At 62.1% G+C, this 230,686-nt stretch carries 195 protein-coding genes and 1 pseudogene (1 of these 196 cut by a window edge); 109 read left to right on the top strand and 87 right to left on the bottom strand.

Annotation, left to right across the window (positions count from 1 at the left end):
• The 5 genes from H7687_RS00975 to H7687_RS00955 all read left to right on the top strand — a co-directional run.
• Positions 1 to 588, top strand: the final stretch of a protein-coding gene (locus H7687_RS00975; protein WP_183344174.1) for a bacteriohemerythrin. The gene continues 969 nt to the left of window position 1, outside the view; only the last 588 of its 1,557 coding nucleotides appear in the window; its start codon lies beyond the left edge, outside the window; its stop codon occupies positions 586 to 588.
• A gap of 221 nt (positions 589 to 809) precedes the next feature.
• Positions 810 to 1,766, top strand: coding sequence for a ferrochelatase (gene hemH, locus H7687_RS00970; RefSeq protein ID WP_183344172.1), 957 nt, complete (start codon positions 810 to 812; stop codon positions 1,764 to 1,766).
• Entirely contained in the window at positions 1,763 to 1,942 is a 180-nt protein-coding gene (locus H7687_RS00965) for a hypothetical protein (RefSeq protein ID WP_183344170.1), read from the top strand. The genes hemH and H7687_RS00965 overlap by 4 nt, the downstream gene beginning before the upstream one ends.
• A gap of 135 nt (positions 1,943 to 2,077) precedes the next feature.
• Positions 2,078 to 2,896 (top strand): AAA family ATPase, encoded by an 819-nt coding sequence (locus H7687_RS00960; RefSeq protein ID WP_183344168.1) that lies wholly within the window; start codon positions 2,078 to 2,080, stop codon positions 2,894 to 2,896.
• A gap of 176 nt (positions 2,897 to 3,072) precedes the next feature.
• Entirely contained in the window at positions 3,073 to 5,025 is a 1,953-nt protein-coding gene (locus H7687_RS00955; RefSeq protein WP_183344167.1) for a TraB/GumN family protein, read from the top strand.
• Positions 5,026 to 5,249: 224 nt separating this feature from the next.
• On the opposite strand, the gene selB is transcribed toward H7687_RS00955, so the two are convergent.
• The 3 genes from selB to H7687_RS00940 all read right to left on the bottom strand — a co-directional run bounded on the left by selB (position 5,250) and on the right by H7687_RS00940 (position 11,094).
• Entirely contained in the window at positions 5,250 to 7,160 is a 1,911-nt protein-coding gene (selB, locus tag H7687_RS00950) for a selenocysteine-specific translation elongation factor (protein ID WP_183344165.1), read from the bottom strand.
• A gap of 263 nt (positions 7,161 to 7,423) precedes the next feature.
• Positions 7,424 to 9,229 carry an ABC transporter ATP-binding protein gene (locus H7687_RS00945; protein ID WP_183344162.1) on the bottom strand — a complete coding sequence of 602 codons (1,806 nt, stop codon included), beginning with the start codon at positions 9,227 to 9,229 and terminating at the stop codon, positions 7,424 to 7,426.
• Between the two features lie 155 nt (positions 9,230 to 9,384).
• Positions 9,385 to 11,094 carry an ABC transporter ATP-binding protein gene (locus tag H7687_RS00940; protein ID WP_183345986.1) on the bottom strand — a complete coding sequence of 570 codons (1,710 nt, stop codon included), beginning with the start codon at positions 11,092 to 11,094 and terminating at the stop codon, positions 9,385 to 9,387.
• 578 nt (positions 11,095 to 11,672) lie between these two features.
• Between H7687_RS00940 and H7687_RS00935 the strand changes: the two genes are divergently transcribed.
• The 11 genes from H7687_RS00935 (at position 11,673) to H7687_RS00885 (ending at position 24,439) form a co-directional block, all read left to right on the top strand.
• A complete protein-coding gene (locus tag H7687_RS00935) occupies positions 11,673 to 12,257 on the top strand; it encodes a 4Fe-4S dicluster domain-containing protein (protein WP_183344161.1) in 585 nt (194 codons plus the stop codon).
• Positions 12,254 to 13,207 (top strand): CoB--CoM heterodisulfide reductase iron-sulfur subunit B family protein, encoded by a 954-nt coding sequence (locus H7687_RS00930; RefSeq protein WP_183344159.1) that lies wholly within the window; start codon positions 12,254 to 12,256, stop codon positions 13,205 to 13,207. Before H7687_RS00935 ends, H7687_RS00930 begins: the two co-directional genes overlap by 4 nt.
• 33 nt (positions 13,208 to 13,240) lie before the next feature.
• Entirely contained in the window at positions 13,241 to 15,238 is a 1,998-nt protein-coding gene (locus tag H7687_RS00925) for a CoB--CoM heterodisulfide reductase iron-sulfur subunit A family protein (protein ID WP_183344157.1), read from the top strand.
• A gap of 258 nt (positions 15,239 to 15,496) precedes the next feature.
• Positions 15,497 to 16,030 (top strand): hydrogenase iron-sulfur subunit, encoded by a 534-nt coding sequence (locus tag H7687_RS00920; RefSeq protein ID WP_183344155.1) that lies wholly within the window; start codon positions 15,497 to 15,499, stop codon positions 16,028 to 16,030.
• 163 nt (positions 16,031 to 16,193) lie between these two features.
• Positions 16,194 to 17,138 (top strand): ferredoxin family protein, encoded by a 945-nt coding sequence (locus H7687_RS00915; RefSeq protein WP_183344153.1) that lies wholly within the window; start codon positions 16,194 to 16,196, stop codon positions 17,136 to 17,138.
• 210 nt (positions 17,139 to 17,348) lie between these two features.
• Positions 17,349 to 18,359 (top strand): 4Fe-4S dicluster domain-containing protein, encoded by a 1,011-nt coding sequence (locus tag H7687_RS00910; protein ID WP_183344151.1) that lies wholly within the window; start codon positions 17,349 to 17,351, stop codon positions 18,357 to 18,359.
• A gap of 106 nt (positions 18,360 to 18,465) precedes the next feature.
• Positions 18,466 to 19,308: an FAD/NAD(P)-binding protein gene (locus H7687_RS00905; RefSeq protein WP_183344149.1), complete on the top strand. Its 843-nt coding sequence runs from the start codon at positions 18,466 to 18,468 to the stop codon at positions 19,306 to 19,308.
• A 261-nt stretch (positions 19,309 to 19,569) separates the two neighbouring features.
• Complete coding sequence (locus H7687_RS00900; RefSeq protein ID WP_246404485.1) at positions 19,570 to 20,478, top strand: DMT family transporter; 909 nt, start codon at positions 19,570 to 19,572, stop codon at positions 20,476 to 20,478.
• A gap of 291 nt (positions 20,479 to 20,769) precedes the next feature.
• A complete protein-coding gene (locus H7687_RS00895; RefSeq protein ID WP_183344147.1) occupies positions 20,770 to 21,618 on the top strand; it encodes a sulfide/dihydroorotate dehydrogenase-like FAD/NAD-binding protein in 849 nt (282 codons plus the stop codon).
• Entirely contained in the window at positions 21,615 to 23,024 is a 1,410-nt protein-coding gene (gene gltA / locus H7687_RS00890) for an NADPH-dependent glutamate synthase (RefSeq protein ID WP_183344144.1), read from the top strand. Before H7687_RS00895 ends, gltA begins: the two co-directional genes overlap by 4 nt.
• A 380-nt stretch (positions 23,025 to 23,404) precedes the next feature.
• Positions 23,405 to 24,439 carry a cytochrome-c peroxidase gene (locus tag H7687_RS00885; protein WP_183344143.1) on the top strand — a complete coding sequence of 345 codons (1,035 nt, stop codon included), beginning with the start codon at positions 23,405 to 23,407 and terminating at the stop codon, positions 24,437 to 24,439.
• A 25-nt stretch (positions 24,440 to 24,464) separates the two neighbouring features.
• Here H7687_RS00885 and H7687_RS00880 read toward each other — a convergent pair whose 3' ends face one another.
• From H7687_RS00880 to dnaA, 19 genes are all read right to left on the bottom strand, one after another.
• Entirely contained in the window at positions 24,465 to 27,362 is a 2,898-nt protein-coding gene (locus H7687_RS00880) for an ATP-binding protein (RefSeq protein WP_183344141.1), read from the bottom strand.
• Complete coding sequence (locus H7687_RS00875) at positions 27,359 to 28,417, bottom strand: ABC transporter substrate-binding protein (protein WP_183344139.1); 1,059 nt, start codon at positions 28,415 to 28,417, stop codon at positions 27,359 to 27,361. Before H7687_RS00875 ends, H7687_RS00880 begins: the two co-directional genes overlap by 4 nt.
• Positions 28,418 to 28,655: 238 nt before the next feature.
• On the bottom strand, positions 28,656 to 29,885 hold the full coding sequence (locus H7687_RS00870) for an OmpP1/FadL family transporter (protein ID WP_183344137.1): 1,230 nt from the start codon (positions 29,883 to 29,885) through the stop codon (positions 28,656 to 28,658).
• A gap of 114 nt (positions 29,886 to 29,999) precedes the next feature.
• Entirely contained in the window at positions 30,000 to 30,953 is a 954-nt protein-coding gene (gene corA, locus H7687_RS00865; protein WP_183344135.1) for a magnesium/cobalt transporter CorA, read from the bottom strand.
• A gap of 117 nt (positions 30,954 to 31,070) precedes the next feature.
• Entirely contained in the window at positions 31,071 to 32,090 is a 1,020-nt protein-coding gene (gene hemE / locus H7687_RS00860) for a uroporphyrinogen decarboxylase (protein WP_183344133.1), read from the bottom strand.
• A 351-nt stretch (positions 32,091 to 32,441) separates the two neighbouring features.
• Positions 32,442 to 33,518 (bottom strand): radical SAM/SPASM domain-containing protein, encoded by a 1,077-nt coding sequence (locus H7687_RS00855; protein WP_183344131.1) that lies wholly within the window; start codon positions 33,516 to 33,518, stop codon positions 32,442 to 32,444.
• 216 nt (positions 33,519 to 33,734) lie between these two features.
• Entirely contained in the window at positions 33,735 to 34,490 is a 756-nt protein-coding gene (locus H7687_RS00850) for an ABC transporter permease (RefSeq protein WP_183344129.1), read from the bottom strand.
• A 145-nt stretch (positions 34,491 to 34,635) separates the two neighbouring features.
• Positions 34,636 to 35,562 carry an ABC transporter ATP-binding protein gene (locus H7687_RS00845; protein WP_183344127.1) on the bottom strand — a complete coding sequence of 309 codons (927 nt, stop codon included), beginning with the start codon at positions 35,560 to 35,562 and terminating at the stop codon, positions 34,636 to 34,638.
• 151 nt (positions 35,563 to 35,713) lie between these two features.
• Positions 35,714 to 37,861: a hybrid sensor histidine kinase/response regulator gene (locus H7687_RS00840; RefSeq protein WP_183344125.1), complete on the bottom strand. Its 2,148-nt coding sequence runs from the start codon at positions 37,859 to 37,861 to the stop codon at positions 35,714 to 35,716.
• A gap of 2 nt (positions 37,862 to 37,863) precedes the next feature.
• A complete protein-coding gene (locus H7687_RS00835; RefSeq protein WP_183344123.1) occupies positions 37,864 to 38,952 on the bottom strand; it encodes a PAS domain-containing sensor histidine kinase in 1,089 nt (362 codons plus the stop codon).
• Between the two features lie 180 nt (positions 38,953 to 39,132).
• A complete protein-coding gene (locus H7687_RS00830; RefSeq protein WP_183344121.1) occupies positions 39,133 to 40,665 on the bottom strand; it encodes a hybrid sensor histidine kinase/response regulator in 1,533 nt (510 codons plus the stop codon).
• On the bottom strand, positions 40,637 to 42,922 hold the full coding sequence (locus H7687_RS00825) for an ATP-binding protein (RefSeq protein ID WP_183344119.1): 2,286 nt from the start codon (positions 42,920 to 42,922) through the stop codon (positions 40,637 to 40,639). Before H7687_RS00825 ends, H7687_RS00830 begins: the two co-directional genes overlap by 29 nt.
• Before the next feature lie 106 nt (positions 42,923 to 43,028).
• Complete coding sequence (locus H7687_RS00820; protein ID WP_183344117.1) at positions 43,029 to 44,036, bottom strand: NAD(P)H-dependent glycerol-3-phosphate dehydrogenase; 1,008 nt, start codon at positions 44,034 to 44,036, stop codon at positions 43,029 to 43,031.
• Positions 44,037 to 44,183: 147 nt separating this feature from the next.
• Entirely contained in the window at positions 44,184 to 45,707 is a 1,524-nt protein-coding gene (locus tag H7687_RS00815; protein ID WP_183344115.1) for a HEAT repeat domain-containing protein, read from the bottom strand.
• A gap of 243 nt (positions 45,708 to 45,950) precedes the next feature.
• Positions 45,951 to 48,464 carry a DNA gyrase subunit A gene (gyrA, locus tag H7687_RS00810; RefSeq protein ID WP_183344114.1) on the bottom strand — a complete coding sequence of 838 codons (2,514 nt, stop codon included), beginning with the start codon at positions 48,462 to 48,464 and terminating at the stop codon, positions 45,951 to 45,953.
• Positions 48,465 to 48,829: 365 nt separating this feature from the next.
• The gene (gene gyrB / locus H7687_RS00805) at positions 48,830 to 51,220 is read right to left on the bottom strand and encodes a DNA topoisomerase (ATP-hydrolyzing) subunit B (RefSeq protein ID WP_183344112.1); all 2,391 of its coding nucleotides are present in this window, start codon (positions 51,218 to 51,220) and stop codon (positions 48,830 to 48,832) included.
• A gap of 136 nt (positions 51,221 to 51,356) precedes the next feature.
• Complete coding sequence (gene recF / locus H7687_RS00800) at positions 51,357 to 52,451, bottom strand: DNA replication/repair protein RecF (RefSeq protein WP_183344110.1); 1,095 nt, start codon at positions 52,449 to 52,451, stop codon at positions 51,357 to 51,359.
• A gap of 124 nt (positions 52,452 to 52,575) precedes the next feature.
• Entirely contained in the window at positions 52,576 to 53,694 is a 1,119-nt protein-coding gene (gene dnaN, locus H7687_RS00795; RefSeq protein ID WP_183344108.1) for a DNA polymerase III subunit beta, read from the bottom strand.
• A 215-nt stretch (positions 53,695 to 53,909) separates the two neighbouring features.
• Positions 53,910 to 55,289: a chromosomal replication initiator protein DnaA gene (dnaA, locus tag H7687_RS00790; protein ID WP_183344106.1), complete on the bottom strand. Its 1,380-nt coding sequence runs from the start codon at positions 55,287 to 55,289 to the stop codon at positions 53,910 to 53,912.
• A 271-nt stretch (positions 55,290 to 55,560) separates the two neighbouring features.
• On the opposite strand from dnaA, the gene rpmH reads away from it, so the two are divergent.
• From rpmH to H7687_RS00730, 12 genes are all read left to right on the top strand, one after another.
• A complete protein-coding gene (gene rpmH / locus H7687_RS00785; protein WP_183344104.1) occupies positions 55,561 to 55,710 on the top strand; it encodes a 50S ribosomal protein L34 in 150 nt (49 codons plus the stop codon).
• A gap of 8 nt (positions 55,711 to 55,718) precedes the next feature.
• Complete coding sequence (rnpA, locus tag H7687_RS00780; RefSeq protein ID WP_183344102.1) at positions 55,719 to 56,072, top strand: ribonuclease P protein component; 354 nt, start codon at positions 55,719 to 55,721, stop codon at positions 56,070 to 56,072.
• Between the two features lies 1 nt (position 56,073).
• On the top strand, positions 56,074 to 56,274 hold the full coding sequence (gene yidD / locus H7687_RS00775) for a membrane protein insertion efficiency factor YidD (protein WP_209005528.1): 201 nt from the start codon (positions 56,074 to 56,076) through the stop codon (positions 56,272 to 56,274).
• Positions 56,275 to 56,292: 18 nt separating this feature from the next.
• Complete coding sequence (gene yidC, locus H7687_RS00770; RefSeq protein WP_183344098.1) at positions 56,293 to 57,900, top strand: membrane protein insertase YidC; 1,608 nt, start codon at positions 56,293 to 56,295, stop codon at positions 57,898 to 57,900.
• Between the two features lie 19 nt (positions 57,901 to 57,919).
• The gene (gene mnmE / locus H7687_RS00765) at positions 57,920 to 59,287 is read left to right on the top strand and encodes a tRNA uridine-5-carboxymethylaminomethyl(34) synthesis GTPase MnmE (RefSeq protein ID WP_183344096.1); all 1,368 of its coding nucleotides are present in this window, start codon (positions 57,920 to 57,922) and stop codon (positions 59,285 to 59,287) included.
• Between the two features lie 553 nt (positions 59,288 to 59,840).
• A complete protein-coding gene (mnmG, locus tag H7687_RS00760) occupies positions 59,841 to 61,715 on the top strand; it encodes a tRNA uridine-5-carboxymethylaminomethyl(34) synthesis enzyme MnmG (protein ID WP_371877540.1) in 1,875 nt (624 codons plus the stop codon).
• Complete coding sequence (gene rsmG / locus H7687_RS00755) at positions 61,712 to 62,365, top strand: 16S rRNA (guanine(527)-N(7))-methyltransferase RsmG (protein WP_183344092.1); 654 nt, start codon at positions 61,712 to 61,714, stop codon at positions 62,363 to 62,365. The genes mnmG and rsmG overlap by 4 nt, the downstream gene beginning before the upstream one ends.
• Before the next feature lie 773 nt (positions 62,366 to 63,138).
• Complete coding sequence (gene dapA / locus H7687_RS00750) at positions 63,139 to 64,011, top strand: 4-hydroxy-tetrahydrodipicolinate synthase (RefSeq protein WP_183344090.1); 873 nt, start codon at positions 63,139 to 63,141, stop codon at positions 64,009 to 64,011.
• Between the two features lie 207 nt (positions 64,012 to 64,218).
• Positions 64,219 to 65,022, top strand: coding sequence for a 4-hydroxy-tetrahydrodipicolinate reductase (gene dapB / locus H7687_RS00745; protein WP_183344088.1), 804 nt, complete (start codon positions 64,219 to 64,221; stop codon positions 65,020 to 65,022).
• A gap of 41 nt (positions 65,023 to 65,063) precedes the next feature.
• Complete coding sequence (locus H7687_RS00740; protein WP_183344086.1) at positions 65,064 to 65,375, top strand: nucleotidyltransferase domain-containing protein; 312 nt, start codon at positions 65,064 to 65,066, stop codon at positions 65,373 to 65,375.
• A complete protein-coding gene (locus H7687_RS00735; protein ID WP_183344085.1) occupies positions 65,368 to 65,766 on the top strand; it encodes a HEPN domain-containing protein in 399 nt (132 codons plus the stop codon). Before H7687_RS00740 ends, H7687_RS00735 begins: the two co-directional genes overlap by 8 nt.
• A gap of 17 nt (positions 65,767 to 65,783) precedes the next feature.
• A complete protein-coding gene (locus H7687_RS00730; RefSeq protein WP_183344083.1) occupies positions 65,784 to 67,016 on the top strand; it encodes an LL-diaminopimelate aminotransferase in 1,233 nt (410 codons plus the stop codon).
• A 213-nt stretch (positions 67,017 to 67,229) separates the two neighbouring features.
• On the opposite strand, the gene H7687_RS00725 is transcribed toward H7687_RS00730, so the two are convergent.
• The gene (locus H7687_RS00725) at positions 67,230 to 67,739 is read right to left on the bottom strand and encodes a type 1 glutamine amidotransferase domain-containing protein (RefSeq protein ID WP_183344081.1); all 510 of its coding nucleotides are present in this window, start codon (positions 67,737 to 67,739) and stop codon (positions 67,230 to 67,232) included.
• A 221-nt stretch (positions 67,740 to 67,960) separates the two neighbouring features.
• Positions 67,961 to 68,875 (bottom strand): helix-turn-helix domain-containing protein, encoded by a 915-nt coding sequence (locus H7687_RS00720; RefSeq protein ID WP_183344079.1) that lies wholly within the window; start codon positions 68,873 to 68,875, stop codon positions 67,961 to 67,963.
• 176 nt (positions 68,876 to 69,051) lie between these two features.
• Between H7687_RS00720 and H7687_RS00715 the strand changes: the two genes are divergently transcribed.
• Positions 69,052 to 69,324 (top strand): cytochrome c7, encoded by a 273-nt coding sequence (locus H7687_RS00715; protein WP_183344077.1) that lies wholly within the window; start codon positions 69,052 to 69,054, stop codon positions 69,322 to 69,324.
• A gap of 273 nt (positions 69,325 to 69,597) precedes the next feature.
• Here the strand turns inward: H7687_RS00715 and H7687_RS00710 are convergent, their stop codons facing one another.
• Positions 69,598 to 70,695, bottom strand: a complete 1,098-nt coding sequence (locus tag H7687_RS00710; protein ID WP_183344075.1) for a phosphotransacetylase family protein — start codon at positions 70,693 to 70,695, stop codon at positions 69,598 to 69,600.
• Between the two features lie 153 nt (positions 70,696 to 70,848).
• Here H7687_RS00710 and trhA point away from each other — a divergent pair, with 153 nt between their 5' ends.
• Positions 70,849 to 71,523, top strand: coding sequence for a PAQR family membrane homeostasis protein TrhA (trhA, locus tag H7687_RS00705; protein ID WP_246404482.1), 675 nt, complete (start codon positions 70,849 to 70,851; stop codon positions 71,521 to 71,523).
• A 12-nt stretch (positions 71,524 to 71,535) separates the two neighbouring features.
• Here the strand turns inward: trhA and H7687_RS00700 are convergent, their stop codons facing one another.
• From H7687_RS00700 to H7687_RS00685, 4 genes are all read right to left on the bottom strand, one after another.
• Positions 71,536 to 72,933, bottom strand: a complete 1,398-nt coding sequence (locus H7687_RS00700) for a radical SAM/SPASM domain-containing protein (protein WP_183344073.1) — start codon at positions 72,931 to 72,933, stop codon at positions 71,536 to 71,538.
• 25 nt (positions 72,934 to 72,958) lie between these two features.
• Positions 72,959 to 73,381 carry a hypothetical protein gene (locus H7687_RS00695; protein ID WP_183344071.1) on the bottom strand — a complete coding sequence of 141 codons (423 nt, stop codon included), beginning with the start codon at positions 73,379 to 73,381 and terminating at the stop codon, positions 72,959 to 72,961.
• An 87-nt stretch (positions 73,382 to 73,468) separates the two neighbouring features.
• Complete coding sequence (locus tag H7687_RS00690; protein ID WP_183344069.1) at positions 73,469 to 73,897, bottom strand: hypothetical protein; 429 nt, start codon at positions 73,895 to 73,897, stop codon at positions 73,469 to 73,471.
• Positions 73,898 to 74,163: 266 nt separating this feature from the next.
• Positions 74,164 to 74,448, bottom strand: coding sequence for a cytochrome c7 (locus tag H7687_RS00685; protein WP_183344067.1), 285 nt, complete (start codon positions 74,446 to 74,448; stop codon positions 74,164 to 74,166).
• A 146-nt stretch (positions 74,449 to 74,594) separates the two neighbouring features.
• Here H7687_RS00685 and H7687_RS00680 point away from each other — a divergent pair, with 146 nt between their 5' ends.
• Complete coding sequence (locus H7687_RS00680) at positions 74,595 to 76,994, top strand: ATP-dependent DNA helicase (protein WP_183344065.1); 2,400 nt, start codon at positions 74,595 to 74,597, stop codon at positions 76,992 to 76,994.
• Here H7687_RS00680 and H7687_RS22170 read toward each other — a convergent pair.
• From H7687_RS22170 to H7687_RS00645, 8 genes and pseudogenes are all read right to left on the bottom strand, one after another.
• On the bottom strand, positions 76,991 to 77,380 hold the full coding sequence (locus H7687_RS22170) for a sensor histidine kinase (protein ID WP_371877552.1): 390 nt from the start codon (positions 77,378 to 77,380) through the stop codon (positions 76,991 to 76,993). The genes H7687_RS00680 and H7687_RS22170 overlap by 4 nt on opposite strands.
• Positions 77,381 to 77,788: 408 nt before the next feature.
• Positions 77,789 to 78,181, bottom strand: a pseudogene (locus H7687_RS22165) (PAS domain-containing protein); the annotation flags it as partial.
• A 655-nt stretch (positions 78,182 to 78,836) separates the two neighbouring features.
• The gene (locus H7687_RS00670; protein ID WP_183344061.1) at positions 78,837 to 80,024 is read right to left on the bottom strand and encodes an FIST signal transduction protein; all 1,188 of its coding nucleotides are present in this window, start codon (positions 80,022 to 80,024) and stop codon (positions 78,837 to 78,839) included.
• 277 nt (positions 80,025 to 80,301) lie between these two features.
• Complete coding sequence (locus tag H7687_RS00665) at positions 80,302 to 80,739, bottom strand: rhodanese-like domain-containing protein (protein WP_183344059.1); 438 nt, start codon at positions 80,737 to 80,739, stop codon at positions 80,302 to 80,304.
• 70 nt (positions 80,740 to 80,809) lie between these two features.
• On the bottom strand, positions 80,810 to 81,553 hold the full coding sequence (locus H7687_RS00660; protein WP_183344057.1) for an acyl-CoA dehydratase activase: 744 nt from the start codon (positions 81,551 to 81,553) through the stop codon (positions 80,810 to 80,812).
• Between the two features lie 3 nt (positions 81,554 to 81,556).
• Positions 81,557 to 82,849 (bottom strand): double-cubane-cluster-containing anaerobic reductase, encoded by a 1,293-nt coding sequence (locus tag H7687_RS00655; RefSeq protein ID WP_183344055.1) that lies wholly within the window; start codon positions 82,847 to 82,849, stop codon positions 81,557 to 81,559.
• 270 nt (positions 82,850 to 83,119) lie between these two features.
• A complete protein-coding gene (locus H7687_RS00650; protein ID WP_183344053.1) occupies positions 83,120 to 83,368 on the bottom strand; it encodes a hypothetical protein in 249 nt (82 codons plus the stop codon).
• A gap of 147 nt (positions 83,369 to 83,515) precedes the next feature.
• Positions 83,516 to 83,767: a GSU3529 family protein gene (locus H7687_RS00645; RefSeq protein WP_183344051.1), complete on the bottom strand. Its 252-nt coding sequence runs from the start codon at positions 83,765 to 83,767 to the stop codon at positions 83,516 to 83,518.
• A gap of 276 nt (positions 83,768 to 84,043) precedes the next feature.
• Here H7687_RS00645 and H7687_RS00640 point away from each other — a divergent pair, with 276 nt between their 5' ends.
• The 5 genes from H7687_RS00640 to H7687_RS00620 all read left to right on the top strand — a co-directional run bounded on the left by H7687_RS00640 (position 84,044) and on the right by H7687_RS00620 (position 91,930).
• Positions 84,044 to 85,762 (top strand): transporter substrate-binding domain-containing protein, encoded by a 1,719-nt coding sequence (locus H7687_RS00640; protein WP_183344049.1) that lies wholly within the window; start codon positions 84,044 to 84,046, stop codon positions 85,760 to 85,762.
• Positions 85,752 to 87,155, top strand: coding sequence for a sigma-54-dependent transcriptional regulator (locus H7687_RS00635; RefSeq protein WP_183344047.1), 1,404 nt, complete (start codon positions 85,752 to 85,754; stop codon positions 87,153 to 87,155). Before H7687_RS00640 ends, H7687_RS00635 begins: the two co-directional genes overlap by 11 nt.
• A gap of 251 nt (positions 87,156 to 87,406) precedes the next feature.
• On the top strand, positions 87,407 to 88,687 hold the full coding sequence (locus H7687_RS00630) for a porin (protein WP_183344045.1): 1,281 nt from the start codon (positions 87,407 to 87,409) through the stop codon (positions 88,685 to 88,687).
• 43 nt (positions 88,688 to 88,730) lie between these two features.
• Positions 88,731 to 90,527 carry a flavocytochrome c gene (locus H7687_RS00625; RefSeq protein WP_183344044.1) on the top strand — a complete coding sequence of 599 codons (1,797 nt, stop codon included), beginning with the start codon at positions 88,731 to 88,733 and terminating at the stop codon, positions 90,525 to 90,527.
• A 203-nt stretch (positions 90,528 to 90,730) separates the two neighbouring features.
• Positions 90,731 to 91,930, top strand: a complete 1,200-nt coding sequence (locus H7687_RS00620) for an MFS transporter (protein WP_183344042.1) — start codon at positions 90,731 to 90,733, stop codon at positions 91,928 to 91,930.
• A 288-nt stretch (positions 91,931 to 92,218) separates the two neighbouring features.
• On the opposite strand, the gene nifJ is transcribed toward H7687_RS00620, so the two are convergent.
• On the bottom strand, positions 92,219 to 95,935 hold the full coding sequence (nifJ, locus tag H7687_RS00615; RefSeq protein WP_183344040.1) for a pyruvate:ferredoxin (flavodoxin) oxidoreductase: 3,717 nt from the start codon (positions 95,933 to 95,935) through the stop codon (positions 92,219 to 92,221).
• 200 nt (positions 95,936 to 96,135) lie between these two features.
• Positions 96,136 to 97,059: a LysR family transcriptional regulator gene (locus H7687_RS00610; protein WP_183344038.1), complete on the bottom strand. Its 924-nt coding sequence runs from the start codon at positions 97,057 to 97,059 to the stop codon at positions 96,136 to 96,138.
• A 512-nt stretch (positions 97,060 to 97,571) separates the two neighbouring features.
• Here H7687_RS00610 and extH point away from each other — a divergent pair.
• From extH to extS, 10 genes are all read left to right on the top strand, one after another.
• Positions 97,572 to 98,885, top strand: coding sequence for a selenite/tellurite reduction operon rhodanese-like protein ExtH (gene extH / locus H7687_RS00605; protein ID WP_183344036.1), 1,314 nt, complete (start codon positions 97,572 to 97,574; stop codon positions 98,883 to 98,885).
• A 52-nt stretch (positions 98,886 to 98,937) separates the two neighbouring features.
• Entirely contained in the window at positions 98,938 to 100,137 is a 1,200-nt protein-coding gene (gene extI / locus H7687_RS00600; RefSeq protein WP_183344034.1) for a selenite/tellurite reduction operon porin ExtI, read from the top strand.
• Positions 100,138 to 100,204: 67 nt separating this feature from the next.
• Positions 100,205 to 100,525, top strand: coding sequence for a selenite/tellurite reduction operon protein ExtJ (gene extJ, locus H7687_RS00595; RefSeq protein ID WP_183344032.1), 321 nt, complete (start codon positions 100,205 to 100,207; stop codon positions 100,523 to 100,525).
• Between the two features lie 81 nt (positions 100,526 to 100,606).
• Entirely contained in the window at positions 100,607 to 101,944 is a 1,338-nt protein-coding gene (extKL, locus tag H7687_RS00590) for a multiheme c-type cytochrome (seleno)protein ExtKL (RefSeq protein WP_281376674.1), read from the top strand.
• Positions 101,945 to 102,174: 230 nt separating this feature from the next.
• Positions 102,175 to 104,070, top strand: a complete 1,896-nt coding sequence (extM, locus tag H7687_RS00580; RefSeq protein WP_246404480.1) for a selenite/tellurite reduction operon c-type cytochrome ExtM — start codon at positions 102,175 to 102,177, stop codon at positions 104,068 to 104,070.
• Entirely contained in the window at positions 104,024 to 105,280 is a 1,257-nt protein-coding gene (gene extO, locus H7687_RS00575) for a selenite/tellurite reduction operon b-type cytochrome iron-sulfur cluster-binding subunit ExtO (protein ID WP_183345976.1), read from the top strand. Before extM ends, extO begins: the two co-directional genes overlap by 47 nt.
• Entirely contained in the window at positions 105,235 to 105,627 is a 393-nt protein-coding gene (locus H7687_RS00570; RefSeq protein ID WP_183344028.1) for a QcrA and Rieske domain-containing protein, read from the top strand. The genes extO and H7687_RS00570 overlap by 46 nt, the downstream gene beginning before the upstream one ends.
• Before the next feature lie 200 nt (positions 105,628 to 105,827).
• Positions 105,828 to 106,448 carry a cytochrome b N-terminal domain-containing protein gene (locus H7687_RS00565; protein ID WP_183344026.1) on the top strand — a complete coding sequence of 207 codons (621 nt, stop codon included), beginning with the start codon at positions 105,828 to 105,830 and terminating at the stop codon, positions 106,446 to 106,448.
• Entirely contained in the window at positions 106,445 to 106,861 is a 417-nt protein-coding gene (extQ, locus tag H7687_RS00560) for a selenite/tellurite reduction operon b-type cytochrome membrane protein ExtQ (protein WP_183344024.1), read from the top strand. The genes H7687_RS00565 and extQ overlap by 4 nt, the downstream gene beginning before the upstream one ends.
• Positions 106,837 to 107,649: a selenite/tellurite reduction operon c-type cytochrome lipoprotein ExtS gene (extS, locus tag H7687_RS00555; protein ID WP_183344022.1), complete on the top strand. Its 813-nt coding sequence runs from the start codon at positions 106,837 to 106,839 to the stop codon at positions 107,647 to 107,649. The genes extQ and extS overlap by 25 nt, the downstream gene beginning before the upstream one ends.
• A gap of 110 nt (positions 107,650 to 107,759) precedes the next feature.
• On the opposite strand, the gene H7687_RS00550 is transcribed toward extS, so the two are convergent.
• Positions 107,760 to 108,878, bottom strand: a complete 1,119-nt coding sequence (locus tag H7687_RS00550; protein ID WP_183344019.1) for a methyl-accepting chemotaxis protein — start codon at positions 108,876 to 108,878, stop codon at positions 107,760 to 107,762.
• A gap of 291 nt (positions 108,879 to 109,169) precedes the next feature.
• On the opposite strand from H7687_RS00550, the gene H7687_RS00545 reads away from it, so the two are divergent.
• The gene (locus H7687_RS00545; protein WP_183344017.1) at positions 109,170 to 110,285 is read left to right on the top strand and encodes a glycosyltransferase; all 1,116 of its coding nucleotides are present in this window, start codon (positions 109,170 to 109,172) and stop codon (positions 110,283 to 110,285) included.
• Between the two features lie 38 nt (positions 110,286 to 110,323).
• Here the strand turns inward: H7687_RS00545 and H7687_RS00540 are convergent, their stop codons facing one another.
• The 6 genes from H7687_RS00540 to glf all read right to left on the bottom strand — a co-directional run bounded on the left by H7687_RS00540 (position 110,324) and on the right by glf (position 118,876).
• Positions 110,324 to 112,555 (bottom strand): family 1 glycosylhydrolase, encoded by a 2,232-nt coding sequence (locus H7687_RS00540; protein ID WP_183344014.1) that lies wholly within the window; start codon positions 112,553 to 112,555, stop codon positions 110,324 to 110,326.
• A 12-nt stretch (positions 112,556 to 112,567) separates the two neighbouring features.
• Complete coding sequence (gene galK, locus H7687_RS00535) at positions 112,568 to 113,638, bottom strand: galactokinase (RefSeq protein ID WP_183344012.1); 1,071 nt, start codon at positions 113,636 to 113,638, stop codon at positions 112,568 to 112,570.
• Positions 113,639 to 113,652: 14 nt separating this feature from the next.
• Positions 113,653 to 114,744 (bottom strand): M24 family metallopeptidase, encoded by a 1,092-nt coding sequence (locus H7687_RS00530; protein ID WP_183344010.1) that lies wholly within the window; start codon positions 114,742 to 114,744, stop codon positions 113,653 to 113,655.
• Positions 114,741 to 115,826, bottom strand: a complete 1,086-nt coding sequence (gene galT / locus H7687_RS00525) for a galactose-1-phosphate uridylyltransferase (protein ID WP_183344007.1) — start codon at positions 115,824 to 115,826, stop codon at positions 114,741 to 114,743. The genes H7687_RS00530 and galT overlap by 4 nt, the downstream gene beginning before the upstream one ends.
• A gap of 61 nt (positions 115,827 to 115,887) precedes the next feature.
• On the bottom strand, positions 115,888 to 117,675 hold the full coding sequence (locus H7687_RS00520; protein ID WP_183344005.1) for a glycoside hydrolase family 2 protein: 1,788 nt from the start codon (positions 117,673 to 117,675) through the stop codon (positions 115,888 to 115,890).
• 64 nt (positions 117,676 to 117,739) lie between these two features.
• Positions 117,740 to 118,876, bottom strand: a complete 1,137-nt coding sequence (gene glf / locus H7687_RS00515; RefSeq protein WP_183344003.1) for a UDP-galactopyranose mutase — start codon at positions 118,874 to 118,876, stop codon at positions 117,740 to 117,742.
• 323 nt (positions 118,877 to 119,199) lie between these two features.
• Between glf and H7687_RS00510 the strand changes: the two genes are divergently transcribed.
• From H7687_RS00510 to H7687_RS00500, 3 genes are read left to right on the top strand one after another with little or no spacing between them, the layout of a single operon-like run.
• On the top strand, positions 119,200 to 119,868 hold the full coding sequence (locus tag H7687_RS00510) for a cobalamin B12-binding domain-containing protein (protein ID WP_183344001.1): 669 nt from the start codon (positions 119,200 to 119,202) through the stop codon (positions 119,866 to 119,868).
• A complete protein-coding gene (locus H7687_RS00505) occupies positions 119,865 to 120,896 on the top strand; it encodes a uroporphyrinogen decarboxylase family protein (protein ID WP_183343999.1) in 1,032 nt (343 codons plus the stop codon). Before H7687_RS00510 ends, H7687_RS00505 begins: the two co-directional genes overlap by 4 nt.
• 2 nt (positions 120,897 to 120,898) lie before the next feature.
• Complete coding sequence (locus H7687_RS00500) at positions 120,899 to 123,406, top strand: response regulator (RefSeq protein WP_183343997.1); 2,508 nt, start codon at positions 120,899 to 120,901, stop codon at positions 123,404 to 123,406.
• 18 nt (positions 123,407 to 123,424) lie between these two features.
• Here the strand turns inward: H7687_RS00500 and H7687_RS00495 are convergent, their stop codons facing one another.
• The 10 genes from H7687_RS00495 to radA all read right to left on the bottom strand — a co-directional run bounded on the left by H7687_RS00495 (position 123,425) and on the right by radA (position 137,531).
• Positions 123,425 to 124,771 (bottom strand): glutaredoxin family protein, encoded by a 1,347-nt coding sequence (locus H7687_RS00495; RefSeq protein WP_246404478.1) that lies wholly within the window; start codon positions 124,769 to 124,771, stop codon positions 123,425 to 123,427.
• A gap of 45 nt (positions 124,772 to 124,816) precedes the next feature.
• A complete protein-coding gene (locus tag H7687_RS00490; RefSeq protein WP_183343995.1) occupies positions 124,817 to 125,821 on the bottom strand; it encodes an AI-2E family transporter in 1,005 nt (334 codons plus the stop codon).
• 133 nt (positions 125,822 to 125,954) lie between these two features.
• Complete coding sequence (gene tpx / locus H7687_RS00485; RefSeq protein WP_183343993.1) at positions 125,955 to 126,458, bottom strand: thiol peroxidase; 504 nt, start codon at positions 126,456 to 126,458, stop codon at positions 125,955 to 125,957.
• A gap of 190 nt (positions 126,459 to 126,648) precedes the next feature.
• Positions 126,649 to 128,814 carry a putative bifunctional diguanylate cyclase/phosphodiesterase gene (locus tag H7687_RS00480; protein WP_246404475.1) on the bottom strand — a complete coding sequence of 722 codons (2,166 nt, stop codon included), beginning with the start codon at positions 128,812 to 128,814 and terminating at the stop codon, positions 126,649 to 126,651.
• 2 nt (positions 128,815 to 128,816) lie between these two features.
• Positions 128,817 to 131,657 carry a response regulator gene (locus tag H7687_RS00475; protein ID WP_183343991.1) on the bottom strand — a complete coding sequence of 947 codons (2,841 nt, stop codon included), beginning with the start codon at positions 131,655 to 131,657 and terminating at the stop codon, positions 128,817 to 128,819.
• A 292-nt stretch (positions 131,658 to 131,949) separates the two neighbouring features.
• A complete protein-coding gene (locus tag H7687_RS00470) occupies positions 131,950 to 132,378 on the bottom strand; it encodes a bacteriohemerythrin (protein ID WP_183343989.1) in 429 nt (142 codons plus the stop codon).
• Positions 132,379 to 132,546: 168 nt separating this feature from the next.
• The gene (locus tag H7687_RS00465; RefSeq protein WP_183343987.1) at positions 132,547 to 133,191 is read right to left on the bottom strand and encodes a flavodoxin family protein; all 645 of its coding nucleotides are present in this window, start codon (positions 133,189 to 133,191) and stop codon (positions 132,547 to 132,549) included.
• A gap of 151 nt (positions 133,192 to 133,342) precedes the next feature.
• Positions 133,343 to 135,460 carry a GAF domain-containing sensor histidine kinase gene (locus H7687_RS00460; RefSeq protein WP_246404474.1) on the bottom strand — a complete coding sequence of 706 codons (2,118 nt, stop codon included), beginning with the start codon at positions 135,458 to 135,460 and terminating at the stop codon, positions 133,343 to 133,345.
• 226 nt (positions 135,461 to 135,686) lie between these two features.
• Complete coding sequence (dksA, locus tag H7687_RS00455) at positions 135,687 to 136,043, bottom strand: RNA polymerase-binding protein DksA (RefSeq protein WP_183343984.1); 357 nt, start codon at positions 136,041 to 136,043, stop codon at positions 135,687 to 135,689.
• A gap of 126 nt (positions 136,044 to 136,169) precedes the next feature.
• A complete protein-coding gene (gene radA / locus H7687_RS00450) occupies positions 136,170 to 137,531 on the bottom strand; it encodes a DNA repair protein RadA (protein ID WP_183343982.1) in 1,362 nt (453 codons plus the stop codon).
• A gap of 177 nt (positions 137,532 to 137,708) precedes the next feature.
• Here radA and H7687_RS00445 point away from each other — a divergent pair, with 177 nt between their 5' ends.
• Positions 137,709 to 138,449, top strand: coding sequence for an HD-GYP domain-containing protein (locus H7687_RS00445; RefSeq protein ID WP_183343980.1), 741 nt, complete (start codon positions 137,709 to 137,711; stop codon positions 138,447 to 138,449).
• A gap of 4 nt (positions 138,450 to 138,453) precedes the next feature.
• Here H7687_RS00445 and H7687_RS00440 read toward each other — a convergent pair whose 3' ends face one another.
• Complete coding sequence (locus H7687_RS00440) at positions 138,454 to 139,029, bottom strand: HEAT repeat domain-containing protein (RefSeq protein ID WP_183343978.1); 576 nt, start codon at positions 139,027 to 139,029, stop codon at positions 138,454 to 138,456.
• 89 nt (positions 139,030 to 139,118) lie between these two features.
• On the opposite strand from H7687_RS00440, the gene H7687_RS00435 reads away from it, so the two are divergent.
• On the top strand, positions 139,119 to 139,430 hold the full coding sequence (locus H7687_RS00435; RefSeq protein WP_183343976.1) for a hypothetical protein: 312 nt from the start codon (positions 139,119 to 139,121) through the stop codon (positions 139,428 to 139,430).
• 76 nt (positions 139,431 to 139,506) lie between these two features.
• On the top strand, positions 139,507 to 140,487 hold the full coding sequence (locus H7687_RS00430) for a beta-ketoacyl-ACP synthase III (RefSeq protein ID WP_183343974.1): 981 nt from the start codon (positions 139,507 to 139,509) through the stop codon (positions 140,485 to 140,487).
• 288 nt (positions 140,488 to 140,775) lie between these two features.
• Here the strand turns inward: H7687_RS00430 and H7687_RS00425 are convergent, their stop codons facing one another.
• The 4 genes from H7687_RS00425 to H7687_RS00415 all read right to left on the bottom strand — a co-directional run bounded on the left by H7687_RS00425 (position 140,776) and on the right by H7687_RS00415 (position 144,003).
• Positions 140,776 to 141,822: a chemotaxis protein CheR gene (locus tag H7687_RS00425; RefSeq protein WP_183343972.1), complete on the bottom strand. Its 1,047-nt coding sequence runs from the start codon at positions 141,820 to 141,822 to the stop codon at positions 140,776 to 140,778.
• 2 nt (positions 141,823 to 141,824) lie between these two features.
• Positions 141,825 to 143,168, bottom strand: coding sequence for an MATE family efflux transporter (locus H7687_RS00420; RefSeq protein WP_183343970.1), 1,344 nt, complete (start codon positions 143,166 to 143,168; stop codon positions 141,825 to 141,827).
• Positions 143,169 to 143,271: 103 nt separating this feature from the next.
• Positions 143,272 to 143,526, bottom strand: a complete 255-nt coding sequence (locus H7687_RS22045; RefSeq protein ID WP_281376645.1) for a GSU3128 family (seleno)protein — start codon at positions 143,524 to 143,526, stop codon at positions 143,272 to 143,274.
• Between the two features lie 123 nt (positions 143,527 to 143,649).
• Complete coding sequence (locus H7687_RS00415; RefSeq protein ID WP_183343969.1) at positions 143,650 to 144,003, bottom strand: hypothetical protein; 354 nt, start codon at positions 144,001 to 144,003, stop codon at positions 143,650 to 143,652.
• A 243-nt stretch (positions 144,004 to 144,246) separates the two neighbouring features.
• Between H7687_RS00415 and H7687_RS00410 the strand changes: the two genes are divergently transcribed.
• Positions 144,247 to 145,578, top strand: a complete 1,332-nt coding sequence (locus H7687_RS00410; protein ID WP_183343967.1) for a sensor histidine kinase — start codon at positions 144,247 to 144,249, stop codon at positions 145,576 to 145,578.
• A gap of 360 nt (positions 145,579 to 145,938) precedes the next feature.
• Positions 145,939 to 148,314 (top strand): PAS domain S-box protein, encoded by a 2,376-nt coding sequence (locus H7687_RS00405; protein WP_183343965.1) that lies wholly within the window; start codon positions 145,939 to 145,941, stop codon positions 148,312 to 148,314.
• A gap of 106 nt (positions 148,315 to 148,420) precedes the next feature.
• On the opposite strand, the gene H7687_RS00400 is transcribed toward H7687_RS00405, so the two are convergent.
• Positions 148,421 to 148,867 carry a single-stranded DNA-binding protein gene (locus tag H7687_RS00400; RefSeq protein ID WP_183343963.1) on the bottom strand — a complete coding sequence of 149 codons (447 nt, stop codon included), beginning with the start codon at positions 148,865 to 148,867 and terminating at the stop codon, positions 148,421 to 148,423.
• A 117-nt stretch (positions 148,868 to 148,984) separates the two neighbouring features.
• On the opposite strand from H7687_RS00400, the gene H7687_RS00395 reads away from it, so the two are divergent.
• From H7687_RS00395 to H7687_RS00350, 10 genes are all read left to right on the top strand, one after another.
• The gene (locus tag H7687_RS00395; protein ID WP_183343961.1) at positions 148,985 to 149,680 is read left to right on the top strand and encodes a lysophospholipid acyltransferase family protein; all 696 of its coding nucleotides are present in this window, start codon (positions 148,985 to 148,987) and stop codon (positions 149,678 to 149,680) included.
• Positions 149,681 to 149,863: a hypothetical protein gene (locus H7687_RS00390; RefSeq protein ID WP_183343959.1), complete on the top strand. Its 183-nt coding sequence runs from the start codon at positions 149,681 to 149,683 to the stop codon at positions 149,861 to 149,863.
• 28 nt (positions 149,864 to 149,891) lie between these two features.
• Complete coding sequence (locus tag H7687_RS00385) at positions 149,892 to 150,287, top strand: hypothetical protein (RefSeq protein WP_183343957.1); 396 nt, start codon at positions 149,892 to 149,894, stop codon at positions 150,285 to 150,287.
• An 87-nt stretch (positions 150,288 to 150,374) separates the two neighbouring features.
• Positions 150,375 to 152,051, top strand: a complete 1,677-nt coding sequence (locus H7687_RS00380) for a ribonuclease J (RefSeq protein ID WP_183343955.1) — start codon at positions 150,375 to 150,377, stop codon at positions 152,049 to 152,051.
• A 77-nt stretch (positions 152,052 to 152,128) separates the two neighbouring features.
• Positions 152,129 to 154,456 (top strand): DNA translocase FtsK, encoded by a 2,328-nt coding sequence (locus tag H7687_RS00375; RefSeq protein WP_183343953.1) that lies wholly within the window; start codon positions 152,129 to 152,131, stop codon positions 154,454 to 154,456.
• A 115-nt stretch (positions 154,457 to 154,571) separates the two neighbouring features.
• Positions 154,572 to 155,138, top strand: a complete 567-nt coding sequence (locus tag H7687_RS00370; protein ID WP_183343951.1) for a glycine cleavage system transcriptional repressor — start codon at positions 154,572 to 154,574, stop codon at positions 155,136 to 155,138.
• A 7-nt stretch (positions 155,139 to 155,145) separates the two neighbouring features.
• Positions 155,146 to 155,652: a peptide deformylase gene (gene def / locus H7687_RS00365; RefSeq protein WP_183343949.1), complete on the top strand. Its 507-nt coding sequence runs from the start codon at positions 155,146 to 155,148 to the stop codon at positions 155,650 to 155,652.
• A 125-nt stretch (positions 155,653 to 155,777) separates the two neighbouring features.
• Positions 155,778 to 156,494 (top strand): cytochrome c biogenesis protein, encoded by a 717-nt coding sequence (locus H7687_RS00360; RefSeq protein ID WP_183343947.1) that lies wholly within the window; start codon positions 155,778 to 155,780, stop codon positions 156,492 to 156,494.
• A 114-nt stretch (positions 156,495 to 156,608) separates the two neighbouring features.
• Complete coding sequence (locus H7687_RS00355; protein ID WP_183343938.1) at positions 156,609 to 157,025, top strand: GxxExxY protein; 417 nt, start codon at positions 156,609 to 156,611, stop codon at positions 157,023 to 157,025.
• Positions 157,026 to 157,097: 72 nt separating this feature from the next.
• Complete coding sequence (locus tag H7687_RS00350; protein ID WP_183343936.1) at positions 157,098 to 157,775, top strand: cytochrome c biogenesis ResB family protein; 678 nt, start codon at positions 157,098 to 157,100, stop codon at positions 157,773 to 157,775.
• Between the two features lie 35 nt (positions 157,776 to 157,810).
• Here H7687_RS00350 and H7687_RS00345 read toward each other — a convergent pair whose 3' ends face one another.
• Positions 157,811 to 158,392, bottom strand: coding sequence for a peptidylprolyl isomerase (locus H7687_RS00345; protein WP_183343934.1), 582 nt, complete (start codon positions 158,390 to 158,392; stop codon positions 157,811 to 157,813).
• A 158-nt stretch (positions 158,393 to 158,550) separates the two neighbouring features.
• Between H7687_RS00345 and H7687_RS00340 the strand changes: the two genes are divergently transcribed.
• The 3 genes from H7687_RS00340 (at position 158,551) to H7687_RS00330 (ending at position 161,221) form a co-directional block, all read left to right on the top strand.
• Entirely contained in the window at positions 158,551 to 159,960 is a 1,410-nt protein-coding gene (locus H7687_RS00340; protein ID WP_183343932.1) for a phosphoglucomutase/phosphomannomutase family protein, read from the top strand.
• A 99-nt stretch (positions 159,961 to 160,059) separates the two neighbouring features.
• Positions 160,060 to 160,551: a roadblock/LC7 domain-containing protein gene (locus H7687_RS00335; protein WP_183343930.1), complete on the top strand. Its 492-nt coding sequence runs from the start codon at positions 160,060 to 160,062 to the stop codon at positions 160,549 to 160,551.
• Positions 160,552 to 160,633: 82 nt separating this feature from the next.
• A complete protein-coding gene (locus H7687_RS00330) occupies positions 160,634 to 161,221 on the top strand; it encodes a GTP-binding protein (RefSeq protein WP_183343928.1) in 588 nt (195 codons plus the stop codon).
• A gap of 223 nt (positions 161,222 to 161,444) precedes the next feature.
• Here H7687_RS00330 and uvrC read toward each other — a convergent pair whose 3' ends face one another.
• The 4 genes from uvrC to H7687_RS00310 form a co-directional block, all read right to left on the bottom strand.
• On the bottom strand, positions 161,445 to 163,280 hold the full coding sequence (uvrC, locus tag H7687_RS00325; RefSeq protein ID WP_183343927.1) for an excinuclease ABC subunit UvrC: 1,836 nt from the start codon (positions 163,278 to 163,280) through the stop codon (positions 161,445 to 161,447).
• 212 nt (positions 163,281 to 163,492) lie between these two features.
• The gene (locus tag H7687_RS00320; RefSeq protein ID WP_183343925.1) at positions 163,493 to 164,074 is read right to left on the bottom strand and encodes an RNA recognition motif domain-containing protein; all 582 of its coding nucleotides are present in this window, start codon (positions 164,072 to 164,074) and stop codon (positions 163,493 to 163,495) included.
• An 83-nt stretch (positions 164,075 to 164,157) separates the two neighbouring features.
• Positions 164,158 to 165,360, bottom strand: coding sequence for a c-type heme family protein (locus H7687_RS00315; protein ID WP_183343923.1), 1,203 nt, complete (start codon positions 165,358 to 165,360; stop codon positions 164,158 to 164,160).
• Positions 165,361 to 165,807: 447 nt separating this feature from the next.
• The gene (locus H7687_RS00310; RefSeq protein WP_183343921.1) at positions 165,808 to 166,056 is read right to left on the bottom strand and encodes a cytochrome c3 family protein; all 249 of its coding nucleotides are present in this window, start codon (positions 166,054 to 166,056) and stop codon (positions 165,808 to 165,810) included.
• A 207-nt stretch (positions 166,057 to 166,263) separates the two neighbouring features.
• Between H7687_RS00310 and H7687_RS00305 the strand changes: the two genes are divergently transcribed.
• The 13 genes from H7687_RS00305 to H7687_RS00245 all read left to right on the top strand — a co-directional run bounded on the left by H7687_RS00305 (position 166,264) and on the right by H7687_RS00245 (position 178,446).
• On the top strand, positions 166,264 to 167,037 hold the full coding sequence (locus H7687_RS00305; protein ID WP_183343919.1) for a ParA family protein: 774 nt from the start codon (positions 166,264 to 166,266) through the stop codon (positions 167,035 to 167,037).
• Positions 167,030 to 167,869, top strand: coding sequence for a ParB/RepB/Spo0J family partition protein (locus H7687_RS00300; RefSeq protein ID WP_183343917.1), 840 nt, complete (start codon positions 167,030 to 167,032; stop codon positions 167,867 to 167,869). Before H7687_RS00305 ends, H7687_RS00300 begins: the two co-directional genes overlap by 8 nt.
• 500 nt (positions 167,870 to 168,369) lie before the next feature.
• Positions 168,370 to 168,795, top strand: coding sequence for a F0F1 ATP synthase subunit B family protein (locus H7687_RS00295; protein WP_183343915.1), 426 nt, complete (start codon positions 168,370 to 168,372; stop codon positions 168,793 to 168,795).
• A gap of 7 nt (positions 168,796 to 168,802) precedes the next feature.
• Positions 168,803 to 169,408, top strand: coding sequence for a F0F1 ATP synthase subunit B (locus H7687_RS00290; RefSeq protein WP_183345970.1), 606 nt, complete (start codon positions 168,803 to 168,805; stop codon positions 169,406 to 169,408).
• Entirely contained in the window at positions 169,405 to 169,947 is a 543-nt protein-coding gene (gene atpH, locus H7687_RS00285) for an ATP synthase F1 subunit delta (protein WP_183343913.1), read from the top strand. Before H7687_RS00290 ends, atpH begins: the two co-directional genes overlap by 4 nt.
• Positions 169,948 to 169,956: 9 nt before the next feature.
• The gene (gene atpA, locus H7687_RS00280; protein WP_183343911.1) at positions 169,957 to 171,465 is read left to right on the top strand and encodes a F0F1 ATP synthase subunit alpha; all 1,509 of its coding nucleotides are present in this window, start codon (positions 169,957 to 169,959) and stop codon (positions 171,463 to 171,465) included.
• 20 nt (positions 171,466 to 171,485) lie between these two features.
• On the top strand, positions 171,486 to 172,349 hold the full coding sequence (atpG, locus tag H7687_RS00275; RefSeq protein WP_183343908.1) for an ATP synthase F1 subunit gamma: 864 nt from the start codon (positions 171,486 to 171,488) through the stop codon (positions 172,347 to 172,349).
• Between the two features lie 51 nt (positions 172,350 to 172,400).
• Positions 172,401 to 173,813, top strand: coding sequence for a F0F1 ATP synthase subunit beta (atpD, locus tag H7687_RS00270; protein WP_183343906.1), 1,413 nt, complete (start codon positions 172,401 to 172,403; stop codon positions 173,811 to 173,813).
• 92 nt (positions 173,814 to 173,905) lie between these two features.
• A complete protein-coding gene (locus H7687_RS00265) occupies positions 173,906 to 174,322 on the top strand; it encodes a F0F1 ATP synthase subunit epsilon (protein ID WP_183343904.1) in 417 nt (138 codons plus the stop codon).
• Positions 174,323 to 174,519: 197 nt separating this feature from the next.
• Positions 174,520 to 175,908 carry an MATE family efflux transporter gene (locus tag H7687_RS00260; RefSeq protein WP_183343903.1) on the top strand — a complete coding sequence of 463 codons (1,389 nt, stop codon included), beginning with the start codon at positions 174,520 to 174,522 and terminating at the stop codon, positions 175,906 to 175,908.
• A 140-nt stretch (positions 175,909 to 176,048) separates the two neighbouring features.
• Positions 176,049 to 177,071 carry a retropepsin-like aspartic protease family protein gene (locus H7687_RS00255; protein WP_183343901.1) on the top strand — a complete coding sequence of 341 codons (1,023 nt, stop codon included), beginning with the start codon at positions 176,049 to 176,051 and terminating at the stop codon, positions 177,069 to 177,071.
• Between the two features lie 92 nt (positions 177,072 to 177,163).
• Positions 177,164 to 178,162: a DMT family transporter gene (locus H7687_RS00250; protein ID WP_183343899.1), complete on the top strand. Its 999-nt coding sequence runs from the start codon at positions 177,164 to 177,166 to the stop codon at positions 178,160 to 178,162.
• Positions 178,159 to 178,446, top strand: a complete 288-nt coding sequence (locus tag H7687_RS00245) for a hypothetical protein (RefSeq protein WP_183343897.1) — start codon at positions 178,159 to 178,161, stop codon at positions 178,444 to 178,446. The genes H7687_RS00250 and H7687_RS00245 overlap by 4 nt, the downstream gene beginning before the upstream one ends.
• Before the next feature lie 18 nt (positions 178,447 to 178,464).
• Here H7687_RS00245 and H7687_RS00240 read toward each other — a convergent pair whose 3' ends face one another.
• From H7687_RS00240 to H7687_RS00220, 5 genes are read right to left on the bottom strand one after another with little or no spacing between them, the layout of a single operon-like run.
• Positions 178,465 to 179,535, bottom strand: coding sequence for a protein-glutamate methylesterase/protein-glutamine glutaminase (locus H7687_RS00240; RefSeq protein ID WP_183343896.1), 1,071 nt, complete (start codon positions 179,533 to 179,535; stop codon positions 178,465 to 178,467).
• Positions 179,532 to 180,443, bottom strand: coding sequence for an HDOD domain-containing protein (locus tag H7687_RS00235; protein WP_183343894.1), 912 nt, complete (start codon positions 180,441 to 180,443; stop codon positions 179,532 to 179,534). The genes H7687_RS00240 and H7687_RS00235 overlap by 4 nt, the downstream gene beginning before the upstream one ends.
• A gap of 10 nt (positions 180,444 to 180,453) precedes the next feature.
• Positions 180,454 to 181,326, bottom strand: a complete 873-nt coding sequence (locus H7687_RS00230; protein WP_183343892.1) for a CheR family methyltransferase — start codon at positions 181,324 to 181,326, stop codon at positions 180,454 to 180,456.
• A 10-nt stretch (positions 181,327 to 181,336) separates the two neighbouring features.
• Positions 181,337 to 183,175: a chemotaxis protein CheA gene (locus H7687_RS00225; RefSeq protein ID WP_183343890.1), complete on the bottom strand. Its 1,839-nt coding sequence runs from the start codon at positions 183,173 to 183,175 to the stop codon at positions 181,337 to 181,339.
• Between the two features lie 42 nt (positions 183,176 to 183,217).
• Entirely contained in the window at positions 183,218 to 183,715 is a 498-nt protein-coding gene (locus H7687_RS00220) for a chemotaxis protein CheW (RefSeq protein ID WP_183343888.1), read from the bottom strand.
• A gap of 318 nt (positions 183,716 to 184,033) precedes the next feature.
• Here H7687_RS00220 and H7687_RS00215 point away from each other — a divergent pair, with 318 nt between their 5' ends.
• From H7687_RS00215 to H7687_RS00190, 6 genes are all read left to right on the top strand, one after another.
• Entirely contained in the window at positions 184,034 to 185,440 is a 1,407-nt protein-coding gene (locus tag H7687_RS00215) for a sigma-54-dependent transcriptional regulator (RefSeq protein WP_183343887.1), read from the top strand.
• An 11-nt stretch (positions 185,441 to 185,451) separates the two neighbouring features.
• Positions 185,452 to 186,237 carry a lytic transglycosylase domain-containing protein gene (locus tag H7687_RS00210; protein WP_183343885.1) on the top strand — a complete coding sequence of 262 codons (786 nt, stop codon included), beginning with the start codon at positions 185,452 to 185,454 and terminating at the stop codon, positions 186,235 to 186,237.
• A gap of 728 nt (positions 186,238 to 186,965) precedes the next feature.
• Complete coding sequence (locus H7687_RS00205) at positions 186,966 to 187,670, top strand: hypothetical protein (RefSeq protein ID WP_198424597.1); 705 nt, start codon at positions 186,966 to 186,968, stop codon at positions 187,668 to 187,670.
• Positions 187,671 to 187,743: 73 nt separating this feature from the next.
• Positions 187,744 to 188,445 (top strand): HNH endonuclease, encoded by a 702-nt coding sequence (locus H7687_RS00200; protein WP_183343883.1) that lies wholly within the window; start codon positions 187,744 to 187,746, stop codon positions 188,443 to 188,445.
• Between the two features lie 50 nt (positions 188,446 to 188,495).
• Positions 188,496 to 189,116 carry a hypothetical protein gene (locus H7687_RS00195; RefSeq protein WP_183343881.1) on the top strand — a complete coding sequence of 207 codons (621 nt, stop codon included), beginning with the start codon at positions 188,496 to 188,498 and terminating at the stop codon, positions 189,114 to 189,116.
• Positions 189,117 to 189,741: 625 nt separating this feature from the next.
• Entirely contained in the window at positions 189,742 to 190,152 is a 411-nt protein-coding gene (locus H7687_RS00190) for a hypothetical protein (RefSeq protein ID WP_183343879.1), read from the top strand.
• A gap of 161 nt (positions 190,153 to 190,313) precedes the next feature.
• On the opposite strand, the gene gmtX is transcribed toward H7687_RS00190, so the two are convergent.
• From gmtX to H7687_RS00145, 9 genes are all read right to left on the bottom strand, one after another.
• Positions 190,314 to 190,997: a gamma-mobile-trio protein GmtX gene (gene gmtX / locus H7687_RS00185; RefSeq protein WP_183343877.1), complete on the bottom strand. Its 684-nt coding sequence runs from the start codon at positions 190,995 to 190,997 to the stop codon at positions 190,314 to 190,316.
• Positions 190,997 to 193,567 carry a gamma-mobile-trio integrase GmtZ gene (gene gmtZ, locus H7687_RS00180; protein ID WP_183343875.1) on the bottom strand — a complete coding sequence of 857 codons (2,571 nt, stop codon included), beginning with the start codon at positions 193,565 to 193,567 and terminating at the stop codon, positions 190,997 to 190,999. The genes gmtX and gmtZ overlap by 1 nt, the downstream gene beginning before the upstream one ends.
• Before the next feature lies 1 nt (position 193,568).
• A complete protein-coding gene (gene gmtY, locus H7687_RS00175) occupies positions 193,569 to 195,104 on the bottom strand; it encodes a gamma-mobile-trio recombinase GmtY (protein ID WP_183343873.1) in 1,536 nt (511 codons plus the stop codon).
• 9 nt (positions 195,105 to 195,113) lie between these two features.
• Complete coding sequence (locus H7687_RS00170; RefSeq protein WP_183343871.1) at positions 195,114 to 197,360, bottom strand: ATP-dependent DNA helicase; 2,247 nt, start codon at positions 197,358 to 197,360, stop codon at positions 195,114 to 195,116.
• A gap of 14 nt (positions 197,361 to 197,374) precedes the next feature.
• Entirely contained in the window at positions 197,375 to 197,863 is a 489-nt protein-coding gene (locus H7687_RS00165) for a VPA1267 family protein (RefSeq protein ID WP_183343869.1), read from the bottom strand.
• Between the two features lie 94 nt (positions 197,864 to 197,957).
• Positions 197,958 to 198,119: a hypothetical protein gene (locus H7687_RS00160; RefSeq protein WP_183343867.1), complete on the bottom strand. Its 162-nt coding sequence runs from the start codon at positions 198,117 to 198,119 to the stop codon at positions 197,958 to 197,960.
• A 113-nt stretch (positions 198,120 to 198,232) separates the two neighbouring features.
• Positions 198,233 to 198,730 (bottom strand): ferritin-like domain-containing protein, encoded by a 498-nt coding sequence (locus tag H7687_RS00155; protein ID WP_183343866.1) that lies wholly within the window; start codon positions 198,728 to 198,730, stop codon positions 198,233 to 198,235.
• A gap of 98 nt (positions 198,731 to 198,828) precedes the next feature.
• Positions 198,829 to 199,614: a TatD family hydrolase gene (locus tag H7687_RS00150; protein WP_183343864.1), complete on the bottom strand. Its 786-nt coding sequence runs from the start codon at positions 199,612 to 199,614 to the stop codon at positions 198,829 to 198,831.
• 4 nt (positions 199,615 to 199,618) lie between these two features.
• Positions 199,619 to 200,329 (bottom strand): PilZ domain-containing protein, encoded by a 711-nt coding sequence (locus H7687_RS00145; RefSeq protein ID WP_183343863.1) that lies wholly within the window; start codon positions 200,327 to 200,329, stop codon positions 199,619 to 199,621.
• Between the two features lie 130 nt (positions 200,330 to 200,459).
• On the opposite strand from H7687_RS00145, the gene H7687_RS00140 reads away from it, so the two are divergent.
• Both H7687_RS00140 and H7687_RS00135 read left to right on the top strand, forming a co-directional pair.
• Complete coding sequence (locus tag H7687_RS00140; protein ID WP_371877539.1) at positions 200,460 to 202,040, top strand: peptide chain release factor 3; 1,581 nt, start codon at positions 200,460 to 200,462, stop codon at positions 202,038 to 202,040.
• A gap of 97 nt (positions 202,041 to 202,137) precedes the next feature.
• On the top strand, positions 202,138 to 203,052 hold the full coding sequence (locus H7687_RS00135; protein WP_183343859.1) for an EamA family transporter: 915 nt from the start codon (positions 202,138 to 202,140) through the stop codon (positions 203,050 to 203,052).
• Positions 203,053 to 203,155: 103 nt separating this feature from the next.
• Here the strand turns inward: H7687_RS00135 and H7687_RS00130 are convergent, their stop codons facing one another.
• From H7687_RS00130 to H7687_RS00110, 5 genes are all read right to left on the bottom strand, one after another.
• The gene (locus tag H7687_RS00130) at positions 203,156 to 203,872 is read right to left on the bottom strand and encodes a phosphatase (RefSeq protein ID WP_183343857.1); all 717 of its coding nucleotides are present in this window, start codon (positions 203,870 to 203,872) and stop codon (positions 203,156 to 203,158) included.
• A 362-nt stretch (positions 203,873 to 204,234) separates the two neighbouring features.
• Complete coding sequence (gene atpE / locus H7687_RS00125) at positions 204,235 to 204,510, bottom strand: ATP synthase F0 subunit C (RefSeq protein WP_183343855.1); 276 nt, start codon at positions 204,508 to 204,510, stop codon at positions 204,235 to 204,237.
• A gap of 121 nt (positions 204,511 to 204,631) precedes the next feature.
• Positions 204,632 to 205,321: a F0F1 ATP synthase subunit A gene (atpB, locus tag H7687_RS00120; RefSeq protein WP_183343854.1), complete on the bottom strand. Its 690-nt coding sequence runs from the start codon at positions 205,319 to 205,321 to the stop codon at positions 204,632 to 204,634.
• 4 nt (positions 205,322 to 205,325) lie between these two features.
• The gene (locus H7687_RS00115; protein ID WP_183343852.1) at positions 205,326 to 205,712 is read right to left on the bottom strand and encodes an ATP synthase subunit I; all 387 of its coding nucleotides are present in this window, start codon (positions 205,710 to 205,712) and stop codon (positions 205,326 to 205,328) included.
• Positions 205,684 to 205,926 carry an AtpZ/AtpI family protein gene (locus H7687_RS00110; protein WP_183343850.1) on the bottom strand — a complete coding sequence of 81 codons (243 nt, stop codon included), beginning with the start codon at positions 205,924 to 205,926 and terminating at the stop codon, positions 205,684 to 205,686. Before H7687_RS00110 ends, H7687_RS00115 begins: the two co-directional genes overlap by 29 nt.
• A 359-nt stretch (positions 205,927 to 206,285) precedes the next feature.
• Between H7687_RS00110 and H7687_RS00105 the strand changes: the two genes are divergently transcribed.
• Together H7687_RS00105 and H7687_RS00100 are read left to right on the top strand one after the other, a co-directional pair.
• Positions 206,286 to 207,341: a GspE/PulE/PilB domain-containing protein gene (locus tag H7687_RS00105; RefSeq protein WP_183343848.1), complete on the top strand. Its 1,056-nt coding sequence runs from the start codon at positions 206,286 to 206,288 to the stop codon at positions 207,339 to 207,341.
• A gap of 436 nt (positions 207,342 to 207,777) precedes the next feature.
• Entirely contained in the window at positions 207,778 to 208,803 is a 1,026-nt protein-coding gene (locus H7687_RS00100) for a GspE/PulE/PilB domain-containing protein (RefSeq protein ID WP_183343847.1), read from the top strand.
• 178 nt (positions 208,804 to 208,981) lie between these two features.
• Here the strand turns inward: H7687_RS00100 and hemL are convergent, their stop codons facing one another.
• A complete protein-coding gene (gene hemL, locus H7687_RS00095; RefSeq protein WP_183343845.1) occupies positions 208,982 to 210,265 on the bottom strand; it encodes a glutamate-1-semialdehyde 2,1-aminomutase in 1,284 nt (427 codons plus the stop codon).
• Between the two features lie 405 nt (positions 210,266 to 210,670).
• On the opposite strand from hemL, the gene H7687_RS00090 reads away from it, so the two are divergent.
• From H7687_RS00090 to H7687_RS00005, 18 genes are all read left to right on the top strand, one after another.
• A complete protein-coding gene (locus H7687_RS00090; protein WP_183343843.1) occupies positions 210,671 to 211,027 on the top strand; it encodes an NADH-quinone oxidoreductase subunit A in 357 nt (118 codons plus the stop codon).
• A complete protein-coding gene (locus H7687_RS00085; RefSeq protein WP_183343841.1) occupies positions 211,018 to 211,530 on the top strand; it encodes an NADH-quinone oxidoreductase subunit B in 513 nt (170 codons plus the stop codon). The genes H7687_RS00090 and H7687_RS00085 overlap by 10 nt, the downstream gene beginning before the upstream one ends.
• A 33-nt stretch (positions 211,531 to 211,563) precedes the next feature.
• Positions 211,564 to 212,049 carry an NADH-quinone oxidoreductase subunit C gene (locus tag H7687_RS00080; RefSeq protein ID WP_183343839.1) on the top strand — a complete coding sequence of 162 codons (486 nt, stop codon included), beginning with the start codon at positions 211,564 to 211,566 and terminating at the stop codon, positions 212,047 to 212,049.
• 57 nt (positions 212,050 to 212,106) lie between these two features.
• Positions 212,107 to 213,276, top strand: a complete 1,170-nt coding sequence (gene nuoD / locus H7687_RS00075) for an NADH dehydrogenase (quinone) subunit D (protein ID WP_183343837.1) — start codon at positions 212,107 to 212,109, stop codon at positions 213,274 to 213,276.
• A 31-nt stretch (positions 213,277 to 213,307) separates the two neighbouring features.
• A complete protein-coding gene (gene nuoE, locus H7687_RS00070) occupies positions 213,308 to 213,814 on the top strand; it encodes an NADH-quinone oxidoreductase subunit NuoE (RefSeq protein WP_183343835.1) in 507 nt (168 codons plus the stop codon).
• A gap of 37 nt (positions 213,815 to 213,851) precedes the next feature.
• Positions 213,852 to 215,633, top strand: coding sequence for an NADH-quinone oxidoreductase subunit NuoF (gene nuoF, locus H7687_RS00065; RefSeq protein ID WP_183343833.1), 1,782 nt, complete (start codon positions 213,852 to 213,854; stop codon positions 215,631 to 215,633).
• A 135-nt stretch (positions 215,634 to 215,768) separates the two neighbouring features.
• Positions 215,769 to 218,234, top strand: a complete 2,466-nt coding sequence (locus H7687_RS00060; RefSeq protein WP_183343831.1) for a molybdopterin-dependent oxidoreductase — start codon at positions 215,769 to 215,771, stop codon at positions 218,232 to 218,234.
• A gap of 41 nt (positions 218,235 to 218,275) precedes the next feature.
• Positions 218,276 to 219,325 carry an NADH-quinone oxidoreductase subunit NuoH gene (gene nuoH / locus H7687_RS00055; RefSeq protein ID WP_183343829.1) on the top strand — a complete coding sequence of 350 codons (1,050 nt, stop codon included), beginning with the start codon at positions 218,276 to 218,278 and terminating at the stop codon, positions 219,323 to 219,325.
• Positions 219,326 to 219,367: 42 nt separating this feature from the next.
• The gene (gene nuoI / locus H7687_RS00050; protein ID WP_183343827.1) at positions 219,368 to 219,766 is read left to right on the top strand and encodes an NADH-quinone oxidoreductase subunit NuoI; all 399 of its coding nucleotides are present in this window, start codon (positions 219,368 to 219,370) and stop codon (positions 219,764 to 219,766) included.
• A gap of 10 nt (positions 219,767 to 219,776) precedes the next feature.
• The gene (locus H7687_RS00045; RefSeq protein WP_183343825.1) at positions 219,777 to 220,280 is read left to right on the top strand and encodes an NADH-quinone oxidoreductase subunit J family protein; all 504 of its coding nucleotides are present in this window, start codon (positions 219,777 to 219,779) and stop codon (positions 220,278 to 220,280) included.
• Between the two features lie 19 nt (positions 220,281 to 220,299).
• The gene (nuoK, locus tag H7687_RS00040) at positions 220,300 to 220,602 is read left to right on the top strand and encodes an NADH-quinone oxidoreductase subunit NuoK (protein WP_183343823.1); all 303 of its coding nucleotides are present in this window, start codon (positions 220,300 to 220,302) and stop codon (positions 220,600 to 220,602) included.
• 148 nt (positions 220,603 to 220,750) lie between these two features.
• Complete coding sequence (nuoL, locus tag H7687_RS00035; RefSeq protein ID WP_183343821.1) at positions 220,751 to 222,754, top strand: NADH-quinone oxidoreductase subunit L; 2,004 nt, start codon at positions 220,751 to 220,753, stop codon at positions 222,752 to 222,754.
• Between the two features lie 50 nt (positions 222,755 to 222,804).
• On the top strand, positions 222,805 to 224,484 hold the full coding sequence (locus H7687_RS00030; protein WP_183343819.1) for an NADH-quinone oxidoreductase subunit M: 1,680 nt from the start codon (positions 222,805 to 222,807) through the stop codon (positions 224,482 to 224,484).
• Between the two features lie 31 nt (positions 224,485 to 224,515).
• Positions 224,516 to 225,970, top strand: a complete 1,455-nt coding sequence (locus H7687_RS00025; protein WP_183343817.1) for an NADH-quinone oxidoreductase subunit N — start codon at positions 224,516 to 224,518, stop codon at positions 225,968 to 225,970.
• 1,048 nt (positions 225,971 to 227,018) lie between these two features.
• Positions 227,019 to 227,672 carry a hypothetical protein gene (locus H7687_RS00020; protein WP_183343815.1) on the top strand — a complete coding sequence of 218 codons (654 nt, stop codon included), beginning with the start codon at positions 227,019 to 227,021 and terminating at the stop codon, positions 227,670 to 227,672.
• 253 nt (positions 227,673 to 227,925) lie between these two features.
• Positions 227,926 to 228,300 carry a helix-turn-helix domain-containing protein gene (locus H7687_RS00015; RefSeq protein ID WP_183343813.1) on the top strand — a complete coding sequence of 125 codons (375 nt, stop codon included), beginning with the start codon at positions 227,926 to 227,928 and terminating at the stop codon, positions 228,298 to 228,300.
• A 143-nt stretch (positions 228,301 to 228,443) separates the two neighbouring features.
• Positions 228,444 to 229,418, top strand: a complete 975-nt coding sequence (locus tag H7687_RS00010) for a hypothetical protein (protein ID WP_183343811.1) — start codon at positions 228,444 to 228,446, stop codon at positions 229,416 to 229,418.
• On the top strand, positions 229,405 to 229,995 hold the full coding sequence (locus H7687_RS00005; RefSeq protein ID WP_183343809.1) for a hypothetical protein: 591 nt from the start codon (positions 229,405 to 229,407) through the stop codon (positions 229,993 to 229,995). Before H7687_RS00010 ends, H7687_RS00005 begins: the two co-directional genes overlap by 14 nt.
• Positions 229,996 to 230,686 lie beyond the last annotated feature (691 nt).

Here is a 230,686-nt window from a genome sequence, read left to right as displayed (position 1 = left end):
CAGATCGCCACCGCCGCCGAGGAGCAGACCGCCACCACCCACGAGATCACCGGCAACATCCAGATGATCACCTCCGTGGTGAACAGCAACGTGGAGAGCGCCCGCAACACCAAGGCGGCCACCAGCAAGCTGGTGCAGCAGGTGGACGAGCTGCACGAACTGGTGTCCCACTTCCAGCTCTCCGACGCCATGGTCTGGGACCAGAGCTTCGCCACCACCATCAACACCTTCGACGATCAGCACAAGAAGCTGTTCGCCATGGTGAACGAGCTGGCCCAAGCGATGCAGCACAAACGCAGCAAAGAGGCTATCGGTTCCGTGCTGCAGCGCCTGATCGAGTACACCGGCAGCCACTTCGCCGCCGAGGAAGAGGCGTTCCGCAAGTCCGGCTACCCCGAGGAGGCTGCCCACGTCCAGCAGCACAAGGCCCTGGTGAGCCAGGTGCTCGAGCTCCAGCAGAAATTCAACTCCGGCGAAACCGTGCTCACCCACGACGTCATCGAGTTCCTGCAGAACTGGCTGGTGAACCACATCAAGGGGACCGACAAGCGCTACGCCCCCCACCTTTCCAAGGCCGGCATCCGCTAAAGGCATTTAACAGGGATAAAAGGGATAAAGGGGATAACTGCACAACCAAATGCTTTGGGTTTTAAACCAAGCCGTATGGTTTTTGCCGTTCATCCCTGTTACCCCTTTTATCCCTGTTAATTTGTTTTTCCTGCTTCTCCCTCCAATGAATTAAACCGGTTCTACTTCCCCTCGTTTTCTGCTACATTTCTTGGGCCACTATTTTCGCCCAAGAGGTTGCCATGTCTGACAAAACCGCACTCCTGCTGCTCCAGATGGGAGGCCCCGACTCGCTCGATGCCGTGCACCCTTTCCTCATGAACCTGTTCACGGATCGTGACATCATCAAGATCGGGCCGGCCTTTTTGCAGCCTTTCATCGCCCGGCGCATCGTCAACAAGCGGGCACCGGAGGTCACGGAGTTTTACCGCCAGATCGGCGGCAAGTCCCCGATCCGGGAGCTGACCGAGGCCCAGGGTGCGGGACTGCAGGCGCTTCTGGGCGATCGTTTCCGCGCCTTCGTCGCCATGCGCTACTCCCGTCCCTCCACCATCGACGCCCTGGCGGCGATCAAGCGCGAAGGGATCAAACGCGTGGTGGCGCTCTCGCTGTACCCGCACTACTCCAGGGCCACCACCGGCTCCAGCGTCAACGAACTGCAGCGCGTGCTCAAGGAGGCCAAGGCCGACTTCGAGATCATCTACGTCGACCGCTTCTACAACCATCCGCTCTACATCAAGGCGTTGGCCGGCAAGGTGATTCGGGGGCTGCAGTCCTTCCCCGACCCCAAGGACGTCCAGATCGTTTTCTCCGCCCACTCGCTTCCCCAGTCCTTCATCGACGAGGGCGATCCGTACCTGGCCCACATCCAGGAGACCGTGCGGCTGGTGATGGAACAGGTAGGGGAGGCGAACCACCTGCTCTGCTTCCAGTCCAAGGCGAGCAAGGTGAAGTGGCTGGAGCCGTCCACCGAGGCGACCATCCAGCGGCTGGCGGGCGAAGGGAAGGAGAACCTGTTGATGGTGCCGCTTTCCTTCGTCTCCGACCATATCGAGACACTTTACGAGATCGACATCCAGTACGCCGAGGAGGCCAAGGCGCACGGCATCAAGCGCTTCGTCAGGACCGAGTCGCTCAATTCCGACCCCATGTTCCTGGATTGCCTGGCCGACCTGGTGCGGACCACGGTAAAAGCATGAAAACCTGCAGCATCTGCAAGACCGAGTATGACGAGAACGAGCCGGATTCGCTGTACGGCGAGGCGGGAGAGTGGCTGGCGGAGGAATTCTTCAAGGATGCCGGCGAGCTCTGCAAGAGCTGCCGCGAGAACCGCGCCCGGCTGGTGATGATGTACGGGCACGAAATGAACACCTAAAACCTTAAAACCGTTAGCCACGGAGAACTTCGGAGAAAGTCTGAGAGAACCAAAACAAAGCTCCAGGTTTTGATTTTCTCAGATGTCCTCAGATTTTCTCCGTGGCCAATGGTTTGGCTTTTTTTTGGAGCTTTTATGGACCGGATCACGATTGACGGCATCAACCTTACCCTCGCCAACCCCATCGAGCTGCCGCTGCGCTGGGTGGGGGACGAGGAACTGCTCCGGCAGCTTTTGGCGGCCTGGATGGTCATCGACGAGCGCGACATCCCCTTCAACCCGCGCCTGATCGGCAAACCCGGCGTCGGCAAGACCACCCTCGCCTACGCCGCCGCCAAGAGACTGGGCCGCAAGGTCTACCTGTTCCAGGCCACCATGGACACCCGCCCCGAGGACCTGATCGTGACGCCGGTCATCGGCCCGGAAGGGACCATCCAGTACGCCGCGTCCTCGCTGGTGTCGGCGATGATCTCGGGAGGGGTACTGATCCTGGACGAAGGGAACCGGATGAGCGAGAAGGCCTGGGCGTCGCTGGCCCCGCTCCTGGACGACCGCCGCTACGTCGAGTCCATCATCACCGGCCTCAGAATCCAGGCGCACCCGGATTTCCGCATCGTGGTGACCATGAACGAGGACTCCTCCACCTTCGAGGTGCCTGAGTACATCCATTCCCGCCTGCAGCCGCAGCTCTTCATCGACTTCCCCGAGGCGGAGGAGGAACTGGCCATCCTGAAGGAGAATCTCCCCTTCGCCGGCAGCTCCATCCTCAACTACGTCGTGCAGTTCCTGCAGCGCGGCCATGCGGCGGACGAGCCCTACTCGGTGCGTGACGGCATCAACATCGCCCGCTACGCCCTGAAGATGATGACGGCGACCGAGAAAGACCCGCGCGAACTGCTGCCGCTCGCGGTGGAACGGATCCTCGGGGAAGAGGCGCTGCGTTATTTGAAGTAACCCTTCGTCCATTACCCTCGCCCCCCGGGAGAGGGTGGCCGCAGGCCGGGTGAGGGAGACGCCACAAAGGGAAAGAGGTGGAGCTGGCAGCACCCTCACCCCTGCCCCTCTCCCGGAGGGCGAGGGGAGTGGACAACTACTAGCGGCAGCTTTATCTAGAGCCATACATCTAACTTATGTCCGACCGACTCTACCTGGAACAATTCGGCAACGTCCACGCCCTCCCCATCCTGCACTACCGGATGGAGTTCGCCCACCTGGTGCGGGAGGCGTTTGAGACTGTAAAGCCGGACTGCATCGCGCTGGAGCTCCCGCAAACGCTGGAGCAGCAGTTCCTGCGCGGCGTGCGGCGCCTGCCGGAAATCTCGGTGCTCGCCTACCACGTCGCCGCCCAGTCCGTCTTCCTCATCATCGAGCCGGCCGATCCCCTGATCGAGGGGGCGCGGCTCGCCCTCGAGCACCAAGTCCCGCTGCACCTGGTCGACATCGACCTCGACTCCTACCCTGCCCACCCGGAACAACTCCCCGATTCCTACTCGGTGCAGCGCATCGGCCTGGAGCCGTTCTACCGCGAAGTCGCCAAACTGTACCGGGATATCCCGCCAGGAGAGGAGGACCTGCGCCGGGAGCGCGGCATGGCCTACCGCCTGCGGCAGCTTTCCCAGCAGCACGAGCGCGTCCTCTTCATCTGCGGCATGGCGCACCTGGAGCGGATCCGGCGTGATTTCGACGCACCGCAGGCCCAGCCCCTCACCCGCACCCGCCGCGAGGGGATCACCATCTTCAACCTGCACCCGGAATGCTGCCACGAGGTGCTGGCCGAGTACCCGTTCCTTTCCGCCCTCTACGAGACCAGGCGCTCTCCCCTCCCCCCTGAACCCGCTCCCGGCGGCCCTTCGCTGAGAAAAAGCTTCAACGCCTTCGAGCTGATCCTGGGCGGAAAGCAGAGCATCCCGGAAGAGGAGGCGCTGGCCGAATCGGTGCAGAGAAGCGCGCATCGCATCGGGCCCGAAGGGGAACTGCCCGACCGGCAGAAGATCATGCTGCGGCTCTTTTTGGAAGCTGCGCGACACTACCGGCAGGAGACCGGCGACAAGGTGCACTTCTGGCAGAAGCGGGCCTTCTTTCGCTTTGCCCGCAACTATGCGCTGTTGTCGCGCATGCTGCTCCCGGACCTGTTCCAGATGCTCGCCGCCGCGCGCGGCTGCCTGGATGACAACTTCGCCTACGCCTTCTTCCGGCTGGCCGCCCACTACCCCTGGCAGAAGGAGGCGAGCGACATCCCCACCCTGCGCCTTTCCGCCGCCGAGCTCTGGTCCGCCACCAAGAGGATCAGGTTCCGCCCGCGCGAGCAGGTGCGCGCCAAGGGGCTCTCGCGGCTCAAGATGATGAACCGCAAGAAGGAGAAGCGGCCCGGCGACTGGCTGGAGGGGTTCGACGACCCGTACATCTGCTCCTTCCCCCCCGAGGATGTCAGCATCGAGGAATACGGCCGCAACCTGAAGCGGATCGGGGCCCGGCAGTTGAGCGAGGAGGCGAGCAAGTCCGAGCCGTTCAGTTCGTCGCTTCTGGACGGGATCGACATGCGCGAGACGTTGCGCAACATTCACGAAGGGAAGATTTACGTCCGGGAGAACAAGCGGCAGAAGAGCGGCGTCGGATGCGTGGTGGTGATCCTCGACGAGGACAAGGAAGGGACCAAGTACCCGTACTGCATGACGTGGCTGGGCGAGCACGCGCAGGAGTCCGACATGGCCTTCTACGCCACGCCGCCTACCGACAACATCGTGGGACCCGGGATTTCGCGCTGCGAGTACGGCGGATTTTTATTGAGCTACCCGCCGCGGCGCATGGTGGACGTCTGGCACGACCCCGACTACCGGTACGCGCTCGGCAAGTCGGAGCACCTGCTCATGGCGGCGCTCGACTATTCGCTGGAAAAGGACGTGGTGTACGCCGCCGCCAAGCCCCCCAGAAGTTTCATGAAGCAGCACGCGGCGCGGCTGGGCAAGAGGATCATCTACCTGCCGCTGGGCAGCCTCTCCCCCGTCGCCCTCAAGAAGCTGCGCGCCTTCCACATCCTCTACGGGCGGGACAAGCGGGATATCGCCAAGGATTATATTTGGTAAGAAGGTAGGGCGGTGGACGGGCGAATGATTATTTGCCCCTACAGGTGGACATGTTTTTGTATGGGTGTATAGCCATCGCGCAGGGCACGGTTTGTAGGGGCGAATAATCATTCGCCCAGCACGCGCGCCCAAAGGGGAGCCCCCCCTAAAAAAGACAAAGGCCCTCGAACCGCAGGGCCTTTATCTTTTTCCTTAGTCTTAATCTCAGTCTTAATCTGCTTCTCCTACCCCTTCCTCAACACCCTCTTGTCCCCCATGCGGATGGTGAGCTTTTCCTGGTCGAAGTACTCCAAAAGCGGGATCATGAACTTCCTGGACAACCCGGTGATGTCGCGGAACTCCGGCGGGGTGATCTCTCCCTTCTCCTTCAGATGCGCCACCAGCTTGTCCCGCAACTCGTTGACGGCACCGGGGGCATAGAAGATGTCTCCCTTGATCTTGGCCACCCTCCCCTCGCGGAACATCATGTTGGCGTGATCGAGCACCTGCTTCTCGGTAGCGCCCACCAGGTCGCACAGCTCCTTCAGGGTGGGGGGCTCGAACCATGCCTTGGTCAGCGCCTCTTCCAGGGCGCGCTGCACGCTGGCCTGGTCCTGGGTCACGCCGACCTTGCGCCCGGGGAGCTTCACCAGTTCACGATCGGATAGCGCCAGCCCGTCCTTTTCCAGGCTCGCCAGCACCGGCCCGAAGAAGCGCGCGTCGCTGCGCCTGGGTATCCGGGATTTCAGTTCCTCCTTGCCGATGCCTTCCTGCATCGGGTTTTCCCGGAGGTACTCGTGCAACTCCTCGGAAAGCCTCTGCTTCAACTGCGCGAAGGCGTCCTTGCTGAGGAAGATGCGCGGCTCCTTGACCACCTGAAGCACCGCTCCGCTGGAAAGCAGGGGCGCCAGGGCGGCTTCGATCCTTTTTCCGGACATCCCGGAACGGTTCACCATCTCCTGGATGGAGATCCCGGAGAGCAGCGACGACTCGACCAGCAGCCGGATGCGCTCCTGGTCCACACCGGATTCGGCTGCCTCCAGAAGAGCGAGTGCCTCTGCTGAACGGCGGCGACGGCGCGGCGGGGCGGGGTCCAGAACGGTGCCGCCGCCCAGGGTGGCCTGGGGGGAGTAGGTGCGCAGCACGAACGGGTCGCCCGGCAAGAGCAGTACCGGGTGGTCGAGGCGCAGTTGCACGTAGGCGCTGTCACCGGGCTGGAGAGAGTCGCGATCGAACAGGATCACCTTGGCAGGAACCTCATAGGTGGCCGAGTGCAGACGGACACCGGCGCGGTGCTTCAAATCCTTGCCCATGGAGGCGAGGTAGTTGAGCCGGACGTCGACGGCGCTGGTCGGCTTGTAGAGTCCCTTGGGAACCACCACGTCACCGCGCTGCACGTCGGTGTGGTCCACACCCTGCAGGTTCACCGCGAGCCTTTCGCCCGCGCCGCCCTTTTCCACCTTGGAGCCGAAAGACTGCACGCCGCGCACGCGGCAGGCGATGCCGGAGGGGAGGATTTCCACCTCGTCGCCGACCGTGACGGCACCGGAGAGGAGCGTGCCGGTAACGACGGTGCCGAAACCGGTCACGGTAAAGACGCGGTCCACCGGGAGCCGGAAGGGGGAGTCGACCCGCTTCTGCTCGATCTCCTTCGCCATCTTCGTCAGTTCCGCCTTCAGGTTTTCGATACCGTCGCCGGTGCGGGAGGAAACGGAAACGATGGGGGCACCGGCGAGGAAGCTGTCGGCGAGGTAGTCGCGTACCTCCTCGGTGACCAGGTCGAGCCAGTCCGGTTCCACCATGTCCTTCTTGGTGAGCACCACGATGCCCCGCTTCACCCCCAGCAACTGGCAGATCTCCAGGTGCTCGCGGGTCTGGGGCATGATCCCCTCGTCCGCGGCGATCACCAGCAGCACCAGGTCCATGCCGCCCACGCCGGCGACCATGGTGCGCACGAAGCGCTCGTGGCCCGGAACGTCGACGATGCCGAAGCGCAGGTCTCCCGGGAGTTCCAAGTGGGCGAAGCCCAGTTCGATGGTGATGCCGCGGGCTTTCTCCTCTTTGAGGCGATCGGTATCAACGCCGGTCAGCGCCTTCACCAGCGAGGTCTTGCCATGGTCTATGTGTCCGGCGGTGCCGAGAATGAGATGCTTCATGGGGGGTGCTCCGTGAAAAAAGTGCTTCTTATATCTCAATTTTTGAATGAAAGGTCAATCTTTCTGTCGCCCCATTTCCCCTCTCCCTTCGGGAGAGGGTGGCCGTAGGCCGGGCCTGCGCGCCGTAGCGCTTCGGTCCGCGAAGGCGGGTGAGGGCGATGCCATAGGCATGCGGCGGCTTGCGTGCAGCATGGAGGCGGTTAACAAACGCCCTCACCCCTGCCCCTCTCCCGAAGGGCGAGGGGGTGGACGACTCGAGTCTGCTAATCCTTGAACTGCAACTGGTAGAGCCGATAATAGAGCCCCTGCGCGGCCATGAGCTCGGCGTGGGTCCCCTCTTCGGCCTTCTCGCCGCGGTGGATGACGACGATGCGGTCGGCATCGCGGATGGTGGAGAGCCGGTGCGCCACCACCAAGGTGGTGCGTCCCTGCATCAGTCCCTCGAGTCCCTGCTGGATCAGCCGCTCGCTCGCCGTGTCGACGCTGGCCGTGGCCTCGTCCAGCACCAGGATCTCCGGATCGAAGGCGACCGCGCGGGCAAACGAGATCAGCTGCCGTTCGCCGGCGGAGAAGTTCACGCCGCGCTCGCGCACCTCCTCGTCGTATCCCTTCGGCAGCTCCCGGATGAAGCGATCCGCGCCAACCACGGCCGCTGCCTGCTCCACCCTTTTCAGCGCCTCGGGGTCCCCTAGGGAAATGTTGTAGGCGATGGTGCCGGAGAAGAGATAGGGATCCTGCAGCACCACGCCGATGCGCTTGCGCAGGGCCGGGAGCTGCAATTCCCGGATATCGGTGCCGTCGATGGTGATGGAGCCGCGCTCGACATCGTAGAGCCGGGACAGGAGCCGGGTCACCGTGGTCTTGCCCCCGCCGGTCTCTCCCACCAGCGCCACTTTCTCACCGCGCTTCATCTGCAGCGAGAACTCTTTCAGCACGTAGTCCCGGTCCTTGTACGCGAACCAGATGTCGTTGAAGCAGATACTCTGCAGCGCGTGCCCGGGAGATCCCTGGCACGCCTGCGCCGTCGCCGGCGTTGCTTCCGGGGCCGGCATCGACGCGGGCTCGCGGTCGTTGTTGTCCAAAAGCGCGAAGATCCTTTCCAGCGAGGCCATCGCCCCCTGCATGATGGAATACTTCGCGGAGAGGTCGCGAATCGGGGAGAAGAATTTCTCTATGTACTGGATGAAGGCGACCAGCGAACCGAAGGAGAGGGTGCCCTTGACGATCTCGCCGCCGCCGTACCAGATGATCAGCGCCACGGCAACCGAGGAGAGCGATTCCACCACCGCGTAGAGGGCGGCGTCCCAGGTGATCACGGGGAGATTGGCCTCGACGTAGGAGGCGTTGAGCCTGCGGAACTCCTCCGCCTCCTCCCGCTCGCGATTGAAGAGTTGCACCACTGCCATGCCGCCGATGCTCTCGGCGAGGAAGGCGGAGAGGTTCGCCTGGCGCGCGCGCACCTGGCGGAAGGCGAGCCGCATCCATTTGCGGAAGGCGAAGGCAACCCAGATCAGCACCGGCAGCACCGAGAAGGTGACCAGCGAAAGCTGCACGTTCATCCAGAGCATGATGCCGACGATGCCCGCCAGCACCAGGATGTCCCCGACCACCGTCACGATGCCGGCGGCGAACATCTCGCCCAGCACCTCGATGTCGCTGGTGAGCCGGGACACGAGGCTACCGACCGGGGTCTGGTCGAAGAAGCGAGTGGAGAGGCGCTGGATGTGGCTGAAGAGCTTGACCCTGATGTCGTACATGACCCGTTGCCCCACCCACTGCAGCAGGTAGACCTGGGCGAACATGAGGATCGATTCCGCGAAGATGACGACGAGGAAGGCGGCCGCGAGGGTCGGGAGGCCCTCCATGCGTCCCTTCACGATGTGTTCGTCGATAGCGACCTTGATGATCCAGGGCTGGGCGAGTTTGGAGGCGGCGATCAGGGGGAGCACAAGGAGTGCCGTCACCAGCATGCGGCGATAGGGGACGATGTAGGCGAGAAAGCGCCCCATCAGGCGCCGGTCGTACACCTTACCTACTGCTTCCTCTTCATAAATCCCGCCGAAGTGCATGCTGCTCCTTTAACACCTGAAAGGCTTATATTTAACGCAACGCCGCAAGGACGCAAAGAAAACCCAAAATATCAATCGTTTAAACCCCAAAGTCGTTTCAGGTTTTGATTCTCTTTGCGCCTTTGCGTCATTGCGTTAAAAAATTGTTTTTTGCCTTAAAGCCTCTCTATCTCCGCCTTGAGCTGCTCTTCCCTGTGGATGGCGGCGTAGCGGCCGCCGAGGTCCAACAGCTCCGCATGGCTCCCCTCTTCCACGATGCTCCCCTGCTCCAGCACGATGATCCGGTCGCAGTTGCGCAGCGGCGACAACCGATGCGACACGATCAGCACGGTCCTCTTGCCGTAGTAGCCGGAGAGCGCGGAGAGAATTTCCTCCTCGGTGTCGGCATCGACGGCGGAAAGGGGATCGTCCAGTATCAGTATGCTCGGCTCCTTGATGAGGGCCCTCGCGATGGAGACCCGCTGCTTCTGCCCGCCGGACAGCGTCACCCCCCGCTCTCCCACCAGCGTGTCCAGCCCCTGGGGGAAACGGGTGAGATCTCCGGAAAGCCCGGCAATGCGCGCGGCACGCTCGATCTCCTCCCGGGTCGCCCCCGGTTTGCCGTAGCCGATGTTCTGGGCGATGGAGCGCGAGAAGAGGAAGGTTTCCTGGGGCACGAAGCCGACCGCTTCACGAACGCGCTTGATCGGCAGCCGGTTGAGGTCGATGCCGTCGATGAACAGGGTGCCGTCGGCCACCGGGAACAGCCGCGGGACCATGCGCACCAGGGTCGACTTGCCGCTCCCCACCACCCCGACGATGCCGATGCGAGCGCCTCTTGCAATCTTCAGGTCGATACCGCGCAGCATCTCGGCGCTGCCGTAGCTGAAGCTGAAGTTGCGGTACTCGATCTCGCCCTTGATCTCACCAGGATCGATCGGCTGCTCCGGTTCCTCCACCTCGGCGTGGGCGTTCAATATCTCGCCCAGCCGGGTCATGGACGCGGCGCCACGTTGCACCAGGTTCAGGATCCAGCCGAACATGATGGTGGGCCACACCAGCATGGCAAGGTATCCGTTGAAGGCGACAAAGCCGCCCAGGGTCAGCTTGCCGCTGATGACCTGGTTGCCGCCGACAAAGAGAATGATCAGGGTGCCGATGGCGCCGGTCGCCGCCATCACCGGCAGCATCATGCCGCGGATCTTGGCCATGGCCATGCTGGCATCGCTGTAGCTGTCGCACACGGCGCTAAAGCTCGCGATCTCACCGTCCTCCCGGCAGTAGGCACGCACCACCGCCGCGGCGGAGACGTTCTCCTCGACCCGGGTGGTAAGCCGGGCCAGCGCCTCCTGCGTCCGCTTGGAGATCCGGAACATCGAGGCGCTCATCTGCTTCACGATCAGGATCATGACCGGGAAGGGAAGTACCGAGCACAGGGTGAGAAAGGGGGAGATCCGGGTCAGCAGGATAAGGGCGGCGGTGTAGATCACCACGGTGTTAAGCAGGCTCAGGACGCCGAAGCCGAGCAGCATCCGGACGTTGGTGAGATCGTTGGCCAGCCTGGACAGGATGTCGCCGGTGCGCCAGTTGGAAAAGTAGGTGCGATCGAGGGTGAGCAGCTTGGAGTAAAGGTCCTCGCGCAGCTCGTACTCGATGCGGCGCCCCGCGTTGAGGAGCGTGGTGCGGGAAAAGACGCGGATGATCCCTTGGGCCACGGCGGCCGCGGCGATCATGGCGCCGTACTGGGCAGGGGTGTAGCCCGCCTTTGCAGGAGCCTGCAGCGCCTCGATGGCCAGCTTCAGAAGCCACGGGATGGCGAGCCCGCACAGGTTGGTTCCCACCAGCAGCAGGGCCCCCAGCAGGTAGGCCCCCCGGCGATTGCGCATGTAGCTGTATAGTCTTCTCAATTCGCTGATGGCCCACCTCACGGATAACGCCCCGACAGTATTATTACATTTCGTTTTTCCTGTCAAAGTATTTGCCGATTCCAATGATTTACGGCGCTTGTTTTAAAAAAACGTAAACATGCTCTTTTGACCCCGCCAAACGCCTGTGCAGCGAGATTTGCCGCGGATCGGAATTTTTTAACCCTTTCAGCGCTACTTCAAGCACTTCCGAGACGAGAGATAACACGGGCCCCCTTGTTCTAAAATTTCACTTTTTCGGGCATTTTTGCGGCTCTGAAGATGGTCGCAAAAACTCATTTATCCGCCCTTCTTCATAAAAGTTCTTCTTTTTCAGACAGTTCCACCTAAAACTATTGCTTGCTTTTTTGTTTTAAAATGGCGTATAGTCCATTCCAATTTTTCGTATGACATAAATTTCGGTCATTTTAAAACAACGTTCTTCAACATGACGCCTGCCGGTCACAAAGCGCTTGCCCTTTCGCTTTCGATGGGCGTATGATTTCGAACTGTTTATTAACAAAATGGTCCCCGACCATGAACCAGTCACGAGGTCCGCAGTGAAAAACAAGTTGATGCACCTCTCCAACGAGACCATGAACATCGGGTTCGTGAAGAAGGTGGAGGCCCTCTCCGGCAGTTCGGTGCGGCGCTGCTTCCAGTGCGGCAAGTGCTCGGCAGGCTGCCCCATGTCCACCTTCATGGAGCATCCCCCCAACCGGGTGGTGCGCCTGCTGCAGCTGGGGCAAGGGCAGCGCATTCTGGCCGGGCGCTCCATCTGGTACTGCGCTTCCTGCGAGACCTGCACCACCCGCTGCCCCAACAAGGTCGATCTCGCCGCCATCATGGACGCGCTGAGAAAACTTTCCTGGGATGCCGACGGCCCCTCCAAGGAAAGCTACGTGCAGCTCGCCAACCGGCTCTTCATCGAGAACATCCGCACCTACGGCCGCCAGTACGAACTGCGCCTGGGCGCCGCCTTCAACATGAAGAGCGGGCAGTTCCTGAAGGACCTCATGCTCGGGCCCAAGCTGATCTCCAAGGGCAAGCTGAAGATGTTCCATTCCAAGAACAAGAACATCGCGGAGATCGAAGGGATCTTCAAGCGGATCGAGGAGATGCGCAAGAAAGGGGAGGCGCTGTGACACCTGGCAAGAAACGTCTTAGTTATTCCTACTACCCGGGGTGCTCGCTGCACGCTTCCGGGCGCGAATACGATATCTCCACCCGGGCGCTGTTCAAGGCGCTCAACGTGGGGCTGAAGGAAGTGCCGGATTGGTTCTGCTGCGGGGCCACCCCCGCCCATAACGTGGACGAACTCTTGTCGCTGTCGCTGTGCGCCAAGAACCTCTCCCTGGCCGAAGAGGTCGAGGGGGATCTGGCCGTCGCCTGCGCCGCCTGCTTCTCGCGCCTGAAAACCACCCAGCATCACCTGAAAGAAGACGACACCAAGAGAAAGCAGGTCGAGGTCGCCATCGACGGCCCCGCCGCGCTGAACAAGCCGGTCAAGCACATCCTGGAAATCCTGGCCCGCGAGTACGGCTTGGCCAAGCTGGAGGAGAGCGTCAAGAAGCCGCTCATGGGGCTCAAGGTCGCTCCCTACTACGGCTGCCTGCTCACCCGGCCGCCGGGAGTGCCGGAGTTGGACGACTGCGAGGACCCCAGCATCATGGAGGACGTCCTGCGCGCGCTGGGCGCCGAACCGGTCAAGTGGTCGCATCGCATGGAATGCTGCGGCGCGAACTTCACCCTGTCCCGTCCGGGCGTGGTGCTCAAACTCTCCAACGCCATCCTGGAATCGGCGCGCATCGCCGGCGCGGACTGCATCATGGTCGCCTGCCCCTTGTGCCACGGCAACCTGGACATCCGCCAGAAGGAGATCAAGGAAGCGTTCGGCGCTCCCGACTCCACCCTGTTCGGCAACATCTTCGGCTCGGAACTCCACGGCGGCAGCGCCCCCGACCAGCGCGACCTCCCCATCTTCTACGTCACCCAATTGGCGGCGCTGGCGATGGGGGTTGCCTCGGAGAGCCTCGGTTTCGAGAGCGTTATCACCGACCCGAAACCGCTGTTGAGAGATAAACAGCTGCTGTAGCCCGCGGGCGGCAGCGCATGGATTGAGGAGCTTATGTCCAGAATCGGCGTTTTTGTGTGCCACTGCGGTGAGAACATCTCCCGCACGGTGGATGTGGAGCAGGTGGCGAAGGCCGCGGGGGAGATCCCCGGCGTCGCCTTCTCCTGCGATTACAAGTACATGTGCTCGGACCCCGGGCAGACCCTGTTGAAGAAGGCGGTCGCCGAGCACAAGCTGGACGGCGTGCTGGTGGCGGCGTGCAGCCCGCGCATGCACGAGAAGACCTTCCGCAAGGCGGCCGAGGCGGCGGGACTGAACCCGTACCTGTGCGAGATGGCCAACATCCGCGAGCACTGTTCCTGGGTCCACGAGGACCGGGACATGGCGACAGCCAAGGCCAAGGACATCGTGAAACTGATGGTGGAAAGGGTCCGGAAAGGGAAATCCCTCGCCCCGATCACCGTTCCCGTGACCAAGCGCGCCCTAGTGATCGGTGGCGGCATCGCCGGCATCCAGGCGGCCCTCGACATCGCCGACGCCGGGCACAAGGTGGTGCTGGTCGAGCGTGAACCGTCCATCGGCGGCCACATGGCCCAGCTCTCCGAGACCTTCCCGACCCTCGACTGCTCCCAGTGCATCATGACCCCGAAGATGGTCGACGTGGCCAACCACCCGAACATCACCCTGTTCACCTACTCCGAGATCGAGAAGGTCGACGGCTACATCGGCAACTTCCAGGTGACCGTGAAGCACAAGGCGCGCTCGGTGGACGAGTCCAAGTGCACCGGCTGCGGCATCTGCATGACCAAGTGCCCGAAGAAGAAGATCCCCAACGAGTTCGACCAGGGGCACGGCATGCGCCCCGCCATCTACGTCCCCTTCCCGCAAGCGGTCCCCAACACGCCGGTGATCGACCGCGAGAACTGCACCATGTTCCAAAGCGGCAAATGCGGCGTCTGCGCCAAGGTCTGCGGGCCGGGCGCGGTGGACTACGAGCAGCAGGACACTTTCACCGTCGAGGACGTGGGCGCCATCGTGGTGGCCACCGGCTTCAAGCTCTACACCATCGACAGGAAACCCGAAGGGAGTCCCATCCAGGGGTACGGCGAATTCGGCTACGGCACCATTCCCGACATCATCGACGGCATGACCTTCGAGCGGCTCGCCTCCGCCTCCGGCCCTACCGGCGGCAAGATCCTGAGGCCCTCGGACGGCAAGGAGCCCAAGCAGGTAGTCTTCATCCAGTGCGTCGGCTCGCGCGCCAGGGAAAAAGGGATCTCCTACTGCTCCAAGGTCTGCTGCATGTACACGGCGAAGCACACCATGCTCTACCACCACAAGGTGCACGACGGGCAGGCCTACGTCTTCTTCATGGACGCGAGGACTCCGGGCAAGGGGTACGACGAGTTCTGGCGCCGCGCCGTCGAGGAAGAGGAAGCGGTCTACATCAGGGGGATGGTGTCCCGCATGTACCAGCGCGGCGACAAGATCGTGGTGATGGGAAGCGACATCCAGGTCGGCGTGCAGGTCGAGATCGAGGCCGATCTCGTGGTGCTGGCCACCGCGGTGCAGCCGCAGGACGGGGCCGATCTGCTGGCCCAGAAGCTCGGCATCTCCTATGACAAGTACAACTTCTACTCCGAGGCCCACGCCAAGCTGAAGCCGGTCGAGTGCGCCACCGCCGGGATCTATCTCGCCGGCGCCTGCCAGGGGCCGAAGGACATTCCGGACACGGTGAGCCAGGCCTCCGCCGCGGCGGCCAAGGTGATGACGCTGTTCGCCAAGGACAAGCTGGAGCGAGACCCGGTGGTCGCCAAGGTGAACGAAAAGTACTGCGTCGGCTGTTTCGCCTGCAAGAAGGTCTGCGCCTACGGCGCCATCGAGGAGAAGGAGATCCGGGATCGCCAGGGGAACCTGGTGAAGAAGGTCGCCTACGTGAACCCCGGTGTCTGCGGCGGCTGCGGCACCTGCCAGGCCACCTGCCCGTCCAAGTCCATCGAACTCGACGGCTACACCGACGAGCAGATCATGGCGATGATAGAGGCGCTGTAACGGCAGAAACCGTTCAAGGTTCAACGTTCAACGTTCGAGGGACGGCAACCTAAAACGGCTACTACACTGGTACAAGTCACCAAACACTCCGTTCCGTCAGGGCTTTAAAACCCGTTCAACGTTCTACGTTCAACGTTCGAGGGGCATGATCTGAAACGGCTACGGCACCGGTACAAGTCACCAAACACTCCGTTCCGTCAGGGCTATAAACGTGTCGAACGTTGAACCTTGAACGTTGAACCGATCTTGAGGTTTTCCATGCACGGTGAGCACATCAAGCACGATTTCGAACCGAAGATAGTCGCCTTCGTCTGCACCTGGTGCACCTACGCGGGGGCGGACCTCGCGGGCACCAGCCGGATGCAGTACCCGCCCAACGTCAGGGTGCTCAAGTTCCCCTGCACCGGGAGGATCGACCCGGTGTTCATCCTGCGCGCCTTCCAGAAGGGGGCGGACGGGGTGCTCGTTTCCGGGTGCCACCCGGGCGACTGCCACTACATGGCGGGCAACTTCCACGCCCGGCGCCGCTTCGCCGCGTTCCGCGCCCTGCTCGACTTCGTAGGCGTCGACCTGAACCGGCTCCAGTTCTCCTGGGTCTCGGCCGCCGAAGGGGGCAAGTGGGTCGACGTGGTGACCGAACTTACCGAACGGGTGCGCGCCATGGGGCCGATGCCGGAATTCAAGGAGCTCGAGCACGAGGAGCAGTGGTCCACCTTCGCCGAGGCTACGGTGGACAAGTCCGGCGCCATCAATACCCCGGAGCTCAAAGAGGCCTACGACAGCATCGGCTGATTGACTGGGTAGCCCCCCTCCCAACCTCCCCCCTCCGGGGGGAGGAGCAAGAAGAAGCGCCATAGTCCCCTCCCCCGGAGGGGGAGGGTTAGGGAGGGGGAGGTTTCCTTCCCAACCGACAAAACTTGCGTCCGGCATCTGCCGCGGCGCCAACGGACCAGACATGAACGCTAAAGCAAACAAAAACCACGTGACCAGCATCGAACCGGCTTACTACCAGGCGATTACCGAGGCCATCCGCAAGGAAGCGGCAAAGATCCTCAAGGATGAGACGGTGGTGGGCGTGGTGGGCTACCTCCCCGGCCGCCGCAAAGGGACCGCCAGCCCGGCACTGGTCACCACGGTGGAAGAGGCGGAAAAGCTCATCTTCTCCCCCGCCTGCGTCAACAACCTCTCGGTCTACCTCACCAAGGCCAAGAAAGGGGTGCTCAAGCAGGGCAAGGTCGGCATCGTCGCCAAGGGATGCGACATGCGCGCGCTGGCCGGCCTGATGACTGAATCGCAGCTCCAGCGCGAGGACCTCTTCATCATCGGCGTAGTCTGCCCCGGCGTGTACGGCTTCGGCGTTGAGCGCACCGGCACCCTTACCGACGCCAACATCGCCCGCAAGTGCCGGGAGTGCACGGTGCACATGCCGGAGGGGGCTGACGTCGCCGCCGGCACGCACACGGAACTTGCCGATCTGACACCGGAGGAAGCGCAGGAGTTGGCGCGCATCGAGGCGATGCCGCAGGCGGAGCGTTGGGCGTTCTGGAAGGAGCACTTCTCGCGCTGTATCCGCTGCATGGCCTGCCGCCAGGTCTGCCCCTTCTGCTACTGCGAGCAGTGCCTGTGCGACAAGAACCGGCCGCAGGCGGTGGAAAACTCACCCCGTCCCGCAGGCAACATGGCCTGGCACCTGGTGCGCGCCATGCATCTTGCCGGTCGCTGCGGCGGCTGCGCCGAGTGCGAGCGCGTCTGCCCGATGGACATCCCGCTCAACCTGCTGAACCGCCGCATGGCGCAAGAGCTGAAGGAGCTCTACGACTTCGAGGCCGGGCTCACGCCGGTGGATAAGGGGCCGCTGAACGAGTACAAGGAAAACGACGACCAGTCGTTTATCAAGTAGCCGCAACTGTCCCGGCCTCTGTCAGACTCCCCCTCGCCCTTTGGGAGAGGGTCGGGGTGAGGGCGAGGCGCCGGACGAGTTTAAGAACTCAGCAGCATTACAACAGTCAGCAGCGCCCTCACCCCTGCCCCTCTCCCGCTTGCGGACCGAAGCCCTGGTCTGCGAAGGTTCGGAGGGCGAGGGGGAAAGGCCAACAAAAGAGACAACCCTATGCCGCAGATCATTACGGAACAGAACCTTCGCAATCTGATCGACCTCCTGGTCAAGGAAGCCAAACTCGTGGTGGGCCCGAAGCTGTCCGGGTCGGTGGTGCTCTATGAACCGCTGACCGCAGGCGCCGACCTCACCCTCGACGCGCTGCCGCGCCGCTCCTCCAAGGAGCTGTTCTTCCCCATCTGCGAGGACATCCTCTCCTACAAGCGGGAAAACGGCGCCATGAAGGTAAAGGATGTGGACCGCTCCAAGTTCCCGGAGGCGGTCCTGATCGGCGCACCCCCCTGTGACGCCGGCTCCCCCGCCATCCTGGACGCGGTAATGTCCTGGGATTACAAGGACGAGTTCTACCTGGAGCGTCGCCGCAAGAGCACCATCGTCGGCATCGCCTGCACCAAGGGTGACGATGCCTGCTTCTGCCGCGCGGTCGGGCTGGCGCCGGATGCCGAGGCGGGGAGCGACCTGTTCCTGACCCCGCTCAAGGACGGCTCCTACGCCTGCAATGCGGTGACGGAAAAAGGTCAGGCCCTGGTGGCAGCGCACCAAAACCTGTTCGCGGAGGGGGCGGGCGCCGAGCCGAAACCCTTCGTCGACCAGGCCGTCGCCAAGCTCGACCTGGTCAAGATCAAGAAGTGGCTGGAAGAGCACTTCGAGAACCCGCTCTGGGAGAAGATCGCCGATATCTGCGTCGGCTGCGGCGCCTGCGCCTTCATCTGTCCGGCCTGCCACTGCTTCGACATCAACGACGAGGGGAGCACCGACGACGGCGTCAGGCGCAAGCACTGGGACGCCTGCGGTTTCGCCAAGTTCACCAACCACGCTTCCGGTCATAACCCGCGCGACGTACAGAACAAGCGCTACCGGAACCGGATCATGCACAAGTTCAAGTACTACGACGACAAGTTCGGCAAGACCCTTTGCACCGGCTGCGGCCGCTGCATCCGCGCCTGCCCGGTCGGCATCGACATCGCGGAAATCCTGGAGACCATCAACACCAAGCAAGACTAAAACGAACAGGGATAAAGGGGATAAAAGGGATAACAACAAAAGCCTGAGGTTTTATCCCCGGTATCCCTTTTATCCCTGTTAAACGCCTTATCGAGAGAAAATATCTATGTGCAAATCGGATAACATCTACCTCCCCAACCTCGCTACCATCGAAGCCATCGTCGACGAGACCCCGGACGTCAGGACGCTGCGCCTGGTCTTCCAGGACGAGCAGGTCCGGGAGAACTTCAGCTTCCGCGCCGGCCAGTTCGCCGAGTACTCTTCCTTCGGCTTCGGCGAATCGACCTTCTGCATCGCCTCGGCGCCGACCCGCAAGGGGTACATCGAGTGCTGCTTCAGGAGCGTGGGGCGGGTGACGGAGTCGCTGAGAAGGCTGGAAGTCGGCGACACCGTCGGCGTGCGCGGCCCCTACGGCAACTCCTTCCCGATCGAAGAGTTCTATGGCAAGAGCCTGGTTTTCATCGCCGGGGGCATCGCCCTGCCGCCGCTTAGGACCGTGATCTGGAACTGCCTGGACCTGCGCGACAAGTTCAAGGACATCACCATCGTCTACGGCGCCCGTTCCGAAGCGGACCTGGTCTACAAGCACGAGTTGAAGGAGTGGCAGGAGCGCGACGACGTGCGCCTGGTGAAGTGCGTGGACCCCGGCGGCGCCGGTCCGGACTTCGACGGCAAGGTAGGCTTCGTCCCCACCGTGCTGGAAGAGGCGGCGCCCAGCGCCGAGAACACCATCGCGCTGGTCTGCGGCCCGCCCATCATGATCAAGTTCACCCTCCCGGTCCTGGAGCGCCTCGGTTTCACCGACGACAACATCTACACCACGCTGGAGAACCGGATGAAGTGCGGCGTCGGCAAGTGCGGCCGCTGCAACGTCGGCAACGTCTACGTCTGCAAGGACGGCCCGGTCTTCACCGCCCGCCAGGTGAAGGCGATGTCGCAGGAGTTCTAGCTCTCTGTGTGAAGGGGACTGGCTCCGCAGGTGCCAGTCCCCTTTGCTTAAAAACGTCCCCCTCCCCTGCCCTCCCCCTCCCGGGGGGAGGGTTTTGTTTTTCATCCGCCTTTATCCCTTTCATCCCCTTCATCCCTGTTCAATTTGCTTGACCAAGTCCTCAAAATGAGAGAGTCTTTCCGCTTTGGCGCCGCCCTCACCCCGGCCCTCTCCCGATTTACGGACCGTAGCGCTTCGCGCGAAGGTTCGAGGGCGAGGGGAATGGACGAAATCTACGCCGCAGCAGGTAGTGCGATGCCGTACCTCCTCCTCACCCTGAGCGCCCTGATCTGGTCCGGGAACTTCGTGATCAGCCGGGCCATGAACAACGTCATCCCGCCTGCCGGCTTCGTGTTCTGGCGCTGGGTGGTGGCGCTCGTCGTGCTGCTGCCGGTGGTGCTGCCGCGCCTGCGCGAACAGTGGCCCATCGTCCGGGCCAACCTGCCGCTGGTCGGCATCTCCGGCCTGCTCGGCGTCACCCTGTTCAACTTCCTGATCTACACGGCCATGCACTGGACCACGGCCATTAACGCGGCGCTGGTCAACTCCGCCATCCCCATCTTCATCATCATGTTCGCGCGCATCTTCTACGGCCAGCGCGTCATGCTGCGCCAGCACGCCGGCATCGCCCTGTCCCTGGTCGGCGTCGCCGCCATCATCCTGCGCGGCGACCCGTCCCGCATCCTTACCCTGACCTTCAACCGCGGGGACCTGCTGGTGCTCCTCGCCGCCATCGCCTGGGGCCTTTATTCCGTGGCCATCAAGCGCTACCCGCAGGGGCTGAACCCGTTCGTGTTCCTGTTCTCCATGACCGTGTGCGGCCTGGTGTTGCTGATCCCGTTCTATGGGTACGAGATCGCCCGGGGGCACGTGATGACCTTCAACCTCCCCACCGTCCTCAGCGTCCTGTATGTCGGCGTCCTCGCCTCGGTGGTCGCCTTCACCGCCTGGAACCACGGCCTGCGCCAGGTGGGCCCGCACGTGGGCGGACAGTTCGTGCACCTGATGCCTGCCTTCAGCACCATCATGGCAGTCGCCTTCCTGGGCGAGCGGCTGCAGTCCTTCCACGTGGCCGGCATCGTGCTCATCTTCGCCGGCATCATCTGCGCGACCTACAAAGTCAAAGGCTAAAAAAGCAGTTACGCAAAGAACGCGAAGTATCCGCGAGGTACACAAAGAAAAGCGCTTTTGGGTTAAACCAAAAAGCTCTTTTCTCGGCGTGCTTCGCGGATACTTTCCTCTCCTCTTTGCGTAACCGCTTTTGACTTGGCTTCTGCCTTTCCGATTGTGAACCGCCCATTGTCGATCGTTCATTACCCCTGACTTTCCGTATACTTCCTTGCGCTTTTTCCCTGACAGCTGATATCGTATTCACTACGCTAAAACAGCTGCAACACACTCCCCTCCAAAAAAGGTGACCCAATGTTCGAAGTTGTAAGCAATGAGATTCTCGCGGAAAACCTCCACAAGATGGTGTTGGTCGCTCCCCGGATCGCCAAGGCCAGAAAGGCGGGCCAGTTCGTCATGGTCAGGCTGGCACAGGGCGAAGAGCGGATCCCGCTGACCATCGGCGACGCGGACCCGGCCGCCGGGACCATCACCCTGTTCATACAGGCCATCGGCGCCTCTACCCGGAAGATCGTCTCGACACCCGTCGGCGGCTTCATTCGTGACGTGGCCGGCCCGTTGGGCAAAGAGACCCACATCACCAACTGGGGTCGGGTCGCCTGCGTGGGGGGTGGCGTCGGCACTGCCGTTCTCTTCCCGCTGGTGAAGGCGCTGGCCGAGGCCGGCAACGAGATCACCACCATCATCGGCGGGCGCTCGGAGCGCTACGTGATCCTGGCGGACGAACTGGGTGCGCTGTCCAAGAACCTGCTGATCACCACCGAGGACGGCAGCCTGGGCTACAAGGGATTCGTCACCGGTCCTCTTTCCGAGATGATCGCCGACCCGGCCCGTGCGCCGCAGGCGGTCTTCGCCGTGGGCCCGGTCCCGATGATGAAGGCCGTCGCCAACCTGACCCGTGAGCCGGGCATCGAGACCATCGTGAGCCTCAACCCGATCATGATCGACGGCACCGGGATGTGCGGCGGCTGCCGCGTCCAGGTGGGCACCGAGACCAAGTTCGCCTGCGTGGACGGGCCCGAGTTCGACGCGCACTTGGTGGATTTCGACGGTCTCTCCGACCGCCTGACCAGCTATCGCAAGGAAGAGGCGGCAAGGCACGCAGCCGAGGGCTGCAAACTGGCTAAGGAGGTAGCAAAGTGAGCAACGACCTGTCCCCCAAAGAGAGGATGGCTATAGATAGGGTGCACATGCCGGAACTGCCGGCCGACGAGCGAAGCACCAATTTCGAAGAGGTGAACCTGGGGCTCTCCGCCGACCAGGCGCTTTCCGAGGCGCAGCGCTGTCTGCAGTGCAAGACCAGGAACTGCGTCGCCGGCTGCCCGGTCGGCGTCTCCATCCCGGAGTTCATCGACGCCCTGGCCTGCGACGACCTCCCCAAGGCCGCCCAGATCCTGCGCGGCGACAACGCCCTCCCCGCAGTCTGCGGCAGGGTCTGCCCCCAGGAAACCCAGTGCGAGGCCCTCTGCGTGCGCGGCAAGAAAGGCGACGCCGTCGCCATCGGCTACCTGGAGCGCTACGTGGCCGACTGGGCCATGCTGCACCCGGACCGCCTGCTCAAAGAGGCGAAGCCGGAACCGACCGGCAAATCTGTGGCCGTGGTCGGCTGCGGCCCCGCCGGGCTCACCGCGGCCGGTGAACTGGCACGTATGGGGCACCAGGTAACCATCTTCGAGGCCCTGCACGACACCGGCGGGGTGCTGCGCTACGGCATCCCGGAGTTCCGTCTCCCGAAGGAGATCATCGACCGCGAGGTGGCGGTCCTGGCCGAGTTGGGCGTGACCATCGAGTGCAACGTGATCATCGGCAAGACCCTGACCGTCGCCGAGCTGTCCGAGGACTATGACGCCGTCTTCATCGCCAACGGCGCGGGCCTTCCCACCATGCTCAACATCCCCGGGGAGAACCTGAAAGGCGTCTACGCCGCCAACGAATTCCTTACCCGCGTCAACCTCATGGAGGCCGGGCGCAAGGAAGACAGCGCGACGCCGATCCTGCAGCGGGACGAGGTAGCGGTCATCGGCGGCGGCAACACCGCCATGGACTGCGTCAGAACCGCCCGCAGGCTGGGCGCCAAGCGCGCCATGATCATCTACCGCCGCGGCGAGGCCGAGATGCCGGCCAGGATCGAGGAGATCAAGCACGCCAAGGAGGAAGGTGTCGAGTTCGTCATGCTCACCGCCCCCATCGCCATCGTCGGCACCGAGGACGGCTGGGTCTCGGCGCTGCGCTGCCAGAAGATGGAGCTGGGCCCGGCGGACGATTCCGGCCGCCGCCGTCCGCAGCCGGTTGCCGGGTCGGAGTTCGACATCCCGGCGGGCATCGTGATCAACGCGGTCGGCACCAACGCCAACCCGCTGCTTACCGCCACCGCGCCTGATCTGAAGCTGAACAAGTGGGGCAACGTCGTGGCCGACGAAGAGGGTCAGACCAGCATCCCCGGCGTCTTTGCCGGCGGCGATATCGTCAGGGGCGGGGCGACGGTCATCCTGGCCATGGGGGACGGCAAGCGCGCCGCAGCCGCCATCAACGAGTACCTGAAGCGCTGATACCGGCGCAGATGATGTGAAACAACGAGGGGGGCCGCAAGGCCCCCCTTTCTTGTATCCAATAGTCCCCTCTCCCTCTGGGAGAGGGTGCCCGGAGGGCGGGTGAGGGAGGTTGCTCGCGCCAATCCCCTCACCCTAACCCTCTCCCAAAGGGAGAGGGGACTTTGAGCGTCTGTGGCGGTTGATTGCGCCTGATCCAAATTCGCCCGTCAAGACAGTGCTTGAAATGTTGGCTAAGGCCGAAAGGAGCGTTCCGCGAGAGGGACAGGCACCTGACGGAGCCAGTCCCTTTTGCATCCACCCTCCCCCATCGGGTTGACAGCCCGCCTCCGTTAAGTACCTTTTAATGGTTTGCCAATCCACCGCTGACTGGAGGCCACATGAAAAGGATGCTTTTGCTGCTCGTGCCGCTTTGCCTCTGCCACTCCGCATTTGCCGCCGACGACCTGACGTCGCGCGCCAACAAGCTGTTCAAGCCGATCCCGACCAAGGCCCCTCCCCTCAAGGGGAATCCGGCCACGGCGGCGAAGCTCGAACTGGGCAAGAAGCTGTTTTTCGATCCGCGCCTTTCCTCCTCGCAACTGATCAGCTGCAACACCTGCCACAACGTGGGCCTGGGCGGAGCCGACCTCCAGGAGACTTCGACGGGACACGGCTGGCAGAAGGGACCGCGCAACTCCCCCACCGTGTTCAACGCGGTCTTCGACGCGGCACAGTTCTGGGACGGCCGGGCCAAGGACCTGCAGACCCAGGCCAAGGGGCCGGTGCAGGCGGCGGTAGAAATGAACAGCAACCCGGAACTGGTGGTGAAGACCCTGAAGAGCATCCCGGGCTACGCGCCGCTGTTCAAGGCCGCCTTCCCCCGCGCCGCCGACCCCATCGGTTTCGACAACATGGCCAAAGCCATCGAGGTCTTCGAGGCGACCCTGCTCACCCCGGACTCCCCGTTCGACCGCTTCCTAAAGGGTGACGCGGCCGCCTTGAGCGCCAGAGAAAAACGGGGACTGCGCATCTTCATGGACAAGGGGTGCGCCCCGTGCCATGCCGGCACCAACGTGGGAGGCGCAGACTACTACCCCTTCGGCGTCAGGGAGGCGCCGACTACCGAGATCCGCCCCGCCGGCGATACCGGCCGTTTCATGGTCACCAACACCGAAAGCGACCGCTACGTCTTCAAGGCTCCTTCGCTGCGCAATGTTGCCGTTACCCAGCCCTATTTCCATTCGGGCAAGGTCTGGAAGCTCCGTGACGCGGTGACGGTGATGGGCTCTGCCCAGTTGGGGGTGAAGCTGAAGGACGGCGAAGTGGAGGACACGGTGGCATTTCTGAAGGCGCTGACCGGGAAGCAGCCGAGGCTTTCCTACCCGCTGCTGCCGGGAAGTTCCGATGAGACGCCCCACCCTCAGCTCAAGTGAGGGGGGGGCGCGGGTGATGCGGGTTTTATGGTGACGGGTCAGGATCGACCTGGCCCAGCACCTGCTTGAGGGACACCAGGTCGTAGGGCTTCTGGATGAACCGGGCGCCCTGGTGTCCCGACAGGCGCCTCGCCTCTTCTGCCGCGCTGAAACCGCTGGAGAGCACGATGCGCACGTCGGGCCGGATGCTGCGCAGATGCTCCGCGGCGGTCATGCCGTCCATCTGGGGCATGGAGAGGTCCATGATCACCACCCCGATCTCGTCGGCATGTTCACGGAACAGCGCCACTGCCTCGGGGCCGTCCGAGGCGACCATGGTGCGGTAGCCCAGCCCGCGCAGCATGGCCCGACACACCAGGCGCACCATCTCCTCGTCGTCCACGATCAGTACCATCGCCCCCTCGGGCTCATGCTCTCCCGCCACGGCTGAGGTTGCGGCGCCGCTGGCAGCAAGCTCCGTGACATCTCCCTGCTTTGCCACGGCCCGTTCCAGTACGCTGCCCCGTGCGACCGGCTTCCCCTGCTCCGCCTGCGCCACCTCGACCGCGCTTTCGCCGGCTGGGACAGCAAGCGGGAAAAGGACCTGCACCCTGGTGCCGCCCCCCGGTTCGCTATGCACGAAGATGGCGCCTCCGTGCCCCCTGACGATCCCCTGCACCGCGGACAGCCCCAGTCCCCTTCCGGTGAACTTGGTGGAGAAGAAGGGATCGAACATGCGCTCGCGGGTGGCGTGGTCCATGCCGCAGCCGTTGTCCGCGACGTCTACGGAGAGGAACCTCCCCGGCTGCGGCTTTTGCTCCAGGCGGCTTTGGGCCAGCTGCAACACGCCGAAGTCGCTCAGCCCGGTTGCCACGGTTATCGTTCCCCCCTCCCCCGCCGCCTCGATGGCGTTGGTGACCAGGTTCACGATGACCTGCTGTATCTGCCCCGGGTCCGCCTCCAGGAGCGGGAGCCCCGGCTGCAACTGGACCGCAAACGTCGCCCCCTTGCGCAGCGACGCCTTCATCAGCTCCACGTTCTCCCCCACCAGCCGGTTCAGGTCCACCAGCTTGACGCTGTACCCCCCCTTGCCGGAGTACGCCAGCATCTGCCTGGTGAGGTCCCCTGCCCTCTTGATGGCTTGGTACGCGTTCTCCAGGTATTTGATCGCCGGGCTCTCCGGCTCCACCACGTGACGCACCAGTTCCAGGTTGCCGCCGATGGCCATGAGCAGGTTGTTGAAGTCGTGGGCGATGCCGCCGGCCAGCACGCCGAGGCTCTCCAGCTTCTGGGTGTGGAGCAGCTGCCGCTCCAGTTCCCCCCGTTCCAGCTCCGCCTGCCGCTTGTGGGTGATGTCCTCGCCGGAGCACAACACCCCCTGGATGTTCCCTTCCTCGTCCCGCATCAGGATGTTGTGCCAGGAGATGAGCCGTTCCCCCTTGTCGCGGGTCAGGATCCGGTTCTCGTAGAATTCCAGGAGTTGCTGTTCCCCGCGCATCAGGGCTTCGAACACCTCGCGGATCTCCTTCTTATTTTCGTGGGGGACGAAGTTGTCGAACCAGTCCAGCCCCAGCGGCTCTCCCGGGGCCATCCCCAAAAGCTGCGCTCCCGCCCTGTTGATCATCCTGATGCATCCGTCGCTTCCCAGCAGGAGCAACATGACGCCGGCCAGGTCCAGGTAGCGCCGGGCGTTCTCTTTCTCCTGGCGCAGTTCGCGGGTCCTGTCGGCGACCTCCCGCTCCAGGTCCTGGTGCGAGTTCTCGATGCGCCGCGCCATGCTGTTGAAGGCGCTGGCAAGATCCGCGATCTCCTGCGGCACCCCGCTCTTCGCCTCCGTGCGCGCCGACAGGTTGCCGCGCTCCAGGGCCAGCACGGTATTCCTCAGCTCCCGGATCGGACCTGCCACCCGTCCTCCCCCCCAACCGGCCAGGACCAGCGCGATGGCGATCATGGCCAGCCCGAACAGCGCGGCACGGGCCGTGGTGGAGAACAGGGGTGCAAAGGCCTTTTGCTGGTCCATCGCGACCGCGATCCCCCACCCCTGCGCCACCCCCAGCGGCACGTAACGGTACGCGGAGAGGATCGCGCGCCCGTCGGGCAGGGCTTCCAGCCGGGACGACTCGGTCATGGTCATCGCCTGCCGTGACAGTCGCGCCAGCAGCGGGTCCTGTGCCGCCAGTTCCGGTGTGCGTTCCGGCACCGAGGCGAGCAGCTCCCCCTGCGCCCCCACCAGGATCATCTGGTTCCCTTCGGCATCGGCCACTCCCGGCAGCAGCGCCAGCGCCTCCAGGCTCTGTTGCGGCCTGGTAACGCTGACCAGGACCGCCAGCACCTGTCCCGTTTCCCGCCCGACCCGGTCCCGGATGACAACCTGCCGTGAGACCAGGATGACGGGGTGACCGTCTCCCCAGGCGGTACCGATCTGCTCTGCGGCCCCCACGGCGAAAGCGGCGTCCAGGAACTCGCGGTAACGGTAGCGGTTCCCCACCTGGTCCGGCTCGCTGGCGGCGATGATCTTCCGGTCCGGCGCTATCAGCGCCAGGTTGTCATAGCACTCGGGGACGGTCCGCTTCAGGGTGGCCAGATGCTGGCACAGGAACCGGACCCGGTCTTCCGGAGGGATCGCCGACGCCGCCTGCTGGTCCAGCAGGGCCGCGGTCGCGCCGACAAAATCGTTGGAGTTGGCCACCACCGCCAGTTCGGTACGGCGCGAGGCGAGCCAGGTGAGGATGGACTGCTTCTTCTGGTCGGCGGCGTTTTCCAGGGCGCGGACGATCTCCGCCTCCTTGAGCCCGTGAATTCCCTCGATCCCCAGCCAGGGTGTCCCGTACACCAGTACCAGGATCAGGGCGCCGCACCCCAGCAGCGACAGGACGCTGAAATAGGCTATGATGCGCTCCCGGATACCGGTCCGCCTCCCCTGTCCCCCGGCCGGCGCGCTCATGGCCGGTACTCGAACTCGCCCAGCCGGTAGCGCTGGGGGGACTTCAATACCTGCTGCAGCCCGTCATAGGCAAAGGCTTGCTCCACCCGCTGGTAGGCCGCGTCCTGCGGCAGCTTCCCCAGGCGCTTCAGAAAGTCGAACTCGCCCTTCAGGGGGAGGTGTCCCGGGAGCCGGACGATTACAGGCGCCGCCGGAACATCCAGGATCTCGCGGCGCGTGATCTCCACCACCTGGGTTTGGGTCAGTTTTCCCTGGCGCGGGCTGAGCGCTGCGCCCTCCTTTTCCGTCCAGAGCGCCGCCTGGTGCAAGTTCGCGTTGCTCTTGCGCATCCAGTTCAGGGCGCGCGCCATGGCGGCCGACAGGGCCAGCGCAGCCTGCGGATCGTTGCGCACCAGCTTCCCCGAGATCACCAGGAAGTCGCTGCTCGCACCCCGGAACAGCACCCGCCCCTCCGTGTTCCTGGTCAGCGCCAGCGTCGGAGCCGGCTCCCACGCCGAGAAGGCATCCACCCTGCCCGCCTCGAGGGCCGCTGGCATGGCGTCGATGTCCATCGGCACCAGCCTGACATCCCGCTCGCTGAGGCCGACGCTCGCCAGGGCCTGCAGCAGGGTGTGGTGCGCCGACGATCCCTCCGCGTACGCCACCCGTTTTCTTTTCAACTGAGCCAGCAGCGCCACGTTGCGCCCCACCACGGAGGTGAAGGTCTTCTTGGCCACCCCCACCACGCAGATCTCCGACTGCATCGCCATCCTGATGGCGGGCATGTCGCCCACGATGGCCGCGCTCAGCGAGCTGCCCATGAGCGGGACCATGTCGCTCCCCTTGCGGAAGGGGACGAATTTCAGGAGGTAGCCCGACGCCTCCAGTTCCCGCTTCAGGATGGCGTCGTGCCCCAGCGCAGCACCGATCATGGCCGCAGGGTATCCGAGGGGCTGCACGCCGACTTCGATCACGGCCGGGTGGCCGGCAGGGGAGGGGGCCGCGTCGGCCTGGCCCGACGGCATGAGGACCAGGAAGAACAGAATGAGGATGTGACAACGTACTGTGAACAGCATGACAGCGCTCTCTTAAAACAGGCTGCGGCCAATCAGGCTTCGTCTTCGACCAGGCACCGTGCGGGTCAAGTCAGTGAAGGGAGGTCCGAAACAGGGCGTAAATCTGGTTCACGTATCGGCTAATTAAGAGAGCACTTGAGGGTTTAAGTTGAGGCGCCGGCGCAAAGGGAAAGGGCGGGGGTGAGGGTGGCACAAGCAACGCCGCCTCCCGGCAGGAAAGCGGCGTTTTCGGTCGCGGTTACATGAAGTGCCAGATCAGGCCCAGGTCGTAGGAGGTTTCCCGGACCTTGGACCCGAAGGTGAAGGTGCCGCTGGAGTCGGTCTCGCCGGTGCTCTTGTCGAGGGCGCACATCCCGCCGATGTGGCCTTCGAACCTGGTGGAGAACTGGTATCCGACACCGAAGGTAAAATGGTGCTCGGCGATGGCGGGAAAGCCGATCATGCGCAGGTACTCGTAGGAAAGTGTCGGCAGCGTGTTGCCCTGGACCCTGCTGGTCCCTGCGGCATCGAATCCCTGGTGCAGACGGACCGGGCTCTTGCCGTAGTTGTACCCCAGGCGCAGGGTGAGGCCCTCGGGATCCTTGTACTGCACTCCCAGGGCGTAGACCCACTGGTTCTTCCAGTCGAAATCCTTGTACCCATCGGCATCCTGCCAGTTGAGCCACTTCACATCGGTTTCGACCAGGAGCTCTTGGGTGGGTCGCCAGGCGACACCCGCTGAGGCGGTCCGCGGCGACTCCATGCTCAACTCCCGCTTCTGCAGACCGCTGCCGAAGTCGGTGACGTTTTGGTGCGAGATCTTTTCGGGGGTGGTGTAACTCGCCCCGAGCGAGAAGGAGCCGACGCGATACAGCGCCCCGAACTGCGCTCCGAAGCCGTAGTTGTGCGCGGTCCCCTGGCCTAGGTCGAGCGAACCGTAGAGCAGGTGCAGCGACGTGCCGATGGAAAAGTCAGGTGTCACCAGGAAGGCGATGTTGGGCGCGAACTTGAGGATCTGCAGCTGGGTGTAGATGTCCCCCTCGCTGCCGGGATTGCCCTGGTTCAGGTCGATCCCCTTGTTGCGGTAATCGACCCCCATGCCGGTGATGCCGAACATGCCCAGTCCGAAGCGCAGCCGGTCACTGATGGGGGTGATCATGCCGACCGCCGGAATGACGAAGGGCTTCATCTGGCTCTCGGCAGTGGTGCTGTTGGGGCCGACCCTTACCGTGGCCTTGACGGAGGGGTCGTAGATGGTGGAGGCGAAAACGAACTCGCTTCCCGGGCAGTAGGGGCCCATGCAGACCGCGGCGGGGTTGGCGAAAATGGCGCTGATGGCATCCTGCGGCGCCGCGACGCCGGCGCCGCCCATGGCACGGGAAGCCGGCGCCACGCCGATCAGGGTGTCTCCGTTGGTTGCCTGGGCTTCGGGTAAGGAAAAGGAAAGTACCAGTGCTGCCGCCGCTGCCAGAACCGCTTTCTTTGCCATAAGACCGCCTCAATTAATTAGACTTAGGCAGCCTTATAGCACTTTTCTTACAGAGAGTAAATCATCCATTTATTCGTATACAGCAGCACAAGACCGGATAGTATCGGCGGACCGTTACAGCCAACCCTTGCGCTTGAAGTACCAGTAGGGCGCGAACCCGGAGATGATCATCAGCAGCAGGGCCCAGGGATAGCCGAGTCCCATCTTCAGTTCGGGCATCACCTCGAAGTTCATACCGTAGATGCTCGCCACCAGGGTAGGGGGGAGGAACACCACCGCCGCGATGGAGAAGATCTTGATGATCTGGTTCTGCTCGATGTTGATGAAGCCCTGGGTGGAGTCCATCAGGAAGTTGATCTTGTCGAACAGGAAGGTGGTGTGCGACATCAGGGTCTCGACGTCGCGCGCGATCTCCCTCAGGGTCTCGGACTGGTCGGTGCGATCGCGCAGGTGGCGCAAGAGGAACGAGATGTCCCGCTGGGTATCCATCAGGCAGAGACGGATCTTACCGTTGCTGTCCTCCAGGCGGGCCAGCTTGCCGATGGCGTCCTCGAGTTCGGACTTGTCGTCTTCGAGCACCATGTGGCTCACCCCTTCGAGCTGGCGGTGGATGTCCTCCAGGGTGTCCGCGTGGTTCTCCACCTTCTGGTCCAGCAGGGTGACCAGGAGCTCGGCCGGCGAGCGGCACTCGACGTGGCCCCGGCGGGCACGCATGCGCAACAGGCGGAAGTCGGCGAGATCACCCTCGCGGATGGTGATCAGGTGGTTTTGCTGCAGGATGCAGGCGACGGTGAGCGTCATGTGACGCCCTTCGCTCTGGGAAAGGAACAGCGGGTGCACGTGAATGCCGGCCGAGTCCACGAAGCAGCGGGCCGAGATCTCGATCTCGTCGACCTCGTCCGACTCCGGGATGTCGGTATGCAACAGCAGCTCGAGGAGATCCCTCTCGTCGTCGTCCGGTTCGTGCGCGTCGATCCAGTCGGCCTTGAGGATCTGGTTCGGGAGGTCTTCCTTCTGGAAGTCCATCTCCTTGATGAGCCCGTTGTCTATCTTGAAAAGCCTAAGCATGGTGCGCTCCTGCAGATCCGGCGCCGCGAGCCGGCCGCGGCAAAACGGCGCCGGATCCCAATACGGGGTCAAACAAGAAGGGCGGCCTCATCGGCCGCCCTTGTCTGTGGTCCTGAATTATTTCTGCGTCAGACGGTGCACGCAGTCGACCATGAAGATCGCGTTTTCCGGCGGAACGGTGGGGAGGATGCCGTGGCCCAGGTTGAAGATGAGGCCCGGTCTGCCGGCGTTCTCGTCCAGCACGCGCTTCACTTCGCGCTCGATGATCTCCTTGGGAGCGAAGAGCACGGTCGGGTCGAGGTTGCCCTGTACCGCCATGTCGCCCAGGATGTCGCGGGCCTTGCCCAGGTTCACGTGCCAGTCGAGGCCCATGACGTCGCCGCCGGCCTGCTTGACGATCTCCAGCATGGTGCCGGCGCCCTTGACGAAGTGGATCACGGGGACGTTGGTGCGGTTCAGGCCGTTGATGAGGCGCTGGGTGTAGGGGAGGACGTAGCGCTCGTAGTCGGACGGGGAGAGCATGCCGCCCCAGGTGTCGAAGATCTGGATGGCCTGCGCGCCGGCAGCGATCTGGGCGTTCAGGTACTCCATGTCCATGGTGGTGATCTTGTCCATGAGGGCCGCGTAGATCTCCGGCTCGGCGTACATCATCTTCTTCAGGGCGGCGAAGTCCTTGGACCCCTTGCCTTCCACCATGTAGCAGGCGAGGGTGAAGGGGGCGCCGCCGAAGCCGATCAGGGGCACCTTGGCAGCCAGCTCTTTGCGGAGCAGCTTGACGGCGTCCAGCACGTAGGGGACGTCGGTCTCCATTTTCGGGATCTTGAGCGCCTCGACGTCGGCCATGGTGCGGATCGGCTTGGCGAAGACCGGGCCCGGGGTGAAGTCGAGTTCCATGCCCATCGGCTCGATCGGGGTGAGGATGTCGGAGAAGAGGATGGCGGCGTCGACGCCCAGGATGTCCACCGGCTGGACGGTTACTTCAGTGGCGAGTTCCGGGGTCTTGCACAGTTCCAGGAAGGTGCATTTGGAACGGACGCGCATGTAATCGGGGAGGTAACGGCCAGCCTGGCGCATAAGCCATACCGGCACTCGGTCAACCGGCTTACCCCAACAAGCGTCTAAAAAACGAGTATTCATAGTAATCCTCCTGGGTGAAATTTATTGAATTCAAACCGACCCCCTCTCTCTTCGGGAGAGGGTGGCCGAAGGCCGGGTGAGGGAGATGCCTGCTGCCTGCACCGCCGCTTCGTTGCAACGCCCTCACCCTGTCCCTCTCCCGGAGGGAGAGGGGACGCAGTAGGGTAGGGGGCTTGGACTGATTAACAACCTGTTCCGCTGAAAGTCCCCCTTGTCAAAGGGGGATTTAGGGGGATTTGCTTTTCGGCGGGAGAATCAAATCCCCCCCGGCCCCCCTTCGCAAAGGGGGGGGAGTCATATAGGGGTTCAACGTAGAACGTAGAACGTAGAACATTGAACGTTGAACGGCCGTTAGTCCTTCTGCTTTCTCTGCACCTTGATCGGCACGTAGTTGCAGAACGGTTCTTCTTCCATGTAGTCGCCGTACACCGCATCGGCGCGGGCGCGGCAGCCGCCGCAGACGTTCAGGTACTCGCACTCGCCGCACTTCCCCTTGTAGGCTTTGAAGTCGCGCAGATCCTTGAAGATCTCGGAGTTCTCCCACAGCTCCTTGAAGGGGGTTTCCTTCACGTTGCCCGCGGTCCTGTGGAAGTAGGAGCACGGCTTCAGGTTCCCGAAGCAGTCGATGAGGCAGATGGTCTGCGCGGCGATGCACCCCTTGCCGCCGCCGGTGGAGAAGGTGAGCGAGCGGCGCTCGAACTTCTCCCCTTCGGCCTTGGCCTTCTGCGGCACGATGCGGTAGTAGTGCGGCGCGCAGGTGGGACGCATGAGGATGTCGTCCTCCATCTTCTCCTGGTGGTAGTGCCAGTCGAGGATCTCCTCGTAGTCTTCCTTGGAGATCAGCTCGCTCATGATCTCCTCGCCGCGACCGGTCGGGACGATCATGAACATGTACCAGGCGGTGGCGCCGATGGACTTGGCCACCTTGAAGGTGTTGGCGATGTCGGTCTGGTTCCTCTTGGTGAAGGAGGAGTTGATCAGGAACTTCTGGCCGTGCTTTCTGAACAGCTCGGCGGCGCGCATGACCCCCTCGAAGGAGCCCGGGCACTGGCGGAAATTGTCGTGGACCTCGGCGCAGGAGCCGTCCAGGGAGAGCGACACCATCTTGATGTCGGCCTTTTTCATCTTTTCGCAGACCTCGTCGGTAACCAGCGAACCGTTGGTGGCCATGCACATCCTGAGGCCGAGCGAGGTGCCGTACTCGGCCAGTTCGAAGATATCCGGCCTCATCAGCGGCTCACCGCCGGAGAGGACCACGACCGGCTTGGAGAAATCGGCGATTTCCTTCAAGAGCTTCTTCCCTTCCTCGGTGGTGAAGTCACCTTCCGAAGAAGTCATCTCGGACGAGCAGCGGCAGTGCACGCATTTGAGGTTGCAGCGCTGGGTGGTTTCCCAGGCGATCCATTTGGGTACGAACTCTTCGGCCATGGTATCTCCAATAGTTACCCTGGAAAGCGTTGCGATGCGGCGGGGGGCTAATCGACTCGGGCAGGGAACGAATTCACGCCAAAAACGGTCGGCTCTGCGACAAGGTACGCTCGGTTTGCCGGCTTCGCGACACGGCGTCCGAAGGGGGCATCCAGGAGGTAAAAAGTTTACTGCAAACTTTACTATGAATGACTGCGGAAACTCAAGAAGAATCGCTTATTCCGCCATCTTGCGATTGAAGGTGTATACGGCGACGGTGAAACAGACAGCAGCGGTCAAGACCAGGTTCACCAGGTACTGCGACGGGATGGTTCCTGTGAGCAGTGCGTCGCGCGCTCCTTCGAATACTGCGGTGGTGGGGAGAAGCTGTATCAGCGGCAGGATGGATGAGGGGTAGGATGAAAGCGGGAAGAAGATACCCGCCATGAAGATGAGCGGCACTATGACTACCGACTGCACCCGGCCGATGTTTTCCGGCTTGTCTATGACAGTGCCGCAGATGGTGCCGAGGCAGGAAAAGGTCATCGATGACAGTGCGATGCACAAAAGGTACATGGGCAGGTTGGTGTAGTCGATGCGGAAGGGGGTGAGGGCGAGGATGACCAGGAAGACCACCGTCCCCTTGACCGCGCCCTGGGAGAAGCCGGAGAAGATCTTGCCGACGACGATGTCGTACACGGTGACCGGGGTGACCCGGTACTCCTCGATGGTGCGCTGCACCTTGCGGTGGAACCACATGCTCCAGGAACTCTCGTCGAAGGCCGCGTTGACCGCCGTCATCGAGATGAGGCCCGGAGCGATGAAGAGAGGGTAGGGGACGCCGTTCACGTCGGTGATGTACCCCTTGAGCCCGAAGCCGAAGGCGAGGTAGAGGGTAAGCGGGTAGGCGATCACGGAGACCAGCTCCGACACGAGGCTGCGCCTCATGACCCGCATGTCCCTGCCCCAGATGGAAAAAGCGCCTCTGAACACCGACACCTCCGTTCAACGTTCAACGTTCAACGTTTCGCGCCCTTGGCGCGGCCCTCAGAAACGAGCAACCGTGCCGTCACGATACCGCAGCACCTGGGAAGGAAATCAGGCTTCAAACATCCAACGTTGAACGTTGAACGGCCTTTTATTCCCTGACCTTCTCCCCCGTCAGCGAGATGAACACGTCCTCCAGGCTGGGCTCCTTGAGACAGATGCGCCGGATGTCGGAGCCGGAGAGGTGGTCCATGAGCGGTTTTATCGATTCTTCGTCGGCCAGGGTGATCTGGAACAGGCTCCCCTCGCGCTCCACCCCCTTGACGAAAGGTAGCCCGGCCAGCACCCCCTGGTAGCGGTCGGCGTCGTTGCGGAACTCGACCTGGTAGGTGTGGGCCCGGGAGAAGGCGTCTTTCAACTGGGAGGCGGTGCCGTCGGCGAGACACCTGCCGTGATCCATGATCATGATCCGGTCGCACAGGGCATCGGCCTCGTCCATGTAGTGGGTGGTCAGAAAGACGGTCATGGTCCGGCGCAGGCCGCGGATGTGATCCCAGAGGGAGCGCCGGGATTGCGGGTCCAGGCCGGTGGTGGGCTCGTCGAGGAAGAGGACCCGCGGCTCGTGCACCAGGGCGCGCGCCACGACCAGGCGGCGCTGCATCCCGCCGGAAAAGGTGTCGGGAAAGTCGTGTTGGCGGCCGGCGAGCCCGGTCATCTCCAACAGCTCGTCGATGCGCGGGTTATAGGCGGCGGGGCGCATGCCGTGCAGCCTCGCGTGCAGGGCCAGGTTCTCGCGCGCGGTCAGGTAGCGGTCCAGGTTGTTTTCCTGGGGCACCACCCCGATCATCCGGCGCACCTCTTTGCCCGCCGTGAGGACGCTGTGCCCCTCAACGAAGGCGTCGCCGAGGGTAGGGCGCATCAGGGTGGTGAGGATCTTGATCAGGGTGGTCTTGCCGGCGCCGTTGGGCCCCAAGAGCCCGAAGACGGTGCCGCGCTGCACCTGCAGCGAGAAGGCGTCCACCGCCGTGAAGCCGTCGTAGCTCTTGGTGATGTCATGCAGCGTGATGGCGTCGGTCATGACTTCCCCTAACGGCAATAAAACCGATTAACAGGGATAAAGGGGATAAAAGGGATAAAAAACTACCGGGACTGGCTCCGCCAGGTGCCGGTCCCCTTTACATTGCTTGAGGGGTTATCGGGTGTTATCCCCTATATCCCCTTCATCCCTGTTATTTCTGCAGTGGGAACAGCAGCGAGAAGGTGCTGCCACCGCCTGCGGCCTCTTCCACCCAGACCACCCCCTCGTGGGCGTCCATGATGCCGCGCACGATGGAGAGGCCCAGCCCCGATCCCTTGGACATGAAGGCGGTGTCACCGGAGGAGTGGTGCCCGATATCCCCGACACCGTAGAACTTGTCGAAGATCCTGACCCGCTCGTCCACGGGAATCCCGATGCCGTTGTCGCTGACCTGCAACAGGTAGTAGCTCTGGGCGGTGGCGATGTTGTTCGGGAACGCCGAGTAGAACTGGCGCAGGGTCGGAGTCAGTTCCTTGAGCCGCGCATGCTTCAGCACCCGCCCGGTGAGCCGTACCTCGCCGCCGTCGTTGGTGAACTTGATGGCGTTTTCCAGAAGGTTGCGGATGGCGAGCGTGACGAACCCCTCGTCGACCGGTACGTCGGCCTCGTCTCCGCCGATAGTCACCGTGATGTGCCGCTCGGAGAGCGGCAGCACGAACAGGTTGTGCACCTCGCGGCAGACGTGCATCAGGTTGGCCGGCTTCTTCTGGGCCAGCGGCCCCTGGGCCTCGATCCTGGAGATGGAAAGGAGATCCTCGACCAGCTTTCTCAGCTGCACCGTCCCCTCGTACACCGAGGCGAGGATGCTGTGCTGCTCCGGCGTCATTGGGATCCCGGAATACTTCAGCAGAAACTCCGCCCCTCCCATGATGGAGGTGATCGGCGTCTTCAACTCGTGCGAGGCGATACCGATGAAGTTGTTCTTGGCCGTGTTGAGCCGTCCCAATTCGATGTTGGCCCGCTTCACCTTCTGCAGGTTTTCCTTGAGCTCCATCTTGCTCTTGTAGAGCTCCTCGGCCTTCTCCTTCATCTTGTCGTAGAGGCTGTAGTTGTCGATGAGGACGGCGAGCTGGCCGGCGATGGAGCAGAGCAGGAACACGTCGCGGTCGCTGTAGCTGTGCCCCGACAGCGTCCCCACCGTCATCACCCCCATCACTTCCTGGCCTATCTTCAGGGGGACCGTGCACCAGGAGTGCAGCCCCATGGCGATGGCCCCCTTTTTCGCCTTTTCGGGGAAGCGCGCATCCGGCTCCTCCCCCAGAAACGGCCGCCCGCTCTGCGCCAGCCGGTTCCACTCCTCATCGGGGGGTAGCGACTTCATCGCCTTCTCGAAGGCGGGGGAGAGCCCCAGCGAGGCGCGCATCCTCAGGCGCTCCCCCTCGAAGAGATGGATGCAGGAGAAGTCCATCTGCAGCATGTTGTGCAGCTGGAACAGGAGGTCGCCCATCACCTTCTCCACCCCCTTGGTGTACTGCAGGCGGAAGGCGACGGCGTACAGGGTGAGCAGTTCCCGGTCGCTGGTACGTTTCTCTTCTTCGACCTCGCGCCGCTTGGTGATGTCCTTGATGATGTGGACGAAGCCGCGGTCGTTCCCTTCGATGCGCATGGGATAGCTGGTCACGTTGTACCAGCCGCTCAGGTTGGGAAAGCGCACGTCCTCGTCGGCTTCTCCCTGGCTGTGCAGGAAGCGGAATACCGCCCCCTCGGGCTGCTCCGCCCCGAAGAAGATCTCATCGATGCGCTTGCCGAGTACGGCGTCGTAGCCCCCGGGGAAGTAGGAGGTCACCCGGCCGTTGCAGCGGGAGATGACCCCTTCGGCGTCGGTGATGATGATCAGGTCGGAGACGGCGTCGAACACCGACTCCCACTCCGCCTTGCCGCGGCGCACCTTGTCCTGCGTCTGCCGGTGCGTACGGCGTTCCGCCGCTTCGCGCAGTTCGCGTTCCACCACCGGCACCAGCCGGGTGAGGTTTCCCTTCATCAGGTAGTCGCTGGCCCCGGATTTCATGGCGGCGACGGCGAGGTCCTCGCCGATCTTGCCCGAGACGATGATGAAAGGGAGGTCCTGGCCGCTTTCGTGCAGCACCTGCAGCGCGCCCAGGGCGTCGAAGGAGGGCATGCTGTAATCGGAGATCACGACGTCCCAGCTGACCGCTTCCAGTGCGCGCCGCATCCCCTCGGCGGTCTCCACCCTCTGGTGCTCCAGCTTGTACCCGCCGCGCATCAGTTCGCGGACCAGAAGCAGGCTGTCTTCCTGGGAATCCTCGACCAGCAGAACTTTGAGCTCTTTGGAAACCATGGTTAGCCCGATTGACAATTGACTGCCTCACGTCCCAGCGTGAAATAGAAGGTGGCCCCCTGGCCGGGTGCGCTCTCGGCCCAGATCCTGCCGCCGTGGCGGGTCACGATGCGCTGGGCGATGGCCAGCCCGACGCCGCTCCCCTCGAACTCGTCGGCACGATGCAGCCTGTGGAACACCGTGAACAGCTTCTCGGCGTAGGTCATGTCAAAACCCGCGCCGTTGTCGCTGACGAAGTAGACCGGCTGCCCAGCCTCCTGCCTGACCCCGAAACGGATCCGTGCCCGCGCGGTCTTGGCGCTGAACTTCCAGGCGTTGCCGATCAGTATCTCGAGGAGCTGCCGCGCCAGCTTGGCATCGGCCTGGGCCGTGATCCCCTCGGCGATCTCGAATTCAACCTCCCGCCCGGGCTCGTTGTGCTTCAGCTCCAGGGCGATCACCTGGGCCTTCACGCTCAGATCGACCGGGCGCGGCTCCAGTTCGGCGCGCCCCGCCCGCACCAGCTGCAGCACGGCGTCGATGAGCTGCGCCATCTTGCCGGTCGCCTGGCAGATCCGGGTCAGGTACTCCTGCCCCTGGCTGCCGATCAACTCGCCGTAGTCGTCCAAAAGGGCCCGGCTGAACCCGTCGATGTGCCTCAGGGGAGCCCTCAGGTCATGGGAAACGGAGTAGCTGAAGGCCTCCATCTCCCGGTGCGATGCCTCCAGCTGGGCCAGCTGTTCGGCCACCTGACGCCGCAACTCGGCCTGGTCCTGTCCCTGCGCGGCCGGCTCGAGGCGCCGCGCCAGCACCAGGTGGGCCGGTTCGTTCTGGAAAGTCACCGGATGCCAGGTGAGCTGCAACTCCAGTTCCGTGCCGTCCACCCTGCGCTGCAGGCAGGGAACGACCTTGTCCTGGTCCCCGGAGGGGGGGGCCGCACCGAGGTGGGAGAGGTTGAGCTCCATGAACTGGCTGCGACGATAGCCGTACAGCCTGAGGGCGGCCTCGTTGACCGCCAAAAACTGCCCGGTGTCACGGTGACAGACCCACATCGCCTCAGGGTTTTCCTCGAACAATTCGCGGTATCCCGCGTCACTTTCGCGCAGCGCCACTTAGCCCTCCCCTCCCAAGATCATGTCAACGTATCTGCCGGCACTCCCATGAGAGGGTTACCCTCTCCGACGCTGCTCTACTTTACTATATTTGGCGAAAGAAAAAAGCGGAATAATTAAAGACCCTTTCAAAACCTGCCGAGGCCCCGGGCCGCACCTACGACTAATGAAGGGCCGGCGCTACTCCTCGGGCTCCTCCGGTTGAGCCGGAAGCAGGATGGTGAAGACGCTGCCGGCCCCCGGCTCGCTCTCGGCCCAGATGTAGCCGCCGTGAGCGTCCACGGCCTTCCTGCAGAAGGCCAGGCCCAGGCCCGTGCCGCGGGTCTTGCCCTGGCGGCGGTTCCTGGCCTGGACGAAGCGGTCGAAGATGGAGCCCAGCGCTTCCTCGGGGATGCCGACCCCGCTGTCGCGCACCCTGATGCGCACGAAGTCCCCCGCCGTCGGGAGCTGCCCCGGCGCGTAGATCTGCTCGGGGACCTTCCCCGTCACCGCGGCGGGGTCCTGCACCAGGTCGGCCGAGACCTCGATCTCGCCCCCCTCCGGGGTGAACTTCACCGCATTGGAGAGGAGGTTCCCCATGATCCTGTTGAAGGAGGAACGGTCCGCGGAGACCGGGGGGAGGCCGGAGGGGAGGGTGGTGAAGAGGTTGATGGCGCCGCGCTGCGCCAGGGTCTGGAACTTGGTGACGCTGCGGTTGACCAGCGAGCCGGGATCCTCGTCCCTGAAGGTGAGCTTCATCTTGCCCGCCTCGAACTTGTGGATGCCGAGCAGGGTGTCGATCATCTCCACCATCTCCTCGCAGCTCTCGATGGCGGCGTTCAGGTACTCGCGCTGGTCTTCGGTGATCGGACCGAGCTTCGCCTCGCGCACCAGGTCGATGGAACCGACCACGGCGGTGATCGGCGACTTCAGGTCGTGCGACAGCATGCTGACGAAATCTTCCTTCTCCTGCTCCAGTTCCTTGAGCTTGGAGATGTCGCGGATGATCTCGACGCTCCCCACCAGTTCCCCGGAGCCGTTTTTGAGCGGCGCCGCCGAGGAAAGGACCGGCACCTGCTGCCCTCCGACCTGGAGCTGGTAGGCGACGTCCAGGCAGGGCTCGCCGGTGCGCAGCACGGCCCGCGCCGGAAGCTCCCCCCCCGGCACCTCCGCTTTGAGCACCTCTTCCAGGGGCTTGCCCATGATGTCCCCGTGGCAGGAGAGGACGCTCTCGGCCTGGCGGCTCGCGGTAATGATGGTCCCCTGCAGGTCGACCGCCAGCAGCAGGTCCGCCATGCCCTGGAGCACCGCCGCCATCTTGAGGCGCTCCTCGTCCAGCTGGCGCTGCAGCCGGGCGTTTTCCTTCCTGGTGCGGTCGATGCCGATGGCGCGCTCCACCTTTTGCAGCATGTCGTCCGAGGAGAAGGGCTTGGAGATGTAGTCCAGGGCGCCCTTTTTCATGGCGTCCACCGCTATGTCCTCGCTGCCGTGCGCGGTCATCATCACCACCGGGGTCAGGTCACTGCGGATCCGGCTCAGCACTTCCAGGCCGTCCATGCGGGGCATCTTGATGTCCAGCATGATCAGCGAGAAAGGCTCGCGCTCGACCGCCTCCAGCGCCTCAACCCCGTCGCGGGCCCGCTCGGTCTCGTAACCGGCGTCTTCCAACTGCAGCTTGAGGATGAGGGCGATGTCCGCCTCGTCATCAACTATGAGAATCTTGTCCTTTTGCATCGGTCTCCCCTATGATTGGCACGGTGAAGCTGAAGGTGTTGCCGCGCTCCTGGGCGGCGGTGTAGAAGATCCGGCCGTGATGGCGCTCGACGATCTCCTTGCAGATGGCGAGTCCCAGTCCGGTCCCCCCCACCTTGCCGCGTTCCTGGCACTCTATCTGCTGGAATTTCTTGAAAAGCTTGTCGCGATCCGACCACTGGATCACGCGCCCCTTGTCGGCCACCGACACCACCACGTAGTTTCCTTCCTGCTCGGCACTGATCATGACCACCTTCCCCTCGGGCGAGAACTTCACCGCGTTGGAGAGCAGGTTGGTGAGCACTTGGATCAGGCGGTCGCTGTCGCCGTACACCATGGGGAGGTGCTCGCCGACGGTGTTGACGATGGTGATGTCGCGGCCCATGGCGTAGGACTTCATCTCCTCGACCGCGTACACGGTGAGTTCGCCGATGGAAACCGGTTTGAACTTGAACACCATGCCGCCCGACTCGATCCCCGAGATGTCCAAGATCTCGCTGATCAGGCGGATCAGGCGCTGGGTGTTGCGGAAGCAGACGGTGAGCAGCTGCCGCTCGGTGTCGGTCAGCCACTTGCTGCGGGTCAAGAGGAGCTGCAGCGATCCCTTGATGGAGGTGAGCGGCGTCTTCAGTTCGTGCGACACCGTCGAGATGAACTCGGTCTTCATCCGGTCCACCTGCTGCTCCACAGTGACGTCGCGGATGGAGAGGACGATGCCGGCGAAGTTGCCCAACTCGTCCGAGAGCGAGGAGAGGTAGACGTGCAGCCGCTTCCCCTTTACCGTCAGCTCCTCCTTGGTCCCGCCGCCGCGCTCGGGCTGGGACAGGTCCCTGATCCGCTCCAGCAGCGGGGTGAACCCCACCAGGTCGCAGACCTGCTCGATAGGCTGCCCGACCACGCGGTGCGGCACCATCTCGAAGAGCTGCTGCGCCGCCGGGTTGAAGAGCACCACCCGGTTGTCCAGGTCGGTCACCACCACCGCCTCGGCGAGGCTGGTCAGCACCGCCTCCAGCCTGCCCATCTCCATGACCAGGGCCGAGGTCCGCTCGTCGACCATCCGCTCCAGTTGCTCGTTGAGCTCCTGCAGGTCCGTGGTCTTCCGGTTGATGATGGCATCGCGCTCCTTGAGCGCCTGCACCATCTTGTTGAAGGAAGAGGCCAGCACCCCTACCTCGTCGTCCTGGTCCCCCTCGACTCTCTGGTCCAGGTCCCCCTGCTCGATCTTCCTGGCGCTCGTCGCCAGTTGCCGCAGCGGCCCGGTCAGGTGCCGGGAAGCAAGGAAGGCCAAACCGAACGAACAGATGATGCCGATGAAGGCGGAGGCGAGGATATTGCCAAGGTTTTCCCGTCTGGTTTGCCTGAACCTTTCGGTGGCTACAGCCACCGAAATGGAACCGACGAATTCGCCCCGGCTGTTCAGGATTGGATCTATGACCGTTTCGTAGTCTCGCGAGCCGATGCGCGTCTCGCCGCGATATACCTCCCCCCGCTCCAGCACGTCGATAACCTTGGGGGAAAGAGTGGAGGCGTCGCGCACAGTGGCCGGCAGGCTGCTGGCGATACGCAGATCCCGCTGGGTGATGCTCACCTCGACGTCGCTGCCTGAGACCTCCTCAAGGTCGCTGGGGAGGGTCGCTTGGTTGTTGAGGATCTCGGCAGCGACGAAGCAGCCCAAGACCTTTTCGCCTTCGCCAAGCACCGGTACCACCACGGTGTTTACCAGGGCCTCCGCGTTGCTCTCCTGCTCGCAATAGCGTTGGGCCCCTGCCTGGCACAGCGTTGCAGCCGGCAGTATCTCTGTCGAGCTCACCACACCTTTCCCCACCAGTGCCTGGTCCAGTATCCCGGGCAGGTACAGCTCCTCGCCATGCGAAGTCGTGTCGATGCCAGCTAAGATCCTCTTTTTGCCATCCAGCATCAGCAAAATATCCAGGGACGGGAGCACCCTGTGCACTTGTTTCAGCCGATCGTCCAGCCATTTGCGATCACCCGCCACAACATGTCCCTGTACCACCGGCGCGGTGGCGGGCTGCAGCAGCGAATAATTGATGACTGTGGCGCGGTCGCGGTACTGGCTGCGGGCGTAGGTGAGGTTTGTTTCGAGGTTACGGTCGACCTCAGTGCGCAAAGACGCGCTCATGGTCTTCATGGTCGAGTAGATCAGGGTGGAATAGGAGATGAGGAGGATGGCGAGAATGGACAGGAGCAGTTTGGTTCTTATGCCAAAGCGTGGTTGCATTACCTATCCTTGAAAAACAGATCAAGACTGAGATTAAGACAAAGAAACCCCTTAGATTCAGGATCTACGGCCTCTGCTTAATCTCAATCTTAGTCTTAATCTGTTCCTAAGCTCCTTCGGCCTTCAGGTTCCTGGTCATGAGCTCCAGGACCGCTTCGCGTGCCGGTTTGTTCTGGTAGAGCATCTGGTACATCTGGTCGATGATGGGCATCTCGACCCCCAGCTTCTTGGCCAGGTTGTAGGCGGATTCCGTGGTCTTGACCCCTTCGGCCACCATGCGCATCTCGCCCAGGATCTCGTCGAGGCTGCGCCCCTGCCCGATCTGGATGCCGACGCTGCGGTTCCTGGACAGGTCGCCGGTGCAGGTGAGCACCAGGTCTCCCATCCCGGCCAATCCGGCGAAGGTGGCGGGCTGGGCCCCCATGGCGAGACCCAGACGGGTCATTTCCGCCAGGCCGCGGGTGATGAGGGCCGCACGGGTGTTGCTGCCGAAGCCGAGGCCGTCCGAGATGCCGGCGGCGATGGCGATGACGTTCTTGATGGCGCCGCCAAGTTCGACCCCCACCACGTCGGAGTTACGGTAGACCCGGAAGAAGTTGGTGTTGAAGGCTTCCTGCACACGGCGCGCGATCGCCTCGGTGGCCGCGGCGGCGGCGACTGCGGTCGGCATCTCCTGCGCGACTTCGCGGGCGAAGCTCGGGCCGGAGAGGGCGGCAAAGTTGGCGTACATCTCCGGGGGAAGGATCTGCTGGTAGATCTCGGAGACGGTGGCCAGGGTGTCCACCTCGATCCCCTTGCTGGCGGAGATGATGACCGCCTCCTTCGGGATGAAGGGGAGGGAGTTGGTGATCACCCGGCGCACCAGCTGGGACGGCACCACGCAGAGCACCATGGTGCAGCCGCGGTAGGCCTCTTCGAGGTCGTTGGTGAAGGCGAGGCTCTCCTGCAGCGTGATCCCGGGGAGGAAGAGGTTGTTCTCCCTGGTCTCGCGCATGGTGACCACCAGTTCGGGCTCGTAGGCCCACAGGGTGACCTGGTGCCCCTTTTTGGCGAGCAGGTCGGCCAGCGTGGTGCCCCAGCTGCCGGCCCCTATTACTGCAACTTTCTCTAGCATCTATTCAAGCCCTCGTACAGTTTCTCTAGCCCTCATGAGGACTTCATTGTAGCACAAATAATTAACATTCTCGCCTGACTCACGGCTTCCGCCAACTGCATCCACGTTCCCTCTCCCTCCGGGAGAGGGTCAGGGTGAGGGACGCCGCTACAGCTCTTCTACCGCCCTCAGCGGCGGTTCGTCACCGCGCTCCAGCGATTCACGCGCGATCTCCATGCTTTCCAGCGCGAAGCGGCGCAGGAACGGGTGCAGATGGAGCGGCAGCGGGTTGTCCACCAGGCTGTCCGCAAGCGCCACCACGCGGGCCACTTCAAGGTTGTCCCGGCCGCAGCGGCGCATCAGGTCGGCGCTGACCAGCAGCCGCTCCCGGATCAGTTCCATCTCGGGCGCCAGGAGCTCGGAGCAGAAGCGCTCCAGTACCTGCTCGGATCCCTTGCCGCTGCGGTACTCCTCGGCGAAGTCATAGACCCTTTGTGCGGCCATGAAACACCCGGAGAAGAAGGAATCGGCGAAGAGCCGCTGGGCCAGTTGCTCGCCCTCGTGGAAGCTGAGCCGGCGCGAGCGGGGGAGGTCGGTGAGCTTTTCCGTGTAGCGCGCCGGGGTCATGTCCTCGCCGGCGAAGATGCCGCGCCTCATGTAGAAGTCCGCCGGGAGATAGCAGAGGTCGCGGCTCCAGTAAAGGGCGTCGCGCACCAGGTCCAGCAGGTATGCCGGAGCCACCTCGATCAGGTCGTCCTGCATGCGGAACCCTTCTACCTCGGCGGCGAAGTTGTCCAGGGTGAGGTCCCCGGCGCCCCAGGCGGCCAGCACCCCCCGTCTCTCGTGCACCTGCATGTAGAGCACGCTCACCGTATCCGGCCCGGCCCAGCGGGACAAGAGCAGCGAGCGGTAACCGTCGCCGTCCGGCGGGGTGGCGAAGCCGGCATGGAAGGGGAGCAGCTTGCGCGGCGGCGGCACCGCGACCCCCAGGAAGCGGAGCCTGCGCAGCGCCTTCTCGGCGTAGGGGGCGAACTCGGCGGCGCAGTCGGCCAGGAAGTCCTGCAGTACCCCTGCCGCCCGGCTGTCCCTGATTTTGCCCAGGGCGGCCAGCGCGGCGTGCACGATATCGCGGTCCTCGTGCCAGAGCATGGCCTGAAGCAGGCGGGGCGATTGGTCGTCGCAGGAGTGGCACAGCTCCCGGATCACGATCTGCTGCACCTCGCCAGGGTAGGAGAGGAAGTCGTCCAGGAAGGTGACCATCCCTTCCTCGCCCAGCTGCATGGCGCCCTGGACCTGCTGCCCCAGGGAGGTGCCGCCGGAGCTGGCCTTTTCATGCCTGAAAGGAGGGGAATTGACGTCAACGCCGTATCCTTCCAGGGCGATCATCAGGGCGGCCTTGCCGTCGGCAGCGAGGTCCTGGCGCTTGAGCGCAATCTGGATCAGCTGGTCGAGCCAGTCGCTGGTATCGAAGAAGTCCAGGATGTAGGCGTACTTGGTGATCAGTTCGCCCGAATTTTCGCGCCAGAGTTCCCGCACCAGCGGTCGCAGCGCGCGCTTGCCCGCTTCCTGGAACTTCTTGCCTATCCGCTCCATCTCGTGGATGGAGATACCGTCACCCTTCAGCCGCACCAGGAGATCCAGAATGTCGCGACGCTCGTTGAGGGAGTTGTCTACCTTCTCGCTCTGTTGCATGGGCCTACCCTTTTTCACTGCATGGCACCCCTCCAAAGGAGGGCAAAGATTACATGGTTCGACGATGTTGCTTATGTTTAAGTCCCCCTTTTGCAAAGGGGGACTTAGGGGGATTTGCTTTTGGTTGGGGAGAGGCAAAATCGCCCTCACCCCTGCCCCTCTCCCGGAGGGCGAGGGGGTCATCTTTTCCCGCTGGTACCTACTCCCCCTCTCCCTCTGGGAGAGGGTCGGGGTGAGGGAGGATTACTCCTCCCCCTCGCCGCCCTCCGCTTCGAGCTCGACGATCTCGTCGATGTCGTTTTCTTCCTCGTTCTCTTCCTGGTCCTCTTTCTCGGCCAGGCGGGCCACGGCGACCACGCGCTCGTTCTCTTCCTTGACCATGAGGCGCACGCCCTGGGTGTTGCGGCCGATGATGGAGAAGCCGGCCACGGAGACCCGCAGGATCTTGCCCTGGTCGGTGATCAGCATCAGGTCGTTGTCGTCCACCACCTGCTTGATGTCCACCACCTGGCCGTTACGCTCGGTGGTCTTGATGGTGATGATCCCCTTGCCGCCGCGGGACTGGGTGCGGTACTCGCTGATCTCGGTCCTCTTGCCGTAGCCGTTCTCGGTCACGGTGAAGATGGTGGAGTCGGTGAAGTTCTCGTTGAGAATCTCCATGCCGATGACCACGTCCTCGTCCTCGAGGGTCATGCCGCGCACGCCGCGGGAAACGCGGCCCACGGTGCGGACGTCGTCTTCCTTGAAGCGGATCGCCTTGCCGTTGGCGGTGGCGAGCAGCACGTCCTGCTTGCCGTCGGTAAGCGCCACGGAGATCAGCTTGTCCCCTTCGTCCAGGTTGACGGCGATGATGCCGCCCACCCTGGGGTGCGAGTACTCCATCATGTTGGTCTTCTTCACCACACCGTTGCGGGTGGCCATCATGATGAACTTGTCGTCCACGAACTCCTTGACCGGGAGAATGGTGGTGATCTTCTCGTTGTTGGCCAGGTTCAACAGGTTCACGATCGCCTTGCCGCGCGCAGCGCGGCCCGCTTCCGGGATCTCGTACACCTTGAGCCAGTACACCTTGCCGGCGTCGGTGAAGAACATGAGGTAGTCCTTGGTGGAGGCGATGAACAGCTGCTCCACGAAATCCTCCTCTTTGGTCTTCATGCCGGTCTTCCCTTTGCCGCCGCGGCGCTGCGCGCGGTACAGGGTGACGGCGTTGCGCTTGATGTAGCCGGTGTGGGAGATGGTGACCACCATGTCTTCCTCGACGATGGTGTCCTCCAGCGAGATGTCCGCGGTCTGCATGACGATCTCGGAGCGGCGCTTGTCGCCGAACTTCTCCTTCAACTCCAGCAGTTCGCCCACGATGATCTTGAGGATCTCGGCCTCGGAGGCCAGGATCTCCTTCAGGCGGGCGATGTACTTCAGGATCTCGCGCAGTTCCTCGAGGATCTTCTCGCGCTCGAGACCGGTCAGGCGGTGCAGCCTCATGTCGAGGATGGCCTGGGCCTGCAGGTCGGAGAGCCCGAACTTCTCCATGAGCCCCACCTTCGCCTCGGCCGGCGACGCGCTCGCCTTGATCAGGGCGATCACCTCGTCCAGGTTGTCCAGGGCGATCTTCAAGCCTTCCAGGATATGGGCGCGGGCTTCGGCCTTCTTCAGGTCGAAAATGGTACGGCGGGTGACGATCTCTTTTCTGTGCTCGATGAAGAACTCGATGGTCTCCTTCAGCGTCAGGACGCGCGGCCGGTTGTGCACGATGGCCAGCATGATGATGCCGAAGGAGGACTGCATCTGGGTCTGCTTGTACAGGTGGTTCAGGATGATGGTCGGGTTCTCGTCCTTCTTGAGCTCGATGACGACGCGCATCCCCTCGCGGTCGCTCTCGTCTCTGAGGTCGGAGATCCCCTCAATCTTCTTCTCCTTGACCAGCTCGGCGATCTTCTCGACCAGCTTCGCCTTGTTCACCTGGTACGGGATCTCGGTGACCACGATGGACTGGCGCTCGGTCTTTTTCTGGGTCTCGATCTGCACCTTGGCGCGCATCTGGATGATGCCGCGGCCGGTGGAGTAGGCCTTCATGATCCCTTCGCGGCCGTAGATGAAGCCGCCGGTCGGGAAGTCCGGGCCCGGGATCAGCTCCACCAGCTCCTCGAAGGAGAGCTGAGGGTTCTCGATGATGGCCACGATGGCGTCCACCACCTCGGAGAGGTTGTGCGGCGGGATGTTGGTCGCCATACCGACCGCGATGCCGGCGGAGCCGTTCACCAGGAGGTTCGGGAACTTGGAGGGAAGGACCAGCGGCTCCTTCAAGGAGTCGTCGTAGTTGGGGCCGAAGGGGACGGTTTCCTTGTCCAGGTCGTTCAGCAGCTCGTGGGCGAGCTGCTCCATCCTGATCTCGGTGTAACGCATCGCCGCCGGGGAGTCGCCGTCGATGGAACCGAAGTTGCCCTGGCCGTCGACCAGCGGGTACCTGAGCGAGAAGTCCTGGGCCATCCTGACCAGGGTGTCGTAGACGGCGGTGTCGCCGTGCGGGTGGTACTTACCGATGACGTCGCCGACGACGCGGGCCGATTTCTTGTACGGCTTGTTCCAGTCGTTGGACATGTCGTACATGGCGTAGAGGCAGCGCCTGTGCACCGGCTTCAGGCCGTCGCGTACGTCCGGAAGCGCGCGGCCGACGATGACCGACATGGCGTAATCCATGTAGGAGCGCTTCATCTCGTCTTCGATGTTTACCGATACCTTGTTCAGTTGATTCAGCATTTAGGAAACCCTTTCCGGTCAAAAGGCGGCATCTTTGGGTTAAATCCCCCGAAAAACGCCCTCACAATTGATATGCAGTAGATATATGCAAAACGCTATCCCCTCCCGAAGGGAGGGGAAATTTTTTTTCTTTAAGTATCCTGCAGCCTTAACCCCCTCTCACCCGCCTTTGCCCAACTCTCCCTCGCCCCCCGGGAGAGGGCCGGGGTGAGGGCGTCGGCAGAGGCAGGGTTATCCTCGTTCCCAAGCTCCAGCTTGGGAACGGACAGCAGGCAAAAGCTCCAGCTTTGGTTTAGGAAGCGCAGCTTCCCGTTGCTTTGCGTACCCAAGCAGGAGCTTGGGTACGAGGTTAGAGAGGGCAGGTACTAGACGTCGAGGTTGCTCACGTTCAAGGCGTTCTGCTCGATAAAGTCGCGGCGCGGCTCGACCTGGTCGCCCATGAGCACGGTGAAGATCTCTTCGGCCGCCACGGCGTCCTCGATCTTCACCTGCAAGAGCACCCTGTTCTCCTGGTGCATGGTGGTCTCCCAGAGCTGCTCCGGGTTCATCTCGCCCAGACCTTTGTAGCGCTGGATGTAGAGACCCTTCTTGGCGCTCTCCATGAACCAGGACAGGATGTCGTCCTGGCTCTCGCTCTCGAACATCACCTTGTCTTCCGGCCCCAGGATCACGCCGGCGCCCACACCCATGACGGAGCGGACCCGCTTGTGGTTCTCGAGCAGCATGGCGTACTCGTAGGATTCCAGCACCTCGAAGATCTGCTGGTCGATCTTGACCCTGAGGTTCCCGAAGGCAAAGATGATGCTCTCGTCGAATACCTGGGCCTCCACCTCGGGGTAGGCCTCCTTCATCTTGGGCAACTGCGCGATCAGGTCGGACATCTCCTCCAGACCGGGCTTGATGCCCGCCTTCAGGAAGACCTTCAGGAGCAGTTCGTTGATCCCCTTCTTGACCACCTTGTCGAAGAGCTCGTCGTAGTCGATCAACTGGGTGAGGATCGGGATGATCTGCTTGCCGCGGTAGGAGCGCTCGTCGCTGCCGGAGCCGAGCTTCAGCGTCATTTCCTCGGTCCCTTCTTCGAGGAGGTAGGCCTGCAGCGCCGCTTCGTTCTTCAGGTACTGCTCTTTCCTGCCGCGCTTGATCTTGTACAGAGGCGGCTGGGCGATGTAGAGGTAGCCGCGCTCGATCAACTCCATCATCTGGCGGAAGAAGAAGGTGAGCAGCAGCGTGAGGATGTGCGAACCGTCGACGTCCGCATCGGTCATGATGATGATGCGGTGGTAACGGAGCTTCGCGATGTCGAAGTCTTCCTTGCCGATCGAGGTGCCCAGGGCCGAGATCAGGGTCCTGATCTCCTGGGAGGCGAGCATCTTGTCGAAGCGCGCCTTCTCGACGTTGAGGATCTTACCCTTAAGGGGGAGGATCGCCTGGTACTTGCGGTCGCGCCCCTGCTTGGCCGAGCCCCCTGCGGAGTCACCCTCGACCAGGAACAGTTCGCACAACGCCGGGTCCTTCTCCTGGCAGTCGGCCAGCTTGCCGGGGAGGGTGCCCACCTCGAGCGCCCCCTTGCGCCGGGTCAGCTCGCGGGCCTTCCTGGCCGCCTCGCGGGCGCGGGCCGCGTCGATGGACTTCTCCAGGATCTTCCTGGCCATGGCCGGGTTCTCTTCCAGGTAGGTGGCCAGTTTCTCGTTCATCAGGGTCTCTACGTACCCCTTCACCTCGGAGTTGCCCAGCTTGGTCTTGGTCTGCCCTTCGAACTGCGGCTGGGAGATCTTCACCGAGATGACCGCGGTGAGACCTTCGCGCAGGTCGTCGCCGGAGATGGCCACCTTCACGTTCTTGAGAAGGTTGTTGGCGGTGGCGTAGTTGTTCATGGTCCTGGTCAGCGATGCCTTGAAGCCGACCAGGTGGGTGCCCCCCTCGTGGGTGTTGATGTTGTTGGCGAAGGAGAACACCTTCTCGTCGTACGAGTCGTTGTACTGCATGGCGATCTCGATATCGACGCCGCTTTTCTCACCCTTGATGTAGATCGGGTCGGGGTTGACCAGGTTCTTGTTCTTGTTCAGGTATTCGACGAAGCTCCGGATGCCCCCTTCGTAGAAGAAGTCGTGATCCTTCTCGGTGCGCTCGTCGTGGATCTTGATGCGTACGCCGGCGTTCAGGAAGGCGAGCTCCCTGAGGCGCTTGGAGAGGACGTCGAAGGAGAACTCGGTGGTCTCGAAGATCTCGCCGTCGGGGAGGAAGGTGATCTTGGTGCCGCGCCTTTTGGTCTCGCCGGTGATGGCGAGCGGCGCCTGGGGCACGCCCCTTCTGTAGCTCTGGGTGTAGAGGTTGCCGTTGCGGCGGATCTCCAGCTCCAGCTTGGTGGAGAGCGCGTTGACGACCGAGCTGCCCACGCCGTGCAGGCCGCCGGAGACCTTGTAGGAGGAGTTGTCGAACTTGCCGCCGGCATGGAGCACGGTGAGAACGACCTCCGCCGCCGACCTCCCCTCGGTGGGGTGCATGTCGGTAGGGATGCCGCGGCCGTTGTCCTCGACGGTGACGGAGCCGTCCAGGTGGATGGTGACCTGGACCGCGTCGCAGTAGCCGGCCAGCGCCTCGTCGATGGCGTTGTCCACCAACTCGTAAACCAGGTGGTGCAGACCCTGAGCAGCGGTGGAACCGATGTACATGGCCGGACGCTTTCTTACCGCTTCCAATCCTTCCAGAATCTGGATCTTATCCGCCCCGTAATCGCTTTGTTCTTCTGAGCTCATCGTTACCTCTTTCAAGAAAGTTCAATTACTCAATTTCCCTCCCCCGGAGGGGGAGGGGCAGGGAGGGGGAAGTCTTTAATGCAAGCAAGCCCCCCTCCCGACCTCCCCCCTCCGGGGGGAGGAGCGTCAGCTACAACTATGTGAGAATGCGGCCTTCACGTATCCTGAAGGTCCTATTGTCGTCCATCTCCTCGATCGCCACGTTGGAGAGCGACGTGGTGGTGATGAAGACCTGCATCTCTCTTTTCTTCAGAAAATCCATCAGGTTCTGGTTGCGCTCCCGGTCCAGCTCGCTGGTCATGTCATCCAGCAGGAGCACCGGCGGCGCCTCGAAACACCTGGTGATGTACTCGATCTCCGCCATCTTGAGCGCCAGCACGAAGGACCTCTGCTGTCCCTGCGAGGCGAAGTGCCGGGCCGAGCGGCCGTTCAAGCCGAAGTAGAGATCGTCGCGGTGCGGCCCGATCGCCGTGGTCTGGCGCCTCTTCTCTTCCGCCGCGTGCGCCTTGATGGCGTCGGCCAGTGCCGCCGCCGGGTTCTCCGCGTAGGCCTTCTGGTCCACCCCGTGCAGCCGGTACTCGATCTGCACCGTCTCGTCGTTGCCGGAGATCTCGCTGTAGAAGCCCTGCAGCAGCTTGCCTATCTCCGCGAGATACGCCTTTCTTCTCTCGATCACCAGTTGGGCCGCCTGGATCAACTGCTCGGTCCAGACCTCGATCCCGCTGCCGTCGCCGACCTTCAACAGGGCGTTGCGGTTCTTGAGGATCTTCGAGTAGTCGTGGAAGGCGGCCAGGTAACTCAGATCGCAGGTGAAGACCGCCCGGTCCAGGTACCGTCGCCGCAGGTCGGGTCCTCCGCGTACCATGGAGATCTCTTCCGGCGTGAAGAGCACCACGTTCAAGCTGCCGAAGAAGTCATCCAGTCGCGTGGCCAGCTTGGCGTCGATCTTCGCCTTCTTGCCCTGCTTCTCCAACAGCAGCGCGATCTCCCTGCTGACCCGGTCCCGTTCCACGATCCCCTTGATCAGGGCGAACTCCGAGCCGAACGCGATCAGCTCGACGTTTTTCGCCTGCTTGAAGGACTTCATCGTGGCGAGGAGGTAGATCGATTCCAGCAGGTTGGTCTTGCCCTGGCCGTTGTTGCCGTAAAAAACGTTGAACTTCTTGCCCGGAACAAGCTCGATGTTCTGCAGGTTACGGAATGAAGCAAGTTTGAGTTTTATAAGTTTCATTTAGAGACAGATTAAGATTGAGATTAAGACTGAGTTTAGAGAACCTTGACTCGTTGTCAGTTTGCTACTTCACTCAAATACTCCTGCTTTTACTAAATCTTAATCTTAATCTTTATCTGTTTTTCTAGAGCCTCATCGGCATGATGACCGCCAGGAACTCCTCGCCGTCGGCCGCCTTCATGATCACCGGAGAGAGCTCGTCCTTCAGTTTCAACTCCACCTCGCGCTGTTCCATGACCGAGAGCACGTCGATCAGGTACTTGGCGTTGAAGCGGGCCGAGATGCCGTTGCCGTCGTAATCGATCTCGATCTCCTCGCGCGCCTCACCCAGTTCCGGGTTGCTGGAGGAGATGATCACCAGCTCCGGATTGACGTCGATCTTGACCCCCTTGAACTTCTCGGAGGAGAGGATGGACATCCTTTTCAGCGAGTGGAGGAACTTGTCGCGGTTGATCTGCACGATGCGGTCGTTGGCGACCGGGATGACCTTGGTGTAGTCCGGGAACTCGCCGTCGATGAGGCGCATCACCACCACGGTGTTCCCCTTCTTGATGACGGCGCTGTTGTCCATGAAGCCCAGCATGATCTCGCCGTCTTCCTCCTCCACCATCTTCTTCAACTCGAAGATACCCTTCCTCGGGAAGATGACCCCCTTGGAGAGCTCGGCGGTGATGTTGCCGTTGATCTCCTTTTGGGCGACGGAGAGGCGGTGACCGTCGGTCGCCACCATCTTGAGGACGTTGGTGCCGTTTTCGTCGAACGCCTTGATGAAGATACCGTTCAGGTTGTACTTGGTCTCGTCATAGCAGATGGCATAGGAGGTCTTCTCGATCATGTCAGCCAGGATCTCGTTCTTGAAGACCAGGAAGCTCTCCTCCTTCACCTTGGGAAAGTAGGGGAACTCTTCCGAGGAGAGACCGACGATGTTGAAGCGGGCCTTGCCGCAGGTGATCTCGACCCAGTCGTTCTCCTTGGTGGTGAAGAGGATCTCCTCGTCCGGCATCTCCTTGACGATCTCGTAGAGTTTCTTGGCGGAGACGGTGATCTTGCCTTCGCGAATCACCGTGGTCGGGTAGGAGCTCTTCATGCCGACCTCGAGATCGGTCGCGGTGATGAAGAGCTGGTCGTTCTGGACCTCGAGCAGTGCGTTGGAGAGAATGGGCATGGTGTTGCGCTTTTCTACGATACCCTGGATTCTCTGGAGGGCTTTCATAAAAATCTCTTTGCTGATTCTGAATTCCATGTCTCTCTCCGGTTCTGGTTTTATTATGTTTTATATAAAAGATTGTAGTAGTAGATAGTGTCCTGTTGATACTGTGGACAACCCTCTTTACCCTTTGAAACTGCTTCGTTTTTGGCTCTGGAAACTTGGCGGGAAAATCCGGCCAGTTCTCTTCATTTCTGCACAGCTTTTTTTGACAGGGCTTCAGACAGGCTGGTTCTCCACAGTTATCCCCACTATGTGAACAGCCTTTTCTTGATATCTTCCACAGTCGCCTTCAGGTCCGCGTCGGCCGCCAACTGCTTCTCTATCTTCTTCACCGAGTGGATGATGGTCGAGTGGTCCTTGCCGCCGAATTTCTCGCCTATTTCCGGGTAGGACGCCTTGGTCAGCTCCCGGCATATATATATGGCGATCTGGCGCGGCACCACCAGGGTCTTGATGCGCTTGTCCGACTTGAGCTCGGAGAGCTTGATGCGGAAGTGGTCGGCGACCATCTTCTGGATCATCTCCACGCTGATGTCGCGGGTCTTCTCGACGATGATGTCCTTCATCACCTCGCGCGCCATGGCCAGGGTGATCTCCTTACCGGTCAGGCTCGCGAAGGCCTCCAGGCGGATCAGCATCCCTTCCAGTTCGCGGATGTTGCTGGTGGCTCCCTCGGCGAGGAACAGCGCCACGTCGTCGGGGAGGTTCACCGCGTGCATGTCGGACTTCTTCTTGAGAATGGCGACCTTGGTCTCCACCCCCGGCGGCTGGATGTCCGCGATCAGGCCCCACTCGAAGCGCGATCTCAGGCGCTCCTCGAGACCCGGTATGTCCTTGGGGAACTTGTCCGAGGTGACCACGATCTGCTTGTGGGACTCGTAGAGCGCGTTGAAGGTGTGGAAGAACTCCTCCTGGGTCGCCTCTTTTCCGGCCATGAACTGGATGTCGTCGATGAGCAGCAGGTCCATCTTCCTGAACTTGTTGCGGAACTCGTCCATCTTCTTGTAGCGCAGCGAGTTGATCATCTCGTTCATGAACTTCTCGGACGAGTAGTAGCAGATCTTCGCTTTCGGGTTCTTGGCCAGGATCTGGTTGCCGATGGCGTTTACCAGGTGCGTCTTGCCCAGACCCACACCCCCGTAGATGAAGAGCGGGTTGTAGTTGGACGCGGGCTTGTTGGCGACCGCCTGGGACGCCGCATAGGCAAACTGGTTGCTCGGCCCGGAGACGAAGGACTCGAAGGTGTACTTGGGGTTCAGGTTGGGGACGAGCTCGGGCTTTTTGTCCTTCTCCTTTTCCTTGTCCTTTTCCCCTTCCTTCTCTTTATCCTTCTCTTTGCCTTTCGCCTTCGGCTCCTTCTCCGCTTTGGGTTCGGGGAGCTCGGGTTTGGCTTCGGCGACGTGGAACTCGATGTGGTAGGTCTTTGAGGTGATCGCGGAGAGTACTTCCTTGATCATGGCGAGGTACTTGTCGGTGACCCATTTCTGAAAGAACGAACTCGGTACTTCGAGGACTACGGTGTCTGCGGTGGCGCCAAGGAACTTAAGCGGCTCTATCCAGGTCGTGTAAGTCTGCTCGGTTAATACTTGTTTAAGATTTGCCTGGGCTTCCAGCCAAATATTTTCCATGGAGAGAGGCCTTTTTTTCACTGTTTTTAAACAGCTTTATCAACAACTGTTGATAATAGATAAGTTGCACGATTTCAGTGGCTTACTGGATTTTACACAGAATAAGCCTATGTTAAGATTTTTAGCGTGTCACACTACCATGTCATCCCCTTTTTTTGCAAGGCAAAACTTGGCTTTAAAGAAACACCTTGACAAGGATTGGCGATTATGTTTAAGTTCGACACTTGCCTTTAAAAGCATTGTAACCCTAAGACTTAAGGAGCAGATAAAGATGAAAAGAACTTACCAGCCCAGCAATACTTCCAGGAAAAGGACCCACGGCTTCCTCGTGCGTATGGCGACCAAGAACGGCCGTCTCGTTATCAAGAGGAGAAGGGCTAAAGGCCGCAAGCGTCTCTCCGTAGGCATTGCCACCAAGTAATCTACTTTTTGTCCTGCTCGGATTTTCCCAAGGCTGAACGCCTGCGCAGGCGCCCCGAATTCCTGCAGTTCAACGACGGCGCGTCGAAGATGCACACGCCGCATTTTCTGTTGCTCTGGAAGGTGAAAGACGGGTGCGCCACCAGGGTCGGGTTTACCGTTAGCAAGAAGGTAGGGAACGCCGTAGTCAGAAACAGCATCAAGAGAAGGCTGCGGGAGTTTTACAGGCAGAACAAGCCTCTTTTCATCTCGGCCGATTTCAATATCGTTGCCAAGAAAGGAGCTGACTTGCTTGACTTTCACCAGATCTCAACCGAGCTCGCAGCCGCCTTCGGGCGGCTGCGTAAAAAACATGGTCACTAGCATACTCAAAGGCCTGATCGTTCTCTACCAGAGATTCATCTCTCCGCTCAAGGCCCCATCCTGCCGTTTTTACCCTACCTGTTCGCACTACTCCTTACAAGCATTGGAAAAATACGGCCCTCTCAAGGGGTTGTGGTTGACGGCTGCGCGCATACTCAAGTGTCATCCGTTTCACCCGGGTGGTTACGATCCGGTCAAATAGTCCTTCCAGGAGATTGAAATGGAAAAACGTACTATCGTAGCGATACTGCTCTCCATTGGGGTAATGTACGCTTATTCTTTTATCTTCCCGCCCGCTAAACCGGTTCCGCCCGCAGGTAACGCCAAGCAGGGCGCGGTGAGCTCCGCCACGGTAGCAGCTGCACCGCAGGCCGCTCCCGCAGCCGCCCCTGCCGCTCCCATCGCCGTGCCGGCACAACCCGCCGGTGCTGCCCGCGACATCACCGTCGATACCGATCTCTACAGTGCCGTCTTCTCTACCCAGGGTGCCGGCCTCAAGAAGTTCGTGCTGAAGAAGTACAAGGATGTGGCCGGACCGAAGGGGCAGGACATCGTCCTCGTCAACGAGACCGCCGCCAACAGGTTCAACCTGCTCAGCGACTCCCGCGAGCTGGGACTCAACCCGACCGCACTCTATAACGTCAGCGGCAGTGACCTGAAGCTTACCGGCGCCAACAAGGGGACCCTCGAGTTCACCACCACCACGCCGCAGGGGATCGTCTTCAAGAAGACTTTCACCTTCTCCGGCGACGCCTATCGCATCGGGCTCACCGAGCAGGTGCAGAACGCCGGCTCCGCACAGGTAGCCGCACAGGTGCACCTGCTGCAGAACTCCCGCGTGGTGGACCAGAAGGCAGGCGGCGGACGCTACGAGGTGTACGGTCCCTCGACCCTTACCGACAACGCCGTGAAGAGCGAGAAGCTGGACAGCCTGCTCAAGACTCCGGTGCAGTTCGACAAGAACATCGTCTGGTCCGCCTTTGCCGACAAGTACTTCATGGAGAGCGTCATCGCCGAGAAGGGGAGCATCGCCCAAGTGCGTCTGTCCCGGCCTTCCGTGGACGCGAACCTGAGGGACATCGCTTCCCCGACCGTCACCGTGGCCCCCGGCCAGAGCGCAGCAGTAAGTTACTCCCTGTACTACGGCCCGAAAGATCTCGACATCCTCAAGGCACAGGGGAGCAGGCTGGAAGAGGTCATCGACTACGGCTGGTTTGCCGCTATCGCCAAGCCGCTGGTCGTGTTCCTGAAGTTCCTCTACAAGTACACCGGCAACTACGGCATCGCCATCATCATCATCACCTGCATCCTGAAGCTGGTGTTCTTCCCGCTCACGCACAAGAGCTACAAGTCCATGAAGGACATGCAGAAGCTGCAGCCGAAGATGAATGAGCTGAAGGAGAAGTACAAGAACGACCGCGACGCCATGAACCGCGCCGTGATGGAACTGTACAAGACCCACAAGGTCAACCCGCTGGGCGGCTGCCTGCCCATGATTGTCCAGATCCCGGTGTTCTTCGGTCTGTATCGTGCGCTCATGTACTCCATCGAGCTCAGGCACGCGCCGTTCTATCTCTGGATCACCGACCTTTCTGCCAAGGATCCGTACTACGTGACCCCGCTCATCATGGGCGCCACCATGTTCATCCAGCAGAAGATGACCCCGACCAACATGGACCCGGTCCAGGCCAAGATGATGCTGATGCTTCCCATCGTCTTCACTTTCATGTTCCTGAACTTCCCGTCCGGCCTGGTTATCTACTGGCTGGTCAACAACGTGCTGACCATCGCGCAGCAGATGTACATCAACAAGTCGGTCGCCGACTGACCAAAAGTGGATCAAAGCAATGTATGTTCGCGACACAATCGCAGCAATAAGCACAGCGGTAGGTGAGGGGGGAATCGGGATCGTAAGGATCAGCGGCCCTGCCTCCCTGCCCATCGCAAGCAGCATCTTCAGAGCAAAGTCGAACGGTGGCCTAAAAAGCCACCGTTTTTCTTATGGTGACGTGGTAAATCCTGGCAACGGCGACCTGGTCGACGAGGCCATGGTGGTCTACATGAAGGGGCCCAACTCCTACACCCGCGAGGACGTCGTGGAGATCCAATGCCACGGCGGCACCCTGGTTGTGTCGCGCATTCTTTCCCTGGCACTGGAGCAAGGGGCGCGGCTGGCTGAGCCCGGCGAATTCACCAAGCGAGCCTTCCTGAATGGAAGGATAGACCTGGTGCAGGCCGAGGCCGTGATGGACGTCATCTCCAGCCGCACAGATGCTTCGTTGGCCCTGGCCCAGCACCAACGCGAGGGGCTGCTCTCCAAGCGCATTTCCACCGTGAAGGAAGGGATCGTCTATGCCCTTGCCTACGTCGAAGCGCTCATAGACTTTCCCGAGGATGATGTTGATGTAGCAGTTGAGACCGACGTACTCGGCAAGGTAGCACCTGCGTTGGCCGAATTGGATGCTTTGATAGAAGGCTTCGATGAGGGGAGGGTGCTGCGCGAAGGGGTATCGGTAGTCATCGCCGGCAAGCCCAACGTCGGCAAGTCCAGCCTACTGAACACGCTCTTGAAAGAGAAGCGGGCCATTGTCACCTCCGTCCCAGGCACCACCCGTGACCTGATCGAGGAAGTGGTCAACATCAACGGGCTGCCGGTCAAGCTTCTCGACACCGCCGGTATCCGCGAGTCAGAGGACCAAGTTGAACAGGAAGGGGTCAGGCTGTCTCTGGACAGAATTCCGAAGGCCGACTTGGTACTGTTTGTTGTGGACGGCTCCAGTGAGTTTGGAGATGATGATGCCGCCATCTTGCAGGCCATCGGCAATAAGAGCTATCTTGTAGTGCGTAACAAGGCCGACCTGCAGGTCAATGCCGTGTTGCCAGAAGCGTGCACCGGACCGGTTGTTGCCATCTCCACTCTGACCGGGGATGGTGTGCCTGAACTGCGTAATGCCATCACCAACGCCTTCATGCATGGGCACGCTATCGATGGCCGCGAGTTCGTCGCCGTTTCCAAGGCTCGCCATCGCGACGCCCTGCTCAAGGCACGCGGTTCGCTGCAATCGTTCGTCGCCAATCTTGAGGCAGGGGTGAACATGGAACTGCTGCCGGTCGATCTGAGGGATGCGCTGAACGCGGTAGGGGAGGTTACCGGCGAGACCACCGCCGATGATGTCCTCGACAGGATCTTCTCCAGTTTTTGTATCGGCAAGTAGGGGCGTATAATGGTTCGCCCTTACATCGCGTCTGCGTTGTTTCACGTGAAACAAATGCCTCTTTCGTTGTGACAGTCAATACTTACATTAACTGTTCATCGGTTTGAATTGTGACCCGACGAATTCGACTGTAGGGGCGAATAATCATTCGCCCAGCCGCCGCAGGCAGGATCAATGTTGTTGCCAGTCGATCCCCAACGCCGGAAGAGGCAGGCGAATAATTATTCACCCCTACAAGGCGAGGTACGGTTCGTTCATCGCACCAGGTGACTCGCCCGTTGCGTCGGGTGACTCGTCTTACGCTCGAAGTGATTTGCCTGACTCGCAGAGTGACTTGCCACCTCGCGCCGAAGGTGAACCCACGTCCCCCCCTTTGCGAAAGGGGGGACAGAGGGGATTTGCTTTTGATGGCAGAACGCCTGACATTAACCACCTTTTTGGGAACGATTGTCAGGGTGTTGTAGGAGTTAACTCCTCAGATTTAAACTTCTTTTCAGTAGTGTTTCACGTGGAACATCCCACATAGATGCTTTCGCAGTAAATGGAGTATGGTTTGATAGTTTATGACAAGAAATACGATGTGATCGTCGTCGGCGCCGGACATGCCGGGTGCGAGGCAGCACTGGCTGCAGCCCGCATGGGACGCCCCACCCTTATGCTCACCATCAACCTCGATGCCATTGCGCTGATGTCCTGCAACCCGGCCATCGGCGGTTTGGCCAAGGGACACCTGGTCAAAGAGATCGATGCCCTCGGCGGCGAGATGGGACGCAACATAGATGCAACCGGCATCCAGTTCCGCGTGCTGAACACCAAGAAGGGACCGGCCGTTCGCGCCTCCCGCGCCCAGGCAGACAAACAGCTGTATCGCCTGCGCATGAAGCACGTGATGGAGCAGCAGGACGACCTGGACCTGAAGCAGGTGGAAGTGACAGGACTGGTGATCGAGGACGGCGAGGTGGTAGGCGTCGATACCCGCGGCGGCGTTCGCTTCCTGGGCAAAACCGTCGTACTCACCACCGGCACCTTCATGCGCGGTCTTATTCACATTGGCCTCGTCAATTACCCGGGCGGCAGGGCAGGGGACCTTCCCTCCATCGGCCTTTCCGACGGACTTAAGGATTACGGTTTCGACGTCGGCCGCCTCAAGACCGGCACGCCGGCGCGCCTGGACGGCAGGACCATCGATTTCGACAGACTTGAAAAGCAGTACGGCGACGAGAACCCGATCCCGTTTTCCTTCTCCACCGAGCGAATCGAGCAGCCGCAGGTTCCCTGTCACATTGCTTATACCAATCCCAGGTCTCACGAGATCATCCGTAGCGGCCTGGACCGGTCGCCGCTCTATGCCGGGATTATCGAGGGCATCGGCCCGCGCTACTGCCCGTCCATCGAGGACAAGGTGGTGCGCTTCCCCGAGAAGGATCGCCACCAGACCTTTATCGAGCCGGAAGGGCGGGAAACGGTCGAAGTTTATCCGAGCGGCATGTCCACCTCGCTTCCCATAGACATCCAGTGGGCCTTCTACCGGAGCATCGAGGGGTTGGAGCGGGTTGAGATCATGCGTCCCGCCTACGCCATCGAGTACGACTACGTCAACCCGATCCAGTTGCACGCCTCGCTGGAGACCAAGCTGGTGCGCAACCTCTACCACGCGGGGCAGATCAACGGCACGTCCGGTTACGAGGAGGCCGCGGCGCAAGGGCTTATGGCCGGTATCAACGCTGCCCTCAGGGTGCAGGACAAAGACCCGCTGGTACTTGGACGCAGCGAAGCCTACATCGGCGTCATGATTGACGACCTGGTCACCTTGGGCACCAAGGAGCCCTACCGCATGTTCACCTCGCGTGCGGAGTATCGCTTGTTGCTGCGCGAAGACAATGCGGACCTGCGTCTGAGGGAGAAGGGCCACGAGATCGGGCTGGTGAAGGACGAGCTGTATAGTTCGTTCCTGGCTAAAAAGGAATTGATCGAATCGGAACTGCTGCGCCTTTCCAAGGAGAGACTTGCTCCTTCGGCTGCGGGTGAGGAACTGCTTGAGGAATGGGGATTGGCGGGAATGCAGAACGCGATCAGCTACGAGCAACTGCTGCGTCGGCCCGAGTTCACCTGCCAGGATCTCTCCAGGGTCTATCCTGCCATCATGGATCTCCCCGAGCAGGTACGTGAGCAACTGGAGATCCAGATCAAGTACCAGGGCTACATCCAGCGCCAACTGGAGCAGGTTGACCGCTCGGCAAGGCTGGAGAGCACCAGGATCCCCGATGACATGGACTACGCGACCATCTCCGGCCTTTCCGCAGAGGTGCGGGAAAAGCTGGCGCGCTTCCGTCCGGATACCCTGGGTCAGGCTTCCCGCATCCCGGGGGTCACGCCCGCCGGTATCACGATCCTTTCCATCGCGTTGAAAGCGAGGTATGGCCGATGAATCAGCGCGCCAAAGACCTGCTGAAAAAAGGCACTGCGGAACTCGGTGTGGATCTCACTCCCGCCCAGTTGAACGCCCTCGACCTCTTCGCAGAAGAACTGAAGAAATGGAACAGGAAGATCAACCTCACTGCCATAACCGATGACGAAGGTATCGCGGTGAAGCACCTGGTGGACTCGTTGAGCCTGCTGAAAGTAGTGCGCGGGCCGGGTTCTATGCTCGACATTGGTTCCGGTGGCGGTTTTCCCGGTATTCCTGTGAAGCTGGTGCAGCCCGATCTGGACATTGTTTCAGTCGATGCAGTAGTGAAAAAGATCAGCTTCCAGAAACAGGCGGTGCGTCTGCTGAACATGGTGAGGTTCGATGCGCTGCATGTGCGCGCCGAAACATTGGCCGCCCAATACGCAGGTCACTTTGACTGGGTTGTCTCCCGAGCCTTTTCGGATATACCTTCCTTCGTTGCCATGGCGCTGCCGGTTTTGAAGGACGGCGGACGCATCGTCGCCATGAAAGGGAAGAACGCCGCAGAGGAAGTGACGGCCGCCGAAGGTGAACTGGAAAAACTCGGTGCGCGGGTCGAGTCGGTGCAAGATTTCGCCCTTCCCTGCTCCGGTGACGCCAGATCGCTCGTTGTCATCTCGAAAACATGATTAGTAATGATTAATATTTTCTGAAACGAGCAAGAATGGCTCTAGAAGCGGTTTTGGCTGCCAAAGAAGGTCAGAGGTAGCATCGTGTCGAGAAAGGCGCTTTTAGCCTATAAAATGGAAGCCTAATTTTTGTGCAATTCCCCCCCCAAATTCATCTGCATGCCTTCTTGCTAAGACAGGCAGGGGAGGGTGACCGAAGAAAAGGGGACAGGCTACTTTTTTAAAAAAGGGGACAGGCTACTTTTTCGGACGGAGCGGCTTCCGGTGAAAAAGGAGAGTGTCTTTTGTTAGGGGCTATTAACTAGTAGCGCTAGGAACGTCGCAAGATGGAAAAGTAGCCTGTCCCCTTTTTTTCTCTCCCAAAGGGACAGGGAGGATGGACCCAAATGATTGAGGGAAGTCTCCCGCTCCTCATCGACGTGAGTGCACCAGCTACTACACCCCTCGCCCTCCGGGAGAGGGGCAGGGGTGAGGGCTGATTTCGCTTTGAATGAACCATCGGGCAAAAGATCCGAAGCTACTTCAAGGATGCAGTGACAAATTCCCATTTCTGAAACCGTGTTAACCACAGCCTATCCCTGTAATTCTCCGGTCCTGACGCGGGGATACTGGTGAGCATTACTTTGACTTTTTGTCTCTTTATATGTTAGAAATAAAAACTTTTTTTGTTTACGGCGACACCAGCACCAGGTGAAACAATCCAGGTCACCACAGCCGCACTCTGATCAAAAACACCACTAGACATTCACATAGCTCTAACGAGGAGGTAGACCATGTTTCAGGGAAGTATCGTTGCCATCGTGACCCCGTTCAACAATCACGCGGTGGACGAAGAAAAACTGAGGGAACTCGTCGAGTTCCAGATCGAGAATGGCACCGACGCCATCGTGCCCTGCGGCACCACCGGTGAGTCCTCCACCCTCAGCTACGAGGAGCACGACCGGGTCATCCAGATCGTGGTAGAGCAGGTCAACAAGAGGGTTCCGGTCATCGCCGGCACCGGCTCCAACTCCACCCACGAGGCCATCGAGATCACCAAGCACGCCAAGGAACTGGGCGCCGACGGTGCCCTGCTGGTGACCCCGTACTACAACAAGCCGTCCCAGGAAGGGCTCTACCGTCACTACAAGGCCGTAGCCGACGCGGTTGCGCTCCCCCAGATCCTGTACAACGTACCCGGCCGCACCGGCGTCAACCTGATGCCGGAGACCGTAGCGCGTCTCGCCGAGCACCAGAACATCGTTGCCATCAAGGAGGCAACCGGCTCGCTGCAGCAGGCTTCCGAGGTACTGGCCCTTTGCGGCGACAAGCTCGACGTTCTCTCCGGTGACGACTTCATCACCCTCCCCATCATGGCGGCGGGCGGCAAGGGTGTCATCTCGGTGACCGCCAACATCATGCCGAAAGAGATCGCCTCGCTGGTCGACGCCTTCAACGCCGGCAACATGGAAGAGGCAAGGAGGCTGCACCTGTACCTCCTGAAGATCTCCAACGCCATGTTCATCGAGAGCAACCCCGTGCCGGTCAAGACTGCCGTTTCCCTGATGGGCAAGTGCAGCGACGAAGTCCGTCTGCCGCTGGCCCCGCTCATGGAGGCCAACAAGGCGAAGCTCGTGGCCATCATGAAGGAATACAAGCTCATTTAATCGCCTGATCGGCGATCAGCGGTAAAGAGTCCCGTCATGCCCCTCCCCCCGGAGGGGGGAGGCCGGGAGGGGGGATCCTTTGCCTGAATGAGCCGCTGCGCGCCCCCTCCCTGACCCTCCCCCTCCGGGGGCGGGAACGACGTGACAGGGATAGATAAGAGAACGACGGCGCAGTCAGCTGAAATACATCAACTAACGGAGAAACCAATGGTTAAAATAGCTGTTTGCGGGGCAGCCGGCCGCATGGGCGGACGCATCATCGCCGCTATCAAGGAATCAGAAGGCGTCGAGCTCTCCGGCGCCCTCGAGCGTCCGGGCCACCCGATGGTCGGGCAGGATGCCGGTTACAATGCGGGTCTGGGCGCCATCGGCGTCCTTATCAGCGACGACTTGAACGCGACCGTGCAGGGCTGCGACGTCCTGATCGACTTCACCGCCCCCAAGGTATCCCTGAAAAACCTTGAAGTCTGCGCGCTTTACAAGAAATCCATCGTCATCGGCTCCACCGGCTTCACCCCGGAAGAGCGCGCGCTGGCGGCGGAACTTGCCCGCGAGATCCCGGTCATCATCGCTCCCAACATGTCGGTAGGCGTCAACGTCTGCTTCAAGGTGCTGGCCGACGTGGCCAAGATCCTGGGCGAGGACTTCGACGTCGAGATCGTCGAGGCGCACCACCGCCTGAAGAAGGACTCCCCCTCCGGGACCGCGGTCAGGATGGGCGAGGTCGTGGCCAACGCGCTGGGGCGCGACTACAACAAGGTCGCCAACTACCACCGCGAGGGGATCTGCGGCGAGCGCACCCACGATGAGATCGGCATGCAGACCGTGCGCGGCGGCGACATCGTCGGCGAGCACACCGTCTACTTCATCGGCATGGGCGAGCGCATCGAACTCACCCACCGCGCCCACACCCGCGACATGTTCTCCCGCGGTTCCGTGCGCGCCGCCAAGTGGGTGGTCACCGCCAAGCCGGGCGTGTGGGATATGCAGGACGTGCTGGGACTCAGGTAAGGGGATTGGCTGTCGAGGGGGCCGCAGCAGAGGGGAATAGAATGCTGACTTCCGTAGACATAGACAACCTTTGCGAAACCATTGTGCAAGGTGTTCACCCGCAAAGGATATTCCTGTTCGGTTCATACGCCGAGGGACGGCAGACCGAGGACAGTGACATCGATCTGGTCGTAGTCATGAACTCAGACCTCGATCCGCATAAACGCAATGTCACCTTGAAAAGACTATTCCCACGCAGAAAGTTCTCGCTGGACGCTTTTGTTTTTACCCCCGAGGAGTTTGAACGTTATAAAGATGTCCCTGGCACCATAGTGTACACTGCTGCACACGAAGGCAGGTTGCTTTATGGATGATGCGCAAAATGAAATAGTGGGGATGTGGTTGCACAAAGCGGATAACGATCTGCAAAATATCCGGAACAACCTGGCAGCAGAAGAAATTCCCACAGACACCATCTGCTTTCACGCACAGCAGGCGATAGAGAAAGTATTGAAAGCTGTTTTGGTGGCACATGGCCAAAACGCCAGCAAGACGCACGACCTGGTCAGACTACTGACGGAAGTGCTTGAGTTTATCCCTGAACTGTCACAGTACGAGGATAGTCTGGAGGAGATAACGGAATACGGCGTTGCGGTTCGGTATCCTAACGGTTTCAGCGAACCATCTCTGGACGAAGCTGTTAAGGCGTACGAGATCGCGAAGGAAATAAGAACCGAAATACTGAAGAAGATAGATTTGAATTAGCGAAGGAAGGAGAAGCAATGGCAAAGATAAACGATAACTACCTGAAACTGAAAGCCGGATACCTCTTCCCGGAGATCGGGCGCCGCGTGCGCGCGTTCGCCGCTGCCAACCCGGAGGCGAAGGTGATTCGTCTGGGCATCGGCGACGTGACCCGCCCCCTGGCCCCGGCCGTCATCAAGGCGTTCCATGAAGCGGTTGACGACCTGGCTACCGTCGAGCAGTTCGCTGGCTACGGCCCGGAGCAGGGCTACGACTGGCTGATCAACGCCATCATCGAGAAGTCCTACAAGCCGCTCGGCGTCGACCTTAAGACCGAGGAGATGTTCATCTCCGACGGCTCCAAGTGCGACTGCGCCAACATCCTCGATATCTTCGCGCTGGACAACGTGGTGGCCATCGGCGACCCGGTCTACCCGGTCTACAACGACACCAACGTGATGATCGGCCGCACCGGTGAGGCGGACGAGAAAGGGTACTACAAGGGGATCGTCTACCTCCCTTGCACCGAGGAAAACGGCTTCATTCCCGCGCTCCCGACCGGCAAAGTGGACATCATCTACCTCTGCTTCCCCAACAACCCGACCGGCACCGTGGCCAGCAAGGCTGAGCTGAAGAAGTGGGTGGACTACGCCCTCGCCAACGACGCCGTGATCTTCTACGATGCCGCCTACGAGGCCTTCATCACCGATCCCAGCATCCCGCACTCCATCTACGAGGTGGAAGGCGCCAAGAAGTGCGCCATCGAGTTCCGCTCCTTCTCCAAGACCGCCGGCTTCACCGGCGTGCGTTGCGGCCTCGTGGTCGTGCCGGAAGAGGTAATGGGGACCACCGAGAGCGGCGAGAAGTACTCCTTCAACAAGCTCTGGCTGCGCCGCACCACCACCAAGTTCAACGGCGCCTCCTACCCGGTTCAGAAGGCCGCTGCTGCGGTCTATTCCGAGGAAGGGTGGAAGCAGAACAAGGAGATCATCGACTACTACATGGAGAACGCCCGCATCATCCGCGAAGGGCTCGCTGCAGCCGGGCTGACCGTGTACGGCGGCGTCAACGCCCCCTACATCTGGCTGAAGACCCCGAACGGGCTCTCCTCCTGGGATTTCTTCGACAAGCTCCTCAACGAGTGCAACGTGGTCGGCACCCCGGGCAGCGGCTTCGGCCCCTCCGGCGAAGGGTACTTCCGTCTCTCCGCCTTCGGTAACCGCGACAACGTCATCGAGGCCGTCGAGAGGATCAAGAAGAACCTTAAGTAATCACGGCAATTCAGGTAACAAGAAGGGCGGCTCCCGATCGGGAGCCGCCCTTTTTTATTCCGATTATCAATTCCCCCTCTCCCCCTGGGAGAGGGTTGGGGTGAGGGCGTTGCCCAAGGGACGTTGGTGGGTTATGGCAGAGCCCTCACCCGACCTTCGGCCACCCTTCCCAGAGGGAGAGGGTGGTTGGGCGCCAAACTGCGGACTTCAAGGCTAACCTTGCGCCTTGAGCATCCTGGTCAGTTCCCGGCAGAAGGCGGGCAGATCGTCGGGTTTCCTTGAGGTGATCAGGTTGCCGTCAACCAGCACCTCGATGTCCTGGTATTGCGCCCCGGCGTCGCGCAGTTCCGGGGTCACCGACTCGTAACAGGTGGCCTTGCGCCCCTTGAGCAGCCCGGCGGAGATGAGGATCTGCGGGCCGTGACAGATGGCCGCCACCGGCTTCTCCGACGACATGAAGGCGCGAGCGATTTCCTGGACGCCCGGTATGTTGCGAATCGCGGCCGGTGCCTTCCCTCCAGGGAGCACCAGGACGGCGTAATCGGCAGGATTTATGTCTGAAAACGTCTTGTCGACCGGCACTTCATAGCCGTGCTTGCCATGAATGGTGCCGGAGTTTTCGGACGCCACCACGACGGAGAAGCCGACTTCACGAAGCCGGTAAAGGGGAACCAGCAACTCAGTATCCTCGAAGTTATCCGCGCTTAAAATCAGTGCTTTCATGATGCCTCCGCTTTTAAAAGTTAATTAGGCATGTGCCGGCCTCGGCTGCCATGCCGAAATGGCCCAAGTTTCAACGGACACAGTTTATCATGCGCCCGATAATTGGCATTGTGAAAGTAAAAAAAACTAATGATCGGTAAAGGGTGACATTTCTAACAGGGAACGGGAAACCGAGGTGGCCTGGGGGAAGGGTGAAGGGTTAAGGGGGAGGGGGAGGGCGGTTACTTCAGGACGGTGTAGCCATGCTTGGCGTCCCAGCGGTAACCCTTGCCGCTCCAGATCGCCTCGATGGTCTTCCAGTCGAGTCCAAGCCCCTTCATCTCTTCGCAGATGTAGTACGCGGGCATGATCTCGTCATCGTCGATGCGGCCGTCACCGTTGCTGTCGGCCCAGTGATAGGCGCCTATGTGGATGGAACCGTTGCCGCCGACGGCTTCGGTTCGGTTCGAGGAACCGGCGCTGTGGACGACGATCTCCCCTTTGAGCGCGGCGTCCTTGCCCGGGTTGAAGCTGGCCGGGACCTGCAGGGTGAAGGAAACGGTCACGGGCGTGCCGGCGCTGGGAACCAGCCACTTCAGCTCTGAATCGGCAGAGGAAGTGGCGGGAAGCGAGCTGACCAGCCGGGAACCTGCCGGAAGTTTTTCCCTCAGGATGAAACCGAATGGGTTGGCAGGCTGGCGCGCCACCTTGACCTGGACCGGGAATGGCTCCCCGGGAGCGGCGAAGCGCGGCGTCCAGCGGGTGGCGCTGGAGGGGACCGGGGGCTGTCGCAGCAGGAAGAAAACGAGCAGGCCGAGGAGCAGTGCGGTAACGATGGCAATAACGGGGACGATAGCGCGTTTGGCAGGGGGCGGAGCGGGCTGCGGCGAAAGCCCGTCTGCTTCGGCAGGCTCCTGGCGCAGGATCTCCTCCAGGGACACCTCGAGGGCGTCGGCCAGTTTCTGGGCGTTGTCCCGCTTGATGGAGGGGTAGCGGTTGTTCTCCCAGCGCGAGATGGTGTCCGTGGTGACCCCGACGACGTTGGCCACGTAAAGCTGGGTGAGCTTCTTGGCCTCACGGATGTTCCTGGTCCGGGTGCCGTCGATGGCGACGCTCGGCAGCGGGACCTTTTCGTTTTTGTCGTTGGCTTCCGCCATACCACGCTCTCCGGGTGGGTGAAAAGGGGGCGATCCGGGGCAGAACGGCCCGACATGGCCAGTAACGGACCCGACATCGGGTCGAATTGCTATAGATGTCGATACCGGGGCTGCAGACCAGATGCTATTTTTACCACAGTTCGGCAACAAAAAACGCGCAAGAAAAGGAGCAGACCATGAAAAAGGTAGTCGCAGCGGCGGCCCTCGTCATTTTCGGTGCAGGAGCGGCCTTCGCCGCCGACGTGATCACCCTTCCTGCCAAAAACGGCAACATCACCTTCAACCACAAGAAGCACCAGGAGGCGTTGAAGGACTGTAAGGCGTGCCACGAGAAGGGACCGGGCAAGATCGAAGGGTTCGGCAAGGACTGGGCGCACAAGACCTGCAAAGGGTGCCACAGCGACAAGGGTGCCGGCCCGACCAAGTGCTCGGAGTGCCACCAGAAGTAGTCAGCAGGACCACGCAAGCCGTTCCCATGAGGGACGGCGCAGGCGGCTCTCCAACGGAGGCCGCCTTTTTAGTTAACCCCGGAACACGGAGGACTCGGAGGTGCACAGAGGTCACAGAGGTAAATCTTTAAAGACGTTTTAGGTTTTGCCCCGCTCCGGTTTTCCCTCTGTGTCCTCCGTGAACCTCTGTGACCTCTGTGTTAATGCTTTTGCAGGTGGCGGAGCTGAAAGGAGCGTTCCGCTAAAGGGACAGGCACCTAACGGAGCCAGTCCCTACTGCGCGAACAGATCGTCAATGGCGTCAAAATTAAGCCGCTCCTCCGCCAGAGACCGGATCAGCGCGAGTTTCTCCGTGTCCTTCGCGGTCAGCTTGGAAACGTCCTCGGTGATGAGCTTGTAGAGGTCGGTGGTGGTCTGGTTGGTGCGGAAATAGGGGATGTTGCTGCGGTCGATGATGCGCTGGGTGATGCCGCTGACCGGCGCCTGGCCCGAGATGACCAAACCGGCGATCTGCTGATGGAACTCGGGCATCTGGTACAGGTTGGCCAGGGTGACCAGCAATTCGTCACGGCTGCTGGTCACCAGCAAAAGCGTGGAGTCCCGCAGCATTTCCGTGACCCGCTGCGTTGATGCCGCCCCTATCTGCACGTGGTGGATGATGCGCTTCACCTCGCGGCGGTTGCCGTGCAAGGGGAGGTCGAGCAGACGCGCCACCCTCCCCAGCGATGGATTGGCCAGCACCGGCTTGTAGTCGAAGCCGCCCAGGACCGAGAAGGGCTGTGCCGCGAAGGCGCGGGTCAGGTAGTCCAGCATGGTGTCACGCTTTTCGGTAAAAAGCTTGTTCACCAGGACACCGCGCACGTCTGCCCCCTCCAGCTTGAACAGGGCACTGTTCATGGCCAGCGTGTCGATGACGTTCCCCACGCCTCCTCCGCTCAGCATCAGGACCGGAGCGCCCAGCATCTTCGCTATCCGCGCGTTGGACAGATTCAGCACCGATCCGACACCGGGATGACCCGATCCCTCGATGATGATGAAGTCGTAGTGCTTCTCCAGTTCGGCAAAGCTGGTCATGATGCGGTCAGCCAGTTCGGGGAGGTTCAGCTTGCCGTCGATCGCCTGCCGCGAGGTCTCCGGGTACACCACGACCGGCGACATGTAGCGCAGGTCCTTGGTGAGGTCGAATACCTGGGCCATCAGGGCGGCGTCTTTGTCGACGTGGATACCGCGCAGCACGGTGGGTTTGGGCCCCAGGGGCTTCATGAACCCGACCCGCCCGTATTTCTTCTGGGCGAGGTGCAGCAGTGAAACGCTGATGGTCGTCTTACCGATGTTCTGACCCGAAGCCGCGACGAAAATCTTCCTGGCCAAGGCTGCCTCCGCTATAGCTCATTAGCATAGTGTAAACGCGATGCTCATGATGGTATCGAAGGGGCGGCTTGTCAAGCTGAAAGGGGAGGCCGGACCGTTGCGGGACAGGAAAAGTCGGGGTATCTTAGGCAGGTGCTAATGTTTGGAGGCGCCATGGCCATGGATGACGACGATCTCAGTAAGCGGCTGTTTCATTACAGCGAGGCGGAAGAGCTGGCCAACCGTTGGACCCACGGCGTGGGGCTCATGCTCAGCGCGGCAGGGGCGGCTGCCCTGATCAGCCTGGCACTTCGCATCGGCGAGATGGCACGCATCGTCTCCGCCTCCGTCTATGCCGGCGCCATGCTGCTCTTCTACGCCGTCTCCACCATCTACCACAGCGTGAGAAGGCCGCGCGTGCGCTACCTGTTCCGTATCCTCGACCACGCCTGCGTCTATTTCATGATCGCCGGCACCTACACCCCCTTTGCCATGGTGACCCTGCGCGGGGCGTGGGGGTACTGGCTGCTGATCACGGTATGGGGGTTGGGCACCGTCGGCGCCTTCATGAAGCTCTACACCACGCACCGGCTTCCCTACCTCGGGCCTGCACTCTACCTGGGACTTGGCTGGCTGGTGCTGGTGGTCATCAAGCCGCTGGCCGCATCCCTCGCGCTCAACGGGCTACTGCTGCTCTTTGCCGGCGGCGCAGCCTACACCCTCGGCGTCCTCTTCTACCTCTGGGACCGCCTTCCTTACAACCACGCCATCTGGCACGTTTTCGTGCTGGTCGGCAGTGCCTTCCATTTCCTGGCCATCTTCTGGTACGTGACCCCCGGCGGGCGGTAACAGTTCCGCAATCTACCGGTCCAGGTGCCACGGACACTTGGTGAGCATCTGCGTGAGAGCGTAGAAAAAGACCTCGGCGCGCCCCTGCATGTTTCGACAGTATTCCGGGTGCGGCTGCCGGGCGTGCCCCGTCATGTCGTAATGGGTGGCGTAGCAGCCACCGGCGCAGTCGTAGCGCAACCAGCAGTCATGGCAGGGGAACTGGCTGTCCACCTCGAATCCCTCCAGGGCATGGTGCAGGGACAGGGGGGCATCTGCGGTGCGCCCCATGATGAAGTCGGCACGTTCCACGAATGCGATGCAGGGAAAGACCTCGCCGTGGCTGTTGATGGCCAGGGTGTTGGTGCCGGCTCCGCAGGGGCGGGTGAAGCGGCTGGCGCGCCTGATCCTGTTGATGCTGTCCAAAAGGTTTGAGACGAAGGGAATGTCGCGGGTGCACTTGTAGCTGGCGATGTATTCGATGTAGTAATCCACGAACTCCTGGAGTTCGGCCAGCTGCCGCTGCGGGGGCACGATCAGCTTTTCGTAGATGGGGTTTTGGTGGTATCCCGGTTCGTGGCAGTACTCGAGCTGTATCCGGCCCACGCCCAGGGTGGTGAGGTGGCGGAAGGTCTCCAGGTAGCTGTCGGAAAAGGTCGTCAGCGTCGCCCGGATGCCGAGTACTTTCTGGTTGGGGAAGGTCCTGATGTTGGTGACGATCTGCTGCCAGGTTTCCTCGCCGTACTTCCCGGGGCGCTGCAGGTCGTGGATGCGCTGGCTGCCGTCCAGGCTGACCCCGACCTGGGTGAAGTAGCGGGCCAGGAACTGCGCGGCATGTCCTTGCAGCAGGGTGCCGTTGGTATCCAGGGTCAGGAAGAAATTTTTGCCCAGGCGGGCCTCGTGTTTGAGTAGTTCCCGGGTGATCTGCTGCAAAACCGGAAAATCGAGCAGAGGCTCGCCGCCGTAGAAGTTTATGAAGATCTTTTCCGCGCTGGAGCGCTCCACCAGTGAAACGATGAGTTCGGTGGCGCGGCGGGCGGTTCGCCACCCCATGACGTGCCCGGGCTTGCCGAAGGTGCCGCCACGGTTCCAGCAGTAACAGCACGCCATGTTGCAGGTCTGGGCGAGGTAGATGGAAAAGGTCTGGTAGCTGTTCCCGCCGGTGGGGTTCTCCTGCTGGTAGGGGGCGGGGAGCGGGACGGCGCGCTCCCGGTTGAAGAGGTCGATCAGTTCGCCGTAGAGCGCGGTCTCCTCAGGACCAAGCTGCTGTTGCGGCGCCGTTTCCGGGACCGGCAGTTCCGCACCGGGCCTGGCAGGAATAAACTCCTGCAGCAGCCGAACCGCCAGCGGGCTGACCTGGTACAGCCTGGCGGAACGGCTGAAAAACAGGAAGTGCTGCCCTCCCTGGTCGAAGGTATGGAAGTTGCTCATGACCGTTCTCCGGCTGGGGCGCTGGTCACAACCTTTCGCTGTAGACCAGCAAACCTGTCGGCACCATCCGGACCGAATATTTCCGGTCCAGATCGATGATGAACCAGACTCTCCCGGACTGCTGCACGGTGATCCTGGCGGTCGGGGAGAGGGCCGAGCCGTGGGAGTCGAACTGCTGCCGCACCGCCTGCGGGATCTCCCCTTGGTCCAGTTCTCCGGCGTGCTCCAGCGGCAGTGAAAATGCGTACATGTCGTTGGTGGGCAGGGTCATGCAGACGTTGTTGTAGGCCCTGAAGTTCTCCATCTGCTGGGAGGTGATGCAACTGGCGACGATCTGGTCCGGCGACCAGGATTGTGCGCGTCGGGCTGCCGGGTCACCATCCCCTTCGGACACGAGTTTCAGGTGCCTGCTGCCACCGTTGTCCCCCTCAATCTTTTCCTCGGCCATCGCTCTCTCCTTTCACTGGATAACATCCGGCGCATGCGGAGCTGCTGCCACCGCTACCGGTAATCAGGCGATTCTTTGTGACCGGGTTCACCGCTGCTCAGCGTAGATCGCGATGCGGCCCCCTAGCAATCTGACCGAGTAGGAGCAGGTTTCATCGCCGACCTGCCATAGCCTGCCGTGGTCCCTGACCAGGACCGCGGCTGCCGGCCCCAAAGGGAGCTGCAACAGCTGCAGGCGTTGCAGCAGCAACGAGGGGAGGACCGCGCGGTCGAGCTCCTCGGCATACTCCGCCGGAAGGGTGCAGACCGGGCTTTCCGGCAGCACCTGGCCCGGCGCGCCGGCGGACGGGTACACCGTGTGCTGTGCTTCCGTTGTGCAGCACTGGGTGGCCTGGATGGAGTCGATGCAGACCAGCTCCGGGCTCCTCGGGTGCGCGCTTCCCCCTTCGGAGATGAGCCTGATATGGGAGGTGCTGACGGATTCGTGGTGATGCAGGTCGTGGAAAGGGTCCCTCATGAGTGAATCTCCTCTGCCTCAACCTTTAATGTGAGTGCTTGGCTGCCCGGTGCGTGCCGCTTCGTTACTGCAGAGCCATGTCAGGGCGAGGAGTTGTCCGCCGACACATGATGAGCGGGGCCGGGCGCGCGATTTCATTATCTCGGGAAATTAAAGAATGTCAATGTTTGGGGCGGGCTTCTAATTGATTTTTTGGGGGAAGGTGTGGCATGAAAAAGGCGGAGGCCGTGGCCCCCGCCGGGGTGCTGATCGGGCGGGAAAGAGTGCTACTTCTTATGACATTCGTTGCACTTGGTGGGGCCTTTGCCCTTGTCGGTGTGGCACCCCTTGCAGGTCTTGTGGGCCCAGTCCTTGCCAAGATCGGCGATCTTGCCTCCCTTGTCGGTTTCGTGGCAGTTGGTGCACTTCATCTCCGTCATGTCCTTGTGCTTCTTGTGCGGGAAGGTCACGTTGCCGTTCTTGGCCGGGAGCACCACCACGGTTTCGTCAGCGGCATAGGCCAGTCCGGCACAGAAAAGGGTCAGGACGGCGGCTGCAATGGCTCTTCTCATGTTTTCGTCTCCTTTGGGCATGTAATTAGAGAATACGCTGAAGAGGATACCCGCTCCGCCAGGTATTGCAACGTCCTGCGGATTCTTAACTTGACAAAAGACGAGGTGTCATTAGAAAGTGGCGGAGAATCAAGGGACTGCAGCGCATGAAACCAGCCAAAGACATCATTAACATACCCGTGGGGTACTTCGCTCTCCCCGTGCCGCGCACCGGCAGTATCGAGCCCCGTTCGGGTTACGACCGCTCCACCAGCGACGGCCAGGAGATCCACCAGAGGGTGCAGCGGAAACGGGCGCAGGACGACCCGACCTACCAGGCCGAGGTGCCGGTGGGACGCCTTATCGAGCGCGGCGGCTTCCGCTTTCAGATCAACGGGCGCATGGACGGCGTGTCCGGCCGCGACGTCCCCTGCATCGAGGAGATCAAGAGCTGCTTCAACCTCTGGGACCTGAAGCGGCGCCTGAGCGGTGGTTCGCTCGAGGAACCGTACTGCCTGCAGCAGTGCACCTACGGCTATTTTCACTGGCTGGAGCACGGCGTGGTGCCCAGGCTCACCTTCCACCTGGTCTCGTCACGTAACGGGCAGTCGGCGGAGCTGGAGATCCGGCTCGACCTGGAGCAGTACCAGCAGTGGCTGGAGGCCCGGCTGGATGAACTGGTCCGGGAGGCGGTCCTGGCAGCGAAGAGGGCGCAGCGCAGGCGCAAGGTGGCGGCAACCTTCCCGTTCCCCTTTGACAAGCCGCGACCCGGCCAGGTGGAACTGATGCAGGAGGTCGAGCTGGGGATGGCGTTGGGACGGCGCATGCTGATCCAGGCGCCGACCGGGCTGGGCAAGACGGTGGGTGTCCTGCACCCGGTGCTCAGGGAGGCGCTCGCACGGGGGCAGGCGGTCTGTTACGTGACGCCGAAGAACAGCCAGCACGAGGTCGCCGAGGACGCGGTGCACAGGTTCCGCGAGGCGGGATCGAAGCTGCGCTCCCTCACCATCACCGCGAAGAGCAAGATCTGCTTCAAGGAGGAGCCGATCTGCACCCCGGAGTACTGCGAGTACGCCCGCGACTACTACGCGAAGGTGGCGCGCCACGGGCTGGCGGAACTGCTGGAGAAGAAAAGGAGCCTGAAAAGCCGCACCTTTCGGCAGTTCGGCGAGGCGTACCAGGTCTGTCCCTTCGAGCTGCAGATAGATTGCGCCAAGCTGGCCGACGTGGTCATCTGCGATTACAACTACGTCTTCGCGCCGCGCTCCGCGCTGGGGCGTGCGGCAGGGCTCCCGGTGGACCAGGTGGGCAAGCCGAACCTGGTGATAGACGAGGCGCACAACCTCCCCTCCCGGGCCATGGAATACTACTCCCCGCGGTTGTCCAGCACGGTCCTTGAGGGGATGCGCGAGGACCTGGACGGGGTGCCGCTGTCGTTTCGGCGCGAGGCGGCGGCCCTGTTGGATGAGTGCGTGGCGGCGGTGCTCTCCTGCCGCCGCGGTGAGGGTGCCAAAGCGGCGCGCATCGAACCGCCGCTGGCGCCGTTTCTGGACCTGGAGGGGCGGCTGCGCGCCCTACTGTCCCGCTACCTGGAGGCGGACGTGGAGATCCGGCAGGAGGACCCCGTCCTGCGCCTGTGCTACTACTGGTCGGAGTTCACCGAGACGCTGGAATTCGCGGTGCGCTCGGAGCGCCAGGAGTTCTTCACCTCGTACCAGCCCCACGGCGGCGGTGGCAGCGTCAAGGTGACCTGCTGCGACGCCTCCGAACTGATCCGGGAGCGCTACGCCGAGTACCAGCAGGTGGTCGGTTTCTCCGCGACCCTGAAGCCCATGGAGTACTACGCCAAGCTCTCCGGCCTCGACCCGGACCAGGTGCGCTGGTCCGAGTTCCAAAGCCCGTTCCCCCCGGAGCGGCGCAAGCTTTTGATCATCCCGCAGGTTTCCACCCGCTACGCGCAGCGCGAGCGCAACTACGGCCGCATCGCAGACGCCCTGGCCCGCATCGTCGCACTCAGGCGCGGCAACTACCTGGCCTTCTTCCCCAGTTTCACCTTCCTGGAACGGGTCGGCGAGCTGTTCCGGGCGCCGGAGGGGTTCGAGGTGCTCCGGCAGGAGCGCAACATGAAGGGGGCGCGGACGGCCGAGTTCCTGGAGCAGCTCCGGTCCGGGCAGGTGCCCACGGTGGTCCTCGCGGTGCAGGGGGGATCGCTCTCCGAAGGGGTGGACTACGCGGGGGACATGGTCATCGGCGCCTTCGTGGTCGGGCCGCCGCTCCCCAACTACGACCTGGAACGCGAGGAGATGCGGGCGTACTACCAGCGCCATTACGGCAAGGGGTTCGAGTACGCCTACACCATTCCCGCCATGTCCAAGGCGATCCAGTCGGCGGGGCGGGTGATCCGCTCGGAAACGGACCGGGGGGTGATCGTGCTCATGGATGACCGCTTCCTCGAGGAGGGGTACAGCAGCGCCATGCCGGGTGACTGGTTCGAGCGTGAAGCAACCGAGCTGGTATCGAAGGGGATATTGAAGGAGATAGGTGAGTTTTGGGGCAGTACGGACTAGCTGTTGCTGACCTCGATGCGGAACTCCGCACCGGTTCCGGTGTTGCGCGCGGTAAGCAACCCTTTCATGCTTTTTTCAATGATGGTTTTGCACATGAAAAGACCGATGCCGGTCCCCTGCTCGGGGCCCTTGGTGGTGAAATAGGGCTCGAAGATCCTGCCGATGATCTCGTCGGGTATGCCTCCGGCGTTGTCGGAGATGGTCACCACGGTCCTGTCCCCCTCGCTGAACATGCTGATGGAGATGAGGGGGGCCGCCGGGGCCTTGGCTACCAAGGCATCACGGGCATTCATCAGGATGTTCAGCAGAACCTGGACGAATTCGCTCAGGTAACCGCTGATCACCGGCTCGCCGCTGACCGAGAGCTCGCTGTGGATGCCGTGCATGCCGAAGCTCCCTTCCAGCAGTGACAGCGCTTTTTCCATCGGCTCTCTGGCCCGGAACTTCTGGATGCGTTGGTCGGGCCTGAAGAAGTACCTGAAGTCGTCGATGGTCCTGGACATCTTCTCGATGATCTCCATGGTCCTGCCGATGTTGCCGTCGATGTGCTCGGCGGTGAGGCCCTGGGTCCTGTTAGTCAGCTGCAGGTCCTGGGCAAGCAGGGCCAGCATGTTGAGCGGTTGCCGCCACTGGTGGGCGATGTTGCTGAGCATCTCTCCCAGAACCGCCTGGCGCCCCTGCATGATCAGCATCTTGTCTTTCTGACGCAGCTCATCCACGGCCTCAATGACCCGCTGTTCCAGCGCCTCGCTCAACTCCCGGTACGCCCGTTCGCTATCCCTGAGCGCATCCTCAGCCTCCTTGCGCTTGGTGATCTCCTCGACCATTCCCTCCAGAAAGGCGATCTTGCCGTCGCTGCCGCGCACTATACGGATGCTCATGGAGACCCACATCGTGCTGCCATCCTTGCGGGACATCTCCGTCTCGAATCCGTCCACTCTGCCAGAGGCCTGCAGCTGCCGCATCAATTCGTCGTAGTAAAGCGGGTCGACGTAGACTTGGCTTCGGATATCGGTCACCTCTGTCATCAGCTCTGCCGGGGAAACATAGCCCAGCATGTGGGCCAGGGCGGGATTGGCACTCAGGTATCTGCCTTCGGGCGTTCTTTGAAAGATCCCCTCGGCGGCGTTTTCGAAGATGCTGCGGTACCTTGCCTCGGCGAGCCGTTCCTGTTCCCGGGCCTCCATGAGCTGCTCGAAATAGACCTGATTCTCCAGCAGGGAGGAGACCAAGCCGGCCAGGTTGCCCATGCTGAGCAACGCACGCGGCGTCGCTTCCACTTTTCGGTAAAATGGGGAGTTTTCGGCGGAGTTACCTGCCACCAGTACTGCGTGGGGAACGGTGCCGTAGCCCAGGGGATAGGCGTAGAACTCGTTCAGATGCAGGGTCGAGCGCCAGTCCGATGCCCAGGGTTCCCGCGTCAGCGCGGTGCAGCAGACGTACTCCTTGTCGGCGCTGATGAGCGGGAGGTGGGCGTCGTCGAAACTGAGTCGGGAGATCTCTTCCTTCTCGGCGGGATCATAATAGCCATCGAAAGAGCAGACCGCATAGCGTCCGGAGGGGCAGCGACGAAAGACGATAGCCCTCTCGTATTCCAACTGCTGTATCACGTACTCAACGGTTGCGCGGGACAGGTATTCCACGTCGTAGCTACCGCTAAGGTTGCGGCTGAATTCGTAAAGAGCCTTGTATTCCTTGAGCTGCTGGTCGAGCTCCTGCTGAAAATCGTACAGCTTTCCCTCCGCCTTGATCAGCCGTTTTACCTGCTGGGCGAGGACGTCCTTCTCCTGGCGAAGCTTTTCAAGCTGCTGGTCGCAGTCCATGCTGCCCCCTGCGAAGAGGTTAGTAGACGGCCATCACGATAGCGGTGAAATTGTGTATGCAGTTATGTTCGGAAACGGGACCGATCTCGCCGTAGGAATAAAAGCCGATCCAGGGGATGTCCGCCCCGATCTCCTCCTGCAGATACTGCAGCAGGTGGAGCTTTTCCTGCTCCTGGTATACGGCCTTGCCGCGCCCCATGCACTCGAAATGAAGCACCAACTTGGGCCGGTTCGACCCAAGCCGGGCCCGGACCTGTCGCACGATCTCCTGCAGGCCGTCGTACATCAACTCCTTGTCGCGGCGCATGATCCACAGTTCCGTCCCTTCGGCAACGTCCGACTGGATGGTTACGCACCCCTCGACGTCATCTTTGTCCATCATGTAGCGGATGAGGAAGTCGCCATACTCCTGCTTCAGGTATTCCGGTGTCCTGAAACCCAGGCACAGGTTCAGCGTTATTTTGTTCCACTGGTCCCGCGGATTTTCTACATATTCCTCCAATGCGTCCAGCGCGGGGACCCCATCTATCCCGCAGATGACGTTTCCCTTGCTACGAGTGATGGTGTGCTGGGTGCCGACGGGAACACAACCATGATTGACGCCCCAGGCGACTTTGCCACTACCGGAAAGGAGAACGCAGGAAACGCTTTGAGAAAAGACTCGGCCGTTGTGGTACTGGAAGGTCTTGCCGGCGGTCCAGTTGTCGGCCGAGAGGCCGCCGAACAGGGGTAGGGGGCGTGCCAGCTGCAGTGCCCTTTCAAAGCCCTCCTTGAAAGGGTCGAAGTCAAAAACCAGGCCATCTGCAAATAGAAGACAGGCGAAGGTCTGGTCCGACAGGAGGGGACGCACCTGTTCGGCCAGCCGCTCGCCCGCCCTTTCGAAGCCAAGGCCCAGCTCCGTCTCCACCAGGGCGGTAAAGCGGAGCTCATCGGAGGCAATGGCCATGACGCAGACGCCGAAATTGCTTTCGGAGGCGAAGCCCCGCACGATGATACCCTCGCCGGTGCATCCGCTCAAAGCTGGGTTGTGCGTAGCGGCGCAAACCGCATCCAACAGCAGTTGCTGTTGGTAACCTATCGTGGCAAAGAGAAACACGAAATCCGGCTGCTCCATGCCTCCCTGCTGCAGGGCCTGCTGCACGGCTTGCCGGCCGGCGTCTGCCGGGTTTTTCAAAAGGCTGTACCCTACCCCGACGGAAGTCCCCATGATGATCACCTGTCAAGTGGATGAACTTTCCAAATTTGGACCCGCTAATTATAGCAGGGGGCACATTTAAAAAACGGAACAGGGACAGGGATTTTTTGGAAGCGGCTGGCATGTTTTTTCCGGACAGCGTGCTCTGTTTTTACTCAGAGGCTGACCAGAGGCGGGAGGGGAAGGGACTGGCTCGGTTCAGGTGCCTGTCCCTCTAGCGGAACGCTCCATTCTGCCCAAACACCACAAGGGGACAGGCACCTGGCGGAGCCAGTCCCCCCTTTACAGTTTATTTCCCCTGCGCCACCAGTTCGCGATACGGCCACCCCTGCATGCCGTCCTCGAGGATCAAGAGGCGGGCTTCGGCGATCCCCTTTCCCTTCAGGTAGTCGTAGGTGTTCTTGGCGCCGCCGCCACCGCGCGGGCAGACGATGACGATCTCCTCACGGGAAGCGGTCAGCTGCGGCAATACCCGGTCCAGCTTCTGCTTGTCCTCGGGGGACTTGACCGGGAAGGCGTTGGTCTGCACCGCGCCCTTGAAGTGGTGCTGCTGGTATTCCGCGGGGACCTGGATGTCCACGATCTGCACCTTCTTGCCGGTCTCCAGCCACTTTTTGAAGTCGGCAGGGGCCACGTAGCGGTAGTTGCCGCCCAAAATGCCGGCAAAGGCTGCCGTTGCGGCCAGGGTGATTGCAACTGCCAAGGTAAGGGCCACGATTCTTCTCATCTTTTTCTTCTCCTGTTTTGCTTTGTGTATCGGGCCACGCGAGCCCGGGTTGTCATGTTTTCCGTCATCCTCAGGAGCAGCCGGCATGCAGGGCCGCGCCGAGCGCCCCTACTACGGAAGGGTCCTCCGGGACCAGCACCGGTACCCCCAGTGCCTTCTCCAGCATCGCTACCAGCGTCTTGTTGTTGGCCACGCCGCCGGTAAACACCAGGTGCTGACAGTCGCAGGTCTTCTGCACCATGGCCGCCAGCCGCGAAGCGACGGCAAGGTGCACCGAACGGGCAATCTCATTGGGAGCAACGCCCCTGTTCTTCAATGACACCACCTCGGACTCGGCGAAGACCGCACACATGCTGTTGATGGCCGTGCTGGCCTGGGCTTCGGCCGCGGCCAAGCCGAACTGCTTCAGGTCGTAGCCAAGGGACAGCGCCATCATCTCCAGGAAACGCCCGGTGCCCGCGGCGCACTTGTCGTTCATCTGGAAGCTGACGATGCGGCCGTTCTCGCTCAACTGGATCACCTTGCTGTCCTGGCCGCCGACGTCGAGCACGGCGCGGCAGTGGGGGAACAGGTGCCGCGCCCCCAGGGCGTGCGCCTTGATCTCGGTGATGATGTCGAGATCGGCGTGCTGCTGCATCAAGTGGCGGCCGTAGCCGGTGGCCACCACCCGCGCCTGCGGGTGATCATTCAGCAGCTGCAGGGCCTGGCGGTGCGGCTCGAAGCCGCTCTCCACGACGCGGCGCTGCAGCATCTCTCCACCTTTGAGAGCCACGGTCTTGATGGTGCGCGAGCCAAGATCGATACCTACCTGCATGAGCTACCCCCTGATCTGCTCCAGGAACGCCTCGACACGGGTCTGCAACTGCCCGACGTCGTCCGGAGCATAGTCGGTCTCGATGGACATGAAGGGAATGCCGCGCGCCTCGCAGGCTTCCCTCAGCTTCACCGCCTCGATGTTGTAGGTATGGCAGAACTGGAGGCAGTAATCGATGATCCCCTCGGCGCCGGAGGCCTCGTATTCCTTGAGCACCTGCGCGATGCGGTCGTCGTTGGGGGTGAAGCAGGAACAGTCGATCTTCATGTAGCGCTCGGTGAGCCGTTCCAACTGCTGCTCGAGGTCCGTGGAACCCTCGTCGATCAGGTCCTTGTAGTAGCGTGTGCCGATACAACTCTCCTCGTTGACCACGATGGCCCCGGCGGACTCGATGATGAAGTGCAGTTTCCAGTTGGGGAGCGCCATCGGGGTCCCCGAGACCATGACGCGCGGGGTCGACGCCGGCGCAACCGAAACCCCGTTGCCGATGCGCTGTTCCAACTCGTCGCACAGCGCGTGCACCTTCTGTGCGAAGCGCACCGGCTCGTCGTAGAACGCGATCTGTTCGATGAGCAGCATGTCCCTGCCGCTGATGGGGGACGGGTTGTGGTGCCGCAGGGCGTTCAGGCGCTGCAGGGCGAAGCGCTTGGCGTTGATGGTCTTGATCCCCGCGGCGACGGCATCGAAATCGGCGACGGTGTCGGTGATCCGTTCCACGGCGGCCTTGAAATCCTTCACCTCGTCCAGCCAGAGCCACTTGTCACGCTCCCGCTTCATCTGCGGGATCTCCATGACGTGGGTCGGGACGTAGCGGTCCAGGAGCTCCCAGGTCTTTTTCTTGGCGTCGCAGGTGGTTTCGCCGTAGACCAGGTCGACCACCTGGAAGTAGGGGCAGATTTTCCCCACCTTGAATCCGAAGGCGGACTTGACCATGGGACAGATGTTGCGCGGCAGGATTTTCTCGGCGTCCGCGATGGAGCCTTGGGCGCCGCCGCAAAGCCCGATGCAGATGCCGCCGGCGGCCACCACCAGCTCTTCCGGGACATAGACGCAGAAGGTGCCGATCACCGGCTTTCCTCCCTTTTTGGCGTCGTAGATCTCCCGGATGCGCCCGGTGTGGATGTTGGCGACCATGTCGTCGAAGTACGACATCCTTTCAGGGCGGTTGTGCTGCGACAGGAAGATGTTCTTGTAGGCGTTGGTCAGCATGGGGGGCATGCCCGAGAAGCGGGCGACGTCCATGCCGAGTTCTTCCCACAGCTCCGGGTCCGAATGCACCTGAAAAGCGTCGTTCATAACAGATCCCTCCACCGAAGATAAAATTATGAGGATTTTTATATGTAAGTAGAAAATAAGTCAAACCGATTGTTTCGATAAAACTGTGCGATGTGATCGGTAATTGCGATAGGTTGGAGCCGCGGCGGTCACAACTGTTGACACCTTCCCCCACCCCCTAACCCCCTCCCGCAAGGGGAGGGGGGACCAAGGCAACGGCCCCCGGGATGGGTGATGAACAAAAAAAAAGCCCCCGCGGGGCGGGGGCTTCTGGGGGGTGAACCGGCTCAGCTACGGCTCTTTCCGGTCTGGTTCCAGTTTGTTCAACATGCAGCGCTTGACCTTGCTGATGGCCTCATGGTCGCTGGGGTTGAGGTCGAAGGGGAGGTACTCTCCTCCGCCCTTCTTGAAGATCTGGTACCTGTTGCAGCTTTCGTAGTCACCAAAGCAGAGTTTGCTTTGAATATATTCGGCAGCCTTGGGCAGTTCCTTCATGTTGTCTTTGAAAAACTGGCAGCACTCGACGAGTTCACACGCCATGTAGCACCTCGCAATATATCCTTATCCACGGTAGCCGAATCCCCTGTCCGCTATGCAGCTACTGCAAATCCCCGCCTAATCCCCCTTCGCAAAGGGGGGACCTAACGTCGGGGGGCCGGCGCCGGATTGCTGCCGGGCACAGGGTCGCTAGTGGCCGCGCAGACGGTTCAGCGTACCTTCTATGGTGGCGGCGCTCACGGAGTCGCCGAAGCAGCCCGCCCCGGCATAGCTGTCAAACTCCTCCACCTGGCGCAGGAGCAGCCCGAGCAGTTCGGTCCTCCCCTCCGTAAGGGAGGGGGCTGCGCAGAGAGCGAGGATGTCCTCGACCAGCCAGGCGGGAAGACCGACAGCGTCATGCTGGCTTCTTGCTGTTTCGCGAAGTTGGTCCAGCAGCCCCATAGCATCCTCCTTCGTGACCGACATTGGTACACATCACTAACATTCAAAAAGATATATGTCAATATGTTTAAAGGGAAAGAACCCTTTTTGTCGCACAGCGTGTGCGGGATTTGCAAGGGGTTGGGCACTGCAGAGGACATACCGGGCGAGGCGAAGGATATTTGCTTTGACCCCAAGTTACCACTGGTGTTATAAGTGCCGCGAACTCCCCTTCACTCCGATGTGCTCCTTGCTTTGGCAATACCTGAACCCTGTTGCACCCAGGAGCATCTTGCCATGTTGACCAGGATCCTACTGTTGCTGATCGTTCTGTGCCTGCCGGTCCCCGGGGCGTACGCCGAACAGACATCCGGCCGCGACCTGAGAGTCATCGTCGTGGGCGGCAACAGCAACTACCCACCTTACCAGTTCCTCGACAAGAGCGGGCAGCCCGCCGGCTACATCGTCGACCTCACCAGGGCCATCGCCCGCGTCATGGGGTTGCAGGTCGAGATCCGGCTGGGCGACTTCGGCAAGATCCTCAAAGAGCTGGACCGCGGCGACATCGACATCCTCGAGGGGCTCTCCTACTCGGAGGCGAGGGCGAAAGAATACGATTTCTCGACGCCGCACTCCATCATCGTTCAGGCCATCTTCGCACGCAAGGGAACACCCGCCGTCAAGAGCCTGGAAGAGCTCAAGGGGAAAAAGGTGCTGGTGCACCGTGGCGGCGGCATGCACGGCTACCTGCAGGAACGGCACTACGACCCGGACCTGGTGCTGACCGACAGCCCCCGGGAGACCCTGCAGCAGTTGGCGGCCGGCCGGTGCGACTACGCCGTGGTGGCCCTGCTGCCGGCCATGTACATCATCCGCGAGGAGAAGCTCACCAACCTGGTCCCGGTGGCGACCAACGTGGCGCCGCAGCGTTACTACTGCTATGCGGTGAAAAAGGGGAACGCCGAACTGGTGGCCCAGATGAACGAAGGGCTTTCCATCCTCAAGAAGACCGGGGAGTTCAACCAGATCTACGACAAGTGGATCGGGGTGCTGGAACCGCAGCGCACGTCGTGGGTCACGGTGGCGAAGTACGCGGCACTGGTGGTGATCCCGCTCTCCCTGATCCTGGCGGCGACGGTGTTCTGGTCGTACTCGTTGCGCCGCCAGGTGGCACAGCGCACGGAGTCGCTCTCCAACGCCCTGGCCGAGTTGCAGAGAAACCAGCAGCAACTGGTGCAGGCCGACAAGATGGCCGCGCTGGGCATCCTCGTCTCGGGGGTGGCCCACGAGATCAACAACCCGACCGGCATCATCCTGATGAACATGCCGACCCTGAAGAAGATTTTCCGGGACGCCGAGAGGATTTTGGACCGGTACCAGGAGGAAGAGGGGGAGTTCACCCTGGGAGGGATCCGCTATCAGAGGGTGCGGCAGGAGGTGCCGCTGATTTTGGACGAGATGCAGGATGGGGCCCAGCGCATCAAGAAGACGGTGGAGGATCTCAAGAACTTCGCCCGCAAGGACGATGAGGCACGCAAGGAGCTGCTCGACTTCAACCACGTGGTGCAGACGGCGGTGCGGCTGGTGGACGTGGCGACGCGGAAGTCCACCAACAATTTCAGCGCCTCTTACGCTGACGGGTTGCCCCAGGTGTTCGGCAACGAGCAACGGCTGGAGCAGGTGGTGGTGAACCTGGTCATGAACGCGGGACAGGCGCTGCCGGATCCCACCCGCGCCATAGCCCTGCAGACGAGCTACGACGCGGCTACCGGCAGGGTGATGCTCACCGTGCGCGACGAGGGCACCGGGATCTCGCCCGAGCACCTGAAGCACCTTACCGACCCGTTCTTCACCACCAAGCGCGAGAGCGGGGGGACCGGCCTGGGGCTCTCCATCTCGGCCAACATCATCAAGGACCACGGCGGCGAAATCAGCTTTGATTCCAGCCTCGGCAAGGGGACCACGGTCACCCTGGCCCTGCCGGCTGCCGTGGCAGGGAGTGAACATGGACAGTGAGTTGTACCCAAGCTTCAAGGTGCTGCTGGTCGACGATGAACCGGCCTGGCTGCGCTCGCTGTCGCTGGCGCTGGAGAGCAGCTCCGGCATCACCAACGTGGAGCTTTGCAGCGACAGTCGCAACGTGCTGGATATCCTCGCCGGTGGAGAGATCGGACTGGTCCTGCTCGATCTCACCATGCCGCACGTATCGGGGGAGGACCTCCTGGTGCAGATCGCCGAGCGTTATCCGGGGGTAGCGGTGATCGTCGTGAGCGGCCTGAACCAGGTGGGCAAGGTGGTCAACTGCATGAAGCTCGGCGCCTACGACTACTACGTCAAGACCGACGACGAGGAGCGCATCGTCTGCGGCGTCGGGCGCGCCATCAAGCACCTGGAACTGCAACGCGACAACAAGGAGATGGCGCGGCGCTTCGTGTCCTGCGAGTTGCAGCACCCGGAGGCGTTTTCCGCCATCTGCACCGCGGACCGGACCATGCAGGCCCTTTTCGCCTATATCGAGGCGGTAGCCGTCAGCCCGCTGCCGCTGTTGATCACCGGTGAGAGCGGCTCCGGCAAGGAACTGCTGGCCCAGGCCGCGCACCGGTTGAGCCGTTGCCGGGGCGAGCTGGTCGCCGTGAACGTCGCCGGGCTCGACGACACCGTCTTTTCGGACACCCTGTTCGGCCACGTGCGGGGCGCCTTCACCGGGGCCGAAGGGGTGCGCCGCGGCATGATCGAGGCGGCAGCCAACGGCACCCTGTTCCTGGACGAGATCGGGGACCTGAGCATCGCCTCCCAGGTGAAACTTTTGCGGCTGCTCCAGGAAGGGGAGTATTTCCCGCTGGGGAGCGACCAGCCCAAGAGGCTGAAGGCGCGCGTCGTGGTGGCGACCCACCAGAACCTGGAGGCGAAAGTGGCCGAAGGGAGTTTCAGGCGCGACCTCTTCTACCGGCTGCGCACCCACCACGTGGAGGTGCCGCCACTGCGCAGCCGCAAGGGGGACCTGCCGTACCTGCTCGACCTGTTCCTGGAGGAGGCTGCCGCCACGCTGGGCAAAAAGAAGCCGACGCCGCCCCCCGGGCTGGTCCAGCTCCTGTCCACCTACAGCTTCCCGGGCAACGTCCGCGAGTTGAAGGCCATGGTCTTCGACGCGGTCAGCACCCACAAGGAGCGCATGCTCTCCATGGATTCATTCGCCAAGGCGATCAGCGCCGGTGGAGGCGTTGCGGAACGGGCGCCGGACCAGAACCCCTTTGCAGGCTTCGAGCCCCTGCCCACCTTCGCCAATGCCGCCAATTACCTCCTCGAAGAGGCCATGAACCGCGCCGGCGGCAACCAGACACTGGCGGCACGGCTGCTGGGCATCTCCCAACCCTCCCTCTGGAAACGACTGAAACTGGCCCGCGGCTGAACCCCTATTGCCGGAGTCTATAGCTATAGACTTCGGCAATAACGCTGCAACTCCCCGTCAACACACGCATAACCCTCCTTCTCCCCGGAAGTCCCATAGCCTGAGTCTATAGTCGTTGCCGCACTCCTCAAAGCAAATTCCCGTGCAATATCAGTGTGTTAAGGCTTATTTCGCCTTTGGTATCGATCCTGCTCTAATGAGTTCAAGAGCAATCACGGGGCCTGCGCCCCAACATACCGAAGGAGAAGATCATGAATCAGAAAGCGGCAGTGGCGATGGCAGGTTTTCTGGCGGCAATGGCTGTAGGGCACGATGCCCAGGCGAAGAGCCTGGAGGATATCCTGAAGGAGAAAGGTGTCATCACCGAGGCGGAGTACAAGGAAGCTTCCAAGTCCAAGCCTTACGACTACAAGCTGGGCAAGGGCTTCGTCCTCACCTCGCCGGACCAGAAGTTCCAGTTGCAGCTGGGCGGCCAGATCCAGGCCCAGTACGAACTGGACAACTACGACGTGGCCAACAAGCAGGACGTGAGCCAGTTCAACCTGCGTCGCGTCAAGACTCTCCTGAGTGGTTACGCCTTCACCAAGGACCTCACCTACAAGGCGACCTACAACTGGTCCAACGTGGTCAAGGAGAACTCCAAGGCGATGGAAGAGGTGAACATGAAGTACCGGGTCGCCGACGAACTGCAGGTGATGCTGGGGCAGGAGAAGATCCAGTACTCCAGGCAGTGGATCACCTCCAACACCGCGCAGCAGTTCGTGGACGGCTCCTTCGTCAGGAACGCCTTCATGCAGGGGTACGACACCGGCATCAACCTGCACGGCGACCTCTGGACCGGGCTGGTCAAGTACGATGCGGGCGTCTTCGGCGGGGCCGGCCAGAACACAAAGAACAAAACCGGCGACAACGCGTACAACTTCAGGCTGACCTTCAACCCGCTGGGCGACATGAAATACGGCGAGGGGGACCTCGAATACTCGCAAAAGCCCCTGGTCTCGCTGGGTAGCAGCTACTACCTCAATACCGTGAAAAAGACCGTCTCCGGGACCGGCGCCACGGCGACTTCCGCCATCGACAACAACAACTCCAACTTCGTAACCGACGCCAACGGCTGGCTCGGTACGGCAGTAAAAGGGAAATACTTCGGCACCAAGGCTGCCGAGGACATCAGCGTCGACTCCTGGGAAGCGGACTTCGCCTGCAAGTGGCTGGGCGCGTCGATGCAGGGCGAGTACTTCTGGGGCAAGGCGGTGGGTGAAACCTCCGGCAAGGAACTGATCGCCAGGGGCGGATACGTCCAGGCCGGCTACTTCGTGATACCGCAGCGCCTGGAACTGGCCCTCCGTTACGCGTGGATGGATCCCAACCGCCAGGTGTCCAGCGATTCCATCTCGGAGATCCAGGGGGCGGTCAACTACTTCTTCTACGGCAACAACCTGAAGATCCAGGGCGACGTCGGCAACCGCCACATCTACAAGGGGCAGGTTGACGACCTCGTGGCGCGCGCCCAGGTGCAGCTGCTCTTCTAGGGCTTGGTCAGGACAATGACGACGTACTAACAGGAGACAAAATATGACACGGAAAACTATCGTACCGGCACTGCTGCTCTCTGCGGCCCTGCTCATCGCGGCATCCGCGGCCTCGGGGGCGGACTCATCCAAGAGCTCCTTCCTCTCCGGGGTGCACAAGAAGAACCAGGTCACCTGCGCCGACTGCCACGGCAAATCCCTTGCCGTCGACGACAGCGAGACGGCGCTGAACAAGAACTGCAAGGGGTGCCACGGCGGCTTCGCCGACCTCGCCGCGAAGACCAAGGAGCACATCAACCCGCACAACTCGCACCTGGGCGAAACCAACTGTACCGCCTGCCACAAGGGGCACGCCGCCTCCAAGGCGTACTGCAACTACTGCCACAGCTTCGCCATGAAGATCCCAGCCATGGGGACGGAAAAGGAATCGACCGACAAGAAGTGGGTGCAGGAATCGGCCCCCGGCAAGAAGGACCTCAAATCGAACCGGGTCGAGTCCACCGACGTGGTCGTCATCGGCGCCGGCGGATCGGGATACGTAGCCTCCATCACCGCCCACGACGCCGGGGCCAGGGTGATCCTGCTGGAGAAGATGCCCATCACCGGCGGCAACAGCATGCTGGCGGCAGGCGGCATCAACGCGGCCAGGACCCGTTACCAGGAGCGGCTCGGCATGCACGACGACCCGGCCGAGATGGTGAAGGAAACCATGAAGGGGGGGCGTGACAAGAACGATCCCGAGCTGGTCAAGGTGCTGGCCTACAAATCCGCCGATGCGGTGGACTTCCTGGTCTCCCTCGGTGCCGACATGACCGACCTGGTCCGTTCGGGCGGCGTCGCGGTCGACCGCACCCACCGTCCCGTGGGCGGGGCCGCGGTTGGACCGCACCTGATCAAGGTGTACCGGGAGAATGCGGCCAAGCGCAACCTCGACGTCCGCGTCAACTCCGAGGTGGTGCAGATCCTCTCCGACGGCAAGGGGCGCGTCACCGGCGTGCAGGTGAAGGGGAAGCACAGCGGCGTGTACACCATCAACGCCAAGGCCGTGATCGACACCGCGGGGGGCTTTGCCGCCAACAACGAGCTGGTCGGCTCGTACAAGCCGCAGTTCAGGGAAACCGCCTCCTCCAACCAGCCCGGGGCAACCGGCGAAGGGATGTTCCTCGCCGAAAAAGCGGGCGCCAAGCTCATCGACATGGAACAGATCCAGATTCACCCGACCATGGGGGGCGACACCAAGGTGCTCGTGTCGGAAACGGTGCGCGGCAGCGGCGCCATCCTGGTCAACCATGCCGGCAAGCGCTTCGTCAACGAACTGACCACCCGCGACAAGGCCTCCGCCGCCATCCTGGCGCAGCCTGAGAAGTCGGCCTTCCTGGTGCTGGGCGAGAGCATCCGCAAGAGCAACGTCCAGATCGACGGCTACATCACCCTTGGGCTGGTGCAGCAGGCGGACAGCATCGCCGCCCTCGCTGCCAAGATGGGCGTGCCGGCCGATGCGCTCACCGCCACGGTAACTGCCTACAACAAGGCCTTCGAGGCGAAAAAGGATCCGGAATTCCAGCGTCAGGACATCCCGCGCCCGGTGGACGGGCCGAAGTACTACGCCATCTGGGTCAAGCCGGGGCGCCACCACACCATGGGCGGCGTGAAGATCAACACCGAGGCGCAGGTCATCGGCAAGGACGGCAACCCGGTCACCGGCTTCTACGCAGCGGGCGAGGTGACCGGCGGCGTGCACGGCTGGAACCGCCTGGGCGGCAACGCCATCACGGACACCGTGGTCTTCGGCAGGATCGCCGGCAGCAACGCGGCGAGCTTCATCAAGAAAGAGAAGTAGGGGGGAACCCGTAACAAAAGAAGCGCCATGCGTTGCCAAGCGCAGGGCGCTTCACCATGGCTCAGCGGCATTTCGGGCCCGGGGCTCCCCCTCCCTTGACGGGCCTGCGCGCCGTAGCGCTTCGGTCCGCGAAGGCGGGAGGGGGCTGGGGGGTGGGTGAAGCCGCAAGGGGAGGGGGGCAACTGCCCCGCAAGGACGCCGACATGAAGAATGGAAAGCTGTTCAAGTCGCTGTTTCTGATCAACTTCGCCACCAGCCTCGGTTTCGGCATCGCCGACGCCTTCTTTTCCACCTACCTTTTTTCCCTCGGCGGACGCGGCGTCCTGCTGGGGCTGCCACTGCTGCTTTTCTCCCTGTCGAAGATCGCTTTGAGTCCCGTCATGGGGGCCTGCGTCGATCGCATCGGCGCCCGCCGTGCCGCCACGCTCAGCCTCACGCTCTATCTTCTCGTCTCACTTGGCTACCTCTTTTGTTCCCAACTCACCCTCATCGCGTTGTTGCGACTGCTTCAGGGAGCATCGTGCGCCATGTTCAGGCCGGTGATGCTCTCCCTGGTTGCGGTGGTGGGCGGCCGCAAAGGTGAGGGACGCGCGGCCGGGACCTTTGACATCTCCTTCTATCTTGCCGTCGGCGTCGGGCCGCTGCTGGGCGGGGTGCTGCACGATGTCTGGGGCTTTTATGGCATCTTCGTCAGCCTGGTACTGCTGTGCGTGTTCGCCCTGGCACTCGCCCTGTGGCAGATACCGGCCCAGCCTCATACGGCAAGGCCCGCCAGCAGGCGACAATCCGGTCTCGCCTTGCCTGCCGCACTGGAGGTGGCGCGCCACGGCAGCATGGGTGGGCTTTTGGCCTTCATCTTCGGCAGGGGGTGCGGAATCTCGCTCCTGGCGGGTTTTCTCCCCATCCTCCTGGATGCGCGTCTGGGGCTCACCGGTACCCAGACCGGCATGGTGCTCGCTTCCAGCACCGTGGTCATCAGTTCACTGCTGCGACCGGTAGGCCGGCTTTCGGACCGACTGCCCCGTAAAGCCCTGGTGCTTCTGGGAGGGATCTCGGTATCGCTGCTCTACTTCCTGATTCCCGTGGCCCAGGGGTTTCACCAGGTGCTCATGCTGGGGGGCGGGATCGGGCTGTGCAGCGTGCTGTCGCAGCCTGCCAGCACCGCGCTTCTTCTGGAACAGGGGGAGCGTCACGGGACGGGGTTGGCGATAGGCATCTTCAATGCTGCACTGAATGCGGGATTCGTGGTGGGACCGCTGCTCGGGGGATGGCTGCAGAGTCGTTTCGGGCTGACCGCCGTCTTTCATGCCGCCGGCTGGATCGGCCTCGCGGCGGCGGTGCTGTTCGCCGCGAGCACCCTGGAGAAGGAGGGGACAGGCTCCGCCAGGTGCCTGTCCCCCTAGGGGGGATTTCCCCTGGTTCCCAAGCTCCAGCTTGGGAACCCTATATGGCGCAAAGCTCCAGCTTTGCATCCGAGGGAAGTTGGCACTTCGGAGAGGCTTTGCGTTCCCAAGGTGGACCTTGGGAACGAGATCAAGGAGGGGACAGGCTCCGCCAGGTGCCTGTCCCCCTAGGGCATTGGTAAGATGGGGGGGAGGTGCCAGTTTGGGTAAGGTGGCTGAGCACAAATGGAGCGTTCCGCTAGAGGGCCTGGCACCTACGGAGCCAGTCCCTTTCCGCTCTTGCCATCCTCATTCCTTGATGTTCTTGTCGATGCCCGCCCGGCCGTCGTCGCACTCGTCTTCGGGCTGGCCGGGGCGGCTGTAGCGCGGGTCGCTGGTCGCGCTGACGCAGACCGGCGCGGGCTCCTCGGTCGCTCCCGCGGCGGCGGGGACATGGTCGTGCTTTCTCCCCCCTTCCTTGGGGACGTCCCCTTTGCTGGGCTGCCAGTCGGCCAGGTCCCGGAACATCCGGAACCGCTCCAGCGCCTCCTGTTCCATCTGCTCGCGCAACTGCCGGGCCACTTCCGGGTTCTGCTTTTCCAGGGCCTGGAAACGCACCTCCCCGGAGAGGAACTCGGCGAGCGAGCCGTCGGGCTTCTTCGACTCCAGGATGAACGGGTTTTTCCCGTCCCGCTTCAGAAGCGGGTTGTAGCGGTACAGCGGCCAGTAGCCGCACTTCACGGCCAGCTGGCTCTCCTCGATCGATTTCCCCATCCCTTTGCGGAGCCCCTGGTTGATGCAGGTCGAGTAGGCGATGATGAGCGACGGGCCGGGGTAGGCCTCGGCTTCGGTGATCGCCTTGAGGGTCTGGTTCTTGTCGGCGCCGATGGCGATGGAGGCGACGTAGACGTAGCCGTAGGTCATGGCCATGCGCCCCAGATCTTTCTTGGAGGTCCGCTTGCCGGAGGCGGCGAAACGGGCGATGGCGCCCAACTGGGTCGCCTTGGAACACTGGCCGCCGGTGTTGGAATAGAGCTCGGTGTCCATCACCAGGAGGTTCACGTCCTCGCCGGTGGAGATGACGTGGTCCAGGCCGCCGAAGCCGATGTCATAGGCCCAGCCGTCGCCGCCGTAGATCCAGATCGACTTCTTGGTGAACAGGTCCGCCGATGCGGCAATCTGCTGCAGCAGCTCGTTGTCCCCGGCCTTGCCGAGCAGTTCCTTCAACCGGTCGCCGTGGCGCCGGGACAGCTCCGGGTCCATCATCCCGGAGAGCCACCCTTCCAGTTCTTCCCTGAGCTCCCCTTCCGGCAGGCTGTGCACCGCGCGGCGCACCTGGTCGGCCAACAGCTGCCTGCGCTGCGACACGGCCATGTGGTAGCCGAAGCCGAACTCGGCGGCGTCCTCGAAGAGCGAGTTGTTCCAGGCCGGGCCGTGGCCGTCGGCATTGGCGCAGTACGGGGAGACCGGCGCCGAGGCGCCCCAGATCGAGCTGCAGCCGGTGGCGTTGGCGATCATCATGCGTTCGCCGAAGAGCTGGGTGATGATCCTGGCGTACGGGGTCTCGCCGCAGCCTGAGCAGGCGCCGGAGAATTCGAGGAGCGGCTGCTGGAACTGGCTGCCGATCACCGTGGTCCGCTTCACCAGGTGCCCTTTCGGGGAGAGGGTCTCGGCGAACTTGCGGTTCTCCTCCTGCACCGCGGACTGGGTGTCGATCGGCTTCATCACCAGCGCCGGGACCTTGGCGGGGCAGATGTCGGCGCAGTTGCCGCACCCCATGCAGTCCAGGGTGTAGACCTGGATGCGGAAGCCCATCCCCTTGTACTCGCGGGCGTTGGGGGGGATGGTCTCGTACGTCGCCGGCGCGCCGGTCAGTTCCTGCTCGGAGGCGACGAAGGGGCGGATGGTGGCGTGCGGGCAGATGTAGGCGCACTGGTTGCACTGGATGCAGTTTTCCTTGATCCACTCGGGGACGTTGATGGCGACGCCCCTTTTTTCGTAACGCGCGGTGGAGAAGGGGAAGACCCCGTCCGGCGTGAAGGAGGAGACCGGCAGGTCGTCGCCCTTCTGGCGCAGGATCGGGAAGACCATGTCGCGCATGTAGTCGGGCATCGGCTGCTTGAGCCGGAAGTCGGTGCCGCGCTCGTCGTCGGCGTCGCGCCAGGAGTCGGGATAGGAGATCTCGACCAGGCTCTGCACGGCCAAATCGACCGCGGCCAGGTTCATCTCAACCACCTGGTCACCTTTCCGGCCGTACTCCTTGCGGATCGAGTCCTTCAAAAGCTCCACGGCCCGCTCGAAGGGGAGCACGCCGGAGAGCTTGAAGAAGGCGGTCTGCATGATCATGTTGATGCGCCCGCCCAGACCTGCCGACTGGGCGATGCTGATGGCGTCCACGTTGTACAGGCGGACCTTCTTCTGCGCGATGGCGCGGCGCATGCTGGCCGGCAGGTTCGCCTCCATCGCCTCCACCGTGTTCCAGGGGGAGTTGAGCAGGAAGGTGCCCCCGTCCCTGATCCCTTCCAGGAGGTCGTAGATCTGCACGTAGGGCGCCTTCTGGCAGGAGATGAAATCGGCGGCGTCGACGAGGTAGGTGGACTGGATGGGGCTCTCCCCGAAGCGCAGGTGCGAAACGGTGATGCCGCCGGACTTCTTGGAATCGTAGGAGAAGTAGGCCTGCACGTAGAGGTCGGTGTTGTCGCCGATGATCTTGATGGCCGCCTTGTTGGCCCCGACGGTGCCGTCGGCCCCCATGCCCCAGAAACGGCACTGGATGGTCCCCTCGGGCGTGGTGGAGAGGGCGCCCTCGACCGGCAGCGAACTGTCGCTCACGTCGTCGGTGATGCCCACCGTGAAGTGGCGTTTGCCGGGGCGGCCGGCCATGTTGTCGAAGATGCTCTTCACGTGCACCGGGCGGAATTCCTTGGAGCCCAGGCCGTAGCGTCCGGCGTAGAGTTCCGGCATCTCGCCGCCGCGCTCGATAAGCGCCGTGCAGACGTCCTGGTAGAGCGGCTCGCCCAGGGAACCCGGCTCCTTGGTGCGGTCGAGCACCGTGATCTTCCCGGCGGTGGAGGGGATGACGGACAGAAGGGCGCCCGCGTCGAAGGGGCGGTACAGGCGCACCTTGACCAGCCCCACCTTCTCGCCCTGCCCGTTCAGGTACTGCACCACCTCCTCGCAGGTCTCGCACGAGGAGCCCATGGTGATGATGACCCGGTCCGCCTCGGCGTGGCCGATGTAGTCGAAGAGGCGGTAGTGGCGCCCGGTCAGCTGTCCCACCCGTTCCATGGTCTCGGTCACCACCTGCGGCAGCGCCTGGTAGAACGGGTTGGCGCGCTCGCGCCCCTGGAAGTAGATGTCGGGGTTTTGTGCGGTGCCGCGCAGCTCGGGGTGCTCGGGGTTCATGGCCTTGCTGCGGAAGGCGGCCAGCTTGTCGTGGTTCACCAGGCGGCCCATGTCCTCGTAGTCGATCACCTCGATCTTCTGCACCTCGTGCGAGGTCCGGAAACCGTCGAAGAAGTGCAGGAAGGGGAGGCTCGCCTCCAGGGCGGCCAGGTGGGCCACCAGGGCCAGGTCCATCACCTCCTGGACCGACGACGAGCAGAGCAGGGCGAAGCCGGTGGGGCGCGCCGCCATGACGTCCTGGTGGTCGCCGAAGATGGAGAGGGCGTGGGTGGCGATGGCGCGGGCCGAAACGTGGAACACGCCGGGGAGCTGCTCGCCGGCGATCTTGTACATGTTGGGGAGCATGAGCAACAGCCCCTGCGACGCCGTGAAGGTGGTGGTGAGCGCCCCCGCCGCCAGCGAGCCGTGCACGGCGCCCGCGGCCCCGGCCTCGGATTGCAGTTCCTTGATGTTCAGGACCTGTCCGAAGACGTTCTTGCGTCCCTCCGCCGCCCACTCGTCGGCCACTTCCCCCATGGTCGAGGATGGGGTGATCGGATAGATGGCCGCGGTCTCGCTGAGCGCGTAGGCGACGTGCGCAGCGGCGGTATTGCCGTCCATGGTTTTCCTGGTTCCACTCATGTGAAAAGTCCCCCTTGTCCAGAGATGGCTGCACCCGCCCGGTGGGCTTCCCCGCGATAATGGGGACGCAGAGAGGGTGGAGATAATGAAGTTTAATATGCTACCACTAATTTTTTTGAAAGGAAGTGCGGAGCGGACATGGTAGGTGGAAGTAGGGCGGAAGCAGCAAGAGAACGAGAGGAGAAGAGAGGGGAAGGGATTCAGCGCGGTGTCAGTTCCGCGGGCGGGGTGAGTGAGAAGCGGTGGAAGATCCCCTCGATGAGGTCGAACAGCGTCGGGTCGAGGTTGCGGTTCTTCTCCAGGACCAGGCGCCGCGGCCGGGACGGGGCGAACCCTTCGACGTGGTGACTGACCAGCGATCCCTCGGCCAGGTAGGAAGCCACCACGCTGCGGGAGATGAAGGTGACGCCTTCTCCGGCCTGGACAGCCTTGATGATGAAGGGGATGTCGTCGAAGTAGACGGTGTTGCGGAACTCGGCGGCGTCGCGGCCGATGGCGTGCATGCTCTTTTCCAGGAAGCGACGGGCGCAGCAGCCGGATTTCTTGCAGTACAGGCGCTGGCCGAGCATGGTCTCGACAGTAACCACCTTGTTGTCGATGCCGAAGCCGGGCCTGCTCACGAAGACCATCTCGTCGTCTGGCAGCGGGTAGACCGCGAACTCGTCGAGGTTCAGGTCCTCGCAGAATTCGATCAGCACCAGGTCGTAAAGCTTCTCCTTGAGCCCCTTCAGGGCCCCTTCCGGCATGTCGAAGACGAAGCTCAGTTCGCTGGTCTGGGAGTTGCGCGACATGAAGCGGGTGAAGATATCGGGGAGGAAGGAGATGCCGAAGGGAGCGGTGCAGCAGAAGGAGATCTTGCGCTTACACGCCAGCAGCTCGAGTTCGTGGAGGAATTCCTGCTCCATCTTGAGCAGCAGCCGTGCCTTCTCGACCAGTAGCTGGCCGGCCGCGGTCAGCTTGAGGGTAATGCCGGAGCGGTCCAGGAGGAGTTGGCCGTAGTGGTCCTCGAGGATCTTTATCCTGCGGGAAACGGCGGACTGCGTCACGCAGAGGATGTCGGCCGCTTTGGAGAAGCTGCCACATTCGACCGAAACTACGAGGGTCTTCAGGTTGGTGAAATCCATGTGTCTGGTCTCGACGCTGCCGGCGATGCGTAACACGCATAGGTTGTGTGAGAATATGTCGTTTGTGCATATTGCAAAATTCTTATATTAATTGCAACACTGAATGTCGAAAAAAACCATTGAATCAAAAAAGATGGTTAAGCAAGTTTAATTACCATGCGTGTTATGCATAGGGGCATGAAAAACTTTCACTTGAGTAGTTCGCCCCATCTTGCGAAGAAGCGACAGTACCTTTGGGAGCCGTCCTTCTGTCGGCCTTTCGCCCAAAAGCAATTGTACGTCGATAGTTTGCGACACGGTAACAGGATCAGCCCCTTTGCCGTGGCAACGTTTGACAGTGCTTCTGTCTATCTCTCAGCATCTTGACTTACCAAAGTCACATTCTTGACAGAAAACGAAAATATTTTAACTTTTGCCGGTGTGGGCTTTGACTGTGCTCATCAATGAGAAAGGAGGACGGGAACTCTAAGAACTGTTGGAAGCCATATTTCAGCCAATCCAAAGGAGGTTGTATGTCGGAAAAGATGATGCAAAAGAGCAGGGTGCTGCTGTTCTCGCTGCTCGGTCTGATCGCCGTCGCGGTTCTCAGCATCTGGGGGTGCGGTGATACCAGCTATGACAGCCCCGCCAAGGGGATTACCACGACCAAAACTGCAACCGCGCTGATCGAACCCGCTGAACTGAACCAGTGGATCACCGAGGGGAAGGTAAACAAGGCCGGCGGTTACGACCGGGTGGTGGTCCTCCAGGTCGACGGGACGGCAACCAACTACGACCTGGGGCACATCCCCGGTTCCCAGAGCGTCGGCCTCAATGCCGAGCTGGCGCAGACACGCGTTGAGGGCCCCATGTACACCGGCGCCATGGTTCCCGACGGCACCACCATGGACACCCTGATCCAGCGCACCGGCATCGACGCCAACACCACCATCGTCTTTACCACGTCCGAGGCGGAAAGCGCGTCGCCGTGGAACCTTACCCGCGGCTACACCGTGTTCCGTTACTGGGGCTTCCCCAAGGAAAGGCTCAAGGTGCTCAACGGCGGCAACAAGGCCTGGAAGGCCGCCGGCCTGCCGCTGGTCTTCGACAAGCCCACCATCGCCAGGTCGAGCTATGTGGTGACCCCCAACAGCATCAACCGCGTCAAGCCGGACCTGAGGGCCTCCCTCTCCGACATGATCGCCGCGGTAACCGCGGGGACCGCCAGCAACGACTTCATCGACGGCAGGAGCACGGACGTTCCCGCCGGCCCCACCTCCGACCTCATCGACACCTCGACCCCGACCAAGTACGTGGTCTTCGAGGGCGCCGTGCACGGCGGGCGCAACAAGGCGCACACCCTGCTGCACACCGCCGGCAAGTTCAAATCCGTGGACGAGGTCAAGACGGCGCTGGCCATTCCCGCCGGTCGCACCTCGGTCTACACCATCTGCCGCGCCGGCAACATCGCCTCGGTACTCTTCTTCGCCATCGACGGCTATGCCTACTACAACGAGACAACCGCCGGGGCCATGAAGGCGATCTGGTACGACGGCTCCTGGGGACAGTGGGGGCTCATGGCCAGTTCGGACAAGGTGGGCGCCACCCTGGTCAACGCCGGGGGCAAGCTCGCGGTAGGCTCCATCTGGGATACCACCGCCCTGACCGATTCGCGCACCTACAACATCGATGCCGGGCGCGCCATCGTCACCTACAACACGCGCCTTTTGAGCCCCGAGCCGACCTACGCAACCGGCAACCAGATCGAAGATGCGGACGCGGCCTACCACAGCCCGGTCACTACCAGCAACGGCAGCGGCACCTCCGGCGGCGGAGGCGGCTGCTAGCGGCACAGGCAGCTTTCGGATCATCAATCGACCACATAGGGAGTAGACGACCATGATCAATATCAACAAGACCGTTTGTGCTGCCCTGCTCGGGCTTGCTCTGACCAGCACAACCGCATATGCAGGACCCAAAATGACCTTCGGCCCCAATGACGAAGGGGCGCTGCAGCTGGACTACAAGGGCCAGTTCCAGATGACCTTCCGCGACATCGGCTCGGGCGATAACAACGAGGACACCACGGCTAACTTCAACTTCCGCCGTAACCGCCTGGCCCTCATGGGCAAGTACGGCGACATGATGTCCATTTACGTGCAGACCGAGTACACCGACGACCAGAACCTGACCCCGCTCGACGTGGCGTCCGAGAACCAGGGCTCCAACTTCCAGCTCCTGGACGCGGTGGTCCGCTTCAAGCTCGACAACGCGTTCCGGATCAACGTGGGCAAGTTCAAGTACAACCTCTCGCGCGAGAACCTGGAGGCGTGCGAGGCGCCGCTCACCCTGGACCGCTCGCTCTTCATCCGCGCCCCCTACGTGACCACCCGCGACACCGGCGTGGCCGTCTGGGGCAACCTCTTCAACGACATGTTCCAGTACCGCCTGGACGCCATGGAAGGACGCAAGGCTGTCTCCGGCGACACCGCCCCCGCCTCGAACTTCCGCTACTCGGCGCGCGCCCACGTGACGCTGCTCGACCCGGAAAACGACTACGGCTACAAGGGGACCTACCTGGGCAAGAAGAAGGTCGCCACCATCGGCGCGGCGTACCAGTTCGAGCCTGACATCGCCTACGCGGACACCGTCGCCAGGACCGGAAAGAAGGATTACAAGGCCTGGACCTTCGACGGTTTCGTGGAGTACCCGGTCGAGGGGCTGGGGACCTTCACCGCTTCCGGCGCCTACGAGAAGGTCGATCTCGACAACGCCTACCTGGGCGACAATCCCGACGCCAACGTGATGGGCATCAACGGGGAGAAGAACGGCTACTACGTGAAGGCCGGCTACATGCTCCCCAACATCCCGCTGCAGCTCTTCGTGCGCCACGAGAACTGGAAATTCGCCAGCCTGAACGGCATCTACGATCAGCGCGTCTTCTGGACCGGCGGCGGCATGAACTATTACCTGCGCGACCAGAACCTGAAGCTCAGCTTCGAGGCGAACTCCACCGGTTTCCGCAACGGCAGCGGTACCACGGCCGACGGGACCGAGGAGTTCATGACCTACGTGACCCAGCTCCAGGTAATCTTCTAACCACAGACAGCGAAGGGGACTGGCTCCGCCAGGTGCCAGTCCCCCTCGGCCAAGAGGAGGAAAAGCGATGTTTGCTAAATCGATGCGGATTGCGGCAGCTGCCCTGGTGACCCTGAGCCTGGCGGCAACGGCCTTTGCGGCAGGACCGGCGAAGGGGAAAGTAACCAAGGTGGAGGGTGAGCAGGTCACGGTGACCCTGGAGGCGGCTCCCCCGGCCTACGTGAAAAAAGGGGCCACCGTCTCGGCTGCCGGCGGCTCGCCCAAGGTGCTGGCCGTGCAGGGTAACGAGGTGACGCTCAAGTTCGGCAAGGCCAAGGCGGAGAAGATGAAGGTCGACACCCCGGTGTCGCTCACGGAGTGCGAAGGGGACGAACTTCAGGGTTGCTGAGGCAAAGGGCGCCCCGTAAAAGCGGGGCGCCCGCAGTCGCAGATCATCGGTTGAACGGGAGTATCCATGAACCCACTGATTATGCGGGGTGGCCTTGCCGCCGCCCTTGTTTTAGGGGTGCTGACGGCACCCTCTTTTGCGGGAAAAGCAGGCATCGGCTGGCAGGAGACCATCGCGGCCAAATCGGGCAAGGCGAAGACGCTCGCCGAGCTGGCCAGGATGTACGATTCGAGCCCCTGCGTGGAATGCCACCAGGAGCAGCATGACCAGGCCTCCAAGTCGATCCACTCGCGCTCCCTCTTCGGGACGGCGCGCACGGCGATGACCATCATGACCACCATCGAGAACGGCCTGATGGAGGAGCCGTACTCGGGGGTGAAGAGCCCCAAGGACGTCAAGGTGGAGCACCTGATGGGGTGCGCCAAGTGCCACCTGCCGCAGCTGGCCGACGCCGAGGACTCGGTGGCCCAGGAACTGGTCACCACCCTCTACGGCTGGAAGGAGGCGCGGGCCAAGAAAGACAAGGAGGGGGCCAAGAAGCTCGAGGAGAAGCTGAAAAGCGTCTCCATCAACTGCCTGGTCTGCCACAACAGGAACGCCATCACCCACAAGTGGCAGGACGGCTATCCCAAGGCGGGGGTGGTCTACGGTTCCAAGGACGGCGATCATCCCTCGGACCAGTTCCCCAAGATGGCCAAGAGCCCGATCATGGACCAGGCCATCCAGTGCGGCCAGTGCCACGGTCTGGGGCCGAACCTGGAACTGGACGAGCCGACCCAGTGCTGCACCTCGTACGGCAGCTACCTCTGGGCCTACAAGGCCGAGGTGGGGCAGGAGAACTGCCAGGACTGCCACATGAAGAACTCCAAGCTGGGCCACAACATCCAGTCCTACCGTGATGCGGCCATGAGCGACAAGGCGGTCGAGTTCAAGGCCGAGGCCTTCGGGTACTACTGGCGCGACGGCGCCAAGATCAGGCCCAGGGCGGTGGTCAAGGTCGAGATGCTCAACAAGGCGGGCCATTCCATCCCCGACGGCTGACCGACCCCCAACCGACTGGTTCTGTCGGTACTCGGTAAGACCAAGGACGGCAAGGAAGTGTTCAACCAGGAGAAGATCTACATGCCGGTGCCGCAGCAGCTGGCCCGCGGCGACCGGATGGGGCGCGGCCCCTACGAGAAGAGCGGCCTGATCGAGGACACCGGCCTTCCCCCGGGCAAACTGGTGAAGGAGCGCTTCGAGATCTTCTACCCGCTGGAAGAGGTGGAAGTGAACGGCAAAACGGTGGAGATGCCAGCCGCCTACGAGCTGGACGTGGAAGTGAAGCTCACCTATCTCCCGTTCGGCACCCCCAACGGCGACCCCTTCGTCTGGAAGGAGTTCACCAAGACGGTGAGCATCTCAAAGAGCGGAAAGTAGCAAAAAAGAGGACGGTTCCTGGTTTGTTATGGCCGGCATCCACCGCGATGCCGGCTTTTTTTGTCCATCGCTCATGAAAGGTTTTGGAGAATGGTTTTAATTTGACTATAATGCGCGGGAGTTCAGTAAACCGGACAGCGGGCGATATGAGGGCTACAGACCGAGAAACATACGCAGCTCCTCCCTCCGGAGGGGGGAGGCCGGGAGGGGGGACGCAGGATGCGGGGGGGATGGATTTCCCCCTCCCTGGCCCTCCCCCTCCGGGGGCGGGGACCGTGGCGCCATGCGGCTGGTCCGGGGTTACCCGCAAAGCCGCTCTGCTGGCTGCTCTTCTCGCCGCCGGGTGCAGTGCACAGGGGGCGCCGGGCAACAACTGCCTCACCTGCCACGCCGGCATCGAGCACGCCTCGGCCACGCACCACGACTGCGTCGCCTGCCACGGCGGGGACGCCGGGGCCACCCAAAAGGAAGCCGCCCACCGCGGCATGCTGGGTAAGAGCAATCCCTCCGCCCCCGAGCACTGGGACAAAAGCTGCGGCTCCTGCCACGTGTACCAACTGGACCGGGTGCAGTCGAGCCTGATGTACACCACGACCGGAATGATCCGCAACATCCGTCTCACCTGGGAAGGGCCTGAGGAGGGGGACTTCGCCAGTCGCGCCGGTGAGGTCTACGATCCTGCCGGCAGGCCGCTACGGCTCAAGCCGGTGGCCGAACTCGACCACGTTTCCGGTGAGCTGTACCGCAAGTTCTGTTCGCAGTGCCACGTGGCGCGGGAGAGCGGGGAGGTCTACGGGGCCAGCCACGCCTCCGGGTGCGCCGCCTGTCACTTCCCTTACAACGACCGCGCCCTGTACCGGGGTGGCGACGCCACCGTGCGGGGGAGGGGACCCTACGCGGCGAGCCACGCCATGGAGCGCCTCCCGGGCAACGAGGTCTGCTCCCGTTGCCACAACAGAAGCGGGCGCATCGCCTACTCCTACCAGGGGCTGAACGACGGCAGCAATTCCCTGGTGCCGACCCGCTTCGGCCTTCCGGGGGCGGTCATGGCCAGCGGCAACAGGAACCTGACCCACATCGCGCCGGACATCCATTTCGCCGCCGGCATGGATTGCATCGACTGCCACACCTCGCGCGACCTGATGGGGGACGGCTACTCCTACCGCAACATGTACCTGCAGACCGAGATCGCCTGCGAGGACTGCCACGGCGGCGTGAAGCCCCCGCGCTACCGGGAGATCGCCAGCGAAAACGACGAGGCGCTGCGGGAGTCCCGGGGTTACCGCATGCAGATGCGGCAGGGGATGAAGATGATTCTCACCGCGAAGGGGCGCGCCTACTCCAACGTCTTCTACCAAGACGGCGCGGTCTGGGTGCTGGGCAAGCGCAGCGGCAGGCTGTTCAAAAGCCGGGTCATCACCGGCACCCCAGAACATACCGTGGTCGGCCACGGCCGGATGGAATGCTACTCCTGCCACAGCCGCACCGTGGTCCAGTGCTACGGCTGCCACACCAGCTACGACAAGACCCGGTCCGCCATGGACTACGTCAAGGGGGTGCCGACGCCGGGACGCTTCAGCGAGAAGGAAGATTACCGCATGCTCTACCCCTTCCCGCTGGCCCTGAACCAGCGCGGCAGGATCTCCACGGTCACGCCGGGGTGCCAGACCTTCGTGAGCGTGGTGGAGCCGGACGGAAGCCTCTCCAAAGACGAGTACGTGGCGCGCTTCAAGGGCAAACAGCAACTTCGCTTCGCCCCCTTTTACTCGCACAACACCGGCAAGAAGGCGATCGGCTGCGGCGAGTGCCACGGCAACCCCGCCTTCCTCGGCTTCGGCCAGCACGTGGTCTCCGGCAGCAACATCGAGGGGACCATGATCTGCGAGCAGTCGGCGGACAAGCCGCTGGACGGCTTTTTGACCCTGCAGGAGGGGAAGGTGCGGGCCTATTCGGCCATCACCCGGGAGCACTCCCGCCCCCTGAACGGCGCCGAGGTGCGCCGCGCCCTGGCGGTGAACCTCTGCCTGGTCTGCCACGACAAGGCCGCCGACCCTATCTATCGAAAGGAGCTGGACCATGGTGCGCTCAGTGATGCGCTACATCGTCGCCTTGTGCCTGCTCCTTAGCGCGACCGTCGCTTTAGGCAAGGAGAACTGCACCGTCTGCCACAAGAAGGTGGTGAAGGGGGTGCACCGGGGACTTCCCTGCCTCTCCTGCCACCTGGACGAGACCAGGACCCTGGCCAACCCTGCCTCGCGGGAGAGCCGCGCCGCCGGCTGCGTCGGTTGCCACAAGGGATACGCGGCGCTTTTCGATCAGCCCATGGGGAGTCGTCGCCCCGAACTCGACTTCGTCGCCGCCAGTTACGGGAAGGTCGATCCACGCTTCTTCGCCCGCAACTGTGGCGCCTGCCACCTCAAGGGGTGCACCGACTGCCACGCCGGCAAGGGGCATGACATCGGCAAGCCCCGCGATCGCGACTGCTTCGCCTGCCACAAGGGGTACTTCGTCGGGACCGACTACTACGGCATGGCGCCGCGCGAGGACAGCATGCGCTACCAGCGCGGCGAGGTGGCCTATGGGGAGGCGTACCTGAAGATGACCCCGGACCTGCACGCGGAGGCCGGTCTTACCTGCGGAGCCTGCCACTCCATGAAGAGCCTCGCCGCCGGGCGCAAGGCGGCCAAGGGGTGCCGGGATTGCCATGAGCCCAAGCGCAGCGTGCCGGAACACCGCATCGCGGCGCACCTGGAGAAGATGGAGTGCTGGGCATGTCACGCGGCCTGGGCCGCGCAGGAGTACGGCACCTTTTTCCTGCGCTTCAGCAACAGCCCCTCGCAGGAGCTCTACGGGCTGCGCCGGGACCAGGGCGCCGAGGAGTACCTGAGAAGTGCGTATCTGCGGCGCCAGGACGCGCCACCGCTGGGGTTGAACGGACGGGGCAAGGTGAGCCCGATCAGGCCGGAGTTCATCGCCTACTTCACCGATGTGAGGAACGACCGCGCCGTCTGGGACGAGAACCGGCTTCTGGCCGCCCGGTGGAGAGCCTTTTTCCCCCACACCGTACGCCGCGGCACCGTCATGTGCGAGGGGTGCCACGACAACCCGCGCCGCTTCCTGCGGGAGCCCGGGGAGGACCGCATTTACCAGCTGCAGGCCGACGGGATGACGCTGACCTCTTTCTGGGACGCGACCGGCCAGCAGGTGACCAACGGCTCCTTCTACCCACAGCGGCGCTACCTGGAACTTTCCCGCAAGAGCACGGCCTATCGGAGGGCCTACCTGGAAAAATGGCAGAGCTTGGTCAAACACGTCGAACCTTCCTCGGCACCCTGATTGCGCTGGTGGCGGGCGGATGGTTCCTGGGGAAGTTCCTGACCCCGCGCGGCAAGCGCAAGAAGACCCTCCTAGCGGTAGCCAGGGGTGATCTCCCGCGTGACGGGGCACTGGTGTACCGTGAGGCGCGCATCGCGGTCCTGAACCGGGGCGGGCAGGTCTACGCGTTGAACCTGGTCTGCACCCACCTGGGCTGCACGGTTAACGTAACCCCCGCCGGTCTGGTCTGCCCCTGCCACGGCTCCGAGTTCGACCGCGAGGGGAAGGTGCTGAAGGGCCCCGCCGACCGGGCCTTGCAGCGCTACCAGGTGCAGTTGGTGGGAGAGGCCTATCACGTGCAACTGTAGGGGCGAATAATCATTCGCCCAGCTTTAAGCTCCCCTCCCTTGACGGGAGGGGCAGGGGGGTGGGTGAAGCCGCAGGAATACGGGAGTGATGGCACCTTCCCCCACCCCCTGGCCCCCTCCCGCAAGGGGAGGGGGGATCGATCGGCGGGACGGGAGCAAGGTGGGGTGGCATTACAGGTGAAACAGCGGGAGCAACTGATTTGATCAAGGACTTCCTGAAACATCTTTTTCCCCGGGCGGTGCTGCAAAGGAACCTGACCCTCTCCTATACCCTCTGCCTGGGAGGGGTGGCCTTCACCTGCCTCATGCTGCTGGCCGCCTCGGGGCTGCTGCTCCTTTTCTACTACCAGCCCGCCCCGGCCGCCGCCTACCCTTCGATCCTGCTCCTGGAGTCCTCGGTCTGGGGGGGGCGTTACCTGAGAAGCCTGCACCGGCTCGCCAGCCACTTCTTCCTGGTGCTGATCGTCTTGCACACCCTGCGGGTCATCCTTACCGGCGCCTACCAAAAACCCCGGGAGCTCAACTGGCTGGTCGGCTGCGCCCTGCTATTGCTGGCCGTCTTCGAGGGGTACACCGGCTACCTTCTCCCCATGGACCAGCTCGCCCTCTGGGCCACCCAGACCGGGATGGAACTGCTGCACATCATGCCGCTTGGCGGCGCGCTGCGCGCCGCGCTGGTGCCGGACGGGGTGGGCGAGCCGGCCTCGCTGCTCCGGTTCTACGTGCTGCACATCCTGATGATCCCGGGGGCCCTGTTCTTTCTGAGCGGGCTCCATTTCTACCGGATCAGGAAGAACAAGGGGGTGCTCCCCTACCTATGAAACGAGGCTACCAAAAGAGTTCGCCGTACTTCTTCCGGCTCATCAAGATCGCGCTGGCCCTCACGGTGCTGGCCCTCATGGCCCTGGCGGCGCTGGTCCCGGCCCCCCTGCAGGAACAGGCCGACCTCGCCCGCGTCCCCAACCCGGTGAAGTCCGCCTGGTTCCTGCTCTGGATCCAGGAACTGGTCAGCTACTCCAAGTACCTGGTCTACCTGGTGCTGGCGCTGACGGTCGGTTTCATCGTGCTCCCGTGGCTCTCCCGTTCCCCCCAGCATCAGGGAGCCTGCTGGTTCCCCCGTGAGTCCCGCGTCGTGTGCTGCGTGGCCCTGGCCACCTGCGTGGCGGTGCTGGCGCTCACCCTGGTGGCCATGTGCTGCAGAGGTGCCAATTGGCAGTTCGTTTCCCCCTTTTAGTAGCGCTGGCCGTGCTTGCCGCCCCGGTGGCTGCACAGGGCGGAACTCCCTCCTGCCTCAGGTGTCACCCCGTGCACTACCGTGCCCTGGGCAGCTGCGTGGCCTGCCATGGCGGCGATCCCCGTTCGGATCGGCTGCGCATCGCTCACCACGACCTGGTGCCGGGACGCTTCGCCTGGTTTGCCGTGCCGGGCTCCGCCACCACAAAGCGCGGGCGCGAACTGATGGAAACCTACGCCTGCCGGCGCTGCCACACCTCGGCGGGGAAAGGGAACCGGGTAGCGGCGGACCTCGATCATCTCCCCGCGGGGACCACGGCGCAGGGAATCTCAGACGCGATCGTCAACCCGGCGCTGCTGATGCCCCAGTTTCACTTCACCGAGCGGCAGAAAACGGAGTTGGTCAATGCGGTGCTGGCGGGGGCGCGGGAGGCTGGAAGTAAGGTGGGAAGCCGGACGGGAGAGTCGCCCCAGGTGGTGCATTTCCAGAATGGCGATACCCGCAGGGACAATGTCTTCGAGAGGCGCTGCGGCCCTTGTCACAGGGTAGTCACCCGCACCTGGGGTGGGCTGGGGCGCGGCAGCATCGGCCCCAACCTTTCCGGGCTGTTGACCGAGGTCTACCCCAAGACCGGACCAAACAGGAGCACCTGGAGTTCGGCGGCGCTGGAAAAGTGGCTGGAAAATCCGAGGAAAAGCCGGGAACAGACCCCGATGCGCCCGGTAGCCCTGCAAGAAGGGGAGTTGGCACAGTTGCTGGACCTTTTGTCAGACCGTCCGCGCCGGTAACGAAGTGAGGTCCGCCCTTCCACCCCTGAAACAAAGCAGCCCCGCCGGATACCGGGTCCGGCGGGGCTTTCCCTCCCCGTCTCAAGGAGGTGAGAGGCGGGGTGGACCCGTTAACCGCGCACGATCTCTTCGAGGTTGCTGGCTATGGTGGTCGAGGTCGCGGCCTGCTCTTCGGAGGCGGTCGCGATCTGCGCGATGACATGCTCGATCTGCTCGATCGAGGTGACGATGTTGGCGAGCGAGCTGTCCACCTGGTGCGAGAGCGCTTCGCTCACCTCGGCCTCGCTCTTGCCCCGCTCGATCGATTCCACGGCCAGGGCCGTTTCCTTCTGGATCTCCTCGACCATGAGCCGGATCTCCTTGGTGGAGGCGACGGTGCGGTCCGCCAGGCGGCGCACCTCGTCGGCCACCACGGCGAAGCCGCGTCCCTGCTCGCCGGCGCGGGCCGCCTCGATGGCCGCGTTCAGCGCCAGCAGGTTGGTCTGGTCGGCTATGTCGTTGATCACCGAGACGAACTCGCCGATTTTGGCCGACTTCTCCCCCAGGTTCCCGACGATCCCTGCCGAATCCCTCACTATTTCCGCCACCTTGCGCATCTCGCTCACGGCCTGGCTCACCACGTTCTGCCCCTCGCGGGCGTTGCCGGCCACCTCCGCGGCGGAGTCGGCGGCGTTGACCGTGTTGCGGGCCACCTCGTTCACGGTCATGCTCATCTCTTCCATGGCGGTGGCGATCTGGGTCACCCGGGTCTCCAGGTATTCCTTGCGCTCGATAGCTTCCTGCTGGTGCTGCGCCACGGCCTTCTCGGCGGTGATGTCGTTCCAGCAGGCCATGTAACAGAGCACTTTGGAGGGGTCGTGGCTGTCCCAGATGGGGTAGGTCGAGGTACGCAGGGTAACCTCGCCGATGGGGATCTCGGCGGTGTGGGGCATCCTGCCGCGCGGTTCTCCGAAGATGCTGCGGATGCGGGCCGGGTCCTTGTGGAACTGGTGGATGCTGTTCCCTTCCGCGTTGGCGACGTCGGCGCCGCGCAGGCCCGCGTTCAACTGGCTGCGGAACTGCTGCATCAGGGCCCGCGCCTGCTTGTTCATGTAGATGATCTTGTTGTCGTTGGTGGTGTCGCAGAGCATGACGATGTTGTCAACGTTGTCGAGCATCTGGGCCATCTTGGCGATTTCTACGGCCTGGTCATCGAGGAGAGCCTTGTTGCCATTGCCGAACAGTTTCATGAGTTCTCCCTTCGCGCCCGTTTAGGGCCCGGTTCGGTGGTGCTGACCCCGGCCGGAACTGCGCACGGGGAAATGCACGGGTCATTGATCTTCATCGGCAGGAACCTTTATAACTTTAATGTGATCGTTTATTACGTTTTTTAGATGGAATGGCCGCATCGGTGCCTTGCGCGGCTTCACTTCGCGGTCGCTCATGTTAAAATCCTCTACTGTTGTTTCGGGCCGGGCACCTGCCCGGAGCGGATCATAGCGCACGGCAGCCGGGCGGCGGGCCGTCGACAGGAGGCGGGGGTGCACGAAGCAATCATCGTTTTTTCCCACCTGCGCTGGAGCTTCGTCTACCAGCGCCCGCAGCAGTTGCTGGCGCGCATGGCGGAACGCCGCCGCATCGTCTTTTTCGAGGAGCCGGTGCTGGACCGGGAGGCGGATGCTTTCCTGGAGTGCAGCAACCCCGCCCCCGGGGTGCTGGTCTGCCGCCCGCACACACCGGTAGAGCGGCCGGGATATCACGATGAACAATTCTCCTGCCTGGTCCCGCTGCTCGAGCAGCTCCTGCGCGAGGAGCGGCTGGAGCGGTACGTCGCCTGGTTTTACACCCCCATGGCGCTGCCGCTTGCGGCGACTCTCAAGCCCCGGCTGGTCGTCTACGACTGCATGGACGAACTGTCCGGGTTCCTCGATGCCCCAAAAGAGTTGGCGCAGCGGGAGCGCGCCCTGCTGGAGCGGGCCGACCTGGTCTTCACCGGCGGCCCCAGTCTGTACCGGGCCAAGCAGCGCCACCACCCACGGGTCTACTGCTTCCCGAGCAGCGTCGATGCGGCCCACTTCGGCCTTGCCTGCGATCCCGGCATCGAGCACGAAAACCAGCGGCTACTGCCGCGCCCCCGCCTGGGCTATTTCGGGGTGCTGGACGAACGGCTCAATCTCCCCCTGCTGGACGCGCTGGCCTGCTCTCACCCGGAGTGGCAGATCGTCATGGTCGGGCCGGTGCTGAAGATCTCCCAGGAGTCCCTGCCGCAGCGCGAGAACATCTGCTACTACGGTCAGCAACAGTACGCCGAACTGCCACGCTTCCTGGCGGGATGGGATGTCTGCCTCATTCCCTTCGCTTTGAATGATGCCACCCGCTTCATCAGCCCCACCAAGATCCTGGAATACATGGCGGCGGAAAAGCCGGTGGTGAGCACGCCCATCACCGACGTGGCCGGGCCCTACGGGGACATCGTCTTCATCGGGGACGGCATCGAGAGCTTCATTGCCGGGTGTGAAGATGCCCTGGCGCTCTCCGAGGCGAAGCAGCGGGACATGGTGCAGGCGATGCGGGCCGTGGTCGCCGGCACATCGTGGGAGGGGACGGTGCGGGCGATGGAGGAGCTTTTGGCGGCGCCGCGGCCGCCGAAGCGGTAGCGGACAACGTTGGCACAAGGAAAGAGAAAGGCCCCGCTTCAGGGGCCTTTTTTCGTGTCGGGGCCTGCGGCTCCCCCCGGCTGGTCCAGTCCGGCTGGGACGGTATCGACCAGGTAGCGGGCCAGGGCGTCACTCAGTGGCGGCAGGGCGATGCCGCGCTCGCTGGCGAGGACCGAGAAGGGGGGGCGGGGAGCGATAAACCCGAGGGCGGAGGCGGGGCAGGGGATGACGCTTGCGGTGTCCAATCCCGCCAGGGTCGCGCAGTGACCCGCGAGCTCCGCCCACGTCACCGCGCCATCGTTGGTCAGGTGCCAGATGCCGTGGGCGGCGTCGACCAGGAGGTCCAGGCAGGCGTGCACCAGGTCGGGTACGTAGGTTGGGGAAACCACCAGGTCCGAAGCGGCCTGCACCGTCTCCCCCTGGGCGAGCCGGCGCAGGGTGTCGGTGACGAAGTTGTACCGGTCCCAGGGGCCGAAGAAGGCGCTGGTGCGGATCAGCAGCGCCCCCGGGTGCAGTGACTGTACCAGGCGCTCCGCCTCTGCCTTGCTCCGTCCGTAGACGTTGAGGGGCGCGACCGGGTCGGTTTCGTGGTAGGGGGTGCCCTTGCTGCCGTCGAAGACCATGTCCGAGGAGAAGGTGACCAGGGCGATGCCCCGGCGGGCGCATTCCCCGGCGAGGATGCCGGGGCCGAGGGCGTTCTGCCGGAAACAGGTATCGGCGTCTCCTTCCGCCTCGTCGATGCGGACAAAACCGGCCGCGTTGATCACCGCCCAGGGGGTGAAGAGGTCCAGCGCCGCGGCGACCGATTCCCGGGAGGTGATGTCGAGGTCGTCGCGCGAGAGGAGGTGGCAGGGGACGCAGCGGCTGGCGCAGACCAGGAAGAAGGCGTGGCCGAGGGTCCCGGTCTTGCCGATCACCACCACCCCTCCGGCGGCGGGGTGGGGCGGAGCCGGGATAGCGCGCTTGGGGCGGCAACCGGGGAGGAGCCGCTCGGGGCGGCGCCACCATCCCGGCCGCGCCAGGGTGGGGTGGAAGGCCCTGCCGAAGAGGGCGATCTGCTTCAGCGCCGTGGCGAGGGCCGTGGGGCGGGGCGCGGGGCCGCTCACGTCGAAGACGCCGGGTTCGTAGCGCCCCTCCATGCTGGTCAGCAGACCGCACCAATCGTAGGATCCCAACAGGGCCCACGAGGTGACTGCCCGCACCGGGACCCCCTCCCGGCACAGTTTCAGCGCGGCCTGCCACGCCTCGTGGAACCAGCGCAGCTGGTCCTCCCTGGTGGCCCCGGCGTGGACCTCGGTGAGGGCCACCTCGCGCCGGTAGCGCAGCCACGCCGAGCGCAGCACCTCCTCGTGCCCAAGGATCCCCTCCGGGCAGGCCCGCACCGCCTCGACGTCGGCGTAGCGGTGCCGGTGATTGCCGCCGTGGCTGGTCTCGGGGTAGCGCTCAAGGCGCTGGTCGAGGTAGCGGTCGCTGGTCAGGTAGTAGTTGAGGCCGACCACGTCCGGCGTCATGTCGCAGCCCAGGAAGTAGTCGAACTCCTCACCGCTCACTCCGCACTGGGACAGCCACAGGCGCAGGGGGTGGTCCCGGTCCACCCTCCCGGCCAGGAGGTCGAGGCTCAGCCAGCGGCGGCTGTTCTCGTAGTTGGCCTGGTAGCTCAAAACGTTGGTGGCAAAGGTTCTCCCCATGTCCTCGGTCATCACCAGCCGCGCGCCCGGTATCACCCGCCTGATGGCCCGCATCGCCTCCACGATGGCGCGGCACTGCGTGACCACCGCCCTGACGAAGCTTGCGTCGTCGCGGCCGTGGGGATACCAGTGACCGTAGAGGCAGCTGAAGCGGGCGGTGGTGAGCGGTTCGTTGACGGGGGTGAACGAGGTGAGCCAGGGATAGCGGGCGGCGACCATGCCGGCGTAGCGGGCCAAAAGGTCGGGGAAGCCGGGATCGGTGAGGTCGGTGTAGCGCGGGCCGCTGCCGTGGTGCAGCAAGCCTACGATCGGTTCGATATTGAGCCGGCGCAGCAGCGGCAGCCTCTCGTCGCTGAAGCTCCAGTCGGGACGCTCCAGGGAGTCGGGGGCCACCATCTCCCAGAGCACGGGGTAGCGCAGCGCGGTGATGCCCAGGGTGGCGAAGAGCTCCAGGTCGCCGGGGCGCGCAAGGTGACCGCTCAGCTCGATCTGGCTGTGGAAGCGGTCGCCGACGCGGTGCAGGGTGCACTCGACCCCGCCCCAAAGCTCGGGAAAGAGCCGCCTCCCCTGCGTCCCGGTCACGTCTCTTGCTCCCTACTGCGGGACCAGCAGGGTGCCCTGCTGTCCCTGTTCCCGGTAAAGGGCAAGCACCCGCTCGCCGACGGTGCGGGCGGAACCCGCCCGGACCAGCGCCACGCAGGCGCCGCCGAACCCCGCGCCGGTTAAGCGGGCGCCGAAGACCTCGACCTGCTGCTGCAGCAGCGAGACCAGGAGGTCCAGTTCGGGGGTGGAGACCTCGAAGTCGTCCCTGAGACTCCGGTGCGACTCGTTCATCAGCTCCCCGAAGCCGCACGCGTGCGGCGCCACCAGGGCCTGGAGCACCCGCTCGTTTTCCTTGATCACGTGCCGGGCCCGGCGCGCCAGCTCCTGTGGCAGTCGGCTCAGTTCGGTCGGGTCATCCAGGTCCCGCAGCGACGCGAGACCCAGGAGCCGCGCCGCCTCCTCGCACTCCTGGCGGCGCAGGTTGTACCTGCTCTCGCCGAGCCGGCGCGGCACGCCGGAGTCCAGCACCAGCAGTTCCGAATCGCGCGGCAGGGGGACCAGCTTGCGCTCCAGGGAACGGGTGTCCAGGAAGAGCATGTGGGTGGTGTCGGCGAGGCTCGACGCCATCTGGTCCATGATGCCGCAGTTCACTCCGGCGTAGCGCACCTCGGCCTGCTGCGCCATCAGGGCCAGGGAGAGGTCGTCCAGGTCGAGGCCGAACAGCGTGCGCATGGCGCGCAGAAAGGCCACCTCGAGTGCTGCGCTGCTGGAGAGCCCGCTCCCCATGGGAACGCGCGAGGAGACCCGGGCGCAGACCGGGTCGCAGTGGTAGCCGGAGACGCGCAAGAGGGCCAGGCAGCCGTGCAGGTAGGCGGCGAAACCGCTGGGGACGGCCCCCCCCGCCTCGGACCAGGCCCGCTCCTTCAGTTCGCTGGCGTAGTAGTGGTTCAGGCCGTCGTGGCTGTGGGCCACCTCCACCCGGGTCTCCAGCGGAATGGCGATGGGGAGGACGAAGCCGTCATTGTAATCGGTATGCTCGCCCAACAGGTTCACCCGACCAGGTGCGCTCGCCGCTGCCTGCACCGCAAAGCCAAAAGCGTTCTCGAAGCTGGTCTCGTCCATATCGTGCTCCTTCTCTACCCCTGCCAGATCAGGGGGCGCTCCAGGCCGGCCACCGGGGCCGTGGGCCAGACCGGGTCGACGGTGAGGTTGACCAGGCCGGTCTCGGTGATGAGGAAGGTGTCCTCGATCTTGGCGCCGGCAAGGCTCGGGTTCCAGGCCACCGCCATCCCCTCCTGCAGCACCTCCTGGCTTTCCGGCCCCGCGATCGTCTCGCGGGACAGGTACCCCGTGGTACCCCCCTGGTGGTGTTCGCGGATTGCCTCGCCGAATCCGAAACCGGCGTAGGCGTAGCTGAGCTCGCGGTAAATCTCGTTCAACTGCTCTCCCGGGCGGGACAGGGCCAGCACCCGCGCCTCGATCTCGCGCACCAGCCGGTGCCGCTCCTGCTCCTCGTCCGCCAGGGGACCGAAGGCGACGAAGCGGGTCAGGTTGGCGTAGAGGCCGAAGCCCCGGGCGCAGAAGACCAGCATGGCCCGGCTGCCGAGGGGGGCGTCGCCGGGAAGGGGGTGGCGGTACAGCTTACAGCGCCGCTCCCCGGCGGCCAGGATCAGCGCCGGGGCGAGGCCGCGCGACAGCAGGGCCCGCGCCCCCGCCCCGGCCAGCTGCCGTTCGCTCCACTGCGGCTGGGCCTGGGTGAGCACCTCGGTCATCGCCTGCGCGGCGAGGAGCCCCACGGAGCGGTAGCGCTGCATCTCGGCATGGGTGAGCACCCGCTTGGCGGCAAGCAGGGGGGCGGGGAGCTCGTGCTCCCCTTCCGCGGGGCGGTCGGAGCAGACCGGCAGGCCGTGCGCCAGTTCGCGCAAAACGACGTCGATCTGCGAGGGGTAGGCCCACGGCAGCACCCGGAGCTCGAACCCCTCGGGAAGCTGTTCGTCCGCCAGGCGCTGCGCCTCGATCTCGCTGGTCACCACGAAGGCCCCTTCCGGGGTGACCAGCACCTCGGCGATCCCTGTTTCCGCAGCGAGCAGCACCTCGTTGGAGCCGCCCGCCGTGATCCAGGCGAACCAGTCGATCCCTTTCAGGCGCACCGCCATGTCCGGGCAGAGGGACTCCCTGATCAGGCGCACCTTCTGCGCCGCTTCGGCCGCGCGGGTGGCGTCGTTCATAGGACCACCTCCACGTTGATCAGTTCCCGCGCCTTCTCCTCGGGGAGGGCGTCGTTGGCGAACATGCCGGCGGCGAGCTCGGTGCCGGCCAGGTACTTGAGCCGGTCGCTGGAACGGTAGGGGGGGTAGAACTCGGCGTGCAGGTGGCTCTCGGGGTGCTCGTGGCCGTCGGCGGGGGCGCCGTACCACGCCATCAGGTAGGGGAAGGGGCGCTGCCACAGCCCGTCGTACTTAAGGAGCGTGGTCTTGAGCGCCCGGGCCAGGTCGGCCCGCACCGCCGGGGTCAGCCGGTCGAAGCCCGGCACCGCCCGGCGCGGCGCCACCCACACCTCGTAGGGGTAGCGGGCGCAGGGGGGGACGAAGGAGACCGCGTGCTCGCCGAGGTAGAGGATGCGCGCGCCGGAGGCGACCTCCCCCTCGATCATTTCCTCGAGCAGGGGGCGCCCGGTCTCCCGGTAGTGGACCAGCTCCTCGGCCTGCATGCGCGCCGGGACCGGCGGGACGAAGGGGTAGGCGTAGATCTGGCCGTGCGGGTGGTGCAGGGTGACCCCCACCTCGACCCCCTTGTTCTCGAAGGGGAGCACGTACTTGATGCACCGGTCGCTGCCGAGCAGCGCCACCCGGTCCCCCCACACCTCCATGAGGAGCTCGATGTGGTCCAGGGGGAGGGCGGCCAGGGAGGCGGAGGGGTCCTTGGTGAAGACCACCACCTCGCACTTGCCCCGCGCCGGCGCGGTCTTCACCGCCTCGCGGGGCGGGTCGTGGGCGGCCTGGGCGAGCGACGGGAAGCGGTTGTCGAACACCGCCACCTGGTACTCCCCCTGGGGGAGCTCGGTGGGGTTTTCCGGGTCGCGGGTGGGGGCGAGCGGGTTGTACTCCGGCGGCGGCATGAAGGTGCGCCCCTGGCGGTAGCTCGCATAGGCGACCCATTCCCCCCGCAGGGGGTGCCAGCGCAGGTGCGGGTTCGCCTGCAGAGGCTCGCGGTTCGGGCTGGGAGCTTCCCCCTCGACCCGGATCGGGGTGCGGCCGTAGAGGGTGAGGCTGCGTCCGTCCGGCTTCTTCATCTCTTCCCTGTAGAGCATGGCGTCGGTCCCTTTCCCCCCGGCCGCGGCTGGAGGGTGGTATGTCGGTTGGGTGGTCGGGCTAGGTGCTTTCCCAGTGCAGCGCCCCCTCCTCGACCTGGCCCCGCACCGCCTCGGCGATGCGGTCCAGCGGGATCTTCGGGGTGCGGTCCGGGTAGAGGAGGCCGTTGGCTTCCTGGAAGGTGTCGGCGAACTGGGTGTAGCAAAAGCCGCTGAACATGGCGGTGCCCCGGGCGACGTCGATGAGTTCCAGCACCAGCTTCTCGAACTGCTCCAGGTTGTCGTGCCTGAAGTAGCCCCAGGTGCCCCGGTGGGATTCGTCGGCGGGGTTCACGTAGGCGACGCCCCCGAACTCGGTGAGGATGATGGGCTGGCCCCGGTGCGGGTAGCCGTCCAAGGTGAGGATGCGCCCCCCCGGGCGGCGCCGGTCGAAGAGCTCGTCCGGTTTCACCTGCGGGCCGTAGCGCTCGCGGAGCGTGTGCGGGTCGTTGTCGTAGTCGTGGATGCCGATGATGTCGGTGGCGGAGCTTTCCCAGCCGTCGTTGCCGATCACCGGGCGTTCCGGGTCCAGCGTCTTGGTGAGGTGGTAGAAGGCGTGCACCGCGTCGCGGTGGGCCTGGGTGGCGGTGAGGTCGGGGACCCCCCACGACTCGTTGAAGGGGACCCAGACGATGACGCAGGGGTGGCTGTAGTCGCGCTCGATGGCCTCGGTCCACTCCCGCATCAGGCGCTTGACGGCGCGGGTGGTGAAGCGGAAGGCCGACGGCATCTCGGCCCAGACCACGAGGCCGAGCCGGTCCGCCCAGTACAGGTAGCGCGGATCCTCGAGCTTTTGGTGCTTTCTCACCCCGTTGAACCCCATCGCCTTGGCGAGCTCCACGTCGCGCCGGGCCGCCTCCGACGAGGGCGGGGTCATCAGGGTGTCGGGCCAGTAGCCCTGGTCCAGCACCAGCTTCAGGGGGTAGAGCCGGCCGTTCAGAAGGAAGCGGTCCCGGTGCACCTTGGCCGAGCGGAGCGCCGTGTAGGAGGTGATGCTGTCGATCACCTCGCCCCCCTTCATGAGCTTCACCTCGGCGTCGATCAGGCGCGGGTGCTCGGGAGACCAGAGCAGGTCGTTCCTGAAGTCGTCGATGCCCGGGTCGGAGAGGGCGATCCGGCGGTGCACCTCGCCCCGGATGACACGGTAGCGGTCCTCGACCAGCAGGTCGCCCTCGCTTAAGAGGCGCACCTGCACCTCGAGCTCGTCCGCGATGGGCCCCAGGATGAAGGCCTCGAAGCCGATCTCCCAGCGCTCCAGGTGGGGGGACCAGCGGATCCGGCGCACGTAGGTCTCCGGCACCTGCTCCAGCCAGACCGTCTGCCAGATGCCGGTGGTGCGGTAGTACCAGATGGCGTGCGGCTCCGGGCGCCAGTCCTGCTTGCCGCGCGGCTTCTCCAGGTCCTCGGGGTCGTCCTCCACCCGCACCGTGACCCGCTGCTGCCCGTCCGGGGAAAGGAGGTGGCCGATGTCGGCGCTGAAGGGGGTGAAGCCGCCGCGGTGCCTCGCCACCAGCATGTCGTTGATCCAGACGTGGGCGAGGTAATCGACGGCCCCGAAGTGCAGCAGCACCTTCTTGCCCCGCTCGGGGCGGAACTCGAAGTCGCGCTGGTACCAGCACACCTTATGGAAGCCGGTGTCGCCGATGCCGGACGCGCTGGCCTCGGGGGCGAAGGGGACCTCGATGGTGAGGGGCCAGGCCTCGATGTCGGAGGGGACACCGTAGCGCCCGTCGTCATCGAAGGTGAAGCGCCAGGGGCCGTTCAGGGAGAGCCATTCCGGGCGCTGCAGTTGTGGGCGGGGATATTCCATGCGCCATGCCTCGCTGAATGATTAGAAAAAATTCACCAGCAAAGACTAGCAGGGGAGCGGCGATTTACAACCCGGAGGGGTCGTCACCCTCGAGGCTGTGGAACAGGTCGAGGGCGTTTTTGAAGGCCTGGTCCATGTTGAAGTACTTGTAGTTGGCCAGGCGTCCGACGAAGTGCACGTCGGTGAGCCGGTCCGCCTCCTCCTGGTAGCGCCGGTAGATGGCGTCGTTCTCGGGGTTGGGGACCGGGTAGTAGGGATCCCCCTCGTCGGTGGTGTACTCGCGGGAGATGGTGGTCTTTTCGTGCTTCTGACGGGTGAAGTGCTTGTACTCGACGATGCGGGTGAACTCGCCGTCGGCGGGGTCGGGGTAGTTGATCACCGAGTTCTCCTGGAAGTACTCCCGGTCCAGGGTGATCCACTCGAAGTGGATGGAGCGCCACTGCAGCTTCTGGTGCCGCGAGTGCCGGTAATCGAAGAAGCGGTCGATGGGGCCGGCGTAGAAGAGCTTGCGGCAGCCGCGCACCTCGGCCGTGTCCCTCACGTCGAAGTAGTCGGTGTTCAGGCGCACCTCGATGTTGGGATGGCCGAGCATCTTCTCGAAGAGTTTGGTGTACCCCTCGACGGGAAGCGCCTGGAACCGGTCGCTGAAGTAGCGGTCATCGAAGTTGGTGCGGATGGGGATCCGCTGCAGCACCGAGGCGTCCAGCTCGTGCGGGTACTTGTTCCACTGCTTCTTGGTGTAGTGCTTGAACATCTTCTCGTACAGCACGTGCCCCACCCGCGCCAGCGCCGCCTCCTCGCCGTTTCTGGGCGCCGGATGCTTCACCTGCACCCGGTCCAGGAAGCGCTGCATCTCCGCTTCGCTTTGCAGCGACAAGCCGAAGAGCGTGTTGACCGTGGTGATGTTGACCGGGATCGGCACCAGCTTGCCGTCCACCCGGGCCAGCACCCGGTGCTCGTAGGGATACCAGGCCGAGAAGCGGTTCACGTAGCGCCAGACGTCCTCGTATTCGGTATGGAAGAGGTGGGCGCCGTAGTTGGAGACCAGGATGCCGTGCCCGTCGAAGCTGTCATAGCAGTTGCCGCCGATATGGTGCCGCTTCTCCAGCACCAGCACCCGCGACCCCCGGCAGGCATAGCGCTCCGCCAGCGTCGATCCCGAAATGCCTGCGCCCACGACCACGATGTCAAATGCGCCCATGGCTCTCACCCCGCGACAGGAGAATTAACATTGGAAGATGATAATGTTCCGTGCAGCTTAGTCAACGGACGCTCTTCGGGGAGGTGAGCGGGCCGCGACAAGCCGTGACAATGATTTGGGACGACAGTCACAGGGCAATCAAAAAGCTGTCAAAGCAGATGGCTGTTACGGGAAAAGGTGAACATTGCTATGGACTAATTTCCCAAGGCGGTGTAAGTTTTACTGCCTGACAGAATCGTTTCCTTCCGTTGTTCCCATAAGAAGCTGTATTGACTGGATCTGCTTGTCGTCTAGGTACTACAAGTTGCTATCTGGAGAAATACATGGTCACCTCCTGCTATTCAGGTACCGCTGCCGACTGTCCGTACAGCTCTCCCGTGCTGCTGCTGGAATCCGCCCTGATCGGCATGGACCGGCGGGGCGTGCAGCGCATCCACGCCGATTCCGGCCTCTCCCCCTTGAGTTTCTGCGAACAGGTAATCGCACCGGCACTGACCGTCATCGGCGAGAAGTGGGATCGGGGCGAGCTCTCCCTGTCCCACGTCTACATGAGCGGGCGCCTGTGCGAGGAGTTCATGGAAGAGGTGCTCGGGGGACGCCTGGAATCGGCGCAGGAGCGCAGGCCGGTGGCGCTGGCGGTGCTGGAGGATTACCACCTGCTGGGCAAGCGCCTGGTGGGGTTCGTGCTCAAGGGGGCCGGGATCCCGTACCTCGATTACGGCACGGTGGGCGTGCAGGAGCTGGTCCGGCGCACGCAGCGTGACGGCGTCGGGGTGCTGCTCATCTCGGCGCTGATGCTCCCCTCGGCCCTCAAGGTGCGCGAGGTGCGCGACGCCCTGGACCGGCTCGGGATGGAGTGCCGCATCGTGGTGGGAGGGGCCCCGTTCCGCCTCGATCCGGCCCTGCACCGGGAGGTGGGGGCGGACGTAAGCTGCGACACGGCGTCGCAGGTGCTGCCCGCCCTGGCGCAGCTGTGGGAGGGCGAGTCATGACCGGCATGGAGCGCATCCTCACCACGGCGTCGCACCGGGAACCGGACCGGGTACCGCTCTTGTTGTTCCCCACCCTGCACGGCGCGCGCGAACTGGGGCTCACCATCGAGAACTATTTCTCCAAGGCGGAGCACGTGGTGCAGGGGCAGTTGCGCATGCTGGAGCGCTACGGCCACGACTGCGTCAACGGCTATTTCCACGTGGCGCTGGAAGCAGAAGCCTGGGGAGGCTGCACCATCTTCAGGGAGGACGGCCCCCCCAATGCCGGCCCCCCGCCGCTCACGGCGGACGCGATCGCGACGCTTGAGCCGCCCCGCATCGGCGACCAGCCGGGGCTCAGGCGGGTGCTGGAGGCGCAGCAGGCGCTGAGGCGTGCCGTGGGGGACGCGGTTCCGGTCCTGGGTGCCGTCATCTCCCCGTTCTCGCTTCCGGTACTGCAGCTGGGCTTCGAACGCTACCTCGACCTCATCTTCGACCGCCCCGAGCTGATGCAGCGGCTCATGGAGGTCAACGCCGCCTTCTGCGTCCAGTGGGCCAACGCCCAGGTGGCCGCCGGGGCCCACGCCGTCTCCTACATCGATCCCCTCGCTTCCCCGTTGATGATCGACCCGGCCCTGTACCGCAGGTTCGGCGCCCCCGTCGCCAAAAAGGTGATAGCGGCCATTGCCGCCCCCAGTGCCGTCCACCTCGCCTCCGGTCCCTGCCTTGCCGTGCTGGAGGACCTGGTCGATACCGGAGCGGTCATGGTCGGGGCGGGGGAGGAGGACCTCGCCACGGTCAAGGATGCCTGCCGCGGGCGGATCACGGTGGTCGGCAACCTCAACGGCATCCGCATGCGCTCCTGGGACGAGGCTGCCACCCTGGCTGCGGTCAGGGGGGCCATCGATGCTGCGGGATGCGGCGGCGGCTTCATCCTCTCGGACCAGCACGGCGAGATCCCCTGGCAGGTCCCCGAAACTACCCTGACCGTGATCGCCGATGCCGTGCGGGAATACGGCCGCTACCCGCTTCCCGGCGGGAGGGGGTGACCGTGGCCAGCGCGCGCATCTTCTGTTGCGAGGCCCTCGGGGAGGACGTGAAAAGCGCCCTGGCCGGCGGCTCCCTGGGCGCGGCGGAGTGCACCACCTTCGCGGGGTGCTGCGGCCGTCCCCCCCTTTGCTGGGACGACCTGCGTGGCCTGTGCGGCGGCGCCCCGGCCATCGTGGTCGGCGGCGAGTGCCTGGCACACCTGGGGGCGCCCCCCGACGACCTGCGCCGGGTGCAGCTGCTCAAGAAGCGGCACTGCGCCGCCCTCATCTGCGGCGACTACACTTTCGACAGGCTCACCGCTGCCGGCGGCTACCTGGTCACCCCGGGGTGGCTCAGCCGTTGGCGCTGCTACGTGGACGGCTGGGGCTTCGACCAGAGTACCGGGGCGGACTTCTTCGCGGAAAGCTGCGCCAGGATCACCCTGGTGGACACCGGGAGCTCGCCGGAGAGCCTGCGCTCGCTGCAGGAGTTCGGGGCCTTCGTGCAGCGGCCGGTGGAGACGGTCCCGGTGGGCTTGGAACTGCTGAGCCTGCAGCTGCAGAGGGCGCACGGCGAACTGGCGCGCAAAGATGACGGGGACGCCGCAGCCGCACCGGCCACGGACTACGCGCTTTTGCTCGATCTGCTCTCCCGGGTGTCCAGCAGCAGCGGGGAACAGCGGGTGGTCGAGGAGCTCCTCTCGCTGTTCGCCATGCTGTTCGGTGCGCGGGAGGCCGCCTTCATCCCGGGCAGCGGCGCGCCGCTGTACCGGCACGGCGAGGCGGTGACCGGGGACCGGACCCTGCGCCGGTTCGCCGCGGAGGTGCAGGGGAGTTTCGAGGTGGCGGCAGACGGCGCCGGGTTCCTGGTGCGCCTGAGCCACAACGGGCTGGTGGGGTGGCTGTGGGTCGGGCACTTCGCCCTGCCCCGGCACCTCGAGAGGTACCTGAACCTCGCCGTCAGTGCCGCCAACGTCTGCGCCATGGCCATCGTCTCGGCCCGCACCGTCTACCGCAACCTCAAGGAGAGCGAGGACAAGTACCGGCTGCTGTTCGAGAACATGGGCAACGGGTTCGCCCTCTTGAAGATGCTGCTGGGGCCCATGGGGGCCCCCGCCGACTTCCGCTTCGTCGAGGTCAACCCCGCCTTCGAGGCCTTCACCGGCCGCAGCGAGGAGGACCTGGTGGGGGGCACCATGCTGGAGCTGCTCCCGGATTTCGAGTCCTCCCAGCTGGAGAGCCTGGGACAGCTGGCCCGCGAGGGGACGCCGCTGTTCCTGGAGCGCTACTTCTTCAACGGCAAGTGGTGCCAGGTGTGGCTGTTCCGCCCCAAGCCGGGGTACTGCGGCATGATCATCAACGACATCACCAAGCAGCAGCTCCTGGAGGACAAGCTCAGGCAGGCCATCAAGATGGAATCGGTGGGGCGCCTGGCGGGAGGGGTGGCGCACGAGTTCAACAACATGCTCTCGGTCATCATCGGCTACACCGAGATGCTGGGGATGGAGTACCACAGCCACCGGCGCATCGCCGACAACCTGCACGAGATCTGCGAGGCCGCGCAGCGCTGCCGCGACCTCACCGCGCAGCTGCTGTGCTTCTCCCGCCAGCAGCTGGTCTCCCCGCAAACCATCGACGTCAACGAGGCATTTGGTGAGCTGGCGCGCAAGGTCTCATGCCTGGCCGGGCGGCGCACCAGGATGTCCCTGAAGCTGTGCCGGGAGTCGTGGCCGGTCCGGATCGACCCGGCCCAGCTGGAAGAGATCGTCGCCAACATCGTCAGTAACGCCGGTGCCGCCATGCCTGACGGCGGGGATCTGGTCATCGGCACCGAGAACGTGACGGTAGGGGAGGAGGTCTGCAGCGCCAACATCGATGCGGCGCCGGGGGAGTACCTGGAGATCGCCATCTCCGATTCCGGTCACGGCATGGATCCCGAGACCTGCCGGCGCGTCTTCGATCCCTTCTTCACCACGCGCGAGGTGGGCCAGGGGAGCGGTCTCGGCCTTGCCAGCGTCTACGGCATGGTGACCCAGAACGGCGGCTTCGTGACCGTGGAGAGCCAGCGGGGGGTGGGGACCACCTTCAAGGTCTGCCTGCCTCGCTTCCGGGAACGGGTCCCGGAGTTGAAGGCGGTCCCGGCGGGGCAGGCGACCGGTACGGTGCTGGTGCTCGAGGACGACGAGATCGTGGGGAAAATGACCCTCAAGATGCTGGAGCACATGGGGTATCGCGTGCTGCTGGCCGGGAATTCGAGCGAGGCGCTGGAGTTGTGCCGGGCGGACCACGGCATCGACCTGGTGCTTTCGGACGTGATGCTGCCGGGGGCGAACGGCAGGGAGGCGGTGGAAACCATCCTCGCCCTGCGCCCGGATGTGAAGATCATCTACATGTCGGGGTACGATGCGGAAACCCTGCTGGACAAGGGGGTGGACCGCGGCCGGGCCAACTTCATCCAGAAGCCCTTCGACATGGCGAGCCTGGGGGAGAAGATCAGGACCACCCTGGCCGGGGGCTTCGTTACCGGCTAGCCCCCCATCCTGTCCCCCTCATCGGCGCCCTGGTCGGAAGCAGAGCGCGAGCACCGCGGCGAGCGCCAGGGTCGCAGCGAGCAGAAGACCGGAGAGCGCTGGGTCGTTCAACAGCGCCGGGCGTATCAGCAGCACCCCCGCGAGCCCCAGCATCATCAGCCCCGATACCAGCTTCAGCACCCGCCCCTGCCACTCGGTCAGTTTTTTCCCCCCCAGCGTTGCCGTGAAAATCGCCACGATTGCGGCCAGCGGTAGTACGTAAACCAGGCAGTACAGGGCGAGGTAACCGTAGTACGCAGCCGTCGGGAGCCGGTGCAGCGTCAGGGCACGGGTGAAGACCATGGGGAAGCCAGCGGTGCACAGCAGCTCGTAGCTGTTGGCGGCCACAGCGAGGACGCCGGTCCCGGCAAGAAGCGCCGGAAGCGACTCCGCTTTCAGGAGCCGTCTCATGCGTGCAAAAAGGTCGGGCTTTTTCCCTTCGGGGATGCTGAGGGTGATCCCCTGCCGGAACAGGAAGAAGTCCTTCACGTTGACCAGGCCGATGACCAGCGCCAGGACCCCGGCGGCCGTGGTGACGACGGGAAGGGTGCCGGCCACCAGGAACAGGTTCAGCCAGGCCGCAAGGAACAGGAAGTACAAAAGCCCCGAGACGGCGACGAACACGCCTCCGATGAGAATCATGCGTGGTCGCGATCGGACGTGGATCAAGAGGCTCAAAAGGAAAAAGAGCACGAAGAAGGCGCAGGGGTTGAAGCTGTCCAAAGCGGCGATCACCAGGGTCAAGTAGGGGAGGGATCGGCGCGCATCGAGCTCTCCGACCCCGGGAATCGCGAGCCGTTCGGCGGCCCGGGGGGTGGCGGCGCGGGGTGGCACGCCATGCTGCGCACGATCCTGCAGGGCTTCCTTCACGGCGCTTTCCAGCTGTGCCGGGGTCTGCCGGGAGAACCCGCTGAAGTAGTGCGCCCCGATAATGAAGACCGGGACGCCGGTCGCCTCCCGACCCCTTTCCCTGGCCATCCGCATCAGACGCGGGATATTCTCGCGGTGCTGCAGCACTTCCCAGGATTCCACCCGAAGCTCGGGATACTTGCGCTGCAGCTGTTCCAGCAGCGGCTTCGCCTGGGCGCAATGCGGACACCCTTCGCCCCAGAAATAGTACAGGGTGGCGGCCGGGGAGGGCGTTGCGGCGAGACAATTGGAGGCGACGCAGAACAGGAGCAGGAGCAGGATAGCGGCGAGGTGCCAGGGAAAGAGGGGCACACGGCGCGGCGTGCGGGTGCGCAGGAGGCGGGGGCGCGAAGCCCCGCCGGCGCCCGAGTCGAAGCGGTGTGCCGCGAGGCGCTTTGTCTGCAGGTCGGCGGTCATGCCGGCAATGATACTATGCCCGCACCCTTTGGCCAGCTGTGCGGTTCACACCAGCCGGTAGGCCTTCAGTTCCGCCTTGAGCCAGGCGTAGACCACGGGGGCGGCGACCAGCCCCGCCACGCCGAAGATCGCTTCCATGACCAGCATGGCGGTCAGAAGCTCCCAGACGCTCGCCTTCACCTCGCTGCCCACGATGCGGGCGTTGGTGAAGTACTCCAGCTTGTGGATCAGTACCAGGAATGCGAGCGAGGCGACGCCGACCATGGGGGAGGCCCCGAGGCTGATCAGCACGATGGTGAAGTTGGAGATGAGGTTTCCCACCACCGGCAGCAGCCCGGCGATGAAGGTGAGCAGGATCAAGAGCGTCACCATGGGGAGGTAGACGCCGCACAGGGGGAGAATCACCGCCAGGTAGAGCGCGGTCAGGGCCGTGTTCAAAAGAGAGATCTTCACCTGGGCGAACACCACCTTGTCGAAGGCGCTGGCCAGGTTCAGGAGCCGGTCGTGCAGGTGCGAGGCGAGCGGCGGAAAGCCGGCGTCCCGGTTGAAGCGATGCAGGACCGCGAGGCTCCCCACCACCATGCCCAGTACCAGGTGGGCGAAGGTCTTCACCCCGGAGATGCCGACCGAGGAGATGTTCTTGCCGTGCTCGCGCAGCATGGTGACCACCTGCTCGCGCAGTTCGTCCACCGTGTCAGGCAAAAGCGCGGTCATCTCCTCGGGGAGGTTCCGCTTCAGGTTGTCCAGGGTCTCCGCAGCCGTCCCGAGCAGGTTGGACATGCCGTGGTGCCCGCGCAGGAAGGACCAAAGCCCCAGGCAGATCGCGGATACCAGGCCGATGACGAACAGGATGATCCCCGCCAGCGCCACCTTCTGGGTCAGCGTCCCCCAGCGCACCGGGAGCTTGAGCGCGAGCTTCGCCGTGAGCGCGTACACCGCCAGCCCGGCGAAAACCGCCGGCAGCAGGTGGAAGTGCAGCACCGTGAAGACGGCGAGCACCGCCAGCGCGTAGCTGATCTGCAGCGTGATGGGGATGGTTCTGGTTTCCATGACAACCCTTTTACTATCAACGCGTGCGCCCCGTCCAGAAAAATCAGGAAAGCGGCGGGGGGACGCGAGGGCAAAAAAAGGCGCCCGCGGCATTGGCTGCGGGCGCCTTTGGCGTTCACGGAGCGCTTCCGGACTAGCCCAGTTCCCTGGCCGCCGCCAGCACGGCCGCGTAGTCCGGTTCCTGGGTCACCTCGGGGACGAAGTGGATGTGGCGGATCACGTTCTTCTGGTCGATGACGAACACGGCGCGGGCCAAGAGCTTCAGTTCCTCGATCAGCACGCCGTAGGCCAGGGCGAAGGAGCGGTCGCGGTAGTCGGAGAGGGTGACCACCTTGTCGATCCCGGCGGCCCCGCACCACCTTTTCTGGGCGAAGGGGAGGTCGGCGCTGATGGTCAGGACGACCACGTTGCCGGGGAGTCCGGCCGCTTCCTGGTTGAAGCGCCTCGTCTCCGTGTCACAGACCGGCGTGTCCAGTGAAGGAACGGCGCTGATGATCTTCACTTTTCCCTCATAGTTGGCCAGGGTCACCTGGTTGAGAGAGTTGTCCACCACGGCGAAATTGGGAGCGGCATCCCCCACCTTCAGTTCCGGCCCCACCAGTGTCACCGGGTTTCCCTTGAAAGTAACTTTAGGCATAGTTCCTCCTATTGCAGGTTGAATTCTCGGGAAAGGGTAAGACATTTTCCGCGGATTGCAACTGTTCAACTGTTGCCTGATACAGAGGAGACCTGCGCGCCCGGGCGCCTCCGCTGGGGAAGGTTCTTCTTTGACGGGAGGGGGGACCAGGAGATGGAAAGGGGACAGGCACCTGCGGAGCCAGTCCCCTTTACGGCATGGGGAGCCCCTCGACCAGCAGGCGGGTGATCTCCTCCGGGGGGACCGGGCGGCAGAACAGGTACCCCTGCATGACGGGGCAGCCGTGCTCCAGGAGGAAGTTCATCTGCTCAGCGGTCTCGACCCCCTCGGCGATGATCTCCAGCCTCATGCTGGTGGCCATGGAGATGATGGCGGTGGTGATGGCCGCGCCGTCGGTATCCTTGGTCACGCCGGTGATGAAGGAGCGGTCTATCTTCAGGGTGTCGATGGGAAAGCGCCTGAGGTAGCTCAGCGAAGAGTAGCCGGTGCCGAAGTCGTCGATGGAGACCGTCACCCCCATAGCCTTCAACTCCGTCAGCGTGGCGGTCGCCTGCTCCACGTCCCGCATGATCACGCCTTCGGTCAGCTCCACCTCCAGGTGACGCCCCTCCAGGGCGAAGTTCTGCAGGCACTCGGCCACCATCTCCACCAGGCTCTTCTTGAGGAAGTGGCAGCCGGAGAGGTTGACCGCGACCCTGGGGGGGACGATCCCCTGGGCGAGCCAGGCGGCGACCTGGCGGCAGGCGGCATGGACCACCCACTCGTCGATCAGCATGATCTGGCCGCTCTCCTCGGCAAAGGGGATGAAGCTGGCGGGGGGGACGAAGCCCAGTTCCGGGCTCTGCCAGCGGATCAGCGCCTCCAGCCCCACGATGCTGCCGCTGCCGGCATCGATCTGCGGCTGGTAGTAGAGCACGAATTCCTCGTTGGCCAGCCCCTTCCTGAGCTGCCGCTCCAGCTGCAGCCTCTCGCAGGCGGCGTCGTTCAAGGCCTGCATGAAGAACTGGGCGTTGTTGCGCCCCTCCCGCTTGGCGTGGTACATGGCGGTGTCGGCGTTGCGCACCAGGGTCATGGCGTCCTCGCCGTCGTCGGGGAAGATGCTGATGCCGATGCTGGCGGAGACGCAGATCTCTCCCTCGTCCAGGAGGAAGGGGTCCGAAAGGAGCTGCAGGATCCGCTGCGAGGCGGCGATCACCCCGTTGCTGTCCTGGATGTCCTCCATGATGACGGTGAACTCGTCCCCCCCCAGCCGGGCCACCGGGGTCCCCTCCGTCGCCCCGATCCCCTGCCATACCGAGTCGTAGCCGCGGATGCAGTGCTTGAGGCGCTCGGACACTTCCCGGAGCAGGTTGTCCCCGACTGCGTGCCCCAGGGTGTCGTTGATCTCCTTGAAACGGTCCAGGTCCAGGAACAGGACCGCCACCTTCTTGCGGTATCGGCGCGCGAAGGTGAGGGCGCGCTCCAGCAGTTCGCCGAAAAGGACCCGGTTGGGGAGCCCGGTGATGCTGTCGTAGTAGGCGAGGGAGCGCACCTGGTCCTCGATGCGCTTTCTCTCGGTGATGTCCTGGATGGTGCCGGAGATGTAGACCACGCGCCCGCTGTCATCGGTGTCGACCTCCCCCTCGGTGTGGCAGTAGCGCTCGTCGCCCCGCGGGAGCACGATCTGGTGGTCCAGGCTGATCGGGCGCTGGAAGGCGCAGGCGTCCTCGAAGGCCTTGTTGAAGAGCTCCTTGTCCAGCGGATGGATGATGTTGAGAAAGGCCGCGTAGGAGGAGTCGAACCCGTTCGGGTCGACGGCGAAGATGTTGGCGATCTCCTGGGACCAGTAGAACTTGTCGTTGAGGACGTCCCACTCCCAGCTCCCCATGTGGGCGATGCGGTGCGCCTTGCTCAGGCGCGCCTCGCTCACCCTGAGGTCGCGCATGGCCTTGCTGGAGCGGAGCATGTAGCGGACCCGTTGCCGCAGGATGGCCCACTGAATGGGCTTGGTGGCGAAATCGGTGGCCCCGGCGTGGTAGGCCTGCTCGATGGCGCGGGTGTCGTCCAGGCCGGTCATCATGAGGACCGGTACGTCGCGGCCGGCGGCGAGGGCGCGCAGGGCGCGGCAGGTGGCAAAGCCGTCCATCTCCGGCATCATCACGTCGAGCAGGACGATGTCGGGCTGCAGCTGCCGGAACTGCTCCAGGGCCACGACCCCGTTCTCGGCCTCGGCCACGAAAAAACCCGCCTGCTCCAGGGCCGCCACGGCCAGGGCCCGTATCATCTCGTCGTCATCGACCACCAGCACCAGCTCGGGGCGCAGTTCGTTTGCGTCGTCGTTCAGCATGGCATCCATTTTCGCCGTCATCTCCTCCATGGTTATCCTCTCAGCTCCTGCACCGCGGCGAGGTACTCCACCGCCTTGCGGTGCTGCGCCTCGATCTGCTGCAGCAGCGCGTCGGCCCCTTTGAGGTCTCCCTCGACGGTCAGGAGCTCCAGCTGGCGACAGCTGTCGGAGAGTCCCAGGCATCCCAGCGAGGCGCTGCTCGATTTGAGGGTGTGGGCGGCCTGGCGCACCCCCTGCGGGTCCCCGGCGGACAGGCCCTGCCGCATCGACGCCACCAAAAGCGGGCTCGACTTCATGAACGAGCCGACCACCTTGGCCAGCAGGTCGGCCTTGCCCGGGAGCTGCAGCGCGCGGATGTCGTCCAAAACGGAGGGGTTGATGCCGCTGGTGTCGTTATCCGCCGCCGCCTCGCCGGCGGTGGTCGGTTCCCCCGCGCAGGTCAAGGGGGACAGGCACCTGGCGGAGCCAGTCTCGTGGTTGTCGCCGGCCTGCGGCCTGATCCAGCGCTGCAGCAGGGTAACCATCTGCGCCTGCGTGAAGGGCTTGGTCAGGTAGTCGTCCATGCCGGCGGCGAAGCACTGTTCACGGTCGCCGCGCATGGCGTGGGCGGTCAGGGCGATGATGGTGCGGTGTTTTCCCTCCGCCTTGTTCTCCCGCTCCCGGATGGCGCGGGTGGCGGCGTAGCCGTCCATGATCGGCATCTGGCAGTCCATGAAGATGAGGTCGAAATCGCACCGTGCCACGGCTTCCAGCGCTTCGGCGCCGTTGTTGGCCACGCTGACCCGGCAGCCGCAGGCCTCCAGCATCGCGGTCGCCACGTCCTGGTTCACCGGGTTGTCCTCCACCAGGAGCACCGCCGCCCCGAGCGCCACCGCGGATCCCTGTTCCGCGCCCGCCTGCGGTTGCGCCGCCCGGCTCATCCCCACCCCCAAAAGGTCCATGATGGCGTTGTAGAGCCGGGACTGGCGCACCGGCTTGCTGAGGTAGCAGCCGATGCCGGCCTTGATCGCTTCGCTCTCGTCGCCGTACTGGCCTACCGAGGTCACCATGAGCAGCCTGGTCGGGGCCAGTGCCGGGTCCGCCTTGATGGCCCGGGCCAGGTCGATGCCGTTCATCTCCGGCATCTGCATGTCCAGGATGGCGAAGTCGTAGGGCGCCGACTCCCGGGCCGCCCCGCGCATCAGTTCCAGCGCGGTCGCCCCGTTGTCCGCCATGTCGGCGTTGATCCCCCAGGCGTGCAGCTCGTGGTGCATGATGCTGAGGTTGGTCGAGTTGTCGTCGACGATGCAGGCCCGGTAGCCGGCAAGGGAGGTCCGGTCCGGGACCGTGCTGCGCTGCGACGCCTCGCGGCGCAGCTTCAGCGTGAAGTGGAAGGTCGAGCCGATGCCCAACTCGCTCTCCAGGCCGATCTCACCCCCCATGAGCCCGACCAGCTGGCGGGCGATGGTGAGCCCCAGCCCGGTCCCGCCGTACTTGCGGGTGGTCGAGTTGTCGGCCTGGGAGAACCCGTCGAAGATACGCTCCTTGCTGTCGGGGGGGATACCGATGCCGGTGTCGGCCACCTCGAGCCGTACCACGACCTCCTGGCCGCATTCCTCCGCCAGTGTCCCCCGGATCACCACCTCGCCCCGGTCGGTGAACTTCACCGCGTTCCCCACCAGGTTCATCAGGATCTGGTGCACCCGCACCTGGTCCCCCAGCAGCACCGGGGGGACGTCGTTTTCCACCAGGGCGACGATCTCGAGCCCCTTTCTGTGCGCCGTCTCGGCCAGCAGCTCGACCACGTCGGCCACCGTGTCCTGCAGGTTGAAGGCGGTCTCTTCCAGCTCCAGCTTGCCGGCCTCGATCTTGGAGAAGTCCAGGATGTCGTTGATGATGCTCAAGAGGGCCTCTCCGGAGCGGCGCACCGAGGAGACGAAGCGGTTTTGCTGTTCGTCCAGCCTGGTGGCCATGAGCAGTTCCGTCATCCCCAGCATCCCGTTCATCGGCGTGCGGATCTCGTGGCTCATGTTGGCGAGGAACTGGCTCTTGGCGCGGCTGGCGCTCTGCGCGGCCTCCATGGCCCGCTGCAGTTCGGCCACCGTCAGCTCCAGCTCCTGGGTTCGCTGCGCCACCTTCTGTTCCAGCTGGTCGCGATAGCTGGCGAGCTCGCGGTCGCGGGCCTGGATCTGCCCCAGCATCTCGTTGAAGCCTTCCATGAGGGCGCCCAGCTCGTCGTCGCTCCCCTTTTCGACCCGGACCGCGTAATCCTGGTCCCGGGACACCCCCTCCATGGTGCGCGCCAGCTGCACGATCGGCGCGGAGATGACCCCCTGCAGCCTCAGGGAAACCAGGTAGGAGCAGAACAGGCTCCCCAGCATCGCCAGCAGGGCGCCTGACAGGACCCAGATCAGCTTCGAGTTCACTTCGCGGTAGTCGGCGCGGATCACCACGGTTCCCAACTGCTGCCCCTCCAGCAGGATCCTGGAGCTGACCACCATGTCGCCGTCGACGTCCCAGAGGTCCCCTGCTGCCGCCTCCAGGGCCAGGGCTTTGGGCGACTTCGCCTGCGCTACCACCCCGGGGGCGCGATACCAGGCGAAAGGCTGCCAGTCCTCCGAGAGGACGTAGGCGTCGAGGATGTACTTCTTGTTTTCCAGGAATTGCAGCGTGCGCTGGGCGTCCTTGCTGTCCCCGAAGGCGAGGGCCGCTGAACTGTTGTGTCCGACGATGGAGGCGAGGGTGGAGAGTTCCTGGTGCATCCCGATGCGGGACAGGACGAAGGTGCCCACCACGAAGGTGAGCGAGACGAGCACCAGCGTGAAGCCGCTGGCGATCAGCAGGATCAGCATCAATTTTTTGCGAATCGGCAAGCGGCCGATCAGTTTCCGCATGGCTTCTACCCGTCTAAAGTGACCATTCTGGTCACCTCTGCTGCAATCAAAGACGTCCGGATTTTCACACACATCTAGCTACTGCAAGCGTATCGGAGCAGCGCTTGAGAACTTGAACCATTTCCGGCAGGGCGCCGGGCGGCGGTTTTCCGGTCCCCACCCCCTGGCCCCCTACCGCCGCAAGGGGAGGGGGGCAAAGGTTTCCGGGATTCTCTGCAGGGCCCGGTAAAGGGGGGCTGGTCATGCCTGCGCAGGACCAGAAGTGGCGGGCACAGAGGGAGTGACAGGGGGGTCAGTTCAGATCGATCACCACCGGCCTGCCTTCGTGAGCGGTGGCGTAGGCGCCCAATTCGAGATCCTTCTGAGAGATGTGCCTCACCAGCCAGTTCTTCAGGAAGGTGATGATTTCCAGGGAGATGGCGCTGGTGCCGGCCAGGAACTCCTTCTGGATCTCGCCTATCCTCGTGATGAAGTAGGCATGTTCTGCCAGGTGTTCCTCCGCTGCGGGAAACGCAACCTTCTCCATGAGCAGCTCTTCCTGGGCGAAGTGGTAGGTGGCATAATCGATCAGCTCATCAAGTACCGCTTCCAGGTTCTGCTTCGACTTTCTGTCACAGAACTCGTCGTACGTCTTGTTGAGCAGTTCCACCAGGTGTTCATGGTGCTGATCTATCATTTCGTGTCCAACTGCCAGGCTGCCGTCCCAAGTCACAATAGGCATAGTTCACCCTCCCCATCCAATGGTAATAGAATCACTATCGGTACCGGGACCGCGAAACTTGAATCAGACGTGCTGAAAGTCCTATGAGATTGACGGCAAAGGAAAAGGCGCCTGCATCAACAGATGCAGGCGCCTTTTTGGGTGCGGGTGCCGCTCCTTCGGGAAGGACTAGGGCGAAACCAGGCGTTGGCCGAGCTCGAAGGCCTTGCGGCAGTTCTCCGGGAAGAGCACGCTGTGCCTTTCCCGGCGCTGCTGGGGATCGAAGTAGTTGAAGACGTATTTGTCGTAGTCGTCGAACTGGACCGTTTCGTTGCAGCAGAGGGTTTCGCACTCGCCGAAGATCCGGCGCAGGTAGTTTTCGTTGCCGCCCATGTGGACCGCGTAGTTGGCCTCCTGCATGAGGGTTTCCGGCACGTTCATGGTGTAGATGAACGCGGTCCGGATCCTTCTCTCGAACAACGATGCCGGCGGCTGCGAGTAGACGAAGTACTGGAACAGGAGCCGTTCCAGGAAGGAGCAGATCTCCCCCGTCGCGCGGCCGAAGTACACCGGGGACCCGAGCACCAGCCCGTCGGCCTGGGCGATCTTTTCGAGGACCGGCGTCAGGCCGTCGCGCATGGCGCACTTGCCGTAGCTCTTGCCACCCTTGAGCTTGCAGGCAAAGCAGCTGGTGCACCCCTTGAAGTCGACGTCGTAGAGATGGATCAGCTCCGTCTCCGCCCCTTGGGCCGCCGCCCCGTCCAGGGCCTTTTGCAGCACCTGCGCCGTGTTCCACTGTTTCCTGGGGCTGCCGTTGATCCCGATAACTTTCACGTTGCCTCCTGGTCCGTAGATTTCTAAGCACCGCGCCGCACAGCGGACGGTGAGCTTTCGGGAGCATAGAACTTACGGGCGCTGGTGACAAGTACGAACCTTTTAGTGCCATAGTACCCGTGGTGATACCTTAGGCTGCTGCGATAGCGAATTACCAGTGCTTGGGCAGGACGATGCGGAACTCGGCGCCGAGGCCGGGGTGGTTGGTGACGTGGATCTTGCCGCCGTGGTTGGTGATGATCCGGTTGGCGATGGGGAGGCCCAGTCCGGTTCCGCTCACCTTGGTGGTGAAGAACGGGGTGAAGATGTTGTTCAGCTGCTCGAGCGGGATGCCGCCGCCGGTGTCGACGATCTTGACTGCGATGGCATCCTTGCCGTCCAGCTCAGCGGGGTGCACCTGGATCGAGAGCTGCCCCCCCGGCGCCATCGCCTCGAGGGAGTTCTGGATGATGTTGATAAACACCTGCTTCAACTGTTGGCAGTCACCCAGGAGGACCTGGCGCTGACGCGGAAACCTGGCGTTGATCTCGATCTGCTTTTCCTCGACGGTGGGTGCGGTGATGGCCAGACTTTCCTTGACGATGTCCACGATGTTGCAGCGGGTGTAGCAGATGGTGGTCTTCTTGGAGAAGAGCAGGATCTCGGAAAGGATCCCTTCCAGGCGCACCACTTCGCGCACGATCAGGTCGGCGCTGGCCCACTCGTCGCTTTCGGCGGGGAGCTTGCGCGCCAGGCGGCCGGCAAAGCCGCCGATGGAGACCAGCGGCCCCTTCAGCTCGTGGGCGATGCCGGCAGCCATCTCGCCGATGGCGGCCAGCCGCTCCTTCTGGAGCAGGTTCTCCTGGGCCTCGCTCAACTGGCGGTGCGCGTCCTCGATCCGGTTGTAGAGCATCGAGTTCTCGATCGCCATGCCGGCCTGGTTGGTGAAAAGCTGCAAAAAACGCAGGTGTTCCTGGGTGATGGGAGAAAGGGTGAGCGCGTTGTCCACCAGCACGACGCCGACGGTCTGGCCGTGGGCGATCAGGGGGGAGGCGGCCAGCGCGGTGCGTGATACCGCGGAGGCGTCGGAGCCGATACCCGTCTCTTCGGGGATGTAGATCAACCGCCTCTCGAGCACGGCCTGCGATGCGATGTTCAGGGTCGGGTCCAGCTCGAGCCGCTTTCCCTGCACCTGCCGGGAGAATTCGGACTCCCGCTGGGCCGCCATCTCGTCCTCGGTGATGTCCCAGCGGCTGGAGAGGAGGTCGTCGCCTCCCCCCGCCGGCATGGACAGGACCGGGGCGTTCTCCGAGGTGACCCCCAGCATCCCCACCAGCGACCCGGAACGTTCGTTGGCCAGGAACAGCATGGCCCGGTCGAAGAAGGGGGTGGGGCCGGAGGTCAGGGCGGTAAGGGTCAGGTGGATCAGCTTGTTCAGCTTGATGGTGGAGAGCATGGTGTTGCTCAGCCGGTACAGGAGGGACAACTCCTTCAGCTTCTTCTCGTTCTCGGTGTCGAAGCTGGCTACCCGCTCCTCGCAGATCGCCTCGGTGAGCGCACCGGCCACCAGCCGCGCCACCGTCTCGGCCAAGTCAGCCTGCCCGGCGCTCACCAGGTCGGCGCCGCCGAACAGCGTGAGCGCGCCGAGCTCCTGGCCGTTGCAGGTGAGCGGGGTGCACAGGGCGTAGCGGCACGCCCCCGGCAGGGCGAGCTTGTCGGTGCGGGTGGCGCCGGCGGCAAGGGTGCGCGCCGAGAGCCTCTGCTCGAATTCGAGCAGCGCGGTGAGCTCTCTCCTCGCGCTACTGTGGCACCCTTTGAACACCCGGCCCCGCACCCGTCCCTTGGCTGCCAGCCGGATCACGGCACAGCCGGCGACCCCTGACCCGGTGCAGAGCTTGACGACCTGCGGCAGCAGTGTGGCTGCCGGGGTGGGGGCCTCGATCAACCGCCCCAGCGACGAGATCAGCGCCAGGTCGCGGCGGGCCTTGTGGGCTTCCTGCTCGGCTGCCAGGCCGGACAGGGTGAGCGAGAAGATGGGGACCAATTGCCGGCAAAGCGCCACGCTTTCGGAGGGGAGCACGGGGTCGGGGCAGGCCAGGGCCAGGACCGCGGTCAGCCCGGTGCCGTCCAGAATGGGGATGGCGGCAAACTGGCCGGACTCGCCGCTGCCGCGCTCTTCCGGGTGCAGATCGACCGAGGTGCCGTAGACCTCGCGCAGGTCGGCGGCGGCGCGGCCGGCGCACCCTTGCCCGTAAGGGATCAGGCAGCTGCGGCTCGCTCCTGAAAGCACGGAAGAGAAGCATTCCGTGAGAGCGGGTTCTGAAGAATCGGGAAGAAACAGTGAGGCGGAGGCAATACCGGGGGCGCGGGCAGCCGTACGGAGCAGGCCGCGGAGCCGGCCCTGGTGCGAGCGGCCGGATGACTGGGCAACACGTAACGCTTGCTCCAGGAGGTTATTTCCCTTCCGGGCAGCCATGCGCACTCCGAAGGACCAACAACTCGTGGGATGGGGAGAACTAGCGGAACCTTTCTTTCTTTTCCTGCTCCATCTTGCAGTCGATGCAGAGGGTGGTCACCGGGCGGGCCTTGAGGCGCGCTTCGCTGATGTCCTCTTCGCACACCTCGCAGATGCCGAAGGTGCCTTGATCGATGCGGTTCAGCGCTTCCTGGATCTTGACGATCAGCTTGCGCTCGCGGTCCCGGATGCGCAGTTCGAAGGTGCGGTCCGATTCCTGGGTGGCACGGTCGGTCGGGTCAGGGAAGTTGGTCGTGTCGGAGTTCATCTCCATGACGGTCCGGCCGGCCTCTTCCAAGAGCGATCGTTTCTCTTCCTGCAGGATACCTCTGAAGTACTCGAGCTTTTCGGAATTCATGACACCTACCCTTTCTAATCAGTACGACATTAAAGAGGATTTTTCTAAATTAGTAAAGTGAAATTTTCCTCTTAACGAAAGACGGCGAAAAACGTAATCTGCGCTGCCCAGGCTCCCAAAGCGGCTCTAGATGGCGTCGAGGGCCTCGGCGAGGGAGGCGACCCCGACCACCTTCATACCGGCGATCTCCTTCTTGGGTGCGTTTCCCTTGGGGACGATGGCGCGGGTGAAACCGTGCTTCACCCCTTCCTTGAGCCGCGACTCGCCGTTGGAAACCGGGCGGATCTCCCCGGACAGCCCCACCTCCCCGAATACCAGCAGGTCCTGGGGAAGCACCGAATTGCGGAAGCTGGAGACGATGGCGAGCGCGACGGCCAGGTCGGCGCTGGTCTCCAGCACCCGGATACCGCCCACCACGTTGACAAAGACGTCCTGGTCGGAGAGCACCAGCCCCCCGTGCTTGGTGATCACGGCGAGGATCATGGCGATGCGGTTCTGGTCGAGGCCTATGCCGAGCCGGCGCGGCGAGCCGTACTGGGCCGACACCACCAGCGACTGGATCTCGACCAGCAGCGGCCTGGTCCCCTCCCAGAGCACGCTGATCAGGCTCCCCGGCGCCTCCGTCTCGGTGCGCGTCAGGAAGATGGCGGAAGGATTCTTCACCTCGCGCAGCCCCCGCTCGGTCATGGCGAAGACGCCGAGCTCGTTCACCGGGCCGAAGCGGTTCTTGGTGGTGCGCATGAGGCGGTAGCGGGCGTCCTCGGTGGAGGAGAGCATCACCTGGGTGTCGACCATGTGCGACAGGGTCATGGGGCCGGCCAGGGCCTGGTCCTTGGTGACGTGCCCGACCATGATCAGGACCACCCCGGAGGTCTTGGCGTAGCAGGTGAAGGCGGCTGCCGACTCGCGCACCTGGGACACTCCCCCCGGGGCCGCGTCGATTCCAGCCGATTGCATCACCTGGATCGAGTCGATGACCACCACCTCGGGGCGCACGCTGTCGGCTGCCTCCAGGACCCGCTCCACGGAGCTCTCGGCCAGCATCTTGACCCGGTCCAGCGGCAGCTGCAGCCTGCGGGCGCGCCCCGCGATCTGCTGCAGGGATTCCTCCCCCGAGACGTAAAGGACCCCCTTGCTGGCCGCGGCGTGACACATGGTCTGCAGCAGTATGGTGCTCTTGCCGGCGCCGGGGTCGCCGCCGATCAGGATCACGGAGCCGGGGACGAAACCTCCCCCCAAGACCCGGTCGAACTCTTCGCTGCCGCTGGAAAAGCGGGCTTCCTCGGTGCAGTTCACCTCGCCCAGCAGGGTCACCGCCGAGGTGGCTCCGGCGAAACCGTCGCGCCGGCCGGCACGGGGCTCGGCCCCCAGGCGCACCTCCTTGATGGTGCTCCACGCGTCGCAGGCGCTGCAGTGCCCCTGCCATTTGGGATAGTTCGCGCCACAGTCGGAGCAGACGTACCCGGTCTTCACCTTTACCTTTGCCATACCCCCCCAAGCCTCGCCGAGGGCGAGTGAAAAACTACGTAATCCTAAGCTTTTTGGTAAACAGTGTCAACACTGGCGCGCTGGCGTGCCCCGACCTCCATTCAGTTTGACAACGTTTCCCCGGCTAAGATAAAATCACTGCTTCGTTTTGACGGTTTGCCCGAACCAGGAGGCCCGGTGGCGATTGCCGACAACAAAAGAGGGACGTCACTCACGCCCAGTGAATTGGACCGCTTGTCCGCGCTCTGCCGCGACGCAGTGGGTGCACTGAGGGAGGTTTTCCAGGAGATCGGCAACGGCATCATCCCGCCTGCCGAACCCCTCATGGACCGGGTGCGCGCCCTGGCGGGGGGCGTCCTGAAGGACCCGGCGTCCCTGCTGCAGCTGGATCCCACCCGGGAGGACGACGGCTACACCTTCCGCCACAGCGTGAGCGTCGGGTTCCTTGCCCTGGCGCTGGCGGCGTCGCTTGGGCATGACGCCGAACAGGTGGCGCAGTGCGGGCTGGCGGGGTTTCTCCACGACATCGGCAAGACCAGGGTCGATCTGTGCATCCTGGACAAGCCGGGGAAACTGTCCGGCGACGAGGTGCTGGAGATGCAGAAGCACGCGGAGTACGGAGCCGAGATCGTGCGCGGCATGGCAGGGGTGCCGGCCAGCGTGGTCGAGGCGGTGCTCGCGCACCACGTGCGTTTCGACCGGACCGGCTATCCGGAGTCGGCGCGCACCCTCTGCCTCGGAATCCCGTGCGCCGTAGTCGCGGTGGCGGACTTCTACGATGCGACCACGACGCTGCGGACGTATCAGCGCCCGATGCTGCGGGACGAGGCGGTCGAGGCGCTCAGAAGGGCGCGCGGCACCGTGCTGGACGGCAGCATAGTGGAAGGGTTCCTGGAGCTTACCGACGGGGGAGTTTGACTGATCAGGGAAGCTGCGCCAGGGCCGTGGCTGCTGCGGCGCGGGTCTTGTCGAAGGGGGAGGAGAGGAGCTTGATGATGGCATCGGAGAGGGAGCTCCCCCCGATGCGGCCCAGGGCGAGGGCGGCTTCGGCATCCAGGATGCCGTCGTCGGCTTCGAGGAACGGGGCGAGTTTGGCTGCCAGGGAGGGGTTGCGGTAGCGTGACACGGCCTCGATGGCCAGTGCCCGAACGGTGACGGCAGGGTCCTGCAGCTTTTCCAGCAGCGTGGGGAGCGCACCGGGGCGGGCCAGTTCACCGAGAACCTTGACCGCGGCGCAGCGGATGTCTTCTTCGGGCCTTCCCGCGCAGTAGTAGAGGATCGGCAGCACCTTGTCGTCGCCGATCCGCCCCAGCGCGTAGATGGCGGCCACCTTGGTGGCCCGGTCCCCTCGCTTCAGGCGGTCGAAGACCTCCTCCAGGCTCTCCGCAGCCTCCAGGGCCTCCAGGGCGGTCGAGGCCGCCAGACGCACCTCCGGGTCCGGGTCCTTTAACAGCGGGATGATGGCGTCGCGCCTTTTGATGCGTTCGGCATGGTCCATAGCGATTGATAACTAACAAAATTCCGCCCGTCGCACAACACAATTTAATCAATCCGCGCCCAGCAGTGGGCGTGACAAGGAGATAATGGATGTCGAACAGGATCAAATGCATCGCACTTTCCGCCCTGGTGCTCCCCGGGCTGGGACAGCTGTACCGGGGGAGCCGTGTCAAGGGAGGCGTCATGCTCCTGCTCGACAACATTTTCCTGCTGGGCGGGCTCTTCGTCGGGCTCAGGAGCGCGGGAAAGCTGATGGCGGCCGGCAGGCAGGGGCTCACCCCGGAACAGGTGCTGGCGGCGATCCAAATGGATGCCCCTTACGTAAAATGGCTTTTGGGTGGATTCATGATCGTGTGGGCCTACGGAGTGGTCGATGCGGCATTTTCCAAAGGAGATAATTGACAAACGCTATTTTATTGTGAGATAAGGGTAGCGTTTCCCGGCGGTCCAAGCGGGAAGCAAGGGAGGCGCTCTCTACATGATACGTGCGGAAATCCTGGGGACCGGCGGCTACGTTCCGGCGCGGGTCGTCCCCAATGCTCACTTCGACTACCTGGTGGATGACGCTGACCAGTGGATCCACTCCCGGACCGGCATCCGGGAACGGCGCTTTGCGGCAGCGGAGGAAGCGACTTCCGATCTCGCCACCAGCGCCGCCCTCCTCGCCCTCGAAAATGCCGACGTCGATCCCCTCGAACTCGACTGCATCATCGTCGCCACTTCCACCCCCGACATGATCCTTCCCGCCACCGCCTGCATGGTGCAGAAGAACATCGGCGCCGCAAAGGCGTTCGCCTTCGACATGAACGCGGTCTGCAGCAGCTTCATCTACGGCGTGGAACTGGCGGACAACCTGATCCGTTCGGGAAAGTACCGCAAGGTGCTCCTGATCGGCGCCGACACCTATTCCAAGATCCTCGACATGGAGGACAAAACCACTGCGCCGCTGTTCGGCGATGGTGCCGGCGCGGTGATCCTGGGGGCGGGGCTGTCGGGCAAGGGAATCCAGCACTCCGTGATGCAAAGTGACGGCAACGGCTGGGAACTGATCCAGGTCCCCTCGTCCGGGTCGAGGAAGCCGATCAGCGCCGAGAGCATCGCGGCCAAGGAGAACACCTTCAAGATGGCCGGCAAAAGCGTGTTCACCTTCGCCACCGACGTCATCCCGCGCATCATCACCGACCTTGCCGAGCGCGGGGGCGTCAAACCGGAGGAGATCGACCACATCATCCCGCACCAGGCCAACGTGCGCATCATCGACTTCATCTCCAAAAAGACGGGGATCCCCAAGGAGAAATTCCTGCTCAACCTGGACCGGTACGGCAACACGGCTGCCGGGTCGGTGGGGCTTGCCCTGGACGAGAACCGGAGAAACGGCGTGATCAAGCCGGGGGAACTGGTGCTGATGATGGGGTTCGGCGGCGGGCTTTCCTGGGGAGGGGTGCTGTTCAGGGCTTAGAAGCAGATTGAGGTTGAGACTAAGATAAAGATTGAGGAAAAACAGAGATGACAAAAGGGGACGGGCCTGTCGGCACCGTCCCCTTTTTTTTGGGTTGGTGCTGTTCACACTCCCTCTCCCTCTGGGAGAGGGTCGGGGTGAGGGCGTCGGCAGTGGCAACTAACTTGCCCATGGCAGCACCCTCACCCGGCCTTCGGCCACCCTCTCCCGGAGGGCGAGGGGAACTTTGATCTCGTTCCCAAGGTCCACCTTGGGAACCAGGAAAATGTCGGGCTCCCTTTCCCTTTCTTAAGGCTTTATCGCTGCGATCCCCTCCGGAACCTCGATCGGTGTGAGACCCGCGGCGCGCAGGCTGGCGATGAGCGCCTCCCGCGGGACGCGCAGGCGCCAGCCGGCATGGAAACGGTCCGCGGCAAGGAGGAGCCCGCCGGGGGCAAGTCGGGCGGCAAGGCCGGCAAAGGCGGCCGCCAACTGCACCGGCTCGTGCAGCATCGGCCCGCCCAGCAGCCCGTTGCAGAGCACCAGGTGGTACGGCTCGCGCTCCGGCGCGGCGTCGACGCGGTCCAGGTAGAACTCCAGGGACGGCCCGCCGTCAACGCCCAGCACGGGTTGGACCCGGTTCCGGTACTCGCGCTCCCGCTCGGGATCGTGCGGGAAATGGAGATGAGCGGCGGCGAAGAGCTCGATCGGCTCCAGTGTCGAACCGTGCACCACGCTTGCGGCGCCAAGCCCCGCCTCCGCTACGAGCTGCGCCGCCTGGTAGGTTCCCTCGCCGCTGCCGCAGGCGGCATCGAGGACCCGGATCCCCTTTGAATGCCCCGCCTGCCCGCCCAGCCACCCGGCCAGCCACCGGTACTGCTCGCGGTAGCGGTCGAAGCCGCCGCCGAAGTGCTGTGGCAGCATCAGGGCGAACAGAAAGGCCGCACGCGCGTCGCCGTCCTCGGCGATCAGGCGCAGCATCGGAGCGGGATCGGGACTCCGCAGTCGCGGCGAGAGTTTCTGGAGCAGGTCGAGCCAGCTTGCCGAGCTGTACAGGTAGCTCCCGGGGAGCAGGGGGACGAAGCGACAACCACGGCGCAGGATCAGCTCGAACAGGGCACGGGGGCGGGCCAGGGGGAAGAGGGCTTCGGTGAGCCCCCGCATCTCGTTGCTGAGAGCGAGGCCGGGGGCCCACAGGGGAAGGGGGTAGCTGGCGGCGTAGCCGGCGAACTCCGACGAGAGCCGCTCGATGCGCCGCTCCAGGGCGGCGTCGAGCAGGGAACCGGGGATCAGGAGCCGTTCCAGCCGCAGCCGGATCTCGCTCGCGTCGGTGGTCGGGACGAAGGAAAGCTGCATGGTCAGATGATGACCTGGTGCAGGTCGCGACGCTGGTAGCGCCACCAGAAGGCGCCGGCGCGGAAGAACCAGTCGATCAGGAAGACGCCCCAGACGGCGTAAAGGGAAAGCTGCAGCGGGACGGCGGCGATGTAGGAGAGGAGCACCCGGATGCCCCACATGGACACCAGGGTGACCAGGAAGACGTAGTGGGTGTCGCCGGTGCCGCGCAGGCTGCCGGCGTAGACGAAGGAGATCGCCAGCGGCACCTGGGCGAAGGCGACCAGCCGCAGGAAGACGCTCCCCTTCTCGATCACCTGCGGGTCGTGGGTGAACAGGGCGATCAGGTGGTGCGGCAGGAAGAAGAAGAGCAGGGCCATGGCCCCCATGACCAGCACCGCCAGCCGGAGGGCCTCCGTGTGGCTCATGTGGGCGCGCCGGAGCTTCCTGGCGCCGATCGACTGCCCCATGAGCGTCGCCGCGGCGATCCCCATCCCGGCGCCAGGCATGAAAGAGAGCGATTCGATGGAGAGGCCGATCTGGTGGGCGGCGTAGGCGGCGGTGCCGAAACCGATGATGAACTTCGAGTAGAAGAGCTGGCCCGACTGCTGGGCCACGCGCTCCAGCGCCACGGGATAGCCGATGCCGATCACCTTCTTCAATAGCGCCAGGTCGGGGCGGCCGATCTTCAGGTATCCCTTCCTGAGCGCCTGGATCAGCAGGTAGCTGAAGCCGGCGGCCTCGGAGAAGTTGATGGCGTAGGCCGCCCCGAGCACGCCGTAGCGCGGGAAACCCAGGTAGCCGTAGATCAGGGGATAGGCGATGGCGACGTGCAGGACGTTCACCAGCAGGATCCCTTCCATCGGGGTGCGGGTGTTGCCGGTCCCCTGCATGATGGCGGAGAGGATGTTGAGCCCGGCGGTGAAGCCGAAATACAGGAAGACCAGGCGGATGTAGTCCGAGGCGTAGGCGAGCACGTCCGGGCTCGCCCCGAGAAAGACCGCGATGTCCCTCCCGAAGCCCATTCCCAGCAGGGTGGCCGCCACGGCGAGGAGCGCGCAGAAGAGGAGCGAGGCGAAGGCGGTCCTGCGCGCTTCCAGGCGCCGGCCGGCGCCCCAGAGATGGGCGATGACTACGTTGGCGCCGGTGGAGAAGCCCCAGAATACCGTCATGGTGACGAAGATGAGGAGTTGGCCGAGGCCGGTGGCGGCGATCGCCGCGGCCCCCAGCCCCCCCACCATGAAGATGTCCACGATGGAGACCAGGCGCTGGAACAGCGAGGAAAGGAGCACCGGCATCGACAGCGCCGCGACGTTACGACGGATGGAGACGCGCTTGGTGGATTTGTTGAAGGTGAGACGTTTCAAGAGATGGACAACCTTTAGACAAACAGGGATGAAGGGGATTAAAGGGATAATACCAAGCGACAACCCCGCCTTATCCCCTGTATCCCCTTCATCCCTGTTAGCACTACAGTTCTTTTAAGATTTCTTCCTGGCTGCGCACGAAGTTCTTGGCCCGTCCCGACGGCGCGATGATGCCGTAGGCCATGGCCTCGTTGAGTTCCGCTTCGGTGGCGCCTGCTTCCTTCGCGACCGCGAAGTGCTTCTTCAGTCAGTCGGGACAACCGACGGCCACGGCGCAGGCGACACGGATCAGTTCCCGGTACTTGACCTCGAGAACCTCCTCATACTCGAAATCCAAAATCTTCTTGCGGATTTTCATGGTCCACCTCCTTGCAGGGGGAGCTGTCTGGCGAGCGTCTACATAACTAGCACAAACGCGCGCCTCTGGAAACCTTAACCTGCTGTGGTGGCGGGGGAGGGCGCCGTTAGGGGGCGCCGCTTGCTATTCGGTGATGGGATCGGCGTGCGGGGAGCCGGTGAGCTTCCTGACCGCGATGGTCATGCCGCGCACCTTGGCCTCGAATTCGCCGTAGGCACGGACGATCTCGCCTTCGGCGCTGGCCACCAGCGCGTTCAACTTCCGCTCCGCGGCCTCGAGCTCCCTGCGGTACTGGTCCAGCTGCTCATCGACGTCCATCAGCATGTTCTCCAGCTTCCAGCGCCGGTTGGCCGGTGTCAGGGAGTAATCGTTGAGGATGGCGGTGATGTCATCCTCGGTTTCGCGCAATAGCGCCTCCGCCTCCCTTCTCTTTTTGATCGCCTGCCGCGTCTTCTCCAACGAAATGATCTTGGCCATGCCTGTTCCTGCTTGTTCAAATGGTGCGGTTTATCCAGCAAACCACCACATCATATTTGATTTGCGGGAACGGTGTAAATAGCTAAAACCGAGAGGAAAATTTCATCTCCGTGTCTGCACCTCCCGGCGGGGGGCACAGGAGCGCCGCCCCGATTCTCCTGCCGGAGGTGCGCCGTCGCTTGAAACGCGAGAAAATCCTGATACTTTTCCAGCTGTGCTGCTGGCCACTACCACGGAATGCAAATGAACCATTACGACTTCAGTGACATCTCGGCCCACGTGGCCGATCCCACCCGACTTGCCGCGCTGCGCGCCGTGGCCCTGCTCGATACCCCGGCCGAAGAAGCCTTCGATCGCCTGACCCGGCTGGCGACCCAGTTCGTCGATGCGCCGGTCTCGCTGGTCACCCTGGTGGACGCGGACCGGCAGTTCTTCAAGAGCTGCATCGGGCTGCCCGAGCCGTGGCAGTCCCGGCGGGAAACCCCTCTCAGCCACTCCTTCTGTCAATACAACCGCATCGCGAAGCAGCCGCTGCTCATCGAGGACGCCCGGCTCCACCCGTTCTTCAAGGACAACCCCGCCATCAGGGACCTGCACGTGATCGCGTACCTCGGTATCCCGCTCGCCACCGCCGACGGCTACATCCTCGGCTCCTTCTGTGTCATCGATGCCAAGCCCAGGCAATGGACTGCGGCGCAGGTGTCGGCGATCGAGGACCTGGCGGCTTCGGTTATGACCGAGATCCATCTCCGCTCCGAGATCCGCACCAGGACCCTGGCGGAAAACAGGATCCACGAGAAACACGAGGCGTTGTGCCGGGCCCATCGGGATTTGAAGCGGGAAAGCGAGGAGCGTCTGCGCACCGTGGAGCAGTTGCGGCAGATGGACCAGATGCTGATCCAGCAGGGGCGCTTGGCGGCAATGGGGGAAATGATCAGCAACATCGCGCACCAGTGGCGCCAGCCGCTCAACGTGCTTGCCCTGCTGGCCCAGGACCTCCCCATGACCTTCCGCCTGGGTGAGCTCGATGAGGGGTACCTGGACGACAAGGTGCGCAGGATGATGGAAGCCATCACCCAGATGTCCCGCACCATCGACAATTTCAGGAACTTCTTCAGCCCGGGGCAGGAGAAGGTCCGCTTCCGTGTGCTGGAGGCGGTGCAAAAAACCGTTTCCCTCGTCGATTCCAGCCTGCGCGAAGTCAGCATCAATATAGCCGTTTCCTCCTTGGCGGATCCCATGATCGAGGGTTATCCCGGGGACTACTCGCAGGTTCTGCTCAACATACTGATCAACGCCAAGGACGCGTTCGTGGCCAGGAAGGTAGAGCACCCGACCATCAGGATCGAGGTTGGGGAGGAGGATGGACGCTCCCTGGTGACGCTCGTGGACAACGCGGGGGGAATCCCGGCGGAAGTTGTCGACAAGATCTTCGATCCCTACTTCACCACCAGGGGGCCACAGGCCACCGGGATCGGGCTGTACATGGCCAAGATGATCATAGAGAGGAACATGGCAGGTTCGCTCACCGCAGATAACTTTGACCGCGGCGCGAGGTTCCGGGTGCTGGTCTGACGGCATCCCCCGATACTGTAACCGGCACCCTGTTCAGACATAAAAAGCCGTGCGACTGTCACAAGGTCGCACGGCTTTTATTTTCCCTCGTCGAGCAGGTGAATTGGTTCTAAGAATTGTATTGAAACGCTGAACGCGCTGTGTTAATGTTGCGCCCCCACTAATTAACTACAATTATAACTGAAAGGCTCCAAGCTTATGCTGACGTTCCTACTACAGTTGCGACGCCGGTATGTTCTGCTGCCCTTCTTCGCTTTGCCACTGCCGATGCTTATTCTGCATAGCACGGCGTCTCACCTCTGTTACGATCCCCCATGGCTCCTGTTTGTCACCAATACCCTTTTTGTCGGCTGCGTCAGTTTGCTGGTCGCTGTCATAGCGGGCCGCAACTACCAGGTTTCCGGGCGCATCAAGATGCTACTGCTGGGCGCGGCTATGTTGGCCGTGGGGCTTAGTGGCACAGTAGCCGGTATCGTGCGCGGGCTCCCCGGCGGCGCCAATCTCAATGTCACCATTTACAATTGCGCCGCCCTGCTGGGAGCGCTGCTGCATGCCATTGCAGCATTCATCCTCGCCGCGGGGTTACATCCGCAAACAGCACCCCGGCGGCGCCCGCTGCTGCTCGCCTGCTCCTACACCCTGGTCATCGTTTTCATTGCCCTGCTCATGCTGGGCACCTTGAAGGGGGTGCTTCCGCTCTTCTTCGTGCAGGGAACGGGGGCTACCTTCATCCGGCAGGTGGTCCTTGGCTCCGGGATTGTACTGAACCTGTTTTCCTTCACGGCCTTTCTGGCCACCTACCAGCGCAATCGGGAGCCTTTCCTGCTGTGGTATGCCGGGGCGCTTGCTCTGACCGCCACAGGTATGGCCGGTTTTTTCCTTCAGCACAGCGTGGGGAGCCCGGTGGGGTGGGTGGGGCGGTTCTCGCTCTATCTTGGCGAGCTGTACTTCCTGGCGGCACTGCTGGTCGCAGGGCGGAGCGCCCAATCGTCAGGTCAGTCTTTGGACGATGTCCTGGTGCTGGCGCTCAACGGCGCGGACGAAAAGATCCGTACCGCGTTTGCCCACGCTACCATCGGCTTTGCCATGGCGACCGTCAAAGGTCACTTCATCGACATCAATCCCGCCTTTACGGAACTCACCGGCTATTCGCTCCCCGAGTTGCAGCAACTGGGCCTGCCGCCATTGATCCACCCGGACGACCGCGAAGAAAACATGGAGTTGGCCCGCCGCATGCTCGGCGGCGAGTTGCCGGATTTCACGGTGGAGAACCGTTACCTGCGCAAAGGGGGGGAGCCGATCTGGGTGCGCAAGAGTGTCTCGCTGGTGCGCGACTCGGATGGGACGCCGCGCTGGACTGTTGCGCTGATAGAGGATATTACCCAGCGCAAAGAGGTGGAGCGTCAGCTGGCCCGCGAGTTCGATACGGTGACCCGGCTTCAAAAACTCAGCACCCTCTTCGTGCACGACGGCAACCTGCAGTCGGTGTTGGAGGAGGTGGTGGAAGCGGCCATCGCTATCGCAGGGGCCGATTTCGGCACCATCCAGCTGGTGGAGCCGGAAACGGGCGACCTGGTGATCGCGGCTCAAAAGGGATTCCCGCAATGGTGGATCGATTACTGGAAGCCTTCCGCGCATGGAAAAGGAACCTGTGGGGCGGCGGCAGCCACGGGTCGGCGCGTCATCGTGGAGGACGTCGAACAAAGCCCCATCTTTGCCGGGACCGACGCCCTGGAGGTCCAGCGGCGCGCAGGAGTGCGGGCGGTACAGTCGACCCCCCTGTTAAGCCGGTCGGGTCAGCTGGTCGGCATGTTCTCTACCCATTACCGGAGTGCCTTTCGCCCCGACGAAGCCACGCTGCGCCGGCTCGATCTCCTCTCCCGGCAGACCGCGGACATGATCTGCCGCCTGCGCGCCGAGGAAGCGCTGCGCATACAGGCAATGGACCTGCAGGAGTCCAGGCAGGAGGCGTTGAACGCCCAGGACGCACTGCTGCTGTTGAACCAGGAGCTGGAACAGCGCGTCCAGGAGCGGACGGTGAAACTGACAGCCATCAACAAGGAGCTGGAATCCTTCTGCTACTCAGTCGCCCATGAACTGGGCGGCCCCTTGAGGAGCATGAACTGCTTCAGCTCGATCGTCCTCGAGGAGTATGGCGAACGGATGGACCGGGAGGGCCGGAATTACCTGGAGCGGATAGCGGCGAGCGCCTCGCGGATGGGGCACCTGGTCGAGGGGCTCCTGCTGCTGTCCAAGGTGACGCGCAGGGAGATGGTCCGGGAGACCGTCAACCTCACCGCGATCGTCGCTGAGATCATCAACGAACTGGCGGCGCAGGAGCCGAAGCGTCGGGTGGAGACAACAATTGCCGATGCAACCTGGGGGCAGTTCGATCCGGCCCTAGCCAAGCTGGCACTGTACAACCTGCTGGGCAATGCCTGGAAATACACGAGCAGGATCGACGCAGCCAGCATAGAGTTCGGCCATTTGCGCAGAGGCAGCGAGAGTGTCTTTTATGTTCGAGACAACGGCATCGGTTTCGACATGGCCTATGCCGAGAAGATATTCCTCCCCTTCGAGCGGCTGGAGGCCACAGCCAAGTTCGATGGCACCGGCATCGGGTTGGCCACCGTGCAACGCGTCATCGAGATGCATGGCGGCAAGGTATGGGCCGAGTCCGAGCCCGGCAGCGGGGCGACCTTCTACTTCACCGAGGGGCTTGCGTCCGCATATTGATCCAGCCGGCGCAGTCGCGGCCAGAAACGATGCACAAGACACGAAAAAAGCCGCGATTCGAAACGAATCGCGGCTTTTGTGCTTGAAGCAGCAACTACTGGAGTGGTTAGAACGGGATCTCGTCGTCCGGGTTGAATGTCGGCTCCTCGTAACCGCCGCCCTGGTTGTAATCCTGCTGGGGCCTGCCGCCGCCCTGGCCGCCCTGGCGCTGGCCGCCTTCACCCTTGGCGGAGAGCATCTGCATCTTCTCGCCCACGATCTCGGTGGTGTAGCGGTCTTTGCCGTCCTTGTCGGTCCACTTGCGGGTCTGCAGACGTCCTTCGATATATACGGTCTTCCCCTTGGAAAGGTACTCGCCGGCGATCTCGGCCAGACGCGCCCAGAGGGTGATGTTGTGCCATTCGGTCTTGTCTTCCCAGTTGCCGTCCTTGCCCTTGATGCGGTCGGTGGTGGCCAGGGAGAAGGAAGCTACGGCGGTACCGCCGGCGGTGTAGCGCACCTCGGGGTCTTTGCCCAGGTTGCCTATGAGCATCACCTTGTTGAGACTTGCCATGGGGGTTCTCCTTTGTTCGTGTCGCGTTTTGAATTCCGGGAAGTGTATAGAAATCGGGGTCTCATGGCAAGCGATATTGTTTGACTCTCATCGGAAAAAAAAGTAACGTAACCGGTCATGCTGAGAGCTCGTATCTACCTTCTTTTCTTCGTTCCGTACACCTTGTTATGCAGCCTCGCCGCCGTCATCGGCGGAGTTTTCGACGCCTCCGGCAGGGTGGGTCACGCCGTCGCCAGGGTCTGGGGCATCGGCTCGCTCTGGGCCGCCCGCATCAGGCTGCAGGTGGAGGGGCTGGAACAGGTCCCGACCGAGGGGCCGGTCATCTACATGGGGAACCACCAGGGCAACTTTGACATCCTGGCATTGAGCCGCGCCATCCCGCGCTTGTTCTCCTGGGTCGCCAAGGAGGAGCTGTTCCGGGTGCCGGTGTTCGGCGCGGCCATGCGTCGGGCGGGCTACATCCCCCTCGACCGCAGCGACGGCAGGAAGGCGCTCCGGAGCATGAACCAGGCTGCGCAGCGCATCGCGGCCGGCGCCAGCGTGGTCATCTTCCCGGAAGGGACCCGCACCAAGGACGGCTCGCTGCTCCCCTTCAAACGCGGCGCCTTCATGCTGGCGGCCCGTGCCGGCGTTCCCATAGTCCCGTTCACCATTAACGGCAGCCGTGCCATCAACCCGCGCAACCGCATCGAGTTGCGGCCGGGGACCATCAGGATCACCTTCGGGGCGCCCATCGACGTCGCGGGGGTTCCGGAGGCGGAGCTCCTGGAGCGGGTACGTGCAGCGATAGCAGCAAACCTGGAGGTTAGTTAGATGGTCATGGTTTACCTGGCGCTGGCCCTTGGCGGGGTCGGTCTGATCGCGTGGGGGCTCCCCGCCGCGCACCGGCTGCGCTCGCCGTTCAACGTGGTTGCGGCCGCGACCGTCCTTCTGGGGGTGGTGCTCGCCCTGCTCGGCACGCTGCTCGTCGTCGCCCCCAATTTCTTCCAGGGGTAACCCTGAAGCCACAGGAAACAGAAAAGACATGGAAAAAGTCAAAACCATAGCGGTAAACGTCGCGGCGATCGCGCTGATCTCCGTCGTCCTGTTCTGGGGCAACGCGTTGTACCGGCAGTACGTGCAGTTCGAAAAGGGCGAGAAGGGAACCGCGTCGGGTGATTTCCCCGCGGCGGTGGCCGGCTACGAGGCCGCCATCCACATGTACACCCCGGGCAGTTCCATCGTTCCCCGTAGCGCACAGAAGCTGTGGGACCTCGGCCAGATGGCGGAGGCGAACCACGACACGGCGCGCGCGCTGATCGCGTACCGCGCCCTGAGGAGCTCGTTCTATGCCGTGGCCGGCATCTACTCCCCCGGACAGGAGTGGATCCAGCGCTGCGACGCCCGCATCGCCGCACTGGTGGCGCAGCAGGGGCGGTAGCGCGGAAGGGAGCCCGCGGCACAAACCGAAAATCAGAGGGGGACAGGCACCTGTCGGAGCCAGTCCCCGCAACCGCAAAGGATTATCTTGGAAGAAAGCAGCATTGAAAATACCGGGCTGAAGTTCGTGGCCCTGGGCGGGCTGGGCGAGATCGGCCTCAACATGGCGGCCTTCGAGTACGGCGACGACATCGTCATCGTCGACTGCGGCCTGATGTTCCCGGAACCGTACATGCTGGGCATCGACGTGGTGATCCCGGACATCGGCTACCTCATGGAACGTGCCGACCGGATCCGCGCCATCCTGCTCACCCACGGGCACGAGGACCACATCGGCGCGCTCCCCTACGTGCTGCGCGACATCAATCCCCCCATCTACGGCACCGCCCTCACCCTGGGCTTCGTCAAGGAAAAGCTGAAGGAGTTCGAACTCGACCAGAAGGTCGACCTGCGCGTGGTGAAGCCCCGGGACGTGGTGGAACTGGGCTACTTCATCGTCGAATTCATCCGCGTGGCCCACTCCACCGTGGACGGCTGCGCCCTGGCACTCACCTGCCCCGAGGGCGTGGTGATCCACACCGGCGACTTCAAGCTCGACCAGACCCCGGTGGACGGCGAACTCACCGACCTCCCCACCTTCGCCCGCTACGGCCAGGCGGGGGTGCTGGCGCTCTTCGCCGACTCCACCAACATCGAGCGCGAAGGGTACACCCTTTCCGAACGGGTGGTGGGCGAGGCGTTCGACGAGATCTTCCCGAACTGTCCCGGCAGGGTCATCGTCGCAGCTTTCTCCAGCAACATCCATCGCGTCCAGCAGGTGGTGCATGCGGCGCAGAAGAGCGGCAGGAAGGTGCTTCTGAACGGCCGCTCCATGATCGCCAACGTGCAGATCGCCCGCGAGCTCGGCTACCTCACCATCCCCGACGACCTCCTCATGGATCTGAAGGAGCTCCCCAGGCTCCCCAAGGAGCAGGTCTGCATGATCACCACCGGCAGCCAGGGTGAGCCGAGGAGCTCGCTGATCCGGATCGCGATGGACGACCACAAGCAGATCAAGCTCGAGCGCGGCGATACCGTCATCCTCTCGTCGCGGTTCATCCCGGGCAACGAGAAGACCATCTCCGACCTGATGAACCACCTGTACCGGCGCGGCGCCGAGGTGATCCACGAGAAGGTCTCCGAGGTGCACGTCTCCGGTCACGCCAGCCAGGAGGAGCTGAAGCTTTTGCACAACCTGGTCAAGCCCCGCTTCTTCGTCCCGGTGCACGGCGAGTACCGTCACCTGGTGAAGCACGCCCAACTGGCCCAGAAGGTCGGCACTCCGGAGGAGCGCTGCATCCTGGCGGTGAACGGCGACGTGGTGCTCTTCTCCGGCGACGAGGCGCTCATCGTGGACCAGGTCAACACCGGCCGCGTCTTCGTGGACGGCAAGGGGGTCGGCGACGTCGGCAACGTGGTCCTGAAGGACCGGAAGCACCTGTCCGAGGACGGCATGGTAGTGGTCATCGTCGGCATCAACCAGGTGAGCGGCGAGATCATCTACGGCCCCGACATCGTGACGCGCGGGTTCATCTTCGAGGACGAGAGCCAGCAGTACCTGGACGAGGCGAAGAAGGTGGTGCTGGACACGCTGGCCCTGGTCAGCACCGAGGCCATGACCGACTGGAACGAGGTGAAGCTGGAGGTGCGCCGGGTGCTGCGCCGCTTCTTCAACAAGACCATCGAACGCCGGCCGGTGATATTGCCACTGGTTTTGGAAATGTAGTTTTTCCCCCCTCGCCCTCCGGGAGAGGGTGGCCGCAGGCCGGGTGAGGGAGCTTTTGGTTCTAACACAGGTGCTTAATGACGACTGAAGAGAAGATAGAAAAAAAGGAAAAGGTGACCAAGGAAGTGAAGGGGATGGCGTTCGGCGTAGCCGGCATCTTCCTGTTCATTGCGCTCGCCTCCTTCCACGGCGAGGACCTCTCCTTCAACAGCGTCTCCACCTTCGCCCAGACCAGGAACCTGGGCGGGCGCTTCGGCGCGCAGCTGGCCGACCTCTTCCTGCAGCTCTTCGGCCTGGCCGCCTACATCTTCCCCGGCACCCTTATCTACCTGACCTACCGCGCCTTCAGCTCCGACCCCATCCGGTGGCGTCGCTACAAGCTGGTCGGCTTCGGCCTGCTGGTGCTTTCCATCTCCGGCCTGTTCGCCTTCAACCTGCAGTTCACCGAGTTCCTCGGGCAGCGGGTCCCGACCGGCGGCTTCGTCGGGTACCAGAGTGCGGAACTGCTCAAGCGCGCCTTCGGCAAGATCGGCGCGCTGCTGATCCTGCTCCCGATGCTGGCCGCGAGCGCCATGCTCCTGTCGCGCTTCTCCTTCGTCCTGTTCGCCAACTGGTGGCTGACCGCCCTCAAGGAGAGCTGGGAGAAGAGCAAGCAGCGCCGTGCCCTGCAGCGCGAGCTCGCCTCCGAGAAGGGGGAGAAGGAAGAGAAACCCCGGCAGCACGCGGCCCCGATCATCAAGCCGGCCGTGGTGCCGCCCCCGGTCCCCGCGCCGGTGGCCAAGAAGGAAAAGAAAAAGGACGACAAGAAGACCGCCCCGGTGCAGGAGGCCTTCGACTTCATCAAGGCCGAGGGGGACTTCAAGACGCCGCCGCTGTCCCTGCTCGACCCGATTCCGGAGGGCGCCAAGCGCCAGGACAAAGAAACGCTCACCATGAACGCGAGGCTCATGGAGAAAAAACTCAAGGACTTCGGTGTGGAAGGGGAGGTGGTGGAAATCTGCCCCGGCCCGGTCATCACCATGTACGAGTTCTCCCCGGGCCCCGGCATCAAGGTAAGCCGCATCGCCGGTCTGCAGGACGACCTGACCATGGCGCTGCAGGCGCACTCGATCCGCATCGTGGCCCCGATCCCGGGCAAAGGCGTGGTCGGCATCGAGCTCCCCAACCGCGACCGCGAGATGGTCTCCTTGCGCGAGATTTTCGCCACCGAGCAGTTCCACCGCGGCAAGATGAAACTCCCGATGGCGCTGGGCAAGGACATCGCCGGCAACCCGCTGGTCACCGACCTCGCCAAGATGCCGCACCTACTGGTCGCCGGCGCCACCGGTTCCGGTAAGTCCGTCGCCATCAACACCATGATCCTGTCGCTCCTGTACACCTCCACCCCGACCGACGTCAGGGTGATCATGGTCGACCCGAAGATGCTGGAACTCTCGGTCTACGAGGGGATCCCGCACCTCCTGCTCCCGGTCGTCACCAACCCGAAAAAGGCGGCACTCGCGCTCAAGTGGGCGGTCGAGGAGATGGGGCGGCGCTACCGGCTCATGTCGGACAAGGGGGTCAGGAACATCGACTCCTACAACCGCGAACTGGAGCGGGAGGAGAAAGAGAAGGCCGAGAACCTGGCCCGCGAGACCGTGGTGGTCGACGAGATCATCGAGGATGTCGAGGAGATAGAGGATCCGGATGACATGGAGGCGCGCGAGGCTGCCATCCAGGCGTTCCTCGCCAAGGAAGAGCAGCTGGAGCACGGCCACCTCCCGTACATCGTGGTCATCGTGGACGAGCTTGCCGACCTGATGATGGTGGCCGGTCGCGAGATCGAGGAATCCATCGCCCGCCTGGCCCAGATGGCGCGTGCAGCGGGCATCCACCTGATCCTCGCCACCCAGCGCCCGTCGGTCGACGTCATCACCGGTCTCATCAAGGCGAACTTCCCGGCCAGGATCTCCTTCCAGGTCTCCTCGAAGATCGACTCGCGCACCATCCTGGACGGCAACGGCGCCGAATCGCTCCTGGGCATGGGCGACATGCTCTTCCTGCCGCCGGGAACCTCGAAGATGCTGCGCGCCCACGGCGCCTTCGTCTCCGACTCCGAGGTGCAGCGCGTGGTCGAGTTCCTGAAGAAGCAGGGGAAGCCGGTCTACGAGAAGTCCATCCTGGAGATGAAGGCCTCCGACGAGAAGGGAGGCGGCGAAGAGGAGGAAGAAGTCGACGAGCGCTACGACGACGCCCTGGCCCTGGTGGCCGAGGCGAAGATGGCCTCCATCTCCATGATCCAGCGTCGCCTGAGGATCGGCTACAACCGTGCCGCCCGCATCATCGAGAAGATGGAGCAGGAAGGTGTCATCGGCCCCTCCGACGGCACCAGCAAGCCCCGAGAAGTGTTTATCAACAAGATCTAGGCAAGGGGACAGGCACCTGGCGGAGCCAGTCCCCGTTACCAGCTCAAGGGGACTGGCTCCGCAGGTGCCTGTCCCCCTTACCGCCAATTACCACGGACCTTTAGAAGGAGGCCCAATGAACCTTTGTCGCAAGCCTAACCTGGCTCATTTCGCCGTCACCATCATCGGCAAGGACCGCACCGGCATCGTTGCGGACACCTCCGAGGTGCTCTACAAGCTCGGCTGCAACGTCGAGGATTCCAGCTGCACCATGCTCGGTGGCGAGTTCGCCATGATCCTGATCGTCTCCCACGAGAAGCCCTTCTCCAAGAAGAAGCTGGAAGAGGAGTTCGCCGCCAAGACCGCCGGCACCGGGCTTTCCGCCTTCGTCAGGACCCTGAAGGACGACGAGGTCTGCTATCAGGGGCCGGAAGGCGAACTGTGCCTGATCTCCGTGTACGGTTCCGATAAGCCGGGCATCGTCTACCGCGTCACCCGCGAGCTCGCCGACCGCGGCGTCAGCATCGCCGACCTCAACACCAAGCTGATCGGCAAGCCGAGCGAGCCGGTGTACGTGCTGGTGCTCGAGGCCGCGCTGCCCCAGGGGCTCTCGGTGGATGATGTCACCGCCCTGCTGGAAAAACTGAAAAAGGAGCTGAGTGTGGAGATTTCGGTGCGACTCATTACGCCGGTCTCCCTCTGATTTCTATATGGCAGTCAAACCGATAGTCGTCTATCCCGACCCGATATTGAAGCAGGTCTGCGCCCCGGTGCAGGCCATCGACGATGAGATAAAAGAGCTGATCGAAGACCTGGTGGATACCATGCACGCCGGCCCCGGTTCCGTCGGCGTCGCCGCGCCGCAGATCGGCGTCTCCCGCCGCGTCTGCGTCATCGACGTCTCTAAGAACCGTCACGGCAAGGAGAACAACCATGGCCTCTTGCTGATGATCAACCCGGAGATCCTGGCCAAGAGCGGCGGCGCCGTGATGCGCGAGGGGTGCATGAGCGTGCCGGACTACACCGGCGACGTCGAGCGCGCCACCGAGCTCACCCTGCGCTTCACCGAGCCCGACGGCAACGTGCGCGAGTTCGAGGCCTCCGGCTTCGAGGCAGTGGCCATCCAGCACGAGATGGACCACCTGGACGGTTTCCTGTTCCTGGACCGCATCGCCTCGCTGAAGACCGGCCTGTTCCGCAGGAAAAGCTACAAATAAACCAAACCATTGGCCACGGAGAAAATCTGAGGAAATCTGAGAAAACCTGAAACCTTTATTTTTGGTTTTTCTCTGTGCCCTCTGTGCACCTCCGTGTCCTCTGTGGTAAAGCTTCTGGGTTCCCTATGAAATGGCTTCTCATCACATCCGCGCTGCTCTACGTCGCCTCCATCCGCCGGCCGATTTTCGTGGCGGCGCTCGGCTGCAGCCTGGCCTACCTCGCCTCGCGCGGCATGGGGCTGGGACGGCTCCCCCTGATCGGCCCCCAGGACACCCTGGCCTTCTTCTCCGGCTCGCTCGGCCTGATGGCGCTCCCCTTCATCTATAGCCACCAGACCCGGGGCGTGCGCTGGTTCTGCTGGGGGTGCGGCGCGCTGGCCGGCCTCTTCGCCGCCCTGGCGCTTCCCTTCCCGACCATCAACATGCCGCTGCCGCCCATCCTCGACACCTACTGGTTCGAGCTGCACGTGGCGCTGGCCTTCTTCGCCTATGCCCTCTTCGGCATCGCGGCGCTGCTGGGCGTGGCCTTCCTGCAGGGCGGCGGCAAGCCGGCGCTCGACCTGCAGTACCGCGCCGCGCTGGTCGGCTACAGCTTCTTCTCCCTTTCCATGGTTTCCGGCGGCATCTGGGGCTACTACGCCTGGGGCACCTACTGGCTCTGGACCGCGAAGGAACTCTGGACCTCCATCCTCTGGATCTTCTACTCGCTCTACCTGCACCTGCGCCTGAAAGGGCAGGCCTGGGAGCGCGGCTTCGCCTGGCTGGGCATCGTCGGCTTCCTGGTGACGCTGTTCACCTACCTGGGCGTCAGCATGCTGATGCGGAGCTCGCACAGCTTCTAGAGGCAAAGTCAACGGTGTCGCACACGGATTATACGGAGTAAGCTGATTAGAGCGGATTAAAATCGGATTCCGTACGGTAGAATCTTTTCAATTTCTCGGGCATGGGAGGTTGAAATGATTCATGAAGAGACAACGGACAGGATACTGAAGGGGTTTTTCAAAGTTTATAACACTTTGGGCTTTGGATTTCTGGAGAAGGTGTACGAAAACGCTCTGGTGATCGAGCTGGCTAAGTTGGGGCTTGAGGTTAATCAGCAACCGAAAATTCCAGTCTATTACGACGGCTTGCTCGTAGGAGAGTATTTCGCCGATGTCGTTGTCCAAGACGTTGTCATCCTCGAGTTAAAAGCTGCAGAAGCATTACGTGACGAGCATTACGCTCAACTGACGAATTATCTTAAAGCGTCGGATAAGGAACTAGGGTTGCTCCTGAACTTCGGTAAAAAACCGCAGTTCAAGAGAATAATTTTCTCAAATGATGTAAAGCAGGCTTTGCGCAAAGGCGAATTCAAAGGCGGTGTTCATCTATAAGATTTATCCGCAGTTATTGCCTTGGTTTCCGCGAAATCCGTGTGCGATGCATTTGATTTATGGAGCGTGAAAGTGCTGAAAGCCATCTACTCTCGACTAACCTCCCTCAACCTCGGCCTCTGGCTCATGACCGGGGTCATGGTCACCCTGGCCCTGGGCTCCTTCTCCAGCGCCAGCTCGGAGCAGGGCGGCCTCAACGACATGCCGCTCCTCTTCTGGCTGCAGCGCGCGCCCTTGGGCTACTCCTGGTGGCTCTGGCTCTGCGTCGCCTGCATCGCGGTCCTCTTCGTCAACGCCCTCGTCTGCTCCATCGACGCCCTGCGCCGCAAAGGGCGCAGCGTGGCGCCGCACCTGATGCACGCGGGCTTCCTGCTCATCGTCCTGGCGCACCTCCTCTCCGCCTACGGCGGCTTCAAACAGCAGATGCAGTTGCCGCAGGGGGACTCCTTCGGCTTCCCGGACGGCGAGCGGGTCGTTGTGGAAAGAATTACGGGGCAGGTGGGGCCCATGGGGATGATGAGCGGCTACCGCGCCGACCTCCGTCTCTCGGACGGCCTGCACGCCGTGCAGCCCAACCAGCCGCTCTTTCACAAGGGGTACGGCATCTACGTCAAGGACGTGGCGCTCAGCCCGGTGCCGGTGGCGCTCTTCGAAGTGCACAAGGAGCCGGGTGCGTTGACGGCATTCATCGGTGCGTTGATCTTTACGGTGGGGAACCTGATGCTGCTGGCGCAGCGCAAGGGGAGATGAAAAGGAAAGGGGCGCCTCGCGGCGCCCCTTTTTGCTTACTTGAGGACTTTGACGCTCTTGATGATCATCGGCGTCTGCGGTACGTCCGGCATGCCGTTGGCGCCCTTGCCGGTCTTGGTGGCCGCGATCTTGTCGACCACGTCCATCCCTTCCAGCACCTTGCCGAACACGGCGTAGCCGTACCCCATCTGCCCACCGCCCGGCCTGTGGTTCAGGAAGTCGTTGTTCACGGTGTTGATGAAGAACTGCGCCGTGGCGGAGTCGACCACCATGGTGCGGGCCATGGCGATGGTGCCGCGCTCGTTTTTCAGCCCGTTGGCCGCCTCGTTCTTGATCGGGGCCTTGGTCGCTTTCGGATTCAGGTCCTGCCCGAAGCCGCCACCCTGGATCATGAAGTTGGGGATGACGCGGTGGAAGATGGTCCCGTTGTAGAAGCCGCTGTTCGCATAGTCGAGGAAGTTCTTGACCGAGATGGGCGCTTTTTCCTGGTTCAACTCGACCTTGATGTTGCCCTGGTTGGTCTCGATCAGCACCACCGGGTTCTTCGTCTCGGCGGCGACTGCGCCGCCCGCCAGGAAGAGCCCCAGGATCAGAGCGTAGATGAATCTCTTCAGCATGTTTTCGTACCTCCTCTGGGATTGGTAATCGTTGCATCCTTATAAGCCAATCCCCGGCTGCGGTCAACCACTTCAAAGCTTTTCGGGCAAGTAAGGGTTGACAGATCAGGCGCCGCCGTGGAAAATGCCCCATCATTAACGTTTATGGAGGATTGCTCTTGCAGATACAATTCGGTACCGACGGGTGGCGCGGAGTCATCGCGGACACCTTCACCTTTGAAAACCTCTCCCTGGTGGCGCAGGCCACCATGGATTATCTGCACAAACAGGGTCTTGCGCAAAAAGGACTGGTGATCGGCTACGACCGACGCTTCCTCTCCAAGGAGTTCGCCGAGCGGGTCGCCGCCATCGCGGCCGGCAACGGCATCAAGACCTGGCTCTCACAGGAGTACGCACCCACCCCCGCCGTTTCCTGGGCGGTTCACGAGAAAAAGGCCGGCGCCGGGGTCATGATCACGGCCAGCCACAACCCGCCGCGCTACAACGGCTTCAAGGTCAAGGAATCCTTCGGCGGCTCCGCGCGTCCTTCCACCACCAAGGTGCTGGAGCAGATGGTGGCCGAGAACCAGGCCGCGTCCCGCCCGGTGCAGGCGCTGGAGTTGGCCGAAGCGCAGGCGACCGGGCAGGTCGAGCTCTTCGACGCCACGGCTCCCTACCTGGCCCAGCTGGGCCGCTACGTCGACCTGGAGTTGATCCGCTCCGCCGGCATCAAGGCGGTGGTGGACCCGATGTTCGGTGCCGGATCCGGCCTTTTGCCGCTGCTGGTCCCGGGCCTCGAGGAGATCCACGGTGCCGAGAACCCTTCCTTCGGCGGCCACCCCCCCGAGCCGATCGCCGAGCACCTGGGCGAGTTGTCCGCGCTGGTCGAGGCCGGGAACTTCCAGGTGGGGCTGGCCCTGGACGGCGATGCCGACCGCATCGGCGCCGTCGACGAGACCGGCGAATTCTTCTCCTCGCACCGCATCTTCACCGTGCTGCTGCGCCACCTCTACGAGAGGAAAGGGGTGCGCGGCGCCGTGGTCAAGACCGTCTCCACCACCCAGATGATCGACCTCCTGGCGCAAAAGTACGGCCTGGAACTCTTTGAGACCCAGATCGGCTTCAAGCACATCTGCGAGATGATGCTGGAAAACGACATCCTCATGGGGGGGGAGGAGTCCGGCGGCCTCGGCGTCAAGGGGCACATCCCGGAGCGCGACGGCATCCTGATGGGGCTCCTGCTCCTGGAGGCGATGGCCATGAGCGGCAAGGGGCTGCGGGCCCTCTTGGAAGAGACCATGGACGAGATCGGCCACTTCCACTACTCCCGCATCGACCTCCCCATCGACCCGCAGGCGAAGCGGCAACTGCTGGAGCGGATGCAGGAGGGGGGCATCACCAGCATCGCCGGCTTCGCGGTCGCGCGCCACAATTTCAGCGACGGTTTCAAGTTCATCTTCGAGGACGGCGCCTGGCTTCTGATACGTCCCTCGGGGACTGAGCCGGTGCTCAGACTGTACAGCGAGGCGGGTGATCCGGAGAAGGTTGCCCTGCTCCTGAAGGCGGCGCGTGGCATAGCGGGCGTGTAAGGAGCGGTTATCGCTCAGGCAATTACCTTGAAATGGCGTAACGCTTCTGTTATAGAATAAGCTTCGCAGCAAAAGTACCCCCCCACCAAGGAGACATTCATGTCGAATCCTCAGTTGATTATGTACGATGAGGAATTCAAACAGATAAACGTCGCGCTCGAGAAGCTGCTGCGCGAGGCTAACGCGAAGGTGATCTTCCTGGTGGACAAAAACGGCCAGCTGATCACCGGTTGCGGCGAGACCGAGCGCTTCGACACCACCTCGCTTGCTTCGCTCACCGCCGGCAACATCGCCGCCACGGGCGGTCTGGCCAAGCTGATCGGCGAGAAGGAATTCTCCATCCTCTTCCACGAGGGCGAGAAGGACAACCTGCACATCTCCATCGTCGCCGGCCGCGTCATCCTGGTGGTGCTCTTCGACACCCGCTCTTCGCTGGGGCTGGTCCGTCTGCGGGTCAAGAAAGCCTCCGAGGAACTCACCGCCATCTTCAACCGTCTGCTGCAGAAGAACGAGGAGAAGGAGAAGAGCGGCGACAGCGAGTTCCCCTTTGCCGAAATCACCGACGACGATATCGACAACCTGTTCAGCTAACCGGCATGCTTCGGTGGGATGGGGTGGCAGCGCGCGCCCCGGAAAACCCTGTGGTGCAGTAATTTATAAGAGGTAATGTAGGATGTCCTTCATCAACTACGCTTCCCGTGAAATAAACTGCAAGATCGTCTACTACGGCCCGGGTCTGTGCGGCAAGACTACCAATCTTCAGTACGTCTACCAGAAGACCGCGGCCGACGCGAAAGGGAAGATGATCAGCCTCGCGACCGAGACCGAGCGCACCCTTTTCTTCGACTTCCTGCCGCTGGCCCTGGGCGAGATCCGCGGCTTCAAGACGCGCTTCCACCTCTACACCGTCCCCGGACAGGTCTTCTACGACGCTTCCCGCAAGCTGATCCTGAAGGGTGTCGACGGCGTGGTCTTCGTGGCCGACTCCCAGGAAGAGCGCATGGACGCCAACATCGAGAGCGTCGAGAACCTGCGCATCAACCTGATCGAGCAGGGGTACGACCTGGACAAGATCCCGTACGTGATCCAGTACAACAAGCGCGACCTCCCCAACGTGGTCAGCGTCGACGAACTGCGTCGCGAGCTGAACCCGACCAATGTTCCCGATTTCGAAGCCTGCGCCACCACCGGCGAAGGGGTCTTCGAGACCCTCAAGGCCATCGCCAAGCTGATCCTGTTCGATCTGAAGAAAGGGAAATAGCATACGCCGCCAGTACGGCGGTGACGAGATAAAGAGAAGGGGGCGCCGGATAAACCGGCGCCCCCTTTGTATTTGTGTTCTGCTTATCTCCCCTCGCCCTTCGGGAGAGGGGCGGGGGTGAGGGCGGCGGCACAGGCAGGACCTTACCTTCGTGGCATCTCCCTCACCCGGCCTTCGGCCACCCTCTCCCGGGGGGAGAGGGCACTCGGCGGAGAGAGGTGATCTAGGCGTCTTCTGTCCCCTGGTGCAGGTGTTCCCACAACGCCTTCGCCGCGCTCTCGGTCATCCCCGGTGCGGCTTTCAGTTCCTCCAGCGTCGCCCCCTGCACCCCCCGCAAACTCCCGAAGTGCTTCAACAGCGCCTTCTTCCTCTTGGCGCCGATCCCCGGGACCTGGTCCAGGCTGGAGCCGGTGAGGACCTTGCTGCGCACGGCCTTGTGGTAGGTGACGGCGAAGCGGTGCGCCTCGTCCCTGATGCGCGCCAACAGCAGCAGCGGCGCCGAACTCTGTCGAAGCGTGATCGGGTTCTTGCGCCCCGGGCGGAACACCCGCTCGTCGCTCTTCGAGATCTCCTCGCTTTCCATGTCCCTGAAGGTGCGGCTCTTGGCGAGGCCCGCCGCCTCCACCCCGGTCACTCCCAACTCGTCCAGTACCGCGTTCAGTACTCCCAATTGCCCAAGGCCGCCGTCGACCACGATCAGGTCGGGCTGCTCCTCGGTGGTCTCCGCCTTGAAACGGCGCGACAGCACCTCGCGCATCATGGCGAAGTCGTCGGACTGGAGCACCCCCTTGATCCGGTAGCGCCGGTACAGGTTCTTGTCGGACTTGCCGTCGATGAAGACGACCCGGCTCCCGACCGCCATCTCCCCTTGAATGTTGGAGATGTCGTAGCACTCGATCCTTCGCGGGGTGCGGGACAGGTGCAGCTTCTCGGCGAGTTCGGTCAACAGCGTTGCCGACGAACTCTCCTTGGCCAGCCGCTCCTGCGCCGCCGTCTCCGCGTTCTTCTGGGCCAGCTTCACCATCTCCAGCTTGGGACCGCGCTGCGGTGCGGCGATGAGCACTTTCTTGCCCGCCTTTTCGGATAAGAGCTCCTCGAGCGGACCCGGCTCCGGGATGGGGAACGGGATCAGCACCTGGGGGGGGAGCGGGGCGTCCAGGTCGTAGTACTCGTTCAGGAACGAGGCCAGCCCCTCCTCGGTCTCCAGTTCCCAACCGAACAGGAAGGTCCGGCCGCCGGTCACAGTGCCGCCGCGGATGTGCAGCAGGGCGATCTGCATCTGGTCCCCCTCGCGGTGCACTCCGAACACGTCGCTGTCGCCGCCTTGCGCCACCATCTTCTGGCGCTCCACGGTGACTTCGATGGCGCGCACCAGGTCGCGGTAGCGGGCCGCGTCCTCGTAGCGCATCTCCTGGGACGCCTGGTTCATCTTGGCGCGGTAGAGGCGGGCGATCTCGGTGTTCTTCCCTTCCAGGAACAGCGCCGCTCCCTCGGCGAGGGCCGCGTATTCCTCTTTGGTGATCAGCCCGCAGCAGGGGGCCGAGCATTGCTTGATCTGGTGATAGAGGCAGGGGCGTTTGCGCGCCATGCAGGTCGCCAGCGGGTAGTGGCGCAGCGGGAACATCTTGTAGAGCTGCTTCAGCACCTCCTTCGCCGCGGTGGCCGAGGAGTAGGGGCCGAAGTAGCGCGCGCCGTCGGACGGGATCTTTCTTACCAGCGACAGGCGCGGGAACTCTTCCTTCATGTCCATGCGCAGCGAGAAGTAGGTCTTGTCGTCACGCAGGTTGATGTTGTATTTGGGGCGGTGCTGCTTGATCAGCGTGTTTTCGAGGATCAGCGCTTCCTTCTCGGTGTCGGTGACCAGGTAGTCTACCGACTCGACCAGTTGCACCATGAACCGGATGTGGACGCGGGAGTCCCGGGTGTCGCCGACGTAGGCGCGCACGCGGTTTCTCAGGTTGCGCGCCTTGCCGACGTAGATGACGGTGCCGTCCGAAGTCTTCATGAGGTAGACGCCGGGGGAGGTGGGGAAGTTCTTGATCATCTCCTGGGTTATCATGAGGCGTAGTATAGACGGTTGCTGGTTAGAAGGGAAGGTGGGACGTGCTAAGGAAGCGGGGTGAAGCTGGCGATGTTTCCCCTCGCCCTGCGGGAGAGGGTGGCCGAAGGCCGGGTGAGGGCGTTGCCTGTGAGTGAGATGTTGCCTGGTAGTGACGCCCTCACCCCGGCCCTCTCCCGGAGGGAGAGGGAGGAGTCAGAGGGATAGGGCTGTTAACGTTTTCCGGTTCTGCTGCCGGGCTTGGCGGCGCCGCCGGGACGCGATCCCGGTTTTGCACCAGCAGGCTTGGCAGCCCCTGCCGGTCGAGCCGCTCCGGCCTTGGCCGCCCCGGCCTTGGCTGCGGCGGGTCTGGTGCCGGCCGGTTTGGCGGCGGGACTTGTCGATGACTTGGCTGCGGGCTTAGCCGCCGGCTTTGATGCAGGCTTTGCAGGCGCTGCCGCTGCCGCCGCGGCTGCCTTCTTTGCCGCCGCCTTTTTCTCAGCGGCCTCAATCTGCCACCTGGGGACGCCCTTGGCGCCGCCACCGCCCGCCTTCATCTTCTGCGGGTTGGCGTAGGAGACGGTGATGTGCTTATCGATGAGCCAGGCGCCGTCCAGGGAGTCGATGGCATCCCGCGCCTCGGCCTCGGTGGACATCCTGACGTAGCCGCACCCCTTGAACTGGCCGGTTTCCGGATCCCTGATCAGGTGCATCGAGGTGACCGTGCCGGAAACGGCGAACAGCTTCTGCAACTCGTATTCGGTGACATCGTAGGACAGGCTGCCTACGTAAAGTTCTTTACCTGCTTTTGCCATGGAATCTAACTCTCCTTGATTTTGTCGGCACACTCTAGCACAACACGCGACGGCACGGCAAAACTTTCTCTCTCTCCGCTGCCTTAGCCGCCGTTACGCTCCCGGAGGATGGCGGTGTAGAGCGGCTCCCGGTCTGCCTTGGAGGCGGAAACGACCATTTCGACGGTGACCGGTTTTCCGGTCGCGCTGATCACCCGCTGCCGCGTGGTCTCCTCCTTGAACTCGCCTGGCTGCTCGATGCGCTGCCGCAGTTCTTCCCCCGCTTCCAGGAAATCGAAGATGGATTCACCCAGCAGCATCTGCCGGTTGCGGCCGAAGAGCGCCTCGGCCTTCTCGTTGACGATGACCATCTTGCCGTTCTTGAGGAAGGTGACCACCGCCGAGGCGGCCACCTCGATGAAGCGGCGGTAGCGCTCGTCCGCCTCGCGCGACTGGACCGTGCGGTGGGAGAGTTCCTCCATCATCTCGTTGAAGGCCGCGATGAGCATGCCGATCTCGTCGCGGCTTCTCTGTGGCAGTCTTTCCTGGTAGTTGCCGGTCCGGGTGACATCGATGATCCGGTCAGAGAGGGCCTTCACCGGCTGGATGATCTGCCGGCTCATGATGATGCCCATCACGACGGTGACGATGAGGAACACCAGCCCGCGGGCCAGCAGGTCGAGTTTGAAGTTCGCCCCCAGTTGGGCGTACAGGTCCTTGACCGGGATGCTCACCGAAACGGCGCCGATGACCTCGCCGACCTGGTAGTTGTAGGAATAGTGGCCGGGGGGGAAGCGCTTCTTGACGAAGTCCGGCGCGTGCTGATAGCTGCCGTGGCACCCCAGGCAGGAAGGGGTGGCGCGCATCGGCTGCAGGTAGCGGAAGAAGCTGGTGTCGCCGTTTTGTACGATGTCGTAGCTTTCCGCGGTGGGGTCCTTGATGAATTTCTGCAGTTGAGCGGTCTCGTATGCGTCCGGGCGGTTTTCCGGGTTGCGGTAGCGCAGCGACACCTGGCGCACGTAGAACTTGCTGTTCTGGGTGACGCGCTTGGCCACCTGGGTCGCCACCACCTGCGGCACCAGGTTGTAGTTCGTTTCCGGCTCGTTCTTCACCACCGACGACATGTACTCGCGGGTCTCGATGAGCTGTGTCGCGAAGCTGCGGGCGTTGTCCACGGCGAAGCGGATTACAAAGTCCTTCTGGCGCTGGTAGAGGAAGATGCCGGAGGCGAGCAGGAGCGCGATCAGGAGCAAAGACATCAGGCCGAAGAACTTGGTGCGGATGGAGAAATCTGCCGGGCGGGTCATGCATCCTCCTGGAATTCATAGCACTGAAGGGGAAATTATAGCGGAGGAGGGAGAAGGTGCAAGGGAATCGGTGAGTTATGCGGGTGGGGCAAGGCACCCTCACCCCGACCCTCTCCCGGAGGGCGAGGGGGAGACGGCAAAAGCCGGGTCAAAGTTTCGGAGCCTTCGTTCTCCCCCTCCCTTGACGGGAGGGGGCGGGGGGGTGGGTGAAGCCGCAAGAAGTGGGCAGTGATGGCACCTTACCCCACCCCCTAACCCCCTCCCGCAAGGGGAGGGGGGACCAAGGCAATAAAAAACCCTCTCCCTCTGGGAGAGGGGAGGGTGAGGGCGGTGCGTGATGCGTTGACGTGCCAGCCGGGAAAGAGGTGCCCGGCGGCGTCCCCAACGTAGAACCTAGAACGTAGAACGTAGAACGTAGAACGTAGAACGTAGAACGTAGAACGGCTTCTATTTTTTGTGGCACTCGAAGCAGATCTCTTCCGTCTCGCGCCGCTTGATCTGGGCGGCCTTGTCTTTGGGGATCCCCTTGCCCATCAGCTTCTCGCCCATCCTGTGGCAGTCGAAGCAGTTCCTTCCTTTCAGCGCCTTGTGCATCTTCACCATCGCCGGGTTCTTGCTATGACAGACGTTGCACTCGAAGCCATAGGCGGCGGGGGCGACAAGCAGCAGCGACAGGACCAAAAGCGTTTTCTTCATGCGGAGACTCCTTCCACGATATCGGGTTGCAGGCTTTAACAGCGCCGCCAGCATAAACCTCGGCTGGTCGAGGCGCCTTGACCAAAGTCAAGGAACGCGTTGCGCCCTTCTCTGAGAAAACACTTTTCATAGCTCCGGCAGTATGGTAATTTTCCCTGCTTTGCATTTTCGGCAACACTCGGATCATTCACAAATCGAGAAGAAACTATGGCTAAGATCATCTGTGTGGCGAATCAAAAGGGTGGGGTGGGCAAGACCACGACGGCCGTGAACCTGTCGGCCTCGCTGGCCGTGGCCGAGCGCCGCGTGCTCCTGGTGGACATGGATCCGCAGGGGAACGCCGGGAGCGGCGTGGGCGCCGACAAGGATGTCCTGGAAGAAAGCATCTACGACGCCCTGATCGACGACGTACCTGCGTCGCGCATCGTGCTCAAGACGGAACTCCCTTACCTGCACCTGTTGCCGGCAACGTCCGATCTCGCCGGCGCCGAGCTGGAACTGGTGAGCGTCACCGACCGCGAGCGGAAGCTGAAGAAGATCCTGACCTCGCTCTCCGACTCCTACGACTACATCTTCATCGACTGCCCTCCCTCGCTGAACCTCCTGACCATCAACGCGATGACCGCGGCGCATTCCGTACTCATTCCGCTGCAGTGCGAATTCTACGCCATGGAAGGGCTTTCGCAGATACTGAAGACCATCAACCTGATCCAGCAGGGGCTGAACACGTCGCTCTCCATCGAGGGGATCCTGCTCACCATGTTCGACGCCAGGAACAACCTGTCGCGCCAGGTCGGCGAGGAGATGCGCGCCCACTTCCCCAAGGAGACCCTGCAGACCGTGATCCCGAGGAACGTGAGGCTGTCCGAGGCGCCGTCGCACGGCAAGCCGATCTGCCTGTACGACATCACCTCCAAGGGGGCGACCAGCTACATGGATCTGGCCAAGGAACTCATCGCGCGCGAGGTGTCGCATGGTTAAGAAAATGGGTCTGGGCAAGGGGATGGGGGCGCTGCTCCCGGTCGTGGAGGATCACGGCAAGAAATACTTCTCCTGCCCCATCGAAGACATAAAGCCCAACAAGGAACAGCCCAGAAAGACCTTCGTCAACGAGAAACTCGAGGAGCTGGCGGCCTCCATCCGCGAGAAGGGGATCATCCAGCCCCTGGTGGTGGTCAAGAAGGCCGGCCACTACGAGCTGATCGCCGGCGAGCGGCGCTGGCGCGCCGCCCAGAAAGCGGGTCTCAGGGAAGTGCCGGTGGTCATCCAGGACGTCTCCGAGGAGACCGCCCTGGAGATGGCGCTCATCGAGAACATCCAGCGCGAGGACCTGAACGCGGTCGAGGAGGCCGAGGCCTACCACGCGCTCCTGGAGCGTTTCTCCCTGTCCCAGGAGGAGCTCGCCAAGCGGGTGGGCAAGGAGCGCTCCACCATCGCCAACGCGCTGCGTCTTTTGCGCCTCCCCGCCGAGATCAAGCGCGACGTGGCCGAGGACCGCATCTCCATGGGGCACGCCCGCGCCCTGTTGACCCTCGAGGACGTCGAGGAGCAGAAGGCGGTGCGCGACGAGATCGTCAAGGGGCACCTGTCGGTGCGCGAGACCGAGGCGCTGGTGAAGCGCAGGAAGGCGGGGCCGCCCAAGAAGGCCGCCAAGCCGTCGCTCGACCCGGACCAGAAGGACCTCGTCGACCGCATGCAGCGCCACTTCGCCGCCAAGGTCGCCCTGAAGCGTTCCGGGCGCGGCGGCAAGCTGGAGATCAGCTTCGGCGACATGAAGGAGCTGACCCGTATCGTGGAGCTGTTGAACCTGTAGGGGCGCGCGGCAGAAGGGACTGGCTCCGTCAGGTGCCTGTCCCTCTCGCGGAACGCTCCTTTCGGCTCAGCCACCTTCCCCAAGCACCAAGGGGACAGGCACCTGGCGGAGCCAGTCCCCTCCTTCGGGGGAGGGGGAATGAGACGACGCTTCTTCCTTTTTCCTCAGCACCACCTGCCGCACCTGTTTCAGATCCACCCCCGCAAGGGAAAGCAAATCGAACATCGTTCCAAATGTCATACACGATGCTGTCTACAAAACCCGCGCTAACACTCGGTTCACGCCCTTGTGACAGTTCCGCGGCACCCCGACTGGCACAGCTTCGACGCCTCAAAATACCGAAGTTAGGCCTTGTGTAAGTGTATACAATTCTTCACGCAAACGGATAAATCGCTTGACACAAAAAGCATTTATGTGATAGCAATCACCTGTTTTGCGCGGACCCATTCACAGTATGAAGGCGTATACGCCTTTAAAAATGTTCGAATAGAGGTGGTTTGGTGATCAATTTAGACATCGCATTTGTATTCCAGCTGGTGAACTTCCTGGTGCTGGTACTGCTCCTGAACGTCTTCCTCTACAAGCCGATCAGGAAACAGCTTGCCGACCGCGCCGCCCAGGTCAACGGGGCGAAGCAGAAAAGCGCCGAAGTCGACAGGGAAGTGCAGGAGAAGCTGGCCAGCTACGAGGCACGCATGCGCGAGATCCGCGCCGGCGCTGCCGACGAGCGTGGTGCCCTGAAGAAGGAGGCCCAGCAGCAGGAGGCCGCCATCCTCGACAAGGCGCGTGCCGAAGCTACCGAGTCCCTTTCCGCCATCAAGGCCAAGGTGGCCCAGGAGGCCGAAGAGGCGCGCCGCATGCTGACCGCAAGCGCCGAGACCCTGTCCTCCGAAATCTGCGAAAAAGTTCTCGGGAGGAGTCTCTAGCATGCATATGAACAAGAAGCTCATCGTTTCGTTCCTCACCGCAGGCGCGGTCATCGCCCTGGCCTCCCTCGGCTTCGCCCAGGAAGCAGCCGAGCACGCCGGCGCCGCGCACGAGGGCGGTCACCAGGCAGCCCAGATGAAGGACTTCATGTGGCGCTGCATCGACTTCGCCGCCCTGGTCGCCATCGCCGTCTGGGCCCTCAAGAAGGCCGACGTGAAAGGCACCCTGGCCGCACGCCGCGAAGGGATCGAGAAGACCCTGCAGGAAGCGGTCGCCGCCAAGGAAGCCGCCGAGAAGAAATTCGCCGAGTACTCCCAGCGCCTGGACCAGGCCAACCAGGAGATCGAGGTGATTTCCGCCAACATGAAGCGCGAGGGTGAGCTCGAGAAGGAGCGCATCATCGCCGAAGCCAAGGACGCCGCCGCCCGCATCAAGGCCCAGGCCGAGGCCGCAGCGGCCCAGGAAGTCCTCAAGGCGAAAGACGAGCTCCGCGCCGAGGCAGCACGCCTCGCGGTCGAGCTGGCCGAGCAGAAGATCAAGCAGAACATTGCAAAAGGCGACCAGGACAAGCTGGTGGGCGACTATATCTCCAAGGTGGTGACTCTACATTGAGTACTAACGCTATTGCCAAACGTTACGCCAAGGCACTCGTGCAGATTGGCTCGGAAGCAGGGAGCGTGGAAGGGTTCAACGGCGAACTGTCCCGCTTCAGCACTGTCCTGACCGACAGCCGCGAGCTTTCGGCTATCTTCGCCAACCCTGCCTACGGCATCGAAGAAAAGAAAGAGATCCTGAAGGACCTGGTGGCGAAACTCTCCATCTCCCCGATGATCTCCAACCTGATGATGCTCCTCCTCGAGCGCGGCCGCCTCTCGGTGCTGCCGCAGATCGCGGAGAACTACGGCGTCTTCGCCGACGAGCTCTCCGGCGTGATCAGGCCGACCCTTTCCTCCGGGCTGCCGCTGGACGCGGCCCAGGTCGAGGAGATCAAGGGCGCCCTGGCCAAGTCGACCGGGAAAAAGGTTGAACTCAAGGTTGTGGTTGATCCGTCGCTCATCGGCGGTGTGGTAACGCAGATCGGCGACAAGGTATTCGACGGATCGGTAAGGACTCAGTTAGCTAACATTCAGGATATATTACAGAAGGGGTGAGACGGTTCTATGGAAATCAAAGCGGAAGAAATCAGCGAGATTATCAGGAAGCAGATCAAGGAGTACGGCAAGGAAGTGGCGGTAGCCGAAACCGGCACCATCATCTCCATCGGTGACGGTATTGCCCGTATCCACGGTCTTGACAAGGCGATGGCAGGCGAGCTCCTCGAGTTCCCGCACGGCATCACCGGCATGTGCCTCAACCTCGAGGAAGACAACGTCGGCGCCGCGATCCTCGGTGAGTTCTCCGAGATCAAGGAAGGCGACAGCGTCAAGCGTACCGGCAGGATCGTCGAGGTCCCGGTAGGCCAGGCCCTGGTCGGCCGCGTGGTCAACGCTATCGGCCAGCCGATCGACGGCCTCGGCCCGATCAACACCGACACCTTCGGTAAGGTGGAAGTGAAGGCCCCCGGTATCGTCAAGCGTAAGTCGGTGCACCAGCCGATGCAGACCGGCCTCAAGGCGATCGACTCCATGGTTCCGATCGGGCGCGGCCAGCGCGAGCTGATCATCGGCGACCGCCAGACCGGCAAGACCGCCGTCGCGATCGACACCATCATCAACCAGAAGGGCGGCGACGTCGTCTGCATCTACGTCGCGATCGGCCAGAAGCGTTCCACGGTCGCCCAGGTTGTTTCCAAGCTCAAAGAGCACGGCGCCATGGACTACACCATCGTCGTCGCCGCTACCGCTTCCGAGCCGGCACCGCTGCAGTTCATCGCACCGTACACCGGCGTCACCATGGGTGAGTTCTTCCGCGACGCCGGCAAGCACGCCCTGATCATCTACGATGACCTCTCCAAACAGGCCGTCGCTTACCGCCAGCTCTCCCTGCTGCTCCGTCGTCCGCCGGGGCGCGAAGCTTACCCGGGCGACGTCTTCTACCTCCACAGCCGTCTCCTCGAGCGTGCGTGCAAGGTATCCGACGAGTGCGGCGCAGGCTCCCTGACCGCTCTGCCGGTCATCGAGACCCAGGCAGGTGACGTTTCGGCCTACATCCCGACCAACGTTATCTCCATCACCGACGGCCAGATCTACCTGGAGAGCGACCTGTTCTACTCCGGCGTACGCCCGGCCATCAACGTCGGTCTGTCCGTATCCCGCGTCGGCGGTTCCGCACAGCTGAAGTCCATGAAGCAGGTTGCCGGTACCCTCCGTCTGGCTCTCGCCCAGTACCGCGAGATGGCAGCGTTCGCACAGTTCGGCTCCGACCTCGACAAGGCCACCCAGATGCAGCTCGCTCGTGGTGCCCGCCTGGTCGAGATCCTCAAGCAGCCGCAGTACAAGCCGCTCTCCAACGAGAAGCAGGTTCTGGTCATCTTCGCCGCCAACAACGGCTACGTCGACGACTACCCGGTCAACTCGCTGGGCAAGTACGAGCAGGAACTCTACGCATTCTTCGACGCCAGGAAAGCGGACGTCCTCGCCACCCTGCGCGACAAGAAGGCCATCGACGACGACCTGAAAGCTCAGATCATCGCCGGCCTCGAAGAGTTCAAGAAGGAATTTACTGCCTAAACCAAGGACGGACTTAGCGAATGGCAAACCTTAAGAGCATCAAGAAACGGATCGTATCCGTAAAAAATACCCGGCAGATCACCAAGGCCATGAAAATGGTCTCGGCCGCCAAGCTGCGTCGCGCCCAGGAGAACGTGGTCGCGGCGCGCCCCTACGCGGGTAAGCTCGCGGAGGTGCTTGAGCGTCTCGCCAAGACCCAGGAGTCGGATGCCAATCCGCTCATGGTCAAGCGTGACGGCGGTCGTGCCCTCCTCGTGGTGGTGACCTCGGACCGCGGCCTGTGCGGCGGCTTCAACGCCAACCTCTCCAAGGCCGCCGACCGCTTCATGAAGGAGCGCAAGGGCGACTTCTCGGAAATGACCCTGATGACCATCGGCCGCAAGGGTTACGAGTTCCTGAGGAACCGTCACACGGTCCGCAAACATCACGGCAACATCTTCTCCACCCTCTCCTACCAGACCGCGGCGCTCGTTGCCGCCGAGCTGATCGAGGGGTACCTGGCGGAAGAATACGACGAAGTCTTCATCATCTACAACGCCTTCCGCTCCGTCATGAGCCAGGACATCACCCTGGAGCAGCTCCTGCCGATCGCGCCGAAGGCCGGTGCGGAAGAGGAAATCGGGACCGAGTACATCTACGAGCCGTCCAAGGGCGCGCTGCTCGATGAACTGCTCCCCAAGCACATCGAGGTCCAGGTCTTCAAGGCCCTCCTCGAGTCGGTGGCCTCCGAGCACGGCGCCAGGATGACGGCGATGGATGCGGCTTCCAAGAACGCCACCGAGATGATCGCCAAGCTGACCCTGATCTACAACAGGGCACGCCAGGCGGCCATTACCACCGAGCTGATGGAAATCATCTCCGGTGCTGAATCGATCAAGGGTTAACACTTATAAAAATATGTGGCCCTACCGGCCGCAAAAGGAAGAGGTTTAAACATGAGTCAGAACTTCGGAAAAATTTCGCAGGTCATCGGCGCAGTTATCGACGTCGAATTCGAGCCGGGCAAGCTCCCCCCGATCTACCAGGCTCTCAGGGTAACCAACCCCGCGATCGACGACCAGGAGTTCAACCTGGTTCTCGAAGTCGCACAGCACCTGGGCGAGAACGCCGTCAGGACCATCGCAATGGACGGTACCGACGGTCTGGTTCGTGGCCAGCAGGTCCTCGACACCGGCAAGCAGATCTCCGTTCCGGTCGGTCGCAAGACCCTGGGCCGCATCCTCAACGTCATCGGCGAGCCGGTTGACGAGATGGGTCCGGTAGGCAACGAGAAAGAGTACGGCATCCACCGCGAGGCGCCGCTCTTCGTGAACCAGTCCACCAAGGTCGAAGCGTTCACCACCGGCATCAAGGTCGTCGACCTGCTCGCACCGTACGCCAGGGGCGGCAAGATCGGCCTCTTCGGCGGCGCAGGCGTCGGCAAGACTGTTCTCATCATGGAGCTCATCAACAACATCGCCAAGCAGCACGGCGGCTTCTCCGTCTTCGCCGGCGTCGGCGAGCGTACCCGTGAAGGGAACGACCTCTGGATGGAAATGAAGGAGTCCGGCGTTCTCGACAAGGCCGCACTCGTGTACGGCCAGATGAACGAGCCTCCGGGGGCGCGTGCCCGCGTTGCTCTCTCCGCGCTCTCCATCGCAGAGTACTTCCGTGACGAGGAAGGCCAGGACGTGCTCCTCTTCGTCGACAACATCTTCCGCTTCACCCAGGCAGGTTCCGAGGTGTCCGCACTTCTGGGCCGTATCCCGAGCGCCGTCGGTTACCAGCCGACCCTGGCTACCGAGATGGGTGAGCTGCAGGAGCGCATCACCTCGACCACCAAGGGTTCCATCACCTCGGTTCAGGCGATCTACGTACCGGCCGACGACCTTACCGACCCGGCTCCGGCAACCGCCTTCGCCCACCTCGACGCGACCACGGTTCTTTCCCGTCAGATCGCCGAGCTCGGCATCTACCCGGCGGTGGACCCGCTCGACTCCACCTCCAGGATCCTCGACCCGCAGGTCATCGGCGAGGAGCACTACGGTGTAGCCCGTCAGGTTCAGTACGTACTCCAGAAGTACAAGGATCTCCAGGACATCATCGCGATTCTCGGTATGGACGAGCTTTCCGAAGAGGACAAGCTGGTCGTTGCCCGCGCCCGTAAGATCCAGAAGTTCCTCTCCCAGCCGTTCCACGTGGCAGAGGCCTTCACCGGCTCCCCGGGCAAGTACGTCGAGCTGAAAGACACCATCAAGGGCTTCCAGGAGATCATCGCCGGCAAGCACGACGACCTCCCGGAGCAGGCCTTCTACATGGTCGGCACCATCGAGGAAGCCATCGAGAAAGCTCAGAAGCTCGCGGTTTAATTAATCTGGTACGGCTAAAGGCCTAAGGAAGGGGACTGGCTCCGCCAGGTGCCTGTCCCCCTCTCCAACCGCCTTTGCCTCAAGAGGTTTATATGGCTGAAAAACTGAAGGTTGAACTGGTAACGCCGTACAAGAAGGTCATGTCCGAAGAAGTGGACGAGATCACCGCCACCGGTGCACTCGGCGAATTCGGCGTCCTTCCGGGCCACGCCCCCTTCCTCACCTCGCTGAAGATCGGCGAGCTGGCCTACAAGAAGGACGGCGTGCTGCACCACCTGGCGCTCAACTGGGGCTACTTCGAAGTGGAGAACGACCAGGTCACCGTACTGGTTGAGACCGCCGAGAGGGCCGACGAGATCGACCTGGAGCGTGCCAAGGCAGCCCTTGGGCGTGCCGAGACCGAGCTCAAGTCGCTCACCCCGGAAGACAAGAACTTCCGCATCTACCAGGCCGCTCTCGAGCGCGCCCTGATTAGGGTGCAGGTGGCCGGCAAGGCAGGCGGGCGCTAAGCGTCCGACACAGAAACAAATGAGAAGAGCGGCCCCGCCGCTCTTTTTTTTTGCCCGGAGGGCGTGTAAGCTTAAGGCTTTCCACAATGGACCGACCCGTCAGACCCGTCAGACCCGTCAGACCCGTCAGACCCGTCAGACCACTCCGACTAGTCAGACTAGTCAGACCAGCCGCAGTTGCATCACCGAGGAGCCCCATGCCGCAAAGCGGTCACGACCTGCTGAACCAACCCATCCCCGGCCTGATCCGCAAGATCGCGCTGCCGACCAGCGTGGGCTACTTCTTCAACACCATGTTCAACGTGGTGGACACCTTTTACGGCGGCCGCATCTCCACGGACGCCCTGGCTGCCCTGTCCCTCTCGTTCCCGGTCTTCTTCCTCATCATCGCCATCGGCGCCGGCATCTCCACGGGCGCCACCTCGCTCATCGGGCACGCCCTCGGCGCCGGAGACCGCGACGGGGCGCGCCACCTTGCCGGCCAGACCCTCTCGTTCGGTCTGCTGCACGGGCTCCTGCTCACCGCAATAGGCCTTGCCGGCGCCCGGTTCCTATTCGGCCTGTTGGGCGCCCACGGCACCGTGCTGGAACTGGCCCTGCAGTACATGGACTGCATCTTCACCGGCAGCGTCTTCTTCCTGGTCAACTACGTCCTGAACGCCATCCTCAACGCCACCGGCGACAGCCGCAGCTTCCGCAACTACCTGGTGCTCGGCTTCTTCCTGAACCTCGCCTTCGACCCCTGGTTCATGTACGGCGGTCTTGGCATTCCCGCCATGGGGCTGCCCGGCATCGCCTGGGCCACCGTGTTGGTCCAGGCCATCGGCAACTGCTACATGCTGATGCGGGTCAGGCAGTCCGGCATGCTCAGGCACTTCCGCCTGCCCGAGCTGGTTCCGGACCGGCGCGCCTACTTCCAGCTCGCCAAGCTGGGCTTCCCGTCCAGCCTCAACATGATGACCGTCGCCATCGGCATCTTCGTCATCACCCGCTTCGTGGCCCGCTTCGGCAGCGACGCGGTCGCGGCCTACGGCATCGGCACCCGCATCGAGCAGATCGCCCTGCTGCCGGTCATGGGGATGAACGTGGCCACCCTGGCGCTGGTGGCGCAAAACGCGGGCGCGCGCCAGATGGAGCGCGTGGTGCAGACCATACGCACCTCGCTGCGGGCCGGCATGATCCTGATGAGTTTCGGCACCGCCGCCGTCTTCCTCGCGGCACGACCACTCATGTCGTTCTTCACCAAGGATCCCGTGGTCATCGACATCGGGGTGCACTACCTGCACATCGAGGCATTCGTCTTCACCGCCTACGTCATCCTCTACACCAGCGTCTCCGTGCTGCAGGGGCTCAAGCGTCCGGTCTTCCCGCTAGTGATCGGCCTCGCTCGGCAGATCGTTTTCCCGATCCCGGTGTTCTACCTCCTGGCGGACCTGCTCGGCTGGGGACTTACCGGCATCTGGTGCGGCATCCTGCTGGTGACCTGGGGCGCCGCCTGCGTCATCCTGCTCTACGTCCTGCGTCTCGCCACCACCATGGACGGCGCCGCCGCGGTGGTGCCGGAGGCGGGGGAGGAGAGCCGCTGACCCTCAAACCTGAGAGCCGCGGCAATTTTCCGTTACCTCACCCACAACTGCAGACGGGATGCCCATAATACGTTAGAATTTCCTGTCGTTGCCAAACAGCTGCCATGCGTCGCGGACTCGTGCTGCCGTGGGGAATCGCTATGGATCTCGAGCATCTGTGCAGGGGGATAAAGGAAAGGGTCGCGCTTGAACTGCGGGAAAGCAGCGATGCCGCCACCAGGCACGAGTTGCTGATCGCGGCGCTCTGTGATGTGGAGCGCATCGTTTTCCCAGCCTTGGGGCGGGCCGAGGGGGGGCAGGGCTATGGCCGCCTGCAGGATATGGTCATGGACCTGGTCAGTTCCATAGCCATCCCCCTGATCAAGGAAGGGGATGGCCGTGCCGGGGCCGCAGTCGCCAAGCTTGCCGAGGTGTGCCCGGATGCCCTGATCGGCAGGAAGCTGGCCGGCTATGCGCGGGAACTGGCCGTACGGCAGGCCGGCCGTGACGGGCAGGCATCGCCGGCCAGGACCATGGCCGGGTTGGCAGGGCTTTTGGTGGTGGCGGGGCTCATGTTTTACCTGCTCTGGCCCTACGGCGCCAGCGAGCAGGCCCAGCTGGCCCAGGCGCAGCAGATCGCGGACGAGGTCGAGCCCAAGGGGCAGCCGCTGCCCCAGGGCGCCGTGCCGGCGCCCGCGGAGCAGGAGTGGGAAGGAGAGCAGAAGGGGAGGGGGGAACAGCTCTCCCAGCGCCAGGAACGGTCGGCCGTCGCGCTGCCGGCTGCCCCCGCCGGCGATGTCGTCACCAAGGTGCGCGTGGTGGACAACCAGGTGCTGGTCCCAGTGACCGTGAAGCACGGCGGCCAGGCGGTCCGGCTGGAACTGATCCTCGACACCGGCGCCACCAGGACGGCACTGCACGAAAGTGTTGCCAACAGGCTCCCCATTGATTTACGCTCTGCCGCGAATGCGCAGGCGGAGCTGGCCGACGGCCGGGTGGTGCGCTCAAAGATCGTCCGCGTTGACGCCGTGACCGTTGGCCCCTGTGCCCGCGGCCCGATGGAGGTGGAACTGATCTCCTACAGCGGCAGCTCCGGCATGCACGACGGCCTGCTCGGGATGGATTTCCTGCGCAAGTACCGCTACCAGATCGACATGGAACATGAAGTGATCCGCTGGTTCTGACGGACCGCGGTTGGAGGGGAAGTGAGCAGGGGAAGAAGTTTGGGTAGAGGTGCAGCGCTTCGTCGCGTAGGCCTCGGCGAGGTGCTTGCAGCATGAGTGGCAATCTGAGATCGGTATATCTGAAGCTGGTGCTGACCACCTTTTTCTGGGGCGGCACCTTCGTCGCGGCGCGTCTGGCGGTAAAAGAGGCGCCTCCTTTCTTTTCCGCCAGCAGCCGCTTCTCCATAGCTGGAATCTGCCTGATCGCGCTCACCGCCTGGTACGCCGCCAAAGAGGGGAAACCCTTCCCGGTGCCCAAGAATGTGCGGGAGCTTGCCCTCCTCTTCAGCCTGGGCGTTACCGGCATCTTCTGCTACAACGCCGTCTTTTTCACCGGCCTCAAGCTGACCACCGCCACCAGCGGTGCGCTCATCGTCGCCATCAACCCCCTCCTCACGGCCGTACTGTCGGCGCTTTGGCTCAGGGAACGGGTCACCCCTACCCAAGCCGTCGGCCTGCTGGTCTCGCTCCTGGGGGTCGCGGTGGTCATCTCCAAGGGCTCGTGGGCCGTCCTCGCCAACTTCGCGTTCAACAAGGGGGACCTCATCATGCTGGGCGCACCGCTGTGCTGGGCGCTCTATTCCATCCTCGGCAAGAAGGCGCTGGCGACGTTCACGCCGCTGGCCGCCACAGCCTACGCCGCCCTGTTCGGGACCATGCTCCTGGTGCCCGCGGCACTGGTTGAGCACGCCGTCGCCGGCGGCCCCATCCCTTCCTTCACCCTGGTGGGATGGCTCGCCATCCTGCAATTGGCACTGCTCGGAACGGTGGTGGGTTTCGTCTGGTGGTACCAGGGAGTCGGGCGGATCGGTGCGTCGCGCGCCGCCGTCTTCGTCAACCTGGTGCCGTTCTTCGGGGCGCTGCAGGCCGCGCTCTTTCTCGGGGAAAGGGTGGTGCTGCCGCAGCTCGTGGGGGGCATGCTGGTGGTCGCCGGGGTCTACCTGGGGAGCCGAATCAAGGTGCAGCCGGACGGGAAGGATCCACAGCGGGTGCCGGGCGACGGTGTGGGAAATACCGTGGCAGGCGCCGGGCAAGGCGAGGCGAAAGCATGAAAAGAACGTTGAGAACCCTGGAGCTCATCTGGCGCACGGTCCTGCCACCCCGTGGCGGCGCGCCACAGCCGACGCAGCCTGGCGAGGTAAGGTCCTGCGAGCCGGAGGATATCGGGAGGGGAATGGGGCTCTACCTGGATAGCAAGGGTGAGTTGCGGCTGTTCGTGCCGCAGTGCCGTCCGCTGGCGGCGTCAGTGGTCCTGTTCAGATTGAAACGGCAGGGGTTTTCGCGCTGCAGCGTGGAGGAGAGTGAAGGGGGACTCCTGATCCGTGCGCAACGCTGACGGACCAGGAGCCGGTTGTCAACCTATCTTGCCGATCTCGAAGCCTATCTGGTCCAGCGGAAGCACCACGTCGGCCACCTTGCCGTCGATGCAGGCCCGCGGCATGCCGTAGATGGTGGAGGTCGCCTCGTTCTGCACCAGCGTAATGCCCCCCTTTTCCTTCAGGTGCTTCATCCCCTTGAACCCGTCGTTCCCCATCCCGGTCAGGATAACCCCCAGCATGGCGCCGTTACTGGCGTCCGCCATGGAGGTGATCATCTGGTCCACGGAAGGGATGTAGATGTACTGCGGGAAGTCGCTGGTGGGCTGGGTCCGCACCACGATGTTGCTCCCCTGCTTGACCAGGCTGGTGTGCATCCCACCCGGGGCGATCAGCACCTGGCCTCCCTTGACGATGTCGCCGTCAACCGCTTCCCTGATCGACAACGAACACTTGGCGTTGAGCCTTTCCGCGTAGGGGCCCGTGAAGGCCTTGGGCATGTGGATGGCGACCACGATGCCGTGCGGGAAATTGACCGGGATGCGGGAGATGACCTCCTGAAGCGCGACCGGTCCGCCGGTGGAGGCGCCGATGCCGACGCAGCCGACGCGGCGGTTGGCGAACTGGGACGGGCGCACCTGTACCGGCGGCGCCACGCGCTGTACCAGGCCGATGCCGGCGCGCCTTGGTATGGCTGAAACCGCCGCCTCGCGTACCTTTTCCAGGAGCGCGGCCTGGAACATGGCCTGGGCGTCCTTGCAGTCGCTGACGTTCTTGGGGACGTAGTCGATGGCACCCGCTTCGAGCGCCTCGAAGGTGGCCCGCGCCCCTTCGCAGGTCAGGGTGGAGACCATGAGCACCCGGGTGGGCTGCTTGGCCATGATCTGCTTCAGGGCCGCGATGCCGTCCATGCGCGGCATCTCCACGTCCATGGTGATCAGGTCCGGCTTCAGGGCCAGGGCCTTTTCCACCCCTTCCATGCCGTCGGCCGCGATGCCGACGATCTCCACGCCGGGGGCCTTGGTGAGGATGCCGCGGATCGCCATCCTCATGAAGGAGGAGTCGTCGACGATCAGTACCTTCAGTTTGCTCGAAGTTGCGGGGATCATGACGGTTCTTTGGCTCCTATGCCTTGGAAGATCGATTTGACCATGTCCTGGATCTCGGGGACGCGGTCGTCCAGTTCGTAGCAGAAGCGCTCCACGTCGAGGTCGGCGAGGTTGGGCGCGTAGGACTTGAGGATGGCCCACGCCTTTTCCTCGGCGAGGTTGAAGGTGACCCAGGAGCTCCCGCCGTAGTCGAGCTGGCGCACGGAGCAGAACAGGTCGGCCAGGTTGACAATGGCGCACAGGGTCGGGTCGAGCACGGCCTGATCCGGGTCGTGGTGCAGTCCGATCACCTCGCAGTAGTCAGCCGGGAAATTCCATTTCTTGGCGATGCACAGGCCGATCTCGCTGTGTGAGGTCCCCAGGTACTCCGCCTCCTTCTCGACCAGGCGGAAGGGCTGCCCCTTCACGGACTCGAGCAGGGCGCGGAAGGCATCCTGGCGGTAGTAGGAGAGGAACACCTCGCCGATGTCGTGCACGATGCCGACCAGGTAGGCCTTCTCGGTATCGGGGTAGCGCACTCGCTGGGCGATGATCTTGGCAACTACGCCGACGCCGAAGGAGTGCTCCCAGAAACTGCGCACGTCGAAGATGCCGTCCCGCCCCTCGAAGACGTCGACGAAGGAGCAGGTGAAGGCCAGCTCGCGGATGTGACGGAAGCCCAGGTAGATCAGGGCCCTTTTCACCGACTTTATCTCGTTGGCGGGCTTGTACAGCGGCGAGTTGACCATCTTGATGACCCGGGCCGCCAGGACCTGGTCGGCCAGGATCATGTCGGCGACCTCGTCCAGCTCGACGCCGGGGCGGTCCAGAAGCTCGATCACCCGGGTGGCCACGTGCGGGATGGTGGGGAGGTCAACGAAGCTCTCGACCATCTCCTCGGCAGTCTGCATCATGGCTGCTTTTTCCATTGCATCATCCTCACTTGTTGTAGGTGAACCCGCCCGGGAAGTGTACGGTCTTGAATTTGTCGTTCACCCCGTGCAGCGACTCGGACTGCCCCACGAAGAAGTAGCCATACGGCTGCAGGTTGTTGTAGAAGTGCTGCACTACCTTGCTCTTCGAGGAGGTATCGAAGTAGATGAGCACGTTGGCGCAGAAGATGAAATCGAAGCTCTTCATGAAGAGCATCTTGTTGTCGTCGTAGAGGTTCAGCTGGCTGAAGGTGGCCAGCTTCTTGACCTCGGGGGAGAGCACGAACCGACCCGGGCTTTCCTCCTTGAAATACTTCTTCAGGTAGTAGTCCGGCGTGTTGCGCACCGAGTAGCTGTTGTAGACCCCCTCGCGCGCCTGGGCCAGCACGGTCTCGTTGATGTCGGTCCCCACGATCTCGATGATCCAGTCCTTCAAGAGCGTGGCGCGCTTTTCCAGGAGGATCATGGCCATGGTGTAGGCCTCCTCACCGGAGGAGGAGCCGGCGCTCCAGATGCGCAGCTTCTTGAACCCGATCTTCCCCTTGGTGCCGATGATCTCCGGGAGGAACTTGTTCTCCAGCGCGTTCAACTGGGGCATGTTCCTGAAGAAACAGGTCTCGTTGGTGGTGATCTCGTCGAGGAGCTTGCTCAGTTCGTTCCTGCCGGTGGCCGGGCTGCGCACGAACTGGTAGTAGTCCGCATGGGTCTTGCAGCCGGTCCCTTCCATCCTGCGCGCCAGCCGGCTTTCCAGGAAGTACTTCTTGCTGCTGTGGAAGTAGATGCCGCAGACGTTGTATATGTAATCCCGAAGCTGCTCGAAATCCTTGTCGGAAATCTTCGGGGCGCTTTTAGCGTCAAATGGTTTCGTGTCTAATGCCATTATCGCCCCCTCAGGCTGCCCCACCGACCAGACCGATCGGATCCACAATTAACGCCACCCTGCCGTCTCCCATGATGGTCGAACCACCGATCCCCGGGAGATTGGACAGGAACTTGCCCAGCGACTTGATGGCAACCTCCTGTTGCCCCAACAGCCTGGTGACGATCAGGCCGATCCTCTTCTCCGCGACCCCCACGATGACCACGTAGCAGGTGTCCCGGTCGGTGTAGACCTCGTTGCACCCGAAGGTCTGCTGCAGCCGGAGCAGCGGGAGCACCGAGTCCCTGAGCTTCAGCACCTCCTGCCCGCCGATCATGTGGAATTCCTTCTTGCTGACCCGCATGGTCTCGATGACCGAGGCGAGCGGGATCGAGTAGACCTCCTTCTCGACCTCGACCAGCAGGGACTGGATGATGGCCAGCGTGAGCGGCAGCTTCAGGATGAACTCGCTGCCGTGCCCCACTTCGTTCTTGATCTCGATGATGCCGTTGAGCTTCCGGATGTTGGTGCGCACCACGTCCATGCCGACGCCGCGCCCGGAAAGGTCGGTGGTCTGCTCCTTGGTGGAGAAGCCGGGGAGGAAGATCAGGTCGAGAATTTCGCGGGTCCCCATGGCGGCGACCTGCTCGTCGGTGACCAGCCCCTTGTCCAGCGCCTTTTTCGCGATCTTGTCGGGGTCGATGCCCCGGCCGTTGTCCTTGATGCTGATGACGATCTGGTTCCCCTCGTGGGCGGCGGAGAGCACCACGGTGCCGTTGCGCTCCTTGCCGGCGGCCAGGCGCTGCTCCGGGGTCTCCAGGCCGTGGTCCAGGGCGTTCCTGATCAGGTGGATCAAAGGATCGCCGATCTCGTCGACCACCGAGCGGTCCAGTTCGGTCTCCTCGCCGTAGATGACCAGGTCGACCTCCTTGCCCAGGTCGCGCGCCAGGTTGCGGACGATGCGCGGGAACTTCTTGAAGACCTTCTCCACCGGGAGCATGCGCATCTTGAGGACCTGCATCTGCAGTTCCGAGGTGACGAAGTTGAGCCGCTTGGAGAGCTTGCCGAAATCGTCGCCGAATTCGGCGGGGTTGAGCCCGGTCTGGTAGTCGCTGTGCAGCTGGATCATGCGGTTACGCTCCAGCACCAGTTCGCCCACCTGGTTCATCAGGTCGTCCAGACGCTTCACGTCCACCCTGACCGTCGAGTTGTCGGCGAGATCGTCGCCGCCCCCCTTGGCGGGCGCCTTCTGGGGCTCCTTGACCGGCTGGGGCTTGGGCTGCGGCGCGGGCGCCACCTGCTGGGACGCGGCCGGCTCGGCCTTGGCCTCCGCCTTGGGCTCCTGCGGGGCCGGCTGCGCGGCCTGCGCTGCTGCGGTCGGTTCGGGCTCTGCCGCCGGCGCCGGTGTTTCGGCAGGGGCGGCCGCCTTCTCTTCCTTGGGGGCGAAGACGGGGGCCAGCACGGTCGCTTCCACGGCGTTCTCGGAGAGGAAGGGGATCAGTTTGCCTATGGTCCCCTCCAGGTCCCTCTCGATGATGTCGCCCCCCTTGATGTCGGCCACCAGGGTCTTCACGAGGTCGACCGCCTCCAGGATCACGTCCATGATCTCGGGGGTGAGGGTCAGTTCCAGCTTCCTGAGCCGGTTCAGGACGTCCTCGGTCTTGTGCGTGACCTTGACGAGCATGTCGAACCCAAGGAAGCTGGACGCCCCCTTGACCGTGTGGATGGACCGGAAGATCCGGTTCATGAGGTCGGCGTCTTCCGGGCTCTTTTCGAGAGAGATCAGGTCGTCGTCAAGTTTTTCCAGGAGCTCGGTGGTCTCGGCTAAAAAGCCGTCCAGTAGCTCCTGATCTTCGCAGTCTATGGCCATGTTGTGCTCCGGAAAGGGGGACCGTTTCCCCCCGTTGGTGCCTTACGCTACGTTGCTGAACAGTCTTCTTTCGTCGGCGGAGAACATCTTCTCCAGGTCGAGCAGGACCAGCAGGCGCTCGGCCTGGTTGATGACGCCGGCCATGCACTCCTGCTCGATGCCGCTGGAGACCACCGGGGGCGGCGGCTGGATCTCCTTCTCGGAGATGCGGATCACCTCGGAGACCTCGTCCACGATGAACCCCATCAGCTCGCCCACCACTTCCATCACCATGATGCGGGTGCGTTTGTCGTAGTCGCTGTCCATCAGGTCGAACTTCTTGCGCAGGTTGATGATCGGGATGACCTTGCCGCGCAGGTTGATGACCCCCTCGACGTAGTGGGGGGTGTTGGGCACCCGGGTGATGTTGAGCATCCGGATGATCTCGCGCACCATCAGGACGTTGATGCCGTACTCTTCTTTCTCGAGGTTGAAGCTTACCAACTGGATCAACTCCCCCCCGTACTCTTCGCTCTTTACCTTGGTGAGTGCGGTCTCCATGGACCCTCCCTCTACGGTGTAATCGAGGCCGACACGCGGTGCCGGCCCTACTGAACCCTAATCGGCCGGGTATGACAAAGGTTGAATATTTTTTTCCTCTAACGCAAGATCGCTGCCAGCGGCGCGAACCCCCGTCCAGGGCGGCTGAAGCCCCCGGGGCGTGGGGCGTTGCGAGGTGTCGGGCAAAAAATTGACAGGCATGATATTTAGCCCAAGTCATTTAATTGACATTGCGTCGAGAACTCGCTATAGTTTCGGACGTTGACCGTTTTTGTATCGGCTTAAATCTCAGCAACTTTAACCGAAATCGGGGAAACGATGGAAACGCCGAAAATACTGATCGCAGATGATGACAAGAAGACGCGGGACTTTGTGGCCGCCTTCCTGAGCTACAAAGGGTACCAGGTCTACCAGGCCTTCGACGGGCAGGACGCCCTGCAGAAGATCGAGATGCACGACGTGCAGATGGTCATCACCGATATCATGATGCCGCGGGTGAACGGTCTGGAGTTCATCCGGCAGCTCAAGTCGCTCCGCCCGGAGATAGTCACCATAGCCTACAGCGCCTTCGCCAACAACGAGATGACCGCCAATCTCCTCAAGGCGGGGGCGTTTTTCTATCTGGAAAAGCCCTTCAACCTCGAAGAGCTGGAGACCCACGTCAAGCGCGGCCTGGAGCACCAGGCGCTGCAGAGCAAGAGTTTCCGGTCCAAGCCTTGCATAAAGAACAGGGCGCTCTTGAACAACATCATCGGGGAAAGCGAAAAAATGCTCTCGCTTTTCGAGATGATCGAGAAGGTGGCCACCTCCGACTCCACCGTGCTGATCCAGGGCGAGTCGGGGACCGGCAAGGAACTGGTGGCGCGCGCCATCCACGACCTCTCCAACCGCTCCGACAAGAACTTCGTGGCGCTCAACTGTGCCGCCATTCCTGACGAGCTTCTGGAGAGCGAGCTGTTCGGCCACGTCAAGGGCTCCTTCACCGGCGCCGTAGCCACCCGCGTCGGGCGCTTCGAGATGGCCGACAAGGGGACCCTGTTCCTGGACGAGATCGGGGACATGAAGGCGAACCTGCAGGTGAAACTTCTGCGCGTGCTGCAGAGCCGGGAACTGGAGCCGGTGGGCTCCACCCGCTCCAAGAAGGTCGACGTCAGGATCATCGCCGCGACCAACCAGAACCTGGACGGCATGGTGGCCTCCAAGGAGTTCCGCGAGGATCTCTACTACCGGCTCTCCGTGATCCCGATCATGCTGCCGCCGCTGCGCGAGCGCGGGGCGGACATCCCGCTTCTGTTGAACAGCTTCCTGGAGAAGTTCAACCGGAGCAAGCAGCGCAAGGTTCAGGGTTTTGACAAGCAGGTCATGGAGACCCTGGGGAGCTACGACTGGCCCGGCAACGTGCGCGAGTTGGAGAACCTGGTGGAGCGCCTGGTCATCATCAAGGGGACCGGCGTGATCAACATCCACGACCTCCCCGAGAAGTACCGCGGCGGCCGCAGCATCCCCGTGGTGCACGGCGAGCACATGATCAACCTTCCCGACGACGGTTTCTGTCTGAACAGCGCCGTCGAGGAATTCGAGAACCGGTTGATCATGCAGGCCCTTGAGAAGAGCGGCGGCAACAAGAAAGAGGCTGCCGAGCTCCTGAACCTGAAGCGCACCACGCTGATCGAGAAGTTGAAGAAGAAGAAACTGGTTTACGGGGAGACTACGCTTTCCCCGTAAGAGGGGAGCATATGTCGATCAATCCGATAACCACGGCTCCGGGGAACGTGGAAGGGGCTAAAAAGCCCACCGCCGCCTCCGGTGCGCCGGCAGTACCGTTCCAGGAGATGCTGGACAAAGGCGGTGCGCGCATCCAGGTGACGCCGCAGGCCGCAGCCGAGGCGCTCAGGCTGAAGATGCTCAGTTCCGCCCTGGCCATTGGCGGTGACGCGGCCGCGCCGGCCCCGTCCACTGCCAACGTCAACGTGCAGGGGTTGTTGAACCGGTTTCTCGAGCAGCTCCCCGCCGGCGGCAGCGCGGTGGCCGGGACCCATGAGGTTGCCGCCGAGCAGGGGCCCGAGGCCGCCTTCCAGGCCCAGCAGTCGAATTTTCAGGCCGGCCAATTGCCGGTTGTTCCCGGGGTCGCCGACGACGGCGGTACCGACGCCATCATCCAGCGGGCGAGCCAGCGTTACGGCGTGGACAGCGGCTTGATCCGGGCCGTCATCAAGGCCGAGAGCAATTTCAACCCGCGTGCCGTCAGTTCCGCCGGGGCCCAGGGGTTGATGCAATTGATGCCCGCCACCGCGCGTGGGCTGGGCGTCACCGATTCCTTCGACCCCGAGCAGAACATCATGGCCGGCACCAGGTTTTTGAAGGACATGCTGCGCCGTTACAACGGCAACGTCGATGAAGCCTTGGCCGCGTACAACTGGGGTCCCGGCAACGTCGACCGTCACGGAACCGACACCCTTCCCCGCGAGACCCGGACTTATCTGGCCAGGGTCAAAAGTTACTACGCCCAGTACCTGGCGTAGAGGCAGGTTGAGGTTGAGCTACAGGCAAAGCAAAAGCCTCCGCACCTTCCCGATAACGGGGGCAAAAACTGTATGAAATCATTCGTTAGTTAGTTAGATCGACAATTTAACTATTCAAAAGTTTTCATACTGTATGAAAACAACATGAAAAATGGCCTCCCAATACCTGGGGGGCCATTTTTTGTATGAAAACAGTCGACGGACGCAGGGTTGTAAGCAGAGTGCACGGCTCTTCAGGGGGTCCCGTGGGGGACGCCATAACCGTCCCCCCCCCCCCCGACGGGGGGCTCCTTGCGGCAGTGAATCCCAACTTTGCTCCAGAAGTTGATATTCGCCCTGGCTGCCATGACCGGGTCTCCAATTATGGTCTCGAACCACGGATTTCCGCTTGCACTGATGCGAACTATGTTCTAAGGTNCCCCCCCCCCCCCGACGGGGGGCTCCTTGCGGCAGTGAATCCCAACTTTGCTCCAGAAGTTGATATTCGCCCTGGCTGCCATGACCGGGTCTCCAATTATGGTCTCGAACCACGGATTTCCGCTTGCACTGATGCGAACTATGTTCTAAGGTGGCGTTAATAAGCCTCCGTGTTACCAAATCCCGGATTTACGATGAGATATCAAGGCTGATCATCTAATGTGCACAGGCTAAATATCCCTCTTGGGTGGATCACCAGTTCACGCGCGCGCGTGAACCGCTCAATAAGGAGTTGTGCATAAGATTAAACAATGAACCCCAAAAATATGAAATTTATCCTTGTAGCTTTAACGCCAGTGGCACTATATGGATTGATCTCGGGAAGCCAAGAAACAGTTGTATGGTTCCTCCGCGGGACGGATATAGAACCAGCATTACATTCTCTATACAACGGGAACTCTATTTTCTTCAACGTCTCTGTCGGGTATCTCGTTAGCCTTTTCTTTTGGCTTATCGTTGTTTATCTACCTGAAAGACGACGGAAAAATATCATCAAGAACAATCTCAAAAACTCATATAAAAATTTCAAAGAGAATATCATTCAGATTTTATTATGGGCCTCTATCGGAACCCATGACTCAGAATTACCTAAAGAGCTGTGTGATTATAAGAAGTTCAAAGAATTTTTTGGAAAAAACCGCGACGAGTTATGGTATGCCGCTTTAAACGGTCTTCAATTCGATCAGACACGGATGAATGACTTATTAATCGAAATTGAAATGCTCGCTAACGAGGTAGCATATACACTCAATAACGTCATGTTTACTGATCCCAAAATTCACTCCTTCTTTAAATTATTGCTGGAAAATGTTTATCGACTCAAAAATTCAAGCACATATACCTATGATCAAGTGAAGTATGTAGGGAATTTTCTGTGGGGTATCCTCGCACAATGGAGTTTTATAGACGGTCAGCGAGAAGAGGACATAATTCAGAAAATGATTGAAAGGATTTGATGCCCACAATGCACAACAAGCGAATCCAGCGGTTTTACCGCTGATTCGCTAGCCCGTTGGACAGGAAGGAAATATGCCATTTAGTTCAGCAACAAAGGAAGAAGCCCTAGTACGATCGAAAAGGTGCTGCTGCCTGTGCCGCAAGTTTGGCGGAAGAAACGTTAACGTCCACCACATCATCCAAGAGGCAGAGGGCGGACCTGATACTCTTGATAATGCCATTGTCCTCTGTCTCACCTGCCATGCAGATGCCGGTCATTATAACTCCAAGCACCCACTCGGAATAAAATATAAACCAAGTGAGTTGAGAAGACATCGGGACGATTGGTGGAAAGTCTGTGAATCAGGCTCCTTTATTTTTAAGGACGTATCGCGAGAATACGTCTTTAAACGACACGATCTCATTTTCGATCATTGGGATTCTGAAGCAAAAAGCTTATCGAGAAGACTGCGCGCTATGGGACGCTACGACAGTTCGTATGGCATGAAGCAGTATGTCGGTCTAGCTTTGTCTTTTTCGAGTGAGTTTCTAGAAGAAATAGAAAAAGAGGTCGCAGTTGAGTTTGGAGCGGGTGCAACTGCTGATCTCATTGAAATATTTGGGGAGCTTCTTAAAGCTGATAAGAAGTTTCTCACTGATAAAACCACTGCTGCTCACTCAAGACGTGCAGAGTCAGTCTACCTTCAAAATGAGATACAGTCAGGGGAAATGACTCTGGAGAATATCTATAATAAATTCTCACTTAAACTTTTCGGGGTTTGCGTTTGTGAGTGAAGCGTCCAACCAGCGGTGGACCGCTCACCGCCCAGCCGTTGGTGAAATTTATGATGAAAAAAGTACCCAAAAAACCAACCAGTGAGTTCGGATACTACCTTTTTCCTGTTTTAGGAGAGACTATCAAGGTGTCCTCCAAGTTGTCCGTGGTTAAGGATCAGCAGGAGCTTGACGCCATTTCTGTTTTTGCTAATCAATACAACATGTTTCAGCCATTGCCTCACCTGACAGACCTAGTTCAACTCCCGGAAAATGACCACGATTTCAGCGCAATGCTAGGGGAAGCTCGGATCTTAATTCAGCTGACAGAATTAACCGACAGAACATATACACATAATTCACCAGACACTGTGCCGTCCTCTAATTCCCAAGGGTTGGCTTCGTTTCGAGTTGGTCGGCAATCAGCTGCCTACATTGACCTAAATGCTAGGAACCAAGCTTTGAAAAGAGTGATTCAGAAAAAGGTGGAAAAGTATTATGTGAAACCCTCGGAACAACTTTGGCTAGTTGTCTTTACTACCGATTCATCCTTCACTACAGAGTACTCCGAGGATGGCATCAGAAAGCAGAGCGATGCTTTAATAAACGCACGAAAGTATGTGAATAGTGTCGATTGCGTATTTGATAAAATTTGGTTTACGAAATTGTTTGGACGTCCAGTGCTAATCTGAAAGTAACGGCCAGATGACCAGGCATTTAAGGAATGGCCTCCATCTGATGGATGCAATGGCCATGTTTCCGAGCGCATATCCCAACAAAAACTGGTAGAGGCGGACTCCGCAGTAGGCGAGAGATGGCAACAACAGTCTGTAAGAGTTGATTCGCTCCGCCGCTCACCAGCAGCCCGTTATACCCCAGAAAGAGGAGGTTGTAATATGGCACTTATAAGCTGTCCGGAATGTAGCCGAGAAGTTTCCGATAAGGCCGGAGTTTGTCCGCATTGTGGGTGCCCCATCGCTAGAGTTTCGTTTACATGTAAGCAATGCAATAAAGATTTTCCATTTCAACGATAAATGTCCACATTGCGGGTTTTGCAATGCTCAAAAATATACATTCCAGCTGCAACCTGCTAAAAAACCAAAAGAAACCGAAGCATCAATTATCTGCCCAAAATGCAGAGCTAAAAATACTTTCTCTGCCGGAAGTAAAGGTTTTGGCCTAGGAAAAGCAGCGGTCGGTGGTTTGGCTCTCGGTCCAGTCGGTTTGCTTGGTGGTTTAATTGGTAGCAAAAAGACTGTAATAACCTGCCTAAAATGCGGCCATAAGTGGACCCCGTAAAAACTGGAGGAAATCAAAATGAATCCTTTCAAAATCATTGAAGATTTAATCAACGAGCATGGAAGCGCTACTATTCGCGGGGAGCGCTTACTCCTTCTTAAAGATGAACTCACCATAGTCGAAAAAGAACGTGCAGACCTGTATAAAAAATGTTCCGACCTTGAGAAAGAAGTGATCGAATTGCGTGACAAACTTGCCAAGGCGTCTATTCCCCCGGAGTTTACGGAGTATCAAGGGGCTCTCTTTAAAAGAGACGCTGCGGGTTCTTATTCGCCAATTGCATATTGCCCCGAGTGTAAACGACCACTTTTTAACACCGAGCCGAAGATCTTTCCGTACAGTTGTAGTACACGCGGGTGTGGATATAACGTGAATATTCATGAAGACCTCCAATCTATCGCTAATAAACTAACTGATGGGAAAAGATAGGGTATAACCACGTCCTTGGACACCGACCGCCCGGAAAACCTGGGCGGGCGGGGCAAGGCCGACCCCGTTGGATAGATGAGGAAAGAGCGTTGGATCCCCTAGATTACCTGCTCATATTCCTTGCCATACTAGGAGGGTCGCCCTTCATTTTCTGGGGTGGTCTATGCGTCGAGCATTTTCCTCAGAGCAGAGGCGAAACCGGCCTGAAAGATGGTGCGCTTCTTATCGTTCTTGATACGCCCTGATTTGTCTACAGTCCACCCCTGGTCAGCGAGGAAGTCTTCAGAGAGAGCGGCCCGCAACGCCTCTCTCTCCATATCTGTCAGGGTTGTGGCTGGTAGCACTACGGGTGTGGCCGATGGAACTGCTGGTAGGGCGGCTCTGCGACGGTCGATAACGACCTCGCTTTGGCTTTTAGCGAGGTTCACAGCATTGACCGCCCTTCGGTGCTCTACCTCAAGTCGACCGACTAAGGCGACCAATGCCGCATCGACACCTGCCTTCTGCAACTGCTCGGCCAGCGTCGTCGGCTTGTTCTCCTGCTGACTCTCACGCTTCGACTGGGTAGTGACGCCGCCTGAGTAGTTCGCCCAGGAGGTGATGAGTTGCTGGAATCTCTGGCCGGACTTATCCTGAGTGCGAATACTGGTGTAGCCGGGGCCATTGGCCTTGGATGACAGCTCACCGATGGTAGGGAGGGTGAAGTCTGTCGAATTGCCCTCCTTCTGTCTCCGGCAGACCGCATGGAGGATGTCGAGATTGTTTTTGCTGCGCTTGTTGCCGCAGGTGGCCTTCAGGGCCTCAAGAACCTCGTCAGGATGGATCTGGGTCTGTAGCTTGCTCATCAATCACCTCCTGTCCCGGTCGGGAGCTGTTCGAGAAGAATGGTGGAGTTCAGCAGAAGAGGTTGCCCTGTGCTGTGCTCGATCAAGTCGGAGGCTGCCTCAAGCAAGCCGATCTCCTCCAATGTTTGCAGACCCTCAATCACATCACATGCGCCCCTGAGCGACCCTTGTTGGACCTTGAGAAGGCGCATGAACTCATTGCCGACCTGTTGCTGAAGGTCGGGGGGCAACTTGAAGAATACCGGCGCACGCCCGTTCATCTCCAGCATGGCATCGAGGAGCTGCGAACGTCGCAAGTTGGCCTTGGAGGAGTCGGCCTCGGGGTAGAAGTTGGCGCTCTCGCACAGCACCGCTAGCTGGTGGGTCTCCGACACCTCCTCGAAGGCAAATTCGATATCACCCATGCCGCCAACCGGAACGAGACTGAGCTTGCCGTCATCGTCCTTGCTGTCCTTCAGAATCGCCATACAGCGCCGCATCAGCCTGACGGTGGCGTTCAGGTCATCACCGAGCATGTTGCACTTCTCGGCCTCCTGCTCGTAGTGACGGCTGTACCGCTCATAGTCTTCCCGTTTCATGAACGGCTTTTCGGCCTCGGTGCAGGCCATCATCTCGTCCTGAAGCTCCTCGACGATCTGCTCGAACCGGACGTAGCGCTCCGACCGATCGTTCAATTGGGAGAGCAGCCAGTTGGCGTGATCCAGCAGGCCAGGGAGGAAGGCAGGGCCGGTCAGGAAAAACCGGCACCGGACGCAGTTCTTCTTCGGGAAGCCCGGTACCGGCACGATCTCCTCCTTCTCTTTGCCCTGCCGGAGCATCTTGTGTCCCTTGTCGCAGGCGCTGCAACCCAAAGGGCAGATACCCTTCTCATCGGCAACCCATCCCGCCCTGGAGCGATTGTCCATGATCGCCTGAATTGCTATGGGATCATTGAAGGCGGCGGCCATCTCGATCTGCTTGTAGGTTGCTTCGGCGAGAAAAGACTCAAATTGGTTCTTCTCGCCCTCCAGAAGCTTGCGTTCAGCCTCTTCCATGACCTCGGTGACCTTGCGCACACCAGCCTTGGTGTAGTAGAGCGTCATGATGATACGGGCGTGACCGGCAATGCATTTGGCAAGGACTCCCAGGGGTACACCACCGTCAATGGCATAGGCCGTAATGAGCGAAACCCGCAGGGAGTGGAGGGGGAATTTGGTTCCTATTCGGCTACCAGGAGTAACGAAGATGATCTGCTGTCCCTTGCCATCATCACGCGCCTTGACGCGATTTTCGAGTTCCTCAAGAAGACGCCGCCACCCTTCTTTTAATTCCTCCTCTTGTATTGGTTTGTCCTGGTCGATCAGGTTTTTCTGGGCATCATTAACTCTGGAATGAACTGCCCGAAACAAAAAGCAGCAATCCCCCATCTCCGCCAGTATCTCCGTATGTTTGATAACCCTAATATGCCTTAATTCGAGGGAGGTCCATGGCACCGGCTTCTCTATCGGGTTGTACTTGGCCTGCCAATCACGCAGGCGCAGCAGCCAAGGCAAGGCGCGGGGATGTTCCCAGGGCACGACGTAACCCTTAGCGTCTTCAACCTTGTCGATGTCGGCGGTCTTGTTGGTGTTGATGTACAGTGCCGTCATGGCCATCCCGGTTTCAGGGTCAGGGGAGCGACGGAAGACCCCCTTTTGGTACGGGTGCTTGACGCTGCCACAGGCAAGCGGAGACCGGTTCTCAACCCACTTGCTGTGTGGATGGCCAAAGGCGTCAATCTCAACGCCCTCGTAGCGATAGGTATCGGCCTCGCCGCTGTCCAGCCAGCGTACCTGTGCGGTGCGCAGCGGCAGCTCCAGCTTGATATAGAGCGCCACCCAGCGCACCGGTGACCACATCTCGACAATTTCCCTTTTGTCGACAACTTTTACTGATTTCGGCTTGTCTGGGTTGACCATGTACTCATAGATCGGCACGGTACGTTCGCGCCAAATACAGTCGGGATCATCCGGGTCGATCAGTGACGGATCGACCTCGAACCAGTCGCCTGCGCATGGCCCGTCAAAGGCGTTTTCGATGGCCCATTTCCAGTCCGAGAGGGACTGGGCGGTCGGTGGGCAGAGAATCTCGCGCAGCTCCCGGATATAACCGGAGGGGAGCGCCGCCTTGTTGCTCTCGGTGTTGCTGCCCTTATGCTTCTTCCGCGAAAACGGATTGTCGAAACCGGGGGCGATGACCTTGCGGCCATTATCGTCCTCCGCCGAGAAATGAGTCTCAAGCACCCAGTCGAGAAAATTGACGATGTAATTGTTTGGTTTTGCTTTATTCCTAATCTGAAGGTGGTCGTAAAACGACACGGGCGGCTCATAGTCGGATGCCAAGAACTTTGCGGGGTACTTCTTTAAGCCGAGGTCGTGGATGTAGCTCTCTATAAACTTATCAAGGGCAACCATTTTCGCGCCCTGTGCTCCCTTCTGGTTCTTGATCCACTCGGCAGCAAAGGCACGCCACTCCTCAAGCTCCGGATCAAGCTCGGTGATGCGGGTGAAATCCAGGTCCTCCCCCTTATTGTTTTTACGCAGCTTTGCCATTTCAGCGCCCTCCTATCAGCTTGGGATGCGGCCCGGAGAACAGGCCGAGCGGGTCGACGTCCTCGAACCCGTATGTCGTCATATCAGGCAGGACAGGGGTCTTCCCGCCCGCAATCAGTCGTGTATCTGCAACGGTCATGGCCTTCGTCACCTCGTCGACGGTTGGAAGGCCGTAAACCTTTTGAGACTCGACGCTCTTGTGATGCAGGGCATATTGCTTGATTTTTGCGATCTCTGTAGGGTTATTGCCCGGCCCAGCATGGTCGAGCCACCAGCCGTAACGATGCCGGTGGCCGTGTGCGGTGGTACCCAATGCCTTGGCCGGTGTCAGACCGATCCTTTTAACTGCCTTGGCATGAGCACCTTTCTCTTCCTTTCCTTCCCGCGTCTCTTTGCTGAAGCTCTGCATGCTATACATGTCGCCAACAACGCCATCCCACAAGTTGACGAAGGCGAATGGATGGTTGCGCTCGATCAGCGCCAGTTGCTGCAAGTAGTGGCCCCAGAGAAGCCAGAAGATGCGACCCCAGATGCTCGGGAACCAGAACGAATGCATGAATTTCTGTCCTTCATCGTTCAACAGGGGATTTTTCCAGCTTGCATGACGTTTGTCGGTCTTGCCGTACTTGTTGCGCGGCTTCAGCCCGTATTTCTTCAAGAGGTACTCCTCCCTCGTGCACCTGATCGGGTTGCCGTACTGATCAAGCAAGTCGGGCGGCGCAGCGCCTTCCGAAGGGTGGTAGATGCGCACGAGCGCACTGCCTGGCTTGAACGGGTCCTCGATAACATCGGAGACGTAGAGATGGAACGGCTCGGACACGCGATGCCCAGCTCCATGCATGAGAATCGTGATCAGCATCCCCCGCAGGTCCCAGCGCTCGTAGATCGGCGCTCCATCGCATACGCCTCGACGTTTGAAACCCCTGAACAACAGGTCGAAAATTCGATCCTTCGGAAAGTTCTTGGTTGCAGTTAGGGTCGATGAGGGCGATCTGCCTGCCCCGGTCGTGCGGACTTGGCTGTTCTGCCTCTTGCCCTTTTCGTTGCTCCAGGTGTGGGCAAGAAAGCTCCTGGCCTTCTTGTGTTGATAGGCCGCCCAGTTAAGCTGCTCCTCGTGTGCCGTGGCCTCCCTAAACGGGTTGAGCGGTTTCGCTTTGAGTTTATCGGCCATGAAGTCCGAGAATTCGTTGAGTCTGGCTACCAGGGGACCAACGGTGTTGGGGGATTTCTTCTCCCAGTAGAGGCCGCTCGGGTCAATGCCGTCAGCGCTGATCGTGCCTGTCTTCAGTCGCTTGACGAAGACCTTGAACATCTCCTCCGGTTCATCGAAATTGCCAACGTTGGCGAACATGAAATCAAGCAGCAAGGTGACGGCCTGAACGGTCTTCCTTCGGGTGGCATCCTGTAGACCATCGTATTCGAGAAAGTAGTCGACCAGTGGCTCTAGGACACCATGCTCGGTCACGATGACCGGCATTTCTTCGGGGATCAGACTGTTGTCTTCGATAGCCTTCGCCTTCAAAACGATGTACTTCATATGCCCTCCTCAGATGCTCAGCCCAACGGTTCTTGTGACCCAGCGACCACCCATTTCGACGGCTTTCTCGGCGGTAGGTCGGTGGCCTACGAGGATGACTTCATGCTCGGCGCGGGTGACCGCCGTGTAGATCCAGGTCATATCGAGGATCGGGCAGGTGATCTCGCCGTCCGTGTTTAGCGAGTTCATGATCGGCACGATGACCTTCGGGAACTGCGAACCTTGCGCCTTGTGGCAGGTGATGGCATAGCCCAGTTCTAGTCTCTCTTCATCCCACTCAACGTCCGAACGATAGATGGGTTGGTCGACTCCATCGACCAACGCTCTGCCGACGACTGCATCGTCATCAGGAGAATCTTCAGGCTCATCGAAGGCCGCGGTTAGAGTGCCGATGTCGCCGTTCATCACGCCGCGCTCCCAGTCGTTTTCCGTGATGATGATGCGGTCGCCCTCACGAATGCGGAGGCCGCTCAGGTCTCCGGTTGGTCCGAAAATCCGGATCGGCTTGCCCGTGTCGTTCACGGCGTCCTGGCAGGCTTCGTTGATGGTTTTGACCGTGGCGACTCGGGCACAGATGACCTGTGTTTTCTCCGGGTCACGGGTGAACAGGCCGAGGACCTGCGGAATGATCTGGTTATCATCGCATTCGATGAACTTTACGCCAGGAGCGTTCACAGTCGGCCAGCGCTTCTCGCGGATCTCGGCGGCGAAACTCGGGATGCCTGTCGTGTCGGCCTGACGCTTGATCTCAGTGAGGGTGACCTGCGGCACCCGGGGGGTGCCGACCAGCAACTGAAAGACGAGTCCGGGGCCAATCGGCTGCAACTGGTACGGGTCTCCAACCATCAACAGCCGTATGCTGTCGGGCAGACGCCTCATGATCCGGTAGATCGTCGGGATGTCGAGCATGCTCGACTCATCGATGACGTAGTAGGTGTGGGCACTGTGGCTCCCGATGATGTCATCTGCCTTGCTGAGGAATCCAGCAATGGTGTGGGACTCTTTGCCACCGGTCGCTTCCCGCATGCGCTTAGCGGCTTTGCCAGCCAAGGCCATCTGCACAGCGCTGTAGCCCAGTCCCATCAAGACGTGGTAGAGGCATTTCAGGACTGTCGTCTTGCCAGTTCCCGCGCCACCGGTGATGATGGAAAAACGGTTTTTCGCGGAGGTGAAAACGGCCTGACGCTGTTCGGGGTTCAGGGTGATCGGATGGTTCGCGGCCTCGAACTCGGAGATCAGTCGGTCGATGTCGGCGTCGGTCGCAACCGACATGATCATCGACGGCTCAGGGTCGGGTTCGTCCAGAAGCCGCTTGAGCCGGTCCCTGACGGTTTGTTCCATGATGAACGGGCCGACAGCCTGGTACAGACCATCGGGCGTGATCAGGTACGATCCGTTGGTTTCGCCAACCCCCAACGCATTGTCGACCAGCATTTCTGTAGCTGCGTCGTTCCTCGGCACACGGAGGATATTGTTCAGTTTTTCGCGGAGGGTATCCAGCCTGACCGCCGTGCTTTTGTCCTTCAGAGCACGGTAGAGCGCCTCCTCGATAGCAGCTCTGAGGCGCACCTCCGCATCCTCGGAAATGGAAAATTCCCGCCTCGCCAGCCTGTCGGTTTTCGCCCAGTCCCCCAAGAAGGCAAGCAGCCGGTAGGGATCGTCCTTCAGGTACACTTCGGCGTTCTTGCCGTAGAAATCCAGAACCTTCCGCGCCAGCTTTGCCGGGAACCCGTACTTGTGCAAGAACGCGATAACCTTCCCGTCATAGTACGCACGCCATCCCTCTGCGACCTCGGCGGCTTTTTTCGGTGTCAGGACTTCGGCTAGGCTTGCGGTGCATCCTGCGTCGAGAATGTCGTATAACCGTTCGCCGAAGCGTGACCACAGCTCCCTTGCCTTGGTTTCGCCGACCCCCGTGAACCGCTTGCTTTTCATTAGAATTTCAACGATGATGTCGCCGCGATGCCTGACCATGTGGAGGTCGGAGGCCGTGACCCTGATCGTCGGAACCTTTATCCCGTCACGCACATCCTCGAAAACCTCTTTCGCACGGCCCTTGATGTGCCACATCTCCCAAGGCTGAACAGAGTCCTTGCTGGGCAGCTTTCGCGAACAGCAGTTGACGGCGATCCGGTGCTTTGTGAGCTTCTCGCCCAGTTCGTTGACGTGGTAGCCACCGAAAAGAATTCCGCCGAAGCCTTTCGGGTCCCTCGACCTCTCGGAGCGAACCAGGACTATGCCTTCCCATGGAGTCATTCGGTCATCCCCCTCTACCTTGGCAATCTCATGGTTTCGGCCATGTACTTCTCAAGCATGCCGTAGCGATCAAGAGCCTCGCGGGCGTCGTTGCGTTCAAGCTTGAGGCGGGCGACCTCTTGCTCCAGTTCCTCAATGCGCCGCTTGTCACGAGCAGATCTCGGTGGCTTGGTAGGCTTGTAGTCGTTTTCGGTTGTGTCGGGTGAGTCTTGTTCGTCGGAAGCGTTCTGCTTGGCGGGATCGGGGATGTGACCCCGTTTGACGAGGTCCTTTTCCATGGCCTCCAGGTGTTGCTTGATGCCGGGATTGGTTCGGGCCAGCGATTCAGAGATGCCAGCATCCTTCAGGATGCCGCTGTGGCTTAGTTTGATGACACCGCGTACATTCTTGATGTAACCGACGAAATCCTCTGCTGTGCGGTTGCCGATCCACAGGAGGTATTCGTCATACCGCTCGTCGCGAACCCCGGTACCCCCAGAAACTGGCGCTTTGATCCCCTCCATAATGCCCTCCAAGCAATGCTTTCATATGTTTTCATACAGTCAATGATGATTCATACACTTTCGCCCCTGAGAGTCAAGACGTTAATGTCTTTTTCTACACAAAAACCAAAAAAAATGGCCCCCCAGGTATCGGGAGGCCATTTTTCATGTTGTTTTCATACAGTGGAACCGCCCCTATTTTCAAAAGGTGCGGAGGCTTTTCACATTGTGGTGTTGCCGATCCTGCAGCGTCCACCGGGTCCACTTTTTTGTCCATCGGGTCCACCGGGTCCACAGAAGGCCCCTCCCTCGGCCGTTGCCCTTGCCTAGCGCTCCCTCGGCCGTTGCCGCTGCCCAATGGACCGGCGCCCTTCGGGCGCCTTCCCTTAGTTACTCCCTCACATAGATGTTCTGATCCGAGCTATGCACCATGGTCATGACCCGCATGTACTCGTCCTCGATCATGTCGTAGTGTCCCTGGGTCTCCCGGATCACCGTCTCGAAGACGCGGCGCACCAGCGGGTCCACCACGTCCTTCACCAGGATGGTGTAGAAGTCGATACAGGCCTTCTCCTCCTTCAGGGCGATCTCCAGCGCCTTCTGCTCGTGGCTCTCTGCGGCGATGGCCTGCTCCAGCGCGAGATGGGTGGCCGACTGCTTGTCCGGCGGTGAGGCCAGATAAGTGTCGAGGTCCCCCAGGTCGCCGCCGCGATAGTGGTCGAAGAAGGCCCGCAGATGGCCGGCCTCCTCGTTGGCCAGCAGGTCGAACACCTTCTTCGATCTCTCATCCTTACTCACCGACCCCGCCCGACGGTAGAAGTCCATGCTCTCCTTCTCGGTCTTGATGGCCAGTTTGAGTGCTTCCTGCAGTGTGTACTCCTTGAACATGGCTGCACCTCCGTAACGGTTTCAATGGGAATTGCCTGGCAAAGAGTATATCGAAGCCGGAAGGGAGGTCAAATGACTGAAATCGCAATGAAAACAGTCTAATGCGGCGGGTGGGGCGTCGGGGCTTGATCGAGTTTGAAGAGGCGGACTGCGTTGTCGTAGCTGCGGCGGGCGAGCTCGTCGAGCGGGATACCCCTGATGTCGGCTACCCGTTGCGCCGTGGTCAGCAGGTGAGCCGGAACGTTGACGCTGCCCCGGAACGGTTCCGGTGCGAGGTCGGGCGCGTCGGTCTCCAGCAGCAGGCGATCCAGCGGAACCGCCTTGGCCACCTCGACCGGCCGCCGGGCGTTGGCGTAGGTGACCGTTCCGGAGAGCGAGATGTGCAACCCGAGCTTGAGGCAGATCTCTGCCGTCTCCACGCTTCCGGAAAAGGAATGCATCACCCCCCCGATGTGGCCGACCTCGTTGTCGCGGAGTATGGCAATCAGGTCGTCGAAGGCCTTACGGCAATGCAGCAGCACCGGCAGTCCCGTCTCCCGCGCAACCCGCAACTGTGCCGTAAAGGCCTGCCGCTGCAGTTCGCGGGAAGGGGAGGGGAGCAGGTAGTCGAGCCCGATCTCGCCTATGGCGCAGGCGGTCTTTGTGTGACTCCTCAAGGCAGACAGTGTCGAGGGGGTGACCAGGTCAGCGTGCATGGGGTGGACGCCGTAAGCGGGAAGGATGCGAGGGTCTGCGGAGAGGGAGTGAAGCTGCTGCCAGCCGGAGGGGTGCACCCCGGGTACCAGGAAGGCGGTGATACCGGCCACCTCGGCTTCCTGGAGCAGTGTGCCCAGGTGGGGCAAAAGCTGAGGGTCATCCAGGTGACAGTGGCTGTCAAAAAGCATGGGGCTAGCTAAATACGCCCGGGTGGTCCTTCAGTTCCTTGATGATCTCCACCTGGCGCTGGAATATGTACTGGGAAATGCTCAGTTCCGCCGCGCGCGACGGTTCGATCTCGAACACCAGCCGATAGCCGTCATCGAGGGTGAACACTTTCAGAAGCGATGCCGCGACCGTGATGGACCCGGACGGGAGACTGATACGGAGCTCACCTTTCTGGCTCACCGGCAGGTCCGGGTCCCGCGCGACGTTGATCGACATGCCGGTAAGGGACATGTCGTGCAGGCGACCGTGCACCGCGTCAACTTCCGGCGCGGCGAAGGAGGCATCGATGGCGGAGCCGAGCTGGACCCGCACCGACATGCGCCGGTCGGCGCGCACCAGGGCGTAGCTTAAGTTGGACAGCACCACCCGCGATTTCTCCACGTTGACGTAGGTCACCGTCGCCGCCACATCCCTGCGGAAATGGCTGCTTTTCAGGACCGTCAGCTTTTCATGGGCGATCACCACGGCCTGGATCTGGTGCACCTGCAGTTCCGCGTCGTGTTCCTCCACCGTGAGCACCTCGGCGCCGTAGCTGACCGGGACCTCGCGGTAGAAGTTAAGCAGCCTCAGGTCGTTTTTCAGCTTCCCAGTCTTTATCGCGGCCAGGGTCGCGATGATCTCGGTCTCGTCCTGTGCTTCGCCGGCAACGTGGAGGCGCTGATAGATGTCGTTCATGGACGGCCCACCGGAAAAAAATGATTGCCCTTTAGGGGGTTGCTGTGCAATTATGCTACGTTGTCAGGTCCGGCGAAGATACCCTCTTCGCCTTTCTTTTGTCCAGAGAATTTTAAGGGAGTTCCCGTTGATGCGGTACAACGAACAAGAAATTGAGAAGCGGCGCACCTTCGCCATCATCAGCCATCCGGACGCAGGTAAGACTACCATAACCGAGAAGCTGCTGCTCTTCGGCGGCGCGATCCAACAGGCCGGCGAGGTCAGGGCGAGGAAGTCGGCCCGCCACGCCACCAGCGACTGGATGGAGATGGAGAAGCAGCGCGGCATCTCGGTGACCTCGTCCGTGATGAAGTTCACCTACCGCGACTTCGAGATCAACCTCCTCGATACCCCGGGCCATAATGACTTTTCGGAAGATACCTACAGAACCTTAACTGCAGTTGACTCTGTTTTGATGGTCATCGACTCGGTGAAGGGTGTCGAGAGCCAGACCAAGAAGCTCCTCGAGGTCTGCCGGCTGCGTCATACGCCCATCATGACCTTCATCAACAAGCTCGACCGCGAGGGGCGCGAGCCGCTCGACCTGTTGGACGACATCGAGAGCACCCTCAACATCCAATGCGCCCCGATGACCTGGCCCATCGGCATGGGCAAGCGTTTCCGCGGCACCTACCACCTCTACACCAAGGAGATCACCTTCTACGATCCCGAGGCTGATCGCGGGGTAGGGCAGGTGGTCACGGTCAAGGGACTGGACGATCCCCTCTTGGACGAGCTTCTGGGGAGCCAGGTCGAGGAGCTGCGCAACGACGTCGAGCTCCTGGAAGGCGCGGCACACCCGTTCGACGCCGAGGCGTACCTGGCCGGCAAGCAGACCCCGGTCTTCTTCGGCTCCGCCATCAACACCTTTGGCGTCCAGCAACTGCTGGACTCCTTCGTAGAGAACGCCCCGTCGCCGCTGCCGCGCGAGGCGACGACCCGCACCGTGGATCCGTACGAGGAGCCCTTCACCGGCTTCACCTTCAAGATCCAGGCGAACATGGATCCCGCGCACCGCGACCGCATCGCGTTCTTCCGTATCTGCTCCGGCAAGTTCGTGCGCGGCATGAAGGTGAAGCACCTGAGGCTCGGCCGCGAGGTGCAGATATCCAACGCCACCATCTTCATGGCCCAGGATCGCACCAACGTTGACGAGGCCTACGCCGGCGACATCATCGGTATCCACAATCACGGCACCATCAAGATAGGGGACACCTTCACCCAGGGCGAAGATCTCAAATACACCGGCATCCCCAATTTCGCGCCTGAGCATTTCCGAAAGGTGCGCATCCTCAACCCGCTCAAGTCGAAGTCGCTGGAGAAGGGGCTGGTGCAGTTGGCCGAGGAAGGCACTACGCAGGTATTTCGTCCGCTGATGGGGGCCGACTGGATCGTCGGGGCGGTGGGTATGCTGCAGTTCGACGTGGTCATGCATCGCCTGGAGCACGAGTACGGCGTCAAGGCCGCCTACGAGCCCGTTTCCTACGTCACCGCGCGCTGGGTCACCGGCGACCGCAAGAAGCTCGACGAGTTCCAGAAGAAAGAGGCCATGAGCCTCTACCTGGACGGCGAAGGCAACCTTGCCTACCTGGCCGGTAGCCAGTGGCGCCTGGACAACACCATGGACAACTGGAAGGACCTGAGCTTCCACGCCACCCGCGAGCACAGCTAAGACAGGCGTTGAATCGCGCTTCACCAGTCAGGCCGGTCCGACCAGTCCCACCAGTCCGACAAGTCAGAGTCCGACTGGTTCACCGAGAAAGCCTACCATGACCACAGCACCCGAACCCACCGCCGCCGCCCCGGCAACCACCAGCGCCGCAGGCGGCGCCCTGCTGGTACTAGCCGCCGCCACCCTTTGGGGATCCTCCGGCACCGCCCAGGCCCTCTCCCCTGCCGGCGTCAGCCCCATGAGCGTGGGCGCCTTCCGTCTCATCGTGGGAGGCGCGGCCCTCATGATCCTTGCCTTACTGAGGGGTGGCCTTGGCAAAGGGCGCTGGCCCTTCTGGGGCACCCTGGCGGCAGGCGGTTTCGTTGCCATCTACCAACTTACCTTTTTCACCGCGGTGCATCGGACCGGCGTGGCCGTCGGCACGCTGGTAGCCATCGGCAGTTCCCCCGTCATCGCCGGCATTCTCGGCTTCATCATCCGCGGCGAACGCCCGGGACGTGCGTGGGGCATTGCAACGGTCCTTGCCCTTGCCGGCTGCAGCCTGCTGGTGACCGGCGGCGGAGGTGTCGCCATCGATGTCGTCGGTGTCCTGCTCGCTCTCGGCGCAGGCACCTCCTACGCCTGCTACACCATGGCCATCAAGGTGCTGCTCCCCGGGCGTACCTCGGAGGCGGTCATGGCGGTCGTTTTCTGCCTGGGTGCGTTCCTGCTCCTGCCGGTACTGTTCCTGACCGATATCACCTGGGTCGCCACCCCGCGCGGGACCTTGGTGGTCCTCTACCTCGGCGTCGTCATCACTGCGCTCTCCTACTGTCTCTTCGCCATGGGGCTGCGCAGCGTGCCGGTCGCCTCCGCAGTCACCCTTTCCCTTGCCGAACCGCTAGTCGCCGCCCTGTTGGGCATCCTGTTCCTGCGGGAGCACCTGACTCCGACGGCCATGGCCGGCATCCCGCTCCTCTTTGCCGGGCTCGCCGTCCTGGCCTACTCCATGTCCGGCAAGAGAGCCGTATAGAATAAGAAAAGGGGCGCCGCAGCCGGCGCCCCTTTAGGTTTTTGTAGGGGCGAATAATCATTCGCCCGCCTTTCCCCCATCCCCTCCGGACGGTTCCCTGCGCCTACTCGCAGGCGCCGATAAACTCCAGCAACCTCTCCCACGAAGCATTGACCACCTGCCCCTCCGCGATCCCCGCCTCCGCCGCCAGTTGCAGCGCCTGGTCGAAGACCCCCACCCCCTGGCAGATGTGCGCATCGCTCCCGATCATGACCCGCGCCCCGATCCTGGCGCACAGGCGTGCGATCTCGGCGCAGTTCTCGTTGCTCCCCTTGCGGCTCACCGAGGCCAGCGAAGAGTTGTTCAGTTCCAAGGCGGTATCGGTAGCCAGCGCCCCCATGACCACCTCCTCGTAGTGGAGCGGGAAGATGGGGTTCCCCGGATGGGATATGCATTTCACCAGCGGGTTCTCCATGACGGCAAGCAGCGTCTTGGTGTTGCGGTCCCGGTCCTGGCCGCAGATACCGCAGTCCTCGTGGAAACCGGCCATTACGTAATCCAGCGTCGCGAGGACGTCCTGTTCCAGGTCCAGCCTGCCGGAGTGGTCAAGGATGTTGGCCTCGATGCCGCGGAAGATCCTGACCCCGGCGATGGTGGGGGGGACGAAGCGCATGGCGCAGAAGTGGTAGCGGTGCGGTCCGCCGGGAAGCCCGGGGCCGTGGTCGGTGATTCCCAGTCCACGCAGCCCCGCCTGGGCGGCGGCGTTGGCAAGTTCGTTGATGGTGGAGTAAGCGTGCCCCGAGGCGAGGGTGTGAGTGTGCATGTCGGCTATGATTTTCATAGCCCGGACTATTTCATAGCGGAAAGTAAATGTCAAGGCGAGGGGGGCGTGTAGCAGCACCGTGCCATACCCTCGCCCTCCGGGCCTTCGCCCACCGTAGGGCTTCGGTCCGCAGGCGGGAGAGGGTGGCCGAAGGCCGGGTGAGGGTGGCCGAAGGCCGGGTGAGGGCGCTGCCCCCTCACCCCTGCCCCTCTCCCAAAGGGCGAGGGGGGTGGACCAATTGGTGCCAAAAAAAAGCCTTTCCTCCGCGACCTCTGTGTACCTCTGTGCCCTCTGTGGTGATGCTTTGTTTTGCCATCCGGCAATAAAAAAAGGGCGTACCTTGCGGCACGCCCTTTTCCGTTCCCGTGTGGGGAAGCTAATTACTTCGCGACAGCCTTAGCCAGCTCAAGAGCCACATCCTTGTACGGGTTAGCGAAGAGGATGATGAGGCAAACGACGAGGGCGTAGATTGCCAGGGACTCGATCATCGCCAGACCGATCATCATGGTGGTGAGGATTTTGCCGGAAGCGCCCGGGTTACGGGAAACGCCTTCGACTGCGCTCTTAACTGCGAGACCCTGACCGATGCCGGTGCCGAGGGTGCCGAGAGCCATGCCGATGCCTGCTGCGAGTACACACATAGTAAAGAATTCCATTTGTTTCTCCTTTGCTGCGTATTTTTCCTAAATAGTATAGGAATTAAAAGTCGAGATAGAAATAAAGATTAAGACTAAGTAGAGGCTTTTCTTAAGCTCAATCTTAGTCTTAATCTGCTTCTTAGTGCGCGTGCTCCAGCGAGCCCTGGATGTAGATCATGGCCAGGAGCATGAACACGAAGGCCTGGATGAAGGAAACCAGCACGCCCATCAGCATCATCGGCAGCGGCACCATGAAGGGGGCCAGGCCGAAGAAGATGATCAGAACGAGCTCGTGGCCGTTCATGTTACCGAAGAGACGCAGGGTCAGCGAGATCACGCGGCTCAGGTGGCCGATCACCTCGATGAAGAACATCATCGGGGCCAGCCAGGCGATGGGGCCCAGGAAGTGCTTGATGTAGCCGGCGCCGTGCTCTTTCACGCCCACGATGTGGGTGGTGATGAAGACGACGACCGCGCAGGCCGCGGTGGTGTTGATGTTCGCGGTCGGCGGGAAGAAGCCCGGGATCAGGCCGATCAGGTTGGAGACCAGGATGAACAGCGCCAGGGTCGCGACCAGCGGGAAGAACGGACGGCCGTGTTCGCCCATGGTCTCGACCAGCATGTTCTCGATGCCGCCCACGATGACTTCCATGAAGTTCTGCGCGCCGGAAGGAACGGCCTGCAGCCTCTTGGTGGCCACGATGGACAGCAGCACCAGGCCGATCATGATCAGCCAGGTATAAACGACGGCGTCAGCGCTGGCCTCGGAGAAACCGAGGGGGTGCAGCAACTCACGGAAAAACTGAAGGAATAGAAACGGATGAACCATGCAGCTAGCCTCCTTTACGGGTCGACAAATATATCGAAAAAGCGATTATGTTCAAAACAAGGACGGAAAGCCCGATCACCAGGCCGAAGATGTCGGCCTTCAAGACTACGATCAAGAGGTACAAAAAGGCGGCCATGATGGCCAACCGTAACACATAGCGCAGTATCGCGAACCGTGATGCGTTGCGCGGCTGCATCCTGAGCGCCGCTTCCAGCCCGGCCCGGATCCAGAAGAAGTTGGCCAGGGCCAGCAATCCTCCCGCGAACAGCGAAGCGCCGAACCTCGGCGAGATCAGCAGCGCGCCCGCCGCGCCGAGCACGGCAGTCAGCAGCAGGCTCCCCCGGACCAGCCAGGAGAAGATGTTACTCTCGTTTATCTTTGTCTCCGCCATCGCGCAGTTCTTTGCCCGCTAATATGAAAATGTTGCGGAAGCCTGCCGCAATGCCGAAGAAGAGGAAAATGAAGAAAAACCACGGTTTGGTCCCAAGCCACTGGTCCAGCTTCAGACCGACGTACACGCCGATGGCAATGGCCACCGCGAAGGAGATCCCCATGGTGGAGACCATGCCCAGTGTCCTGAGCAGGTTCTTCTTTTCCTGGTCCATAACTGTGTGTCCTCTTTCCCGTATACAAATCACGGGTAGAAAACCAAGGCTAAATAGCACGTCCCCGGTGCTAATGTCAATTAATTTCCAAGATTGCGCTCAACAAAAATAACGATTTATCGCGACATCCCGTGTTTCCTGCCCGCTTTGCCTTGCCCGCTTCTGCCATTGTATCAGTACGCCGGTGCCGCTGCCAACAAGGGGCGATCGCTGTTGGGACGGGCGCAGCAGACGGACTTTTTACCCGCCCTTGCAGAAGTTGATTGCGTCATCAGTCGCGCTTAAGTAGAATACGCCAATTTTCCTGTTCCAGATGCAAGGTTTTCTGAACACGAGCCACGTGCTTAAGGAGGTAACCGATGTCGGTAAAGCTTGGCGAGATGTTGCTCAAGGTGGGGGCGCTTACCAAGGCTCAACTGGACCAGGTGCTGCAGGCCCAGGTGATCTACGGCGGCAGGATCGGCACCAACCTGGTGGAGATGGGGCTGGTCACCGAAGAGGAACTGGCCCACGTGCTGAGCGAGCAGATGGGAGCGCCCTGCGTGGAGCCGGCGGAACTCTCCGCCATCCCGGACCAGGTGTTGCGCCTGGTGCCGCTCGAGCTGATAAAACGCTACCGGGTCGTCCCCATTGCCGTCGAGGGGAAAAGGCTGTCCCTCGCCATGACCAACCCGCACGACTTCAAGGCTCTGGACGAGATCGGTTTCGTAACCGGCATGGTCATCAAGCCCAGGATCTGCCCCGAGGTCCGGCTGAACCTCGCCCTGGAAAGGTTCTACCGCATCAACCGCCCCACCCGTTTCATTCAGGTTGAAGGGGGGATCCGGACCAACTTCGAAGCCGGCACCAGGATGGAGGCCCGCTCCTCCTATACTGCGTACGAAGGGCGTGACATCGGCCCGGTCGGCGAGCCGACGTTCTCCGACCAGGTAACGGTCAAGGAGTTGGCCGGCATGATGTCCGGTGCCGGCAGCGAGAAGGAAGTGGTTCAGGCCCTCATCTCCTACATCTCCTGCGAGTTCGACCGCGGCGGCTTCCTGCGTTTGAAGTCCGGCATGGCGGTCGGGGTCCAGGCTGTCGCCGATGGGCTTCCCGTCGAGAGTTTCCCCGGTTTCCAGGCCGAGATCGAGAAGATGGCCCATCTGCAGCGCATGGTGCAGGAAAAGGGATTGGTGATCTGCGAATTTGCCGTTGGCGACGCCGAGGGGACCCTGGTCCGCGCCATGGGCGGGAAGCTCCCCGCGCCGGCGCTGCTCCTCCCCGTGTCGCTTGGGGGGCACGTAGTCGGCGCCATTTGCGCCAGTGACAGCAAGGGGAGGCTCGGCGGCGGCGCCTTCGAACTGCAGCGGGTGGGGGTGATGGCCGAGCTCAGCCTGGAAATGCTCTCGCTGCGCAGGAAGATCCAGACCGCCTGACCCTCCGTTCTTCTCCGGCGCTGGCGGGATGAGCCGCTGGCGGGGGGAGCTGTAGCAGGACAAACCACTTTCATGACAGGGGGCGCCACCGGAACCGGTGGCGCCCCTTTTCTTTGCTTCATGCGAAGAATCAAAGGGACAAGGAGCATGTTGCCCACGAAGCGCTGCCCGCCCCCTCACGTTCCCCCCTTGTTAAAGGGGGGCAGGGGGGATTTAGCCGAGCTAGCCCCGGCATCCACTCTGCCCCAGGCGTCAAATCCCCCTCAATCCCCCTTTGCAAAAGGGGGAAGCTGGAATGCTCCCATCGCCCCATGCCCGTTGCGCCCAGAGCTCGACCCTGTAGAATGATTGGCGTTGTCTAACCCAGGCTTTTCCGACTTCATCCTACAGCCCCTGTCGCCGACGTCGGTGCGGCGCCGGGCGGAGGAGGTGTGACATGGCCGCACGCCTTGGCGAGATGTTGATGAAGATTGGTGCGTTAAGCGCTTCCCAGCTGGAACAGGTGCTGAACGCCCAGACGATCTACGGCGGCAGGCTGGGGACCAACCTGGTGGAGATGGGGCTGGTGGAAGAGGATCAACTGGCGCGGGTCCTGAGCGAGCAGCTTGCCGTCCCCTGCGTCGACCACGACCTCTTGGCTGCCATCCCGCAAAGCGTGCTGGAGTTGCTGCCGCTGGAGCTGGTGGAGCGCTACCGTGTGCTGCCGGTGGCCCTGGATGGCAAACGCCTGGTGCTGGCCATGTCCGACCCGTCGGATTTCAAGGCCATCGACGAGATCGGCTTCATCACCGGGCTGGTGATCATCCCCCGCGTCTGCTCGGAACTGCGCTTGACCATCGCACTGGAGCGCTGCTACGGGATCAAGCGCCCGGTGCGCTACATTCCGGTGCAGGGAGGAGTTCGCTCCAAGTTCGCTCCCCCCGACCTGCAGCCTGCCGTGCTGGATGCCGACGGCAGCGACGGTGTGCAACCGGAACGCGTTTCGCTTCCCGAGTTGGCCGACCGGCTGGCGGCGGCATCGGTCGAACCGGAAGTGGTCCAGGCGCTGCTTTGCTACGTGGCGGGGGAATTCGACCGCGGGGCTTTGGTGCGCCTGAAGAACGGCCAACTGGTCGGCGTCCAGGCGGTGGCCGCCGGCGAACCGGTGCCCGGCTTCAGCGGCTGCGCGCTCTCCCTGGAGGAGGCGCCCAAATTGCAGCGGGTGGTGCGGGAGCGCGACATGTTCCTGGGCGAAGTCAGCGCCGGAGCGGAGGGGGCGCTGCTGCAGGCGATGGGCGGAGAACTTCCGGCTCCTGCGCTGATGGTCCCGTTGACGCTGGGCGGGCAGGTCGCGGCGGTGATCTGTGCCCACGACAGCCACGGAAGGCTCGGGGGAGGCGCCTTCGAGCTGCAGCGCGTCGCGGTGATGGCCGAACTGAGCCTGGAGATGATCGCGCTGCGCAGGAGGCTCGTCTCCGTTTAGGCTCGCCAGTTTGTTTCGTTTCTCTCAGCGCCTTTGCGTCATTGCGTTAAAAATTCAGCCTTTCTGCCTCTGTCTTTGGGTTGAAACCTGAAGGCAGGGAGTGGGATCATCACGAAAAAAGGCGCCCGCGGTAAACGCGGGCGCCTTTTTGTTTTTGCGCGAAGCCGAAGAGGTCGGCCTAGAGGGCCTTGAAGCACTTGGCCGCTGCGGCGATGGTCTTCTCCAGGTCCTGCTCGGTGTGGGCCGCACCCACGAAGGCGGTCTCGAACTGCGAGCAGGCCAGGTAGACCCCCTCCTCGAGCATGCCGCGGAAGTAGGTGGCGAACGCCTTGGTGTCGCACTTGGCGGCGCTGTCCCAGTTGTACACCGGCTCCTTGGAGAAGAAGCCGCAGAACATGGAGCCGACGCGGGTGGAGTAGAGCGGGAAGCCGGCGTCCTTGGCGGCCTTGGCGATCCCCTCGGCCACGAACTTGCTCTTCTCTTCCAGCTTCTCGTAGAAACCCGGCTCCTGCAGCAGTTTCAGGGTCTCGATGCCGGCGGTCATGGCCAGCGGGTTGCCGGAGAGGGTGCCCGCCTGGTAGACGCCGCCCGCCGGGGAGAGCTGGGACATGATTTCCTTCTTGCCGCCGAAGGCGCCCACCGGCAGGCCGCCGCCGATGATCTTGCCCAGGGTGGTGAGGTCCGGGGTGATGCCGAAGCGCTCCTGGGCCCCGCCGTAGGCGACCCTGAAGCCGGACATGACCTCGTCGAAGATGAGGACGATCCCTTCCTCGGTGCAGATTTCCCTCAGACCTTCCAGGAACCCTTCCTGCGGCGGCACGGTGCCCATGTTGCCCGCCACCGGCTCGACGATGACGCAGGCGATGGTCCCCTTGTTGGCGGCCACCAGCGCGCGCACCGAGTCGAGGTCGTTGTAGGTCGCGGTCAGGGTGTGCTTGGCGAGATCGGCCGGAACGCCCGGGGAGTCGGGCACGCCGAAGGTGGCCAGACCCGAGCCCGCCTTGACCAGCAGGGAGTCGGAGTGGCCGTGGTAGCAGCCGGAGAACTTGAGGATGTTGTCACGGCCGGTGTAGCCGCGGGAAAGGCGGATCGCGCTCATGGTCGCCTCGGTCCCGGAGCTCACCATGCGCACCATCTCGATGGAGGGGACCGCCTTGATCACCATCTCGGCCAGGGTGATCTCCAGTTCGGTGGGCGCGCCGAAGGAGGCGCCGCTCTCGGCCGCCTTCTTGATCGCCTCGACCACCTTCGGGTGGCAGTGACCGACGATCATCGGGCCCCAGGAACCCACGTAGTCGATGTAGCCGTTGCCGTCCTCGTCGAAAATCATGGGGCCGGCAGCGCTCTTTATGAACAGCGGATCGGAGCCTACCGAGCGGAAGGCACGCACGGGGGAGTTGACCCCGCCGGGGATGGATTTGAGCGCCTGCTGAAAGAGTTGCGACGAACGGCTGTTTTGCATGACTGGGTTCTCCTAACTGGCTGGAAATTATTAACTATCGGGCTCTCTGGTAGCATAGCCGCGGATAATCTGTCAAGGATTAAAAAATTTTCTCGTATACGGCCGGAGGGGGTGGAGGAGGCGCCAGCGGGGGGAAGGCCTAAGGGTGTAATACAATTTGAAAAAAAGTATACGTGGTTCTGTAAACGGTTACCGGAGAATTGGATAATTTCTGCTTGACAAAGATGGTGAAATGAAATAATTTTCGGTCGCAATGTTGTATACAGTATACTTTTTCGAAGGCGCAGCGCTTGCTAACTGGTGGAAGCAGCGGGGCTTGTTGGGTCGAGAAGCGTGCAGTATACGGCATTTCCGTGCGTTTTGAAAGAAATTAACAACAAACCTGGTGGTACGGGAGGATAAGGGATGCTTGGTGCATATCTGCCAATCTTGGTGCTGGTCGTCATAGCGTGCTTGTTCGGTCTGGGCTCGGTGATTTTTTCATCGCTCATCGGCCAGAAGAAGCCGTCTCAGGTAAAGCTTGCACCTTACGAGTGCGGTTGCGAGCCGGTGGGCAGCGCACGCGAGCGCTTCTCGATCAAGTTCTACCTGATCGCGATGCTCTTCATCCTGTTCGACATCGAGGCCGTCTTCATGTACCCCTGGGCCGTCCTCTTCAAGCGCCTGGGCATGTTCGGCCTGGTCGAGATGGGTCTCTTCATCGTCATACTCTTCGTAGGCTACATCTACGTTTGGAAAAAAGGAGCACTGGAATGGGAGTAAATCAGCCGCTGGGCGACAACATCATCACGACTTCCCTGGACAGCCTGGTTAACTGGGCCCGGAAGTCCTCCATCTGGCCGATGACCTTTGGTCTTGCCTGCTGCGCGATCGAGATGATGGCGACCGGTGCGGCCAAGCACGACCTGGACCGTTTCGGTATCATCTTCCGCGCCTCCCCCCGCCAGGCGGACTGCATCATCATCGCCGGCACCGTGACCAAGAAGATGCTCCCGGTCATCAAGACCGTGTACGAGCAGATGCCGGAACCGAAGTGGGTGGTCGCCATGGGCGCCTGCGCCTGCTCGGGCGGTATCTTCGACACCTACTCCGTCGTGCAGGGCATCGACGAGGCTCTCCCGGTCGACGTCTACATCCCGGGCTGCCCGCCGCGGCCTGAGGCGCTCCTCTACGGCCTCATGAAGCTCCAGGACAAGATCGCCAACGAGAAGAACTCCTTCGGTTCCTCCATTGGCTTGGGCGAAAGACTCGAACCCGCCGCTTAATCTACAACGACCAAAGGGAAAGGTAAGGCTGACATGGCAGAAAATAATCGCGCTGTAGTGAAGCTGAAGGAGCGTTTCGCGGATGCCCTGCTCGAATACAAGGAGCATCGCGGCGAGGTGACGGTGACCGTGAAGAAGGAGAGCATCCTCGAGGTACTGAAGTGCCTGAGGGACGACCTGCGCTACAACTTCTTGTCCGACGTTACCGCCGTCGACTATCTGGGTCAGGAGCCGCGTTTCATGGTGGTCTACCACCTCCTCTCCATCCCCAACAAGGACCGCGTCAGGGTTAAGGCGCCGGTGACCGAGGCGGACTGCTCCATCGATTCCGCCACCGCGCTCTGGAACACCGCCAACTGGCTCGAGCGCGAGGCGTACGACCTGTTCGGTATCACCTTCAAGAACCACCCGAACCTGGTGCGCATCTTGATGACCGACGACTGGGTCGGGCACCCGCTCCGGAAGGACTACCCGCTCCAGGGACCCGACCGCGAGCCGTACAAAGGGCGTCTGTCGTAAGACGGATCCAGTTCGAAACCAGGGACGATTTCCATTTCCAAAAAATAGAGGCGATCAATGGCTAGCGAAATAATGACTTTGAACATGGGGCCCCAGCACCCCAGTACCCACGGCGTTCTCAGGCTCGTAGTAGAGCTGGACGGCGAGGTGATTCAGAAGATCACCCCTCACATCGGTTACCTGCACCGGGGCATCGAGAAGCTCTCCGAGCACCGTACCTATCACCAGACCCTGCCCCTCACGGACCGCATGGACTACCTGGCCCCGATGCACAACAACCTGGGCTACGTGCTGGCCGTCGAGAAGCTCCTCGGGCTCGACGTCCCCGAGCGCGCCAAGCTGGTGCGCGTGATCATGGCCGAGCTGACCCGTCTTAAGAGCCACCTGGTCTGGATCGCCTGCCACGCCCTCGACATCGGCGCCATGACCGTGTTCCTCTACGCCTTCCGCGAGCGCGAGCTGGTGATGGACCTCTACGAGATGGTCTCCGGCGCCAGGATGACCTCCAACTACTTCCGCGTGGGCGGCCTGTCCCGTGACCTCCCGGCCGGCTTCGAGCAGAAGGTCCAGGAGATCGTCGACACCTTCCCGGGCCACTTCGACACCTACGAGGGGCTCCTCACCAAGAACACCATCTGGCTGCAGAGGACCATCGGCAACGGCGTCATCTCCGCAGAGGACGCCATCGACTTCGGCATCTCCGGTCCGGCCCTCAGGGGCTCCGGCGTCGACTTCGACCTCAGGCGCGACCTCCCCTACTCCGGCTACGAAGACTTCGACTTCAAGGTGCCGGTGGGCGAGAACTGCGACACCTTCGACCGCTACAAGGTGCGCCTGGTCGAGATGCGCGAGTCCGTGAAGATCATCGACCAGGCCCTGAAGAAGCTCAAGCCCGGACCGATCCTGGCCGACGCGCCGCAGGTCTGCTACCCCCCGAAGGAGAGCGTGTACAACTCCATCGAGGGTCTCATCCACCACTTCAAGATCGCTTCCGAGGGCTTCCCGGTCCCCGAGGGCGAGGTATACATGGCCGTCGAGAACCCGAAAGGGGAGCTCGGCTACTACATCGTGTCGGACGGCGGCAACATGCCGTACCGCATGAGGGTCCGCCCGCCGTCATTCGTGAACCTCTCCGCCATTGAGAAGATGGCCAAGGGCTCCATGCTGGCCGACCTGGTTGCCATCATCGGAACGCTAGACATCGTACTTGGCGAAATTGACCGTTAGTTTTAATCAACAAGTAAAGGAGATGGGGTAAATGTCTAACGCTCCAGCCGAAGAAATTCCGGCCGAAGAAATCGATCTGACCGAGGCCAACGAAGTCATCGACAAGTACCTGACACTGCCGGGCAACCTCATGCCGGTCCTGCAGGGTATCCAGGACGCCTACGGGTACGTCCCGAAACCGACCATCGATCTGGTGGCGGAGAGGCTGAACGTCTACCCGAGCCAGATCTACGGCGTCCTCACCTTCTACGCCCAGTTCCACCTGAAGCCGCGCGGCCGTTACATCATCAGGGTCTGCGTCGGTACCGCCTGCCACGTACAGGGGGCGGAGCGCATCACCGAGACCTTCTTCGGGCGCCTCGGGATCGGGCACGCGGAGACCACGGCCGACCTGCGCTACACCTTCGAGAAAGTGGCCTGCCTGGGCGCCTGCGGCATGGCGCCGCTGGCCATGGTGAACGACGACACCTTCGGCAAGATGACGGTCCAGAAGGTGGACGAGATCATTGAAACCTACAACGCACGGCCGATGAAGTAGCCGGCAACGTCAATTTCTCTGCAGGGGACCTTTTGTCATGAGCGATAACGCAGCAATCAAAATACTTATCTGTCAGGGTACCGGCGGCATCTCGGCCGGCGCCAAGCAGGTCGAGGCCGAGTTCACCAGGCTGATAGCCGAGAAGGGGATCGTGGCCCAGGTCGGCAAGCGCTGCGACGTGGTCAAGACCGGCTGCCGCGGCCTGTGCGCCAACGACGTTCTCGTTGACGTCATCACCCCTGAACTGGGCAGGGTCACCTACGACTTCGTGGTGCCCGAGGACGTCGCGGCGATCCTCGACCAGCACATCGTTGCCAACGAAGTCATCGAGAAGAAGAAGGCGAAAGCCTACTACAACACCTTCGTCGACCAGCAGATGCGCGTGGTCATGACCGGCTGCGGCCAGATCGACCCGGAGCGCATCGACGCCTTCCTCGAAGAGGACGGCTTCAAGGCCATCGAGAAGTGTGTCAAAGAGATGAAGCCGTCGGAAGTCATCGACGAGGTGAAGAAATCCGGGCTTCGTGGCCGTGGGGGCGGCGGCTTCCCGACCGGCATGAAGTGGAGCTTCTGCGCCGCTTCCCCGGGCAACCACAAGTACCTCATCTGCAACGCCGACGAGGGCGACCCGGGCGCGTTCATGGACCGCTCCATCCTCGAAGGTGACCCGTACTGCGTCATCGAGGGGATGATGATCGCGGCCTACGCCATCGGCTGCGACGCCGGCTACGTCTACGTCCGCGCCGAGTACCCGCTGGCCATCGACCGTCTCCAGAAGGCGCTCGACACCTGCTACGAGAAGGGGTACCTGGGCAAGAACATCCAGGGTTGGGGCTTCGACTTCGACATGAGGATCAAGAAGGGCGCCGGCGCGTTCGTCTGCGGCGAGGAAACCGCCCTCATGGCCTCCATCGAAGGCGAGCGCGGCATGCCGCGTCCCCGTCCGCCGTTCCCGGCGGTCAAGGGTCTCTGGGGCTTCCCGACCAACATCAACAACGTCGAGACCTTCGCCAACGTGCGCCACATCATCAACAAGGGCGCCGACTGGTACGCATCCTTAGGTACCGACACCACCAAGGGGACCAAGATCTTCGCGGTCACCGGCAAGGTGAAGCACACCGGTCTGGTCGAGGTTCCGGCCGGTATGTCGGTGCGCGACGTTATCTACTCGGTCTGCGGCGGCATCGCCAACAACCGCAAGTTCAAGGCCGTTCAGGCCGGCGGCCCCTCCGGCGGCTGCATCCCGGCCGAGGTGCTCGACACCCCGGTCGACTACGACTCGCTGATCAAGGCGGGCGCCATGATGGGTTCCGGCGGTCTGGTCGTCATGGACGAGACCACCTGCATGGTCGACGTGGCCCGCTTCTTCCTGACCTTCACCAAGATGGAGTCCTGCGGCAAGTGCGTTCCCTGCCGTATCGGCCTGAAGGCGATGCTCGACATCCTGGAGCGCATCACCGAAGGTCGCGGCGAGATGGCCGACATCGACACCCTGCTGGAGATGGGCGCCACCATCAAGAAGGCATCCCTGTGCGGTCTGGGGCAGACGGCCCCGAACCCGATCCTCTCCACCGTGAAGTACTTCCGTCACGAGTACGAGGCGCACATCCAGGACAAGCGCTGCCCCTCCAACTCCTGCAAGGAGCTGCTCCTGTGGCAGGTGGTCCCCGAGAAGTGCGTCAAGTGTGGCGCGTGCCTCAGGGCCTGCCCGTCCAACGCGATCAAGTGGGAGAAGGGCGAGGTCGCCGAGCTGATCAAGGAAAACTGCACCAAGTGCAAGTCCTGCTACGACGCCTGCCGCTTCATGGCCATTGAGTAAAGCGGTTCAACGTTCAAGGTTCGACGTTAAAACCGTCACCGCCGGACGCACGACTGCAAGTAGCTAGCACCCGAAACTTGAAGGGGAACGTTGAACGTTGAACGTTGAACGGATTCTATGGAGACAGAGGTCGAGATGGTAAATCTTACGATAGACGGAAAACAGGTTGCGGTAGAAAAGGACGCCACCATTTACGACGCCGCCAAGGCTTGTGGCATCAAGATACCGATCCTTTGCCACGACAAGAAGCTGCATCCGTTCGGCGGCTGCCGCATGTGCCTGGTCGAGGTCGAGCAGATGAAGGGCCGCCTCATCCCGGCCTGCACCACCCCGGTCACCGAGGGGATGATCGTGCAGACCACCACCGACGAGATCGTCAAGGCCAGGAAACTGGTGCTGGAGCTCTTGCTCCTCAAGCACCCGATCGACTGCCCGGTCTGCGATGCCGCCGGCGACTGCGACCTGCAGAACCTCACCTACGAGTACAAGGTGAACATGAACCGCTTCGTGGACGAGAAGTTCAACCACGAGATCGACTACGAGAACCCGCTCATCGAGCGCGACATGAACCGCTGCATCCACTGCGGCAAGTGCGCGAGGATCTGCGACGAGATCGTGTCCTACGGCGCCTACACCTTCATCAACCGCGGCATCGAGGCCAAGATGGGTACCGAGTTCGACGGACCGCTGAACTGCGAGTTCTGCGGTTCCTGCGTCTCGGTCTGCCCGGTCGGCGCCCTCAACTCCCGCCCCTTCAAGTTCAAGGCCCGCTGGTGGGCGCTGCAGAAGACCAAGAGCGTCTGCTCCTACTGCGGCACCGGCTGCCAGCTGACCCTGGGCACCAAGGACGGCAAGGTGCTCACCACCATCTACGACGAGAACCAGGGCTTCCATAACGGCCAGCTCTGCACCCGCGGCCGCTTCGGCTACCAGTTCGTCAACTCCGACAAGCGCCTCACCGCGCCGCTGGTGCGCAGAAACGGCAAGCTCCAGGAAGCCACCTGGGAAGAGGCGCTGGCCGAAGTGACCTCCAGGCTCGCCGCCGGCAAGAGCGACCCGGCTTCGGTCGCAGCACTTGCCACCGCGCGCCTGACCAACGAAGAGCTCTTCCTGTTCGGGAAACTCTTCCGCGGCACCATCGGCACCGACAACATCGACCACTCCGCCGGTTACGCCCACGAGGCGCTGACCAAGGGCGCCGTCGCCTCCTTCGGCGTGGCCGCCTCCCCGGCCGAGATCGCCGACGTGCAGAAATCCAGCCTCCTCCTCGTGGTCAAGAGCGACGCCTACGAGACCCACCCGGTCGTCGGCTTCGAGATCAACCTCGGCGTGAAGAGGAAGGGGGTCGCACTCAGGATCGTCTCCGACAAGAAAGGGAAACTGACCCGCCTGCCGGGCGCCAAGACCACCGTCCACGCGCCGGGCAACGAAGTCGCCCTGTTCAACGCCCTGTGCAAGTCGGTCATCGACCAGGGTCTGGCAGCAGAAGGTGTCGCCGGCCTCGACGCGCTGAAGGCAGCCGTCGCCGACGCGACCGCCGAGAAGGCGGGTGTCTCCGCCGAGGAGATCGCAGCCATCGCCAAGGAGTTCGCCTCCGCGGAGAAGGCCCTCATCATCCTCCCCATCGGCCAGGGCTACCCCGGCCACAACGCGGCGCTGGCCAACGCGGCAGCGAACCTCGCCATCCTCACCGGCCAGTACGGCAAGGAAGGCGCGGGCCTCCTCATCATGGGCGAGAAGAACAACAGCCAGGGTGCCGTCGACATGGGCATCTACCCGAAAGGGACCGGCCTCAACGCCGCCGCCATCATCGACGGCTGCGCCAGCGGCAACGTCAAGACCCTGTTCGTCGCCGGTGAGAACCCGGTGGTTTCCTACCCGAACCGCAAGAAGGTGGAGAAGGCCCTCGAGAACGTCGAGTTCATGGTGGTCTCCGACCTCTTCCTGACCGAGACCGCGGCCATGGCCGACGTGGTGCTCCCCGCCGTCTCCTTCGCCGAGAAGAGCGGCACCTTCACCTCCCTGGGCCGCAGGGTCCAGAACGTGAGGAAGGCGATCCCCGCCATCGGCCTCGCCAAGAGCGACTTCGAGATCCTGAACACGATCTCCCAGGCTCTGGGCGGCGCACGCTACAACAACCAGGGCGAGGTCTTCACCGAGATCGCCGCATCCGTCCCGGCCTACAAGGGTCTCACCCAGGCGGGCCTGAAGGACGAAGGCGCGGTCTACCCGGTGGCGCTTACCGCCAAGCTGGTCCCGGCAGCCGCCAAGGCCGCCGCACCGGTAGCCGGCAAGCTGGCTCTCGTCACCGGCAGCGCGCTCTACCACTGCGGCACCATGAGCCGCTTCGGCGAAGGCCCCATGTACGTCTGCCCGGATGCCTACGCCGAACTGAACGTCGCCGACGCGGCGGCCCTGAAGATCGCCGAAGGGGACCAGGTCACCGTGACCTCCGGCACCGGCGCGGTGCAGGTTGCCGCCAAGGTCGGCAAGCGCGTCCCGCAGGGCGTGGTCTTCTCCCCGTATCACTTCGGTGAGGGGAGCGTCAACACCATCACCGACGGCGCGGAAGTCACCTACGTCTCCGTCGCGAAGAAGTAGCCAACAGCTAGAAAATCTATACAAGAGGGGAAGACTATCAGATGGATACGCTAATCTTAGGACTGCCGGTCGCGTACTACATAGCCATGGTTGCCAAAGTGCTCGTAGCCTTTGTCTTCGTGCTCCTTACCGTGGCCTACGCCACCTACGCGGAGCGCAAGATCATCGGGCACATGCAGGTGCGTCTGGGTCCCATGAGGACCGGCTGGCACGGCCTTTTGCAGCCGATCGCGGACGGCGTCAAGCTGTTCTTCAAAGAGGAGATCATTCCGTCGCAGGCGAGCAAGTTCGCCTTCCTGATCGCTCCCCTCGTCGCCCTGATCCCGGCGTTCATCTCCTTCGCGGTCATTCCCTTCGGTGACACCGTGACCATCGGGGGCTACACCGTACCGCTGCAGATCGCTGCCTACTACGACCAGGCCGGCAAGCAGGTCTTCGACGTCAACGTCGGCGTCCTCTACATCCTGGCCATGGCATCCCTGGGCGTCTACGGCATCGTGCTCGCCGGCTGGGCCTCCAACTCGAAGTACTCGCTCCTGGGCGGCCTCCGTTCCGCGGCGCAGATGATCTCCTACGAGCTCGCTGCCGGCCTCGCCATCATCTCGGTGTTCATGCTCTCCGAGAGCCTCTCCCTGCACAAGATCGTTGCCGATCAGGCAGGCGGGGCCTGGTACGCCTTCAAGCAGCCGCTGGCCTTCGTGATCTTCTTCATCTGCTCCCTGGCCGAGATCAACAGGACCCCGTTCGACCTTCCCGAGGCCGAGACGGAGCTGGTCTCCGGCTTCTGCACCGAATACTCCTCCATGAAGTACGCGATGTTCTTCATGGCAGAATACGCCAACATGATCACCGTCTGCGCCGTCACCACCACCCTGTTCCTGGGCGGCTGGCACGGCCCGGCCTTCCTCCCCGGCTGGTTCTGGTTCATCGCCAAGGTGTACTTCCTGATCTTCGTCTGCATGTGGGTCAGGGCCACCTACCCGCGTTACCGCTACGACCAGCTCATGCGTCTGGGCTGGAAGGTGTTCCTGCCGCTCACCCTGGTCAACGTGATGGCGACCGGCCTGTGGGTCATGTTCATCAGCAAGTAGAGAAAGAGTCAAGCTACACAACTTCTAGGCGAGGTGCCGCAAATGATAATGCCGCTCATCAAAGGTCTTCAGATCACCATTTCACATATGTTCAAGAAGCCGGTCACCCTGCAGTACCCGACCGAGCGTCCTGACGTAAAGCCCGGCTTCCGCGGACTGCACGCGCTCAACGTGTCCCACGACAAGGCGAAGTGCGTTGCGTGCTACCTCTGCCCCACCGTCTGCCCGGCCAAGTGCATCACCGTCGAGGCCGGCGAGGACCAGAACCACGACAAGTACGCTGCGAAATACGAAATCGACATGCTGCGCTGCATCTTCTGCGGCTACTGTGTGGAAGCGTGCCCGGTTGACGCGATTCGGATGACCGAAGAGTTCGAACTCGCCAACTACACGCGCGCCGACTTCACCTACACCAAAGACAGACTCTTAGAAAAGAAATAAAGGAGCAGCAATGGAATCGATCTTCTTTCTCGTCGTGGCTGCGGTGGCCGTTATTTCCAGCATACTCGTGGTCACCTGTAAAAACCCGATCAACAGCGCGCTGTCGCTGGTGATGACCTTCTTCTGCCTGGCGACCTTCTACGTCATGCTGGACGCCCCGTTCATGGCGGCCACCCAGGTGATCGTGTACGCCGGCGCCATCATGGTTCTGATCATCTTCGTGATCATGCTCTTGAACGTGAGGGTTGAGACCGTCAAGCGCGGCACCCATGCGGTGATCGCCGGAAGCGCCATCGGCCTGTTCGTTCTCTTCCAGACCATCTGGTTCCTGATGAAAGGTTCCATGACCGGCAAGGTGGGCGAGATGACCAAGGAGCAGATCGTGAGTGTGGGCCACGTCGAGCTGATCGGCAAGGCGCTCTTCACCGACTTCCTGCTGCCGTTCGAAGTCACCTCGGTGCTGCTGCTGGCCGCGATCGTCGGCGCCGTCATCCTGGCCAAAAAGAAAATCTAACGCTACGAGGGGAACAGACATGCTAGCGATCGAAAATTACCTGATAGTTTCGGCCATACTCTTCGCCATCGGGACCATCGGGGTCCTGACCAAGAGGAACGCCATCGTCATCTTCATGTGCATCGAGATGATGCTGAACGCGGTGAACCTGACCTTCATCGCCTTCTCCAGGCACCTGGGCAACATCGACGGACAGGTCTTCGTCTTCTTCGTCATGACCGTGGCCGCCGCCGAGGCAGCCGTGGGTCTCGCGCTGATGATCGCCTTCTTCAAGAACCGCGAGTCCATCGACGTCGAGGACGTCAACCTGCTCAAGCTGTAAACCCGGTAAACCCGTTCTAGGTTCTACGTTCTACGTTCTACGTTGACAGCAGAACCCGCGTGGACGGAAAGGGTGAGAGTGAAGGTCGGTCGAAACTTAGAACTTAGAACATAGAACTTAGAACTTTTAGTAATAAAAGGAGTCAGGGATGTTTGATTTAGTATGGTTGATCCCACTGTGCCCTCTCATCGGCTCGGTCATCAACGGCCTACTCGGCAAGAAGATAAAGAACGAGACGGTCATCGGCGGTATCGCCGCCGGTAGCGTGTTCGCCTCCTTCATGGTCGCCTGCGGGATCCTGTTCCAGCTCCTGAGTCTGCCGGGCGAGGAGCGGGTGTTCCAGAAGACCATCTTCACCTGGATCCAGTCCGGGACCTTCAAAGCCGACATCGGCTTCCTGATCGACCCGCTGTCCGCAACCATGCTGATGATCGTAACGGGGATCGGCTTCCTGATCCACCTCTACTCCATCGGCTACATGCACGGTGAGGAAGGGTTCTACCGCTACTTCTGCTACCTGAACCTCTTTACCTTCTCCATGCTCTGCCTGGTGTCGGGCAACAACCTGCTCCTCATGTTCATCGGCTGGGAAGGCGTGGGTCTGTGCTCCTACCTGTTGATCGGCTACTACTTCCACAAGAAGAGCGCCGGCGACGCGGGCAAGAAGGCGTTCGTGATGAACAGGGTCGGCGACTTCGGTTTCCTCCTCGGTCTCTTCACCCTCTTCTACTACCTGGGTCACAACCACAACGTCTGGACCATCAACTTCGTGGAGCTCGCTAAGAACGCCGACCTCCTGGTCCCGGGCGCCGTGGTCACCACCGTCTGTCTCTGCTTCTTCCTGGGGGCAACCGGTAAGTCCGCACAGATCCCGCTGTACACCTGGCTGCCGGACGCGATGGAAGGCCCGACTCCGGTCTCCGCGCTCATCCACGCCGCCACCATGGTCACCGCCGGCGTCTACATGATCGCCCGCATGAACTTCATCTACATCAAGAGCCCGACCGCTCTGTTAGTCGTCGCCTGCGTCGGCGCCGCCACCGCCCTCTTCGCGGCGACCATCGGCACCGCCCAGAACGACATCAAGCGCGTCCTGGCATACTCCACCGTTTCCCAGCTCGGCTACATGTTCCTGGCCATGGGCGTCGGCGCCTTCACCGCCGGCGTGTTCCACCTGATGACCCACGCCTTCTTCAAGGCCTGCCTGTTCCTCGGTTCCGGCTCCGTCATCCATGCCATGCACCACGCGCTGCACCACGAGCACTCCGAAGCGGATCCGCAGGACATGAGGAACATGGGTGGCCTGAAGGCGAAGATGCCCATCACCTTCATCACCTTCCTGCTGGCCACCATCGCCATCGCGGGTATCCCGGGCTTCGCCGGCTTCTTCTCCAAGGACGAGATTCTCTGGCAGGCATTCGCCAACCCGCACCACCATGCCGTCAACTACGTCCTCTGGGGCGCCGGCGCCATGGCCGCAGGCCTGACCGCCTTCTACATGTTCCGCCTGGTGTTCATGACCTTCTTCGGCCAGACCCGTCTCTCCGACAAGGCCTTCCACCACCTGCACGAGTCCCCCTGGGTCATCACCGTGCCGCTGGTCTGCCTCGCCATCCTCTCCGTCTTCGGCGGCTGGGTCGGCGTGCCCAAGGTGCTGGGCGAAGTGCTGGGCGGCATGCCCAACCTCTTCGAGCACTGGCTCGAGCCGGTCTTTGCTTACTCCACCCACTACACCGAGGCGCACGGCGCTCACGGTCTGCACTCCGTCGCCATGGAGTGGGGCCTCATGGGTGTCTCCGTCCTGATCGCCTGCGGCGGCATCGGTCTTGCCTTCGCACTGTACATCGCAGCCCCGGGCTTCCCCGAGAAGTTCACCTCCACCTTCCCGGCACTGCACCGCGCGGTCTACAACAAGTGGTACGTGGACGAGATCTACGACTTCGCCTTCGTCAACCCCTGCAAGGCCCTGGGCAACTTCCTCTGGAAAGGGTTCGACGTGCTGGTGGTCGACGGCATCGTGAACGGCGTGGCGGCGGTGGTGCGCGGCTTCTCCGGCATCCTGCGCTACGTGCAGACCGGCTTCGTTCACAACTACGCCTACACCATGGTGTTCGGCGTGGCCCTGATCGTCGCGGTGTACATCTTCCGCTAAGATTCGAGACTTGAGATAATTTTGACCTGTAAGTAAAAGGAGCAGAGTAAATGAACCAGCTACCGTTACTGAGCATATTAACCTTCACACCGCTGATCGGGGCGATACTGCTCCTCTTTGTGAACAAGAACAGCCACGGCGTGCTCCGTACCATCGCCATGGCGGTTACGGTGGTGACGTTCGTCCTCTCGTTGCCCCTGATCACCGGGTACAACGCGCCGGGCAGCGACATCGGCGGGTTCCAGTTCCTCGAGAATGTGCCCTGGATCGCGGCCGGTCCCTTCCAGATGAGCTACCATCTGGGCATCGACGGCATCAGCCTGTGGCTGGTCATCCTGACCACCTTCATCATGCCCATCGCCATCCTCTCCACCTACACGGCGGTTGAGGAGAAGGTGAAGGAATACATGATCTGCCTCTTGCTGCTCGAAGTCGGCATGATCGGCACCTTTATCTCGCTCGACCTGTTCCTCTTCTACATCTTCTGGGAGATCATGCTGATCCCGATGTACTTCATGATCGGTATCTGGGGCGGCAAGAACAGGATCTACGCAGCAGTCAAGTTCTTCATCTACACCGCGGTCGGTTCGCTCCTCATGCTGGTCGCTCTGATCGCCCTCTACTTCAAGGCGGGCGGCGGCGACTTCAGCATCCTGCGCTTCTACCAGCTGCACCTCGACCCGACCACCCAGATGTGGATGTTCCTGGCCTTCGCCCTGGCCTTCGCCATCAAGGTCCCGATGTTCCCGCTGCACACCTGGTTGCCGGATGCCCATACCGAGGCGCCGACCGCCGGCTCCGTAATCCTGGCCGCCGTCATGCTGAAGTGCGGTACCTACGGTTACGTCCGTTTCGCCATGCCGCTGTTCCCGGATGCCAACCTGCAGTTCACCCCGCTCATCGCCACCCTCTCCGTGATCGGTATCATCTACGCATCGCTGGTGGCCATGGTGCAGCAGGACGTCAAGAAACTCGTTGCTTACTCCTCGGTAGCCCACCTGGGCTTCGTAATGCTGGGCGTGTACGCCCTCAACCAGCAGGGCGTCACCGGCGGCATGCTGCAGATGCTGAACCACGGTGTTTCCACCGGCGCATTGTTCCTTATCGTCGGCTTCATCTACGAGCGTCGTCACACCCGTCTCATCACCGACTTCGGTGGTCTGGCCAAGCAGATGCCGGTCTTCACCACCATGTTCATGATCGTGACCTTCTCCTCCATCGGCCTGCCGGGCACCAACGGCTTCGTCGGTGAGTTCCTGGTGCTCCTGGGCTCCTTCGAGAGCAGCCTGCGCTGGTACGCCATCATCGCCACTTCCGGCGTCATCCTCTCCGCCGTCTACATGCTCTGGATGTTCCAGCGCGTCATGTTCGGCGAGCTGAGCAACCCGAAGAACCAGACCCTGAAGGACCTGAACGCCCGCGAAGTTGCCATCATGCTGCCGCTCATCTTCCTCATCTTCTTCCTGGGCATCTACCCGCGCCCGATCATCGACACCATGGCGCCGTCCATCGACAAGATGATCGCGCAGACCAAGGTCCAGAAGCAGGTAGCACAGGCAGCAGTGCCGGCGGCTCCGGCACTTCCCGCCGGGCACATGGCAGTACCCGAGGCAGGCGCGGCACCCGCCGGCATGCCCGCAGGTCACCCGGCCACGCCGGAAGCAGGAGCGGCACCGGCAGGCATGCCTGCAGGACACCCGGCCATCCCCGCAAATCACGAAGCAAAATAGACCGCTTAGAACTACTGACGGAGGATTATAGATGGAAACAATTGCTATGCCGGCCATAAACCTGGCAGTGATCATGCCTGAGATCCTACTCTCATGCATCGCCATGGTGCTGCTGCTCGTCAACGTCTTCGTGCCGGGCAAGAACAAGGCCTACCTCGGTTACCTGAGCATCATCGGCCTTGCAGTGACTGCGGCGAGCGCGGTAGGCGGCTGGGGGCCGTCGGTATCAGCGTTCAACGGATCGGTAGTGCAGGACAACTACGCAATCTTCTTCAAGGTCATCTTCATCATCTCCGCCGCCCTTGCCATCCTGATCGCGGACCGCTACATGGTCCAGGAGGATTGCAACCAGGGCGAGCTCTACCCGATGGTGCTCTTCGCCACCGTCGGCATGATGCTGATGGCATCCGGGACCGACCTCATGGTCATCTTCCTGGGCCTCGAGCTGCTCTCCATCCCGCTGTACATCCTGGCAGGCTGGAACCGTGACAACCTGGCGTCCAACGAGGCGGGCCTCAAGTACTTCCTGCTGGGCGCCTTCTCCACCGGCTTCCTGCTCTACGGCATGGCGCTCACCTACGGCGCCACCGGCAGCACCAAGATTCAGGCCATTTCCGCCTACGTCATGGGCAACCCGGGCGTAGCCAGCAACCCGCTCTTCATCGTGGGCATGCTGCTTATCGCCGTCGGCTTCAGCTTCAAGATTGCCGCCGCACCGTTCCACATGTGGACCCCGGACGTCTACCAGGGCGCACCGACCCCGATGACCGCCTTCATGTCCGCCGGTCCGAAAGCGGCAGGTTTCGCAGCCTTCATCCGCGTCATGATCTTCGCCTTCCCGATGCTGAGGGCCGAGTGGAGCGACCTGCTCTGGATCCTGGCCGTACTGACCATGACCGTCGGCAACATCATCGCGCTGTCCCAGGACAACGTGAAGAGGATGCTGGCCTACTCCTCCATCGCCCATGCCGGTTACGCGCTGGTAGGTTTCGCCGCCGTCAACGCCGAGGGAGCGGCAGGCATCCTGTTCTACATGCTCTCCTACGCCTTCATGAACATCGGCGCCTTCGGTGTCATCGTGCTCATCACCAAGAAAGGCGAGATCAACGGCAACGTGCAGGATCTGGCCGGTTTCGGTCACAAGAAGCCGCTTCTTGCCATGGTGCTCAGCATCTTCCTGTTCTCCCTGGCCGGCATGCCGCCGACCGCCGGTTTCATCGGGAAGTTCTACCTCTTCAGCGCCGCCATCAAGGCCGGTTACGTGTGGCTCGCCATCATCGGCGTACTGAACTCCGCAGCGTCCTTGTACTACTACCTGCGCGTCATGGTCTTCATGTACATGAAAGACCCCACCGAAGACTTCGAGTGGGCAGGTGCCACCCCCGCTATCGCAGTATGTCTGCTGGTAGCCGTAGGAGCCACCCTGGTTCTCGGCGTAGTCCCCGGCACCGTCCTCGAGCTGGCGCAGAAAGCAGTTCAGTTCTAAGACGAACCAAGGTTATATAAGCAACAAAGAGGGCACCCGAAACCGGGTGCCCTCTTTGCGTTTGTACGTATCCCCCCAAGTCCACCAAGTCCCCCAAGTCCACCCCCTCTCCCTCCGGAAGAGGGGCAGGGGTGAGGGCGCGCCCCGAGGCGTTCCCGTAACCCTGTAGGGGCGAATAATGATTCGCCCGTCCACCTCACTCACCCTCGCACGGCACGACCCAACAAAAACAAAGCGTCCCACCCCTGCGAAACCTTGCCCACGAAGCGTTGCCGCGTCCCTCACGTCCCCCCCTTGTGAAAGGGGGGACAGGGGGGATTTGCCTTTGGTCCACACCACGCCCAGTTTGACACCCACCCCTGTCTTGGTAAATTTGCATCTTGCCTTCCACCCCATACCCCTCAGCGAGGTGCTTAATGGTAACCTCACGAATACCGCGAATCACCTTAGATGACATAGGAACTCTTGCCCCCCGAACCCCAGGACCTCTTGGCCACCACGATGCAGCCTCCCCGCATGGACGAGTGGCACATGCGCTAGGAGACACGCCAGGGCCACTTGGATTAAATGATGGTGGCGCTCCTAACAAGGACAAGAAAACGAGCAAGACATGTCTGATCTCTGCTGCCAAGGGGTGGGACAGGCTTGCCGCCGCTGCGTACCTAGTTGATCCCATCAACGGGTGGGCAGGAAAACGCTCAAAAGGGAGATGTGCCAGAGCAATCAGGCTAGCTATTAATGCAGGCCGCATCCCCACTCCTAATAATCCCGTGTCGGCTGCGGATTACAAATCGTACCTGCCGAAATTGGGGTTTTCGCCTGTAGACATAGAAAGTTATGCACCAAGAATAGGGGATATCGCGGTTTTCCCCGCTGATGTGTCAAGTGGTCATGTGCATGGCCACATTGAGATGTTTACTGGAAACGGCTGGCAATCAGATTTTGTCCAAGAAGGCAGAGATAGAGATGGAAAGTATGGGAGAGGATTCTTCGCCCACCAAATCTGGACGTCCAAACCATTTATTATATTTAGGATGAAGGGGGCGAAATGAACCAACGTCTGGTTAAGGTTATATTGGTGCTGGCAATTGCGCTTCTAACTGTTCCATCAGCCGCGAAGGCCAAGAAGGAACTCCGCTCCAGCGACCCCCTCTTCGGAATAGGGTACTCTCCTTCAAAAATTAAATTCGATCCCGCCCCTGCCGAGGTTTTCCGCTGTACCGGACTGCTAGAAGAACGTAGAAAGCTTTGGGTCTTTGGCAAGCACAAGAAAGACGAAGTGACCTTCTACTATGTGTACGGCCTTATTGAGGCGGATTTCGGTGCAGGCCCCACCGGAGAATTCGAAGCACAAAATGATGACGGTATTATCGTCGCGGTTGCTCCCAAAGGATGTAAAGAAATAGGCGCAGGTTACGCACTAAGTCCAGATCCTAAAGCCCGAAAGATGGCTGCGGATATCGGCGTAACTGACGATGTCCTCTCGGCTCTGCTTTCAGATCTAATAGCCCGGGAGGTGAAGGCTTTCGGCGGAGTAAATAACTTCCTGGCCAAAGTCAAAGAAGCCGGCATACCCGAGTCAAGCCTTGAGCCCCAGGTGAGAGCAAAACTTCATGCCCTGAAGGAGCAGGCAGGAGCGAAAAGGGGAGCTACCTCTACTCCTACTCCTCTTGACAATATCCCAGTCAATGGGATACGGTGATTACGCATGAGTTGGACTGTGCAGCTGACGAAAAAGGCAGCGAAGCAGTACAAGAAACTCCCCCAGGTTGTCCGCGACGGGATTGATGCCCTGATGATGGAAATACGAATAGGTGGACCTGTACGAGGGAACTGGCCGCACTACTCGAAGCTGTCCGTCACGGAGCATCACTGTCACGTTAGAAGGGGGAGGCCGACATATGTGGCTGTATGGCGAGAGGATAAACGCGAAGTCCGATTGGTCGAGGTGATATATGCGGGCACTCACGAACAAGCCCCGTACTGAAAAGAAGATCGAAGCACGCTTCGAAGGAAGCTATGCCCAGATGGTCAAACTGCGCAGGATGGCGCAGACTCTGCGGGTGAAGGATCTTACCGAGTGGGCATTGGAAGAAAAAGAGCTCTACACCCCTGAGGAAGTGTCGCCGGAGTTGGCATGGAACGGCGGCGGAGTGGCCATCCGTGGCGCACGCGGCAAAGAGGGGTTGACGCAGAGACAGTTAGCCGAGCTGACCGGTATAGCGCAGCACCACATCAGCGAGATGGAGAATGGCAAGCGCCCCATCGGTAAGGAAACCGCAAGAAGGCTGGCCGACGCCCTCAATATTGATTACCGAGTATTCCTGTAGAAAGACAAAGACACTTCCTCTTTCCGCTGTACTTTCCGTGCACCTAGACGTCGTCACATACCCGCCTGTCCTCCTGAAGTTGACACCCGCCTAGCCCTTGGTACATTTCCATCTTCACGCCCGCTCCATTAGGAGGTTCCAAGATGGCCGGTTCCCGTCAAGACCACCTCCGTCGCGACCCCTTCCAGCGCCCCTCCCTCACCCCCGGCCCACTTGGCCACAATGACGCCGCTGCACCACACCGACAAAACCTCCTCGTCGCCGATACACCCGGTCCGTTAGGAAGAAACGATGCAGCAGATCCTTCACGACAAACCCGTGAAAGAAAGGCTTCACAGCTTCCCAAAAAACTAGCGAAGCTTTCTCTTGAGCAGGTGCAGGTTATAGCTTTGGAAATCACCACCTATTTTGAAGGTGGCGGTTATGCAGCCCTTGCTGCCGATAATGACCAACAGGTGACATCGTTCGGGTTGCTTCAGTGGAATTTCGGGCAGAATACCCTTGGACCATTGCTTCGGAAAATGTACAAGTCCGCCCCTGTGTCGTTTGATAACTGCTTCTGCAACGACGATGCGTACAAAGAATTTAAATCCGCTATAGTTACGAACGATCAAGCAGGGCAGGTGCGGTGGGCAAGGGCAAAGCTTAAGACTGACAGGAAAGAATGGGAGGGTGCCTTCAGAAAACTTGCACAGGTAGATGAGTTCAACAAAATTCAGGCACATGAAGCTATCAGTGCCTTTCACCCCGCCGTCATGCAGAAAATAAAAGCTTTGCGTGCGCTATATCCGAGAGAATTCCTAGATATAGAGGTTAGAACCTACGTAGCCCTATACGACTTAAGTGTTCAGCAGTATAGCCTCGGGCAAGTCCTTGAGAATATTAATAAATACTTTGGAAAGCGAGGTTCCAAAAGTCAAAACGAAATAATGAGGGCAGTTGTCATAGAGAGAGGGCGCACAGCAAGAAAGCAATACCGTGCGGACTGTATAAGTCGTAGGATGGGCATCCTAACGGCAGCTTCGTTCCAATCTAACGAGAGTGGTTATGATGTCGAGCGGAAAAACCCAAAATTATCTTTACTGATCAAGTACGAGGGATGGTATGTGGAAATCTAATTACATATTAGTGCTTGGTTCGATTTTGTGTTTCACACAATCTTGGGCCGCAGAAAAGGCATCTCCGCCAACCTGTTCTTCAGGCGTCTGCGCAATAAACATATTCGCAGAAGACTTGATGACATCTCCATGTTCTGGTTATTCCGGAATCATCGCCTACAGTCAATCCTCTGATGCAACTCTTATCCAGTGCTCCTCTCCGACAAAGGAATCGAAAATACTGATATTTAGGCGCGGAAACAAAATGGGGGAAACGTATGAGTTTGAAGATGGGCACTTCTTCAAACCTGAGTATCTGGCAGAGCAGGCAGCAGACGCGAAAGCTGACGGCCTAATACCTGTGCCAGCCTGTGATATCGCAAAGCAGCGGAAAACTGCTGGATTGATAGTCGGAGAGAAAGAACCTACAGGCTCAGAGATTACCCCTTACTGCTACCGCATCTACTACATAGATGCATCAGCCACAGCGTTGCACGTAACCAGAGACGATGGCTACAAAGTCCCGCCGGCCTCAAAAAAGAAGATAGCAAAATGGTCTGCCCTCCGCCGCAAACTGACAGCTCTCATCAAGCCTTAGCCATGCCCCAAAATAGCCCATGAAAGTGTTGGAGGTAACAGGTGAAGCCCCATCTCTTGATGCTACCCCCGTTGGTGAGCCTGATATTTCAACCTGCTCCTCTCCGAGCAGATGCACGTCAAAGTTTCCCCAAACAACTCATAGGAAAGTGGCAAGTGGTTGGGGTTCGTCTGGATAGTACTTTTACCGCCCGCACCTACTACCAGTATGATGATAGGCGCTTACGTGGCAAGACGGTGACAATCCAACGCACAGAAGCCAGAGGCAACTTACCGGGGGGCTTATGTCCGCCTATAAAGCGATTGTGGTGATATTCACCCTTCTTCTGCTTTCTTCGGACTTGGAGGCTGACGAGGCCCCGGTTTGCAGGTCAGGAGTATGTTCCTTTCATGTGTCGGGAAAAGAGATGATCTCCCCATGTAACGGATTATCTGGCCTTATGGTGTACAGTCAGTCGACTGGGGCAGCCTTGGTACAGTGCTCAGACCCAGTTTCCAATGAAACGAGAACCCTGGCTTTTGACCGTAGCAGTGACGCTAATCAATACAATATAGAAGAAGGTAGATGTTGAGTGCCACGACATCGTGGACACAAATAAGTGCCACCACATCGTAGACAAAGTTCTCTGACAATCGAATAGCCATCGCGTAATCCTGTGGACACCGAAACCACGTTGGAGGTGTCCATGAAG

The organism is Geomonas paludis, assembly GCF_014193585.1.
Classification (GTDB): Bacteria; Desulfobacterota; Desulfuromonadia; order Geobacterales; family Geobacteraceae; genus Geomonas; species Geomonas paludis.
The sequence above is the reverse complement of the archived record's forward strand: the minus strand, read 5'-3'. Positions and strand labels throughout refer to the sequence as shown.

Excerpts from the sequence above, each read along its gene's own strand:
- hemH (WP_183344172.1), top strand. The coding sequence starts at position 810 with ATGTCTGACAAAACCGCACTCCTGCTGCTCCAGATGGGAGGCCCCGAC.
- H7687_RS00965 (WP_183344170.1), top strand. The coding sequence starts at position 1,763 with ATGAAAACCTGCAGCATCTGCAAGACCGAGTATGACGAGAACGAGCCG.
- H7687_RS00960 (WP_183344168.1), top strand. The coding sequence starts at position 2,078 with ATGGACCGGATCACGATTGACGGCATCAACCTTACCCTCGCCAACCCC.
- H7687_RS00955 (WP_183344167.1), top strand. The coding sequence starts at position 3,073 with ATGTCCGACCGACTCTACCTGGAACAATTCGGCAACGTCCACGCCCTC.
- selB (WP_183344165.1), bottom strand. The coding sequence starts at position 7,160 with ATGAAGCATCTCATTCTCGGCACCGCCGGACACATAGACCATGGCAAG.
- H7687_RS00945 (WP_183344162.1), bottom strand. The coding sequence starts at position 9,229 with ATGCACTTCGGCGGGATTTATGAAGAGGAAGCAGTAGGTAAGGTGTAC.
- H7687_RS00940 (WP_183345986.1), bottom strand. The coding sequence starts at position 11,094 with ATGCGCAATCGCCGGGGGGCCTACCTGCTGGGGGCCCTGCTGCTGGTG.
- H7687_RS00925 (WP_183344157.1), top strand. The coding sequence starts at position 13,241 with ATGTCCAGAATCGGCGTTTTTGTGTGCCACTGCGGTGAGAACATCTCC.
- H7687_RS00920 (WP_183344155.1), top strand. The coding sequence starts at position 15,497 with ATGCACGGTGAGCACATCAAGCACGATTTCGAACCGAAGATAGTCGCC.
- H7687_RS00915 (WP_183344153.1), top strand. The coding sequence starts at position 16,194 with ATGAACGCTAAAGCAAACAAAAACCACGTGACCAGCATCGAACCGGCT.
- H7687_RS00910 (WP_183344151.1), top strand. The coding sequence starts at position 17,349 with ATGCCGCAGATCATTACGGAACAGAACCTTCGCAATCTGATCGACCTC.
- H7687_RS00905 (WP_183344149.1), top strand. The coding sequence starts at position 18,466 with ATGTGCAAATCGGATAACATCTACCTCCCCAACCTCGCTACCATCGAA.
- H7687_RS00900 (WP_246404485.1), top strand. The coding sequence starts at position 19,570 with ATGGACGAAATCTACGCCGCAGCAGGTAGTGCGATGCCGTACCTCCTC.
- H7687_RS00895 (WP_183344147.1), top strand. The coding sequence starts at position 20,770 with ATGTTCGAAGTTGTAAGCAATGAGATTCTCGCGGAAAACCTCCACAAG.
- H7687_RS00885 (WP_183344143.1), top strand. The coding sequence starts at position 23,405 with ATGAAAAGGATGCTTTTGCTGCTCGTGCCGCTTTGCCTCTGCCACTCC.
- H7687_RS00880 (WP_183344141.1), bottom strand. The coding sequence starts at position 27,362 with ATGAGCGCGCCGGCCGGGGGACAGGGGAGGCGGACCGGTATCCGGGAG.
- H7687_RS00875 (WP_183344139.1), bottom strand. The coding sequence starts at position 28,417 with ATGCTGTTCACAGTACGTTGTCACATCCTCATTCTGTTCTTCCTGGTC.
- H7687_RS00870 (WP_183344137.1), bottom strand. The coding sequence starts at position 29,885 with ATGGCAAAGAAAGCGGTTCTGGCAGCGGCGGCAGCACTGGTACTTTCC.
- corA (WP_183344135.1), bottom strand. The coding sequence starts at position 30,953 with ATGCTTAGGCTTTTCAAGATAGACAACGGGCTCATCAAGGAGATGGAC.
- hemE (WP_183344133.1), bottom strand. The coding sequence starts at position 32,090 with ATGAATACTCGTTTTTTAGACGCTTGTTGGGGTAAGCCGGTTGACCGA.
- H7687_RS00855 (WP_183344131.1), bottom strand. The coding sequence starts at position 33,518 with ATGGCCGAAGAGTTCGTACCCAAATGGATCGCCTGGGAAACCACCCAG.
- H7687_RS00845 (WP_183344127.1), bottom strand. The coding sequence starts at position 35,562 with ATGACCGACGCCATCACGCTGCATGACATCACCAAGAGCTACGACGGC.
- H7687_RS00840 (WP_183344125.1), bottom strand. The coding sequence starts at position 37,861 with ATGGTTTCCAAAGAGCTCAAAGTTCTGCTGGTCGAGGATTCCCAGGAA.
- H7687_RS00830 (WP_183344121.1), bottom strand. The coding sequence starts at position 40,665 with ATGCAAAAGGACAAGATTCTCATAGTTGATGACGAGGCGGACATCGCC.
- H7687_RS00825 (WP_183344119.1), bottom strand. The coding sequence starts at position 42,922 with ATGCAACCACGCTTTGGCATAAGAACCAAACTGCTCCTGTCCATTCTC.
- H7687_RS00820 (WP_183344117.1), bottom strand. The coding sequence starts at position 44,036 with ATGCTAGAGAAAGTTGCAGTAATAGGGGCCGGCAGCTGGGGCACCACG.
- H7687_RS00815 (WP_183344115.1), bottom strand. The coding sequence starts at position 45,707 with ATGCAACAGAGCGAGAAGGTAGACAACTCCCTCAACGAGCGTCGCGAC.
- gyrA (WP_183344114.1), bottom strand. The coding sequence starts at position 48,464 with ATGCTGAATCAACTGAACAAGGTATCGGTAAACATCGAAGACGAGATG.
- gyrB (WP_183344112.1), bottom strand. The coding sequence starts at position 51,220 with ATGAGCTCAGAAGAACAAAGCGATTACGGGGCGGATAAGATCCAGATT.
- recF (WP_183344110.1), bottom strand. The coding sequence starts at position 52,451 with ATGAAACTTATAAAACTCAAACTTGCTTCATTCCGTAACCTGCAGAAC.
- dnaN (WP_183344108.1), bottom strand. The coding sequence starts at position 53,694 with ATGGAATTCAGAATCAGCAAAGAGATTTTTATGAAAGCCCTCCAGAGA.
- dnaA (WP_183344106.1), bottom strand. The coding sequence starts at position 55,289 with ATGGAAAATATTTGGCTGGAAGCCCAGGCAAATCTTAAACAAGTATTA.
- rpmH (WP_183344104.1), top strand. The coding sequence starts at position 55,561 with ATGAAAAGAACTTACCAGCCCAGCAATACTTCCAGGAAAAGGACCCAC.
- yidC (WP_183344098.1), top strand. The coding sequence starts at position 56,293 with ATGGAAAAACGTACTATCGTAGCGATACTGCTCTCCATTGGGGTAATG.
- mnmE (WP_183344096.1), top strand. The coding sequence starts at position 57,920 with ATGTATGTTCGCGACACAATCGCAGCAATAAGCACAGCGGTAGGTGAG.
- rsmG (WP_183344092.1), top strand. The coding sequence starts at position 61,712 with ATGAATCAGCGCGCCAAAGACCTGCTGAAAAAAGGCACTGCGGAACTC.
- dapA (WP_183344090.1), top strand. The coding sequence starts at position 63,139 with ATGTTTCAGGGAAGTATCGTTGCCATCGTGACCCCGTTCAACAATCAC.
- dapB (WP_183344088.1), top strand. The coding sequence starts at position 64,219 with ATGGTTAAAATAGCTGTTTGCGGGGCAGCCGGCCGCATGGGCGGACGC.
- H7687_RS00740 (WP_183344086.1), top strand. The coding sequence starts at position 65,064 with ATGCTGACTTCCGTAGACATAGACAACCTTTGCGAAACCATTGTGCAA.
- H7687_RS00735 (WP_183344085.1), top strand. The coding sequence starts at position 65,368 with ATGGATGATGCGCAAAATGAAATAGTGGGGATGTGGTTGCACAAAGCG.
- H7687_RS00730 (WP_183344083.1), top strand. The coding sequence starts at position 65,784 with ATGGCAAAGATAAACGATAACTACCTGAAACTGAAAGCCGGATACCTC.
- H7687_RS00725 (WP_183344081.1), bottom strand. The coding sequence starts at position 67,739 with ATGAAAGCACTGATTTTAAGCGCGGATAACTTCGAGGATACTGAGTTG.
- H7687_RS00720 (WP_183344079.1), bottom strand. The coding sequence starts at position 68,875 with ATGGCGGAAGCCAACGACAAAAACGAAAAGGTCCCGCTGCCGAGCGTC.
- H7687_RS00715 (WP_183344077.1), top strand. The coding sequence starts at position 69,052 with ATGAAAAAGGTAGTCGCAGCGGCGGCCCTCGTCATTTTCGGTGCAGGA.
- trhA (WP_246404482.1), top strand. The coding sequence starts at position 70,849 with ATGGCCATGGATGACGACGATCTCAGTAAGCGGCTGTTTCATTACAGC.
- H7687_RS00700 (WP_183344073.1), bottom strand. The coding sequence starts at position 72,933 with ATGAGCAACTTCCATACCTTCGACCAGGGAGGGCAGCACTTCCTGTTT.
- H7687_RS00695 (WP_183344071.1), bottom strand. The coding sequence starts at position 73,381 with ATGGCCGAGGAAAAGATTGAGGGGGACAACGGTGGCAGCAGGCACCTG.
- H7687_RS00690 (WP_183344069.1), bottom strand. The coding sequence starts at position 73,897 with ATGAGGGACCCTTTCCACGACCTGCATCACCACGAATCCGTCAGCACC.
- H7687_RS00685 (WP_183344067.1), bottom strand. The coding sequence starts at position 74,448 with ATGAGAAGAGCCATTGCAGCCGCCGTCCTGACCCTTTTCTGTGCCGGA.
- H7687_RS00680 (WP_183344065.1), top strand. The coding sequence starts at position 74,595 with ATGAAACCAGCCAAAGACATCATTAACATACCCGTGGGGTACTTCGCT.
- H7687_RS22170 (WP_371877552.1), bottom strand. The coding sequence starts at position 77,380 with ATGCACGGCATCCACAGCGAGCTCTCGGTCAGCGGCGAGCCGGTGATC.
- H7687_RS00670 (WP_183344061.1), bottom strand. The coding sequence starts at position 80,024 with ATGGGGACTTCCGTCGGGGTAGGGTACAGCCTTTTGAAAAACCCGGCA.
- H7687_RS00665 (WP_183344059.1), bottom strand. The coding sequence starts at position 80,739 with ATGAGAAGAATCGTGGCCCTTACCTTGGCAGTTGCAATCACCCTGGCC.
- H7687_RS00660 (WP_183344057.1), bottom strand. The coding sequence starts at position 81,553 with ATGCAGGTAGGTATCGATCTTGGCTCGCGCACCATCAAGACCGTGGCT.
- H7687_RS00655 (WP_183344055.1), bottom strand. The coding sequence starts at position 82,849 with ATGAACGACGCTTTTCAGGTGCATTCGGACCCGGAGCTGTGGGAAGAA.
- H7687_RS00650 (WP_183344053.1), bottom strand. The coding sequence starts at position 83,368 with ATGGCGTGTGAACTCGTCGAGTGCTGCCAGTTTTTCAAAGACAACATG.
- H7687_RS00645 (WP_183344051.1), bottom strand. The coding sequence starts at position 83,767 with ATGGGGCTGCTGGACCAACTTCGCGAAACAGCAAGAAGCCAGCATGAC.
- H7687_RS00640 (WP_183344049.1), top strand. The coding sequence starts at position 84,044 with ATGTTGACCAGGATCCTACTGTTGCTGATCGTTCTGTGCCTGCCGGTC.
- H7687_RS00635 (WP_183344047.1), top strand. The coding sequence starts at position 85,752 with ATGGACAGTGAGTTGTACCCAAGCTTCAAGGTGCTGCTGGTCGACGAT.
- H7687_RS00630 (WP_183344045.1), top strand. The coding sequence starts at position 87,407 with ATGAATCAGAAAGCGGCAGTGGCGATGGCAGGTTTTCTGGCGGCAATG.
- H7687_RS00625 (WP_183344044.1), top strand. The coding sequence starts at position 88,731 with ATGACACGGAAAACTATCGTACCGGCACTGCTGCTCTCTGCGGCCCTG.
- H7687_RS00620 (WP_183344042.1), top strand. The coding sequence starts at position 90,731 with ATGAAGAATGGAAAGCTGTTCAAGTCGCTGTTTCTGATCAACTTCGCC.
- nifJ (WP_183344040.1), bottom strand. The coding sequence starts at position 95,935 with ATGAGTGGAACCAGGAAAACCATGGACGGCAATACCGCCGCTGCGCAC.
- H7687_RS00610 (WP_183344038.1), bottom strand. The coding sequence starts at position 97,059 with ATGGATTTCACCAACCTGAAGACCCTCGTAGTTTCGGTCGAATGTGGC.
- extH (WP_183344036.1), top strand. The coding sequence starts at position 97,572 with ATGTCGGAAAAGATGATGCAAAAGAGCAGGGTGCTGCTGTTCTCGCTG.
- extI (WP_183344034.1), top strand. The coding sequence starts at position 98,938 with ATGATCAATATCAACAAGACCGTTTGTGCTGCCCTGCTCGGGCTTGCT.
- extJ (WP_183344032.1), top strand. The coding sequence starts at position 100,205 with ATGTTTGCTAAATCGATGCGGATTGCGGCAGCTGCCCTGGTGACCCTG.
- extM (WP_246404480.1), top strand. The coding sequence starts at position 102,175 with ATGGATTTCCCCCTCCCTGGCCCTCCCCCTCCGGGGGCGGGGACCGTG.
- H7687_RS00570 (WP_183344028.1), top strand. The coding sequence starts at position 105,235 with ATGGCAGAGCTTGGTCAAACACGTCGAACCTTCCTCGGCACCCTGATT.
- extQ (WP_183344024.1), top strand. The coding sequence starts at position 106,445 with ATGAAACGAGGCTACCAAAAGAGTTCGCCGTACTTCTTCCGGCTCATC.
- H7687_RS00550 (WP_183344019.1), bottom strand. The coding sequence starts at position 108,878 with ATGAAACTGTTCGGCAATGGCAACAAGGCTCTCCTCGATGACCAGGCC.
- galK (WP_183344012.1), bottom strand. The coding sequence starts at position 113,638 with ATGGACGAGACCAGCTTCGAGAACGCTTTTGGCTTTGCGGTGCAGGCA.
- H7687_RS00530 (WP_183344010.1), bottom strand. The coding sequence starts at position 114,744 with ATGAACGACGCCACCCGCGCGGCCGAAGCGGCGCAGAAGGTGCGCCTG.
- galT (WP_183344007.1), bottom strand. The coding sequence starts at position 115,826 with ATGCTCTACAGGGAAGAGATGAAGAAGCCGGACGGACGCAGCCTCACC.
- H7687_RS00520 (WP_183344005.1), bottom strand. The coding sequence starts at position 117,675 with ATGGAATATCCCCGCCCACAACTGCAGCGCCCGGAATGGCTCTCCCTG.
- glf (WP_183344003.1), bottom strand. The coding sequence starts at position 118,876 with ATGGGCGCATTTGACATCGTGGTCGTGGGCGCAGGCATTTCGGGATCG.
- H7687_RS00510 (WP_183344001.1), top strand. The coding sequence starts at position 119,200 with ATGGTCACCTCCTGCTATTCAGGTACCGCTGCCGACTGTCCGTACAGC.
- H7687_RS00505 (WP_183343999.1), top strand. The coding sequence starts at position 119,865 with ATGACCGGCATGGAGCGCATCCTCACCACGGCGTCGCACCGGGAACCG.
- H7687_RS00495 (WP_246404478.1), bottom strand. The coding sequence starts at position 124,771 with ATGACCGCCGACCTGCAGACAAAGCGCCTCGCGGCACACCGCTTCGAC.
- H7687_RS00490 (WP_183343995.1), bottom strand. The coding sequence starts at position 125,821 with ATGGAAACCAGAACCATCCCCATCACGCTGCAGATCAGCTACGCGCTG.
- tpx (WP_183343993.1), bottom strand. The coding sequence starts at position 126,458 with ATGCCTAAAGTTACTTTCAAGGGAAACCCGGTGACACTGGTGGGGCCG.
- H7687_RS00480 (WP_246404475.1), bottom strand. The coding sequence starts at position 128,814 with ATGGAGGAGATGACGGCGAAAATGGATGCCATGCTGAACGACGACGCA.
- H7687_RS00475 (WP_183343991.1), bottom strand. The coding sequence starts at position 131,657 with ATGCGGAAACTGATCGGCCGCTTGCCGATTCGCAAAAAATTGATGCTG.
- H7687_RS00470 (WP_183343989.1), bottom strand. The coding sequence starts at position 132,378 with ATGCCTATTGTGACTTGGGACGGCAGCCTGGCAGTTGGACACGAAATG.
- dksA (WP_183343984.1), bottom strand. The coding sequence starts at position 136,043 with ATGAATTCCGAAAAGCTCGAGTACTTCAGAGGTATCCTGCAGGAAGAG.
- radA (WP_183343982.1), bottom strand. The coding sequence starts at position 137,531 with ATGGCAAAGGTAAAGGTGAAGACCGGGTACGTCTGCTCCGACTGTGGC.
- H7687_RS00440 (WP_183343978.1), bottom strand. The coding sequence starts at position 139,029 with ATGGACCATGCCGAACGCATCAAAAGGCGCGACGCCATCATCCCGCTG.
- H7687_RS00435 (WP_183343976.1), top strand. The coding sequence starts at position 139,119 with ATGTCGAACAGGATCAAATGCATCGCACTTTCCGCCCTGGTGCTCCCC.
- H7687_RS00430 (WP_183343974.1), top strand. The coding sequence starts at position 139,507 with ATGATACGTGCGGAAATCCTGGGGACCGGCGGCTACGTTCCGGCGCGG.
- H7687_RS00425 (WP_183343972.1), bottom strand. The coding sequence starts at position 141,822 with ATGCAGCTTTCCTTCGTCCCGACCACCGACGCGAGCGAGATCCGGCTG.
- H7687_RS00415 (WP_183343969.1), bottom strand. The coding sequence starts at position 144,003 with ATGGCCAAGATCATTTCGTTGGAGAAGACGCGGCAGGCGATCAAAAAG.
- H7687_RS00410 (WP_183343967.1), top strand. The coding sequence starts at position 144,247 with ATGAACCATTACGACTTCAGTGACATCTCGGCCCACGTGGCCGATCCC.
- H7687_RS00400 (WP_183343963.1), bottom strand. The coding sequence starts at position 148,867 with ATGGCAAGTCTCAACAAGGTGATGCTCATAGGCAACCTGGGCAAAGAC.
- H7687_RS00395 (WP_183343961.1), top strand. The coding sequence starts at position 148,985 with ATGCTGAGAGCTCGTATCTACCTTCTTTTCTTCGTTCCGTACACCTTG.
- H7687_RS00390 (WP_183343959.1), top strand. The coding sequence starts at position 149,681 with ATGGTCATGGTTTACCTGGCGCTGGCCCTTGGCGGGGTCGGTCTGATC.
- H7687_RS00385 (WP_183343957.1), top strand. The coding sequence starts at position 149,892 with ATGGAAAAAGTCAAAACCATAGCGGTAAACGTCGCGGCGATCGCGCTG.
- H7687_RS00375 (WP_183343953.1), top strand. The coding sequence starts at position 152,129 with ATGACGACTGAAGAGAAGATAGAAAAAAAGGAAAAGGTGACCAAGGAA.
- H7687_RS00370 (WP_183343951.1), top strand. The coding sequence starts at position 154,572 with ATGAACCTTTGTCGCAAGCCTAACCTGGCTCATTTCGCCGTCACCATC.
- def (WP_183343949.1), top strand. The coding sequence starts at position 155,146 with ATGGCAGTCAAACCGATAGTCGTCTATCCCGACCCGATATTGAAGCAG.
- H7687_RS00360 (WP_183343947.1), top strand. The coding sequence starts at position 155,778 with ATGAAATGGCTTCTCATCACATCCGCGCTGCTCTACGTCGCCTCCATC.
- H7687_RS00355 (WP_183343938.1), top strand. The coding sequence starts at position 156,609 with ATGATTCATGAAGAGACAACGGACAGGATACTGAAGGGGTTTTTCAAA.
- H7687_RS00345 (WP_183343934.1), bottom strand. The coding sequence starts at position 158,392 with ATGCTGAAGAGATTCATCTACGCTCTGATCCTGGGGCTCTTCCTGGCG.
- H7687_RS00335 (WP_183343930.1), top strand. The coding sequence starts at position 160,060 with ATGTCGAATCCTCAGTTGATTATGTACGATGAGGAATTCAAACAGATA.
- H7687_RS00330 (WP_183343928.1), top strand. The coding sequence starts at position 160,634 with ATGTCCTTCATCAACTACGCTTCCCGTGAAATAAACTGCAAGATCGTC.
- uvrC (WP_183343927.1), bottom strand. The coding sequence starts at position 163,280 with ATGATAACCCAGGAGATGATCAAGAACTTCCCCACCTCCCCCGGCGTC.
- H7687_RS00320 (WP_183343925.1), bottom strand. The coding sequence starts at position 164,074 with ATGGCAAAAGCAGGTAAAGAACTTTACGTAGGCAGCCTGTCCTACGAT.
- H7687_RS00315 (WP_183343923.1), bottom strand. The coding sequence starts at position 165,360 with ATGACCCGCCCGGCAGATTTCTCCATCCGCACCAAGTTCTTCGGCCTG.
- H7687_RS00310 (WP_183343921.1), bottom strand. The coding sequence starts at position 166,056 with ATGAAGAAAACGCTTTTGGTCCTGTCGCTGCTGCTTGTCGCCCCCGCC.
- H7687_RS00305 (WP_183343919.1), top strand. The coding sequence starts at position 166,264 with ATGGCTAAGATCATCTGTGTGGCGAATCAAAAGGGTGGGGTGGGCAAG.
- H7687_RS00300 (WP_183343917.1), top strand. The coding sequence starts at position 167,030 with ATGGTTAAGAAAATGGGTCTGGGCAAGGGGATGGGGGCGCTGCTCCCG.
- H7687_RS00290 (WP_183345970.1), top strand. The coding sequence starts at position 168,803 with ATGAACAAGAAGCTCATCGTTTCGTTCCTCACCGCAGGCGCGGTCATC.
- atpA (WP_183343911.1), top strand. The coding sequence starts at position 169,957 with ATGGAAATCAAAGCGGAAGAAATCAGCGAGATTATCAGGAAGCAGATC.
- atpG (WP_183343908.1), top strand. The coding sequence starts at position 171,486 with ATGGCAAACCTTAAGAGCATCAAGAAACGGATCGTATCCGTAAAAAAT.
- atpD (WP_183343906.1), top strand. The coding sequence starts at position 172,401 with ATGAGTCAGAACTTCGGAAAAATTTCGCAGGTCATCGGCGCAGTTATC.
- H7687_RS00265 (WP_183343904.1), top strand. The coding sequence starts at position 173,906 with ATGGCTGAAAAACTGAAGGTTGAACTGGTAACGCCGTACAAGAAGGTC.
- H7687_RS00260 (WP_183343903.1), top strand. The coding sequence starts at position 174,520 with ATGCCGCAAAGCGGTCACGACCTGCTGAACCAACCCATCCCCGGCCTG.
- H7687_RS00255 (WP_183343901.1), top strand. The coding sequence starts at position 176,049 with ATGGATCTCGAGCATCTGTGCAGGGGGATAAAGGAAAGGGTCGCGCTT.
- H7687_RS00250 (WP_183343899.1), top strand. The coding sequence starts at position 177,164 with ATGAGTGGCAATCTGAGATCGGTATATCTGAAGCTGGTGCTGACCACC.
- H7687_RS00245 (WP_183343897.1), top strand. The coding sequence starts at position 178,159 with ATGAAAAGAACGTTGAGAACCCTGGAGCTCATCTGGCGCACGGTCCTG.
- H7687_RS00240 (WP_183343896.1), bottom strand. The coding sequence starts at position 179,535 with ATGATCCCCGCAACTTCGAGCAAACTGAAGGTACTGATCGTCGACGAC.
- H7687_RS00235 (WP_183343894.1), bottom strand. The coding sequence starts at position 180,443 with ATGGAAAAAGCAGCCATGATGCAGACTGCCGAGGAGATGGTCGAGAGC.
- H7687_RS00230 (WP_183343892.1), bottom strand. The coding sequence starts at position 181,326 with ATGGCATTAGACACGAAACCATTTGACGCTAAAAGCGCCCCGAAGATT.
- H7687_RS00225 (WP_183343890.1), bottom strand. The coding sequence starts at position 183,175 with ATGGCCATAGACTGCGAAGATCAGGAGCTACTGGACGGCTTTTTAGCC.
- H7687_RS00220 (WP_183343888.1), bottom strand. The coding sequence starts at position 183,715 with ATGGAGACCGCACTCACCAAGGTAAAGAGCGAAGAGTACGGGGGGGAG.
- H7687_RS00215 (WP_183343887.1), top strand. The coding sequence starts at position 184,034 with ATGGAAACGCCGAAAATACTGATCGCAGATGATGACAAGAAGACGCGG.
- H7687_RS00210 (WP_183343885.1), top strand. The coding sequence starts at position 185,452 with ATGTCGATCAATCCGATAACCACGGCTCCGGGGAACGTGGAAGGGGCT.
- H7687_RS00205 (WP_198424597.1), top strand. The coding sequence starts at position 186,966 with ATGAACCCCAAAAATATGAAATTTATCCTTGTAGCTTTAACGCCAGTG.
- H7687_RS00200 (WP_183343883.1), top strand. The coding sequence starts at position 187,744 with ATGCCATTTAGTTCAGCAACAAAGGAAGAAGCCCTAGTACGATCGAAA.
- H7687_RS00195 (WP_183343881.1), top strand. The coding sequence starts at position 188,496 with ATGATGAAAAAAGTACCCAAAAAACCAACCAGTGAGTTCGGATACTAC.
- H7687_RS00190 (WP_183343879.1), top strand. The coding sequence starts at position 189,742 with ATGAATCCTTTCAAAATCATTGAAGATTTAATCAACGAGCATGGAAGC.
- gmtX (WP_183343877.1), bottom strand. The coding sequence starts at position 190,997 with ATGAGCAAGCTACAGACCCAGATCCATCCTGACGAGGTTCTTGAGGCC.
- gmtZ (WP_183343875.1), bottom strand. The coding sequence starts at position 193,567 with ATGGCAAAGCTGCGTAAAAACAATAAGGGGGAGGACCTGGATTTCACC.
- gmtY (WP_183343873.1), bottom strand. The coding sequence starts at position 195,104 with ATGAAGTACATCGTTTTGAAGGCGAAGGCTATCGAAGACAACAGTCTG.
- H7687_RS00170 (WP_183343871.1), bottom strand. The coding sequence starts at position 197,360 with ATGACTCCATGGGAAGGCATAGTCCTGGTTCGCTCCGAGAGGTCGAGG.
- H7687_RS00165 (WP_183343869.1), bottom strand. The coding sequence starts at position 197,863 with ATGGAGGGGATCAAAGCGCCAGTTTCTGGGGGTACCGGGGTTCGCGAC.
- H7687_RS00160 (WP_183343867.1), bottom strand. The coding sequence starts at position 198,119 with ATGGACAAAAAAGTGGACCCGGTGGACGCTGCAGGATCGGCAACACCA.
- H7687_RS00155 (WP_183343866.1), bottom strand. The coding sequence starts at position 198,730 with ATGTTCAAGGAGTACACACTGCAGGAAGCACTCAAACTGGCCATCAAG.
- H7687_RS00150 (WP_183343864.1), bottom strand. The coding sequence starts at position 199,614 with ATGCTTTTTGACAGCCACTGTCACCTGGATGACCCTCAGCTTTTGCCC.
- H7687_RS00145 (WP_183343863.1), bottom strand. The coding sequence starts at position 200,329 with ATGAACGACATCTATCAGCGCCTCCACGTTGCCGGCGAAGCACAGGAC.
- H7687_RS00140 (WP_371877539.1), top strand. The coding sequence starts at position 200,460 with ATGCGGTACAACGAACAAGAAATTGAGAAGCGGCGCACCTTCGCCATC.
- H7687_RS00135 (WP_183343859.1), top strand. The coding sequence starts at position 202,138 with ATGACCACAGCACCCGAACCCACCGCCGCCGCCCCGGCAACCACCAGC.
- H7687_RS00130 (WP_183343857.1), bottom strand. The coding sequence starts at position 203,872 with ATGAAAATCATAGCCGACATGCACACTCACACCCTCGCCTCGGGGCAC.
- atpE (WP_183343855.1), bottom strand. The coding sequence starts at position 204,510 with ATGGAATTCTTTACTATGTGTGTACTCGCAGCAGGCATCGGCATGGCT.
- atpB (WP_183343854.1), bottom strand. The coding sequence starts at position 205,321 with ATGGTTCATCCGTTTCTATTCCTTCAGTTTTTCCGTGAGTTGCTGCAC.
- H7687_RS00115 (WP_183343852.1), bottom strand. The coding sequence starts at position 205,712 with ATGGCGGAGACAAAGATAAACGAGAGTAACATCTTCTCCTGGCTGGTC.
- H7687_RS00110 (WP_183343850.1), bottom strand. The coding sequence starts at position 205,926 with ATGGACCAGGAAAAGAAGAACCTGCTCAGGACACTGGGCATGGTCTCC.
- H7687_RS00105 (WP_183343848.1), top strand. The coding sequence starts at position 206,286 with ATGTCGGTAAAGCTTGGCGAGATGTTGCTCAAGGTGGGGGCGCTTACC.
- H7687_RS00100 (WP_183343847.1), top strand. The coding sequence starts at position 207,778 with ATGGCCGCACGCCTTGGCGAGATGTTGATGAAGATTGGTGCGTTAAGC.
- hemL (WP_183343845.1), bottom strand. The coding sequence starts at position 210,265 with ATGCAAAACAGCCGTTCGTCGCAACTCTTTCAGCAGGCGCTCAAATCC.
- H7687_RS00090 (WP_183343843.1), top strand. The coding sequence starts at position 210,671 with ATGCTTGGTGCATATCTGCCAATCTTGGTGCTGGTCGTCATAGCGTGC.
- H7687_RS00085 (WP_183343841.1), top strand. The coding sequence starts at position 211,018 with ATGGGAGTAAATCAGCCGCTGGGCGACAACATCATCACGACTTCCCTG.
- H7687_RS00080 (WP_183343839.1), top strand. The coding sequence starts at position 211,564 with ATGGCAGAAAATAATCGCGCTGTAGTGAAGCTGAAGGAGCGTTTCGCG.
- nuoD (WP_183343837.1), top strand. The coding sequence starts at position 212,107 with ATGGCTAGCGAAATAATGACTTTGAACATGGGGCCCCAGCACCCCAGT.
- nuoE (WP_183343835.1), top strand. The coding sequence starts at position 213,308 with ATGTCTAACGCTCCAGCCGAAGAAATTCCGGCCGAAGAAATCGATCTG.
- nuoF (WP_183343833.1), top strand. The coding sequence starts at position 213,852 with ATGAGCGATAACGCAGCAATCAAAATACTTATCTGTCAGGGTACCGGC.
- H7687_RS00060 (WP_183343831.1), top strand. The coding sequence starts at position 215,769 with ATGGTAAATCTTACGATAGACGGAAAACAGGTTGCGGTAGAAAAGGAC.
- nuoH (WP_183343829.1), top strand. The coding sequence starts at position 218,276 with ATGGATACGCTAATCTTAGGACTGCCGGTCGCGTACTACATAGCCATG.
- nuoI (WP_183343827.1), top strand. The coding sequence starts at position 219,368 with ATGATAATGCCGCTCATCAAAGGTCTTCAGATCACCATTTCACATATG.
- H7687_RS00045 (WP_183343825.1), top strand. The coding sequence starts at position 219,777 with ATGGAATCGATCTTCTTTCTCGTCGTGGCTGCGGTGGCCGTTATTTCC.
- nuoK (WP_183343823.1), top strand. The coding sequence starts at position 220,300 with ATGCTAGCGATCGAAAATTACCTGATAGTTTCGGCCATACTCTTCGCC.
- nuoL (WP_183343821.1), top strand. The coding sequence starts at position 220,751 with ATGTTTGATTTAGTATGGTTGATCCCACTGTGCCCTCTCATCGGCTCG.
- H7687_RS00030 (WP_183343819.1), top strand. The coding sequence starts at position 222,805 with ATGAACCAGCTACCGTTACTGAGCATATTAACCTTCACACCGCTGATC.
- H7687_RS00025 (WP_183343817.1), top strand. The coding sequence starts at position 224,516 with ATGGAAACAATTGCTATGCCGGCCATAAACCTGGCAGTGATCATGCCT.
- H7687_RS00020 (WP_183343815.1), top strand. The coding sequence starts at position 227,019 with ATGAACCAACGTCTGGTTAAGGTTATATTGGTGCTGGCAATTGCGCTT.
- H7687_RS00015 (WP_183343813.1), top strand. The coding sequence starts at position 227,926 with ATGCGGGCACTCACGAACAAGCCCCGTACTGAAAAGAAGATCGAAGCA.
- H7687_RS00010 (WP_183343811.1), top strand. The coding sequence starts at position 228,444 with ATGGCCGGTTCCCGTCAAGACCACCTCCGTCGCGACCCCTTCCAGCGC.
- H7687_RS00005 (WP_183343809.1), top strand. The coding sequence starts at position 229,405 with ATGTGGAAATCTAATTACATATTAGTGCTTGGTTCGATTTTGTGTTTC.